The sequence below is a fragment of the Streptomyces sp. CB00455 genome (assembly GCF_001905445.1).
Lineage (GTDB): Bacteria > Actinomycetota > Actinomycetes > Streptomycetales > Streptomycetaceae > Streptomyces.
In genome coordinates this window covers 226,106-452,289 of the sequence record NZ_LIVQ01000005.1, presented here as the reverse complement: position 1 = coordinate 452,289, position 226,184 = coordinate 226,106, and the positions used below count along the sequence as shown (strand labels likewise).

Sequence of the window (226,184 nt, the reverse complement as noted above, 5' to 3'; positions counted from 1 at the left end):
GAGCCTGAGGTCGGCGTGGGCCCGCGGGGTCAGGCCGAGGAGCGCCCGCAGCAGGGTGGTCTTGCCCGCGCCGTTCTCCCCGACGACCGCGATGGTGGTGCCGGGTTCGGCATCGAGCGTGAGCCGGTTGAAGCCGGTGACGGTGGCGTGCAGCGGCCAGTGGCCGGCGTCCCGCGGCGCGGCCGTCCCGGGCCCCGTCCCCTCCCGGGCATCGGACGCCGCCGGTCCCGTCCCGAACCGGTCGGCACCGGCATCGGCGGCGGTCGGTGGCGCCTCCTCGGCCACCGCCGGCGCCTCCGCGGTCCGGCCGGCGGCCGGGAGCCCCGTCCAGCGGCCGCGCAGGGCGATCAGCACGGCCATGGCGATCACGAGGAGCAGCAGCGAGACGGAGGTCGCCGCCTCCGGCTGGTCCTGGAGCAGCAGGTACACCTGGAGCGGCAGCGTCTGGGTGGTGCCGGGCAGATTGCCGGCGAAGGTGATGGTCGCGCCGAATTCGCCGAGCGCGCGGGCCCAGGTGAGCGCGGCCCCGGCGGTCAGCCCGGGCGCCACCATGGGCAGCGTCACCGTGAGGAACACCCGCACCGGTGAGGCACCCAGGGAGGCGGCGGTCTCCTCGTAGCTCTGCCTGAGCCCACCGAGCGCGCCTTCCAGGCTGATGACGAGGAACGGCATGGCCACGAAGGTGGCGGCGACGACGGCCCCCGACGTGTGGAAGGGCAGGGTGACCCCGAAGGTCTCCTCCAGCCACGGCCCGAGCAGCCCGCGCCGCCCGAAGCCGAGCAGCAGGGCCACACCGCCCACGGTGGGCGGCAGCACCATCGGGAGCAGCACCAGCGAACGGACCAGGGCCTTGCCCCGGAACTCCACGCGGGCCAGCAGCCAGGCCAGCGGCACACCGAGGAGCAGCGAGAGGCCGAGGGCCCACAGGGACACCACGAGCGAGAGCTTCAGCGCCCGGACCACACCGGGGCTGCCGAGGTGCGTGGCGACCTCCCCCCACTGCGTGCGGCCGAGGATGCCGATCAGCGGCAGCAGCAGGAACGCGACGGCCAGCAGCGCGGGCAGCGCCAGGGCCACGGGGGGCCGGGTACGGGTGCGGCGGAGTCTGCTCATGAGGGTTCCTGGCTCGGGTGGGGCGGCGGGGAGAGCGTACGTCGGCCGCCCGTACGGGGCCCGTACCGGCGGGCAGGGCCCGGCAGGGAGCGCGGGGTCGCCCGTCCCCCGGCCGGGCAGCCCCTTTCCGTGTGCGGGCGCGGGCCCGGCTACGCCTGCTGGAAACCGGCGTCCTGGAGGATCTTCTGCGCCTCCGGGCTGCTCAGCCAGGCCACGAAGGCGGCTGCGGCCTCGGCGTTCTTGGACTGCTTCAGCGCGGCGGCCGGGTAGGAGGCCACGGCGTTCTGGTCGTCCGGGATGTCCACGGCGACGACCTTGTCACCGGACTTCGCCGAGTCGGTCTTGTAGACGAGACCCGCGTCGGCCTCGCCCAGCTCGACCTTGCCGAGCACGGCACGGACGTTGGGCTCCTGGGAGACGGGCTTCACGGTGACGCCCTGCTTGTCCAGGATCTCCTTGCCGTAGCGGCCGACCGGGACCTCGGGCGCGGCCAGTACGACCTTGACCTTGGTGTCGGCGAGGTCCTTCAATTCGTCGATCTTGAACGGGTTGCCCTTGCCCGTCGCGATGACCAGGCGGTTCTTCGCGATGACCGTGGCCTCGCCGGTCTCGGACCGCAGGCCGTCCATGGTCCTGGTGTCCGCGGTCACCAGGGCGTCGGCGGGCGCCCCCTGCTTGACCTGCGCGGCGAGCTCCTGCGAACCGGCGAAGGAGAACGTGACCCTCGTGCCCGGGTGGGCCTTCTCGTATGCGGCGCCCGCGGTCTTGAAGGCATCGGTGAGCGAGGACGCGGCGAGGACCGTGAGGTTCGCGGCCTCGGGCGCGGCGGAGGCGGGGGACGAGGCCCCGGCGGAAGGGGCGGCGGCGCTCTGCTCGTCGTCGCTGCCGCAGGCGGCCAGCGGGACGAGCAGGGCGGCGGTCAGCGCGGCGGCGGCCGCCCGGCGGCGGTGGGGGATCGCGTACATGGCGGGTGCTCCTCGGTCGGGTCGGCGCCCGGCCGGGTGCCGGTTGCGCGCGGTGCTGACCCGCGCCGGTGACGGGCGGAGCGGGTGGGGGGCGTTCGGGGTGCGGGTGTGGAGTGCGGGTGGCGCGAACGGGATGGTGCCGCGCCGGGCGGTGGAGGCCGGGACGGGCCGCCGCCGGGCCGGAGGGCGGCGGGGCGGCCCCGCCCCAGGGGCGGTCGCCGTGCACGACGGCGACGTCACGCGGGCGGTGGCCTGCACGCCGGCCTTCCGTACCGGATTCCTCGGCGGCCTCACGGGTGACGGGCCGCCCGCCCCGGTTTGTAGGACTGCATGTGCGACAAGGTAGGCGCATCATCCGGGCATGTGCAATTCTCTTGGGGGCATCTCCATCGCAGATGCGGGTCCTCTTGTGGCATCGGCCAAAAGGTGGTCCGCCGCCGGCTCGGGAAGACATGCCGGACGCAATCCTGCTGTCCACCCGGAGGCGCAACCGGCTCGGTGGCGGCACGCCACCGCCGGCAGCCGGCCACGGCACTAGAGTCGGGGCATGGCTGACGAGGCAACTGCACACGGGGGAACAGGGGCGCAGACGGGATCCGTACGGGTCGATGCCTGGATCTGGTCCGTGCGCCTGACGAAGACCCGCTCGACCGCGGCGACCGCCTGCCGGGCGGGCCACGTGAAGGTCAACGGGGAGCGCGCCAAGCCCGCGCAGCCCGTGAAGGCGGGTGACGAGGTACGGCTCTTCCACGCGGGACGTGAGCGCATCGTCGTGGTCCGCAGGCCCGTGTCCAAGCGGGTGGGCGCTCCGGTGGCCGCCGAGTGTCTCATCGACAAGAGTCCGCCGCCGCCGACCCGGGTCGAAGCCGCGGTGGTGGGCATTCGCGACCGGGGCGCCGGCCGCCCCACCAAGCGCGAGCGCCGGGAGATCGAGAACCTCCGGGGCCGCTGACGGTCGCGGGCCCGCGACGGCCGGCTCCGGGATCCGCCCGGCCTGCCCGGCGGCCCTGCCGGGCAGACCGCCGGGCGGGGCCCGGCTTGTTCACCGCGTGGGGCCGCCCCGCCCCGCCGGGCCGGCCCGGCCCGGTTGCCGCGTCCAGCCGTGCCGCAGGGCCCGGCTGGTTGCCCCGTCCCGCCGCGCCGCCGGGTCAGGCCTTGCGGTAGGTGTACGCCTCGCCCGCGGCCGAAACGACCTCCGACAGGGGAGCCCCGGTGGAGGCGGTGACCACCGCCGCCACCGCGCCCTCCACGAACGGCGCGTCCACCAGCCGCGAGTCCGGCGGCAGTTCGTCCTCCAGGAGGAGGGCCTTCACCGTCAGCACGGCGCTGCCGAGATCCACCAGCAGGGCGACCCCGGCCCCGCGGTCGACCTCCCGTGCGGCCGCGACGATCAGCTCCGCGCTCGTGCCGAGACCGCCGCCGGGCGTCCCGCCCGCCGCGGTCACCGGGGCCGTGGGTCCGCCGGCCGCCAGACCCCTGGCCAGCTCCGCCACCGCTTCGGCGACCTGCGCGCTGTGCGAGACCAGCACGACACCGACCTGCCCGGGCTCCGCGCGCCCCGCTTCCGGGCCGGTCATCGCGTACCGTCCGCATCCCCGCCGCCGGAGGCGGCCGCGACGTCCGCCAGCGCCGCCAGCACCAGCGCGGACGAGGTCGCGCCCGGATCCTGGTGGCCGATGCTGCGCTCGCCGAGGTAACTGGCCCGGCCCTTGCGCGCCTGCATCGGGACCGTCGCTCGCGCCCCGGCGTCCGCGGCGTCCGCGGCCGCCCGGTAGGAGGTGCCCAGCTCCGCGACCCCGGGCACCAGGGCGTCCAGCATCGTCTTGTCGCCGGGCGCCGCCCCACCCAGCTGCGCCACCGCCCCGACCCCGGCGTTCAGGGCCTCGCGCAACGCGTCGTCCGAGACCTCGGCCGCGTCCCCGAGCTCCTTGCCCGTGCGCCGCAGCAGCGTCCCGTACAGCGGTCCCGAGGCGCCTCCCACCGTCGAGATCAAGGTCCGCCCGGCGAGCTGGAGCACCGCGCCCGGCGCCGTCGGAGCCTCGGTGTCGAGGGCGGCGCGGACCGCGTGGAAACCGCGCAGCAGATTGCTCCCGTGGTCGGCGTCCCCGATGGGGGAGTCGAGCTCGGTCAGGTGGTCCGCCTCGCGCTCCACGGAGGCCGCGACGGCCGCCATCCAGCGCTGGAAGAAGTCTGCGTCACGCACCGGATCTCCTCGCCTCGGATCGCTCCGCCGGTGGTCCCCGGCGGCACCCGATGTCACCCTACGGTCAGCGGCCCTCAACGACCCCAGCGCAGCGCGGCCGTCTGCACGGGCGCGTCCCACAGCCGCAGCGTCTCCTCGTCGGCCCGGCACAGCGTCACCGAGCAGCCCGCCATGTCCAGCGACGTGACGTAGTTCCCGACGAGCGCGCGCGCCACCGGCACGCCGCGGGCCTCCAACACCCGCACGACCTCGGCGTGGAAGCCGTACAGCTCCAGCAGGGGCGTCGCTCCCATGCCGTTGACCAGCGCCAGGACCGGGCCGTCGGATGGGCCCACCTGTGCCAGGTCGTCGAGCACGGCGCCCACCGCGAAGTCGGCGATCTCCCGCGACGGCATCATCGCGCGCCGCTCGCGGCCGGGCTCGCCGTGGATCCCCACTCCGAGCTCCAGTTCCCCGTCCGGCAGGTCGAAGGTCGGGCTGCCCTTGGCGGGCGTCGTACAAGCGCTCAAGGCCACGCCGAAGCTGCGCGAGCGCTCGTTGACCCGCCGGGCCACGGCCACGACCTCCTCCAGCGGCCTGCCCTCCTCGGCGGCCGCCCCGGCGATCTTCTCCACGAAGAGGGTCGCGCCGGTGCCGCGCCTGCCGGCGGTGTACAGGCTGTCGGTCACCGCGACGTCGTCGTTGACCAGTACCCGCTCGACGCGCAGCCCGTCCTCCTCGGCGAGCTCGGCGGCCATGTCGAAGTTCAGCACGTCACCGGTGTAGTTCTTGACGATGAACAGCACGCCGTGTCCGGAGTCCACGGCGCCCGCGGCCCGCGTCATCTGGTCGGGCACCGGCGAGGTGAACACCTCCCCGGGACAGGCGGCCGACAGCATTCCGTACCCCACGAAACCGCCGTGCAGCGGCTCGTGCCCGGAGCCGCCCCCGGACACCAGCCCCACGCGGCCGCCCTCGCGCGCGTCCCGCCGTACGACGAGCCGCCGTTCCACGTCCACGTCCAGATCCGGATGGGCGGCGGCCATCCCCCGCAGGGCGTCGGCGACCACGGTCTCCGGACTGTTGATCAGCATCTTCATGCGTACCTCCCGGTGGGGGCGGCGGGTGGGCCTCGCGACGGGTCCTCGCGCGGGGCTCGGGCGGCGCCGGTGACATGCGGCCGCGTCCGCGGTCGCACGCCGTACAACCAGTGTGCCGTCAGGCCGTCGACATCCGCGACGCGTGGTCGCGGCCACTCGCCTCCCAGGGCGGGGGAGCGGCCAGTTCGGTCCAGGCCGCCAGCGCTTCGCCGTCGATGCAGATGATCCCGCAGGTGGCGGCGTACTCCTCGGCGGGCGCGGTGAAGGAACTGGTGGTCACGACGACCGCGATGTCGGCCTCGTGCACGGCGAAGCAGGTTCCGCCGAAGCGCTGGAGGTCCTGCGATCCCACGCGGTTGCCGTCGCAGTAGTGCTTGCACTGCACGACGACCCGCAGTCCCCCGGCGGTCGTCGCGATCACGTCGGCGCCCAGGTCGCCCGCGCCGCCGACCACTTCCACCGGTGAGCAGCCGTCCCGCGCGCACAGGGCCGCGACGGTGTGCTCGAAGCCGTCGGGGTCGGCCCCGGCGTGGTCCAGGGCCTGTTCGGCGACGGCCGGCACCTCGGGCGCGGGCTGCGGGGCCACCAGCAGGTCGCCGAGGTCGCCCGGCCCAGGCGGGCCGGCCGGGACGGCCGGGACGGCCGCCGCACGGACCGTGCGCGCCCGGTACCTGCGCCGGACCGGCGCCACGCTCCACCGGGCCAGCGCCACACCGACCACCAGGACGACCACCGTGGCGACGGGCACCACGGGTATCCCGCTGCCGGCCGCGCCGGCGGCGTTGAGGAACACGGCCAGGCCCCCCACGCACGCCGCGGCGAGCCCTATCGCGAGCACCAGGTCGCCCCCCACCGACGCGGAGTCGGCCCCGGCCGCGCCCGCGCCCCTTTCCTCCCCCGATGACATCATCCGGGAGCCCTCCCTCAGTTGTTCGCGCGCGCCGCGGTCCCGAAACCCACAGGGCTCGGGACCGCGGCTCATACAGGTGGTGCGGGTCAGTGCTTGAAGATGTCCTTCATCTTCTCCTTGGCCTGACGGGCGTCACCCTTCGCCTGTTCGGCGCGCCCCTCGGCCGTCAGCCGCTCGTTGCCCACAGCGCGGCCGGCCGTCTCCTTGAGCTTGCCCTCGGCCTGTTCCACCTTGGCCTGGCTCTTCTCGTTGTCCGACACAGCTGATCACTCCCTGATGGATGGGAACAACGTTCGTCCCCTCGTGTGACCGCGACCGCGAACCTCAAACGGGCCGCGGCCGGATGGCGTCCCGCGCGCATTCCGTCGGGTGCCGGCCGGTTGGACGGACGCCGACCGGGGGTACAGGCGGAGGACGACCACGGACGACGGCCAACGACGTCGGACGAAGGACAACAGACCGGCCGGAGGGGAAACCATGCAGTGGGACATCGAAGTGGCGCGGATCGTGGCCAGACACAGCGGGCGGTCCGTGGAGCGGCTGGAGCCGCAGACGGACCTTGCGGATGACCTCGGGCTGGACGACGCCGCGGTGATCGGCGTACTGGCCGACCTGAAGGCCGCGGGATTCCACGTCCAGGACGGCGTGGACCTCGGAAGCCTCACCACCGTGCAGGCGCTGACCGATGCGGTGACCAGGGAGCGCTGACGGGGGCACGGCGCCGGTCACCCGCCCCGGCCGCCGGCCGCTGCGCATCGGACTGCTCGGCGGCCCCGTCGGCACCGTCGGCAGCCCCGTACTCAGGCCGCGTGGCGGCCGTGGTGGGAGCGGGCGGGTGTGTAGGCCGGGGCGACGGGGGGCAGCTCGGGCTCCAGCGCGGGGTCCAGTACGGACCGTAGGTGCCGGCCGAGGGGCTCGGGCTCTGCTTCCCGTGGATCGAGCATGCGCTCTTCGTAGCGGCCGAGGGCCAGCATGGCGCAGAGGAGGAGGGGCGGCACGAGGAGCACGGTGAATATCACGGCGATTCCTTCGGCAGAAAGGTGGTCCTCCGCGCCCCTGCCCCGCTCCGTGCACGGGAATCACGGGGGGCTGTGGGCTCGGACCCTGGAGCGGTGGGCGGCGACACCCGGCCGGCGGCTCCTTCCTGGGGACAGTGGTGCCCATGCCCACCATGCGGCCGGAGGAGGACCTTCGCAATCCGTGCCGAACCGACCACCCTGTGCCGCCGTCCCCGTCTCCCGGTGGGGGCGGCCCACCGTCCTGTCCGCCCCCATGCCGCGACGTCATTCCCCGCCCATGCGGGTGGCCGGATATCACCGGATAACCCGGGTATCCGAACGGTGCCGGGGTGGTTTCCGTGACGCAGCAGGGAACTGGTTGCCTCCAAGGATCGGAGGCCACCCCGGTCCTGCGTGAGCTGCGTGAATCACTGCGGGCGGGGCACGCGGGAACAAGGAAATGCGGCGGGAAGGACCCGCGGCTCATGGGCCCCGGAAGGAGCTGTTCTGGGTATGACCGAGCACGTGTGGAGTTACCAGGAGACCTCTGGCCACCTGGCGGGCGCCGACCTCACCGGCTACAAGGTCAAGGCGAGCGACGGCAGCATCGGCAAGGTGGACAAGCACTCCGATGAGGCGGGCGACGCCTACATCGTCGTCGACACCGGCGTGTGGATCTTCGGCAAGGAGGTCCTCCTGCCCGCGGGCACGGTCACCCGGGTCGACCCCGTCGAGAAGAAGATCTACGTGGACCGGACGAAGGAACAGATCAAGAACGCCCCCGAGTTCCACCGCGAGACGCATCTGGGCGACGACGGCTACCACGAGGAGCTGGGCACCTACTACAGCCGCGGCCCCTTCGGGATGCCGCCCGCCTGACGGGCATCCGCGAGGACGGGCCGGGGCCCGGCGGTCACCACCCGCGCACGCCGGGCCGCCGGGCCCCGGCCCGTCCGCACACGATCAGCGCGGGCCGACCGGATGGCCCACACACCGCGTGTCGCACGCGGTCCGGGCCGTCGGCAGCGGTGTCCTTGGACCGGTGCCCCGGCTCCGTGCCCCTCGCCGGCCGCCCGAGCCGCCCGTCGGTCGTCCACTTGTGCCCGGCCGGCCTGTTCGGCGGCCTGGCCGACGCCAAGCGGGGCTCCCCGGACGTCCGGCGCTCCGGTCCCTGCCCCCTCCCCGCGAAGGCGAACCCCCATGGATGCGATCGTGCTGCTCAAGGAAGACCACAAGACCGTGGAGAAGCTGTTCAAGCAGTTCGAGAAGGCCGGCGACGACGCCGCGCAGGAGAAGCGGACGATCGCCGACCGGGTGATCGAGGAGCTCACCGTCCACGCCTGGATCGAAGAGCAGCTCTTCTACCCGGCGGCTCGCGAAGCCGCTCCCGACACCAAGGACCACGTGCTGGAGAGCATCGAGGAGCACCACGCGGTCCTGTGGATGCTCTCCGAGCTCAAGGGCATGGAAGTGTCCGACGAGCGCTTCGACGCGAAGATGTCGGTGCTGATGGAGAACGTCCGCCACCACGTGGAGGAAGAGGAGCAGGAGTGGTTCCCGGAGGTCCGCAAGGCCATGGGACGCAACGAGCTCAAGGACCTCGGCGAACGCATGGAGGCCGCCAAGGCCGACGCCCCGAAGGCCGACCCGCTGGCCGTGCCCAGCGCCTGAGCGCTCCCACCGGCCGGGCCCCGCGGGGCCCGGCCGCCTCACACCGGGGCGTTCCCGGCCGGTGACCGGCAAACCCTTCCGGTCACAGCACTGCTAGGCGGTGACGGGCTCGCCGGACGCCGGCGTGCGGGCCAGCAGCGAGTCGTCGAGCGGGCCGGCCCCCGGCAGGTTGTGGCGGGCGGCCACCAGGGCCGCGTCCACGCTGGAGGTGCCGGTCGCCACGCACAGCGCCCGGGCGACGTCGCACAGCTGCTCGTGCACGGGCGAGCCCTCCGCCTCCGCCGCTTCCAGCACGGACAGGCTCCAGTAGCGCTCGACGAGCCCGGGCAGCAGCGCGGGGTGGGCCATCAGCATGGTGTGTGTCCTTCCGTTCAAGATCGTGGCTTCGCCCCTCCTGCCCCGCGGACGCGCGTGCACACCACCACGGAATCGAAATGTGCCGCCACTTCTCCGAAAGTCGGGCGGCACTTTCCGTCTGATCCTCCGAAGATCGACGCAACCGCGGATGCGGAGCCCGCCGACGGGCAGCCGCCCAGTGTCGTCACTCACCGCGGTCCGCCTCGGCGGACCGCCTTCGCATCCGGAGGTACGCGGTGTCCACCATCGCTCTGACCTCGGGCACACTGCCTGCCGGGTTGATCGCCCTTCCGGGCGTCTACCAGCCGCAGGCGGACACCCGGTTCCTCGCCGACGCCCTCTCGCACGAAGACCTCGGACCGCATACGGAAGCGCTCGAGATCGGCACCGGCACCGGCGCGCTGGCCCTGCACGCGGCGGGCAGGGGAGCGCGCGTCACGGCCGTCGACGTCTCCTGGTCCGCGGTGGTCACCGCCCGCATCAACGCCGCGCGCCGGCGGCTGCCCCTGCGGGTGCTGCACGGCGACTTCGCCGCCCGCACCGCCGGCCGGCGCTTCGATCTGATCCTCACCAACCCGCCCTACGTCCCTTCGCCGCAGGCCGGCCTCCCCTCCCGCGGAGCGGAGCGCGCCTGGGACGCCGGCCCGGACGGGCGCGCGGTCATCGACCGCATCTGCGCCAGGGCCCCCGCCCTGCTGCGTCCCGACGGTGTGCTGCTGATGGTGCACTCCGGGATGTGCGGCGCCGAGCGGACCGTGGACGGCCTGGCGCGCGCCGGCCTGTCCGCGAGGGTGGCGGCGAGGGCCTCCGTACCGTGGGGACCCGTCCTGCGCTCACGGCGCGCCTGGCTGGAGCGCCAGGGACTGGCGGCCGAGGCGGAGGAATGGGAAGAGCTGGTGGTCATCCGTGCCCGGCACCGCTGACACCCCCGACACCCCCGGCGCGCCCGGCTGCGGCACCGGTCACGTGGGCACGCCCGGCGCCGGTCACGCGGGCACGCCCGGCGCCGTCCCGGCCGACGGCGCGCCGGAGCCGGCCGGCCGACTTCCGGCGCCCGCCCGCCGGGTGACCGTGGATCCCCAGGGCCCCGTCCTGGTCGAAGGCCCCGTCGAGATCGTCCTGGACGACGGCACGGTCGCCCGCTCCGACCGTTTCGTGGTCGCGGTGTGCACCTGCCGCCGCAGCCGCACCTACCCCTGGTGCGACACCAGCCACCGCCCCCGCGAGCGAGCCTCCTCGCCGCCCGAGGACAGGAACCCGCGATGACACCTCCCAGCCCGAGTACGACGGCGACCGCCGCGGGTCCGGGCCCGCTGCTGGCCGAGGGGCGGGGCACGCTGTCGAACGCCGTGGTCGAAGCACTGCGCTCGGGCCGCCCGCCGGCGTACGCAGGCGGATCCGTCCTGAAGGCCGACCCCTGGGGCGAGGACCTCCAGCTTGCGCTCTACCTGCTCTACGAGCTGCACTACCGCGGCTTCGAAGGGGTGGACGACGAACGGGAATGGGACCCGGACCTGCTGCGCCTGCGCCAGGCCCTGGAGACCCGCTTCCTGCATGCCCTGCGCACCGACCTGGCCGACGGCCCCCGGTCCGTCGAGGACGCCTTCGCCCCGCTCCTCGTCGAACCGGTGGACCTCTCCGGCAGCCTCAGCCACCACCTGGAGACGGACGGGGAACTGTGGCAGCTGCGCGAGTACGCCGCCCTGCGCTCCCTCTACCACCTCAAGGAGGCCGACCCGCACGTCTGGGTCATCCCCCGGCTCACCGGCCGGGCGAAGGCCGGGATGGTGGCCATCGAGTACGACGAGTTCGGCGCCGGCCGCGCCGCCGACATCCACGCCCGCCTCTTCGCGGACCTGATGGGTGACCTGGGCCTGGACGCCACCTACGGGCGCTATCTGGACCACGCCACCGCGCCGCTGCTCGCCACCGTGAACCTGATGTCCCTCTTCGGGCTGCACCGCTCCCTGCGGGGCGCCCTCGTGGGGCACTTCGCCTGCGTCGAGGTCACTTCCTCGCCAGGCTCCCGGCGGCTGGCCAAGGCCATGCGCCGGTGCGGAGCGGGGCCCGCCGCCGAGCACTTCTACGCCGAGCACGTCGAGGCCGACGCCGTCCACGAGCAGGTCGTGCGCCGGGAGGTCATCGGCGGTCTCCTCGCCGACGAACCGGCCCTGGAGGAGGACGTGGCCTTCGGCTGCGCGGCGACGGTCCTGCTGGAGGACCGGCTCGCCGCGAGCATCCGCGCGGCCTGGGACCAGGGACGTACCGCCCTGCGCACGGCCCTGCCCGAGGCATAACGGGGGCCGGGAGGCGGCCGGGCGGCCGGCGCGAGCTGCGGCCGCCCGGCCGCGTCGGCGGGGAGCTGCCCGGGGGCGAACGGCGGCCCCGCGGTCAGCGGCTGCGTCAGCGCGGTGCGGCGCGGTGACCGAACCAGTGGCGGCCGCGGCCGGCCCGGGTTTCCCCCGCCGCGGCGGTCCCGGCGGCGCCGGTCGCGTTCCGTTCGCCGACCGGGTCGTCACGCTCACGGTCGGCGGGGCCGCTCTCACGGGGCGGCGCCACGGTGTCGCGCCGTGCCCGGGCCGCGGACCGGCGGGGCGAACGGCGGGCACTGAGCACGACGAGCGTCAGACCGAGCATGACACCGGCCCCGACCACGATGCCGGCGAGGAAGAGGTTTCCAGTCGAGCCGGTGACGTCGTAGCCGAAGACCGAGAAATCGCCGCCGCGGCCGAGGCCGTGACCGGCTCCGCTATTGCCGGATATCCCCGCGACACCTACGACGAGGGCGGCGATCAGAATCAGGAGTCCGAGAATCAGGATCATGGCGTGCTCCCTGGCCGCGCCCGGACAGGCTGCCGGACGTGCCTGCGCCTACCCTGGAATGGAAACCCCCAAGCGAAATCGGAGGACACCATGCTCGTCCTCGGCGTCATTCTGCTCATCATCGGATTCCTGACCGGAATCTCCATCCTGTGGACCATCGGGATCATCCTTGTCGTCATCGGAGCCGTGCTCTGGATCCTCGGGGCCATGGGGCACGCCGTCGGCGGCCGCAAGCACTACTGGTGAACGTGCACCGGTGAGCCCGCTCCGCCGCCCGGCGTGGCGCCTGCGCAGCATATTCGCGCACGTGTTCGGGTGGCGGGGTTAGGCTGGCGTCATGCACGCAGTCCGGGGCCTCCAGGGTTCCCTCTTCGACCAAGGCGACGAGATCGGGCTCGGGCCGCTCGCGGGCATCCGGCGCACCGCACTCGGCGCCGGCGCCTGGGTCGACCACCTGCCCGGCTGGCTCGTCGGCGCCGACGCGCTCTTCGAGCGGCTGGCCGCCGACGTGCCCTGGCACGCCGAGCGGCGGCAGATGTACGAGCGCGAGGTGGAGGTGCCCCGCCTCCTCGCCTTCTACGGTGAGGAAGAGGTGCTCCCGCACCCTTCCCTCATCGAGGCCCGGGACGTCCTGAGTCGTCACTACGCGGCCGAACTGGGCGAGCCGTTCCGCACCGCCGGGCTGTGCCTCTACCGCGACGGCCGCGACAGCGTGGCCTGGCACGGCGACCGAACGGGCCGTTCCGCCACCGAGGACACCATGGTTGCGATCGTCTCCGTCGGCGATCCGCGCGACCTCGCCTTCCGCCCCCGCGACGGCGGCGCCACGCTGCTGAGGCTCCCGCTGGGCCACGGCGACCTCGTCGTGATGGGCGGGTCCTGCCAGCGCACCATGGAACACGCGGTGCCCAAATCCGCCCGGGCGGTCGGCCCCCGGATCAGCATCCAGTTCCGCACCCGGGGCGTGCGGTGACCGGGGTGCTGCCGTCCGGCGTGGCCGGCGGCGCGGCCCCGGAACCCGCGGCCGCACGGGCGTGTCACAGGGCTCCGGGCTCCTTGGCGGGCCGGACGGCCGCCGCTGCCGCGTGCAGCGAGCGCAGCGCCAGCAACAGGACCCCGATGTCGTCCAGGTACACCGGGTCCGGTATCAGGTCCACCGGCGAGACGGTGTAGACCACGGCGACCCAGAAGAGGGCCTTGTCGCGCAGCGGGATCCCGGCGTCCAGGAGGAGGCGCCGGGCCCGGAAGACCCGTACGAGCAGCACGGCCGCGGCGACCGCGAGCGCGGCCGCGAGGACCGCGGCCAGCGTGAGCCAGATCTTTCCGTCCATTGCGCGCCTATACCCGCGCCGCGCGCACGTATACCGGCATGCCCGGCTCAGGCGCCCTGCGCGCGCAGTCGCCGGCCGACTTCGCCCAATCCGTCGGCGAGCGCGTCGAGCTGCTGCGGGGTCAGGACGTCGACGAGGACCTCGCGGACCGTGGCCACGTGCCCGGGGGCGGCCTCCTCCAGCCGGGCGCGGCCGGCCTCGGTGAGGACGGCGAAGACGCCGCGCACGTCGGAGGGGCAGCTGCGGCGGCGGACCAGCCCGGCCTTCTCCATCTGCGTGACCTGGTAGGTCAGCCCGCTCTTGGAGTTGATCAGGCCGTTGGCCAGCTCGGTCATCCGCAGCTCGTGGCCGGGCGCGGCGGCGAGCCGTACGAGGATCTCGTACTGGGGGTGGGAGAGGCCGGAGTCGTCCTTCAGCTGCTGGTCGAGACGGCGGTTCACCAGGGCGGATGCAGCCAGGAAGCCGGTCCACGCGCGCATTTCACGCTCGTCCAGCCATCTCGTTTCAGCCATGGCCCCAGTCTACACGGGTTGTTCCAATTTGAATCAATGGCTAGGGTCGGGGTAGCGGTTCGAATGTGAACTACTGTCCCCTCGCCCGGACCGCACGACCGGAAGGACCCCTCACCGATGACCAGCCCCTCCGCCGCCCCGGCGAAGCCGCAGGCCGCCACCGCGGCCGCGCGGTCCGCATCCGCCACCGCGCCCTCCCCCTCCACGCCCGCCCATGACACCGGCCTGCTGCTCCTGCGCCTCGTCCTCGGCCTGACGATGGCCGCCCACGGCTCCCAGAAGCTCTTCGGCTGGTTCGGGGGAGGCGGCATCAGCGGCACCGGCCGGTTCTTCACCGCCAGCGGCTACCCCGCCGGCGACACCATGGCCGTCGTCGCGGGGCTCACCGAGGTCCTCGGAGGTCTCGGTCTCGCCGTCGGCCTCCTCACCCCGCTCGCCGGCGCGGCCGTCGTCGGCACCCTCGTCAACGCGATCGCCGTCCGCGGCACCGGATCCTTCTTCGCCCCCGAAGGAATCGAGTACGAACTGCTGCTGACCGCGGGCGCCGCCGCCCTCGCGCTCACCGGCCCCGGCCGGTACGCGGCCGACCGCTTCCTTCCGGTGCTGCGCGCCCACCGTCTGGCCCACGGCGTCCTCGCCGTCGCCTTCGGCGTGGTCCTGGCCGCGGCGCTGCTCCTGGTGCGCAACTAGTGCTGTGACCGGGGCGGTTCACAGCACCAGCTCGTCATGGGCGGACCTCCCGGACGGAACTCCCGGGCGGCCGAGGGTGTCCGGGGCCTGCGCTGATTGGCCCCGGGCATTCGCGGGAAGATCGCACGAATGACACAACCCATCGAAGACTACGCACTCATCGGCGACCTGATGACCAGTGGGCTGGTCGGCCGCGACGGGTCGATCGACTGGCTGTGCCTGCCGCGCTTCGACTCGGCGGCCTGCTTCGCCAAGCTCCTCGGCGAAGAGGAGAACGGCCACTGGCGCGTCGCGCCGGCCTCGGCCGCCGACACCGACCGGTGCACCCGGCGGGCCTACGTGGACGACTCGATGGTCCTGGAGTCCTATTGGGAGACCGGGGACGGCACGATCAAGGTCATCGACTTCATGCCGCAGCGCGACATCGCGCCCGATGTGGTCCGCATCGTGGAGGGCGTGTCCGGCGAGGTGACGATGCGCAGCACCCTGCGCCTGCGCTTCGACTACGGCCACGTCGTCCCCTGGGTCCGCCGCAGCGACGGCGACCGGGTGGCGGTCGCCGGGCCCGACTCCGCCTGGTTCCGCAGCGAACCGCCCGTGCGCACCTGGGGCGAGGACAACAGCACCCGCTCCGAATTCACCGTCACCGCCGGGCAGCGCGTGGCCTTCGTCCTCACCTGGCACCCCTCGCACGACCCGCGGCCCGTGCCCATCGACCCGTACGAGGCGCTGGAAGCCAGCCTCACCGACTGGCGCGCATGGGCCTCCCAGTGCCGTTACGAGGGCCCCTACCGGGAGGCGGTCGTCCGCTCCCTGATCACCCTCAAGGGCCTGACCTTCGCGCCGACCGGTGGCATCGTCGCCGCCGCCACCACCTCCCTCCCCGAGGAGCTCGGCGGCGTCCGCAACTGGGACTACCGGTACTGCTGGCTGCGGGACTCCACCCTCACCCTCGGCTCGCTCCTGGCCACCGGCTTCAAGGACGAGGCCCGCGCCTGGCGGACGTGGCTGCTGCGCGCGGTCGCGGGCGAGCCCGCCGACCTCCAGATCATGTACGGGATCGCCGGGGAACGGCGGATCCCCGAGACGGACCTGCCCTGGCTGCGCGGCTACGCCTCCTCCGCGCCCGTACGGATCGGCAACGCGGCCGTCGACCAGCTCCAGCTCGACGTGTACGGCGAGGTCATCGACTCCCTCTACCTGGCGAGGTCCTCCGGACTGCCCTCCGAGTACCACGCGTGGAAGATCCAGCTGGCCCTGCTCGACTTCCTGGAGCGCAACTGGCGCCGGCCCGACGAGGGCCTGTGGGAGGTGCGCGGCCCCCGCCGTCACTTCGTGCACTCCAAGGTGATGGCGTGGGTGGCCGCCGACCGGGCCGTGCGCACCCTGGAGAGCGATCCCTCGATGCCCGGGGACGTCGAGCGCTGGCGGACCATAAGGGACGAAGTCCACCGCGACGTGTGCGAGAACGGCTACGACCCCGTCCGCAACACCTTCACCCAGTACTACGGTTCGCGCGAACTCGACGCGGCGACCCTGCTCATCCCCCGGGTCGGCTTCCTGCCGCCCGACGACCCGCGGGTCGTCGGCACGGTCGACGCCGTCCGGGACGAGCTGGGCCGCAGCGGCCTGGTACGGCGCTACAGCACCGAAGGCCCCTCCGTCGACGGTCTGCCCGGCGACGAAGGGGTCTTCCTGGCCTGCTCCTTCTGGCTGGCCGATGCCCTGCACATGACGGGCCGCGGCAAGGAAGCCCGGGCGCTGTTCGAACGGCTGCTGGAGGTGCGCAACGACGTGGGGCTGCTCGCCGAGGAGTACGACCCCGTCGCCGGGCGTCAGCTCGGCAACTTCCCCCAGGCGTTCAGCCACGTCGGCCTCGTCAACACGGCGCTGACCCTGGGCGCGGGGGAGGTGCTCGACTGAGCCCGGGCCCCGCGGTGGGCGCCGGGCCCGGGCCGGGCCGCTAGCTAGGCCGCGGCGCCTGCGCCGTCCTCGCCGTCCTCGCCGTCCTCGCCGTCCTGCGGGATGCTGACGAGCCAGCGGGTGTCGCGCCGCGGCCTCAGGTACAGCGCCCAGTACAGGGTGGCGACGGCGGTGATGCCGCCGGTCCACAGGAGGTACCGGGTGTCCTGCTGGGTCAGGATGTACGCGAAGACGGCGATCAGCACGACCGGCACCGCGGGCCACAGCGGCATCCGCCAGGCGGTCGCCTCGCGGTGGGCCCCGCGTCGGCTGAACAGCGCGGCCACCGCCACCAGCAGGTACATGCCGGTCACAGAGACACCGGTGACGCCGTACAGGGTGTCGAGGTTGACGAAGCACATCGCGGCGCCCGGGACGCCGACGAGCAGCGTCGCCACCCACGGCGAGCCGAACCGGCCGAGCTTGGACAGCGCGTTGTTGACCGGCTCCGGCCAGGCCTTGTCACGGGCGGAGGCGAACAGCACCCGGGAGTTCTGGATGACCATCACGATGCCGGCGTTGACGATCGCCAGGGCGACGCACAGGCTCACGAAGGTGCCGACGGCCGAGTTGGACCATGCGGTCACCATGCCGCCGAGGTCGCCGGCGGTCAGCGCCTCCAGGTCCGGGGCGCCCATGGTGATGGCGATGACCGGGACCAGGATGACGGCCGTGGAGATGGCGAGGGTGGCGAGCACCGTGCGCGGGACGTCCCGCCGCGGCTTCTCCAGCTCCTCCGAGAGGTAGACGGCCGTGGAGAACCCCTGGGTGATGAACAGCGCGATGGCGAGCCCGGAGACCACCATCATCGCGGTGACGGGGGAGGTCCCGCCGCCCTGCGCCGCGACCGTGCCGTGCACGAGCGCGCCGGCGCCCCGCTCGCCGTGCGCGAAGCCCAGTACGGCGACCAGCGCGGCCGCGATGACCTCCAGCACCAGGAAGATGCCGGTGATCCAGGCGTTGGCCCGCAGGTCGAGGAGCCCGGCGAGGGTGGCGAGCAGCATCACGCCGCCGCCGGCGACCGGCGCCGGGATGTCGATCACCGGCGCGAGGTAATCGGCCGTGCCCATGGCGATCACGGGCGGCACGATCATCACGACCAGCAGGGACAGGACGAAGACCAGCCAGCCCGCGAGCCGTCCGGCCATCGTGGAGACCATCGCGTACTCGCCCCCCGCACTGGGGATCAGGGTGCCCAGCTCCGAGTAGCAGAACGCGACGCCGATGCAGAGCAGCGAGCCGATGGCGATGGTGAGGGCGGTCCAGGTGCCGAGGCTCGCGAACAGGTCCGGCACGACGACGAAGAGGGTCGAGGCGGGCGTCACGCACGAGAGCGTGAGCAGCGTGCCGCCGACGACGCCGATGGAACGCTTGAGCTTCTGCGGGACGGGCCCGGTGGCGGGGGCGAGGGCCTGTGGTGCGCTGATCGTGTCAGTCATCGGTGCGGAGTTCCGATCGGCAGGGGCGGTGGAGTGAGCGCGGGAGCGGTATCGCCTCCGGGGCGGTGGTGGGCAAGTGTTTCCGTGGCTCCCGGGCCGTCATGGAATCCCTGCGGGATCCGCAGGTCAATAGCTGTTTGCCTGCGGATTCCATCGTCCGGGGGCCCCGCCGGGCCCCATCCGCGACGTAAAGACCGTGTTAACGCTGCACGAAGGGGAGGTGCGGGAACCGCAGCCCACCCGCCGAAGAATTTCCCTCCGCTTTGCCGGGGGCCGGGATCCGCTCCAGCACCCCGCCCGCGTAGACGTCGTACAGCGGCAGCGTCTCCAGGTGGACGTAGCCGATGTGGCAGTCACAGACCGCGAGCGGGCAGGCACGGGGCCGCAGCGCCGCGCGGTACGAGCCGTCGTAGAGGTTGCCCAGCTCCGCCTTCACGAAATGGCACCGGCGGACCGTGCCGTCGCCGTCCACCGAGATCACCGACTCCCCGGTGCGGCAGGGCAGCCCCGCCGAACGGTGCGGGTGGCGGCTGTACGGGAAGAGCGGGTCCAGCTCCGTCCAGGCCGCCGCCTCCGGATCGGTGTAGGTCCGCCCCTCCGCCGCGTTGACCCACAGGTACACCTGCGCCGGCAGCGCCGCGCGCAGCCGCCTGGCCTCCGCGAGGTGCCCGGGCAGTCCGACCACGCCCACGCTGAAGCGGATGCCGCCGGCCACCAGCTCCAGAGCGCGGCCCAGGAAACGCTCGTAAGGGGTCTGCCCCGGGTGGTAGGTGCACCACAGGGCGAGCTTGTCCGGATCGGCGGCGGCGGTCCACCCGACGCGGCCGCTCAGGTTCGTCTGGATCGCCACCCGCCGCACATGCGGCAGCAGCGACAGCTCCACCAGGGCGCGCCGGTACCAGGACCGGACCAGGCCCTCGCCCCACGGGGTGAAGAGCACCGACAGCCGGTCGCCGCTGTTCGCGGCCGCCCATCCGGCGAACCGTTCCAGCGCCGCCCGGTCGGCCGTCAGCCCCGCCCGGCTGTCGCGCCGCTTGGCGAACGGGCAGTACGGGCAGTCGTAGTCACAGGACGCCAGCGGACCGCGGTAGAGCAGGGTCAGGTCCATGGCCGGTGCGCTCCGGGGGCCGGTCACTTGCGCGCGTACGCGGCCATCGCGGCCCGTACGTCCGCCGAGAAGAGCGCGGGGCCGACCGCGTCGGAGTGCGCGAGCCCCTCCGGGGTCAGGCGCAGCACCCCGCTCGCGCCGCCGTCGAGCCAGCCGCGGTCCGCGAACCGGCCCAGCTCCGCCGGGAAGTCCTCCCACGGACCGCTGCCGAAACGCTCGCGGTACTCCGCCACCGCCATGCCCCGCGCCTGGAGCAGCGACTGGAGCAGGTGCCGGCGCCGCGCCTCCCCGGCGTCGATCCACCGGCCGTACTCGGCGCGGGCGAAACCGGTACCGGGCCTGCGCACGTAGTCGTCGACGATGGCGCGGATCTCCCGCATGTCCACCGCGTAGTCGAAGGAGTAGTGCAGCTCGGAGGTGTACGAGCGGGCTCCGCAGCCCAGCCCCACCATGCCGTCCGTCTGGCAGGCGTGATCGTCCGCGCCTTGCGCCGGAGCCCCGGGGAGGCGGAACATCCGCATCGACACCTGCTCGTACCCGGCGGCCAGCAGGTGGTCCCGGCCGGCGCGGTAGAGCCGCAGCCGCTGCTCGTCCCACTGCGCGGAGGGCTCCTCCTGCCTGCGCCCCAGGCCCGTCAGGGGCCGCACGTACAGCGGATACAGGTACAGCTCCTCCGGCCGCCAGGCCAGCGCCGCGTCGAGCGAGTACCGCCAGCTGTCCTCGGTCTGCCCGTCGATCCCGTAGATCAGATCCATGTTGAGGACCGGGACCGCCGCGTCCCGGATCCGGGCCAGGGCCGCCTCCACGTCCGCGCGGCTCTGCGGACGCACCGCGGAGCGCGCCTCCTCGGCCACGAAGCTCTGCACGCCCAGGCTCAGCCGGGTCGCGCCGCGGTCGACGAGGACCCGCAGGCGGTCCGCGGTGGCGGTGGAGGGCGAAGCCTCCACCGACAGCGGGACCGCGCGCAGGTCGGCGCCCGCGCCCTGCTCCGCGATGTCGCAGAGCCGTTCCAGCTCGCAGGCCGTCAGGAAGGTCGGGGTGCCGCCGCCGAAGGCGGCCGCCGCGAACCGCACGGGCCCCCCGCCGGAGCCGCCGAGCGCCTCACGGACCGCCTCCGCCTGCCGCTCCAGCGCGTCGAGGTACGCCGTCGTCAGCCCCTCGGGCGCGCCGATCCGCGTGAAGAGGTTGCAGAACCCGCACCGCACCTCGCAGAACGGGACGTGCAGGTAGAGGGAGAGCGCGTGGCGGGGCTGCTCCGCCCACAGGTCGCGCAGCGCGGGCCGCTCGGGCAGGGCGCGGTACGCCGTCTTGTGCGGGTAGGCGTAGACGTAACTCTCGTACGGGGTGGTGGGACCGCTCATCGCACGGCCTCCTTCGGCTCCAGGAAGAACTGTGCGTACGGGACGGTCCAGACCGCGTCGTGGGCGAGGCGGTGCCCGGTGTACCCGTCGTCGCCGTAGGTCGTGCCGTGGTCGGAGCAGACGATCGCCAGGCAGCGGCGCCGCGCGCGCATCGCGTCGAAGAGCCGGCCGACGTGCCGGTCCACGTACTCCAGCGCGGCCGCGTGCGTCTCCCACGAGTCCCCGGCGGACGCCGACGCGCCGTCCCGGTGGAACCAGTTGGGCTGGTGCAGGGCCGACGCGTTCACGAAGAGGAAGAGCCTGCGGTCGCGGGGGAGCGCGGCCACCACCCGCTCGGCGCATGCCACCTGCGCCTCGAAGGACGTCGGCGACGCCACCCCGAACTCCGGTTCCCAGTGGCTCTCCTGGAACATCCCGGGCAGTACGCAGCCCAGCGGCGTCCGCTTGTTGAAGAAGCCGACCCCGCCCACGCACACCGTCCGGTAGCCGGCCCCGGCCAGCCCCGACACCAGATCGGGGGTGTCGAACACCCAGGTGCGCCCGGCAGTGGTCTCGCTGCCCTCGAACCGGGCGGCGAACAGCCGCGGATGCGGCCCCGGACCGGCCGGGGTCGGCAGGAATCCGGCGAACATCGCCTGGTGCGAGGCGTAGGTGAAGCTGCCGGGCGCGTGCCGGCGCTCCCACACCCCTCCGGGCAGGTGGCGCGCGAGGTGCGGGATCCGGCCTTCGGCGGCCAGCCGCACGGCGACGTCGTGACGAAGCGTGTCCAGGGTGAGCAGGAGCAGGTCGTCACGGCCGACGACCTCGTTCATGTCAGGGGCGGGCGGGGAGGGATGCATGGTGGTCCTGTCGTGCCGGAGTGCGGAGGGCGGCCAGTTGGGCCGCGTAGGTGTCGAGGCCGGCGGCGGGCGAGCCGGGCAGGCCGGTGAGGCCGGGCAGCAGATCCCCGAAGGCGTTGACCTCGCCGACGGCGAACTGCCGCCAGCCCGTGGCGGGCAGCAGGTCCACGCCCACGCACAGGGTGCCGGGGAAGGAGGCCGCCGCCCGCTCGCAGACGGCCAGGGCGTCGCGTTCCCAGCTGCCGCCCGCCGCCGTCACGGCGGCGACGGCGGCGGCGAGGTCGCCGCGCGCGCCGCCCAGGTGCAGATTGGTCATCGGGCCCCGCGCGGTGCGGACCACGGCGTGCGTGGCCCGCCCGCCGACGACCACGACCCGCAGGTCGGCCGCGCGGCCGTGCTCCGAGGCCTTCGGCAGCCACCGCTCGACGTGCAGGCCGTCAGGGGCGAGGGCGTCGACGATCGCGCCGACCGTGCGCTCGTCCTCGTACCGCCGCAGGCGCAGCGAGTTGTGCAGCGCACCGGACGCGGACCGCTCGACCGAGGTGGTCGCCCGGATCCGGCCGCCCGCCCCGGCTTCCAGGGCGAGGACGCCGGAGGCCGAGGAACCGTGGGCGGGTTTGACGAACACCCGGCGCAGTCCCGGCCGTGCCAGCACCGCCCGGACGTCCTGCCAGCCGCGCACCGGCGCCGCCGACGGCCCGGAGGTCGGCGAGTGCGGCACTGGGACTCCCGCCGCCTCCAGGGCGTGGTGGCAGAGGCGTTTGTCGAACAGCACGGCCAGGTCCCCGGGGGCGGTCAGCAGCCGCCCGCCGGCCCGCGCGACCTCCGCGGCGATCCCGTCCACCGCCTCGGTGAACAGGCGGTACCAGCGGGCGGTCCCCTCCACCCGGGTGGGGTCGGCCGCGCCGCGCAACAGTCGGTCGACCTCCGGATCCTCGCCCGGCGAGTCGATCCGTACGGTCTCGCCCGGCCGGAACCGTGCCGCGCCGTCCAGCACCTCCCGCCACGGCACCAGCCGGGCCGCGGGCAGCCCGGCGGCCCGCACGGCCTCCTGGAAGAGGGTGACGCGGCGGCCTCCCGCGATGCCGACGACCGCGAGGGACCGATCCCTCACTCCGCCACCGCGACGTACCGGTAGACCGTGCCGTCGTACTCGTCGATGTCGCCCTCGGCGAGGGTGACTTCCACTCCGTGCGGCTCCAGCGTCGCGCGCAGCCGCTCCTGGAGCTCGGTGCCGATGTAGTGGTGGTCCAGGTCGAGGCGGTTCAGGTGGGTGAGCGGCCGGCCCGCAAGCAGGGCGGCCGCGCCCTCGTCCGTGAGGATCCCCATGGACAGGTCCAGCGTCTCCAGCCGGTCGACCACCGGTGCCTCGGCGACGGCGACGGCGACCGCGTCCTGGATCTCGCTGTTGCACAGAGCGAGATGGCGCAGGGCCGGCAGCCGCGCGCCCGAGAGGATCGGCTCCAGATCCTCCACCTCGGTGTCCGCGCCGTATTCGGAGGTGCCGAGCCAGATGTCGAGCACCTCCAGGGCGGGCAGATCGCTCGCGGCGATGCCCCGCACCACCCCCCGGGGCAGCCCGCCCGTCTCCACCCGCAGCCGCCGCAGCCGAGCGTGCCGGACCGGAGACAGGACCAGCCCGGAACCGCCGCGCACCCCGAACTCGCGCAGCGCCGGGAAGGCTTGGAGGAGCGGAGTCACATCCGACTGCTGGATCCAGGAGATCTCCGACTCCTCGCTCTCGATGTCGCCGAGGAACAGGGAGCGCAGCAGCGGGAAGTCGGCGGCTGCCGCCACGAGGGTGCTCACCACCGAGGCGCTGGAGAGCTCGTAGGCCTCCTCCCAGACACCCACGATCAGCGCGCGGACCTGCCGGGTGTCGACGGCGGACGTGAACCGGGCGTACGCCTCGCTCCACGTCTCACCGGTGTTGTGCTCGTCCGCCCGGACCCGCCAGGCCACGAAGCCCGCCTCCGGGAGCGCCCGCTCATCGTCCCGGGCGGGGAAATCGAAAGCGGGCAGCCCGCCCAGCTCTGCGAGGTGGTGGCCGTGGCTCATGCGCTGCTCCTGGGGTGTACGGTCCGCCCGGACCGGTCGACGGTGCGACACCAGTTCTACCAAGTCCCACTGACAACACCGGAGGCAGGAAGGCCGGCAGGCAACCCGCCCGGCAGGCGCCCACGGGCGTAGGGAACGGGTCTGCGGGGCACATGCGCTCCATGACTGTCGCGAAGACGAGCGTTCTCGTACTGGACTGCGCCGAACCGGAGTCACTGGCCCTCTTCTACGCCGATCTGCTCGGCGCCGAGGTCCGTCCGGGACCGGTGCCCGACATGGTGGAGGTCGTCGGCGGAGCCGGCGTGCACCTGGCCATGTGCCGTGACCACGGTTACGCGCCGCCGAGTTGGCCGCGCCCCGAGGACTCCCAGCAGGCACACCTGCGGATCCTGGTCGCCGCCGCCGACCTCGACGAGGCCGAACGGGAGGCCGTGTCCCTCGGCGCCCGCCCGGTGTCCAGCGACAGCGAGGAGGGCCCGCGCGACGCCCGCCTCTTCAGCGACCCGGCCGGCCACTCCTTCACGCTGGCCGCCGTCGACGTGCCCGCCCGGCGGACGGCGGACGGCCGGCGCAGGCCCTGACGGCGTCCTGCGGCGTACGCGGGGGCGGCCGGCGCGGCCCCGGCCGCCCCCGCGGCGGGCCGGGCACCGGCCCGCCCTACGTGCGGGACGCCAGCAGCAGGGCGATGTCGTCCGGCCGGTCGGCGCCGCCGGCGTCGGTGATCAGCCGGTCCGCCGTCTCGGTCAGCGGTACGGGCCGCGCGGCGGCCAGCGCCGCCCGCAGCCGTTCCACCCCGACGTCGATGTCGGTGCCCGGCTTCTCCACCAGGCCGTCCGTGTACAGGGCGAGCACCGAGCCCGTCTCCAGCCGCAGTTCGGTGACCGGGTACGTGGCCTGCGGGTCGATGCCGAGCACCACCCCGCCCGCCAGGTCCAGCACGTCGGTGCGGCCGTCGGGACGGCGCAGCAGCGGCTGCGGGTGCCCCGCCCGGACGGCCCGCACGACGCCCGACGCCGGGTCGAGCAGCACGTAGCAGCAGCTGGCGAACTGGCCCGGGTCCAGGTCGATGAGCAGCTGGTTGGTGCCACCCATCACCTGGTCCGGAGTACTGCCGGTCACCGCGAACGCCCTGACCGCGCTGCGCAGTTGGCCCATGGTCGCCGCGGCCGCCACGCCGTGCCCCTGGACGTCCCCGATGACGAGGGCCAGGCGTCCCCCGCCGGTCTCGATGACGTCGTACCAGTCGCCGCCCACGTCCATGCCCTGGGTGCCGGGCAGATAGCGGCCCACCGTGGTCACGTGTTCGCGCACCGGCAGCCGCTGCGGCAGCAGGGCCGCCTGGAGGCCCCGGGCGAGCGCCGCCTCGCTGTCGTAGCGCCGCGCCCGCTCCAGCGCCTGCGCGATCAGTCCCGCCAGCGCGGTCAGCACCGTCCGCTCCTCCGGACTGAAGCCGCGCGGCGTGTCGAAGCCGAGGATGCACGAGCCGACCGGGCGGCCCGAGGCGATGAGGGGCAGGAAGGCGCGGGCGCCGACGTCGGCGTCGAGCGGGATGCCCGGGTAGGCGGCGGCGAGGTGCTGCATCGACTCGAAGAACAGCGCCCGGCCCGAGGTCAGGGTCTCCACGCCCGGCAGGCGCGCGTCCAGTGCGACACCGTCGAAGGGGCGCAGGAAGCCCCGGGGGAATCCGGTCTCCCAGGCCAGGTGGAGGTGGCGCTCGTCCAGCAGGTAGATGGCCAGCTGGCGGCCGCCGAAGGCCGGCAGCAGCTCCTCGGTGACCACCGCCGAGACCTGCCGGGCGGTGACCGCCTCGGTCAGCGCGATGGCCAGCGCCACCGGCCGGTACAGCGCGGAGGCACGGTCGGCGGGCGACCCCAGGCCCGCGCTCGCCGGCCGGACCACCGGGGCGGGCGCGTAGGCGCGCTTCGCGGTGGCGCCGATGGTCACGGTCACCCCGTCGGCGCCGGGGTACAGGCCCACCGACAGCCACTCGCCGGGCGGGGGCGTGCCGCGCCGGGCCGCGAAGTGCACCGGCTCCGAGGACATGAAGACGGCCCGGAAGTGGTCCTCGTAGGCAGGATGTGCGAGCCAGGGCAGGGCCTCCCACAGGACGCGCCCCGGCAGCTTCGGCCCCGCGGGCCCCACCAGGTCCTCGGCGGCCCGGTTGGCGAAGGCGACCAGCCCCTGCCGGTCCACGGACAGCACCGCCTCCGCCAGCCGGTCCAGGGTCTCCCGGGCGCCCGCGGCCGGCGCGGGCACCCGCACGCACACCGGGTCGCCCTCCCAGAGCACCGGGGCCCCGGACGCCACCAGCGCCGCCAGCTCGCCGGCGAGGCGGCCGGCCGCCCCGCGGAGCCGCTCGCGGTCCACCGCCCCGACCGGGACGCCCGGGGTCGCCGTCCGCAGCACCAGCAGGACACCGAACCGTTCGGTGCCGTGCACCACCGGCTCGTACAGCGAAGCGAAGGGGAAGGGCAGCCCCGCCATCAGCTGCGGGTAGAGGCGCATGGCCGACTCCGCGTCGGCGAGGTGGACGGACTGGCCCGAACGGTAGGCCTCCGCCACCGGGTAGGGCCGGTTCGCGTGCATCCGCCACCAGGGCCGGAACAGCGGCCCGGGAAGCCCCGTGAGCACGGCCATCCGGAGCAGGCCCTCGCTGCGGGAACGCAGGTACACACCCCCCGCGTACCCGCCCACGGCCGCCACCGCGTCGACACAGGTCCGGGCGAGCACCCGGGCCAGGGCGCCCGGGTCGGGGCCGCCGCTGTCCGGTCTCGCCGTCACACCGTCAGGATGCGCCCTCGACGGCGGTCGCTGCATCCCGGCCGCGGCCGCCGCGCCCCGGAGCGCGGTACCCGGCCACCACCGCGGCGGAGACGAGCAGCACCACGCAGGCCACCGCGCGCAGGGCCGTCCCCATCGCGTCCGTGAAGGCGGCGACCTGCCCCGGATCCCCCGGGGCGCCGGGGAAGCGGGAGGCCAGTACGGTGCCGACCACCGCCACGCCCAGCGCGGCGCCGATCTCGCGGGCCGCCGTGTTGAGCCCGGAGCCGAGCCCGGCCTGGTGCGCGGGCAGCTCGGCGACCACCGTCAGGGTCAGCGACGGCGCGCACAGCCCGGTGCCGACGGACAGCACCAGCAGGTAGAGCGCGTAGACGGCGTACGGGGTGCCCGCGTCGGCGGTGGAGACCAGCAGGAGCCCCGCCCCGATCAGGCCGAGCCCGGCGCCTACCGGCAGCCGGGGGCCGGTGCGCTCCTGGAGGCGGGCTCCGAAACGGGGCACCAGGGCCATGCCGATGGTCAGCGGGACGATCGCGAGTCCCGTCTCGGCGGGTGAGAACCCCTTCGCGTACTGGAGGTACTGGGCGTTGACGAAGAACAGGGCGAAGAGCCCGAAGAAGCCGGTGCCGATCCCGAGCGCCCCGGCGCGCAGCCGGCGCGAGGCGAAGACGCGCGGATCAAGGAGCGGGCGGGCGGTGCGCAGGCCGTGCAGCGTGAAGGCCGCCAGCAGCCCGGCCCCGGCGCCGAAGGCCCCCAGCACCCGCACGGACCCCCAGCCGTAGGAGGGCCCTTCGATGATCCCGTAGACCACGGCGAACAGCGCCCCGGCCAGCAGGACCGCCCCCATCGGGTCGACGGCGGCGTCGGGCCGTGACGGGGTGCGGGGGACCGTGCGGGCCACCGCCGCCGCGAGGAGCGCGCCGAGCGGGACGACGGCCCAGAACAGAGCGCGCCAGGTGAGGAACTCCCCGGCCAGGCCGCCGCCCACATTGCCCGCCAGGCCCCCGAGGCCGGCGGCCAGCGTCCAGGTGGCCAGGGCCTGGCCGCGCCGCTGCGGCGGGCTCAGGTGCACCAGGATGGACATGGTGGCGGGCATGATCAGGGCGGCGCCCACTCCGCACAGGCCCCGTCCGGCGATCAGCACGGCCGGGGCGGTGGCCAGGGCGCTGACCGCGCCGCCTGTGGCGAACAGGCCGAGCCCGGCCAGCAGGGCCCCCTTGCGGCCGTAGCGGTCGCCGAGGGCGCCGGCCGGGATCAGCAGGGCGGCGAAGACGATGACGTAGGCGTCGACCGCCCACAGCAACTGGCCGGGGTCCGGCCGCAGGGTGGAGGCGGCGAGCTGGGGGATCAGCAGGTTGACGGCGGCGACCATGCCCTGCGCGACCAGCACGCAGGCGCACAGGACGAGCAGGGCGGGCCGGGTGAGGGTGGCCCGGGTCGGGGGCGGGGTCGGTGTCGGGTTCGGGGTCGGCGGCGGCGCGGGGGCGTCGGGGCGGGGTGTGCGGGCATGGCGGAGCACGGCTCCTCCTCGGAGTCGTCGGTGCTGACGTGTGGGCGTGGGGCCGGGTGACGTGGTGACGCGGTGACGTGTTACGTGTCGCGCTGGCGTGGGGTCGGCGTCCGCGCTGCGTTTCGCGTTGCCGTCCGCGGTCGCGCGGTCGCGTTCCCGTCCGCGTTCCCGTCCGCTTCCGCGTTCCCGTCCGCGTCGGCCGGCGCGGCGGGGGCGGCCGGGGTGCCGGGGCGGGCCATCCCCCCGGCACCACCGTAGAGTTGACGTGACCTGCTTTCCAGTGCAAGTTCCGCAAGGGATGAATGCGTGTGACGCAATCCGGATCCGGGCTGGACCTCAACCTGCTCGTCGCGCTCGACGTCCTGCTGGAAGAGGCGAGCGTGTCCCGGGCGGCGGCCCGACTGCACCTCTCCGAGCCCGCCATGAGCCGCACCCTCGGCCGGATCCGCAAGGCCCTCGGGGACCCCGTACTGGTCCGGGCCGGACGGGCGATGGTCCCCACCCCGCACGCCCTGGCCGTCCAGGGCGAGGTACGGGCCGTCGTGGAGCGGGCCAGAGCCCTCTTCCTGGCCGGCGGCGAGGTGGACCTCCCGACGCTCACGCGCACCTTCACCGTGCTGACGAACGACGCCTTCACCGCCGTGCACGGGCCCGGCCTGCTCGCCCGGGTGACCCGGGAGGCGCCCGGGGTGCGGTTGCGCTTCCTGGGGGAGAGCCACGTGGACGTACCCGCCCTGCGCGAGGGCGTCGCCGATCTGGAACTCGGCGTCGTCGACACCCGTTCCCCCGAGGTCCGCGTCGAGCACCTCGCCGAGGACCGGATGCTCGCCGTCGTCCGCGGCGGCCACCCGCTGCTCCGCGGCCGCGTCACGGCCGGCCGCTTCGCCGCCGCCGACCACCTGATCGTGTCCCGCCGCGGCCGGCTCGAGGGCCCCGTGGACGCCGCCCTCGCCGAACAGGGCCTGGCCCGGCGGGTGGTGGGCAGCGTGGGCACCTTCCCCGCCTCCCTGTTCGTGCTGCGCGAGAGCGACCTCGTCGGACTGCTCACCACCCAGACCGTCCCGCTCGCCGCGGCCCTCGGGCTGGAGACCTTCGAGATCCCGCTCGACCTGCCCGCGGTGCCCTTCGGGATGGCCTGGCACCCGCGGCACGACGCCGACCCGGCGCACGCATGGCTGCGCGGCTGCGCCCGCGAACTCGTCCCGAAGGGCGGCGATGGGCCGACCGCTTCCCCCGTCCGGGGGACGTAGGGACCGGCCGTCAGTACGGCCGGGAGGCGACCGGGGCACGATACGCACGCGTCCCACACCCCCGGCGGGCCACCGGAAGGCAGAGCATGCGGTTCCAGTACGACACCCTCGGCGAGCGCTACGCGGAGTCGAAGACCACGGCGGCCTTCTCGGCGGCCGACACCTACACCCTGCACGGCGCCCTCGACGCGCTCGGCGGCGTCCGCGGCCTCGACACCCTCGACCTGGCCTGCGGGTACGGCTACAACACCCGGCTGCTGGCCCGCGGCGGTGCCCGGCGGGCCGTCGGCGTGGACATCTCGGAAGAAGTGATCAGGCTGGCCCGCGCCCACGGGGCGGAGCCGGACCGGCCGGACATCGAGTACCACGTCACCGACCACGACGGCCTGCCCGGCCTCGGGCCCTTCGACCTCGCCACCGCCGCCTACCCCTTCAACCACACCTCCGACCGCGGGGCGCTGCACGCGATGCTGCGGTCCGTCCGCGCCAGCCTGCGCCCCGGCGGGCGACTGCTCGCCATCGTGCCCAACGCCGGGGCGTTCCCCCGCGTGGACTGGTCGCCGTACGGGGTCCGCATCCTCGACCGGGTCCCGGAGGGTGACGCGCCGCTGCTGAAGGCGCACTTCCTGACCGACCCGCCGGTGCCCTTCGAGTTCCGCGAGTGGGCCCACGCCGACCTCGCCGAAGCGGCCGTCGAGGCGGGCTTCACCACCGTCGGCTGGCAGCCGAACCGGACGCCGCCCGCCGATCCCGTACGCGACGAGGCCTACTGGACGGCGTACCGCGCCTGGCCGATCAGCTCGCTGATGACCTGCGTGGCCTAGGGGTGTGGCCGCAAGGCCGGGCCCGGTGGCGGCGGCGGCTCGTCACAGATCCACCGCGGACCGGATCAGCTCGACGATCCGGTCGCGCGCCGCCCGGCCCTCCGGGAGCGGCAGCAGCGGGTAGGCGTGCGGCAGTCCCGCTTCCTCGTGGAACTCCACTTCCACCCCCGCCGCGCGGGCGCGGCCCAGCAGTTCCCTGCTGTCCGTGCTCAGCACGTCCCGGGTCCCGGTGAACACCGTCAGGGGCGCCAGTCCCCCGAAGGACCCGCGCAGCGGGCTCACTCGGGGATCGTCGCAGGTCAGGGTTCCCGCGTACAGCCGGCCGGCCTCCCGCAGTCCCGGGCGGGCCAGCATCGGGTCGGCCGCCTCCAGGCCCGCCTGGTCCGGATGGCTCATCGTCACGTCCAGCCAGGGTGAGATCAGCACGATCCGGGACGGCTGCGCCCCGGTGCGGTCGCGCAGCCGCTGCGCGGCGGCCAGCGCCAGCCCGGCCCCGGCCGAATCCCCGATGAGCACGGTCCCGCCCGCGCCGCCGCTCGCGATCAGGCCGCTGAGCAGGTCCGCGGCGGCCGGGACCGTCCGGTCGGCGGTCCCGCGCGGCGCGAGGACGTACGCCGGTACGACGACCCGCGCCCCCGCCCGCGTCACCAGGGTCCGGACCATCGCCCAGTGCGTGCGCACCAGTTCGTCGACGTATCCGCCGCCGTGCACGTACAGCACCCGGGCGGCCGGTTCGGCGCCCTGCGGGCAGACGTCGTACACCGGCCAGGCCCCGACGAAGGTCCGCGAGATGTCCGCGACCCGGCCCAGCGAGCGCGGCGGCAGGTGGGAGGCGGGGCGTCGCGCCGACCGGGCCACCCGTGTCCGCACCGCCTCGGCGCTCTCGAACCGTCTTCGCCGTCCCGCCGCGATCAGCGCCGCCGACAGCGCCCTGCTGCGCAGACTCGGCACGCCCCTCACCTCCCCGTTCCCCGGTCCCCATCCGGTCCGCAACCGGCCCGGCCCTGCCCCGTCAGGTGAGGAGCATAGGCGTGAAGCTGGGCTGTCGACCCGCTTAAGAAAGTCTCGATGGACTGATCACCGCGCCGCTCGGCAGATTGGTCACCGTCACCGACGCCGACCGCGCCCCCGCGCGCGCGGCGCCTCCTTCGGCATGCCTGGAGCCACCCCCATGAAGGCACTCGTCAAGCACAAGGCCGAGCCCGGGCTGTGGCTCATGGACGTCCCCGAGCCCGAGTACGGTCCCGGCGATGTGCTGATCAAGGTGCTGCGCACCGGCATCTGCGGAACCGACCTCCACATCCGCGCCTGGGACGGCTGGGCGCAGGGTGCGGTCAAGACCCCGCTGGTCCTCGGCCACGAGTTCGTCGGCGAGGTCGCCGCCCTCGGCGCGGACGTCCGTGACATCGAGATCGGCGCCCTGGTCAGCGGCGAGGGACACCTGGTGTGCGGCCGGTGCCGCAACTGTCTGGCCGGGCGCCGCCACCTGTGCCGCAGCACGATCGGCCTCGGGGTCGGCCGGGACGGCGCCTTCGCCGAGTACGTGGTCCTTCCCGCGCAGAACGTGTGGGTCCACCGGACCGCGGTGGACCTGGACGTCGCGGCGATCTTCGACCCGTTCGGCAACGCCGTGCACACCGCGCTGTCCTTCCCCCTCGTCGGTGAGGACGTCCTGATCACCGGCGCCGGACCGATCGGGATCATGGCGGCGGCCGTGGCCCGGCACGCCGGTGCGCGCAACGTCGTCATCACCGACGTCAGCCCCGAGCGGCTGGAGATCGCCCGCAAGGCGGGCGCCACGCTCGCGGTGAACGTCGCAGAGTCCTCCATCGCCGACGCGCAGCTCTCCCTCGGCCTGCGCGAGGGCTTCGACATCGGCCTGGAGATGTCCGGCCGCCCCGAGGCCATGCGCGAGATGATCGACAACATGACGCACGGCGGCCGCATCGCCATGCTGGGCCTGCCCGCGCAGGAGTTCCCCGTGGACTGGGCCAAGGTCGTCACCTCGATGATCACCATCAAGGGCATCTACGGACGCGAGATGTTCGAGACCTGGTACGCGATGACGGTGCTGCTGGAGGGCGGGCTCGACCTCGGCCCGGTCATCACCGGCCGCTACTCGCACCGCGACTTCGAGGCGGCCTTCGACGAGGCGTCCACCGCCAGGAGCGGCAAGATCATCCTGGACTGGACGGCGTAACGACCCGCCGCCCCCTCCCGGGCCGCACAGACCACCTCTCCCCGGCCGGGCCCCGCACACCCTCCCCCTCCGCGGGGCCCGGCCCCCTCGTCCGCCTCCGCCGCACAAGGAGAACCGCACCATGTTCGAGTCCGTACGCGAGGACCTGCGCTCCACCCTCGACGAGATCCGCGCCGCCGGCCTGCACAAGCCCGAGCGCGTCATCGGCACCCCGCAGAACGCGGCCGTCGCCGTGACCTCGGGCGGCGCCGGGGGCACCTCCCGGCCGGAGGCCGGAGTGGAGGTGCTCAACTTCTGCGCCAACAACTACCTGGGGCTGGCCGACCACCCCGAGGTCGTCGCCGCCGCGAAGGACGCGCTGGACCGCTGGGGCTACGGCATGGCCTCCGTCCGCTTCATCTGCGGGACGCAGGAGGTGCACAAGGAGCTGGAGGCGCGGCTGTCGGCCTTCCTCGGCCAGGAGGACACCATCCTCTACTCCTCCTGCTTCGACGCCAACGGCGGCGTCTTCGAAACCCTCCTCGGCGCCGAGGACGCGGTCATCTCCGACGCGCTCAACCACGCCTCGATCATCGACGGCATCCGCCTGTCGAAGGCCCGCCGCTACCGCTACGCCAACCGCGACCTCGCGGAGCTGGAGACCCGGCTCAAGGAGGCGCAGGACGCCCGCCGCCGCCTGATCGTCACCGACGGCGTCTTCTCCATGGACGGCTACGTCGCGCCGCTCGCGGAGATCTGCGACCTGGCCGAGCGCTACGACGCCATGGTCATGGTCGACGACTCGCACGCCGTCGGCTTCGTGGGCCCCGGCGGCCGCGGCACCCCCGAGCTGCACGGCGTCATGGACCGCGTCGACATCATCACCGGCACCCTCGGCAAGGCCCTGGGCGGCGCCTCCGGCGGCTATGTCGCGGCGCGCGCCGAGATCGTGGAGCTGCTGCGCCAGCGTTCGCGCCCGTACCTCTTCTCCAACTCCCTCGCCCCCGTCATCGCCGCCGCCTCCCTCAAGGTCCTCGACCTGCTGGAGTCGGCCGGTGACCTGCGTGAGCAGCTGGCCGCCAACACCGCGCTCTTCCGCACGAAGATGACCGAGGCCGGTTTCGAGGTGCTGCCCGGCGACCACGCCATCGCCCCGGTGATGATCGGTGACGCCGCCGAGGCGGCGAAGATGGCCGAGCTGCTGCTGGAGCGCGGGGTCTACGTGATCGGCTTCTCCTACCCGGTCGTGCCGATGGGCGCGGCACGGATCCGCGTCCAGCTCTCGGCGGCCCACTCGACGGCCGACGTGGAGCGTGCGGTGGCCGCTTTCATCGACGCCCGCACGGCGCTGGCGACGACCGCGCTCTGACGGCGCCCGCCGGCCGCGGCGGTACGCGCCGGGCGGGCCGGGGCGGCCGGCCGCCGTCCGGGGCGCCTGCGTGGCGCGGGCGGAGCGGCGCGGGGCGGGCGGCGCGGGGCGGGCGAGCGGCCCGGGGCGCCCGTGCGTCCTGAGACAATGGCGGGGTGATCGACCCCCGCCGGCTGCGCATCCTGCGGGCCGTGGCGGACCACCGTACGGTGACCGCCGCGGCCGCAGCCCTCTACCTCACCCCCTCCGCCGTGTCCCAGCAGCTCGCGGCGCTGGAGCAGGAGACGGGCCACGCGCTGCTCACCCGCAGCGGGCGGGGCGTACGGCTGACCGCCGCCGGTGAGATCCTGCTCGGCCACGCCCACGAGGTCCTCGCCCAGCTGGAGCGCGCGGAGGCCGAGCTCGCCGCCTACGCGGACGGTTCGGCGGGCGAGGTCACGGTGGCCGCCTTCGCCACCGGGATCGCGGAGGTCCTCGCTCCGGCCATCGCCCGGCTGTCGCTGGACCGGCCGGGCATCCGGCTGCGCGTGCGGGACGCCGAGGGCGACCAGAGTCTGCCGCTGCTGCTGGACGGCGAGGCGGACGTGGCCCTGGCGGTGGAGTACCGGGGCGGGCCCGGAGCCGATGACGCCCGGCTGTCGGTCCTCCCGCTGTACGCCGAGCCCTTCGACGCCGTGCTGCCGTCGGCGCACCCGCTGGCGGTCCTGCCCGAGGTGGCGCTGGCGGACCTGTCGGAATCGGACTGGGTGGGCCAGTACCCCGGCAACCCGTGCCACGACGTGACGCTGCTGGCCTGCGAACTGGCCGGCTTCCAGCCCCGGTTCGCGCACTCCTCCGACGACTTCCGCGCGGTGACGGCGCTGGTGGGCGCGGGGGCCGGAGTCGCCCTCGTGCCCCGCTCGGCACTGCGGGGCATGGACCTCAAGGAGGTCCAGGTCCGTCCGGTCGCCGGGCCGGCCGCGACGCGGCGGGTGTTCGCCGCGACCCGCCGGGGCGGCGAGACGCACCCGCTCATCGCCCCCGTACTGGCCGCCCTGGTCCGCGAGTCACAGCGGCTGCCGGCCCACTGACGCACCCGCCGGGGCGTCGGGGGGCCCAGGGTCCCGACCCCGGCCCGGCGGTCGGGGTCGGGGCCGGCCCGAGGACCGGTGGTCAGCGGCCGCAGACCTGGTTGAAGGCGCGGTTGGCCGCCTGTGTCCAGGCCTGCCAGTAGGCGGCACTGTGCTGCTGGCCCTTGTCCGGCTTGGGGCGGGTGTTGCAGCTGGAGGCGGCCGCGGCCCGGCCCGCCTCGCCACCGGCCTGACGGCCCTGGGCGCGGTCGTCCCGGGAGTTCTGGGGAGTCGCCTTCGGGGTCGGCTGCGGGCTCTGCGGGTTCGGTGCCTTGACGACCCGGCAGTTCACGAAGGTGAAGTTCTGGTCCTCGTTGACCGCGAGGACCGTGTAGCTCACGTTCTTCTGGAAGCGCTTCAGCAGGAAGTGCCCGGTCGCGTCCACGCTCAGGGGCACCGTGGACTCCCCGTCGTTCAGGGTGCGCGGGGCCGTGAACCCCTCACCGGAGATGGTGACGGACGTCCCGTCCGCGGAGGGCGTGACCGTACAGCTGGCGGCCGGCACCGCCGCGCCGGCGGAGGGCGCGAGGACGACGGCGCCGCCGCACGCCACCGAGGAGACGAGCAGGGAAGTGATCACGGCGCGTCGGGTGCGTCGGTACATGAGGTGCTCCTGTCGGGGAGTCGAGGGGGAGCGCGGGACGGCCGCGGGAGGCCGCGGCACGGCCGCAGGGACGGGGCTGCGCATCGCCCCGGGCACGGGGTGACCGGCGGGGCGACGGCCCGCCCGCCGTCCCTCAGCCCCGGCTGCGCCTCCGGTTGCCGTGCGGCACGGCAACCGGAGGTATCCGGTAGTGCCCACCCCTTCATGCTCCCCCGGCCGTCACGGGGTGTCGACCGGGGTCGCCCCGGGCGGCCCGGCGCCGGGCCGCCCGGGGCGACCCCGGTCGGGTACGGTCACCTGCCGGGCGCCGGCGGGGTTCACACCCGCAGGACCTCGACGCCCGCCGTCTCGAACTGCGTGGCCACGGCCGCCGTCAGGCCGGTGTCCGTCACCAGGACGTCCACCGCGGCGGTCGCGCAGATCCGGGCGAAGGCGCGCACCCCGAGCTTGCTGGAGTCGGCCGCGATCACGACCCGGCGGGCCCGCTCGCACAGCAGGCGGTTGACCGACGCCTCGTCCTCGTGCCGGGTCGCCGCGCCGTCCACCGGGTCGAAGCCGTCCACGCCGAGCACCGCCGTGTCCACCGCGAGCTGTCCGAGCACCTGCTCGGCGAGGGGACCCGTCAGCTCGTAGGACTGGGGGCGTGCCACCCCGCCCGTGGTTACGATTTTGAACTGGGGCCGGATCACCAGTTCGCCCGCGATGTTGAGCGCGTTGGTCACCACCGTCAGCGCCGGGGAGCCGGAGGCCAGGTCCGGGCGGCCGGCCAGGGCCCTCGCCACCTCGGTGGTGGTGGTGCCGCCCGTCAGACCGATCACCTCGCCCGGGGTGATCAGCGCCGCCACGGCCTCGCTGATGCGCCGCTTCTCGGCGGCGCGGCGCGAGGTGCGGTAGCGCAGGGGGAGTTCGTAGCTGACCCCGTGCAGCACCGCGCCGCCGCGCGTGCGCACCAGCAGCTGCTGCTCGGCGAGCTGGTCGAGGTCGCGCCGGATGGTCGCGGCCGACACGCCCAGGGCCTCGGCGGCCGGCTCCACCTCCAGCCCGCCCCGCTCCACCAGCAGATCCAGCAGTGTCTGCCAGCGCTCCTTGCGGGTCACGGGCCGCCCCCTTCGGTGTCCTGTCGCATCCTGCCGCGTGCTCCATCGGCGTACCCGCCGACATTAACCCAGGCGCTCCGGCCACGGATGCTTGAAGTTGCGCGAAACTGCCGGATACCTTGCAGGAAAGCGCATCGCAGTCCGTCTGCCGCCCGAGGGAGCCCGCATGAGTCACGTCGCGCACGAATTGGGCACGCAGCCCGCATGCTGGGAGCGGGCCGCCGAACTGGCCCCGGCCCGGCGGGCGGTGCTGCCGCAGCCGGGGGAACGCGCCGCGATCGTCGGGTGCGGGACCTCGTACTACATGGCCCAGGCGGCCGCCGTGTTGCGCGAGGAGGCCGGCCAGGGGGAGACCGACGCCTTTCCCGCCTCCGAGTTCCCGCGCCACCGCCGCTACGACCGGGTCGTCGCGCTGACCCGTTCCGGGACCACCACCGAAGTGCTCGACCTGCTGGCCGCGCTCCGGGACGCGGGCGTGCCGACGACCGCCGTCACCGGCGATCCCGCCACGCCGGTGATGACCCTGGCCGACGAGCTCGTCGTCCTCGACTTCGCCGACGAGCGGTCCGTCGTCCAGACCCGCTTCGCCACCACCGCCCTCACCCTGCTGCGCGCCCACGCCGGGCTGCACACCGAGCGCGCGGTCGCCGACGCCCGCACCGCCCTCACCGAGCCGCTCCCCGCCGACCCGGCGAGCGCCGGCCCCTTCACCTTCCTGGGCCGGGGCTGGAGCGTCGGCCTCGCGCATGAGGCCGCGCTCAAGATGCGCGAAGCCTCCCTGTCCTGGGCCGAGTCGTATCCGGCGATGGAGTACCGGCACGGGCCCATCAGCGTCACCGGCCCCGGCGCCGTCACCTGGTCGCTCGACGGGGCCCCCGACGGGCTCGCCGAGCAGGTGCGGAGCACCGGCGCCCAATGGGTGGCCGGCCGGCTCGACCCCCTCGCCGAGCTGGTCCGCGTCCACCGCCTCGCCCTCGCCGTGGCCGCCCACCGGCAGCTGGATCCCGACGCGCCGCGCCACCTCACCCGCTCGGTGATCCTCACCGCCGGAGAGGAGGCCGTCCGATGAGCCTCGTCCCCGCGGGCACGCTGGTGCTGGAGGCGGCCGGCGCCGGCCGCGCCGTCGCCGCCTTCAACATCATCACGCTGGAGCACGCCGAAGCCGTCATCGCGGGAGCCGAGGAGGCCGGCCTGCCGGTGATCCTGCAACTGAGCGAGAACGCCGTGAAGTTCCGAGGGGGGCGGCTGCTGCCCATCTCCCGCGCCGCCGTGGCCTGCGCCGAGGCCGCGACGGTCCCCGTCGGCCTGCACCTCGACCACGTCAAGAGCCCCGAGCTGCTGCGCCAGGCCGGCGAGGCGGGCTACAGGTCGGTGATGTACGACGCCGCGCACCTGGCCTACGCCGAGAACCTGGAGGCGACCCGTTCCGCAGCCGACTGGGCGCACGCCAACGGGCTGTGGATCGAAGCCGAACTGGGCGAAGTGGGCGGGAAGAACGGCGCCGCCCCCCTGGACCCGCATGCGCCCGGCGCCCGGACCGACCCCGACGAGGCGCGTCGTTTCGTCGCCGACTCCGGGGTCGACGCGCTGGCCGTCGCCATCGGCAGCAGCCACGCCATGACCAGCCGGACGGCCGCCCTGGACCACGCGCTGCTGGCCCGCCTGGCGAAAACGGTCGAGGTGCCCCTGGTCCTGCACGGCTCCTCCGGACTGCCGGACGCGGAGCTCGCGGCGGCGGTCGCGGGCGGCATCCGCAAGGTCAACATCGGCACCGCGCTGAACGTGGCCATGACGCAGGCCATCCGCACCCACCTCACCCCGGCCGACCCCAGGCCCTACCTGACGGCCGCCCGCACGGCGATGGCGGCGACGGCCGCGGCCATGATCAGCGCGCTGAACTGACGCCGCTGAACTGGCGCCGCCGATCAGACGGTGGCGGACTGGGTTCGCAGCAAAAGGCGTTGGCGACGGGAGCCGGTCCCGGACGGCACGGACGGCGGCGGCCGGGGCGCCGGCGGCCGCGATTGGGCGCCGCGGCCCGCGGTTCGCATTCCGCGGCGGCGCCGCCGGGAGGGCCGATGGGGCCGGTCGGTCCACCTGTCCCTCCCTCCCGCCCGCCCGACTCAGATGCCCACGGCTCCGTCGATCCGCTCGCGGAGCAGATCGGCGTGCCCGTTGTGCCGGGCGTACTCCTCCACCATGTGGATCAGGACCCAGCGCAGTGACACCGTGCCGCGCCACGCGTCGTACCCCTCCACGTCCAGTCCGGGCGCCGCGGCCACGAGGTGCTCGGCGAAGGCCACTTCGGTGCGCCAGGCCTCCCACGCCGCCGCGACCGCCGCCGGACCGGCGGCGGCGCCGTCGAAGTCCCCGTCGGGTTCGGCCGACGAGGAGAAGCGGGGCAGCACGGGCTCGCCCGCCAGCACCCGGCGGAACCACCGGCGCTCGACATCGGCGAGGTGCCGGACCAGCCCGAGCAGCGAGAGCGTCGACGGCTCCACCGCCCGGCGCGCCAACTCCGGCTCCAGACCGGCGCACTTGAGCTCCAGAGTGGCGCGCTGATCGGCCAGGAAGGCCACCAGCATGCGTCGCTCGTCGCCGGTCGCGGGGCCGGTGAACCGGTCGTCCAGCTCGGGATCTACGAAGAACTCTGCTCTGCTCCGCGGGCTCGTCATACGGCCAGTATGAACGGCCGTACGCGGGTCCTTCCGCATTGTTGGAACAGGTTCTAATCTGTCCGCCGCCACCACAGCGACCGGCTGGACCGCGAGATTCCCGGAGGGGCCGTGCACCTCGAATACACGCCTGAGCAACAGCAGTTGCGCACGGAGCTGCGCGCCTACTTCGCCGATCTGGTGCCTGAGGACGTCTACGCCCGCTACCAGGACCCGGCCGCGCAGAAGCGGTTCTACCGCGAGACGATCCGGCGGCTGGGAGCCGACGGCTGGCTCGGGATCGGCTGGCCGAAGGAGTACGGCGGACGCGGGATGTCGCCGATGGACCAGTTCATCTTCTTCGACGAGGCCGCGCAGGCGGTCGTCCCGCTGCCCCTGATGGCGCTCAACACCGTCGGGCCGACCCTCATGCAGTTCGGCACCGAGGAGCAGAAGGCGTACTTCCTGCCCCGGATCCTCGCGGGCGAGATCGACTTCGCCATCGGCTACAGCGAGCCGGACGCCGGCACCGACCTCGCCGCCCTCACGTGCAAGGCCGTCCGGGAGGGCGATGAGGAGACCGGCACCTACGTCGTCAACGGGCAGAAAAGCTGGACGACCAACGGCGACACCGCCGACTGGGTCTGGCTCGCCGTCCGCACCGATCCGGACGCCCCCGCGCACAAGGGCATCACCATGCTCCTGGTGCCGACCTCCGACCCCGGCTACTCCTGCACCCTCATCAACACCCTGGCCTCGCACGACACCACCGCCAGCCACTACGAGGACATCCGGGTCCCCGCGAGCCGGCGCGTCGGCCGGGAGAACCAGGGCTGGCGCCTGATCACCAACCAGCTCAACCACGAGCGCGTCACCCTGGCCGCCCACGGCACGATGGCCATCCGGGCCCTGCACGACGTCCAGCGCTGGGCCGCGCAGACCAAGCTGGCCGACGGCCGCCGGGTCATCGACCTCGGCTGGGTCCGCGGCCGTCTCGCCCGCACGCACGCCCGGCTCGACGCGATGAAACTGCTCAACTGGCAGATGGTCAATGCGGTCCAGTCCGCCACCCTCACCCCGCAGGACGCCTCCGCGGTCAAGGTCTACGGCTCCGAGGCGCGCCGGGACGCGTACGCCTGGCTCATGGAGGTCGTGGGCGCGGCCGGATCCCTGAAGGACGGCTCCGCCGGCGCGGTCCTGCACGGCGAACTGGAACGCGGCTACCGCAGCGCCGTCATCTTCACCTTCGGCGGCGGCAACAACGAGATCCAGCGCGAGATCATCGCCTGGATCGGCCTCGGCATGCCCCGGGTCCGCCGCTGACGGGCCCGCGCGGGCGCGCGGATCGGCGCGCGGGTCCCCGGACGGTGCGGGTCGCGGGCGGCCCGGTGTTCCCGGGGCCGCGTCACACCATGGGCGCAACACAGAGCGCGCGGCGGGGGCGGCGCGTGTCCAATGGCCGGGAAGCGAACTTCCGCCTTGCCCGTCCCGGGGAGCGCTATGACCCAGCCGTCCGAGCCGCCCGAGCCGCCCGAGTCCTCCCGGCCGTCCGGTGATCCGCTGCCCGAGGCGCCCGGCGCGGCATCCGGCGGGGCCCCCGGCGGGGCCCCCGGCGGGGCGTCCCGGGCGGGCCGCACGCAGGATCGGGCGGGCCACACGGTGGGCCCGGCGGGCCACACGCAGGACCGGGCGGGCGGCTCGCGGGCGCGGCGCATCGCCGCCAGTACCGTCTCGGCGGTTCTGATCACGCTGACCTGCATCCTCGTACCCCTCTCGCTCCTCACCGTCTGGGTGCACGACATCGTGCTGGACACCGACCGGTACGTCGCCACCGTCTCCCCGCTCGCCTCGGACCCGGCGATCGAGGCGGCCGCCGTCCACCGCGTCACCGAAGCGGCCGGCGTCCGGGTCGACGGCGCCCGGGTCGCCTCGGACCTGGCGGGCTGGCTCCAGGCGCAGGGGCTGCCGCCCCGCGTCGGCACGGCCGTCAAGTCGCTGGGCCCGCAGCTGGACGCGGCCGTCGAAGCCGCCGTCTCCAAGGTCGCGACCCGCTTCGTCGAGAGCGACCGCTTCGAGACCGTCTGGACGACCGCCAACCGCGCGGCCCACTCCGCGGTGGTGCACGCGCTGACGGGCCACGGCCGCGGCGCGGTGGAGGTGGAGGGCGGCACCGTCACGCTCGACGTCGGCGCCGCCGTGGACAAGGTCAAGCAGGAACTCGTCGCGGCGGGCCTGTCCCCGGCGCAGAAGATCCCCGAGGTCGACAAGCAGATGGTGCTCTTCCAGTCCGCCGAGCTCGGGAAGATCAGGGGCGCCGTCCACCTCCTGGACGTGGTCGGCAACTGGCTGCCCGTCCTCACGGTGGTGCTCGGGACGATCGGCGTACTGCTGGCACGGCGGCGCCGGCGTGCCCTGGTGACCACCTCGCTGTGCGCGGCCGCCGCCTGCCTGCTCCTCGCCCTCGGCCTGGTCCTCGCCCGCCGCTACTACCTCGGCCACCTTCCGGCGCAGGTGCAGTCACCGGCCGCGGCGGCGGCGGTCTTCGACACCCTGGTGCGCTTCCTCAGGGTCGCCGTCCGGACCGCGGCGGTCCTCGGCGTCCTCGTGGCGCTGGGCGCCTACCTGTCCGGCGCCGGACGGCTGCCCCGCGGCGTGCGCGGCACCGCCGAGCGCGCGGCCGACTCCGCCGCCGGCTGGGGCGCCGCCCACGGCGTGCGCACCGGGCGCGCGGGCACCTGGGTGTCGGCCCACCGGCGCCCGCTGACCACCGGCGTGCTGCTGGTCCTGGCGCTGGTGTTCGCGCTGTGGAACCACCCGACGGTGCTCACCGTCCTGCTGCTGGTCCTGATCCTGCTGGTGGTGCTGGCCGTACTGGCCCTGCTGGCGGCCGGCGGCCGCGCCGGCAGCCGGCCGCGGGAGCCGGGAGCATGAGGGTCCGGAAGGCCCCGTACGGCCCGCAGGCGACGAGACGCACCGCCTCACCCCCGTACCGGCCCGACGGACGCGGCGGCCGGCCGGGACGGGACGGCCGCCGCGGCCGGTCCGTGCGGACCGCCGGCACCCTGGCCGGCGCGCCGTCCGCCTCGTAGGCTGGTCCGCCGGACGCCGGCGACAGGAGGTACGGGATGGGAAGCACCGCGGCCGCTCCCGACCCGGGGCTGTACGGGCCGTCCTCCGTCACCTGGCAGTGCCACGGCGACCCGGTGATGTGGATCGCCGGGGTCCGCGCGCTCTACCTCCAGGCACTGCACCCGCGGGCCGTCCGCGGCGTCATGGAGAACTCCGACTTCCGGCGCGACGCCTGGGGGCGGCTGCTGCGCACCGCCGACTTCGTGGGCACCCTCACCTACGGCACCACCGAGGCGGCCGAACGCGCCGGGGCGCGGGTCCGCGCGATCCACCGCGGGCTCTCGGCCACCGATCCGGACACCGGCGAGCGGTTCCCCGTCGACGACCCCGCCCTGCTGCTGTGGGTCCACTGCGCCCAGATCGACAGCTTCCTGCACGTCCTGCGCCGCTCCGGCGTTCCGCTCACCGCCGCCCAGGCCGACGCCTATGTCGACGAGAACCGGGTCAACGCCCGCCTCGTCGGCCTGGACCCCGGTGCCGTCCCCGCGGACACCGCCGCCCTGGCCGCCTACTTCGAGCAGGTCCGCCCCGCCCTGGCCGCCGGCCCCGACGCCCGTGCCGTGGACGACTTCCTGCGCGGACCACCCGTCCACCCCCTCCTCGTCCCTGGCCGAAACCTGCTGTGGCGGCCACTCGCCGGCCTCGCCTACGGCTCCCTCCCCGGCTGGGCACACCAGCTGTACGGGCGCCCCGCACCCGCACCACGCGACCTCACCCGCCGCCTGCGCCTCACCGGACACGCCCTGCGCAGCATTCCCGCAGGTCTGCGCTGGCAGCTGCCGCCAGGTCACATCTTGAAAGCGATGCGCCGCATGGGCCCCGGGAGTCGCCCCTCGGCGCACACACTGCGTACATCAGCGGCCATACTGGACGGGCCGGGGAGGGCGTGGCACGACGACGGGGGCGACTTCAAGACATGGCGGAGTCCAGACTGATCCAGGGCCGGTACCGGTCCCTCGACCTCATCGGCCGCGGCGGCATGGGCGAGGTGTGGCGCGCCCGGGACGAATCGCTGGGCCGGCAGGTCGCCGTGAAGTGCCTCAAGCCGATCGGGTCCGAGCAGGACGCCCACTTCACCCAGGTGCTGCGCGAGCGCTTCCGCCGCGAGGCGCGCGTCGCCGCGTCCCTGCAGCACCGGGGCGTCACCGTCGTGCACGACTTCGGCGACGACAGCGCGTCCGGCGGCCCCCTCTACCTCGTCATGGAACTCCTCGAAGGCCGCAACCTCAGCCAGCTCATGGAGGACAGCGAGACCCGCCCCCTGCCGGTGGACGTGGTCGTCGACGTCGCGGAGCAGCTGGCCGCGGCCCTCGGCTACACCCACGACCAGGGAGTGGTCCACCGCGACCTGAAGCCCGCCAACATCATGCGGCTCACCGACGGCACCGTGAAGATCTGCGACTTCGGCATCGCCCGCCTCGCCCACGACATCGGCTTCACCGCCAAACTCACCGGCGGCGGCATGGCCATGGGCACCCCGCACTACATGTCGCCCGAACAGATCGCGGGCGGCGAGGTCGACCACCGCAGCGACCTCTACTCCCTCGGCTGCGTCCTCTACGAGATCGCCACGGGCGCCCCGCCCTTCGACCTCGGCGACTCCTGGTCCGTCCTGGTCGGCCACCGCGACACCGCGCCCGTACCACCCCGCGAGCACCGGCCCGAACTGCCGGACTACTTCGAGCAGGTCGTCCTGGACCTCCTCGCCAAGTGCCCCGAGGACCGCCCCGCCGACGCGCGCCACCTGCACCGCCGCCTCGTCGAAGCACGCCTGGAACCCGGCGGCCCGCCCGCCGCCCGGCCTCCGCTCCCGGTGTGGGCCCGCGGGATGACCGCCGGCCGCAAGGCGGGGACCGAGGCCCGTCCCGCGAGCGGCGAATGGGCCGTGCTCACCGGCTCCTGGACGGCCGCGCGCACCGGCGAGCGCCCCGTCCTGCGCCCCGGCGGGGACCCTGTCCCGCGCACCGGCGAGCACCCCGTCCTGCGCCCCGGTGGGGACCCTGTCCCGCACACCGGCGGGCACCCCCTCCCGCGCACCGGCGGGCACCCCGTCCCGCGCACCGGCGGACTGTCCGTCCCGCTCCCCGGCGGCGGCCGGCCGGCCGGGCCGCGCCCGAGCGGCGGGCACGCCACCGCGGGCGGGGCCGGCCCCCGGCCGCTGGTCCGCCCCGCGCCCGACGAGGACCCGCGGCTCACGGCGGCCTACGGGATGCCGCGCTTCCCGGGCCCCCGGGAGGCCCACCCCGACGCCCTGGCCGCCGGCCACACGCGCGCCTTCTCCCTCAGCCGCGCCGGCCGCCCCGAAGAGGCGCTCGCCGCGTACGAAGCCGTGGCCGAAGGACGCGCCCGGGTCCTCGGGCCCGACCATCCCGACACCCTCGCGGCGCGCCAGGAGGCGGCGTACGAACTGAGCCGCCTCGGCCGCCACCCGGAGGCGTACGCCGTCTACCGCACGGTGCTCGTCGCCCGCGAGCGCACCATGGGGGCGCTCCACCCCGACACCTTGCGCTGCCGCCACAACCTGGCCTGCGCCCTGGGCGCGCTGGGCCGCTTCGCCGAGGCGCACACCGCCGCGGCCGCGGTCGCCGCCGACCGGGCGGCCGTGCTCGGAGCCGAGCACGCGGACACCCTGCTGACCCGCTACGAGGTGGCCTACGCGCTCGGCCGCCTGGACCGCTGGCAGGAGGCCCTCGCCGTCTTCCGCGAGGTCGCCGCCGTACGCGAACGCGTCCTCGGCCGCGACCACCCGGACACCCTCGCCGCGCGCTACGAGGCCGGCATCGCGCTCGGCCGTACCGGGAACAGTGCCCAGGCCCTCGACCTGTTCCGGGCGCTGGTCCGCGACCGCACCCGGGCCTACGGAGCCACCGACCCGGAGACGCTCAGGGCCCGCCATGTCCTCGGCGTCAACCTGGGCCGTCTGGAGCGCTGGGAGGAGGCGGTCGCCGAGGCGCGGCAGGTCGGCGCCGCCCGCGCCAAGGTGCTCGGCCCCGAGCATCCGGACACCCTGATCAGCCGCCGGGAACTGGCCGCCGGGCTCGGCCGGCTGGGCCGCTGGGAAGAGGCGTTGCCCATCTACCGGGACCTCGCGGGCATCCGGGAACGGGCCCTCGGGGACGAGCATCCCGACACCGCGCTGGCCCACGCCGACGAGGCCCACTGTCTGGAGCGGCTCGGCCAGGTGTGCTACCAAGAGCCATGACGGCGATGCGGGGCTCCGGCAGTTTCGGGCACGAGGTCTACGACGACGTGATCGTGGGCGGTGGTCACAACGGCCTGGTCGCCGCCGCGTACCTGGCCCGCGCCGGCCGCGCGGTCCTCGTCCTGGAACGGCTCGGGCACACCGGCGGAGCGGCCGTCTCCACCCGCCCCTTCGCCGGGGTCGACGCCCGTCTCTCGCGCTACTCGTACCTCGTCTCCCTGCTCCCCGCGAAGATCGTGCGGGATCTGGGCCTGCGCTTCGCGGTGAGACGGCGCACCGTGTCCTCGTACACGCCCACCCTGCGCGGCGGCCGCCCGGGCGGCCTGCTCGTCGGCGGCGGACAGACGCGCACCCGCGAGTCCTTCGCGCGGCTGACCGGCTCGGACCGGGAGTACGAGTCCTGGCGCGCCTTCTACGGCACGACGGGCCGGATCGCCCGCAAGGTCTTCCCGACCCTGACCGAGCCGCTGCCCACCCGCGGGGCGCTGCGGGCCCGCGTCGACGACGACGCGGCCTGGCGGATGCTGTTCGAGGAGCCCCTCGGGCAGGCGGTGGAGCGGCACTTCGCCGACGACCTCGTGCGGGGCGTGGTCCTGACCGACGGGCTCATCGGCACCTTCGCGGACGCCCACGACCCCTCGCTCGCGCAGAACCGCTGCTTCCTCTACCACGTCATCGGCGGCGGCACCGGGGACTGGGACGTGCCCGTCGGCGGCATGGGCGCGCTCACCGACGCGCTGGCCGGGGCCGCCCGGGCGGCCGGGGCGGAGATCGCCACCGGGCACGAGGTCCTGCGGATCGACACGGACGGCACGGCACCTGCCGAGGTGGTGTTCCGTACGGCGCTGGGGGAGGGACGCGTCGTCGGCCGCTCGGTCCTGGTGAACGCCTCGCCGCGGGCGCTGGCCGAACTCCTCGGCGAGGCACCGGGGGAGCCGGCGCCCGAAGGGGCCCAGCTCAAGGTCAACATGCTGCTGCGCCGCCTGCCCCGGCTGAAGGACTCCGCCGTCGACCCGCGCGAAGCCTTCGGCGGCACCTTCCACATCGCCGAGGGCTACGCCGAACTCGCCAGGGCCTACGCCGAGGCCGCGGCTGGCGAACTGCCGTCCGTACCGCCCTCGGAGATCTACTGCCATTCCCTGAGTGACCCGACGATCCTCGGACCGGAGCCGGCGGAACAGGGCTACCAGACGCTCACGCTCTTCGGGCTGCACGCCCCGGCGCGGCTGTTCGGGCACGACAACCGGCAGGCGCGCGAGGTGCTGCTGACCGCGACCCTCGCCCAGCTGGACCAGCACCTGGCCGAACCGCTCACCGACTGCCTGGCCTTCGACGCGGACGGGCGGCCCTGCATCGAGGCCAAGACCCCGCTCGACCTCGAACGCGAACTGCGCCTGCCCGGCGGCCACATCTTCCACGGGGACCTGTCCTGGCCGTACGGGCCCGAGGACACCGAGGGAGCGGGCCGGTGGGGCGTGCGGACCGCCCGCCGCAACGTCCTGTTGTGCGGTGCGGGGGCGGTGCGCGGGGGCGGGGTCAGCGGTATCCCCGGGCACAACGCGGCGATGGCGGTGCTGGGACACTGACCGGTCGGGAGCCCGGCTGCCGCACGGCCGGGCTGCCGTGCGGGGGAGCCTGCCGCGGGCCGGCTGCCGGGCGGTCCCGCTAGCGCACGGGCTCGATGACCACGATCGGGATCTCGCGGTCGGTCTTGGCCTGGTACTCGTCGTAGGCGGGCCAGTGGCCGACCATCACCGGCCAGTACGCGGTACGCTCCTCGGCGCTCGCGGTGCGGGCAGAACCCTGGAGGACCTCGGGTCCGACCTGGATGCGGACCTCGGGGTTCTCGGTCAGGTTCCGGTACCACAGCGGGTGCGCCGGGTCGCCGCCCTTGGAGGCGACGACGAGGTAGCGGCCGTCGGCCTCGCCGTAGATGAGGGGGGTGCGCACCGGATTGCCGGAGACCCGGCCCACGGTGGTGAGCAGGAGCGTCTGGGTGCCGTTCCAGTGGTGGCCTTCGGCTCCGTTCGACTCCACGTACAGCTTGACGTGGTCGCGCTGCCAGGTCCCCGGGCGGGGGTCGGTCGGGTGGTCCCAGTCGATGTCGGTGGTCATGTGACTCTGCCTTCCTTCGTGTTGAAAGGTCAACGAACCTCACCAACGAGAGTCCCTGCCCCGGGGCACGGGGATCATGCCGCAGGGGTGAGTGCCGCGGGGAGCGCGAAGCCGTCGAAGAGGTCGTCCAAGGCCCGCCGTGCGAGGCGGGCGGGGGTGACGCGGACGGCGAGGTCCCGGGCGGCGCGCGCCAGGGGGTGGCTGAATGCCGCGGCCCGGCCGACCCGGCGGGCGCGGACGCGGATGGCGTCGGTGCGGGCGCAGCGGGCCGCGCTGTAGGCGGCGAGGGCGGCCGGCAGGTCCCGCGCGTCCGCCAGATGGGCCAGGACGGCGGCGTCCTCGATGGCCTGGCAGGCCCCTTGGCCGAGGTTGGGCGTCATGGCGTGGGCGGCGTCGCCGAGCCAGGCGACGCGGCCCCGGTGGTAGCGGGGGAGCGGGGCGGCCAGGTCGTACAGGTCGTGCTGGAGCACGGCCGCCGGGTCGATCCGCTCCAGCAGGGCGGGGATCGGGTCGTGCCAGGCGCCGAAGCGGGCCAGCAGTTCGCGGCGCAGGTCCGCGGGCCGGTACCCCTCGGGGACGACGGCGGTGGCATAGAGGTACACCCGGCCGTCGGCGAGCGGGACGATCCCGAAACGTTCGCCGCGGCCCCACGTCTCGGCGGCCGCCGTCCCGGCCGGGCCGCCGGGACCGGCGGGCAGGACGGTGCGCCAGGCGGTCTCCCCGCTGTGGCGCAGGCCCGGGTGGTCCGGGAAGTAGTGCCGGCGCAGGGGGCTGTGGATGCCGTCGGCGGCGACGACGAGGTCGGCCTCCAGGTCACCGCTGGCGGTGCGGACCACCGGGCTGCCGTCCGCGTCGTCCACGGCGGTGACCGCGGCCCCGTAGCGGACCGTGCCGCCGGGCAGCCCGGCGGCCAGGGCGGCGGCGAGGGCCGCGCGGTGCACCGCGAGCGGCGGCCGGCCGTACCGGGCGGCCAGCGCGGCGGTGTCGGCGCGGCTGAGCAGGCGGCCGTCGGGGCGGCGCAGGCCCATGGCGGCGGGGACGGCGCGCCCCGCGGCGCGGGTGGCGTCGAAGCCGATGGTGTCGAAGGCGCGCAGGGCGTTGGGGGCCAGGACGATGCCGGCGCCGGCGGCCGTCGGCCCGTCCGCCCGCTCGCACACGGTGACCCGCCAGCCGCGGCGGTGCAGGGCCAGGGCCGCGCTCAGCCCGCCGATCCCCGCACCCGCCACGACCGCATGACGCTGTGACATGTCGCCTCCCTCGCCGAACTCCTCCTCTACATCCGTAGAGGAGGAGTGAGGTCACTCTACAGCTGTAGAGTGACATCATGTCCACCCCCGAGCGCGGCCCCGACCGCAGGACCCTCATCGCGGACACCGCGATCGACCTCGTCGCCGCGGGCGGGCTGCGGGCCCTGACCCACCGGGCGGTCGACGGCGCGGCGCGGCTGCCGGCGGGCAGTACCTCGTACTACTTCCGGACGCGGACGGCGCTGATCGCCGCGTGCTACCAGCGGCTGGCCGACCTCGACCTCGCCGACCTCGACCTCGCCGGGCCCGGCCTCACCGGTCCCCGCCTCACCGACCTCGACCCCGCCGACCCCACCGGTCCCGGCCTCACCGACCTCGACCCCGCCGGTCCCGGCCTGACGGGTGCGGGCTCCGGCCCTGACGCCGCGGGCCGCGGATCCGGGGGCCCCGGCGCCGCGGCCCGCGGATCCGGCGGCCCCGACGCCGTACTCGACGACGACGCCTGCCCCGGGGGTCCGGACACGGGCACGTCCGGTCCTGACAGGGCCGGGCGGCCGCGCCCGCCGGGCGACCGGGACGCGGCCGCCGTGGCGCTCGCCGCGCTGCTGCACCGCTGGCTGACGTCGGGGCGGGCGCGGCAGCTGGTCCGTTTCGAACTGAGCCTGGAGGCGGCCCGCCGACCCGAACTGGAGCCGGACCTCCACCGGGCGGGCCGGGGGGCGCGGACCCGCGCCGCGGGGATCCTGGCCGCCCTGGGCGCGGACCGGCCCGAGGAGGCCGCCGATCTGCTGGTCGCCTGGACCGACGGGCTCCTGTACGACCGCCTGGCAGGCGCCACGGCCCGCTCCCGCCCGGCACCGGATCCGGCCGAACTGGCCTCCGTCGCCCGGCGGATGATCGATGCGGTGCTCCCGCCCGTCGGGCGCCCCGGGGTCCGGTCGTGATCGCTGCACTGCAGTGCGTGGTCCTGGACTGCCCCGACCCGCGCGCGCTCGCCGATTTCTACCGGGCGCTGCTGGGCGGCGCCGTCAACCGGCCGGACCCGCGGTGGTCGGTCGACGAGGAATGGGCGACGCTGCACGCGCCCTCCGGCCTGGTCCTCGCCTTCCAGCGGGTGGCGGACTTCCGTCCGCCGCGGTGGCCCGACCCGGCCCGCCCCCAGCAGTTCCACCTGGACTTCGGCGTGTCCGATCCGCAGGCGGCGCAGGAGCAGGTGCTGGCGGCCGGCGCCACGCTGCTCGACCAGGATCCGGCCCACGGCGACTGGCGCGTCTACGCCGACCCGGCGGGCCACCCCTTCTGCCTGGTCCGCCACCGGCCGGACACGCCCTGAGGGCTTTCCCGTAACCCCCGGCGGGCGCACCACGCCGGCTACGGCCGCGTCTCCCCCGGCTACCGCCGGGAGGTACCCCGGCGTTGGCGGAATGCCCGATCGTGCTCGAATGCGCCCAGGGTGGGGGCGCCCTCCGCCTGGCGATGCACCGCATCCGACACCGCGCGCCGATCCACCGGGGATTGCGGGAACGGCCCTCAGTCGGCCGAGCGGGTCCAGCCCGTGGCCGTGACGCGGGCGGCGTCGGCGGGGCGGTCCTCCGCGAAGAGCAGGCGCCCCGGCTCCGCCACGCGGACGAGGTCCACGTAGACGCCCCGCCCCACGTAGCGGCCGCTCGTGCGGTGGCGCAAGCGCAGCCGCACCTCCCGGCCCGCCCAGGCAGCCGTCAGGGGCGCCTCCAGGCGGTGCCAGACGCGGCCCGACCAGCCGCCCGCCGCGCCCCGCGGCCAGGGCTCGGCCGCACCGCCGGTGGACCGCACCGTGGTGAAGGGCAGGGGCTCCCAGGTCTCCCCGTCCGGCGAGGTCTCCAGGTGGAAGGAGCCCTCGCCGGGCACCGTGTCCCACCAGACGGCGCAGCGCAGCCGAGCCGACGCGGTCGCCGGGGTGAGCGGCGGCAGGGTCAGGGTTCCGGAGGTCCCCGGGGTGGTCCCGGAGAACCACGCCGGGCCGCCGTGCCTCGTACGGACCGGGACGGCGCGGGCGAAGCGGTTGCCGACGGCGACCCGCGGCGCGCTGCCGGCCCGCCAGGTGCGCACCGGATGGACGGCGTTGCCCAGCAGGATCAGGAAGGAGTCGGTGGACGGGTCCAGGACGAGGGAGGTGCCGGTGAAGCCGGTGTGGCCGGCCGAGTGGGGCGTGGCCATGGCCCCCATGTACCAGTGCTGGTAGAGCTCGAACCCGAGTCCGTGGTCGTCGCCCGGGAAGGCGGTGTTGTAGTCGGTGAAGAGCAGTTCGACGGAGGCGGGGCGCAGGATGCGCCGGCCCGCGTAGGCTCCGCCGTCGAGCAGGGCGCGGGCGAGGACGGCGAGGTCCCAGGCCGTGCCGAAGATCCCGGCATGGCCGGCGACTCCGCCGAGCGCGTGCGCGTTCTCGTCGTGGACCTCGCCCCACACCAGCCCGCGGTCCAGGCCGGACCAGGGCGGGCGCTGCACTTCGGTGGCGGCGATGCCGCGGCGCCAGGAGGGCGGCGGGTTGTACCGGGTGCGGTGCATCCCGAGCGGAGCGGTGATCTCGTCGTGGAGCAGGGCGTCCAGAGTGAGATCGGTGATCCGTTCCAGGAGCAGCTGGAGCGCGATGAGGTTCAGGTCCGAGTAGCGGTACACCGACCCGGGGGTCTCCTGGGGCCGCACCGACCACAGCAGCCTCAGTCGGCCTTCGCGCGTGGACTCCTGGTAGAAGGGCGCCCAGGAGCGGAGCCCCGAGGTGTGTGTGAGCAGCTGACGGACCGTGATCAGCTCCTTGCCGCCGCCCGTGAATTCCGGCAGGTAGCGCCGCACCGGAGCCTCCAGCTCCAGCCGGCCGCGCTCCATCTGCTGCACGGCCAGGATCGAGGTGAACAGCTTCGTCAGCGAGGCCAGGTCGAAGACCGTGTCCTGTGCCATCGCGATCCGTTCGGCGGCCGGGAACTCCCGGGCCCGGTCGGTCCGCCCGTCGTAGTCCGCGTACCGCACGGCGTCGCCCATGGCGCGGTGCAGGGCGACGGTGCGGCCGCGCCCGGCCAGGACCACCGCCCCCGCGTAGTAGGGGTGTTCGGGGGAGGGGCCGAGGAACCGCCGCGCCTCGTCCGCCACCCCCTCCAGGTGGCTCTCCAGCAGGCCGGCCTGGCGCGCGGAGCCGTAGCGCAGCCGCAGCCCCTGGAGCGCGCGGCGCTCCGCCGGGCTGCCCGACGCGCCGGCGCTGCCGGGGAGCGCGGCGTGCAGGACCAGCACCCCGCCGAGCGCGAGCAGGCGCGCCCCCAACCGCCGCCGCGTCAACCCCCGCCCACCACCACCCCGTCCGACGCCCACCCACCCGGCCCGGGGGCCGCCCTCCCGCCCACGCCCGTGCCCGTCCCGGATGCCGTCTGCCTGCGCGGGCCCGTGCCCGTCTGCCTCCCCGGGCCCACCCGCGCCCACCCGTCGGGGCCTGCGCTTGTCCGTCTGCTCGTGCCCGTCCGCCTGCCCGTGCCCGTCCACCCGCTCGTGTCCGTGTCCGTGCCCCCGTCCCCGGCCCTCCGTTCGTTCCCTGCCGGCGTCCGCCGCCGCCGCGGCCCCCGTGTCCGTTGCCATGTCCGGCCCTCCTGTCCGCTGCCCGCCGCACGATTCCCGCTGCTCACGTGTGCGCCCGCCGTCCGCCGTGCAACCGGGGCGCGCCGCCGCCCGGGGCGCGCGGGCGGACGCCCTCCCCGGCCCGGCCACCCCGAGGTCCGCCGAGCGCGCCGCAGGCGCCCCCGCACGCTAGTGGTATCTGCCCGCCCGCCGGTCCCCGTCCGCACCGACTGGGCCCCAAAGAATCTGACACTGCATCAGAAAACCTCTTCCCTCGGCCGCCGGGCTGCGGCATCCTGCCGCCCATGGAGACGGAGCTGAGCCAAAAACTGGGGATCGAACACGCCATCTTCGGCTTCACGCCCTTCCCGGCGGTGGCGGCCGCCATCACCCGGGCCGGCGGATTCGGCGTACTCGGCGCGGTCCGCTACACCGCGCCCGACGACCTCAAGCGCGACCTCGACTGGATGCAGGCGCACACCGACGGCAAGCCCTACGGCCTCGACGTCGTGATGCCCGCCAAGAAGGCCGTCGACGGCATCAGCGAAGCCGACATCGAGGCGATGATTCCGGCCGGACACCGCGCCTTCGTCCGCGACGTCCTCGCCAAGCACCACGTGCCCGAACTCGCCGAAGGCGAGGCGTCCGGCTGGCGGATCACCGGCTGGATGGAACAGGTCGCCCGCAACCAGCTCGACGTCGCCTTCGACTACCCCGTCAAACTCCTGGCGAACGCCCTCGGTTCCCCGCCGGCCGACGTCATCCGGCGCGCCCACGACCGCGGAGTCCTCGTGGCCGCGCTCGCCGGCAGCGCCAAACACGCCCGCCGCCACGCCGAAGCGGGCATCGACGTCGTCATCGCCCAGGGGTACGAGGCCGGCGGCCACACCGGCGACATCGCCACCATGGTCCTCGTTCCCGAGGTCGTCGAAGCCGTCGCCCCGCTCCCGGTCCTCGCCGCCGGCGGCATCGGCAGCGGCGAACAGATCGCCGCCGGCCTCGCCCTCGGCGCCCAGGGCGCCTGGCTGGGCTCCCTCTGGCTCACCACCACCGAAGCCGACCTCCACTCCCGCGCGCTCACCGAGAAGATCCTCGCGGCCGGCTCCGGAGACACCGTCCGCTCCCGAGCCCTCACCGGCAAGCCCGCCCGCCAGCTGCGCACCGAGTGGACCGACGCCTGGGACGACCCGGAGGGCCCCGGCGCGCTCCCCATGCCCCTCCAGGGACTCCTCGTCGCCGAGGCCGTCTCCCGCATCCAGAAGTACGAGGTCCAGCCGCTGCTCGGCACCCCCGTCGGCCAGATCGTCGGCCGGATGACCACCGAACGCAGCGTCCAGGCGGTCTTCGACGACCTCACCAGCGGCTTCGAACGCGCCATCGACCGCATCAACCGCATCGCCGGCCGAGCCCGAGAGGCGTGAGCACCATGACCGACACGGCACCCAACGGCTTCTGGTCCCAGGCCGCCGCGGACCCCCGGCGCACCGTCCTGGTGACCCCCGACGGCGAGGAGTGGACCGCCGGCCGTCTCCACGCGGACGTCAACCGGCTGGTCCACGGCCTGCGCGCCGCGGGCATGGAAAAGGGGGACGTCTTCGCCGTCGTCCTCCCCAACGGCGTCGAGTTCCTCACCGCCTACCTCGCCGCCTCCCAGGCCGGCTTCTACCTCGTGCCCGTCAACCACCACCTGGTCGGCCCCGAGATCGCCTGGATCGTCTCCGACTCCGGCGCCAAGGTCCTCATCGCCCACGAACGCTTCGCCGGGGCCGCCGCCGCCGCGGCCGACGAGGCGGCCCTGCCCGCGAGCCACCGCTACGCGGTCGGAGCCGTGCCGGGCTTCAGGCCGTACGCCGAACTCCTCGACGGGCGGCCCGCGACGCCCCCCGGAGAGCGCACCCTCGGCTGGGTCATGAACTACACCTCCGGCACCACCGGCCGCCCCCGCGGGATCCGCCGGCCGCTGCCCGGCAAGCTCCCGGAGGAGACGTACCTCGGCGGCTTCCTCGGCATCTTCGGCATCCGCCCCTTCGACGGCAACGTCCACCTGGTCTGTTCGCCGCTCTACCACACGGCGGTCCTGCAGTTCGCGGGCGCGGCCCTGCACATCGGGCACCCGCTGGTCCTGATGGACAAGTGGAGCCCCGAGGAGATGCTGCGCCTGATCGAGCACCACGCCTGCACGCACACCCACATGGTCCCCACGCAGTTCCACCGGCTCCTGGCCCTGCCGCAGGAGACGAAGGACGCCTATGACGTGTCCTCGATGCGGCACGCCATCCACGGCGCCGCCCCCTGTCCCGACCACGTCAAACGGGCGATGATCGAGTGGTGGGGCCGGTGCGTGGAGGAGTACTACGCGGCGAGCGAGGGCGGCGGCGCCTTCGCCACCGCCGAGGACTGGCTGAAGAAGCCGGGAACCGTCGGCAAGGCCTGGCCGATCAGTGAACTGGCCGTCTTCGACGACGACGGCAACCGGCTGCCCGCAGGGGAACTGGGCACCGTCTACCTGAAGATGAACACCGGCGGCTTCAGCTACCACAAGGACGAGGGGAAGACGAAGAAGAACCGGATAGGCGACTTCTTCACCGTCGGAGACCTCGGCCTGCTGGACGAGGAGGGCTACCTCTTCCTCCGCGACCGCAAGATCGACATGATCATCTCGGGCGGCGTCAACATCTACCCCGCCGAGATCGAATCGGCCCTGCTGACCCACCCGGCGGTCGCCGACGCCGCTGCCTTCGGCATCCCGCACGCCTCCTGGGGCGAGGAGGTCAAGGCCGTCATCGAACCGGCGGAGGGTTTCGAGGCGGGCGACGCGCTGGCCGCGGAGATCCTGCGCCACTGCGAGCGGCAGCTCGCCGGCTACAAGCGCCCCAAGACGGTCGACTTCATCGAGACCATGCCGCGCGATCCGAACGGCAAGCTCTACAAGCGCCGGCTCCGCGAGCCCTACTGGGAGGGCCACGAGCGCGCGATGTGACGCACCGTGCGCGATGTGACGCGTCCTGCGCACGTGATGCCTCGTGCGCAAGTGACGCGCCGCGCCCGAGGTGACGCGCGGAGCCGCTCCGCCGGGGCGGCGGGCCCGCCGCCCCCGGAGACCCGCAGACCCCCGTGAGACGCGCCACGTCAGGGCTACCGGCACGTGCCGCGCCCCGCACCGGCGGGCTTCTTCTGGCAAGTTGGCTGATATGAGTACGGCAACGAACAAATCCCCCCGGACCGACTGGACCGTCCTGGTCCCCGTGGTGGCGCTCGTCGCACTCGTCTTCAGCTGGGGACGCGATCTGCCGGGACTCGCGGTGGTGCTGGTCTCCCTCTGCCTGGCCGGCGCGGTCCTCGCCGCCGTCCACCACGCGGAGGTCGTGGCCCTCCGTGTCGGCGAACCCTTCGGCTCCCTGGTCCTGGCCGTCGCCGTCACCGTCATCGAAGTGGCGCTCATCGTCACCCTGATGGCCGACGGCGGCGACAAGACCGCCTCCCTGGCCCGGGACACGGTCTTCGCCGCCGTCATGATCACCTGCAACGGCATCGTGGGCCTGTCCCTGCTCGTCGGCGCCCTGCGCAACCGCGTCGCCGTCTTCAACGCGGAGGGCTCGGGCGCCGCCCTGGCCACCGTCGCAACCCTGGCCGTCCTCAGCCTCGTCCTGCCGACCTTCACCACCAGCAAGCCCGGCCCGGAGTTCTCCGCCGCGCAGCTGACCTTCGCCGCCGTCGCCTCGCTCGCCCTGTACGGCCTGTTCATCGCCGTCCAGACCGTCCGGCACCGGGACTACTTCCTGCCCGTGGACACCCACCGCATCCGCCGGGAGGCGGCCCGGGCCGCCGCGGCGGCGGCCGCCGGCGAGGACGAGGACCACGCCGAGCCCCCCACCGCACGCGCCGCCCACATCAGCCTCGGCCTGCTGCTGGTCGCGCTCGTCGCCGTCGTCGGCAATGCCAAGGCCGTCTCGCCGACCATCGAGGAGGGCGTCGCCCGGGCGGGCCTGCCCAACGCGGTCGTCGGCGTCATCATCGCGCTCCTGGTGCTGCTGCCCGAGACCCTCGCCGCCGTCCGCGCCGCCCGCCGCGACCGCGTCCAGACCAGCCTCAACCTGGCCTACGGTTCGGCCATCGCCAGCATCGGCCTGACCATCCCGGCCATCGCGCTGGCCTCGATCTGGATGTCCGGTCCGCTGCTGCTCGGCCTCGGACCCGTCCACATGGTGCTGCTCACCCTGACCATCGTGGTCAGCGCCCTCACCATCGTGCCGGGCCGCGCCACCCTGCTCCAGGGCGGCGTCCACCTCGTGCTGTTCGCGGCCTTCCTCTTCCTTGCCGTCAGCCCGTGAGCGGCCCGGGGCGAAGGCCCTGGGACGAGCCCCGGGCCGCCCTTCAGCGGCGCTCCCGGGGCCACACCACCTTCAGCTGCGGCGAGGTGAGGATGTCCCGCTCGCAGAACCGCGAGGTCACCCACCGCTCCTGTGAGAACAGCCTGGTCTGGTCGGCGTAGTACGGCGACACCGGATTCGAGCACTGTCCGTACGTCAGCAGGGTGCGCGCCACCGGGCAGCGGCTGCCGTCCCAGCCGACAGCCTGGATGCGGCTGGAGCCGTGCACCACCTCCGGGTGGCCCCCGGCCGCGGCGTTCCACGGCGCCTCGATCTCGTTCCAGACGCCCAGGGCCTCCGTACCGCCTCCCACCGGGAGCTTCCGCCCGCCCCGGACCACGACTGGTGCGCGCCCAGCGGCGCGTCCAGGGCGATCCCGGCCGCCGTCAGCTCCTGGACCGTGTCCGCGAGGGCCCGCCCGATCCCGGGCGCCGCCCGGTCGAGCGTGCGCGGCGTGCGTACCGGATCGTCCGCCGAGAACGGCACCAGACACAGGTCCTTGGCCGCGGTCGTCGCCGTCAGCCTGCGCCAGAACCGGTCGAAGAGCAGCGCGCCCCGGTTGGAGCCGTCCGCCGTCCGGTCCCAGCGCGCCAGCACCGCACAGGCGGCCGAGACGTCCACGGCGGCGCCGTCGCCCGCCGTCGCCGCGCCGCCCGGCAGGGCCGCGCAGGCCGCCGCCGCGTCGGCCGCCGCCAGGCCACCGGCCGGCACCCGGTTGGCGAACTGCTGTCCCTGCAGGTCGGCGACGGTCAGCCCGCCCTTCGAGGCCATCGCCGCCACGTCTTCGACCGCACCCCGGGTCCGCATCGAGCACTGCGTGGCGACATTGCCCCAGATCCGCTCGTACCCGGTCAGCGGCCGGTCCGCATTGGCCAGCCAGGCGCTGTCCTTGGAGTTGGCGAAGTCCGTGAGCACCCTGCGTTACGGGCGGGTGTGTCGGTCACGTCGTCGTCCTCGACCCCGTCCACCCCCGCGTTGGCCGTCTCCTGGACTGGCGACTGGCCGGCGTCGTCGTCGTAAGGATCGTCCATGCCGTCCTTCAAACCGGCCTGTTCCCCCGTGCCCTCACCGCTCAGCGACGCCGCATTCGATGCATCGGGGCCCAGCGCCCCGCCCCCGGCGGCGTCCTCGGTGCTCTTCCCGGACTTGTTCTCCTCCTGGGCCGTCTCCTGATCCGGGGACCCGCCGGTGTCCTCGTACGGATCGTCCGCCCCGCTCTTCGTTCCGCCCGCGCCCTCGTCCTTCGGCGGGGGTGGCGGTGGTGGCGGTGGTGGCGGGACGTCGGGGCCGTAACCGTGGTCGCTCATCGGCACTCCTTCTCGATGCAGCTGACCAGCCGGGGAAGTGCGGAGGTGAGTGCCTCGCCGACGCAGGCGAGGTGGAAGGCGCGCGCGATCTGGGACTCGGTGAGGCCGCCGGTGAGGGCGAGGACGGCTGCGCGCAGACCACTCGCTCGGACATCGCCGACTCGTCCGTGGAGGCGGTCGTCGGCGTATTGGGGGAACTCCTGGATTTCGGCGATCCGGTCGGCCGGCGTGGTGGAGGGCGGCGCGGCGCAGTACGGGGCGGGTGCGGAGCGACATACCTCCCAAGTAGCCTGTGGGTGGGCGAAGTTGCCCGTGCAACAGCCCGTGCAACAGGCGGTGCGTACGTGCCCCCACACTCATGCAGGCAGTCCGATGATCTGTCAACATCCCGTTCGGTATCCAGGTCGTTGACCTGGGCCCGCGGGGAGGCGAGGATCACCGCATGACGACGGCAGTGCGGCACAACACGGTCGACGGACTGGTCCGCGACAGCGCCCGGCGGGTCCCCGGCCACCCCGCCGTCCGCTACGGCGGCCGGAGCTGGACCTACGCCGAGCTCGACGCGGCCGTGACCACCGGCGCGGCCGTTCTGCGGCAGCGGTACGGCCTGGACCGCGGCGACCGGGTGGCCACCTTCGCCCACAACTCCGACGCCTACCTGCTCGCCTTCCTCGCCTGCGCCCGCGCCGGGCTCACGCACGTCCCGGTCAACCAGAACCTCATGGGAGGGGACCTCGCGCACATCCTGGACGACTGCACGAGCGCCCTGGTGCTGGCCGACCCGGATCTGGCCGGGCGCATCCCCGAGGGGTACCCCGTACGGCTGCTGCGCGACGCCCCGGGTTCCTTCCTGGCGGAACTGGCCGAGCCGCTCGCCTTCGAGCCCGACCGGGACCAGGACGGGGTGGCGCAGCTGCTCTACACCTCCGGCACCACGGCCCTGCCGAAGGGCGCGGTGATGACGCACAGGGCGCTCGCGCACGAGTACGAGAGTGCCATCGAGGCACTGGACCTGGCCGAGGAGGACCGGCCCGTGCACGCCCTGCCGCTCTACCACTCGGCGCAGATGCACGTCTTCCTGCTGCCGTACCTGGCGGTGGGGGCCGAGAACACGATCCTGGACGCCCCGGTCGCCGAGCAGGTCTTCGACCTGGTGGAGGCGGGGCGGGCGGACAGCCTCTTCGCGCCGCCGACCGTGTGGATCGCCCTGGCGAACCATCCCGGCTTCGGCCGCCGCGAGCTGGGCGCGCTGCGCAAGGCATACTACGGGGCCTCCGTCATGCCGGTGCCGGTGCTGGAGCGGCTCCGGGCCCGGCTGCCCGGCCTCGCCTTCTACAACTGCTTCGGCCAGAGCGAGATCGGCCCGCTGGCCACGGTGCTGGGGCCGCGGGAGCACGAGGGACGGATGGAGTCCTGCGGACGCCCGGTACGCCACGTCGAGGCGAAGGTGGTCGACGAGGGCGGCGCGGAGGTAGCGCCCGGGACGGCCGGCGAGGTGGTGTACCGCTCGCCACAGCTGTGCCTCGGGTACTGGAACGACCCGCAGGCCACGGCGAGGGCCTTCCGGGACGGCTGGTTCCGCTCGGGTGACCTGGCGGTCCGGGATGACGAAGGGTACTTCACGGTGGTGGACCGGGTGAAGGACGTCATCAACTCGGGCGGGGTACTGGTCGCCTCCCGGCAGGTCGAGGACGTGCTGTACACCCACCCGGCGGTGGCCGAGGCGGCGGTGGTCGGCCTGCCCGACGAACGGTGGATCGAAGCGGTGACGGCGGTGGTGGTGCCGCGCGGGGAGGCGGGAGCGGTGACGGAGGCGGAGCTGATGGCGTACGCGCGGGAGAGGCTCGCCCACTTCAAGGCCCCCAAGCGGGTCCTGTTCGTGGACGCCCTCCCGCGCAACGCCAGCGGCAAGATCCTCAAGCGCACCCTGCGCGACCGCTTCACGCAGCCGCCCGCGACGCACTGACGCTCCGGCACCCGCGGGGGCTCGGGCCGCGGAGCCGGAGGCGTCTGCGGGTCGACGTCCGTGCCCCGGCCGACCGGCTCCCGGGTGCGGGCTTCCTCGCGGGCGGCGGCCGCGGGGGCCGCGACGAAGTCGACCGCGTCGTCGCCCGGCACGAGCCGCAGCGGCGTGTGCCGCAGCGGCGTGTGCCCGCCCGGTGCCCATCGCCGCGAGGAGGGCGGCTGCGGCCTTGACCGGGTCGGCGGGCTGTCTGCCGTCGCCGTCCGGGAGCCCCCGGCGCACCGGCGCACCGGCCCGACCACGTCTCCGAGGCGGGCAGCGCGCTCGCGGCCTCGTGCAGCGCTTCACCGCCGGCGAAACCCGTGCGCGACGACCCCGGCTCCACGATCAGGGCCCTGACCCCGAATCCGGCGGCCTCGCCGGCGAGCGCCCCGGTCCAGCCCCCCCAGGGCGAACGTCGTCGCGCCGTACCTGCCCGACGCCGGGGAAGGCCGGGCGCCCGCCCGTACTGCTCCTCTGCTCCTGTGCTCCTCTGCACCGCACCGCACCGCCCGCCGTGCGCCGTGCCGGTCATCCGTCTTCCGGGTCGCCAGGGGCGGGCGCGGGGGCGTCTTCCGGGGGGAGGTGTCCGCCGCGCCGCAGCCGCCGCAGGGTCAGGTGCTCGTGGAGGATGCGGCCCACGAGGGCTCCGCCGTAGACGACGAAGCCCACACCCACCAGCCAGGACTGCACGACCAGCAGCGTGCCGAACGGGCCGTAGGTGACCGCGTTCGAGGCGATCAGCGGCGAGAACACCAGCTGCGAGAAGAGCCGCAGGCCGAGCAGGCCGACGCTGGTCGCGACCGCGCCCGGCACCAGGGCCCGCCAGCGGACCCGGCCGCCGAGCAGCAGCCGCTGCGAGGCGACGAAGAACAGGCAGGTGCCGAAGAGATCACCGACCGTGCCCACGACCGTGCCGGCGGCGTCGTCCGACGGAGCGGGGATCAGGACGAGCAGGGCCAGGTAGCAGACCAGCAGGGCGAGCCAGACCACGTGCCGCCACATGGTGTGCCAGCGGGCGGTCGTCAGGTCCCAGACCTTCTCGTAGCCGGTCTGCACGGCCGAGCCGAAGGTCAGGCCGAAGACGGCCAGGGCGGCCAGACCGAAGGCGGTGGTCCGCTCCAGCGCCAGGTCCGCCGCACCGAACACCATCTCGACCCGGACCCGCGAGGACCGGGCCACCCCGAGGGCCTGGCCGAGCCAGCGGCCGAAGCCCGAACCGCTGCCGGGCGCGGCGGCCGCCACGACCACCAGCAGGGGCACCAGGGTCAGGAAGCCGAGCGCCGCGAAACCCATCGCCCGGTGCATGAGCTCCAGATCCCGGCCGCGGCTCCAGGCCAGCCCCGCAGGGGAGCCCTGGAGCCGGTCGTAGAGCCGCCGGAGGATCGAGGTCACGACTCATGCACTACCCGGAAGGGCCCACCGGCTCCCGGGACCCGGCCCGAAATGGGCCCGAAGGGGTGGTTTCAGCTGCTCGCAGGCGCGTCAGGGGCGTCCCCCGTCTGCGGGGTGCCGCGCAGGTCCACCAGCCGCTTGATCTTGCCCACCGAACGCTCCAAGGTCTCCGGTTCGACCACCTCGACCTGGACCGACACCCCGATCCCCTCCTTGACGGCCCGCTCCACGGCGGCCCTCGCGGCCTCGCGCCGGGCGGCGTCCTCCTCGCGGCGCGCCTCCACCCGTACCGTCAGGGCGTCCATCCGGCCCTCCTTCGTCAGCCGCAGCTGGAAGTGGGGCGCCAGACCGGGTGTGCGCAGGAGGATCTCCTCGATCTGCGTCGGGTACAGATTCACCCCGCGCAGGATGATCATGTCGTCGCTGCGGCCGGTGATCTTCTCCATCCTGCGGAAGGCCGGGCGGGCGGTGCCGGGCAGCAGCCGCGTCAGGTCCCGGGTGCGGTAGCGGACGACGGGCATGGCCTCCTTGGTGAGCGAGGTGAACACCAGCTCGCCCGGCTCGCCCTCCGGCAGCACCTCGCCCGTCAGCGGGTCGACCACCTCCGGATAGAAGTGGTCCTCCCAGATGTGCAGACCGTCCTTGGTCGACGCGAACTCCTGGGCCACGCCCGGTCCCATCACCTCGGACAAGCCGTAGATGTCCACGGCGTCGATGGCCAGCCGCTCCTCGATCTCACGCCGCATCTCCTGCGTCCACGGCTCCGCGCCGAAGATCCCGGTCCGCAGCGAGGTCGAGCGCGGGTCGATGCCCTGGCGCTCCATCTCGTCCAGCAGGGTCAGCATGTAGGACGGGGTGACCATGATGACCTCGGGCCGGAAGTCCTGGATGAGCCGGACCTGGCGGTCCGTCATTCCTCCCGAGGCAGGCACGACCGTACAGCCCAGCCGCTCCGCGCCGTAGTGCGCGCCCAGGCCGCCGGTGAACAGTCCGTACCCGTAGGCGATGTGCACGATCTGGCCGGGCCGGCCGCCCGCGGCGCGTATGGAGCGGGCGACGACATCCGCCCACGTCGCCAGATCGCCGTCGGTGTAGCCGACCACCGTGGGGCGCCCGGTCGTGCCGCTGGAGGCGTGCAGGCGCCGCACCTCGGTGCGCGGCACGGCGAACATCCCGAAGGGGTACTGGTCGCGCAGGTCGGTCTTGGCGGTGAAGGGGAAGAGGGCGAGATCGGCGAGCGAGCGGCAGTCGCCGGGATGGACGCCGGCCTTGTCGAAGGACTCCCGGTAGAACGGGACCCGCTCGTAGGCGCGGCGCAGCGTCGCGCGCAGCCGCGTCAGCTGGAGCGCGGCCAGCTCGTCGCGGCCGAGCCGCTCGCCCTCGTCTTGCAGTTCCGCGTGCGCCGCCATGCCCGTCACCCCATCGTGAGTCACCCGACCGATCATTCGGTAGATTGCCAGTAGTCGGGCCGCCGGGGCAATGACTCGAACGAGTGATCGTCCGGTGGTGCGGTCCGCGAGCCGCAGGTCACCCGGCGCCCCGCGCCCCGCGCGCGCCGCCCGCGCCCCGCGCGACGCCCGCGGCGGGGCGCTCACCCGGAGGCGGGTGTGTGCGCGCCGTCCTCCTCCGTCGCCACCGCCTTGGCCCACCGGTAGTCCGCCTTGCCGCTCGGGGAGCGCTGGATGGCGGGCACGATGGCCAGCCGGCGCGGGATCTTGTACCCCGCCAGCCGGGTGCGGCAGTGGCTCTGGATCTCGCTCAGACTCGGCTCCGGCGCCCCCGCGCGGAGCTGCACCACCGCGGCGACGTGACTGCCCCAGGTCGGGTCCGCGACCCCCGCCACCAGCGCGTCGTACACGTCCGGGTGCGACTTGAGCGCCTGCTCGACCTCCTCCGGATACACCTTCTCGCCGCCGGTGTTGATGCACTGCGAGCCGCGCCCCAGCACCGTCACGATGCCCTGCTCGTCGACGGTCGCCATGTCCCCGAGCAGCACCCACCGCTCCGCGCCCTTCCGGAAGAAGGTCTCCGCGGTCTTGGCCGGGTCGTTGTAGTAGCCGAGCGGGACGTGGCCGCGCTGCGCCAGCCGCCCCGGCTGCCCGGCCGGCACGGGCTCGTGCGTCACCGGGTCCACCACCTGCGTACGGTCGTTGACCTCCAGCCGGAAGCCCCGCTCAGGGCCCGAATCGTTCGTCGCCCGCCCGTTGGACCCCGACTCCGAGGAGCCGAAGTTGTTCAGGAGCAGCACGTCCGGCGCGAGCCGCTGGAACTCGGCGCGCACCGTCTCCGACATGATCGCGCCGGATGAGGAGACGCTGAACAGGGAGGACAGGTCGGTCCCGGCGAGCGGGCCGTTCAGCGCGTCGATGAGCGGCCGCAGCATCGCGTCACCCACCAGGGACACGCTGGAGACCTTCTCCTTCTCGATCGTCCGCAGCACCTCCTCGGGCGCGTACTTGCGGTGGATCACCACCCGCTGGCCGTAGTTGAAGGCGATGAACGAGGTCAGCGTGGACGTGCCGTGCATCAGCGGGGGAGCGGGGAAGAAGGTGAGGCCGGCGCCGCGCGCCGCGACCCGCTCGGCCAGCTCCTCGGGTCGCTTGACCGGCTCTCCCGAGGGATCGCCGCCGAAGAGGCCGGCGAAGAAGAGGTCTTCCGCCCGCCACATGACGCCCTTGGGCATGCCGGTCGTACCGCCGGTGTAGATGATGAACAGGTCGTCGGCGCTGCGGGGCGCGAAGCCGCGGCCGGGCGAACCGGCCGCCTCGGCCTCGGCGTAGGCGACCGGGGTGATCGCGGGCTCCGGAGCCCCGTCGGGAGCGGCGCCGACGCGGACCAGGTGGCGCAGCCGCGGCGTCTGCGGCAGCGCGGCCGCGACGCGCTGCGTGAACTCGCCCTCGAAGACCAGCGCGGCGAGGTCGGCGTCGTTGTAGAGATAGACCAGTTCCTCCTCCACGTACCGGTAGTTGACGTTCACCGGCACCAGCCGGGCCTTGAGGCAGGCCAGGACGGTCTGCAGGTACTCGACGCCGTTGTAGAGGTGCAGGCCCAGGTGCTCGCCGGGCTCCAGCCCGCTGTCCAGCAGGTGGTGGGCGACGCGGTTCGCCGCCGCGTCGAGCTCCGCGTAGGTGAGGCGGCGCTCGGCGCCGGTCCCGGGGTGGTCGACGTACACCAGGGCCTCGCGGTCCGGGACCACGTCCACGACCGACTCGAACAGGTCGGCAAGGTTGTACTCCACCGCTCCTCCTGACCCCCGGAAGGGCCCGTCGCCGGGCCCTGACTGGTCTGTTCCGGCGGTCATTAGAGCGCTGCCGCCCACAAGTGGGAAGGGAGCCGCCCAAGAAACCTGACTGAGTGTCAGAAAACTATTGAACTGCACCCGCCCCTACTGCAACCTGTTCTAGGTCTTGAGACGGGAGGACGGCAATGGGTGGGACGGAACACCTGACCGTGGAACGGCACGGCGCCACGCTGGTACTCACCATGAACAGACCCGAGGCGAAGAACGCGCTCTCGCTGCCGCTGCTGGTCGGGCTCTACGACGGCTGGCTGGAGGCCGACGCCGACGACGAGGTCCGCTCCGTGGTGCTGACCGGCGCGGGCGGGGACTTCTGCGCCGGCATGGACCTCAAGGCCCTCGCCGGCCGGGGGATGGCGGGCGACCACTACCGGGACCGCCTGACGGCCGACCCCGACCTGCACTGGAAGGCCATGCTGCGCCACCACCGGCCGCGCAAGCCGGTGATCGCGGCGGTGGAGGGGTACTGCGTGGCAGGCGGCACGGAGATCCTGCAGGGCACCGACATCCGGGTCGCCGGGGCGGGCGCGACCTTCGGGCTGTTCGAGGTCAGGCGCGGGCTCTTCCCGATCGGCGGCTCCACGGTGCGGCTGCCGCGCCAGATCCCGCGCACCCACGCCCTGGAGATGCTGCTGACCGGGCGCCCGTACGGCGCGCAGGAAGCGGCACGGATCGGACTGGTCGGGCGCGTGGTGCCGGACGGTACGGCGCTGGAGGCGGCGCTGGAGATCGCGGAGCGGATCAACGCGTGCGGGCCGCTCGCCGTGGAGGCCGTGAAGGCATCGGTCTACGAGACCGCCGAGCTGACCGAGACCGAGGGGCTGGCCGCCGAGCTCGCCCGGGGGTGGCCGGTCTTCGACACGGCGGATGCGAAGGAGGGGGCGCGGGCCTTCGCCGAGAAGCGGGTCGCGGTGTACCGGCGCGAGTAGGTCCCGCCGGGGTCCTTGGCGGACCTGGGTGGTGCGGGGTGCGGGGTGCGGGTGCGGCGCCGTTGCCGGGGCTCCGCCCCGGACCCCGCGCCTCAAACGCCGGCGGGGCTGGGTCGGCCCCCCGCCTCGAACGCCGGCGGGGCTGGATTGGCCCCCGCCTCGAGCCCCNGGTCTACGAGACCGCCGAGCTGACCGAGACCGAGGGGCTGGCCGCCGAGCTCGCCCGGGGGTGGCCGGTCTTCGACACGGCGGATGCGAAGGAGGGGGCGCGGGCCTTCGCCGAGAAGCGGGTCGCGGTGTACCGGCGCGAGTAGGTCCCGCCGGGGTCCTTGGCGGACCTGGGTGGTGCGGGGTGCGGGGTGCGGGTGCGGCGCCGTTGCCGGGGCTCCGCCCCGGACCCCGCGCCTCAAACGCCGGCGGGGCTGGGTCGGCCCCCCGCCTCGAACGCCGGCGGGGCTGGATTGGCCCCCGCCTCGAGCCCCGGGGGCGGGGGTGGATGGGACCCCGGGGCTCGTGTGCCGGCCGGGGTGGAAGTGCGTTCGGAATCGTTGTCGACACCATCGGAGATGCCCGTCATGACAGCACCCTCCCCGCCCGGTCTGCTCCGGGCGCCGCTCGTCGTCGAGTTCCCCTTCACCCGGTCCCTCGGGCCCGTCCAGTCCGCCTTCCTCACCGGGCTGCGCGAAAGGGTGCTGCTCGGGGTCAAGACCTGCGACGGCAGGGTGATGGTTCCGCCCGTCGAGTACGACCCCGTCACCGCCGAGGACATCCGCGAACTCGTCGAGGTCGCCGCCACCGGCACCGTCACCACCTGGGCCTGGAACGGCCGGCCCCGCCCGAACCAGCCGCTGGGCACCCCCTTCGCCTGGGTCCTGGTCCGGCTCGACGGCGCCGACACCGCCCTCCTGCACGCCCTCGACGCGCCCGGGCCGGAGGCCGTCCGCACCGGCATGCGCGTCCGGGTGCGCTGGGCCGCCGAGCGCACCGGGGCGATCACCGACATCGCCTGCTTCGAGCCGTGCGACGGAGCCGACGGCGGCCCGGCCACCCCTCACGACGGAGCCTTCGCGGACCCCGTCACCGGCATCGTCGCCGAAGCCCGACTGGACTACACCTACAGCCCCGGCCGCGCACAGACCGCCTACATCAACGGCCTCTCCCGGCGCAAGACCATCGGCGAGCGCTGCCCCTCCTGCCACAAGGTGTACGTCCCGCCGCGCGGCGCCTGCCCCACCTGCGGGGTCGCCACCACCGACCAGGTCGAGGTCGGCCCGGCGGGCACGGTCACCACGTACTGCATCGTCAACATCAAGGCGCGCAACCTCGACATCGAAGTCCCCTACGTCTACGCCCACATCGCCCTCGACGGCGCCGACCTCGCCCTCCACGGCCGGATCGGCGGCATCCCCTACGACCAGGTCCGCATGGGGCTGCGCGTCGAACCGGTGTGGACCGAAGGCGGCCGCTACCCCGACCACTACCGCCCCACCGGCGAACCGGACGCGGACTACGACGCGTACAAGGAGCTCATCTGATGGCCCGATACGCCCGTGAGGTCGCGGTGGTCGCCTTCGCCCAGAGCGACCACCTGCGCCGCACCGACGAACTCAGCGAAGTCGAGATGGTCATGCCCGTCCTGCACCGCGTGCTGGCGCAGACCGGCCTGAAGGCCGGCGAGATCGGCTTCACCTGCTCCGGGTCCAGCGACTACCTGGCCGGACGCGCCTTTTCCTTCACCATGACCCTCGACGGCGTCGGCGCCTGGCCGCCGATCTCCGAGTCGCACGTCGAGATGGACGGCGCCTGGGCCCTCTACGAGGCCTGGGTCAAGATCCAGACGGGCGAGGCCGACACCGCGCTCGTCTACGCGTATGGGAAGTCCTCGCCCGGACCGGTACGCGACGTCCTCACCCGCCAGCTCGACCCGTACTACCTCGCCCCGCTCTGGCCCGACTCCGTGGCCCTGGCAGCCCTCCAGGCCCAGGCCCTGATCGACGCCGGCGAGACCGACGAGGGCGCCCTGGCCGCCATCGGCGCCCGCAGCCGCGCCGCCGCGACGGCCAACCCGCACGCGCAGCTCACCGGCGCCGTCCCCCAGGGCGACTACCAGGTGGCGCCGCTGCGCACCGGGGACTGCCCGCCCATCGGCGACGGAGCGGCGGCCGTCGTCCTCGCCGCCGGGGACACGGCCCGCCGGCTGTGCGGGCGGCCGGCCCGGATCACCGGCATCGACCACCGCATCGAGCCCCACGGCCTGGGACTGCGCGACCTGACCGACTCCCCCTCCACCCGGATCGCGGCCCGGCACGCCGGGGTCTTCGAGGGGCCCGTGGACACGGCGGAACTGCACGCGCCGTTCTCCTCGCAGGAGGTCGTCCTGCGCAAGGCCCTCGGACTCGGCGACGGCGTCGCCGTCAACCCGTCCGGCGGTGCGCTCGCCGCCAACCCGCTCATGGCCGCGGGCCTGATCCGGATCGGCGAGGCGGCGGCACGCATCCACCGCGGCGAGTCCGACCGGGCCGTCGCCCACGCCACCTCCGGCCCCTGCCTCCAGCAGAACCTGGTCGCCGTCCTGGAAGGGGACCGAACATGACCACATCGGGCAAGGAGCCGGTTGCCGTCGTCGGCATCGGCCAGACCAAGCACGTCACCGCCCGCCACGACGTCTCCATCGCCGGGCTGGTCCGCGAGGCGGCGGCGCGCGCCCTCGCGGACGCCGCACTGACCTGGGCGGACATCGACGCCGTCGTCATCGGCAAGGCCCCCGACTTCTTCGAGGGCGTGATGATGCCCGAGCTGTACCTGGCCGACGCGCTCGGCGCGGTCGGCAAACCGATGCTGCGCGTGCACACGGCCGGCTCGGTCGGCGGTTCCACGGCCCTGGTCGCCTCCCACCTCGTCGCGGCCCGCGTCCACCGGACGGTCCTTGCCCTCGCCTTCGAGAAGCAGTCCGAATCCAACGCCATGTGGGGCCTGTCCCTGCCCGTCCCCTTCCAGCAGCCGCTGCTCGCCGGCGCGGGCGGCTTCTTCGCCCCGCACGTGCGCGCCTACATGCGGCGCACCGGCGCCCCCGACACGGTGGGCTCGCTGGTGGCCTACAAGGACCGGCGCAACGCACTGAAGAACCCCTACGCGCACCTGCACGAGCACGACATCACCCTGGAGAAGGTCCAGTCCTCGCCGATGCTGTGGGACCCGATCCGCTACTCCGAGACGTGTCCCTCCTCCGACGGCGCGTGCGCGATGGTCCTCACCGACCGCGGGGGCGCCGCCCGTGCGCCCGAACCGGCGGCCTGGGTGCACGGCGGGGCGATGCGCAGCGAGCCGACCCTCTTCGCGGGCAAGGACTTCGTCTCACCGCAGGCGGGCAAGGACTGTGCGGCCCACGTCTACCGGCAGGCCGGCATCACCGACCCGCGCCGTGAGATCGACGCGGTGGAGATGTACGTCCCCTTCTCCTGGTACGAGCCGATGTGGCTGGAGAACCTGGGCTTCGCAGCCGAGGGCGAGGGCTGGAAGCTCACCGAGGCCGGCGTGACCGAACTCGACGGGGACCTCCCGGTCAACCCGTCCGGTGGCGTCCTGTCCACCAACCCCATCGGCGCCTCCGGCATGATCCGCTTCGCGGAGGCGGCCCTCCAGGTCCGCGGCCAGGCCGGGGAGCACCAGGTCCCCGGAGCCCGCCGGGCCATGGGACACGCGTACGGGGGCGGTGCGCAGTTCTTCGCGATGTGGCTGGTGGGGGCCGAGCCGCCGGCCTCCTGAACGCGGCGGGGATCCCGGCTGGTGTCCCACCGGCCACCGGTGGCGCGCGGTGGCCTGTGCGGCACCGGCCGCGGTGGCTAACCTTGGCCCCGGACGACGTACCGGGAGGAGCACGCACGTGGCCGAGAGCATGACTTCACGACCCCTCGCCGGCTGGGGCAAGCCGGACCTCGATCTCACCGGGGCGCACTGGCAGTCGAGCAGCCGGGGGGCGGGTGACGTCCAGATCGCCTTCGTCGAGGGCTTCATCGCGATGCGCAACAGTGAGCGCCCCGAGAGTCCTTCGCTGATCTTCGCGCCGGACGAGTGGCGCAAGTTCGTGCTGAACGCGCGCGGCGGGGAGTTCGACCTGACGTGACCCCGAGGCGTAGTCCGGCCTGATGCAGTCCCGGGCCGGCCGGTCGGCGGCCCGTGCACACGGGCCGCCGACCGGCCCCGAGCGTGCGCCCGCCACGAGTCGCGCGCACGGAGTGATGCCGCCCGCCCGGGCGCGTGGCGCAGGGCGCATGCACCGCGCGATGCCGCCCGGGCGCGCGGTGTAGGCGCATGCACCCGCACGACGCCGCGCGGGCCCCGGACAAGACGCGCGGGCACCGCCGGACACCGCGGGACACCGCGGGCGCGGCGCCTGTTGCCTTGCCCGCGTGCCGGGCGCCCGGCATCATGGGCGCCATGACGATCATCCGCCGAAAGGGCGATGCCGCGTAAACGGCCCGGCGCGCTGCGCGCCGAACGAGGGACGCACGAAGGCCGCCGCCCGCCCGCGTGGGCCCGCGAACTCCCGCCCGTGGACCGGCTGTCGGCAGTCGCCGGCGCCGGAGTCCACTGGACTTCGCCCCAGCACGCCGAGATGGTTCCGTATCTACTGGGCATGTACCGCACGTTCCTGCGAACCCCGGGCGACCGCCTGCGGCCCGTCCCCTCGCAGTGCCCGGCCTGCCCCGGCTGCGCCCGGGACGACGTAGCCGTGGTCCGGGACGAACTCGTCGAACTGCACCAGTCGTTGGCGCCCGTGGCCCGGCTCGCGCTGGGGCGGGTGCTGCGCGCGCTGGACGAGGAGTTCCGCCGCCGCACCCTGCCCGCTCCCGTGCCCCCGCACTCCGTCGACCGGCAGGGGCGTCCCCGTGCCTGGTGGCACCACCGGCTCTACGAAGGGGACTGACCCGGCGGCGACACCCGGCGCGACGGGGAGAGGGAGGGAGAGGACGGGAGGGGACGGGAGAGAGCGGGAGACCAGCGGGAGACGAGGGGGCTCTGGGTAGGGTGGCGCCATGAGTGGCGAGAGCGACCTGCGGAGACTGCTGAGCGGCATGCGACCCGAGCTGAACGAGGGCCGCTACGTCTTCTGCACCGTCCCCGGCACCACCGTCCCGCCGGGCACCGCTCCCGTCGCCACCGTCCTGGAGCCCGAGGGACTCACCCTGGTCCTGCGCCGCGAGGACGCCGACGCCGCCGGCCTCGCCTACGACTACACGGCCGCCTGGATCACCCTGCGGATCCACTCCGCCCTCGACGCCGTCGGCCTCACCGCCGCCTTCGCCACCGAGCTGGGCGCACACGGCCTCAGCTGCAACGTCATCGCCGGCCACCACCACGACCACCTGTTCGTGGCCGCCGACCGCGCCGCCGAGGCCGTGGCCGTCCTGGAGGACCTCGCGGCACGCTCCGCGCGGGAGTGAACCACGGACCCGGGCGATCACGACCACACGGCCCCGGACCCGCCCCCCAGCCCGCCCCGGACGGCCCCGGAAGCCGGACGTCCGACGAGCCCGGGGAGAGGCCCACGCGGAGCCCGGCCCCCACCCGGGCGGCGTCCCGGCCGTGGGATCCGCCCCCGGGGCCCCACCACCCGGGCGGCGGCCGACCGTGGGACCCGCCCCCGGCCTGGCCCGGCCTGGCCTGGCCCCTTCTCCCGCAGCCGCCTTCCGGTCACGGCCCCGCGGGTCCCAGGGACCGCGCCCCGCACCCGCGTCCGCACCCCGGCCGGGCCGCCCCGAGGGACCGGGCGGGATCCCGGCGGGATGGCCCCCGGGCCGGAAAACTCCGCCCGGCCACGTACCATGGCGGCATGTCCTTCCTCCGCCGCCACCGCGCCGCCACACCCGCCGGCCCGGACTTCGACGTCCTGGCCATGGACCCGGGGGACTGGCCGGGCAACCTCGGGGCCGGGCTGCTGCCCGCGCCCGACGGCAGCTGCCAGGGCGTCTTCCTCCGCTATGACCTGTTCGGCGGACGCGGCCCCGCGATGATCATCGGCAACCTCCCCGAAGGGTCCCCCGCCCGGGACCTCTCCGACGGCCAGGTTCCCTTCGAGGTGGCCCAGCTCCTCGACGCCCTGGAGAACGACGAGGACGTCGAGGTCACCGGCGCCGAGGACTGCCCCGTCATGCAGGGCGACAACCTCCTCATCGTCCGGAAGATCAAGCTGTCGGAGTCCCGTATCTCCTGCGTGCAGTTCGACCGCAGCGACAACGTGCTGGTCACCATCGCCAGCTGGGACCGTCCGATCACCGATGACCTCTACGCCCTCCTGAAGCCGCTCCCCGCCGAGCTCTTCCAGCAGGGCTAGCCCTTCCGGCAGGGCCAGCCCGCCCGGGTCCCCAGCCGCTGCCGCGGCCGCCCCACCCGTACGTCACGCGTCCGCGATGTCGTTCGCCGCCACGTAGCCGAACGTCATCGCGGGACCGATCGTCGATCCGGCCCCCGCGTAGCTGTGGCCCATCACCGCCGCACTCGCGTTGCCCGCCGCATACAGCCCCCGGATCACCGAGCCGTCCGCCCGCAGGGCACGGGCCCGCGCGTCCGTCACGATGCCGCCCTTCGTCCCCAGGTCGCCCGGCACGATCCGGAAGGCGTGGAACGGGGGCGCCCAGACGGGCGCCAGGCAGGAGTTCGGCTGCACCCCCGGGTCCGTGTAGTAGTGGTCGTAGGCCGTGTTCCCCCGCTGGAAATCGGGGTCGGTCCCGTTCCACGCCTGCGCGTTGAACCGGTTGAGAGTGGCACGCAGCGCGGCCGCGGGCACCCCGATCCGGCCGGCCAGCGCGTCCCAGGTCCACGCCTTCGCCGCCGCACCCGTCTCGTACCAGGAATCGGGGAAGGGCAGGGTCGGCAGGACGTCCTTGAACAGATACTTGTTGCGATAGTTCTGGTCGACGATCAGCCAGGCCGGGATGTGCGAGCCCGGCGCGCCCCGGTCCTTCTCGTACATCACGTGCACCACGTCGCTGTACGGCGCCGCTTCGTTCACGAATCTCGCGCCCTTGCCGTTCACGATCAGCCCGCCCGGCAGGGTCCGTTCGGCCAGGCAGAAGTACGGCTCCCCGGGCAGCGGGATCGTCGGACCCCACCACGCGTCCTCCATCAGGGCCAGCGCCGCCCCCGCCCGCGCACCGGCCCGGATCCCGTCGCCCGTGTTCTCCTTCGCACCGACCGACCACTGCGTGCCGATCGGCTGCTGCTGGTACTGCGCCCGCATCTGCGCGTTGTGCTCGAACCCGCCCGAACCGATGATCACCCCGCGCCGGGCCCGTACGGTGCCCCGAAGGCCCTCCTTCTCCACCACGACCCCCGTCACGGCTCCGCCCGCACCGCCCTCCTGGACGAGGTCCACCAGCGGACTGTTCAGCCACACCGCCGCCCCCGCCCGCTGCAGCCCGACGCGCAGCCCCGCCGCCAGGGCCTGCCCCATCGTCAGGGGTTTCTCACCGCGCAGCGCCGCCTTCGTGCCGCGCGCCAGGCATTCGGTGGAGACGGCCAGGCCCCTGGCGTTCACCGCAGCCAGGTTCAGCCACTTGTAGTCCTGGCTGAAGACGACCATTCCGGCCGGTACGGGCATGTACGCCGGGTTCAGCCGGTCCAGTTCGGAGCCGAGGAGGCGGCCGTCGATCTGGTCCGGTTCGATGGACCTGCCGTTGGGAAGCCCGCCCGGGAGGTCGGGGTAGTAGTCGCTGTACCCCTCCATGAAACGGAAGCGCAGCGGGCTGTACGCCATCACGAGATCCAGCATCCGCGGACCGTTGGCGAGGAAGGCGGCCTGCCGGTCGGCCGGCACCGCGGGACCGACCACGGCCGCCAGGTAAGCCGCCGCCTTCTGCGGGGTGTCCGGCACCCCCGCGCCCAGGAGCACCGAGTTGTTCGGCAGCCAGATCCCGGCCCCCGAGCGCGCGGCGGACCCGCCGAAGGTCGGCGCCTTCTCCACCACCAGCACGCTCAGGCCCCGCGCGGCGGCGGTCAGCGCGGCGGTCATCCCGGACGCCCCGGACCCGACCACGACGACGTCGTACTCGCCGAGAAGGGGCCCGTCCTGGGCGCCCTCGGCCCGGGCCGCGGAGGCGGGCAGCACACCGGCCGCCAGCACCCCGGCGCCGGCTCCGGCGAGGACCGTCCGGCGGGAGGTGGCGGCGGACGGGGAACTGCTGGGTGAGGCGGGGCTCGCGGTCATGGGCAGGCTCCAGCGGCGTCGGGAAGCAGGCGGCGTCTCCAGCATTTCTGATGCTGAGTCAGCAAAGTGTTCGGGGGATCATGGGATGTCAAGGCATCCGGCGCCGCCCCGTGCCACGCAACGGACCCCGCCCCGCGGTCCGTACCACGCAGCGGGCCCACGCCCCCGTGCGACGCAACCGCCCCCCGCTCCCGCCGCCTCCCGCGCCCCCGCGTCGCGTCCGCGCACGAGTGAAGTCCCGCGGCAAGGGCGCCACGGGACTTCGCGATGTCGGGTGATGCGGCGCCTTCAGCGCGTGCCGACCGCCGCACGCACGGCACGGCGGGCCATCCCGGCGTCGTCGTGCAGACGGCGCAGCAGCAGCCGCTGCTCCTCTCCCGAGGACAGCGCGCCCCCCGACGCGGGCTGGGCCGGGGCGGTCGCCAGCATCGAGCGCTGGACCGCCGTCTCCGACATCCGGATCTCCCGGGTCAGCACCAGCATCAGGTTGATCAGGAAGGCGTCCCGCACCGCCGGACCGGCCGACTGGGCGAGACGGCTGATCTGGCTTCGCGCGGCCGGGGCGTCGCCCAGCACCGTCCACAGCGTCGCCAGGTCGTAGCCCGGCAGGTACCAGCCCGCGTGCTCCCAGTCGAGCAGCACCGGCCCGGCCGGGGACAGCAGCAGGTTCGACAGGAGCGCGTCCCCGTGGTTGAACTGCAGGGCGGTGCCCGACAGTTTCACGCCGTGCAGCAGTTTCTGCAGGTCCCCGAGGTCCCGGTCGGTCAGCAGGCCCAGCTCGGAGTCACGTGCGATCCGCCGCCCGTAGTTCAGCGGGGTCCCGAACAGCTCGGCCGGCGGACGCCACTGGTTGACCCGGCACACCGCGCCGAGGGCCGCCCGCAGGTCGACCCGCGGCGGAGCCTCCACGGGGTGCCGTTGCAGTGCCGCGACCCGGCCCGCCATCCGTTCGACCACCAGCGTGCAGTTCTCCGGATCCGCGGCGATCAGCCGCGGCACCCGGACCGGCGGGCGGTGTCGCACGAACGTCCGGTACGCGGCCATTTCGTGCCGGTAGCGCTCGCGCCATTCGGGCGAGTGATCCAGTAACACCTTCGCGACGGCGGTCATGCGTCCGGTGGTGCCCACCAGGAGGACCGAACGGCCGCTGCGCCGCAGCACCTGGACCGGCGCGAACTCCGGACAGATGCGCTGCACCGAGGCGAGGGCGGTGCGCAGCTGCGCGCCCTGCGGCCCCGACAGGTCGATCCGTCCGCTGAGCGGCTGCGGTCCCGGGCCCGGCAGCCGGCGCGCCCTCACAGCGCCCTGCGCCGGAGCCGCGGAACGGCCGGGTTCGAGGTAGGGGCCGCCGCCGCCGGCCGGGAGCGTGCGGTGCGGCCGGACCGGGGCGGACACGGAGGACGTTGCTGCGTACATGGCGTTACGGATCCCTTCGTGCGCCGACGAGTTGCATACGCCGCCCCGCCGGATCCCGTGCTTCACCCTGGGGAGTTCCGCCGGTGACCGGGTCGGGGAGGCGCATTCCTACCTGACACCCGGTGAAGGGTGGCGGACCACGAAGCGTGCCCTGGCGAAGCCTGGCGAATAGTCGCTCGGCATCTGACGCCGGGTTACTGTCAACTCAGCCGAGAACCTGGGGGCTTGACGTGAGCAAAGGTCCAAACACCCGCTTGAACGACTTGTTCGGCCTGGCCGGCTGGTCGAAGGGCGAACTTGCGAGGATGGTCAATCGGCAGGCGGCAGCCATGGGCCACCCCCAGCTGTCCACCGACACCTCGCGGGTACGGCGCTGGATCGACATGGGGGAGACCCCGCGCGAGCCGGTGCCCACGGTACTGGCAGCACTGTTCACCGAGCGGCTCGGTCGTGTCGTGACCATCGAGGACCTCGGGTTCGTACGGCAGCGGCGCACCACCAGACGGCAGCCGGACGGGGCGCAGGAGAACCCCGACGGGATGCCCTGGGCGCCCGAACGCACAGCCGCGGTCCTCACCGAATTCACGGGAATGGACCTCATGCTCAACCGTCGCGGTCTGATGGGCGCGGGCGCGGTGCTCACCGCCGGCTCCGCCCTCGCCAACGCCATGTACGACTGGCTCCACACCGACCCCGCCCAGTCCAAGGAAGCGCACCGCTTCGGGGACTCCTTCCAGGCCGACCCGGCGGGATACGACCGCTACGACGCCGCCCCGATCGGCTCCCAGGAGATCGAGGCGCTGGAACGTTCGGTGGAGGTGTTCCGCGCCTGGGACGCCTCCAGGGGAGGCGGTCTCCAGCGCAAGGCGGTCGTCGGGCAGCTCAACGAGGTGGGCGGAATGCTCGCCTACCGCCACCCCGACCACCTCCAGCGCCGGCTGTGGGGAGTGGCGGCCAACCTCGCCGTGCTCGCCGGCTGGATGTCGCACGACGTGGGGTTCGAACCCACCGCGCAGAAGTACTTCGTCATCGCCGCGCACGCCGCCCGCGAGGGCGGTGACCGGCCGCGCGCCGGCGAGGCGCTCTCCCGGGCGGCCCGCCAGATGGTCCACCTCGGCAAGCCCAACGAGGCGCTCGACCTGATGAAGCTGGCCCAGTCCGGCTCCGGCGAGCAGACCCTGCCGCGCACCCGCGCCATGCTGCACACCATCGAGGCGTGGGCGCAGGCGGCCATGGGCAAGGGCCAGGCCATGCGCCGCACCCTGGGCGAGGCGGAGGAGCTGTTCGTCTCCGACAAGGGGGACGTCCCACCGCCCAGCTGGATGCAGCACTTCGACGAGGCCGACCTGCACGGGATGGAGGCGTTGGCGTACCGCACCCTCGCCGACCACGACGCCGCGGCGGCTCCGGTGGCGGCGCGCCACGCGAAGGAGGCCCTGCGGTTGCGCGGGGACGGCCACCAGCGCTCGCAGATCTTCGACTACATCTCGATGGCCTCGGCCTGTTTCATCGCCGACGATCCCGAACAGGCCGACCGTTACGCCCGTCTGGCGCTGGTGTCCATGAACGAGACCTCCTCGCACCGGACGTGGCACCGGCTGCGCGAGATGTACCGGCTGACCGGCCAGTACGCCGGGTACGGGCGCATCGAGGACCTGCGCGAGGAGATCGAGATGGCTCTCCCCGACAGCCCGGCTCCGGTTCCGCGCGGTTCGGACGTGTAAGGGGAAAGGCGTGGAATGCGACGAGAGGGGCCGCGCCTCATGGCGCGGCCCCTGAAGACCCGGTGTCGCCCGTGAGGCCGCGGACCGGCTAGGAGCCGACCCGGGCCACCAGGACGCAGGCGTCGTCCTCGCGCTCGCTGTGGCCGAACTCCTCGGTCACCACCCGTACGCAGTCCTGGGCGGATGGCGCCGCCGAGAACCGCGGCGCCAGCGCCAGCAGCCGTCCCGTCCCGTCGGCCCGGCCGAACTCGATGCTGCGCGGTGTCAGTCCGTCCGTGTACAGGACGAGTACGTCGCCCGGCTGGAGCCGTTCCTCGGCCTGCCCGTAGAAGGCTCCGGAGGTCGCCCCCAGCAGCACGCCCTCGGGCGGGACCAGGGAACGGCCGGAGCCGCGGCGGAAGAGCAGGGGGGCCGCGTGTCCGGCCTGTGCCCAGGAGAGCGCGCGGCGGGCGGGATCGTAGCGGCAGCAGACGGCCGAGCCGAGCACGGGCTGGACGGAGTTCTCCAGGAGCTGGTTGAGCCAGCCCATCAGGGGGCCCGGTTCGATGCCCGCCATGGCCATCCCGCGCAGGGCGCCGAGCACCATCGCCATCCCGGAGGTGGCGGCCACGCCGTGCCCGGTGAGGTCTCCGACCGTCAGCAGCGATCGGCCGTCGGGCAGTTCGAGCGCGTCGTACCAGTCGCCGCCGATCAGCGCGCTCGTGGCGGCCGGCAGGTAGTGTGCGGCCACGTCCAGCGCGCCGGCGCTGCCGTACGGGAACCGCAGGGAGCCGCGCCACGGGGGGAGCACGGCTTCCTGCAGCTCGACCGCCAGCCGGTGCTCGGTCTGCGCGATCGCCCGGCGGCGCTGCAGCGAGTCACTGGACTCGCGCACCGCGCGCTGGCTCCGGCGCAGGTCACTCACGTCCCGCAACAGGGCCCACATGGAGGCCGTGCAGCCGTCGGAGTCGAGTACCGGCTCGGCCCTCATGTGCAACGTCCGGACCCGGCCGTCGGTCCGGACGATGCGGAACTCACCGTCGATGGGTCTGCCGTCCACGAGGCAGGCGGTGACCCAGGCGGTGAGCAGCGGCTGGTCCTCGGAGAAGAGGGTCGAGCCCAGTTCGTCCAGCGGGAGCGGGCCCGCCTCGGGTGACCGGCCGAAGATCTGGAACATTTCGTCGGACCAGCTGACCTCATCGGTCAGCAGGTTCCACTCGGCGCTGCCGACGCGGGGCTGCGGCTCGGGCTCCGTTGCGGTGTCCGGCCGCGGGGGCCCGACGGTCTCGGGCGCGGGCGGCAGGCCCTGCCTGAGCTGGTCGAGGTGCTCGCGGAGGTCGTCGAGGTGGTGCACGGCCAGATCGCAGAGCGCCCGCTGCCAGCGGCCCTGGGCGTCGTCGTCCACGACGGTGTCGCGGCGGACGGCGTCCACTTCGCCCCGCAGGCGCCGGGTCTGAGAGATCAGCGCGTCCACCGGCCCCGGCTCGGGTGGTTGCGCGGGACGGTCCGCGAACAAGTGGGACGGCATGAGGACTCCGATACAGGCGCGGCACGGCCAAGTCTGGAGGAAAGACCGGTGTCGACTGTGGCACAGGCGCCGACGGCCTGTAAGGCGTTTGGCAACATCCGGAGCAGCGTTGCTCCTGGCATATGCCTAGGGCCTTCCGCGGTCTTGCGCGCGTACGAACGATTTCGGTCAGCCGAGGTCAGAGCCCTGTGATCGTCCCCGGCGCTCCCTCCCGGCCGGTCCGCTGGTCGAGACGCGGACCGGACTGCGGCGCCGGGGAGCGGGCCCGGAAGGGGCGGCCGGAAACCGGCCTCGGCGCCTGCGCCGATCGATCGCACGGCCGAGGTGTGCGGCGCTCCGTCCCGTCCGGTGGATCCGGTCAACGCCTCGCGCGAAATCCCCCCGGAGGAATGAACTCGGCCCGCGTCTCCCCGGGGGCGAGCGCGCGGGTGACACAGGCACCAAAAGGGATGAATGGCGCAAATCATGCACGATCATTCCCCCATGAGGCGTATCCATGCGAAACGCGTGCTCGTCGGCGAACCGCTCGACACCGCGCGCCTGGGCGAGACCCTGCTGCCCAAACGGCTCGCGCTGCCGATCTTCTGCAGCGACCCGCTCTCCTCGGTGGCCTACGCCACCGAGGAGATCCTGCTGATCCTCGCCCTCGGCGGCGTCGCGCTGCTCCACCTCACCTGGTACGCGGCCGCCGCCATCGTCTTCCTGCTCGTGGTGGTCATCGCCTCCTACCGCCAGACCTGCCACGCCTATCCCGGCGGCGGGGGCGCCTATGTCGTCAGCGCCGAGAACCTCGGTCCCACCGCCGCCCTGACGGCCGCCGGCGCCCTGCTCGTCGACTACGTCATGACCGTGGCGGTCTCCGTCGTCTCGGGGGTCGCCGCGATCACCTCGGCGATCCCCTCGCTGGGCGACCACGAGGTCTCCATGTCGGTGGGCTTCGTGGTCCTGCTGACCTCGTCGCCTCGATGCAGGCCCCGACCATGAAGGCCCTGGGCTACGCGCAGGCTCTGCGGCCCGACACGCTGACGGCCGTCACGGTCGCCGCGGACGAGGCGGACGCCGCCCGGCTCCGCGAGGAATGGGCGCGGCACGACCCGGGCCTGCCGCTGAAGATCCTGCACTCCCCGTACCGCGAGGTGGTGCGTCCGGTCCTGGCCCACGTACAGGAACTGGCCCGGGACACCTCGACGGACGTCCTGTCGGTGGTGATCCCCGAGTACGTGGTGGGGCACTGGTGGGAGCAGCCCCTGCACAACCAGAACGCCCTGCGGCTGAAGGCGCGGCTGCTGTTCACCCCTGGGGTGGCGGTGATCGACGTCCCCTATCTGGCGGCGTCGGCGAAACCACCGCAAGCGCCCGATGACCCGGCCGCGCGCTAGGCGTACGCACCCGCAGGGTCGTCAACGCGGGGCGTGCAGCCGGTCCAGTTCGAGGCGCAGGACGGCGATCCGGTCCTGCTGCCGCTCCGCCGCGTAGAACTCGTGGGCGGCCCTGAGGTCGGCCTCCCGGGCTTCGGCGGCGGCCAGCTCGGCGGTCAGCCGGGCGGTCGGCCCGGCCGCCGGACCGGCCGCCGGACGCGCGGCCGGGCCCGTGGCCGGAAGATCCCGGACGGGTCGGCCGGAGCCGGTCCCGCCGGTGTCGGCGCGGTCGGAGGGGGGCGGCGTGCGGCCGTTGGCCATGGTCTCTCCCGGTGGTGCATGCGTGGGCGCGGTACCCGCCCGAGCCTCGCCCACCCGTCGCCGCCGGGGGAGGGGCCCGCCGACGCAGCGGCCGGATCGTGCCCCCGGCCGCAGGCCGAACCTCCCCTGCCGGTCAGGGAGTCGGGCCGTCCCGGCGGGCAGGCCGCTCGGGCGGATCCGGCCGGAATGAGCCCTGCTCCCCGGCGGCCCGCTGGGCCACCGCGGCGTGCGCCAGGGCCAGTTCCACCACGTGCCGAGGGTCCGCCAGGGAACGGCCGGTGAGCTGCTCGATGCGCCGCAGCCGGTTGGAGACGGTGTTGCGGTGGCAGTACAGCCGCTGCGCCGCGTAGGTCGTCGAGCCCTGACAGGCCAGCCAGGTACCGAGGGTGGTCAGCAACAGCCGGCGGTCCGGCGCGGGCAGCGCCAGTACCGGGCCCAGCACCACCTGGCGCAGCCGGCCGGCGAGTTCGGCCTCGGCGGCGACCAGCGCCCCGGGCAGCCCCTCGTCCAGCAGCGCGGTGCGCGGACCGCCGGATTCCGGGGCGGTGCGCAGGGCCAGGGCGGCCAGCCGGCGGGCCCCGGCCAGCTCGGCCGGGGTCTCCACGACCGGGCTGACCCCGGCCCGGACGCCGAGCGGCGCCAGCAGTTCCGTGACGGACTCCAGCGGATGGTGGCCCAGCTCCACCAGGCCGGTCTCCCCGTCGGCGCGGATCCGCCACAGCACGCGCGGCGCCCCGGCGGGACCCGGTCTCTGCGCTTGCGCCCTCTGCGCGCCGGCCCCCGGTCCGTCCGCCGCCCCGAGGGAGCCGCCGGTGTCCGCTGCGACCGCGACCACCGCGAAGCGGCCGCGCTCGGGCAGGCCCAGCTGCGTCGCGGCCTGCGGCGCGGCGGGACCCCGGGCGGCGGGCGCGCCGTCCAGCAGGATGTCCAGCAGCGCGGCGCGGCGCTCCCGGTCACGGTCCGAGCGGACCGCTTCCGTGCGCCGGTAGGACTCGCAGACGGCGTCCGTCGTCTGGTCCAGTACGTCCCACAGCATCGTCGCGTCCGGCAGCAGGCGGGGCAGAGCCGCCCGGTCGTGCGAGGCCACGGCTTCGGTCAGGATCTGCCACAGCAGCCGGCCGCCGCGGCGGTAGGTGCGCAGCAGCGAGGCGAGCGGGAGGCCCTGCTCGGCGCGGAGCGTGCCGGTGGCCCGGGCGTCGGCGAGTTCCACCGGCAGGCCGCGGGAGCTGCGGACCAGGCCCTCGACCGCTTGGCGCAGGTTGTGGTGGATCCGCGCGCGCAGCTCGGCCCGGCCGAGCAGGGCTGCGTAGGCGGGATCCTCGGCCAGCGTCCGGTCGGCGAGCCGGTCCGCCGCCACGGCGATCCGGCGCGACAGGTCCTCGCGTATCTCCTCGATGATCCGCTCCATGACGCGCAGCCTGACATGGGGGAGGGGGCGCTGGGGAGGGCCCGGACCGGCTCCATCCGCCACCGTGTGCGAAGCACTGCATGTGCAGTGCTCACTGTGCCGCGCCGTCCGCCGAACGGCTCGTGCCCGACCCGGCCCCGGTGGAGGACCTCATCGGCACATGGCCGACCGCCTCCTGTCGCGGCCGCCCGCGCCCTGATGCGACGGCGCGCCGGCCGCGCGGGCGGCCGGGCGCGACGTGCGGGGGCGGCCGCGACGGGGTGCGGCGATCTCGTGCCCGGGTTTACGCGAGTCAGCTGGTTTTGCGTCCACCGAGGCACTTTGATGGGACGGCCAGGCCTCGTACCGGAGCAGGGGGACCACCCATGGCCACCGACCACCCGCAGAAGGACAGCGCACCCACCCTGATCGGTTCCGTGCAGCGCGCGCTGCGTCTCCTGGAAGCGATGTACGCCGAAGGCGCAGTGACGGCCAAGCGGCTCGCCCGGCTCACCGGCATCCCCCTGCCCACCGTCTACCACTTGTTGCGCACCCTCAGCCACGAGGGTTACGTACAGCGGGAAGGCGGTTCGTTCCGGCTCGCGGACGATCTTCCGCTCGCTTCGTGATCAGAAGGTGACTGGTTCCGGCCAAGCGGCAGCGCGGTTCCGCGCATGTTCCAGCGGAAAATGCCAGAACCCCCTTTCGTGCAGGGGAAGGTGAGTAAGTTCCCTCCTGTCGCGCCGTACCACCGTGCACCCAGCACGTCCGGCCGGGAGGGGAGCCCGCGTGCCCGGGATCGACGAATGCCTGCTCGAAGCCATGGCCCTGCCTGGTGCGCGTGGGGCCGCGCTGGTCGACTGGAGCAGCGGACTGGCCCTCGGCACCGCGGGGGAATCCCCCGTGGGCGACCACGAGACCACCGCCGCCGAGACCGCCGAGCTGGCCAGGGCGGCTGCGGAGTACGAGTCCTTCGCTCCGGCGGAAACCGGGGCGATACCCGGTGACGGGTCCGGCCCGCCGGCCGCCGGTCCACCCGTCGAAGACCTGATCGTCACCACTCGCACCGGCTACCACGTGCTGCGGTTCGTCGAGACGAGCTTCGACAGCAGCGTCTTCCTGCACCTCTGGCTGGACCGCGCCGACGGCAACCTCGCCCTCGCGCGCCACCGGCTCCGCGCCCTCGCCGAGGGGCTGGTGCTCAGATGACCACCCCGGCCACCGCCGCCCCGGCCGCCCCGGCCGCCACCGTCGCCGTCTCCCCCCTCCTGACCCGGCTCGCCGCCGAGCGTGCCACCGGAGCCCTGCTGCGCGACCGGGGCACCCTCTTCCTGGAGAACGGCCGCGTCGTGCACGCGGAGAGCCCGGCCACCCCGGGCCTCGACGTCCTGCTCACCACCGGTGGCGGCCTGGCGCCCGAGCGCTGGCGCGAGGCGGTCGACCGGGCCGGCGCCCGCCGCCAGGTGGCCCGGTTCCTCGTGGACAGTGGCGGACTCTCGGGCGGGGAGATGGAGATCTGCCACCTCGCCGCCATCTTCGACGCCGCCTTCTTCGCCCTGTCCCCGGGCAGCGGACCCTCCCGGTTCCGCCGCGGGGCCACCCACTGGATCGGCTCCGTCCGGTCGGTCCCGGCCGCCGCCGTCGAGCGGGAGACCCGGCGCCGCCGGGAACTGCTCGACGCGGTCTGGCCGTACCCGCTGCTGGACACCGCCCCGGTGGTGCCGAGGGCCGCCGCGCCCGGCCAGACGGTCACCGCCCGGCAGCGGATCCTCTTGTGCCAGGCGGACGGCGTGCGCACCCCGGCGGACCTCGCCTGGGTCCTGGGCCGTCCCGCGTTCCACACACTGCTCGACGTACGGCGCCTCGCCGCGGCCGGACTCGTCGAGACCCCCCACTCCCCGGCCCCGGCGCCGGCCGCGGACCCCCTGCCCGACTGGATGACCCAGGCCCAATCCCCGGACGTGGCGCTGCTCCGCCGGTTACGCGACGCACTGGAGGCAAGCCTGTGAGGCTCCCGCTGCGACCGGCCCTGCGTGCCGACCGCTCCGAGAGGAGGCAGCCCGAAAGGAGAAAGTCCGACATGAGCACGGTGCCGCCCGAGGCGGAGGCCGACATACTCGCCGAGCTCCGCAGGCTGAGGGCGCGGGTGCCCCAGCTCACCGGCGCCCTCGCCGCGAGCGCCGACGGCCTCGTGCTCGCCCAGGACAGCGCCGCCGCCGAGGCCGAGACCGTCGCCGCTCTCACCGCGGCCGCCCTCGGCGTCGCACAGCGCCTGAGCGACAGCACCGGCCAGGGCGGATTCCGCGAACTGCTCGTGCGCGGCGAGCACGGCTACGTGGCCACCTACGCGGCGGGCGAGACGGCCGTGCTCACCCTGACCGCGGATACCCGGGTCAACGTGGGGCGCCTCCACCTGGAGGCCCGCCGCTCCAGCCTGCGCATAGCGGAACTGATCGACCACACCCTCGGCCGCAGGATCGCCGTACCCCCGCCCCTGCCGCCGCTCCCGCCCGCTCCGCCGTCCTGATCCGCCTGATCCGTGCGATCCGCCTGTTCCACCCGGCCGGCCCGCGGGCCGGCCGGAGCAGCGAGCCGGATCCACCGCAGCCACCCCCGCCCCCGCCTCCGTCCCCACCCCCGTCCCCTCCCCGATCCCGTTCAACGTCACAGCCACCGTCACCGTCACCGTCAGACACGGACAAGAAAGAGGAACCACTCATGGCAAACGTCGAGACCGCACTCAAGGAAGCCACGACCACCATCGAGGGTGCGCTCGGCGCCGCCCTGGTCGACTACGGCAGCGGCATGGCCCTCGGGACCGTCGGCGGCGGCAAGGACCTCGACCTCGCCGTGGCCGCCGCCGGCAACACCGACGTGGTGCGCGCCAAGGTCCGCACGATGGAGATGCTGGGCCTCAAGGACGAGATCGAGGACATCCTGATCACGCTGGGCGGCCAGTACCACCTGATCCGCCTGCTGAAGGGCCGCGGCACCTCGGGCTTCTTCCTCTACCTCGCGCTCGACCGCGGCCGGGCCAACCTCGCCATGGCTCGGCACCAGCTGAAGAAGATCGAGGCCGACCTGGAGATCTGACCGGGCCGGCTCCCCGGCGAGGGCGCCGGCCGGGCCCGCACGACCGCGTCGTCGAGGTGGCGGACGGCTGAATTCTTTGCCGTCCGCCCCGGCGATCAGCCACGATACGTCCCCTATGGGAGGAGTTCGTGATTCTGCTACAGAGTAAGATGCTGTGAGTAGCTGATCATCGGTAAAGCAGAAAACGCTGGAGAACCCGCAACCCATGCCCCCGCGCCTGAGCATCGTCGTCCCCGTCTACAACGTCGAGCTCTACCTCGACGAGTGCCTGGAATCCATCGCCGCTCAGACCTTCGAAGACTTCGAGGTCATCCTCGTGGACGACGGGTCCACGGACACCAGCGCCGTCATAGCCAAGGCCTTCGCGGCGCGGGACAAGCGCTTCCGGGTGGTGATGCAGGAGAACGCCGGACTCGGCGCCGCCCGCAACGTCGGCGCCCGGCACGCCCACGAGGACAGCGAATACCTGGCCTTCGTCGACAGCGACGACACGATGCCGGACTACGCCTACCAGCGGCTGATCGACGCCCTCGACGAGACCGGCTCGGACTTCGCGGCCGGCAACGTCAAGCGCTTCCGTTCCGTCGGCATGCAGCAGTCCTGGGGACACCGGGCGGCCTTCGCCAAGACGCAGCTGAAGACTCACATCTCCAAGTTCCCGGCGCTGGTCACCGACCGCACCGCGTGGAACAAGGTCTACCGGCGTACCTTCTGGGACGAGCACGGCTTCCAGTACCCCGAGGGCATCCTCTACGAGGACGCACCGGTCAGCATCCCCGCGCACTATTTCGCCTCCAGCGTCGACATCATCAGCGACTGCGTCTACCACTGGCGCGTCCGGGAGACGGGCGAGCGCTCCATCACCCAGCGCTCCACCGACCCCGTCTCCCTCATCGACCGGGTGACCTCCATACGCCTGGTCCGCGAGTCGCTCAAGTCCAAGCAGGGCGCCAAGTACACCCGCTACCTGCGCGAGTACGACTACAACGTGCTCAGCGAGGAACTCCCGCTGATCTACAAGTACGTCGGTGAGGGCGGCGCCGACTTCCGCGCCGCCTTCGTCAAGGAGGTCGGCGGCCTCGTCCGGGAGATCGGCACGGGCCCCTGGTCCGATCTGACCGTCGCCGACCGCCTCAAGGCGTACCTGGCCGGAGAAGGCCGCGTCGAGGACTTCATCGCCCTCCAAGAGCACCAGCGCGACTACCACTACAGCGTTCCCGTCAAGGGGCTCGCCCGCCCGCAGGCCGACTACCCCTTCCTGCACGGCCGTCCGCCGGTCCCCGCCAAGATCCTCACCCTCGGCCCGCGCGAGCGCCGCGTCGTCAGCCGCCTGGAACAGGCGGCATGGGCCGACGGCAAGCTCATCCTGCGGGGTTACGCCATCCCCGGCCACCTCGGCGCGGAGAGCCGCCTCGGCTCACGCAAGATGCTGGTGTTCCGCGAGGGCGGCAAGCGCCGTCGCTCCGTGGTGAGCGCCCGCACGGTCGCCTCCCCGATGGCCTCCGTGAACGCCCCGCACCTCGCCCTGAAGCACGCCGGCTGGGCCGGTTTCACCGCCGTCGTCGACCCTTCGATCTTCCAGTCGGGTGGCAAGTGGAACGAGGGCATATGGACCACCTCCATCGCCGTCACCGGCGCCGGCGGCCTGCACCGCGCCCGTCTCAAGGGCGGTGAGAACGACACCGGCCAGAACCCGCCCCCGCATTGGGTGGCCCCCGACGTCCGCATCGTCCCAAGCGTCGCCGGCGCCCTCACCATCCAGGTGGAGGTCGTCCGCGCCCGCGCCCTTGACGTCCGCAAGGCCGGCGACGACGCCCTTGAGGTGAGCGGTGAACTGGCCGCCGAGGTCGGCGCCGCAGCCACCCTCAAGGCCGTCCACGTCAGCACCGGCACGGTCCGGACCTTCCCGGTGCAGACCGTCTCGGCCGGCGCCGGCCGGACCCCGTTCACGGTCCGCGTGCCGCTGGCCGACCTGGCCGCCGTACCGGACGCTGCGTGCGAGCCCGGAGAATGGACCCCCGAGCCCTGGCGCCTGGCCGTGGTCGGTGCCGACGGCACCGAGCACCGACTCGTCCACGACGAGCGCGGTGGCTTCACCGGTCTGGTGCTGCCCCTGGCCGGCGGTGACAGCAGCCGCAGCCTCTACGCCAAGCGCGGCAACACCGGACACCTGACCCTCTCCGTGCAGCCCTCCCCGCCGCTGGTCGACGCCGTCGAGGCGAAGGACGGCGTCCTCACCCTGCGGGGCCGGTTCGCCGCGTCCACCGACGAGCCCTACGAGCTCGTCCTGCACAACGCCCACGGGGTCGAGTTCAGCTACCCGGTCGCCCGTGACGGCGACACCTTCACGACCACTTTCGCGCCGGTACTCCCCGAGCCCTACGCCGGCCGCACCACGCTGCCCGAGGGCCGCTGGTGGCCCACGCTGCGCCCGGTCTCCCAGGGTGGAACCACCGCCGGCCTGCTCGGCGTCGACCGCGGCGCCCCTGTGCAAATGGGGCCCGGCATGCTCTTCGCCGGCCCTCACCCCTTCACCACGCTGGGCCGCCGGATGCGGGTCGAGGCACGTTTCTACGACCGCACGGTCCTGGTCGCAGACCCGCTGCTCAGCCCGCACGACCGCTCCAACTACGCCCAGCGCGTCGCCCGGTTCGAGACCTACCCAGCGCAGCGCGCCCTGCCGGTCAAGGACATGGTCGTCTACGACACCTTCCAGGGGAACGGCGCCGGCGACTCCCCGCGCGCCATCCACGAAGAACTGCTGCGCCGCGGCGAAGCGCTAGAGCACATCTGGCTCGTCCGCGACGGGCGCGCCGAGGTCCCCGCCACCGCGCGCGCCGTGCAGTACGGCAGCGTGGAGTCCTGGGACGTGCTGGCCCGCGCCCGCTACTACGTCACCAACGACAACGTGCCGTCGCACTTCGAGCGCCGCGCCGGGCAGGTCGTCGTCCAGACCTGGCACGGCACGCCGATCAAGCAGATCGGCCACGACTTCGTGCACGACTACTACACGAGCCCCGAGATCCTGGAGGGCCTCGCCCACGACAGCGCCCAGTGGTCCCTGCTCGCCTCCCCGAGCTCGTACGCCACGCCCCTCCTCAAGCGCGCCCTCGGCTACGACGGCGAGGTCATCGAGGCGGGCAGCCCGCGCACGGACGCACTCGTACGTCCCGACGCGGACCGTGTCGCCGAGGTCCGGCGGCGCCTGGGCCTGCCGGAGGGCAAGAAGGTCGTCCTCTACATGCCCACCTGGCGCGAGAACTGCGAGGGCTGGTCCGGGGGTTACAAGCTCGACCTGCGGATCGACCTGGAGCAGGCCCGCCGGGAGCTGGGCGAGGACCACGTCCTGCTGGTCCGCGGCCACCACCACGTGGGCGAGCAGTTGCGCGACGGTGTCCGTGACGGCTTCGTCGTCGACGTGTCCCGCTGGCCCGACGCCGCCGACCTGCTGCTCGTCGCCGACGTGCTGATCTCGGACTACTCCTCCGCGATCTTCGACTTCGCGCTCACCGACCGGCCGATCCTGCTCTTCACCTACGACCTGGACCACTACCGGAGCACCCTGCGCGGCTTCAACTTCGACCTGGAGGCGAAGGCGCCCGGACCGCTGCTGGCGGACTCGGCGAGCCTGATCGAAGCCGTACGCGACGCGGACGCCCTCGGGGAGCAGTACGCCGAGGCGCGGGCGGCGTTCCGCGCGGAGTTCTGCGACCTCGACGACGGCCACGCCACCGAGCGCGTCGTCGACCGCATGCTGGAGATGGGCGCACGGCCCGCGAAGTAGGCCGTACGAGCGAAAACCAGGCTGGACACAGACCGGCCCCGGGCCCACCGATGAATTCCGGGCCCGGGGCCGGTCTGTATGTGAGGGAAGCGGTACCGGTCCCCCATGTGCCTGGAGGCAGACATGAGCAGCAACGGATTCACCACGTGCCTGTGGTTCGACGGCGACGCCGAGGCCGCCGCCGACTACTACCTGTCCGTGTTCAAGGACGGCAAGCTCGGACGGATCGGCCGCTACACCGATGCGGGCCCGGGGACCGCCGGCGAGGTGATGGTCGTGGAGTTCGAGATCAACGGGCAGAGCTTCATCGGCCTCAACGGGGGCCCGCAGTTCCCCTTCACCGAGGCCGTCTCCTTCCAGATCCGCTGCGCGGACGACGCGGAGGCGGACTACTACTACGAGGCGCTCACGGCGGACGGCGGCCAGGAATCCGCCTGCGGGTGGGTCAAGGACAAGTTCGGGGTGTCCTGGCAGGTGACGCCCGAGGAGGCCATCGACCTGATCAGCGATCCCGACCCGGCGCGGGCCGCGCGCGCGACCGCCGCCATGCTGAAGATGAAGAAACTGGACGTGGCGCAGATGCGGCGCGCGGCCGCGGGGGAGTAGGGGCGAGGTCAGGCGTCGTCCGGTGATCCCGGGGTCCTGTGCGCGGTTGCCCCGGGGGCCCCGGCTGCCCCGAGGGAGCCGCGTTCCCCGAGGGAGCCGGGCACTGCGGCGATCCGGGCGAGCAGGGCCGGGAGAGCGGTGCCGATCGGCTCGCGGATCACCTCGTCGGCCAGGGAGTCGTAGGGCGTCTCCTGCGCGTTCACGATGATCAGCCGGGCCCCGGCCTCCGCCGCCATGCCGGCCAGCGAGGCGGCGGGCTGCACCTGGAGGGTCGACCCGGCCGCGATGAAGACCTGGCACCCCTTGGCCACGGCCGTCGCCTGCCCCAGCACCTGGGGGTCGAGCCGTTCACCGAACATGACCGTCGCCGCCTTGAGGATCCCGCCGCACCCCAGGCAGGCGGGATCCGGGTCCCCCGCCGCGACCCGGGCCAGGGCCTGCGCCATGTCCGACCGGGCGCGGCAGGCGGTGCAGACCACCGAGCGGGCGGTGCCGTGCAGCTCGAACACCTTGCGCGCGGGCATGCCGGCGAGCTGGTGCAACCCGTCCACGTTCTGTGTGATGACCCGCACCGGGACGCCGCCGCGCTCCAGCTCCGCCACGGCCACGTGCGCGGCATTGGGCTGCGCGCCGATCGCCTCGATCGCGGCGCGCATCTGCCAGGACCGGCGCCGGACCTGCGGATCGGCCATGTAGCACGCGTAGGTCACGAGCTTCTCGGCCTCCGGCTCACGGCGCCACAGACCCTGCGGCCCCCGGTAGTCCGGAATGCCGGAGTCGGTGGACAGGCCGGCCCCACTGAACACGGCGACGAGCGGTTTCCCCATGAGCCGACCCTACGTACGGGCCCCGCCGCGCCGCGACCGGATTACCGCCACCGCGGGCAGGCTCGCGAGCACCGCGGCCGCGCGGTTCTCCACGCCCCCCGCCCCTGCCCGTTCAGCCGTTCGGATGCCGGAGTGCGGGTGCTGCGGTGAAACCCGGCCTCCACTGGGGTGACATCCCGGCCGCGTCGAGGCCGTCCCGGTCCCGGGGCGGGTACACACCGGACATGAAGCTCAAGCCGTTCAGCCTTGGCGCCCTGCTGCTGACCCTGCTGACCCTGCTGGCGCCGGCCTCGTCGTCCGTCCCCGCCCACGCCGCGCCGGTGCCCGGCCGGGCGCCGGCGCGGCACACCGCCGGCGAGATCACCGGCTTCCTCGCCGGCTTCTACGGCCACCACGGACCGTCCCGGCTGGCACGCGAGACCCGGGTCTCGCAGCTCCTCAAGGACAAGCAGAGGGACAACCCGTACGCAGACGTCCTGTTGTGCGGTCAGAACGAGCCGTTCGACATCAGCGTCGGGCCGGCCACGGTCGCCCAGTCCGCCGGGGTCGGGTGGGCCACCGTCACCACCTACCGGGGCACAGGAGCGACCGACACCTTCACCGCCTACGTACGCCTGGACTCCCGGCCCATCCGGCTCGACGACGTGATCTGCGCCGGCTGACCGGGCCCTGCTGCGCGCCTCCGTCACGGTCTGGTACAACACCGGACATGACGGGATCAGAGATCACGGTTGCCGGAGCCGCCGACCTGGAGATGATCCGGGACTGGGCCGACGAGGAGGGCTGGAACCCGGGAGACTCGGACCGGTTCGCCTTCGCGGTCGCCGACCCCGGGGGGTTCCTCGTGGGCCGGCTCGGCGGGCGGCCGGTGGCCTGCGTCTCCGCCGTCCGCTACGGCGCCGGCTTCGGGTTCATCGGCTTCTACATCGTCCGTCCCTCCTTCCGCGGTCAGGGTCACGGAATCCGCCTCTGGCGGGCCGCGATGGAGCGGCTCGACGGGCGGCTCATCGGCCTGGACGGGGTCGTCGCCCAGCAGGACAACTACCGCAAGTCCGGCTTCCGTCCGGCTTGGAACAACGTCCGTTACGAGGGGGTGGTGGTGCCCCACGGCTCGGGTGGCCGGGACCCGGACGGCGCGGGCCCCGGCGGCATCGAGGTCGTGGACGCGGCCACGCTGTCCTTCGGCCGGCTCGCCGCCTATGACCGCCGGTTCTTCCCCGAGTCGCGCGACGCCTTCCTGTCCGCCTGGACCGCTCTGCCCGGCCGCACGGCACTGGCCGCCGTCCGCGAAGGCCGGATCGAAGGGCTCGGCGTCATCCGCCCGTGCAGCGGGCCGTCCCGGATCGGTCCGCTGTACGCCGCAGACGACGGTGTGGCCCTCGCCCTCCTGCGGCGGCTCGCGCAGCACGCGCCCGGAGGGCTGGTGTCCGTCGACGTACCGGACGTGAACGAGCGGGCGGTCGCCCTCTTCAAGGGGCTGGGACTGGTCCCGGTCTTCGAGGCCGCCCGGATGTACACCGGGCCTGCTCCCGAGCTCGAACTGGCCGGGATCTACGGGGTCACGAGCCTCGAACTGGGCTGACTCTTCCGTAGCGGCCCGAGGCGGAGAGCGGAGGGCCGAGGGCGGAGTCGGAGTCGGAGCCGGTGGCCCGGCCGGGCGGCGGTCGACGCGCCTGCCCGGCCGGTCCCCCCCTTCTCCCCGGAACGGCCGTCAGAAGCCGAACAGAGCGCCGGTGGTGGCGCGCAGACCGCACGGGTTGCCGAAGGTGTACTCGTACTTCAGCCGGCGGCCCTGCCACACCCCGTCGGCCGTCACGGTCATGGGGTTCCACTCCTTGGTACACGCGGTTCCGGGGCCGGGCGCCGTCACCCGGTCCAGCCGGGCGGCGTTCGCGCGCAACTCGGCGCAGGCGGCGGCGGGGTTGGGGTGCGTGCCACCCGGCGCCGGCGCGCACACCAGCGTCACCGCGCGCAGTACCGTGCCGGTCGCGGAGTCGTCTCCGGCGCTCACCCCGAGCACGAGCGCCGACGGGGCGTACAGGCTCTCCGCACCGGAAGGCGCGGCTCCTGCCGTACCCGGCCACGCCAGCGCGGTGAGCGCGGTGAGCGCCATGGCGGCGGAACCGAGTCCGAGACCCCTGGTGATGGACCGCATTTCGAACACTCCCTTGGGTTGGTGTTTCGGATAGCGGACAGAGTCTCGCCCAACCGCGCCGCGAACGCCCGTTCGGACCGCGATTTCTCGTCACTGATCGTGAGTGAATGAGTGCAGACCGCAGCGGTACGGCGGTGGCTGACCTGTGGCGGAGCAGCCCGCCGAATCGGCCGAACACCGACCGGGAAGGGTGCGCGGAACCTTTGCGGGCGGCCGGGAACAACCCCTGCGACCGGCCGGAACGCGGCCCCGGACGCCACCGGGACGCGGCGCCGCGAACCTCCGGCGGACGGATTGGCGGGGCTGCGCGGCGCGCCGCGGGGCCGGCTAGCCCGCCGCGAGGCGCGGGGCGTACAGGTCGATGAGGCGGGTCCTGGTCTGGTGCAGGCGCAGGGCCAGTACGCGCCCGACCCAGTGGCCGATGGCCGAGCCGAAGGCGCAATCGGCGTCCATGAGCATCCGCACCTTCGTGCCGTTGAACTCGTATGCCCGCACCGGCGTCATCGCCTCGGCGCTGAGCTGCCAGACGTACGGCGGGAACAGCCAGGACCAGCCCACCAGCTCACCGGGACCGAGGTTCTCCACGGGCGTGGGCCGCCGGCCGGTCAGGGGGACCTGAAGGGTCACCGTCCCCGAACGCACGATCCAGAACGAGTCCGCCCGGGTGCCCTCGTCGAAGAGGTGCGCGCCCTCGTGGAAATTGACCTCGTGGGCCTGGGACATCAGCCGTCCGCGGTGCTCGGTGGACAGGACGGCGGCTACGCGGACGGGGGAAGGTGTGCTCACGACGGCCTCCGATCACGGCCCCCCACGGCGCACTGCTACCCCCAGTGTCGCCGAAGCGCGCCGGTCGCGGCCCCGGCGGGCGCCGTCTTTTCGCCAGGCGGTTCCACGAGCCCTGGGGACTGCGCTTTTCCGGGCCCGGGCCCCTGCTCCGGAGCTGGTCGCCCGACGCCGGCAAGTCCTCGGGCGTCGCGTTCGGGGTGCGGCGGGCTCACCTGCGAAGCACGCTTGAGGCAGGTGCACCGGGGCCGGCGGACGCCCTGCTCCAGGGGACGGCGTGATGGATGCCGCCCAGCGCCATGACGGCCCCGAACGCGCGCGCACGTGAGGTCCCTTCCGCGAACAGGAGCGTCGTGAGGATGTAGACGGGCGGGATGAGCAGCGCCGTGCCGACCCCCTCCAGGATCGAGTTGCCGAGGATGAGGACGCCCAGGCCCGGGGAGACCGCGCTCAGCAACGCGCCGACGCCGTAGACGACCAGCCCGGCCAGGAAGCATCGCTTGCGGCCGAAACGGTCGGTCAGCTTGCCGCCGGGGATCATCAGCGCCGCCATGACCAGGAGGAAGATCGTGGCCGTCAGCTGGCGGGCGGCCTTCGTGTTCCAGGCCGTCGTGATCGCATTGATCATCCTGCTGAGCCGCCGCATCAAGGATCCCCTGCCGCCGGATCCCATGCGCCACTTCGACACCGCTGGAGCGGTCCTCTCGGCCGTCGGCCTCATCCTCGTCGTCACGGGGATCCTGGCGGCGGACGACAACATCTGGCTGATGCTCGGTCTGATCGTCCTCGGCGCACTCGTGCTGTGGTGGTTCTTCCGATCGGTACGCGCCAAGGAACGGGCCGGCGAGGAGCCGCTCCTGTCGACCAGCCTCTTCCGCAACCGCACCTCCAATCTCGGTCTCGTCACGCAGAACATCCAGTGGCTCCTGCTCATGGGGACGTCGTTCGTCGTCGCGGCCTACCTCCAAGTCGTGCGCGGATACGACGCGGTCCAGACCGGTGTGATCTTCACGGCGGCCACGCTCGGCCTGCTCGTGACCTCGCTGGCCGCCGCAGGCCTGGCGAAACGGCACGCACAGCGCACCCTCGTCATGACCGGCTTCGCCGTGGCCATCGCCGGAGTCGGCGTCCTGCTGACCCTGGTGAGCGGCTCGCCGAGTGCCTGGGCCTTCGCGCCCGGCCTGCTGCTGATCGGCCTGGGAATCGGCGCGATGCTGACCCCGTCGGTCAACATCGTGCAGTCGAGCTTTCCCGAGGAGCGGCAGGGCGAAATCTCCGGGCTGTCGCGCAGTATCTCCAACCTCGGCTCCTCGCTCGGCACCGCGGTCGCCGGCACCATCCTCGTCGCCGGCCTCACCGCCCACGCCTACGGCGCCGCGATGATCACACTGGCGGTCCTCGGGCTCATCGGCTTCGCCGCCGCGGCATTCCTGCCGGGCTCTTCCCGCCGCCAGAAGTCCGCAGCCGGCTGACCAGGAACCGGCTGACCAGGCATTCAACAGGGCAGAGCGCCGTCACGCGCAGCCGGGCAACACCTCCCGCCCCGGCGGCCCGGCCCCTCCCCGTCCAGCAGCCGGCGCCCGACGGCCTAGTCCTCGCCGTTCGCCTCCAGGCAGGCCAGCTCCATCGCGTCCAGCACGGCCTCGTGACTCCGTCCGCTCAGCTCGGCGACGTTCTCGATCTGCGCCGTCGCCCAGGCCGCCAACGTCATCACCAGCACCCGCAGCCCGTCCGTGCCGTGTTCCGCCAGGATCGCGTCGGCGACGACCATGGCCTCCTCGGGCACCTGCTCCGCCGGTTCGAGACCCGCGAGACCGCGCAGCAGGACGAGCGTGCGGCGGGAGATCTCCGGGGTCATCCCCGCCAGCCGCATGTCCTCTTCCTCGTCCATCCGCCCCACCCTCCGGTGCTCTGCTCGGCCCCCGCTGCCGCACCCATCGCTGAGGGCACCGTAGAGGGGTCCGGGTCCGTCGCGGGGCGGTTTCGCCAGGGTGGCCCCCCGTCCGCGGCGCGGCGCAGGCCCGCAAGAGGCCCGTGCACGCGGCTTCCCCCGTTGCCGACCGGCCGGTAACTTGACCGCGGCAGCCGCCCGGACCCCGGCCGGCCGGACCCGGCAGGAGCGAAATGAAGAGCCTCGTACGCGTGGTCCTGGGCGCCTTGCTCATCGCTCTGCTCCAGGCGGGTGCCCTGCCGGCCCGGACCATGGCGGCGCCCGTCTCCCCGGCCGGGCCCACCGTGCGGGCAGCCGCCGAGACCTGGACCCCGCCGCTGTCCACCCGGGGCCGGTACATCGTGGACGCGCAGGGCAACCGCTTCCGCCTGCGCTCCGGCAACTGGGACGGCGCCCAGGGGTCCTGGAACGGCTCGGGCGACCGCAACGACCCCGCCACGCACCACAGCGGGCAGGACTCCCACGGGATCCCGCTGGGCCTGGACCGCTTACCCCTGCCCGCCCTGCTCGCCGACTTCCGCGCCCTGGGACTCAACAGCATCCGGCTGCCCTTCTCCAACGAGATGCTCGGCGCCACCGCCCCCGTGCCGGACGCCGCCGTGGCGGCCAACCCGGCACTGCGAAGCCGCACCCCCCTCCAGGTCTACGACGCCGTGGTCGCCGCGCTCACCGAAGGCGGCTTCGCCGTCATCCTCAACAACCACACCGTCACCACCCGCTGGTGCTGCGGACTCGACGGAAACGAACGCTGGAACAGCGGCCGCACGACCGCCCGGTGGGCGGACGACTGGGTCTTCCTCACCCGCCGCTACCGGGACAACCCGCGCGTGGTCGGCGCCGACCTCTACAACGAGGTCCGCCGTGACGTCCTCGACGACCCCAACTGGGGCATGGGCGACGGCCACGACTGGCAAGCCGCCGCCCAGGAAGCCGCCGACCGCATCCTGACCGAGGGCAACCCGAACCTGCTGATCGTGATCGAAGGCATCAACTGGACCGGCCTGCCCGTCGACGGCTTCCCCCACGGCCGGCCCGTCCTCACCCCCGTACGGACCCTGTCCCACACCCTGGCCGTCTCGGGCAAGCTGGTGTACTCGGCGCACTTCTACGGATACACCGGCCCCCGGCACAGCGGCGCCACCGGCATCGGGGAGACGAGCGATCCGCGCTACCAGGACCTGACCGCGGCGCAACTGGAACAGACCCTCTACGACCAGGCCTTCTTCGTCTCCGCGGAGACGGGTTCGCACTTCACCGCCCCGGTCTGGATCAGCGAGTTCGGCATCGGCGCCGACGAGACCGGCGCCGTCCCGCGCACCTGGTTCGACCGCCTCACCGCCCAACTGGTGCGCAACGACGCGGACTTCGCCTACTGGCCGCTCGTCGGCTGGAGCACCACCCCGCAGGGAGCCCCCGGCGGCGACTCCTGGGCCGTACTGCGTTACGACGCCGCCGGCCACCGCACCGGTGTCCTGGACCCCGGTGACTGGCGCACGGCGCACTGGACCACGCTGGGCACGAGCCCCGCCCGCTCCGGGCCCGTGGCTCCCGCGCCGGCCTGGTACCAGCTGACCACCGACCACCGCGACCACAACGCCTCCCTGCTGACGCGGGCCGGCGGAGACTGGGACCCGGGCGCCCGCAAGGCGGTCTGCCCGGACGGCGCGCTTCTGGCAGGAACCACCCACACGGGCGGGCGCGGCCTGTGCGCCACCTCCGGCCTGCGCGCCCCGACCGGGGGGAACACCGCGGTCCGTGACGAGCGCCACGTCCCGCCCGGCGGAGACTGGGCCGGCGGCTACACCAAACTGCAGTGCCCGGCCGGACAGTTCCTCATCGGCTACAGCCTGCGCGGGGAGCGGGTCTCGGCGGCCCTGTGCGCGCCGGCCCGTACGGTCCTGGCCGCGGGCGGCCGGACGCTCTGGTTCGACCGCGGTGACAACCGCCCGTCCGGCGGCCCCGGCGGCGAGTTCGCCCAAGGGCACTACAAGGGGCAGTGCCTGCCCACGGAGTACGCGGCGGGCATCGCCTTCACGACCCGGGCCGCGGCCCGCCCCTCCCCGGCGGCCCTCCTCTGCCGGTCCCTGCCCTCCGCCTGAGCCGCCGCGGGTCCGGGGGTCCGGCAGTCCGGCCGTCCGGCAGTCCGGCCGTCCGGCAGTCCGGCGGTCCGGGAGTGGAGCAATTTGGCATCCGATACGTCAAGTGGCGTGAACGGAGCGTCACATCACCCTAGGGTGCGCCCGTACCTACATTTACGGACGGCCGTTGGGCGGTTTTCGGCCATGACCCACTTGGTCGCCCGCCCCACGACCCCCGCACAACGAACTGGGGGGTTCATGCGTAGATCCAGCAGGCCGGCGGCCGCCCTGGCCCTGTCCCTGGCCACGACCGGCGCGGGCATAGGTCTCGGCCTCGTCCCACCGGCGGCGGCCGTCACCCCGCCCGTCGCCTTCACCGCCGACGCGCTGACGACCTGGCAGCCCAACGGGATCGTCTGGGCCCTCGCCGAGGCGGGCGGCCAGGTCTTCGTCGGCGGCACCTTCTCCACCGTACGGCCACCCGCGGGCGGCGGCGGCAGCGAGCAGCCGGCCGTGAACTTCGCCGCCCTCGACGCCGCCACCGGAGCCCCGACCTCCTGCTCGCTGTCCTTCACCGTCGGCGGCGGCACTGCCACCGTCCGCGCCCTCACCCTCTCGCCCGACAAGAAGACCCTCTACGCGGGCGGCTACTTCGGCGCCGTCAACGGCACCCCCGTCTCCAGCCTCGCCGCCATCGACGTGGAGACCTGCACCGTCAAGACCTCCTTCCGCCCGGCCGTCGCGGCCACCGTCCGCGCCCTCGCCGTCACCGCGGACACCGTCTACGCGGGCGGCGACTTCCTCACCGTCGCCGGGCAGCAACGCCGGCGCTTCGCCGCGGTCGACGCCGCCGACGGCTCGCTCCTTCCCTTCACCGCCGACGCCGACGAGCCCGGGCGGGCCGTCGAGGTCACCCCGGACGGCGCCAGCGTCGTCCTGGGCGGCGATTTCTTCACCGTCAACGGTACGAACACGCACGCGTTGGCGGTGGTGAACGCGACCAGCGGGGCGCTCACCACCTCCTACCCCGGCTTCATCGAGACCAATTCCGTGGTCAAGGACATCGCAACGGACGCCACCGGCTTCTACACCGCCAACGAGGGCACGGGCGGGGGCGTCTTCGACGGCCGCATCGCGCTCGACCTCGCCGGCTTCGGCCAGCGCTGGCGCGACACCTGCCTCGGCGCCACCCAGGCCGTGCTGCCGTACCGGAACGTGCTCTACAGCGCCTCGCACGCACACGACTGCTCCAGTGTCGGCGAGTTCCCCGACGGCCAGCGCCACCACCTGCTCGCCCAGCCCACCAGCGGCACCGGCAAGCTGGGCTGGGCCCCCGACACCAACGACGGCATCGGCGAGGGCATCGGCCCGCGTGCCCTGACGGTCGGCTCCAAGAGCGGGGTCCAGTACCTCTGGGTCGGCGGCGAATTCACCACCGTCAACGGTGCGGCGCAGCAGAGCCTGACGCGCTTCGCCTCCACCGGGGACACCGGCGCCCCCACCGTGCCCGTCGCGGGCGCGGTCGGCTTCAAGCCCGGTGAGGTCCAGGTGCGCTGGCGCACCAGCCTCGATCTGGACGACAGCGCGCTGACCTACCGGATCTACCGCAACGGCGCGCCCACCCCGGTCGCCACCGTCACGGCCGACTCGCTCTTCTTCCGGCGCCCGCAGGCGTCCTGGACCGACACCACCGTCACGGCCGGCCAGTCCTACACCTACCGGGTGACGGCCACCGACGCGGCCGGCAACACCAGCGCCCTGTCGGGGACCGCGAGCGTGACCGTGCCGACGTCGGTGGACGGTTACCCGAACCAGGTGCGCACCGACGGGGCCCAGCAGTACTGGCGCTACGACGAGTCGACCGTGCCCTTCGTCGCCGACTCCTCCGACGGCGGGAACCAGAGCGGCGTGCACCTGGGGGCCCCCGCCCTGCGGCAGACGCCCGGTGCCGTCTCGGGCGCCGGCACGGCGATCGGCTTCAACGGCGCCGACACCCAGGTGTACGGGGACAAGCGGCAGACGGTCGGCAGCACCTACACCATCGAGACCTGGTTCAAGACCAACACGACGCGCGGCGGCAAGCTCGTCGGCTTCGGGAGCAACCAGTCACGGGCCAGCAATCAGTACGACAAGCACATCTACATGACGAATGACGGCCGGCTGGTCTACGGCGTCTACACCGGAGCCACCCGCACCGTCACCACCAGCGGCGCCTACAACGACGACCAGTGGCACCACGTCGTCGGGACGCAGGGCCCCGGCGGGATGACCCTCTACGTCGACGGCGTCCAGAAGGGCACCCTCGACGTCACCGCGCACGAGAACTACTCGGGCTACTGGCACGCCGGCGGCGACAACCTGAGCGGCTGGCCGGACCGTCCCACCAGTGATTACTGGGCCGGGCAGCTCGACGAGACCGCCGTCTACCCGACCGTCCTGAGTGCGGCGCAGGTGCAGAACCACTACGCCCTGGCCACCGCCCCCGCCGACTCGGTGGTCCAGGTCACCGCCGCGGAGGACACCTACGCCAACGCGGGCGCGCCCGACACCAACTACGGGGCCTCGACCTCGCTGGCCGTGCGGGGCACCTCGTTCTACGCGAGCTACCTGCGGTTCAACCTGCCGCCCGCGCCCGCGGGCACGGTGCTGAAGGCCGCCACCCTCAGCGTGAAGACGAGCACGATGAGCGGGGCGGGGACGGCCGACACCGTCTCGGTCGTCCCGGTCACCGGGGCCTGGACGGAGGCCGGTACCACCTACAACAACCGCCCGGCACTGGGCGGCCCGGCGCTCGGCGGCTTCGCCGGGATCCCGGACGGCTCCGCGGTGCACACCACGGGCCTGGGTACCCAGGCCGTCGCGGCGGCGCTCGGTGGCAGCTACAGCCTGGCCCTGAGCAGCGCCGGTACGGACGCACTGTGGCTGTGGTCCTCGGAGCAGCAGTCCGGCGAGGGCACGCCGCAGCTGACGCTCACCTTCGGCGCACCGTGACGTGCGAGGTGTCGCCTGCGGTGAACTGAGCCGCGGCGCGAACGCCGTCGGGGCGCGGGCCGTACCGGTCCGCGCCCCGACGCGTTCCCGGGCGGACGGAGCGTGCCCGGGGCCGGGATCAGGCGATGTCGTAGGTGAAGGTGTACGTCACGGAGGGCTCGCCGTGACGGGATGTGAACCCGCCGGTTCCCGTCAGCCCGGTGAGCTCCCCGGTGGCGGAGCCCGGTACCACCTCGAAGTGGCAGGTGGTACCGGTGGGACCGAAGGTGCCCCGCTCCTCAAGGACGAAGGCGCCCTCGCGGCCGTCGACGCTGCCGGAGACCAGCTCCATGCCGGTATAGGTGCCGGTGTCGTCGCCGGTGTAGGCGACCGTGTACGCGCAGGCGGTGGCGGGCGCCTCGATGCGGCCGGTGAAGGAGTTGGTGACACTGGCCTGCGCGAGCCGCGGGGTGGTCCCCTGCGGCCCGAGGGGGTGCTCCTGCCAGTCGGCGAAGGTGAAGACGCCGCCGGTCTGCGCGGACGCGGGGGCGGATGCGGGGGCGGGGGTGGCAGGGGTGGCAGGGGCGCTGCTGGACGTGGGCACGAGGGTCCTCTCGGCGCGCCGGGCGGTCATCCCGGCGCAGTGGGATCGGGGGATCGGGAGATCGGGTGATCGAGGGATCGGGAGATCGGGGGTCCGGGGATTCCCCCGGCCCGTGTCCACAGCCTGGCAGCGGTACCTGACACCTGCTGTCAGGTACGTGGACAATGGGCGCCATGCGCGCCGACCGGCTCCTTTCCCTGCTCCTGCTGCTGCAGAACCGCGGCCGCATGACCGCTCCCGAACTCGCCGCCGAGCTGGAGGTGTCCGTCCGGACCGTCTACCGGGACGTCGAGGCGCTCGGCGCCTCGGGGGTCCCCGTGCTGGCCGACCGCGGCCCGGCGGGCGGGTACCGGCTGGCGGACGGCTACCGCACCCGCCTCACCGGATTCACCGACGCCCAGGCCGGCTCCCTCTTCCTCGCCGGCGCGCCCGGGCCCGCCGGGGAGCTCGGCCTCGGCGCCGACCTGGCCGCCGCCCAGCTGAAACTGGAGGCCGCGCTGCCCGCCGCCCTCGCCGCCCGGGCGAAGCGGATCCAGGACCGCTTCCACCTCGACGCGCCCGCCTGGTTCCGGGACGCCGACCCCGTCCCGCACCTCGCGCGGATCGCCCAGGCCGTATGGGACCAGCGGATCCTGCACGCCCACTACCGCCGATGGGGCGGCGAAGTGCACCGTGAGCTGGAGCCGCTCGGCCTCGTCCTCAAGGGCGGCATCTGGTACCTCGCGGGCCGGACCGAGGACTCCGTACGGACCTACCGGGTCTCCCGGTTCCTGGCGGTGGACACCGGCGCCGGCACCTTCGAGCGGCCCGAGGGCTTCGAACTCGGCGCGTACTGGCGCGCGTCCACCGACCGCCTGGACGCCGTACTCCACCAACAGACCGCCGAGCTGCGCCTCTCGGCCCGGGGACGGCGCCTGTTGCCGATGCTGTTCGGCGCGGCGGGTAGGAGGGCGCTCGCCGACGCCGGAGCGGCCGACCGGGACGGCTGGACGCGGTTGTGGCTGCCGGTCGAATCCGAAGCCGTCGCGGTCGGCGACCTCCTGCGGCTGGGCACGGAAGCCGAGGTGCTCGGGCCCCCCGCGCTGCGGGCCGCCGTCGCCGCCACGGCCGAGGCACTGGCCGCCCGCTACCGCTGACGTACGGCGGGGCGTCTGTCGTCGTCGGCGTGCCGCTGTGTCGCGTCTGGCGACCGTGGCGCGTCCGGCTCGGCGGCTGACTGCCGTCAAAACCGGCAGTGCGGGGCGCCGGCGCTGCCGTGGTCGCAGTCCGGGGGTTCCGCGTCAGCGCGGGGGTTCCACTTCGAGGAAGCGCCGGCGGCGGGGGCCGCGGTAGAGGAGGCACACCCAGCCCAGCCGTTCCAGGGCCTCCGCACAGGCGGTCAGCCGCTCCTGCTCCTCCTCGGCCACGCCGCCGCCCCGGGGGCCGACCCAGGTCACCTCGGCCCGCCCGGGCTCCGGACCTGCGGCCACGCGGTAGCCCGTGCTCGCGGGCCGGCCCTGCTGGTCCACGGCCGAGGGTGGCAAGCCCGATGCCTCCAGCGCCAGGGCCACGGCGCGCGGCAGCTGCCGTACCTCCCACGGGGCGGGAACCGCCGCGCCCGCCGGGCCGTTGACCGTACGGCGGATCTGCAGCAGGCCCTCGTACGCCGTGCGGACCTGCGCGGGCCGCCCGGCATCCGCCGAGGCCGTTGATGCCGGGCCGTCGCCCGTCGCCGGTTCGAAGCCCTGTCCGGATTCCGTCATCGCCGCCCCACCGTCCGCTCGTCCCGCTCGCTCGTCGTGCGCGTGGCGTCCGGCCCCGCCGTCGCGCCCGTCGTATCAGCCGAGCACGCAGCGCCCGTCTGAGTACGTCGTGCCCAACAGCCTGAGTATCCGCCCCGATTCCCCGCCCCGCCGCCACTGGTCGAATGGGGTCATGAACTCCGACGCCAAGCGCGGCGCGACGATCCGCCCGCGCATGCAGCACGTGACCACCGCCGGTTCGGCCCTGGCCGTGGCACTGGTTCCCCTCGTCGTCGGCGTCCTGCTCGCCAAGGCCATGGCCGCCGACCCGATGACCCCGGTCAACGCGCTGATCGCGGGCGGTGGCCGGCGGCCCGGGCTGCCCCGGGCCGAGTGGAGCCGCCGCGGCCACACCACCCTGCACCGGTTGCGTGCCGCCCGGCAGGAAACGGCCCGCCGCTGCGCCCGCGTCTGCGCCCGCCGCCCCTGAGCCTCGGCCTGTGACCTCGGTCCCCTGAGCCTGCGTTACGTCAGCCCGAGCCGGACGACGGTGTCGGCCCGCTCCCGGAGCAGGTCCCGCACGGCCGGGTAGCCCGGCGAATGGAAGATCCACCGTTCGGTCCCGGCCGGACGGGCCGTGTCCTGCGCGAAGGCCGGGCTGACGCTCCGGCCCGGGCCGGCGTGGACTTCCCGGCGCTGCCGATCCCCCCCACCAGTACGCGCTGCATGCGCGCACCGCAGGTGCGGTCAGGGCGTGCCGGCCAGCGGCTCCTGGAGTTCGGTGACCCACCGGTCGCGGTCCTCGGGGCAGGCGAGGGCCAGCTCGCGCGCGTATCCCGCCGAGCGGTGGCCGTGGGCGTCGATCCAGCGTGCCAGGGCCTGGGCCGTCGGCAGCACCGAGTCCATCGAGCCCCGGTGCACCACCGTCGCCGCACGTTCCACCGCCGGCAGGGTGACGATCCGCACCCCGCCCCCCAGGTCCTCGGCGCGGACCCGGGACGCCACCGGCAGCCCGGCGTGGACCAGGACGGCCGTGCCGGCCTCCGTGCCGGGCGCGTCCTCGTAGTAGGCGAGACCGGGGCCGTCGGGTGCCACGCCGGCCTCCTCGAACCGGCGGCACAGCTCCTCGTACAGCGGGCCGATGACCGGGCCGATGTCCTCGGGGCCGTAGCTCGCCGCGATCCCGGCGAGCTCGGCGAGGCGGACGGGCGGGAGGCTCTTGAGGACGACGTCGTCGCCAGGCATGGTTCCCTCGCTCTCGATGGTCCGGAGCCTCGCCTCGACCTGGACCAGCCGGGCCGCCGCGGCGGCCATGGCGCTCTCCAGTTCCGCCTGCCGCAACCGCAGCATGCCGCGCAGCTCCTCCGCGCCCACCCTCTCGTCGAGGATCGTCCCCACTTGTTCGAGGGTGAAGCCGAGGTCTTTGAGCGCGACGAGCCGGTTGAGCCGGGCGAGTTGCCCGGCCTCGTAGGAGCGGTAGCCGGTGAAGGGGTCGACGCGGGCCGGGCGCAGCAGTCCCAGGGCGTCGTAGTGACGCAGCATGCGGACCGACACCCGGCCGTGCTTGGCGAAGTCTCCGATGGTGAACATGACGCCTTCCACTGCAAGCCCTGACACGGGGGGAGGGTCAAGCCTCGCACCCCGGCTCCGGCGCCTCGCACCCCGGCTCCGGCGCCTCGCACCCCGGCTCCGGCGCCTCGCACCCCGGCTCCGATGCCTCGGCCCACGGCCCACGGCACCCCGGCCCGCGGCCGGCCCACGGCCGGTCAGCGGCCGTACTGCCGCAGGCACAGGTCCACGACGGACGGCGGTACGGTCCCCTCCGCGGCCGCGCACAGCTCGTCCATGCGGGGCGGCGGGGCCGGTTGCCGGCGGGAGTGGGGGGCCGCCGGTTTGGCCGCGCGCGGGCGGCGGGCCGGGGCCGCCGGTTTCGCGGGGCGTGGGGCCGTGTCCGGGGGCCGCGCCGCGGCCTGGTCCGCTCCGGCGCCGGCCGGATCCGCCGCGGGCGGCGGCAGCGTCCCCAGGGGCAGGGGCGGCGGCAGGTCGGGCGCGGTCGCGTCGGGGGGCGGTACGGAACCGCGTGCGGGAACCGGAGCCACGTCCTGCGGGCCGACGGAGACACAGCCGGCGGTGGCGAGGAGCGCGAAGAGGGAAAGGGGCACGGCCCGGCGTAACTGCATCCGACCACCTTGCCGTACGTCCCGCACGGCCGCGCCCCGCTCTCACGCGTCCGGGTGACCCCACCCCGGAGCGGAACCGTTCCGCCGCCGCGCCGGCCGCGCCCGGACCGGGTCCCCGACCCGTGTCGCGATTCGAGCGGACCCGGCCCCAACGGCCGGTGCGGGCAGGAGCCGTCGGGTCGGAGGCCGGGAAGCGAACAGGGGCGCGGGGGGACGGCAGCGGTCCGAGCCCGGTGCGCGCGGACCGGTTGCGGTGGTCGATGCCCGACGCCGCCGCGGTGCCGACCAGGGCGCCGCCGTCCAGCCCCGCCGCGGAAGGGCGCGTGGCACGGGCACCCTCAGAGCCGGGGGCCTGGGGGTGCCCGTGCCACGCGCCCGGAAGGACTCGGCTGGGGACTCAGCGTTTGAGCATGAAGGTGAAGTCCCCGCAGAGTCTGCCGCCCAGGCGCACGGTGGACACCACATTCCCCTCGGCGATCAGTCGTTCGACCTCGGCCCGCGAAAGGCCGAAACCTTCCGCGATCAGTCGCACCGGCCGCACGGGTATACGCGCCGCGAAACCGACCGAGACCTCGATCGCCTCGCCGTCAGGCCGATGCGGCCGATGCGCCTGATCCGGGCCGCCGGTGTCGAGGCGCCAGGCGCCGTCCCAGTCGAGGGCGATGTGATTGCGGCGGCGCACACCCGGGTCCTGGAGCAGCTCGGCCGCAAGGCCGACGTCGTTGGCGTGCAACAGGTCCAGGAGCTCAGGCCGTACGGAACGGACGTTCACCCGTTCCAGGACCGTGAGCTTGGTGGTGTCCCCGCACCTGGTGCACAGCGCCAGGAGCCAGGCGTCGAGGAGCTTGTGGTGCGCGTTGACGCGGAACGCGCCGTTCGCCCGGAAGCGCCCGAAGGCGCACCTGGGACAGCGGCGGAGGACGACGGGCAGGCAGGTGGGTACGACCACCCAGTTTTCGGACACAGAAATACACCGGTTCCAGTGAGAAGACCGCAGCGAAAAGGGGCGCGGCGCACAGGTGCGACGCGCGACGGATCAGCGCTCGGGGGGTCTCACTTGGTGTACAACGGCACGTCCTTGACCGGCTGGTTACGGGCGGGAGCACGCTAACGGCACGCGGGAGTGCCGTTCCACTGATTTTCCGACAGGGGGCGATGCTCCGCGCCGGTCGCCCGCAGCACCCCCGCCCGCCCGGTCGGGTCCTACGCCGTCTCAGCCGGATCCCGCCGCGCCAGGAGCCACGGCCCGGCCGGCGGTCAGCGTCCCCCGGAGACGCGCAGGACGGCGCCCGTCGTGTACGAGGAGTCCGGTGACAGCAGCCAGGCGACGGCTCCCGCGATCTCCTCGGGCTGCCCGGGCCGGCCGAGCGGGATCCGCGGCGCCGCAGGGGCCGGAGTCACGCACGCGCGCCGCCGGGCAGCGCGGCAGGCCAAGGGCTGTCCCGCAATCCCCGGCGGGCGCACGACGCCGGCTACGGCGCCTCGCCGCGTTGTCGGAACGCCCCCATACGCCCGGTATGAGGGTGCCCCTCCGCCGTGCGAGGCACCGCATCTGACGCCGTGCGCTGATCCACCGGGGATCACGGGACAGCCCTTAGCACCGGGATAACCGCTGGACCAGTGGAAAAGCCGGACCGGAGAGTGGTGACCGCCACCGGCGCGCCGCAGTCCGCGGCCGCCCGGCGAAGCCCGTCGCCCCAGCCGAGGAGCCCTCCCATGTCGACCCTGCGGGTCACCGTCGAAGAGCTGACCGTACACGAGCACCCGAACGCCGACGCCCTGGAGCTGGCCCAGGTGGGCCTGTACCGCGCCGTCGTCGCCAAGGGCGCCTACCGCACCGGTGAGTTCGCGCTCTACATCCCCGAACAGGCCGTCCTCCCGGCCGCCCTGATCGAGGAGCTCGGTCTGACCGGACGGCTCGCGGGCAGCTCCGCCGACCGCGTCAAGGCCGTCCGCCTGCGCGGAGAGCTCTCGCAGGGGCTGGTCTGCCGGCCGCGCGCCCTCGCGGACACCGACCTGGCGAAGGCCGCCGAGGCGGAGACGGACTTCGCGGAACTGCTCGGCATCACCAAATGGGCCGCGCCCGTCCCCACCACCATGAACGGCGACGTCGAATCCGCCCCGGACCTGCTGCCCTGGGTGGACATCGAGAACCTTCAGCGCTACCCCCACCTCTTCGAGCCCGGCGAGCCGGTGGTCCTCACCGAGAAACTGCACGGCACCGCCTGCCTGTTCACGTACGTCGCGCAGGGCGCGCGGTCCCTGGTCTCCTCCAAGGGCTTCGGTTCCAAGGGTCTCGCGCTGACGGAGGACGAGCGCAACCTCTACTGGCGGGCCGTGCGCGGTCACCACCTGCCGGCCGTCGCCGCCGCCCTCGCCGCCCGGCTCGGCGCGACCCGCGTCGGGATCTTCGGCGAGGTGTACGGCTCGGGCGTCCAGGACCTCGCCTACGGCACCGACGTGCGCACCGCCGGCAGCCCGCCCGGATACGCCGTCTTCGACGTCTCCGCCGAAATCGACGGCCAGGTGCGGTGGCTGGACCCGGCGGCCGTCCTGCGCGAGGGGGAACTGCCCCTGGTGCCACGCCTGTACGAGGGCCCGTACGACCTCGGTACGGTGCTGGACCTGGCGAGCGGCCGCGAGACCCTCTCCGGGCGGGGCCTGCACCTGCGCGAGGGCGTCGTGATCAGGCCGGCCGCGGAGCGGTACAGCCCGGTCGTGGGCGGCCGCGCCATCGCCAAGGCCGTCAGCCCGGCCTACCTGACCAGGAAGGGCGGCACGGAGTACGAGTGAGGGGCGCGGCCGGTCGCCGAACGGGGGGCGGCCCGGAATGAGTCGGTGGAGGCAGCCCCACCCCCGGCCGACGGGCTGACCGTATGGCCGCCGCCCCCGCCGGACGGAAGTCTTGGGGCATGAGAAAACACAGGCCGGCCCTCCTCGCACTGCTCCTCACCCTCGGGGCGGTGGCAGCCGCCGCACCCGCTTCCTCGGCCACCTCACCGGTGTCCGCCCTGGAGCGCGGGGCGTACCCGCTGCGCACCACCGAGCCCCGGGGGAGTCTGGAGGACCTGCGGCCCCTCGGACGCATGGTGAAGGACGCCCGGGTGGTGGGCCTGGGGGAATCCACGCACAGTTCGCACGAGTTCTTCGCGATGAAGCACCGGGTCCTGCGCTACCTCGTCGAGGAGAAGGGCTTCCGCAGCTTCGCCCTGGAGGGGAGCTGGAGCAGCGGGCTGCGGCTCAACGACTACGTGCTGCACGGCAAGGGCGATCCGGCGCGGATCATGGGTGAGGAGTTCCAGAACAGCTACTCCTGGTGGAACAACAGCGACTACCTCGACCTGATCCGGTGGATGCGGGACTACAACCTCCGGCATCCGCAGGACCCGGTGCAGTTCATGGGCGACGACTTCGGATACGCCGGACCGCAACCCTACGACGCGGTGACCGCCTACCTGGCCGAGGCCCGTCCCGAGCTGCTGCCGCAATTCGCCGAGCTCTACCGGGGCCTGCGGCCCGAGCCCACGACCACCGTCGACGCCTACATGAAGGGCTACATGGAACGGCCGCTGGATCAGCGGCAGGAGATGGCCGCCAGGACGGGGCGCGCCCTGGAGCTGCTGCGGCAGCAGGGTCCCGGGCCGGCGGCCGGCGGCGGCGAGGCGTACGCCTGGGCCGTGCAGCACGCCACCGCCATCGACCAGACGGCCAGGGGATACTCCTTCGACTTCGACGATCCGGGGCAGGTCGCGCAGGCCATGGACTACCGCGACGCGCTCATGGCGCGGAACGTCGCCTGGTGGGAGGAGCACACCGGGGACAAGGTCCTGCTGTCGGCCCACACCGCGCACGTCGCCCTGCGGACCTACGACCCGGAGCACTACCCGAGGACACAGGGCGGCTACCTGCGTGACGCGCTCGGCGAGGACTACGTGAGCATCGGCACCACCTTCGACCAGGGCTCGTTCAACGCCACCGGATCGGACGGGAAGGTGCGCGTGCACACCGTGGGCCCCTCGGAGCCGGGCACGAACGAACACACCCTGGACCGGGTCCGCCACCGCGACTACGTCCTGGACCTGCGTACCGCCCCGGCTGCGGCCCGGTCATGGCTGGCCACGGCCCGTACCACCAAGAGCATCGGCACCGAGTATCCCGGCCCCGGGGCGCAGTACCCGGTCGCGCTCGGCGCGGCGCACGACGTCCTCGTCCACCTCCACCGCGTGGAGGCCGCGCGGTTGTCGGCGCCGCCGTCGCCGGGAGCGGAGTGAAGCGGTCCAAGAGGGGCGCCCGACGCGGGCGTTGACAGCGTCCCGGTTCCCCCGGGATTCTGGGGAGAGCGCTCTCCCCGGAATCCCGGGGCCCCACCCGGCCGGTGCGGTGCTCCCGGCGATCCCGCCACGTGACGTGCTGTGCTCCAGGCGCTCAGCCCCGCAGGCGCCCCGGCGCGCCCGCGCCCGCTCGCGCGCCCGCTCCCGCGTGCTCCTATGTTCCGCGCCGAAAGGGCTACCCGGATGCACGACGGCCACGAGGACCGGCGCGCCCACAGGCTCGGCCTCCGGCGGGGCGTCCGCCTGCTGACCGGCGCCGACACCTGGCGCACGCATCCCGAACCGGCCGTGGGACTGGGCGTCATGGTGTTCTCCGACGGGCCGGCCGGGGTGCGGGGCCCGGGCGGGGACGAACGCTCGACCGCGGCCCTGCTGCCCCGGACTGGCGCCTCACACGGCGCGCGGGTCGGTATTCGGGGGGAGCACCGTGTGTGACGCGCGGTCGGTGGTGGAGAGGTTCTTCCTCGTTCGTCCGTGGTGGTGCGGGTCCGCCTGCGGCGGCCGTGAAAATCGCTGTCCGATTGTCGGAACGCAGTGATAGAGATCCAGGGTGACAATGACACTGGGGTTCCCCGTTCTGCTGCGACTGATCGACGAACGGTCGACCGCCTTCCGCGCCGCGGTCGCCTCCGCGCCCAGCCTCGACGTACGGGTGCCGACCTGCCCCGAGTGGACGCTGTTCGATCTGGCGCAGCACATCGGCGAGGGGCGCCGCGACTGGGCCGTCACCGTCGCCGCAGGGCCTGCTCCGGCCAAGTCGGCGGCGGAGGGCGCCCCTGCTGTGCCTCGGGAGCGCGAGGCCCTGCTGGCCTGGCTGGCGGAGTCCACGGAGCAACTGCTGGACGCACTGCGGAAGGCCGGCCCGGATCGCGGTTGCTGGACGTGGTGGGAGACCTCGCAGTCGCCGCAGACCTCCGGTGCCGTAGCCCGGCACCAGCTCCAGCAGATGGCGGTGCACACCTACGACGCCCAGATCACCGTGGGCGCCCCGCAGCCGCTGTCGGCCGAGGTGGCACTCGACGGTGTCGACGAGTTCCTGTCCACCTGCGTCGCAACGGCGAGTGCCTGGCCGCACGAGCCCGCTGTCGTCGACTTCCACGCCTCCGAGGGCCGATCCTGGCGCCTCTCGCTCTCCGCCGACGGCGCACGGACCGCCTCTCTCCCCGGGCCCGGCAGCACATCGGCCACCGCTGCCGACCAGGATGCGCACGCGGCCAACGCCTCCGCCTCGGGCACGGCCGACCAGCTGGTCCTCTTCCTGCACGGCCGTATCCCGGTCAACTCCCTCGAGCTCGACGGCGACCGACGTCTCTTCGACCAGCTCAGCGCCTGGGACCCGGATGAGTAGGACGTGACGATGTGCCCCCTCGTACGCCCCGGGGTGTGCCTCCCGCCACCGGCTACAGCCGCGCCGTGGTGGCCTCGGTTCTTGTGCTTGGGCGGGGAGGGCCGGGCGATGTCCTCGTCCCGGATGTCGTGGCCCTCGGCGCGGAGTCGGGTGACGGGGGCCACGTCGCGGGCGGGGGCTTCGGGTCATGCGTGGTGGGGGGTGGCCTCGCCGCGGATGCGCAGGGCCGTGCGCCAGCCCGGGGGTTCGGTGCGGGGCCGGGGGGTAGCGCGGCGCCCGCCCGTGGCGAAGAAGGCGGACAGCGGGAGCGTCGCCGCGCCGACCGTGACCGCGTCCGGCCCCAGCGAGCCCAGTGTGACGGTGACCCGTCCGGCGGGATGGCGCAGGGAATACCGCGTCGCGTGCTCGCGCACCGCCGGGAGGATGTGCGGTCCCAGCATCAGGCCTGCCCAGCCGCCGATCAGGATCCGCTCCGGCTGGAAGAGGTTGATCAGGTCGGACAACCCCGCTCCCAGGTACTCCGCGGTCTCCTCCAGGACCTCCAGCGCGACCCGGTCCTGCCTGCCGGCCGCCGCCAGCAGGGCGGAGAGGGCCTCCTCCTCGTCCACGCAGTCCACCGGGCCCCCGCCCCGCTCCGCCCACCGCGCCAGCAGGGACTCGGCCCCCGTGTACGCCTCCAGGCAGCCCAGCGCCCCGCAGCGGCAGCGCCGTCCGCGTACGGAGACCGTCAGGTGCCCCCACTCCAGCGGGGTCCCCTCCGTCGTCCCGCCGTCCGGTGAGCCGTCGGTGATCAGGCTTGCGCCGACGCCCGAACCGAACAGCACGACCACCGCCTCGCGGGCCCCGCGCCCCGCCCCGAACCACATCTCCGCCTGGCCGAGCGTCCGCGCACCGTTGTCGATGATGTACGGGACCTCCTGCGGCAGGACTCCGGTGGCGCGCAGCCGTTCCTCGAGCGGCACCGCCTCCCATCCGATGGTCTGGCCGTGCACCACCGCCCCGCCCGGCGCGTCCCGGTCGACGATGCCGGGCACCCCGACACCCACCCCCAGCAGCCGCTCCGTGCCGATGCCGGCCTCGGTGAGCACGGCGGTGATCCCCTCCGCGATGTGGCCGACCACGGGGCCCACGTCGTAGCAGCCGCGCGGCTGCAACGGCATCTCGGCGCGGGCGAGTTCGGTGAGGGTCAGGTCGAACAGCTCGACGCGCACGCGTGTCTCGCCGACGTCGACGCCGATCATGTGCGCACTGCCGGGAGCCACGCGCAGCAGGGTGCGGGGGCGGCCGCCGTCGGAGTCGACGACGCCGGCCTCCTCCAGGAGTCCGTCCGCGACGAGTTCTCCGACCACGTTGCTGACGGAACCGGAGCTCAGCCCGGTGGCCGGGCCCAGCTCCTGCCGGCTCATCGGCCCGCCGAAGTAGAGCCGTTGGAGGACGGCGCTCCTGTTGCCCCGCCGCAGGTCCCGCACCGTTCGCCCGCTACGCCCCGTGGTCATCCGGCCCCTTCCGCAGTGACATCGTTCGCAACATACCCTTGCGCGACCCCTTGACGCGACCCTTTCACGGGGCTTAACTCACGTCCTAAATTAAGGCCTGGACGGAGCATGCCACGCCGGCCTTCCCCCAGCCCCGCCGAAAGGGACCGAGCCGCCATGCGCAGAACCCGAGCCGCTGCCGCCGCCGTCACAGTCTCCCTCCTCGCCACCGCCGTCACCGCCTGCGGCGGCGGATCCGCGGACAGCGGGGGCGGTTCCAACACCGCCCCCAAGGAGCTCACCTACTGGGCCTCCAACCAGGGCCCGGACATCACGGCGGACCAGGCCACCCTGGCTCCCGAGCTGGGGAAGTTCGAGCAGCAGACCGGGATCAAGGTCAAGCTCGAAGTGGTCCCCTGGTCGGACCTGCTCAACCGCATCCTCGCCGCCACCGCCTCCGGCCAGGGCCCGGACGTCCTGAACATCGGCAACACCTGGTCCTCCTCCCTCCAGGCCACCGGCGCCCTGCTCCCCTGGAACGCCGAGAACTTCGAGGCGATCGGCGGCCGGGACCGCTTCGTCGAGTCCGCCATCGGCTCGGCCGGCGCGAGCGGCAAGGACCCGGCCGCCGTCCCGCTCTACTCGATGTCCTACGCGCTCTACTACAACAAGAAGATGTTCCAGGAGGCGGGCGTCGAGAAGCCCCCCGCCACCTGGGACGAGATGGTCACCGTCGGCCGGAGGCTGACGAAGGACGGCAAGTGGGCTCTGGGCGCGGAGGGCTCCAACCTCTCCAACAACATCCACCAGGCGTTCGTCCTCTCCAAGCAGCACGGTGCCGACTTCTTCGACGCCGCGGGCAGACCCGCCTTCGACACCCCCGCGAACGTCGAGGCCGTCAAGCAGTACGTCGACCTGATGGCCAAGGACAAGATCATCGCGCCCGGCAACGCCGAGTACGACAAGAACCAGTCCCTCCAGGACTTCGCCAACGGCAAGACCGCCATGGTCCTGTGGCAGAACGCGGCGGGCAGCTTCAAGGCACACGGCATGAAGGAGGGCGACTGGGGCGTGGCCCCCGTCCCCGTACCCGCCGGCGGCGCCCCCGGCACCGGCAGGAACACCACCTCCATGGTCGCCGGCATCAACATGGCCGTCTTCAAGAACACCGACAACATCGACGGCGCCCTGAAGTTCGTGAAGTTCATGACGAGCGACGAGGAGCAGAAGCTCCTCAACAAGACCTACGGCTCCATCCCGCCGGTCAAGGCCGCCCAGAGCGACGCGGCCTTCGCCACCGAGGACCTCACCGTGCTGCGCAACACCCTCGCCACCAGCGCCGCACCGCTGCCGCAGGTCCCCGAGGAGTCGCAGTTCGAGAGCGCCGTCGGCACCGCCGTCAAGGAGCTCTTCGCCGACGCCGCGGCCGGCCGCCCGGTGACCGCCGAAACGGTCAGGGCGAAGCTCACCAAGGCCCAGCAGCAGATGTCGAACTGAGCACCGCCCGATGACCACCGCGCCGACCACCCTCCCCCCCGACGCCGGGCCCCGCGGCGAACGCCGTACCCCGCCCCGCTGGCGCCGTCCGGGACGCACCCCCCGCCCCGGACGGCTGCGCCGCACCGCCCTGCCCTACCTCCTGCTCCTGCCCGCGCTCCTGCTCGAACTGCTCATCCACCTGGTGCCGATGGTCATGGGCATCGTGGCGAGCTTCCGCGAACTCACCCAGTTCTTCATCCGGGACTGGACCAGCGCCCCCTGGACGGGCTTCGACAACTACGACCTCGCCGTCGACATCGACCGGCCCGTCGGCGAGGCCCTGCTCGGGTCCTTCCTCACCACCTGCCTGTTCACCCTCCTCTCCGTGGCCCTGTGCTGGCTGATCGGCACCGCCGCCGCCGTGTTCATGCAGGAGACCTTCCGCGGCCGGGCCTTCCTGCGGGCGCTGTTCCTCGTCCCCTACGCCCTGCCCGTCTACGCGGCCGTCATCACCTGGTCGTTCATGTTCCAGCGGGACAACGGACTGGTGAACCACGTCATCCACGACCAGCTGGGCATCGGCGGCGCCGCGCACACGTTCTGGCTCCTGGGGGACAACAGCTTCTGGGCACTGCTCACCGTCTCGGTGTGGAAGGGCTGGCCCTTCGCGTTCCTGATCGTGATGGCCGCCCTGCAGAACGTCCCCAGGGAGCTGTACGAGGCCGCCGCGCTCGACGGCGCCGGCACCTGGCAGCAGATCCGCCGCATCACCCTGCCGTCGGTCGGTCCGGTCAACCAGGTACTGGTCCTCGTGCTGTTCCTGTGGACCTTCAACGACTTCAACACGCCGTTCGTCCTGTTCGGCAGATCGGCGCCGGAGGCGGCCGACCTCATCTCCCTCCACATCTACCAGTCCAGCTTCGTCACCTGGAACTTCGGCACCGGATCGGCCATGTCCGTCCTCCTGCTGCTGTTCCTGCTGCTGGTCACCGCCGGGTACCTGCTCGTCACCACGCACGGACGGAGGAACGACGATGCCCGCTAGAGCGCGCAGCCCGCTCGACCCCCCCGCCTCCTTCAGGGCCGTCCGGGCCGTGTTCCTCACCCTGCTGGCCGCCTTCGTCCTGCTGCCCGTCTACGTGATGGTCACCAGCTCGCTCAAGCCGCTGGAGGACGTCGCCGGAGCGTTCCGGTGGATCCCCTCCGGGCTCACCGTCCGCCCCTACATCGACATCTGGCACACGATCCCGCTCGCCAAGTACTTCCTGAACTCGCTGGTCGTGGCCGGCTCGGCCACCGTCTGCTCCGTGGTCATCGCCGTCTTCGCGGCCTACGCCGTCAGCCGCTACCGCTTCCGCGGCAAGCGCCTGTTCACGGTGACCGTGCTGTCCACCCAGATGTTCCCGGGGATCCTCTTCCTCCTCCCGCTGTTCCTCATCTTCGTCAACATCGGCAACAGCACCGGCGTCGCCCTCTACGGCTCCCGGGGCGGGCTCATCCTCACCTACCTCACCTTCTCCCTGCCCTTCTCCATCTGGATGCTCATCGGGTACTTCGACTCGGTGCCCCGCGACCTCGACGAGGCGGCCACCGTCGACGGCTGCGGCCCCCTCGGCGCACTGCTGCGGGTCGTGATCCCGGCGGCGGTGCCGGGCATCGTCGCCGTCGCCGTGTACGCCTTCATGACCGCCTGGGGCGAAGTCCTCTTCGCCTCCGTCATGACGAACGACACCACGCGCACCCTGGCCGTCGGACTGCAGGGCTACTCCACACAGAACGACGTCTACTGGAACCAGATCATGGCCGCCTCGCTCGTCGTCAGCATCCCCGTCGTCGCCGGCTTCCTGCTGCTGCAGAAGTACCTGGTGGCCGGACTCACGGCAGGAGCCGTCAAATGACCCTTTCCGAATACCTCCCCCTGACCGGCCCGCACGCCGTCGACCTCGCCGCGCTCCCCGCCGACTTCGCCTGGGGCACCGCCACCTCCGCCTACCAGATCGAAGGCGCCGTCGAGGAGGACGGCCGCGCCCCTTCCATCTGGGACAGCTTCACCCGCGTCCCCGGCGCCATCGACAACGGCCACACCGGCGACACCGCCTGCGACCACTACCACCGCTGGCCCGAGGACATCGCCCTGATGCGGGAGCTCGGCACCAACGCCTACCGGCTCTCCCTCGCCTGGCCGCGGATCGTGCCCGGCGGCGACGGCCCCGTCAACCCCAAGGGCCTCGACCACTACGACCGGCTGATCGACGCCCTGCTCGCCGCCGGCATCGAACCCAACGTCACCCTCTACCACTGGGACCTCCCGCAGGCACTCCAGGACCGCGGCGGCTGGCCCGAGCGCGCCACCGCCGAGCACTTCGCCGCGTACGCCGGCCTGGTGGCCGAACGCCTCGGCGACCGCGTCACCGAGTGGGCCACCCTCAACGAGCCCCTGTGTTCCGCCTGGATCGGCCACCTGGAAGGCAGGATGGCACCCGGCTGGACGGACCTCGCCGCCGCCGTCCGCGCCTCCTACCACCTGCTGCTCGGCCACGGCCTCGCGAGCCAGGCCGTGCGCGCCACGGCCCGAGGCGCCCGCATCGGCATCGTCAACAACCTCTCCACCATCGAACCCGCCACCACCGGTGAGGCCGACCGGGCCGCCGCCCGGCGCATGGACGGCCATGTCAACCGCTGGTGGCTCGACCCGGTGCACGGCCGCGGCTTCCCCGCCGACATGCGCGAGGTCTACGGCGTGGACCTCCCCGAACGCCCCGGCGACCTCACCACCATCGCCGCCCCCCTCGACTGGATCGGCCTGAACTACTACTTCCCCCAGGTCGTCACCGCCGATCCGGCCGGCCCCGCGCCCTTCGCCCGCCAGAGCGACCGGCCCGGCGTCCCGCGTACCGGCATGGGCTGGGAGGTCGACGCCGACGGCCTGGAGACGCTGATCATGCGCCTGCACGAGGAGTACGGGGCCCGGCGCATCCAGATCACCGAGAACGGCTCCGCCTACCCCGACGCCGTCGCCCCCGACGGCAGCGTCCACGACCCCGAGCGCACCGCCTACCTGACCTCCCACCTCGCCGCCTGCGCCCGCGCGGCCGGCCGCGGCGCACCGGTGGCCGGCTACTACGCCTGGTCGCTGCTGGACAACTTCGAATGGGCCTACGGCTACGACAAGCGCTTCGGCCTGGTCCACGTCGACTACGAGACCCAGGTCCGCACGGTCAAGTCCAGCGGCCGCGCCTACGCAGGGATCATCGCCGCCCACCGCTCGCGCTGACTCCCCGCCCGCCCGCCCGCCTCCCTCCCGACGCACCGCGCCCGCCCCGCCTCCCCGGGACGGGCGCGGTCCGCGTGGTGGGATGGACGCAGCGGGGCAGGATCACCAGCACACCCCATCCCACGGAGAAAGGCGGAACGGCACCATGGCCGAGGACACCATGCGGGCGATGGCCTACGAGACGTACGGCGGGACGGAGGTGCTCTCCGAGCAGCGGCTGCCCCTGCCCAAGGTCGGTCCGGGCGAGGTCCTCGTCCGCGTGAAGTGCGCCTCCGTCAACCCCGTCGACTGGAAGATCATGTCCGGCGGCCTCGACGCCCTGATGGACGTCGTGTACCCGGTGGTCCCCGGCTGGGACGTCGCCGGTACCGTCGAGCGCGTCGGCATCGACACCCCCGAGTACGCGGAGGGCGACGAGGTCATCGCCTACGCCCGCAAGGACTACGTGCACGGCGGGACCTTCGCCGAGTACGTCACCGTCCCGGTACGCGCCCTCGCCCGCAAGCCCGCCTCGCTGAGCTGGGCCGAGGCCGCGGGCCTCCCGCTCGCCGGGCTCACCGCGTACCAGCTGCTGACCCGGCTGGGCACCGGCAAGGACGACACCGTCCTCATCCACGGCGCCGCCGGGGGCGTCGGTTCCTTCGGCGTGCAGATCGCCCGCGCGCTCGGCGCCCGCGTCATCGGCACCGCCTCCCCGCGCAACCACGACCGGGTGCGGGAGCTCGGCGCCGAGCCCGTCGCCTACGGGGACGGCCTCGCCGCGCGGGTGCGGGAGCTCGCCCCGGACGGCGTCACCGTCGTCGCCGACTTCGTCGGCGGCGTCCTCGACGTCACCCGCGACGTCCTGCACGACGACGGGCGGCACGCCTCCATCGCCGACCCCACGGTGACCGGGTCGGGCGGCGAGTGGATGTGGGTGCGCCCCGTCGGCAGCGACCTCGCCGAACTGGGCCGCCTCGTCGATGCCGGGGCGCTGAAGGTGACCGTCGCCAAGACCTTCCCGCTCGCCGAACTGGCCGCGGCCTTCGAGTCCAGCCAGGGCGGCCACACCGCCGGCAAGATCGTCATCGAGGTCTGACCCCCGGCCCTGTCCCCGGCACCCGGACACGCCGGACCGCGCGCCGCCCGGCGAGGTGGACGGGCGGCGCGCGGGATCCGGCAGGGGCCTCAGCGGGCCGGACGGTCAGCCATGGACCCCGAAGTGGAACAGCGAGTAGCCGTAGCCGGTGCCGCGCCGGGTCAGCTCCAGCCGGACGTAGCGGCCCGACGCGCTGAGGTCGAAGTCGTCGACGCCCCCGTCCCCGGACGAGGTGGCGTAGGCCGTCCGCCAGTTCTGGCCGTCGTCCGACACCTTGATCGTGTAGGCCTTTCCGTAGGCGCTCTCCCACACCAGCTGCGCGTGCCCCAGCTGCCTGACGGACCCCAGGTCCACCTGGAGCCACTGCGGGTCGGCCCAGGTGCTGGCCCACCGGGTGTCGTTGCGGCCGTCCGTGGCCAGGGCCGGGGTGCACGGGCAGCCGCCGTAGCCGTCGCTCTGGTAGGTGGAGGCGGTCGTGGGCCGGCCCAGTGCCACGTCGGTGCCCGCCCCCGGCTGGTGCTCCTCCGGGTGGGGGGGCGCTCCCAGGGTGGGAGAGCGCTCTCTCAAGCGCCGGAAAACGCGGGGCGGCCGGCTGCCGCCCCGCGTCCCGCGGGGGATCAGGGGTGGATCAGGAGTGGATCAGGGGAAGGACGGGTGGATCAGGAGTGGATCAGGGGAAGGAGACGATGGTCGAGGGGGTGGTCGAGGTGCCCGAGGTCGGGGCTCCGGTGCTGTTGATGACGTGTTCGTACTGGCCGTTGCCGCCGAGGGAGACGACGAGCAGGTCGTGGAACGTGACGCCCGGTTTCACCGGCGCCTGGAAACCGTGGTCCTGGCGGATCGTCGGATCGACGTTGTAGTAGCAGTAGCTGCCCAGGCCCCAGCCCTCGTGGGTGTTCACCGAGTCGGCCACCTTGTAGGCCGCGTAGCCCTTGACGGAGCCGTTCTGGACGGCCGCCTGGTTGGGCGCGTCGTACGCCTTCTCGTTCTGGAAGAAGATCGTGCGGCCGCGCTCGCCGTTCCACTGCACGTCGTACTTGTTGAAGTGCTCCACGAACAGCCCGGTGGCCAGGACGTCGTCGCCGTTCACCCGGAACCCGTAGTCGGAGCGGTTGGTCTCCCAGCCCACCCCGTCACCGTGGTCGGCACGCCAGATCCAGGTGTGGTCGACGATCGTGTCGTGGTTGTTGATCACCATGCCCACCGTGGCCTTGCCCGCGCCGGCGCCGCCGACCCGGATGAACACGTCCTGCACGGTGGTCGGGTTCGCCGCGTGGTCCGTGGTGGTGCCGGCCGGGCCGACCTCCAGGAGGGTGGGCGAGTTGACCGGACCCGCATCGATCAGGAAGCCGGCGAGCTTGACGCCGTCGACGTCGGCGACCTTCATCGCGGTCACCCCGTTGTCCGGGACGATCGTGGCCAGGCCGAGGCCCAGCACGACCGTGTCCGGGCGGTTGACCTGGATGGTCTGGTTGACGTGGTAGACGCCGGGCGTGAAGAGCAGGTGCAGGCCCTGGGCCAGCGCCGCGTTGATCGTCGCCGCGCTCGCGCCCGGCTTGACCACGTAGAACTGGCCCAGCGGGATCGAGGATCCCTGCGGTGCGCCGTTGCCCCAGGAGGTGCCGCGGGCATTGGTGCGCTTGGCCGGCACGAAGACCTTGTACTGGCTGCCGTCGAGGTAGAGGAAGGGCTTCTCGCGGGAGACGGGCGTGCTGTCGAGCGTGGTGTACGGCGCGTTCGGGAAGCTCTGCGCCGGGGCCCCCTGGACGCCGGAGAACACCTGGTTCCACACGGCGTTGGACCAGCCGCCGATGGAGCTCTCGCGGGTGTACCACTGCTGCTGCGAGTAGTTGCCGACCTGGCCGTCGATCCTGGAGTCGGCGATGTAGCCGCCGGAGGCCCATCCGTAGCCGTTGGGTGCGAGGTTCAGGCCTCCCTTGACGTGCATCCGGCGGAACGGTGCGGCCTGGGAGACGGCCCAGCGGTCCGTGCCGTTGACCGGGTTGAGGGCCAGGTTCTCGGCCGAGCGCCAGAAGTTCTGGGTGGCGTTGCCGCCGAACCATCCGGCGTCGACGGTGACGTCGCCATTGATGGTGGTGTCGTCGGGGTTCAGGCCGAGGCCGGAGATAGAGGTGTAGAAGCCGATCTGGGCGTTGAGGCCGTTGTACGTACCGGGCTTGAAGAGGAACTGGTAGCGGCCGGAGCCGAACTGCGCCGACTCCTGCTGCGCGAAGACCTGGTCCAGCCTGGCCTGGATGTTCGGCGTCGAGGGGTCGAAGACGATCACGTTCGGTCCCAGGTCGCCGCCGCCGGGGATCACCGGGCCGGTGCCGGTGGTGCCGTAGACCTGGAACTCCCACAGCGAGTAGCCGTAGGTGGTGGCCCGCTGTGTGCCGTGGACGCGGACGTAGCGCGCGGTACCCGTGATGTCGTGGGTCTGCACCCCGCCGGTGCCCGCGGTCGTCGAGTAGGCGGTGGACCAGGTGGTGCCGTCGGTGGACAGCTCGACCCGGTAGGACTTCGCGTACGCGGCCTCCCAGCGCAGGACCACCTGGTTCAGCTGGGCCGGGGCGCCGAGGTCGACCTGTATCCACTGCGGGTCGGCGAACTGGCTCGACCAGCGGGTGCCGTTGTCGCCGTCCACGGCCGCCGCGGCCGGGGTCCCGGAGCCCTCCACGCTGGAGGCGGTGGCGGGCCTGCCCTGCGAGAGCAGAACCGGCGCCGCCTGGGCGGAGGTGGCGGGCAGCAGCACGAGGAGGGCCGCGACCAGGGCGGCGGCGAGCGCCGCGACGGTGAGACGTGGCGGGCGGTCGGAGGGGAGTGGCATGCGGGGGGCTCCTGACGTCATGGATCCGGGGGGGATCGAAGCGTGAGTGAACTGCCCGCCCGGTGGGTCGTCAAGGGTTTCGGCGTTCATGAACTGAAGATCAATCAGGATGTCAATTGCGCATCAGGCCCGTGAACTCGGGGTTTCTTCAATCCTTGTGAAAAGTGTTGACGAAAAAACTTCGCAGGGCTCTACTGATGCTCCTGACCGCTCCGTCCCGCCGTGCCCGCCCGGCGGGACGGGGCTCCGGCAGGCTTCGGGAAGTGGCCCCCGCAGGGGATGAGTTGGTCTCGTGCGTTCGTTACTCGTCGGCTGCCGGGCCGGCGTTCAGGTCGGGCACCTCTCCGCAGGCAGCCCAGGCGACCTCGACCCCCGGCAGCCCGCGCGACCACGGTCCGGCCACGGCGGCCAGGCCCGCGGCGTCGGGCGGGGTGGCGCCGAGCCCGATCGCCAGGCGCACCAGGCGCGGTCCGGCCTCGAAGGGGTGTGGCCACGCGTGCACACCGGCGGTCCCCGCCTGCTCCAGGGCGCCCAGCAGCGCCAGGAGACGGCCGCGCGCCCGGCCGAGAGCGTCCTCGAAGTCCGCCTCCGTGCCCGCCCGTACGCTCACCACCGCCCAGGCGGCGTGCCTGCGGTGCAGCGGCGGGGTGCGCCGCAGTGCTGCGGGGTCCCCGCAGCCGGCCTCCAGGAGCTCCCAGGCCCGGTACAGCTCCCGTCCCAGCAGATCGCGCAGCCCCGGCCCCACCTGGGCCGTGCAGCTGCGGACCGGCTCGGACGGGGTGAGGACCGTGACGGGTCCGGGAGGCGTCCGGCCGTTCAGCCCGGCCGGCGCCGCCGCGCCCGGCAGGGCGACCGGCTCGCGCCAGTCCCAAGCGGCCCACCGGCCGAAGAAGTCCAGGAGCAGGGCCTCGGGCGACAGGTCGGCCGCCTCCCGTACCGTCCGCGCCGCCAGTACCGCCCAGGCCAGACCCGGCAACCCTCCGAAGGGTGCGCAGTCCAGCCCCCGCGCTCGGGCCCAAGCCTTGACCTCCCGCGCCAGCCGGGCGAAGGCGGCATGCTCCGCGCCCACGGCCTCCCGTACGGCCCCGGCGTCGCTGACCGCGCCGAGCGCGAGCGCGGCCCGTTCGCCCAGCTCCCGGCGCCGCGCCACCGCCCGGGACGGATCCATCGCGCCGGTGGCGACGACGACCAGATCCACATCCAGTTGGGCCACGCGCAGACGCAGCCCCGGCACCCGGGCGCCCGGCACCTCGCGCAGCCGCTCCGCACCGGCAAACGCCGCCGCCACCCGCTCCCGCACCTCCGCGATGGCGACGGACCCCGGCAGCGCCGCCACCAGGTCCAGGTCCGAGCCCCGCAGTGCGCAGCCCATGCGCCGCGAGCCGGCCTCCCACACCACCCCTTCGCCCAGCGCATCCGCGATCCGGGCGGTGACCGACGCGGCCAGGCCGGACCGTGCTGTCGCCTCCCGCCCGGCCGGCTCGGCCGTCCACCGCACCTCACCCGAGCCCAGCGCGATCACCGCCCGGGTGCGCATCGGCCCGTCACCGCGGCGCGAGAGCAGGGCCAGTTCCCCGACCCGGACGGACGTCCCGGCGCCGACGCGGGCACCGAACTCCGCGACCGCCCGCTGCGGATCGCGGCTGCGCCCCAGTGTCAGGTGGGGCGTGTAGCCCCCGGCGCGCCCCCGGCACCCCGGGAAGCGGCGTGCCAGCGCCCGTCGCAGCTCCTGCCACGGCTCGTCACCACCGGCCGCCGGATCCAGCCACAGGACCGCCTCGTCCCGCTGCCCGAAGGCGTGCACTCCCTCCAGACGGGTGGTGAAGGCCGGGGCCGCGGCGGCCACTTCCGCCAGCAGGGGCGCGGCCGCCTCGAAGGAGGACTCCGGCACGAAACCGAAGAGCAGATTGACGTGCGCGGGCCACCGCCCGGCCTGCGGGTCGTGTTCCCGGCGCAGCCCGTCCACCGCCGCGGGCAGACGGGGCGGAAGCCAGGCCACGGCCGTGCGGACCGTGGCCGGGACGTCGAGCGGGGCGAGCCCGCCGTCCGTCCCGAACTCCACCGTTGCCTCGACCCCGTAGTGATCGGAGATGAACAGTCCGTCCGGGCCCGGCGCGTCGCCGCGCAGCCCCGCCCGGCCCACCCGCGCCTGCCCGGCCGCCCCCAGCAGGATCCGGTCCAGCCGTGCGGCCCGTCCCGACAGGGAGCCCACCGCCGCCAGTGGATTGACCGCCGGATCGAAGGTGGGCGTATCGTCCTCGGCCCCGTGCACCTCGCTCCAGGCGTCCCGCATCCCCAGCGCGGCCGCGGGCCCCGCCGGGCCGGACCGGCCGTCGTTGAAATCGCCCAGCAGCGCCACCGCGGCCCCGATCCCGCCCAGACCTTCGGAAAGCGCCGCCAGTTCAGCCGTTCGGCGTGCCTCGCCGTCCTCGGTGTGATCGCTGGTCAGGTGGGTCGCCGCGATCACCAGGGCGCCGTCGGCGGTGTCCACCGTCACGGCGGTGACCGCCTTGTGCGGGCCGAGCAGGTGCAGCCCCGCCTCCCGCACCGGCAGCCGGCTCAGCACCAGCAGCCCGCACTGCGCCACGTCCCGGCCGTCCGGATCCGTGCCGAGCACGTACCGCTCGCGGACCCAGGGCGCCGCCAGCAGCATGCCGAGCAGTCGCGGCTCGACCTCCTGCAGCGCGATGACATCGGCATCGGCGGCCGCCAGGTCGGCCAGCAGCAGCGGCCTGCGCCGCGCCGTGGCGATGCGCGGGCCGTCGTAGCGGTCCCACAGGGTGTTCCAGGTCAGCAGCCGTACCGCGCTGGGAGCCGCGGCTGCGCTGCGGGCGGGCGCCCGCACCGGCCGCCAGGCTCCGCCGCCCGCCGCGTCCCAGGCGTGCGGGGTCCGGGCGGTGAAGAACGGCGCCCGCAGCAGGCGGGCATCGCGGACCCGCCCGGCCCCGGTGACATCGAGCCGGTCCACGCCCGTCGCCCGGTCCCACACCAGCTCGCCGTCCGCCTCCACGAACAGCACACGGTGCCAGGGGATGTCACCGCCCGGCACGAAGGATTCCAGCGCGACCCGCTTGGGGCCCGCGCCGCGCTGCAGCAGCCCGAGCACGAAGCGGGCGGGGTCGAAGCGCGGGTCCCACCGGACCTGGTGGTAGAGCTCCTCACTCGTCCGCATCAGTACTCCCCGTCCGCGTCGGCCAGTGTGCCCGCCGTGTCCTCGACGCGGCCGCCCGCGCCCACGTACCAGGTCCGGTGCGCCTGACCGGCATGCGGTGGGCTGAAACGGTGCAGCTGCGAGGCGAGCACTTGCGGCGGCACCGGATGCGCGCGCAGGGTGTTGCGCCGCAGCAGCTCGGCCTCGTCGACGAGCACCACGGCATGGGTGACCAGCGCGTCGCGGCGGCGCGCCACCGACCCGGCCAGGCCACGCTGCTGGTCCGTGAGCGAAGTGGCGTCCCACACGACGGTGCCCCCGCGGGCCAGCGCGGCATCGAGCCGGTCGAGGCCCTCGCCCAGCACTTCCGCGTTGGCCCGCTGGTCCGCGCGGAAACCCCGGGCGGAGCGCAGGTCGTCGAGGCTGATCCGGGTGTCCACACCGGGCAGCGCGCGGCCGAAGGTGCTCTTGCCGCTGCCCGAGGGCCCGCACAGCTGCACCAGCCGGGGAAACGTTCCGTCGCGCCACCGCCAGGTGGCGGCCACGGCTTCCTCGGCCGTGGTGATCCTGCCCTGGGCGAAGGCGCGCCGCGCCTCGGCCCAGCACCGGTCCGCCGCGTCCGCACCGAGCGCGCCGAGCGGCTCCCGCAGCGCGCCGCGCAGGGCGCCGAGCGGGTCGGGGCCGAGCAGACCGGCCTCCTCGGCGCACAGCGCGGACCACTCCACGCACTCCCGCGCGCCGGCGTCCCCCGCGTCCGCGCCGCGGGCCGTCGCGCCCGCCAGCGCGTGCAGCACCCCCAGGTCCGCCGCGGTGGCCATCCGGACCAGCCCGGCCCGCCGCTCCGGCTCCGGGAACGGCCGCTGGAGGTACGGGTACAGCCCGAGGAGGTCGCAGACCCGCCGGGCCTGCGCCATCCCGAGCCGCCCCGCCGCGAGCCGCGCCGCGACCCGGCCGCGCGGCGCGCGGTGCAGTGCGGCGGCCAGGATCCCGGCCAGCCGGGCCTCCCCGGTGCGACCCGCCCCCAACCCGTCGATGCGGGCGCAGACTTCGGCGACCACACCCTCTTCGACGGAACCGGGGGCACCGGCCATGTCGGCGAGGTCGGCCATGTCAGCCAGGTCGGCCCGGCCGTCCGGGCCCGTCTCTCCGTGCGCCCCCGTCACCCCGGCCGCCGCCAGCAGCCCGGCCACATCGGCCGAGGCCCCCGACCGCACCGCCCACAGCGGGGCCCCGGGCCCGAGCCCGTTGGGCACCACCGGGGCGAACATCCAGTGCGTGTCGGTCTGTACGTGTCCGCCGCGCACCCACTTGGCCACGGACCGGCCGAACTCCTCGTACGCGAAACCGTCCGCCCGCCGTACGACGTACCCCTCCTGCCGGGCGGTGTCGAGCTTCAACTTCCGCAGCGCCCGCTCGTCGAAGGTGCCCCGCCACAGCACGCGCGGAGTGGGCACGCCCAGGTCCCGCAGGAACCGCACGGTGCGGTCCCAGCCGAGGCAGTGGTCCCCGTCCCACACCGAGAACCCGTAGAACCAGCTGTCCAGGTCCTCGTAGGCGAGCGAGTGCCGGGCGTACAGGTTCTCCCCGCACACTCGCCGACCGGCCGGGATGCGGGCGCCGATCCGTCCCTGGAGGCCCTTGACCCAGGCACGGGACGGATGGTGCGCCGAGTCCAGTGACCGCGCGTGCAGGCCGTCCCTGTAGAGGGTGGTGTTCTCCCCGTCGAGCTTCTCGGTGACCACCACCTCACGCCCGGCCAGCTCCGCCAGGCCGCCCCGCCCGGCCATCCGGACGTCGTCCGAGGACGCGCCGGGGGACCAGGGCAGATGCGGCGTACGGGGATAGTGGGTACGCATGGTCCGCTCCTGCTCGACGACGTGGTGCACCGTCACCCTAGGTATCCGCAGCGGCCCTGATCCATCGAATAAGCGGCGCGCGACGCCACCGGCCGGCGGCCGCCCGCTCGGGGACGGCGTCCCGACCGGGCCACCGGCCGCCCCAGGGCGGAGGCGTCCGCGGCCACGGGCACCACCTGACCGTAGGGGATGCGGCCACCGCCGGTTTCGGCCGGCCCGTCCGGCCGCCGAACTCACGGCCCTGTGCGGCCCGCCGCAGGCGGCCGGCCCGGTATGAGCCGTCCCGTCAGGCGCCGGCCGGCAGCGCCGCAGCCAGCCGGCCGCCCGCCGCGAAGTGGAGCCGGTCCAGACGGGCCGAGTACGGCCAGCCCCGCGCCCGGTAGAAGCACAGGTCGCTCGGGATCGGAGCCGCCCGCAGGTCCGCGGCGTGCGTCCCGGCCGGCAGTTGCGCGGCCGCCGCGAGCAGCGGGTCCGCGGATCCGGCCCACTCGCCGACCGGCGCGGGCCGGGGCCACGGCTCACCCGTGTTGCAGAACATCCAGTGCGCGCCCTCGGGAACCCGCCCCGCGAAACCCGGCCGGTCCGCGGCCCGGCGGGCCAACCGGGCGTAGGTCAGCAGCAGGTCAGCCAGGGACTCGGCGAGCAGGGACACCTCGGGGTACTCCGCCAGCTCCTTCGCACCGGTGGGCACGGACACCGCGTAGCCCCACTCGCCGGACTCCGGGTCGAGCCGGATCTGGGCGAGCGCGTGGCTGCGCCCGTAGCCGATCCGGGCCAGCGGCCAGTAGGTGCCGTCGCCGCCCAGCATGCGGTGCACCTCCGGGTCCACCTCGTGCCCCGGATCCCCCGGCAGCAGCCGTAGCGCGGGCAGCCCCGCCACCGCCACCGCGCCGATCTCCCGCAGGACGGTGCGCACGTCCTCGGGCACCGCCACCGGCCAGCCGTCCATCACGGAGTCGGCGACCCCCGCGTCGAGCACGACGAACTGCGCGAACCGCGCTGCCAGGGAACGCAGTTCGGCGACCGCGCGCCGCGGTGCGTCCGCCGGCACCGTGTGCCGCCGCACGGCCCGTCCGAGGAAGTCCCCGCTCACCACGCTGCGCAGCAGCAGCGCCCGGCCGTCACCCGCGATGCGGTACTGCACCTCGCTGCTTCCGGTGTCGGCGGTGTTGTACGCGGTGGAGAAGTACGGCTCCCAGTCCACCGCGCACGGGTAACCGGGCAGGGCGTCGAGGTCCACGAGGTCGGTGAGGGAGTCGCCGCGCCCGACGAGTGCGGCCAGCACGCTGTCCGTCCCTTCGGCGACCTCGACGGTCGGGACGGCCGCCACCGAGTGCCGGACGACGGGCCGGTCGGTCACACCGTCGGCGAGCCGCTGCGTGAAACCGGCGAGCCAGCCGGTGAACCCGGGCGCCTCGACGCGCACATCGGCATCGCCGCTCCACGGATTGACGGCCACGACCGGACCCCAGCCGTCCGCACCGGTGGCGACGATCAGCGAGCCCTCGCCGAAGTCCAGCTCGCCAAGGGTCCAGTAGCCGTCGTCGAACACTGCGCGGCCGCGCGGCCCGAAGCGGTACTCGTGGTCCCCGGTGTCGACCCCGCCGATCTCCCGCAGCACCACCCGGACGCCCTCCGGGACGGGAACGGGCCAGCCGTCCAGCTCCGCTTCGGTGAAGCCCTCGAACAGCTCGACCTCGTCCGGCCGCTGCCGCGCCAGCTGCTTCAGCGCGCGGACCGCCGCCGCGGCCGCCCCCGTTCCCGCGTCGTCCATGTCCCCTGCTCCCCGAGTCGTCGGCCGTGCGGCTCCGAGGGTATCCGCCGGACGCTCCGTCAGCGGCAGAGAGCCACGATGGAGAGCGACACCCTGCCCAGGCCGTCGCGCACAGGGCCGTCGTGTCGTACGAACGCGGCACGGCGGGACGGGACGTGGCCCGCGCCGGCGGCAGCGCGGGGGGCCTGGGCGGGGGCGTGAGCGGCGCCATGGGGCGGGTGGGCCGGCGGGGCTCGGCCGCCCGGCAGGGGGCGGTCGCGCGGGGCGGGTCCGGCGGCGCGCTCGTGGACGGCTCCACGCCGCATCCACCGGGAGCGGCCCCGCCGGTGGTTCACCGGACTCGACGGGGCCCGGACTCCGTGGCCCCGGGCAGGCGGCCTGGCGGCCTGGCGGCAACACCGCGTGCGCCCATGACGCAGCGGGCTCCGGGCCGCCGCCGCGCCGGACGCGGGCCGCCCGGCGCGGCGGTGGGATCCACGCACGTATCCAGTGGCCACGGCGAATGCGGCCGCGGCCTGCGCCCGGCCCTGCTGACCCCCGCGCGCCACGAACTCCCTGACGGCTCCGGCGTCGCTGATCGCGCCGAGCCCGGCCCGCTCGCCCAGCTCCCCGAGCCCGGCCCCGTACGAGCGCGCGGAGCCCGCCCGGCCACCGCCGGGGGAGCGGCGCCGCATGTCCGGGGACCGCCGCCCCGGTGACGTGGTCGGACCGGCGGTTTTCATGCCGCCAGTCCGCCCGTGGAAGGTAGCAGTGCCCGTGTAACCCGCTCATAAGGAGGCGCGCGGCGCCGACGGCGCTGCTTCCTGCCGCCCCCGGGGACGCCGTAACCCGGGAACCACGCGCCTGCGCACAGCCGACGGTCCACCCTGCGGGCCACCCGGAGCAGGTACGAGAACGGAGCGGCTGGTGTCCGGCCACCCACGTGCCCTCCACGAACCGGCGGCGGCCCACGCGGCCCGTACCCGGATCTGCCCGCCCGCCCGACCCGCACCCCGCCCACGGAACTGCCGCATCGCGCCGCCGGCCGGTGACGCCGCCGGCCGGGCGCGCGTCCGCGCCTGCGCCGGGCGCCACCGTTATCGGGAAATCCTGCGTCCACGACCCGCGGTCCCGCAGCATGGGGCCATGAGCGACAGCGCGATCACCTACACCCTGTACGTCCAGGCCGACCCCGACCGGGTCTGGCAGGCCCTCACCGAACCGGCCCTGACCCGCAGGTACTGGGGCGTGAGCTTCGAGACCGACTGGGCGGTGGGCTCGCGGATGGTCTGGGTGGAGCACGGGGCCCGCACGAGCGACCCCGGGCAGGTGGTCCTGGCGTGCGTCCCGGACCGGCTGCTCTCCTACACCTGGCACACCTTCACCCCGCAGTGGGCGGCCTCGGCCGGGATCGACGAGGAGCTGCGGGCCGAACTGGCGCGGGAACGGCGTACGAAGGTGACCTACGAGATCGAGCCGGTCGGCGACACCCTCGCCCGGCTGACCATCCTGCACGAGGGCTTCCAGCCCGGCGGCACGCTGATCGGCATGTGCGGTCGGGCCTGGCCGCTGCTCGCCTCCAGCCTCAAGACCCTCCTGGAGACCGGAGCCCCGCTGCCCGAACCCGGGCACGACACCGGCCGGGGGTACGGGGGTCACGAGGCGTACGAGACGCACGGGACCGGCGGGCCCGCGGACAGCTGACTGGCGACCACGGAAGCTGACTGCCGACCACGGACAGCTGGCTGTCGACTACGGACAGCTGATTGCCGACCGCGGCCCGCCGACGGCCGCCGCCGACTGCGGACGGTCGACCCCGGACGGCTCGCCGCGACCACCCGACGGCGTACCTCCAGTCGCCGCCCTCCCTCTGCCGAAGCCCCCGGCAGCTCCCCCCGCCGTTCGCTGCCGCCACCGCCCGCTCCGCCCACCGCCCCGACGGCACCCTGGCCGCCTGCCGTTCACGCCGGTCGTGTGGAATGGGTGCCATGGGGAGAGGAACGCAGACGCAGCGGCACACCGTCGGCATGCCGCACCAGGTCCCGGGCGGGCTCGTGGCAGGCGGCCGCGGTCGCGGCCGGTCCGTCGTCGGTGCCGGGTGCGGGCGGCCCGGCCCGTCGGGCTCCGTCGGCGCGCCGCGGGCCGACGCCGCTGCGGCCGAGTGCGGCGCCCGGCTCACCCGTCGCCACCGCGCGCGCGACACCGAGGCCGACCGGGCGCTCGCGCCGGACGGCGGCCGGGCAGGCGACGTCCGGGAAGGCGGCGGCCGGTGAAGCGCCCCGACACCCCGATCCCGCCCGAACACTGGCGCTACGGCCGCCACCTGGAGTCCCTGGCCGTGGCGCCGGGCGGGCCCGCCGAGGCCGAGGCCGTGGCCGCCGTCCTGCGCGATCCCGACCCGGTGATGGCCGAGAGCGCGGTCGTCACCCACCTCAACCGCCGGGCAGCCCGGCTGCTGGCCGAAGAAGGGTTCCCCGCCTGGGCGCAGGCCATGACCGCCGCGCTCGCCGGCCGCGCCTTCCCCGAGCGCCGGCTGCGCGAGTGGACCCTGCTGAAGGCCATCACCAGCGGCGAACCCTGGTCCGCGGCGGAGCTCGTCGCCGCCTCCGACTGGTGCCAGCGCACCGCCGCCCAGTCCCTGACCTCCTGTGAAGCCCTGCGCCTGCTCGCCGGCTCCGCCCGCACCCGCCGGGTCCGCAACACCGCCGCCGAGCGTCTGCGCCGTCGCGCCGTGGCCTGACCCGCCGGACGGGAGTCCGCAGCGCGACCGGAGCGGCCGCCGACCGCCGCCGGCCGCCGCCGCCCGGGGAGAGCGGAGCCGGGCGGCCGGGGCGCACGGTCGTCGGACGGGTGCATCGTGGAGGGGGGCAGGCCCACGCATTCCAGGGCAAGCGTCCAGGAGGCTCGCCAGCGTTGCTTCCGGGCCTTAAGGTGCCGTTACCCGGCCGGGTGTCAGTGCGTAAACCGATGCCGTTCCGCTGGAGGATGACTCTCCGTGTCGCAAGTTTCGCAGGCCCCCGTCACCACCCCCGACGGGGTCGCCGACCCGACCGCCCCCACCGCATACAGCGAGGTCAAGGGCTGGTTCTCGACGTACGACCAGGTGCTGTTCGACTGGTTCCTGGGACGGCAGAACGACGACGCCGAGAAGCCGGGTGATCTGCTGGAGCTCGGCGCCTTCCTGGGCAAGAGCGCGATCTTCCTCGGGCGCTACCTCAGGCCCGGCGAGGAGCTGACCGTCTGCGACCTCTTCGACTCGCCCGCGGTGGACGACTCCAACCTCGAGGAGAACCGCTCCTCCTACCCGACCCTCACCCGCCGCGGGTTCGAGGTGAACTACATGGCCTTCCACGCGGCGCTGCCGACGGTCATTCAGGCACCGACCTCGGTCGTCGCCGAGCGCGTGCGCCCGGGAAGCTGCCGTTTCATCCATGTCGACGCCTCCCACCTTTTCGAGCACGTCGTCACGGACATCGCCTCCTCGCGCATCGTCGGGGCGCCGGGCGCGGTCGTCGTGTTCGACGACTACCGCTCCGAGCACTGCCCCGGGGTGGCGGCGGCGGTCTGGTCCGCGGTGGTGACCGGGGAGCTGCGGCCCATCTGCGTCTCCGCCTCGAAGCTCTACGCGACGTGGGGCGATCCCGCTCCCCACCAGGCGGAGCTGCTGGCGTGGCTGGAGGGCCGCGCGGACCTCTGGCACGGGATCGACACGATCGCCGGCCGCCCGCTCGTGCGCATCGGGAACCAGGGCGCCGTACCGCCGGAGCCTCCGCAGCCGCTGCGCCCGGCGCCCGTGGCGGCGCCCGCGCCCGGCCCCGTCCGGCGCCCGGGAGCGCGCTGGCGCAGGTTGGCCAAGGACCTGCTGCCGCCGGTCGTCACCCGCAGGATCGTGGCCGCGCGGCGGCGGCGACACTGACCGCACCGCCCGGCCCGGTCCCCGGGCCGCGCCCCCGGGCCCGCCCCGACCGGCTCGGGGGCGGCGCGCCGGGAAGGCCGCAGGCCCCGCGTCGGCCCGGGAGGGCGGCCCGGACGGGCGGCCCGGACGGCGTCAGATGCCCTTGCGCACCCGCGCCGCGCGCCGGGCCTCGGCGGTCTGCCGGGCCTCCATCGTCTTGCGGGACTCCTTGCCCCGGCCCGGCCGCCCCGGGCGGGTGCCGATACCGCGGAAGCCGAGGTCCGAGCCCGAGGGCCTGCCCTTGGCGTCGGTGGGCGCGGACCCGGCCAGCGGCACGCCGGACGGCGTCCTGGCGCCGGTGATCCGGCTCAGGGCCGCCTCACCGGACCGCACCTGGGTGATGGTGGGCCGGATCCGGGCGTCCGACATCAGCCGGACCATGTCCCGGCGCTGGTTCGGGGTGACGAGCGTGACGACCCGGCCGGACTCGCCGGCGCGGGCGGTCCGGCCGCCCCGGTGCAGGTAGTCCTTGTGGTCGGCGGGCGGATCGACGTTGACCACGAGGTCGAGGTCGTCGATGTGGATGCCGCGCGCCGCGACGTTGGTCGCGACGAGGACCGTCACCGCCCCGGTCTTGAACTGCGCCAGCGTCCGGGTGCGCTGCGGCTGCGACTTGCCGCTGTGCAGCCCCTCAGCGCGTACGCCCATGGCCCGCAGGTGCTTCACGAACTGGTCGACCCCGTGCTTGGTGTCGAGGAACATCAGCACCCGGTTGTCGCGTGCCGCGATCTCGGTCGCCGCCGAGATCTTGTCCGCCGCGTGGATGTGCAGCACGTGGTGGTCCATCGTGGTCACCGCGCCGGCCTGGGGGTCGACGGAGTGCGCGACGGGGTCGGTCAGGTACGTGCGCACCAGCTGGTCCACGTTGCGGTCCAGGGTCGCCGAGAACAGCATGCGCTGCCCCGCGTGGTGCACCTGGTCCAGCAGCTCCGTGACCTGCGGCATGAAGCCCATGTCGCACATCTGGTCGGCCTCGTCCAGCACGGTGATCCGTACGCGTTCGAGGTGGACGTCGCGCCGGCCGACGAGGTCGCTCAGGCGTCCCGGGGTGGCCACCACGACCTCGGCGCCGGTACGCAGCGCACTCACCTGCCGTCCGATGGACAGGCCGCCGACGACCGTCGCCATCCGCACGTCCAGGGCCTCGGCGTACGGGGTCAGCGCCTCGGTCACCTGCTGCGCCAGTTCGCGCGTCGGGACGAGGACCAGCGCGAGCGGGCGCTTGGGGTCCGCCCGGTGGCCCGCCGTGCGCGCGAGCAGGGCCAGGCCGAAGGCGAGGGTCTTGCCGGATCCGGTACGGCCGCGGCCGAGGATGTCCCGGCCGGCCAGTGCGTTCGGGAGCGTCGCCGCCTGGATGGGGAAGGGCTCCTCCACCCCCAGAGCGGCCATCGTCGTCACCAGCTCACGGGGCAGGTCGAGCTCGGAGAACGACGCCACCGGCGGCAGCGCCGGATTCTTCGGCTGGTGCGTCGTGAACTCACCCTGCGGCCCGGTGCTCCGGGGGGGCTTGCCACCGGATTTCGTCCCGGTCTTGGCAGCTCCCTTCACACCGAAGCGCCCATGAGCTGACGGGTTCCTCATGCAGAACCTTTCGAAGGAAGAAGAAGCGGTCGAAGAAGATGGTCAACCGCCCATGGTACCAGCGGGGCCTAGACCTCCCCGGTGTCCGTCCCGCCCGCCCGCAGCCGTGCGCAGTGGGCGCGGACCTCGCCCGCCGCGCGGCCGAACCAGTCGGCGATCACGGCGATCTCGTCGGGGGTGTAGTCGGCGAACAGGTCCCCGAGGCGGTCGTAGAGCGGCTGGTAGACCGCGACGACGCGGGCGGCGGCGGTGGGATCCGCGACGACCCGCACCCGGCGGCGGTCGGCGGGGTCGGGCCGGCGCCGCGCGTAGCCCGCACGTTCCAGCCGGTTGAGCACCCCGGTGACGGCGCCCGTGGTGAGGTCCACGAGCTCGGCGAGGTCGCCCGCGGACAAGGGGTTCTCCGCGGCGCCCAGGATGTGGCCGAGGCAGGTCAGGTCGGTGACGTTGAGCCCGAGGAGCTGCGCCACCTCCTGCTGGCCGACGATGCCCAGGGCGACGTACTGATCCATGCGCGACAGCGCCTCCGCGGCCGTGGCCGGGGGGCGGGGCTTGCCCTGCACCCTAATACTCCTTAGTATCTAAGTTACTTAGCTCGTGAGATAAATGACCCTGCTCCGAGCCTACTGCTGCCCCGTCGCCGCCCCGTCCTACCAGGGAGAACCACATACCATGAGCGCCCACGGAGACGTCGATCTCGGCCACACGGTGGCCGGCTGGACCGGTACCGGGCTGGCCCTGCTCGGTTTCACCGGGTCGGGCATCGCCCTGTGCGCGGCCTGGGTCCCCGGCATCTGGCTGGGCCTCGGCGTCGTGGCCGCGGCCGGAGTCGTCACCTGGCTGCTGCACCTCGCGGGCTGGGGGAAGGCGAGCGGGCCCCGCCCGGAGGCCGGGCGGAACTGGCGCACGCGGGACACCGCCGCCCGCTCGGGTCACGCCGAGTGCCTCGGCTGCCGGGCCGGCCGCCCGGGGCGAGCCCGCGGGGTGTCTCCCCGGCCTCGTTCCGCGGCGCCGCTGCCGGCCGCCGAGGGCGGCTCGTGAGCCGTCCGCGCCAGGTCGATGTGCGTCCGGCCGGGCCCGTTCCCCCGATGCGCAAACGGTGCGGCCGGAAGTTCGATTGCGCGGCACGCCCCCGGTTGGCCGCGTCCGGCGTGTGCTCCGCAAGAGCGTTGGGCAGGATCGAAACGGCCGCGCGTGCGGCCCGCAGTGGAACGTTGAGAAGGATCAGCGAGATGGCAACAGGCATCGTGAAGTGGTTCAACTCCGAGAAGGGGTTCGGCTTCATCCAGCAGGACGACGGCGGCCCGGACGTGTTCGTGCACTTCTCCGCCATCGAGGCCACCGGCTTCAAGTCGCTGGAGGAGAACGCGAGGGTCGAGTACAACGTCACCCAGGGCCCCAAGGGCCCCCAGGCCGAGCAGGTGGTCCCCCTCTCGTGATGCCGCTCCACGAGCCGCCCGGCCCGTGAGCCGAGCCCCGCCGCTCATCCGGCGGGGCTCCTTGGTGTTCAGAGGGCGCGGTGGAGGGCCGCCAGCAGCCGCCACAGGTGGTCGGCCAGGGCGGCCGGATCCGCCGGGGCCCAGCCGTGGAGCCAGTCCGCCAGGACGCCGGTGAAGGCCCCCGCGACCGCCGAGGCCACCAGCTCCGGGTGGGTGGCGCCGGCCGCCGCCCGTTCGGCCCTGGCGCGCTCGCGCAGCTCCCGGTGGAGACGTTCGCCGAGCGGACCGCGGCCGCCCGGCAGGAGCAGGGCGCGGTAGAGCGGCGCGCGGCCGGCCGCCTCCGCCAGGAAGGCGGCCAGCGCGGCGGGGGGCCGCCGGGGCGGGGGCGCCGCCGAGCCGGTCTGCCAGGCGTGCAGGGCGTCGACCGCCGCGTGCACCACATCGGCGCAGGCGTCCACGGCGAGCGCGGTGAGGTCCTCGTAGTGCAGGTAGAAGGTGGCGCGGCCGACGCCCGCCCGGCGGACCACCGCCGAGACGCCCACCTCGGCGAGCGGCCGGGCGGCGCACTCGGCGAGGAGGGCGTCGCGCAGCCGTGCCTTCGTCCTGGCCGTGCGCGGGTCGCTCGCGCGCGCCTCCTGCGGGCTCACCCGGCGAGCAGCGCCGCGCCGAGGGCGAGCGCCCCGGGCAGCGCCTGGGCGATCAGGATCCGGCGGTTCGCCGTCGCGGCCCCGTAGACCCCGGCGATGACCACGCACGACAGGAAGAAGACCTGGGTGGCGAGGGAGTCGATGACCAGGGACCACACCAGGCCGGCGGCGAGGAAGCCGTTGTAGAGGCCCTGGTTGGCGGCGAGCGGCGCCGTGAGGCGGGCGGTGTCCGCGTCGAAGCCCGAGAGTGCGCGCCCGGGCGGGCGCTGCCACAGGAACATCTCCAGCACCAGGAAGTACGCGTGCAGTGCGGCCACGAGGCCGATCAGGATCTGGGCGACCGTGTGCACGGCCACCTCCACTTCGCTGGGGAGGGATCTCCGGGATGGACGATTTCCTGGACAACTGTACAGGAAATCGTCACCCCGGGATCCGTCACCCCGGGATCCGTCACCCCGGGATCCGTCACCCCGGGATCCGTCACCCCGGGATCCGTCACCCCGGGGAGTCGGATCCCCGGAGATCCGGATCCCCGGGACCTCACTCCTCCCGTACGGAGATGGCGGAAACCGGGCAGGCCCGGGCGGCTTCGCGGACCAGCGCGCTTCCGGCGCCGTCCTCGCGGCCCGGCAGCAGCTCGCTGAAGCCGTCGTCGTCCTGGGTGAACACCCCGGGCGCGGTCAGCGCGCACTGGCCCGCGCCGATGCAGACGCCGGTGTCGATGTCGATGTGCAGGCGCGGGGTCGGCACCGGCCTCACCACGCCACGGGCAGTTCGACCATGCCCTGGATGGTGTCCCCGGGTTTGAAGGGGATCCGCTCCGGCTCGGCCGCCAGTCGCAGCCCGGGCAGCCGCTCGAACAGCGTGCCGAGGGCGATCTCCATCTCCGCCCGGGCCAGGTTCTGGCCGAGGCACTGGTGGATGCCGAAGCCGAAGGCCAGGTGGTGGCGCGTGGGCCGGTGCCAGTCCAGTGAGTCCGGCTCCTCGAAGACGGACTCGTCACGGTTGATGACCGAGGTGGAGAAGACCACCCCGTCATCCGCGCGCACGGTCACCCCGCCGACCTCGATGTCCTGCGTCGCCACCCGCAGCATGCCGTCCGCGATGGACAGGAACCGCATGAGCTCCTCGACCGCCGAGGAGATCAGGGCCGGGTCGGAGCGCAGCTCGGCCAGCTGCTCGGGGTGGCGCAGCAGGGTGAAGGTGCCGAGCGAGATCATGTTGGCGGTGGTCTCGTGCCCCGCGACCAGCAGGATCACGGCCAGGGCGACCAGCTCCTCGACGTCGAGCTCGCCGGTCTCCAGCCGCTGCGCGATGAGCTCGTCGAGCAGCCCGTCCCCGGGCTCGCGGCGCTTGCGCTCGATGAGGTCGACGAGGTAGCCGTCGAGCCGCCTGCGGGCGTCCTCCACATCGGCCGGTTCCGGCCCGCGCAGCAGCCGCCGTGACTGCCCCTCGAAGAACTCGTGGTCCTCGTAGGGGACTCCGAGCAGGGAGCAGATCACCATCGACGGCACCGGCAGTGCGAAGGCGGCGACCAGCTCCGCCTCCGTGCCCTTGGCGGCCATCTCGTCGATCAGCCGGTCCACGGTCTGCTGGATCCGCGGCCGCAGGGCGGCGGTCCGCTTCAGGGTGAAGCTGGGGATCAGCATGCGGCGCTGGGTGTTGTGCTCGGGGTCGTCGACCCCGAGCAGCGCGGCGCGCCGGTTCTGCAGCCCCCTGAACCGCCTGGTCGGCATGGGGAAGGCGGCGTTGGTGCGGTCGGAGGACAGCCGGCCGTCGGCGAGCAGGACACGCGCTTCGGCGTGTCCGGTGACGATCCATACGGAGCGGCCGTCGAAGAGGGTGACCCGGGAGAGCGGCCGACCCTTCCGCAGGGGCTCGTAGGCGGCCGGGGGGTGGTAGGGGCAGGTTCGGTCCTGCGGAAAGACAACGGTCTCTGACATCAAGTACCTCGCAAGCGATGGTTCCGTCTCGCCGGACTCCATTACATGCCTGAGGCACCTATCCCACCTATGCCACTTTCGGCCAGATGACCCGAGTTCGCCCGCAGGGCCCAACCCGGGGGCGCGGGGCTTCAGAGATGGGCGTCCAGGAAGGCCCGGAACTCCTCGCGGGTCATCGGCCCGGCCTGGCTCGCGACCGCCCCGCCGTCCCTGAGGAGCACGGTGGTCGGGGCGCCGGTGACGCCGTAGCGCCTGGTGGCTCCGGGGCAGCGGGTCATGTCGGTGCGCACGGCGGTGAACCGCGCCCCGTACTCCTCGGCCAGCTCACCGACGACCTCGTCCATCGCGCGGCAGGCCTTCAGAGCCTTGGGCCAGGTCCCGCAGAAGTAGGCGAGAACCGGCCCCGGCGCCATGGACAGGACGAAATCGAACTCCTGGTCCTCCAGTGGCTGGTGTACCCGACGTGCCATGCGTGCGCTCCTCGCTCGGTCCCGCCCCCGGCCGGAGGGCGGCCACCATCATCGCCGCTCCCGGTGGTGGCCGATTGTCAGTGGTCCCTGTGAAGCTGAGCGGTATGGACGACAGGATGCTCAGGCGCCGGGTCTACGGCGCCGACCACGACGACCCCGACCCGGGACCCCGCCCCGGCCACGTCTACGGCGAACTCGTCGGCGGCCCGCTCGACGGCCTCCTGCTCGACGTCACCGGCTGGAGCGGCCCGCAGCTGACCGAAGAGGCCCGGCTGCCCACCGAGATAGGGCGCTACGGGGCGGGCGGCCGCGCCCACTACCGGCGCCGCGCGGACGACCCGGGGCGCTGGGACTGGGCGGGCGACAGCCGCTGACGGCCGCCGTGGCGGCCGGCGCTCCCGCCCCCGCGCGGGAAACGGCGAGCCCCCGGTCCGCCGACGTGTGACCGGGGGCTCTGTGCCGCTCTTCCGGCGCGGGCGCCGGTTCGGATGCGATCCCGCGACGGTTGTCCGGCGGCGCCCATCCGGCGGTCTTCCGTCGGTCACCCGGCTACGGCCTCTGGGTGAGCGTCATCCGGCGGCCGTCATCCGGTGGCGGCGTCCCGGCCGACCCTGAGGGCCCACAGCACCAGCGGCACCTGGAGCGGCAGCCGGCCCAGCGCCGCGGCCCGCGCGGCGGCGGAGCGGTGCCGGGCGTCGGCGGCCGTCTTGACGTTCGCCGGGAACACGCCGACGAAGAACGCCGCCGCGGCCAGGGACGCCATCCGGCGGGTCCGCGGATGGGCGACACCGGCGGCCAGCGCGAGCTCCACCACCCCGCTCGCGTACGTCCAGCGGCGCGGGCTGCCGGGCAGTGAGCGCGGGACGATCGCGTCGAACCGGCGGGGCGCGGCCGCGTGCGCGACCGCGGCCCCGGCCAGGAGACCGGCGAGCAGCAGTGGGGAGGAAGGGGTGCGCGGCATGAGGGTCCTCTCGGGGGGCGGCCTGGGCCGCGACACTCGCTGGTAGGAACGGGTCGGGTGGCCGCTCGGGAAAATCCTCCGAAGAATCTTCGATGGGCTGTCGATCCGGGAGCCTCCCGTTCGACGCAGGGATGAGAGGCGGGGAATGCCCCCGCCCCCCCGACCGAGGAGTCACCATGCCGCGTTTCCTGACGATGATCCGCATCGATGAGCAGAAGCTTCCCACCGAGGGCTTCCCGCCGGAGTTCGAACAGCGGATGGGCGCACTCCTTGAGGAGATCACCAAGGCCGGGGTCATGCTCGACACGGCCGGCCTGCTCCCCACTGCCGACGGCACCCGGGTCACCTGGTCCGGCGGGAAGATCGGCTACACCGACGGTCCCTTCACCGAGACCAAGGAGGTCGTCGGCGGCTACTCCCTCATCCAGTGCAAGGACAAGGCCGAGGCACTGGAGTGGGCCAGGCGTTTCCTGGAGATCCACCCGCCCGAGTGGACCCTCGGTGCCGAGGTCCGGGAGATCGCCGAGATGTGATCCGCGCCGTGCCCGTCGCGCTTGCCCTGCCCCGTCACGGCTGCTCTGATGAGTGGCCGTGACGGCAGTGAGTGCGCCCGAGGCGGTCGAAGCGGTGTTCAGGATCGAGTCCGCGCGGATCATCGCCGGTGTCGCCCGCATCGTGCGGGACGTCGGCATCGCCGAGGAACTCGCCCAGGACGCCCTGGTCGCCGCGCTGGAGCAGTGGCCGCGAACCGGCGTCCCCGACCGGCCGGGCGCCTGGCTCATGGCCACCGCCCGACACCGCGCCGTCGACCTCGTGCGCCGCAGGGAGACCTACGCGCGCAAACTCGCGGAGGTCGGCCGCAGCCTCCAGGACGCGCCGCCGCCCGCCGAACCGGCGGACCCCCAGGACATCGACGACGACCTGCTGCGCCTGGTCTTCACCTCCTGCCACCCCGTCCTCGCCACCGAGGCCCGGATCGCCCTCACCCTGCGCCTGGTGGGCGGGCTGACCACCTCCGAGATCGCCCGCGCCTTCCTCGCGTCCGAGCCCACGGTCGCGCAGCGCATCGTGCGGGCCAAGCGGACGCTGGCCACGGCCGGGGTGCCCTTCGAGGTGCCCTACGGCGCCGACCGCGAGGCCCGGCTCGGCTCGGTCCTGGAGGTCATCTACCTCGTCTTCAACGAGGGCTACTCGGCCACCGCCGGCGAGGACCTCCTGCGCCCCGCCCTGTGCGAGGACGCCCTGCGCCTGGCCCGTGTCCTGGCCGCGCTGATGCCGGCGGAGCCCGAAGTCCACGGCCTCGCCGCGCTGCTGGAGTTCCAGGCGTCCCGGACGGCCGCCCGCACCGGCGCCGACGGAGACCCGGTGCTGCTCGCCGACCAGAACCGGGCCCGGTGGAACCGGCTGCTGATCCACCGGGGCGTCGAGGCCCTGCGCCGCGCGGGCAGCGGCCCGTACGCGCTCCAGGCCGCGATCGCGGGCTGCCACGCGGCGGCGGTCCGGTACGAGGGCACCGACTGGTCCGCGATCGCCGCGCTGTACGGGCGGCTCGTCACGCTCGTCCCCTCACCGGTGGTCGAACTCAACCGGGCCGTCGCCGTCTCGATGGCGCAGGGGCCGCAGGCGGCGCTGCCCCTGGTCGACGCGCTGGCGCGGGAACCGGCCCTGCGCGCCTACCACCTGCTGCCGAGCGTACGGGGAGATCTGCTGGAGCGGCTCGGCCGGCCGGCCGAGGCCCGCGCGGAGTTCGAGCGGCCGCCACCCTCACCCGCAACGCCCGGGAACGCGCGCTGCTCCTCGGGCGCGCGGGGCGGTGCCGGGCGCCGCGGGCCGGGCGGGATTTCGACGACGGAACCTAGTGCTGTGACCGGAGGCTCAGCCGCGCCGGGCGACCCCCGCGGCGTCCAGCGGGCTCCCCACGGGCCGGCGCGGCGGCGTCAGCGCGAGGGGGCGCCGGAAGCCGCCCGAACGGGCGATGTCGCCGACCGTCAGGCGCAGCGCCTCCTGGAAGTCGCCCATGGTGCGGCGGGCCGCGCGGGTGTCGACGTAGATGGAGTTCATGTGCAGCCCGTCGGAGTCGCGCTGGAACCACGAACAGGCACCGTTGGCGCGGGCCGACCACACGTGGGTGGCGGGCCGCCACTCCTCGTGGCGTTCGGCGCCCCGGCACTTGCGCATGTCGATGTAGGAGAAGAAGTTCACCGGGTACGGCCACGAGCGGGCCGCGAACTCCGTGGGCGCCAGCAGCTCCCATGCGCGGACGAACGGCACGTCGATGTGGCCGATCATCTCGGTGAAACCTGCCCGGACACCCGCCATGACCTGGGCGAAGTCCCGGCCGGGGGAGGCGTCGAACTCGATGGGCATCGTATTGACGAACCAGCCCACCGACTCGGCCCACGTCTCGCGGCCGCGCTCGCTGACCGGCATCAGGCCGCGGTAGACCCCGGGCCCGCCCGCCTCGCGCAGGCACACGGCGACCGCGGCCAGCACCCCCATGAACGGCTTCCCGCCGACGGCCAGGCAGGTCTTCTCGAACACCTCCGCCTCGCCGGAGTCCAGCAGCAGGGACGCCTCGTTGACGATCGGGTACATCCGCCCCGGCTCCACACCGAGGTCCAGGGGGAAGCGGGGGAAGAACTCCTCCTGCGGCCCCATGAAGGACTTCCAGTAGTCCAGGCGTGCGTCGCGGGCGTCGATGGACAGGTACTGCCGGCGCTGCTCCTCGGCGAAGTCGAGGTAACTGGGCGCGGGCTGCGCCGCGACCTCCTCGCCCCGGCACAGGGCCTCGTACGCCGTCATCACCTCCTGGACGACCACCGGCATCGACATGCCGTCGCACACGATGTGGTCGAAGGCGAGGTAGACCGTCGCGGAGTCCTCGCGCAGGACCGCGCCCATGATGAACAGCGGCCAGGACAGCGTGTCGATGCTGCGTGTGAACCGCTCGACGAGGAAGCCGCGCAGTCGTTCGGCAGTCGCGAACGTGCCCACGTGCTCGGGCTCCAGCGCCAGTGCGGCGGGGTCGAAGGGCTCACAGGCCAGCTCCCCGGCCAGCCGGCGGAAGGCGCACCGCAGCACCTCGTGCCGCTGGACGAAGGCCAGCAACGCCCCGGCCATGGCCGCTTCGTCCAGCCGGCCCGCCACCTCGAAGGTGACCGCGAGCCACGACGCGACGGGGTCGTCGGCGGCCCGGCTCTCCTCGGCGACGGTGAAGTGCTTGTCCTGGTTGAAGGACGCCCTCCGGCCCGCCGCGCCGCCCCCGCCCTCCGCGGCTGTGGACCGCAACCGCCACTCGACCACCCGACCGGGTGCCACGTGGTGCCTCTCCAGAGGAAACTGCCGCATTCCGTCATCCCTTCGCCCCGAGCCGACCCCCAGGCCCTAACGACCCCCGGGCCGGGGAGGTGACGGAACCGCTCGCGGGCGCCAGGCGACCCCGGCCCGCGCCCCCACCGCCGGTGGACGACCACGCCGCTGCACAAGGGGTCTGACCAGGTCTGGTGCTGTAACCAGGAAGGTGAACCGTCCCGGCTACAGCACTAGCTGCCCGGATCGTCGGCGTCGTCGCGGCGTAGCTCGATGTGATCGGCCGCCAGATCGACCGCCACCCGCTGCTCCATGCCGAGGGCCTCCAGGAACTTCTGCGGCAACTGCACGCGGCCCGTGCGGTCCAGCATCACGTACTCGCGCTCGCTCACCGACTCCGCCCCGTGCTCGTCGGTGACCGTGCGGCGCAGGACCTCGCTGCTGGTGCGGCCGTCGCGGATGGCGACGGTACGGCGGACCTCGCCGGCGACGAGTGGATCGTGGGTCACGATGACCACGGTCGCGCCCAGCTCCCGGTTCACGGTACGGAAGGCTTCGAAGATCGCGGCTCCGGTCTCGGAGTCCAGTTCGCCCGTGGGCTCGTCAGCAAGGAGGACCCGCGGGTCATTGGCCATGGCCACGGCGATGGCCACGCGCTGCTGCTGTCCGCCGGAGAGCTCGACGGGCCGGCGGCCCGCCAGGTCGGCGATCTCCAGGGCCTCCAGGAGGTCACCGACCCGCCGGGCCGTCCGGCGCCCGGCCGCCCCGCGCGAGCCCCGGCCCCGCAGCTGCATGGGCAGGGCGACGTTCTGGGCCGCCGTCAGGAAGGGCAGCAGGTTGCGGGCCGTCTGCTGCCAGACGAAGCCCACCGCCTCGCGCCGGTAGCGCAACCGGTCCTTCGCGGACATCTCCAGCAGGTCGTAGCCGCCCACGGTAGCGCTCCCCGCCGTCGGCACGTCCAGGCCGGCCAGGATGTTCAGCAGGGTCGACTTGCCGCTGCCGGAGGCCCCGACCAGCGCCACCAGGTCCCCCCGCACCACGGTCAGTTCGAGACCCTGCAGGGCTTGCACCTCGACCCCGTCGGTACTGAAGATGCGTACGAGGCGGTCGCAGACGATGGCCGTGTCCGCCCCGGGTGTCCGGGGCTCCGCGGCGGCCAGGGCCTGCCGCCGCAGCTCTTCGTAGGTCGGCTGCTCGGTGGTCACCGCTGGTCTCCCGCTCTCAACTCGGTGGTGATCTGTCGTCTGCCGGACAGCGCCGCCTCCACGAGCACGGCCACGGCGACCAGGGCCGCCAAGCCCAGCGTCTGGGTCAGCACGGGCGGTGCGGTGAGCCGCAGCCCGGCCGGTACCGGCGAGCCGACCAGCGAGGACAGGTCCACGGCCGGCCCCAGCAGCGCCACCGCGGCCGTCGCGACCAGGGCGCCCCCGACCGCGGCGACCAGCGCCTGCGGCAGGGTCTCCGCCAGGATCAGCGCCACGCCCTGCCGGGGGCGCAGGCCCATGGTGCGCAGCCGGGCCAGCAGGGCGGCCCGCTCGGGCGCCGCTCGCAGCAGCGTCAGCAGGACGGCCAGCAGCGCGAAGCCTGCCGCACCCCCGACGGATGCCCAGAACAGCCGGACCGCCGAGTGCTGGAGGGGATCGGCGGACAGAGCGGCGACGAGGGCCGCACTGGTGCGCGCCACGTAGGGCCCGGTGACGGCGTCCGCGCCCGGAGCCCCGGTGCGCACCAGCTCGTCCAGGCGGTCCGCGTCGACCGGTCCGGTCGCGAACCACCGGTTGGGCCGGGCCGCTTGGGGAGCCGCCGCGGCGGTCGCCCGGTCGGGCAGGACGATGACGGCGGAACCGCGACCCGGTAGCGCGGGGGTGCCGTCGGTCACCACTCCCGCCGCCCTGACCTGGAGTTCCTCCCCGCGCACGCGCAGCCGGACGGCGCGCCCGCCCGGCGCGGCCCCGAGGTCGCCGCTGAACAGGGCGGGGAGTGGGGCGTCGAATGCGGGGCTCTGGGCGGCACCCGGGGCGCCCGTGGCGAGCGCCGCCGGGTCGAAACGACCGCGGCCGACGGTACGGGCCAGCCCCGCGTACGCCACCGGGTCGGCGACGACCACGGTGACCTGGAGGGAGCCCCGGCCGAGGCCGAAGACGAAGGCGTCCTCCTCGACCCGGACGGGCACGGCCGTCCGTACACCCGGCAGGACCCCGGCGGACCTGAGCAGCTCCTGCGGCAGCGCGTCCCCGGCGGGAGCGGCGATCTGCGCGTCGCCGCCCACGGCCTGCCGTGCCACCTGCGTCCGGGCGGTGTCCACCGACGTCAGCACGGTGGCCCCGAAGCCGCCGGTGGTCACCGCGAGCAGCAGCGCGACCAGTGGCAGTACGGAGGGCCGCGGGCGGCCGCCGGTCCCGCGGGCGGCGCGGGCGGCCCCGAGGAACCCGACCAGCCCGGGCCCCCGCCCGGCGGCCCGGGCGAGGGCCTCCAGGGCGAGCGGCTGGAGCCGGGCCAGCGCGAGCGCCCCGCACAGTGCCAGCAGCAGCGGGGCGGCGACCAGCAGCGGGTCGACACCGGCGGAAGCGGAGACACCGCGCCGGCGCACCTCGAACACCGCCGCGGCGGTGGCGGTCACGACGAGCGACTCGGCGACGAGCCGGCGCCGGGGGCGCTGCCCGTGCCGCACCGACAGCAGCATGAAGGCCCGTGCGGGGAAGGCCGACAGGGCGACCAGCCCGACGGCGCAGGCGGCCGTCAGGGACGCGCCCCACCGCGGGGTCGGCAGCAGCCACGCGGCGAGCAGGGCGGCGAGCGCGGTGGCGGGCACGACGGCGGCGGCGCCCTCGGTGAGCAGGCGCAGCACCACCGAGCACCGCGAGCCGCCGCGGGCCCGCAGCAGCCGTAGCTCGGCCTCGCGCCGGTCGCCCAGGAGCGCGGCGGCCAGGCAGAACACCACGACGCCGACCCCGGCGACGCCGACCGGCCCGATCGCGGCGAGGGGCGCGGTGCCCCGGCGGCGGGCCTCGGCCCGCTCGAACAGTTCGGGCAGGCGGGAGGTGATGCGAAGGTCCGGGCGCCGGACGACCAGGGCCAGATCGGAGGCAGTGGGACCGGCGACGAAGGAAGCGACCTCGTGAGCGGTGTCCGGCAGCCGGTCGGCGCGCAGGACGCCGGTGTCCACCGGGAGCCGCCAGAAGAACTCGCCGGCCGTACCCCACCCGTCGAGCCGGTCGAGGGCGTCCGCGCCGACGAGGGCCGCGGTCTGCCAGTACCGCTTGGAATCGGGGGTGAAGGTCTGGCAGGACTTCGTCAGGCAGAGCAGGTCGCTCCAGTAGACGTCGGCGGGGTCGGTGACGTCGTAGAGGCCGACGACCTCGGCCCGGACCGGCCCGGCGAGGCTCACCGGGGTGTCCAGCACCGTGCCGAGCGGGGCATTGAGGGTCTGCGAGGCGCTGCGCGACAGGGCCACCGGCACGGGGCCGCCGGGTTCGCCGCCGCTGGGCCAGCGTCCGGCCACGAGCTTCGTGTGGGAGGCGGACTGCGGCAGATGGACCAGGGAGAGCAGGGGGTCGACCCCTTCGGGCCGGTCCAGGCCGGGAGTGGTGAGCGCGCGGGACTTCAGACTCCGCGCGCCGTACACCGGACCGCTCGGGGCGAGCCGGAAGGCGCCGGCGGCGCGTGCGCGCAGGGTGGCCAAGGCGGCGTCCAGCTCCTGTGGGGTCTGCGGCCCGTTGCGGGAGGACGTGGTGGCGAGCAGGCTCGTCGCGACGGGGCCCTGTTCCTGGAGGAAGGAGCGCAGGGCCCCGTCGGCCCCGCGGTCCACCGCGCGCGGCACGGCGGCCGCCAGCAGTACGGCGACGAACGCCAGGGCGGCGCCGAGGAGCGTGGCGGGCAGCGAGGCGCGCAGCCTGGTCCGCACCCAGGGCGCGGGCCGGGTGTCCGCGGTCCGGGTCGCGGGCGGGCGGGCACCGGCGGGGCGGGCGCCGCGCCCCTCCGAGGTGGCCGGGGCGGGGCGGGTCACATGTCCTCCAAACGCCGCAGCCGGTCGGCGGCGGCGGAACCGGTCCGTTCCCGGCGGCCCGCGAACACGGCGGACAGCAGCGGCGCCGCGGCGATCGCGGCGGTCAGCAGCAGGACGCGCAGGGCCGGCAGGTCCACCAGCACTTCGGGCACGGGGCGGCGGGCGCTGGTCGTCAGCACAGTCAGCGGCACCACCAGGTGGACGACCGCGGCCCCCAGCCCCACCCCGACGGCGGCGCCCAGGCCCACCAGGATCGCGCTCTCGGCGGCGGCCGTCCGGCGCAGGCGCCCGCGCGGTGTGCCGAGCGCCAGCAGCACGGCGAACTCCCCGGCCCGTTCCCGCCCGGCCGCGGCGGCCGCCGCCCCGAACCCGATCGCGGCCAGTACCGCGCAGGCCACCGCCAGGGCGGCGAGCGCGCTCTGCGGGCCCGCGCTCAGCGGGTCCTCCAGCAGCGCCGCGGCCACCTCCTCGCGCAGCTCCAGCTCCTGGGACCCGGCGCCGGCGCGCAGTCGGGCCGCCGCTCGGGCGGGGACGGGATCACCGGCGGAAGTGGCCGGCAGCCACCATTCGGCGGGCGCGGGCAGCTCCCGCCCGGCGTCCGCGGCCAGCAGCCGCCCTGCCGCACCGAGATCGACGGCGAGGGCGGTGTCGCCGGCCACCGGCAGCGATCCGGCGGCGGCGGTGATGCGCACCGGTACCGTGGCGCCGCCGAGCGGGACGGGAATCAGGTCGCCTACCTCGGCGCCGACCGCGCGGAGGTAGGCGCGGGTGGCGATCCCGGGGACCTCGGGCGGGGGAGCGGCCCCCGCGAGCAGCCCCAGCCGGATGCCGCCCACGGCGGCCGGGCCGGCACGGTAGCGCAGCCGCAGCAGGGACGGGCCGCCCGGGCCTTCCTGCGCCGGCAGTACCTCCCCGGCCGGGACGTCGCCGGACAGCGGCGGCGCGCTCAGCGTCCAGCCGGCCGGGCCGGCGCCGGCCGGGACGGGGACGGAGGCCCCGCCCGGGGTGTCGGCGACGGCGAGCCGGCGCACGGCCAGCTCCCCCTCGGCGCCGAACCCGCCCGCTCCCCGTTCGGCGCCCGCTCCGGCGAGCCGCGCGTCGCCCTCCTGCAGTCCGTAGGAGAACACCAGCCCGGAGACGCTCAGCGGTGTGGCAACGGACCCGAGCGGGGCGCCGGCCAGTGCGTCGAGGTCCACCGAGACGGTGGCCTCCCCTGAGTCGGGGAGCGCAAGCATCGGCGACCGGAAGGTCAGCCCGAACCGGTCGCGCAGCAGCAGCCCCAGGCCGGTCCGGCCGGCCCACTGGGCCGGCCGGACCGCCACGTCGAGGTCGATCCGCCGGGGGTGTCCCGGAAGCGCGATGCCGCCGCCGGGCGGTGCGACCGCCGGCGCCGTGCCGGAAGCGGCGGAGGGCGCAGCAGTGGGTGCGGCGGACGGCCCACCGGTCGGCGCCAGGGGTGTCGTACCGGCGGCGGCGAGCGGTGCGAACAGCTCACGCATGGAGCGCCCGTCCCGCAGGTCGGCGCGCAGCGGCACCCGTTCGGCCACCGCCGCGGCGTCCAGCGCGAGGACCTGCCCCGCCCGGCCGCCCGGCAGGTCCTGCTCCGCGCGGACCACCGGGAGCACCCGCTCGCCGCCCGGCAGTGAGGAGTAGCGGCCGCCGCGGCCCGCTGGGGCCACATCGCTGCCGGAGATCCGCAGGCCCCCGGCGGTAGCGAAGGCGGCCTGGTCCCGCTGGGACACGGACCAGGCGGTGTGCTGGCCCAGTGCCAGGACTCCGCTGGACACCGCGAGGACCAGCAGGAGGACCGGGCCGGTGGCCCGGCCGGGTCGCCGGGCGAGCTGCCAGCCGACCAGCGCGGGGCCCAGCCCGCGGCCCCGCGCGGCCAGCCGTCCGCCCAGCCGGGCGACGAAGGGCAGCAGCCGCAGCACCAGCAGGGTGCCCGCGCACAGCGCGAGCGTCGGAGCGGCGACGAGTACCGGGTCGACACCGAGGCCGCCGGAGGGGGAGCCGCCCGCCGCCCCGCCTGGTGCGTGCCCGCCGCCGCTGTACTGGCCGAGCTGCTGGTAGGCGAGGACGGCGAGTGCCACGAGCGCCAGGTCCGCCCCGGACCGGGCCGCCCCCGCGACCAGCGCCTGGCGCCGGCCGCTGCGGCGCAGGGCGGCGGCTCCCGCGCCGCGCAGCGCGGCGGCGAGCGCGGTCAGCAGGACGCAGCCGAGGGCGCAGGCGGCGGAGACAGGCCACAGCAGCCACGTGCCCGAGGTGTCCAGCGGTACCCGGGCGAGCGGACCGAATCCGCCGAGCACATCCAGCAGCGGCGCAGTGAGCAGCGGCGCCAGGACGGCGGCGGGCAGTGCGAGGAGAAGCGATCCGGCGGCGTCCAGAGCGACGAGCCGGCCGCGCGAGGCGCCGCGGGCGGTGAGCAGGACCCGCTCGGGTTCCTGCCGGTCCGTCAGCAGCTGCGCGACCAGCAGCAGTGCGGCCGCGGCGAGGACCGCGAGCTGCAGCGCGCCGACCAGCAGGGAGGACCGGGCCACGACCTGTCCCGACTCCAACTCGGCGAGCAGAGCGGGAAGCTCGGTCTTGACCTGGAATCCGGCCGGCGCGGTGACGCCGCCGGTGGCGCCGCCGCCCGTCAGCCCCGCCGCACGGTCGCCCAGGGCGCCGGTCTCGGCGGGACGCACGGTGGCAAAGTCGGGGGTCAGGAGTGCGGCCCGACTGTCCTGCGCCAAGCCGCCCGCGGTGAAGGCCGTGTCGTCGACGAGCAGCGGCCCGTAGGCGGTGAAGGAGGCGACCTGGATCTCACGGCCGCCGAGAGGGTCGAGCCGCCAGTACGCGGACGCGGGGTCGGCTGCCTGGTAGACCCCGGTCACCCGCACGGTGAGCGGGGGGCCGCCGTACCGGTCGTCCAGGCGCACCTGTGCGGGCAGCGCGCCCTCGGTGAGCCCGAGCCGGGCGAGCGCGCCCCGCGGCACGGCCACCGCGAGCGGCGCGGGTCCCGCCCCACCTGCCCCGCCCGCCGAACGGGCTCCGCCCGCACCACTGGCGCTGCCTGCGCTGCCTGCCGCGCCGGTCCCGTCGGCGGTCCCCGTGCCACCCGTGCCGTCCGAGCCTCCGGCCGGCCGCTCCGCCGCCTGCGGCCACTGGCCGGCGAGGATCCGTACGTGCTCCCGCCCGAAGGAGGCGAGGAGCGTCAGGTCCACCTCCTTGCCCCGGGCGGCCGCGCCGGGCAGTCCGTACGGGCGGCTGCGCGCCACGCTCTCGACACCGGCCGGCAGCCGGGCGAACAGCGCGCCCGCGAAGGCCCGTACGGCCTCGTCGTCCCGGGGGCGGGCGGAAACCGGGTGCTCGGTGGTGAGGAGAACCGTGGTGCGGGTCCGGCCCTGGCCCTGCAGGGCCTGGCGCAGCCCGGCCTCGCCCACCCCGCGCGTGAACGCGAACAGCGCGGTCAGCACGGTGGTGGTGATCAGTACGGTGAGCAGCACGGCGGCGGCGAGCGGCAGTCGTCCGCGCAGCCGGCGCACGACGAAGCCGAGCATGTGCCGTGTTCCTCCCCCGTCCGGACCCCTGGCACCGGATAGCGGACGATGCTGTCAGATGCGAACGCGTGAGGGAAGGGACTTGCGCGAAAGACGCGACAAGTGAGCAAATTCTGGAGGCGGACGCTCAGGGGGCGCCCGTCGGCGGCCGGTTGCGGACCGATGCCAGGGGGAGGACCCACCACATGACGCAACATCAGGACAGCGGGGCGGCGGCCATGGTCGCGGTGGAGGACGTGCACCGCAGCTTCGGCAGCGGCCCACGGGCGGTACACGCCCTGCGCGGAGTCTCCTTCGAGGTCCGCCGCGGCGAACTGACCGCTCTCAAAGGCCGGTCGGGATCGGGCAAGACCACCCTGCTGAACCTGGTGGGCGGGCTCGACGTCCCGAGCTCGGGCACCGTCCGCATCGACGGCACCGCCCTGGGCGGGCTCGACGAGCCGGAACTGCTGGCACTGCGCCGCGACCGGATCGGCTTCGTGTTCCAGTCCTTCGGCCTCATCCCCGTCCTGACGGCCGCCGAGAACGTCGGCGTCCCCATGCGGCTGCGCGGGACCCCCGCCCGGGAGCGCGAGGAGCGCGCCCGGACCCTGCTCGCCATGGTCGGACTGGCCGAGCACGCGGCCCAGCGCCCCGAAGAGCTCTCCGGCGGCCAGCAGCAGCGCGTGGCCGTGGCCCGGGCGCTGGCCAACGAGCCCGACCTGATCATCGCGGACGAACCGACCGGCCAGCTCGACTCCGGGACGGGCCGCTCCCTCATGCAGCTGCTGCGCGCCGTGGTGCGCGCAGAGGGCGTCACCGCGCTGGTCGCCACCCACGACCCGGCCCTGATCGAACTGGCGGACCGGGTCGTGGAGCTGCGCGACGGCAGGATCGTCGACGGGGGCTGCGCGTGACCGGGCGGCGGCCGTCCGGTCACGCGCAGCCGGCGGGCGGCGAGTGGCGAGCCTCCGGCGGCGAACGGCCGGCGTCCGACGGCGGAGCGTCCGGCGATGGGCTCAGCCGCCGAACCTGAACCGCGGCGGCGGGTGCACCCGGGCCGCCGTGCTCAGCAGCAGGCGCAGCGAGCGGGAGGTGCGGGCCAGTTCCACACGGCCGCCGGTCAGGGCCCACCGGTCCAGGGTGTGCAGCAGGGCCGAGTCGCAGAAGGTGACCTCCGCCGCGTCGAGGACGAGACGGCGGGCGCCGCGGGCCGCGCCCTCGTCGAGGAGCCTGCGCAGGGGCGCACAGGTGTAGTGGTCGAACTCCCCGGCGAGGCCCACGGCGAGCGCGCCGTCACGCAGCGTGGCCCGTATGCGGGGAAGGGAGTCGGTCGCGGTCTCCACCACGGGATCGGTGAAGGACGCGCGAAAGGCGTCGGCCACGGACGGGACCGGGGCTTCCGCGGGGAGGTCTCGGGGGGTGTTTATCGGAGTGCGCATGTTCCCCCAACGGGTCGCGCCCCAGGTGGGAACGGGTGGTACCGCGTGTTTCACTCGCGCGGGCCGTGCCGCTGACCCGTTTTGGCGATCTTCGTCGCCCACGCGGGCCACGGCCGTGTCCACGGCGCGGCGCGCGGGGCGCGGACGGTCCCGCGCACGCGACCGGCGATGACGGACAGTGGGCGGCGTGGATGTGGAAGAGGTCATCGACGCCCTGTACGCGCTGCCGCCGGCGCGGTTCGTCGGGGCGCGCGACGAGGCGGCGGCCGGGGCCGGGCGGGAGGGCGACCCCGCGGCCCGCAAGCGGATCGCGCAGCTGCGGCGGCCCACGCTCGCGGCCTGGACGTCCAACACGCTGGTACGGGCGATGCCGCAGGAAGTGGAACAGTTCCGCCGCCTCGGGCAGGCGCTGCGCAAGGCTCACCGGTCCCTGGACGGGGACCGGTTGCGGGCCCTCTCCCACCAGCAGCACGTGGTGATCGGCGCGCTGGCCCGCGAGGCGCAGCGGCTCGCCGGCGAGGCGGGCACACCGGTCTCCGAGACCGTGCTGCGGGAGGTCGAGCAGATCCTCCATGCGGCGCTGGCCGATCCGGAGGCGGCCGACGCCTGGGCATCCGGCCGCCTGGCGAAGGCCCCCGCCCTGCCGACGGACCTCCCCGGCATCGACCCTGGCGCCGTACCGCCCGCCGCCGCGGCGACCGGGCGCCGCGCTGCCGCGCCCCGGGCTGCCGAGCGGCGGCCCGACCCCCGGGTGGACGCGGCCCGCACGGCCGTCCAGAACGCGCAGCGGGCCGTCGCGGCACGCGAGGACGAACTGCGTCTGGCCGAGGAGGCACACCAGCGTGCGGTGGAACGGGCGGCCACCGCCGATGCGGAGGCGGACCGCGCCCAGGCGGCCCGGGACCGCGCGCACCACGCCGTGGCGCAGGCGCGGCAGCAGCGACGCGCGGCCGACGACGCGGCGGCCGGGGCCCGGCGGGCCGCGCAGAGCGCCACCCGCCGGCTCCGCACCCTCGACGGCGCCCTCGACGGCGCCACACCGCAGGCGGAGGGCGGACCGGCCGACCCGCCCTCCGCCGACGCGCCCACGGCGCCCGAAGACACCTGAGGCAGCGCGGCGCCCGGACCTCACGGAACCGGATCACCCGGGTCGTCGTCTGAGACCCCGTGTGGATGAAACGAAGAGTCGCCCCGCTGCTGTTCGCCCTGCTCGCGACCCAGGTGGGCGCCCTGGTCGCCCCCGCCTACGCGTGCGGCTGCGGGGCGATGGTCCCCGACGGGCACTCCGTGATCGGGGTCGACCGGGAGACGTCCGTCGTGCGCTGGGACGGTCGTACGGAACAGATCGTCATGCGCTTCACCGTCGGCGGGGACGCCCATCGGGCCGCCTGGATCATGCCGGTGCCCGGGCGGGCCGCGGTGGAGCTGGGCGACGGTGACGTGTTCGGCGAACTCGCCACCCTGACCCGGCCCGAGCACCGGACCCGGAACCACTTCTGGCCGCGCGGGCGGGACTGGCCCTTCTCCTCCCACCGCGGTGACACCGCCGGCGCCCCGATGCCCGGCAGCGCGGCGCCCGAGGTCGGCGTCGTCGGCCGCGAGCGACTCGGCGACTTCGACGTCGCACGCCTCACCGCCACCGACCCGGACGCCCTGAAGAAGTGGCTGGAGGCCAACGGCTTCCAACTGCCCGACCGGCTCGCCACCGAGGTCAAGCCCTACGTCGACCAGCACTGGGAGTACGTGGCCGTACGACTGGCCCCCCGGGAGCAGGGCAAGGCGCTGCGCGGCGACCTGGACCCGCTGAAGATCCGCTTCGACAGCGCGCGGCTCGTCTACCCGATGCGGCTCTCCCGGATGGCGAAGGCCCCCCAGTCCCTCGGCCTGTACGTGCTGGCCGACCACCGCATGGAGCCGAACTCCCCGATCGGCGGATCGGCGCCCGAGGTGACCTTCGCGGGACGGATCACCCCGAAGGAGGACGGACCGCTGGCCGCTCTCGCGGGCGCGGCCCCGGTCTTCCTGACGGCCATCGACCAGAAGTTCCCGGTGCCGGGCCGGATAGACGCCGACCACGAACTGCGCGCCACGCCCGCCGACACCCCCTACCACCGGACCGTCTACCGCGACGAACTCCTGACGGTGGGCGACGGCATCCCGGTCTGGCTCCTGACGGTGTCGGCCGCCCTGGTGGCCCTGGTGGCGTCCGCCCTCACGTTGATCCGGCTCAAGTCGAGGCGGCGACGACCGATGAGTCCTGCCGGGGTCCACAGTCGTAGATCATGACTGGTGCGCCGCAGCCGTGTGTCGGGTTCGCGGTGAGCACCGAGCCGCATCCGCCGAAGACCAGACGTGTTGCCGGCGCCGAGCAGGAGCGGGAAGACGAGGAGGTGGTAGCGGTCGACGAGACCGGCGTCCGAAAGGGCCTGGTTCAAAGAGGCACTGCCGTGGACGATGATCGGTCCGCCCTCGGTCTCCAAAGCGCTTGTTCAGCTCGACGGACAAGGACACCCAGAAGCTGAAGCTCGTCGAGCACGAGGCCTACGCCAACGGCATCCAGAAGAACGTCTTCGACGTCGTCCGCTGACGCGAGCGCGCACCCGCCGGCCCCGCCACCGGGGGAGCCCGGCGGGCCGCGCCGCGGCCGGGCCACGGAGCACCGGGCCCCCGGGCCACGCCGGACAACCGGTCCCGCACCGCTCAGAGGGACGGGTCCCGGTTCCGCCCTGCGGCGCGGTGCAGGGCCAGCGCCGCCAGTGCCTCGGGGGCGCCCGTCTGGCCGCGGATGCCGGGGAAGGCGTTCACGTCCACGATCAGCGGTGTCCCGCCGCCGGCGTCGATGACGTCCACCCCGTAGACGTCCAGAGAGAACGCGGCTCCGACCGCGCGGACCAGATCGGCCCACCCGGGCGGCAGTTCGGCCAGGGGCAGCGGCCGGGTGGGCCCGCGCCCGCCAGGGGCGAGCTCGGACCGGCGCAGGGCGGCGAAGACCCGGTCCCCGATCGCCCACAGTTTGTGGTCCCAGCCGCTGTTGGGCGTGAACTCCTGGACCACCACCGGCTCCCACGGCCAGGCCCGCGCCAACTCCCGCAGGCCCGCGGCATCCTCCACCCGCGCGACCAGGTCGCCCCGGCGGCTGTGGCGGCTCTTGACGACCACGGGGGAGGGCACCGCGGCCCCGCCCGCCCACGCGGCGAGGGGGCCGACGGTACGGGTCCGCGCGAACGGCAGTCCGGCCCGCTGGGCCAGGGCGGCCATCGACGTACGGTCCTGGCACAGTGCGGTCGCCGCCGCGGTGTTCACGACGGGCGCGCCCCGCCGCTCCAGGTCCCGCGCGAGGTCGAGCGCCTGGGGTGTGCGCGACTTCAGCAGGTAGACGTCGGCCAGGACCGAAGCCCGGGCGGGGTTGTCGCGGGCGAGCGGATCGAGCGCCTCGACGGAGTGCGCCGGCGCCAGCAGCGCCGTGGTCGCCGCGAGCAGCGGGTGCCCCGGCTCAGGAGTGATCAGTCCGATCCTCATGCCCGGTCCACCGGCACCGAGGACGCCCGGGAGGGGATCGACACGGGCAGCGTGTAGGGCCGCGCCGACGGAACCGGCGGGGCGTGCGGGACCGGCGGGGCGTCCGGGACCGGCGGGGCGTCCGGGACGGATCGGGGGCCCGGGACCGCCGCGGTCTGCGGGACCGGCGGCGCGGAGCCGCCCGCGCGGGCGAGCGCCAGTACCGCCCGCGCCACGCGCGCCGCCGCGTTCGGCACCTGACGGAAGCTCGGGAAGTCGTTCACGTCGACGACCACCGGCCCCTCGGGCCCGAGCAGCACGTCCACCCCGTACAGGTCGAGCCCGTACACCTCACCCACCTGCGCGGCGATCGCCGCGACCTCGGAGGACAGCGGGACCCGCCGCTCGCGCACCGCGGGGTCCGGGTGCAGCGGGGAGCAGCGCTCGGTCGCGAACAGTTCCCCGCCGACGCCGTAGACCTTGATGTCGGTGCCCGGGTTGGGCACGTACGGCTGAGCGATGAGCAGGCCCTCGCCGGCCAGGACGGGGAGCATCGCCTCCAGCCGCTCCGGCGAGGAGACCAGGTGCACGGCCCTCCCGGAGCTCCCGTCGGCCGGTTTGACGACGAGCGGGTACTGTGCCGCCGGCACCTCCCGCAGCAAGGCGGGGGAGGCCGCCGCGTACGTGGGCGGCAGCGGGAGCCCCCGGGCCCGGCCGATGGCGGCGGCCAGGGCCTTGTCCCGTACGCTCCGGATCGACCGGGCGTCGTTGACCGTGGTCGCCCCGGCCGCGGACGCGGCTTCGAGCAGCGTCAGGCCCGGCCCCCCGGAGACGGTCTTGAGCACCCACGCGTCGTGCGTGCCCGCCTGTACGACCTCGGTCATGCGCAGCAGCGAGCCGCCCGGCCGCACCACGTCGATCCGGTGCCCCCACGCGGTCAGTTGCCGGATGACCTCGTTCGGCATCCCGTCGTGGCGGTAGTGCTCCTCCACCAGGAAGCAGAGCCTCATGGACCTTCCCCATATTTCCCGGACGTCCGCCGATCCCGTCCGGCGAGTTGTGACGTCACAGGATGGCATGGACGACAATGTGATGATCGGTCCGCGTGTGAGCGACCTTGCCGGGCTCTCCGCTTCCGCCTCCGCCAAGGGCGGCCGTCCCTGTGCCCAGTGTGCTCAATCAGCCCGAAAACCTCTCGCAGCGCCCCGTAATGGTCGTTACTGAGCGTGAAATTCGCCAGGAACTTTCCAAAACGATCAGTAACTCTCCTATAGTGAGCTCTCGTTACTCACAGGAACCCTCTCTTCCATTTACGCCCGGTTTGAGGCTTTGATTGATGACGGCGTCGCCCTCCCCCCTGCGCCCTTCCGTGCTCGCCCTGCTGATCACCGCAGTGGTCGGTGGCGCACTCTCCACGGCGGCGGTGGCCGCGGCCCCGTCGTCCATCCGGCTCCCCCTCGGCTGGTTCGCCGGCGCGGGCGTGCTGCTGCTCGCCATCGCGGCTTTCGCCGTGACGTGGACGGCTCGTACGGCGCGGCTGCTGCGCGGCCGGATCGCCGGGCTCGCCGGTGAACTGGCCTCCCGTGACGCGCACATCGCCCGGCTGACCGCCGACGCGGCCCGCGACGCGGCCGCCCACACCGCCGAGCGCAGCCGCCTGAACGCGGACCACACGACCGAGCTCCAGGGCCTGGTCACCGCACACGCAGCGGAACTGGACCGGTTGGCCGCCGCCCAGACCGCAGCTCGCGAGCGGCTCGGCAACGAGCTGCGGCGCGCCGAGTCGGGACGGGCCGCCGCCATGGCCGCCGCGGCCAACGCGGCGGGCCGGATGCAGGCCCTCGCCACCGGAATGCTCGCCGACCTGCGGGACATGGAGCACCGGCACGCCGACGAGGACGTCCTCGGCGACCTGCTCCACCTCGACCACCGCACCGCCCAGGCGAGCCGCCTCGCCGACTCCATCGCCGTGCTCACCGGCGCCCGGTCGGGCCGCCGGTGGGCGAAGCCCATCGTCATGGAATCGATCCTGCGCGGGGCGATGGGCCGCATCGGCGGCTACCAGCGGGTCCGGCTGCACTCCACCAGTGACGCCGCCGTCGCCGGACACGCCGCCGAGGGCGTCATGCACGCCCTGGCCGAACTCCTCGACAACGCGGCGAACTTCTCTCCGCCGACCGCCGAGGTCCACGTCTACGTGGAGGAGGTGCCGGCCGGGATCATCATCACCGTCGAGGACAGCGGACTGGTGATGAGCGAGGTGCAGCTGCGCCGCGCCGAACAGGCCGTGAGCGCCGAGTCCCTGGACCTCGCCGGGCTCTCCGGTACCCGTCTGGGTCTCGCCGTCGTCGGCCGCCTCGCCCGCAAGCACGGCCTGACCGTCTCCTTCCGCCCCTCGGCGCGCGGTGGCACGGGCGCCTTGATGATGCTGCCGCAGGACCTGATCAGCCGTACCCCGGCGGAGACCGCGCCCGGCGCCGAGACCCCGTCCGTCCCCGAGGGCGCCCCCGACCCCGCGCCCGCCCCCGCGCCCGCGCCCGCCCCCGCGGCGGAGGCCGAGCAGCGCGCCCCCGAGCCCGGTACCGCCCACGTCACCCCCGCCGATCCGCGGGACGCCGGGCCCGCCCGCGGCCGTACGCACGGACGGGCGGAGACCACCGCCTCCCGGGGCCGACCCCCCGCCCACGACGCGGAGTCCACCGGACAGCATCCGGTGCCCGTCATCGGCGAAAGCGGGCTGCCCCAGCGGCGGCGCGGCCGGACCCTGGCCGCCGCCCACCCCGAGGGCCCCGACTCCGCCTCGGCGCCCCGCGCCACCACCGACCCCAGCGGCGCGTCCCGGTCGGCCGCCCGCTTCGGCAGCTTCCGCCAGGCCGTGCGCGGCACCTCGGCGCAGCCCACGAACCCCCCGCACCCGGAAGGCGAAACGGAATGACCGGCTCCACCACCGACGAGACGCTCAGCTGGCTCCTGGAAGGACTCCTGGAGCGCACCCCCGGCGCCCGGCACGGCCTCGTGCTCTCCCGTGACGGCCTCAAGCTGTGCCGCACGCCCGAGCTCTCCGTCGACCAGGCCGACCAGCTCGCCGCCATCGCCGCCGGCATCCAGAGCCTCTCGCACGGCGCGTCCATCGAGTTCGGCGACGGAACCGGCGGAGTCCGCTCCGCCATGGCCGAGTTCTACGGCGGCATCCTCTTCATCGTCGAGGCCGGTGAGGGAGCGCACCTCGCGCTCGTCGCCGCCGAGGACGCCGACGCGGGACTCGTCGGGCACAACATGGCCGAACTGGTCGAGCAGCTCGGCGAGCACCTCGTCGCCCGGCCCCGGGGATGAGCAGGAGTACGCACCGGCCGGGCCGGGACGACTCCCCGGACCGGCTCTACACCCTCACCGGCGGCCGCAGCCGCGCGGGCTCCGACGCCTTCGACCTCGTCACGCTGATCGTCACCGAATGCGACCCGGTCCCCGGCATGCAGTCGGAGCACGCGGCGATCCTGCGCATGTGCCAGTACCCGACGGCGGTCGTGGAGATCGCGGCCGAGCTGGGCCTGCCGGTGTCGATCGTCCGGATCCTCCTCGCCGACCTGCTCGGTACCGGGCGGATCAGCGCCCGGCACCCGCGTTCGACGTACCTCCTTCCCGACCCCGACATCCTGGAGCAGGTGCTCGTTGGACTCCGCAACCTCTGACCAGAGCGAAACCCGCCAGACCCTGCACAGCACCGCCGACAACGGTCTGAAGATCGTCATCGTGGGCGGTTTCGGCGTCGGCAAGACCACGATGGTCCGCTCGGTCAGCGAGATCCGCCCGCTGAACACCGAAGAGACGATGACCAAGGCGGGTGAGGGCGTCGACCACACCGACGGCATCGCCTCGAAGACCGCCACCACCGTCGCCTTCGACTTCGGCCGCATCACCCTCGACGCGCACAACGTGCTCTACCTCTTCGGCGCCCCCGGCCAGGAGCGGTTCTGGTTCCTCTGGGACCGGCTCTTCTCCGGCACCCTCGGCGCCGTCGTGCTCGTCGACACCCGGCGCCTCGCCGAGTCCTGGTACGCCATCGACCGGCTGGAACACCACGGCACCCCCTTCGTCGTCGCCTGCAACGACTTCGGTGGCCCCGCACACACCCGGGAACAGGTCCGCCAGGCCCTCGACCTGCCGCCCGAGGTTCCGCTCGTGTTCTGCGACGCCCGCTCCCGCGAGTCCAGCAAGCACGTCCTGATCTCCCTCGTCCAGCACCTCCAGACGGCCGTTTCGAGCCACCAGCCGAAGACCCCGGAGCCCACCCCGTGACCTGCCCCGCCGCCCACGACCCCGAGCCCGTCCCCCTCGGCGGCCCCCGGTTCCAGACCGACCCCGTCGCCCTGTACCGCGAGATGCGGCGCGAACACGGCGCCGTGGCCCCGGTCGTCCTCGACGGCGGGATACCGGCGTGGCTGGTCCTCGGCTACCGCGAACTGCACCAGGTCACCAGCGACCCCGTGCTCTTCTCGCGTGATTCCGACCTGTGGAACCAGTGGGACCGCATCCCCGCCGACTGGCCGCTGCTCCCCATGATCGGCCGCAAGCAGCCGTCCATCCTCTACACCGTCGGGGAACGCCACCGCGAGCGGGTCGCGGTCATCTCCGACGCGCTGGAGTCGGTCGACCCCTTCGAACTCAGGGGCCACGCCGAACGGTTCGCCGACGAGCTGATCGACCGGTTCTGCGGCAGGAACTCCTGCGACATCGTCGCCGAGTACGCGATGCTGCTGCCCCTGCGCGTCCTGGCCCGCCTCTACGGCTTTTCCGACGCCCAGGGCCCCGGCCTCGTCACCGCCATGAACGACATGATCAACGGGCGGGAGGGCGCCCTCGACGGGCAGCGCCACCTCGGCGAGTCCATGTACGGGCTGCTCACCGCCAAGCAGGCGGAGCCCGGCCCCGACGTCGCCTCCCGGATGCTCGCCAACACGGCCGGCTTCACGCTGGACGAGATCGCCCAGGACCTCATGGTCATGATGGCCGCCGGCCACCAGCCCACCGCCGACTGGATCGGCAACTCGCTGCGCCTCATGCTCACCGACGACCGCTTCGCGGCCTCCCTCGCCGGCGGCCGCCACAGCGTCGGCGAGGCCATGAACGAGGTGCTGTGGGAGGACACGCCCACCCAGAACGTGGCCGGCCGGTGGACCTCGCGCGACACCAACCTCGGCGGCCGCCGCATCGCCGGCGGCGACCTGGTCCTGCTCGGCCTCGCCGCCGCCAACTCCGACCCGCACGTCCGCACCGACGCGGGTGCGCTGACGGGCGGCAACAACGCCTTCTTCTCCTTCGGCCACGGCGACCACCGGTGTCCCTTCCCCGCCCAGGAGGTCGCCGAGGTCATCGCGCGCACCGGCATCGAGGTCCTCCTGGACCGGCTGCCCGACGTGGACCTCGCCGTACCCGCCTCCGCGCTGACCCGGCGGCCGTCGCCCTGGCTGCGCGGCCTGACCGAGCTGCCCGTCACCTACACCCCGACCCCTGCCCTTGGAGCCATCAGATGACGTGCCCCGTCGACCACACGGGCCCCCACGGCCCGGCCGCCATCACGCTGGACCCCTTCGTCGCCGACCTCGACGCCGAGAGCGCGGCCCTGCGCGCCGCGGGTCCGCTCGTACGGGTCGTGCTGCCGGGCGGGGTCGGCGTGTACGCCGTCACCCGGCACGCCGAGGCCCGCAAGCTCCTGACCGACTCCCGGGTCGTCAAGGACATCAACGTGTGGGGTGCCTGGCAGCGCGGCGAGATCCCCCTGGACTGGCCGCTGATCGGGCTCGCCAATCCCGGCCGCTCCATGCTGACCGTCGACGGGGACGAGCACCGGCGGCTGCGCACCCTGGTCGCGCAGGCCCTGACGGTCCGCCGGGTCGAGAAGCTGCGCGCCGGCATCGAGGCGCTGACCACCGGCATGCTCGACCGGCTGGCCGAGGTCCCGGCCGGCGAGAGCGTCGACCTCAAGGCCCGGTTCGCCTACCCGCTGCCGATGAACGTCATCAGCGAGCTGATGGGCGTGGACGCCGTCGAACACCCCCGGCTGAAGGCACTGTTCGAGAAGTTCTTCTCGACGCAGACCCTCCCCGAGGAGGTGCCGCAGATGATGGCGGACCTCGGCGCGCTGTTCTCGCGCATCGTGGAGTCCAAGCGGCAGGAGCCGGGCGACGACCTCACCAGCGCCCTCATCGCCGCCTCCCAGGACGGTGACCACCTCACCACGGAGGAGATCACCAATACCCTCCAGCTGATGGTCGCGGCTGGTCACGAGACCACCATCAGCCTGATCGTCAACGCGGTCGTCGCTCTGGAGACCCACCCCGAGCAGCGCGCCCTCGTCCTCAAGGGCGAGGTCCCGTGGGAGAACGTCATCGAGGAGACGCTGCGCTGGTCCACCCCGACCTCGCACGTCCTGATCCGCTTCGCGGCCGAGGACATCGAGGTGGGTGACCGCGTCCTGCCCGCCGGCGAGGGGCTCATCGTGTCCTTCGGCGCCATCGGGCGCGACGAGGAGCAGCACGGCGAGACGGCCGGGCGGTTCGACGTCACCCGCACGCCGAACCGCCACATCTCCTTCGGCCACGGCCCGCACGTGTGCCCCGGCGCGGCCCTCTCCCGCCTGGAGGCGCTCGTCGCCCTCCCCGCCCTGTACGCGCGCTTCCCGGACCTGACCCTGGCCGTCGCCCCCGGGGAACTGCGCAACAAGCCGATCCTCACCCAGAACGACCTGTTCGACCTCCCGGTCCGGCTCGCCTGACCCGACCCGGCGCGGACTGCCGCGGCCGCCCGCGGGCGGCCGCGGGATCCCACGGAAGGGGCCGGGTCGGGTCAGGCGCCGCCCCGAGGCGGGGCCGGACGCCCGCCGCCGGGCCCGTCAGACGGGTACGGGAGCGAACGTCGCCGCCGCCGGGCCCGTCAGACGGGTACGGAAACGAACGTCCGCCCCGCCTCGTTCTCGACCAGGACCGCCCTGACGTCCGCCGGGTCCACCGCCGCCGAGCCGTCCAGCGCGGCCCCCTTGCCCTCGCCGTTGCCCTGATGTGCGACGACCCAGCTGCCCGCGGTGGAGCGCGTCCCGTCCCTGGAGACGACGACCAGCCGGCACCGCTCGCCGGGCGGGACCCCGGTGACCGCCGCGTGCACCCTCACCCACCGGGTGGCCGGGGTCAGCTGTACGGTCATCCGCGCGCCCGTGGCCCGGTCGGTCGCCGAGACCACCCTGGTCCCGGCCGGAAGCGGCGAAGGCGACGCCGTCGCCGAGGGCTGCGGCGGCAGGGCCACCGGCCCCCGGTCCGCGGAACCGAGCTGGGTCCCGCCCCAGAACACGGCTGCCAGCGAGGCCGCGGCGGCCAGCCCCGCCAGAGCGAGGCGGCGGCGCCGGCGGCCGTCCCGCTCGCCGCGCATCTCCCGGAGCGTGCGCTGGAGCAGCAGGTCCCCGCCCTGTGGCGGTCCGTCCAGGAAGGCCTCCTCGGGCACCTCGCCCAGCGCCGCCTTCATCTCCCGCAACGCTGCCACCTCCTGTCGGCACTGCACGCAGCCGCTCATGTGTTCCTCGACCCGGCGGACCTCCTCCTCGGTCAGGACGCCGAGCACGTACGGGCCGAGCTGTTCCTCCTCGTGCCGCTGCCGGTTCATGCCACCACCTCACGCAGTCCGGCGGGCTGCTGGGGTGGCCTGCCCGATCGTCTGCCGTTGCCGTTGTCCTTGAAGCTGTTGTCCCGGAAGACGTCGCGCAGTGCCTTGAGGGCGTAGTGCGAACGCGATTTGACCGTGCCCGCCGGGATACCGAGGCTGTCCGCGGCCTCGGCGACGCTGAGCTGGCGGTAGTACAACTCCTTGAGCACGTCGCGGTGTTCCGGCGACAGCTGGTCGAGTGCGCCGAGGACCGTCATCGCGTCCACCACCGAGTCGGCGTGGTCCGCCTCCACTGGTGGAGCGGCCGCGGCACCGGAGACCTCCGGCGGCCGGGCGGCCCGGGCCCGGTACCGGTCGGTGATGATGTTGCGGGCCACCGTCAGCAGCCAGCCGCGCACCGAGCCCTTTCCGTTGACCAGGACCTCGGAGTGCCGCCAGGCCCGGATGAGCGTCTCCTGGACGACGTCCTCGGCGGCGGCCCGGTCCCCGGTCAGCCGGGTGGCGTACGCGAGCAGGGCGTGGCCGTGCTCCTCGTACACCGACTTGATCAGCGCCTCATCGGTCGAGCCCCGCCGAGTGCGGGGCCACAGTGGTCCGGCCATCTCACCCTCTCCGTCTTCCTCGCCTGCCTGGTGCGGTCGGAACACGCGGCCCGGAGCCGTCCGGTTCACGTGGCGTAGGTCACCTCGCCCTCACGGGCGCGGCGCGGCGCGGCCGGGTCCGGACCCGGCGCGGTTCGTTCCGCATGGCGGCCACCGTGGCCGGTGGGGCCGCCCCCGTCAACCCGGCCTCCGCAGCCCGGGGGGCCCGGAGCCGGGGGGCCGCCCGGTGCGAACCCGCCGCGACGGAGCCGGGGTTGTCCGTGCGCCCGCTTGCCGGTCCCGGCGGCGACCGCGCACAGTACGACCCATGACACCACCCGCCCTGAGCCCCGCCGAGCTGCTGCACGCCTTCGCCCGCACCCGCGCCTCGCTCGACGGCGGGGAAGTGACCTTCTGGTGGACCGGCGACATCCACTCCTGGGCCCCCGGGGAGCCCTACCAGCGCCTGTTCGGCTTCGAGGGGGTCAACGTCGCCCGGCTCGCCGCGGACGGGGAGGACGGCGGATACCGGCTGCTGTCCAGGGAGGCCGCCTTCTACCTCGATCCGCGCACCCGGGAGATCCTGGAGACCTGGCAGGACGAACCGGTCGTCCACGTGTGGAACGACCCCGCGGGCCAGGTCTGGCGGCCGTTCCCGGTCCCCGTGACGGACCTGGGCGACCAGGTCTGCTTCAGCCTGGAGATCCCGCTCGCCTACCCCTCGCCGCTGCCGGTCGCCGACTACCCGGCCCACTCCGCCGACGACACCTACCGGGCACTGGAACTCTTCCAGTTCTTCGCCCCCGCGACCGCCCTCACCACCGACGCGCCCAGCGTCCCCGCGACGATGTCCTGGACCCGGATGTCGCCCTGGCTGCCCTGGATGGCACAGGGCCGCCGCCCCGGCGGCCTGACCTTCCACTGCCGCGGCCGCAAGCTCGGCTCCTACGCGGAGGTCCCGGAGCGCACCCGCGCCCACATCGCCGCGAACCACCCCGAATTCGCCCACGCCCCGGACCGGTGGACGGAGCCGAACGAGACCAGCTGGACGTACTTCCGGGGGCTCTTCCCGCCCCACGGCGGACGCCCGGACGCCTGACCGCCGAAGACCGCCAGACACCCGCACGGGGGTGCGGCAGGGGTGCGGCAGGGGGCGGACAAGGGTTTTCCCCGTATCGGGTTCACCCTCCCGTTGCCTACTGTCTGCCCACCGGCGATCTTCCCCCCGCCCCACGGCCGACACGCCAACCCCACATGGCATGATGCCGCAGCGCCGGGGGGAAACACCGGTACCGCCGTTGCCCCGACCCGCCGTCGCGGACGGGGCGACGTGGCGCGCGGCGGTGGCCGGGGGGAGTTCGACCAGCTCGCCCCCGGTCCCGCAGCCGTCGGTCACCTCCCACACTGCACCGACCGGCCGCTCCGGCCTGCCCGGAACCGGCCCTCGAAAGGGAACACCGTGCACGCATCCAGACGCAGGCTCATATCCGTGGTGGCGATGTCCGTCACCCTGCTCGCGGGCTCCGCGACCGCCTCCGTGGCCCTGGCCACCGAGGCCCCCGCCGCCCCCGCCGCCGCGGCCGGCACGGTCGCCGCCCCCGCAGCCCCGGTACAGAACCTCATCGTCGGATACAAGACCTCCGCCACCGAGGCCAGTTCCAACACCGCGGCCGCCGCCGACGCCACCGCCAAGGGCAAGAAGGCCGGCAAGAAGGCGACGTTCGACCGCCGCCTCGGCACCGGAGCCGCCCTGGTCAGCCTCGGCTCCGCCGTCGCCCCCGCCGACGCCGCCGGCCTCATGGCCCAGTTCCGGGCCGACCCGGACGTCGCCTACGTCGAGCCGGACAGCCGCGCCTACGCGCTGGCCACCACCCCCGACGACACCGAGTACGCCAAGCAGTGGGACCTCTTCGAGCCCACCGCCGGCATGAACGTCCCCGCCGCCTGGGACAAGACCACCGGCTCCGGCGTGACCGTCGCCGTGATCGACACCGGTTACGTCGCCCACTCCGACGTCGCCGCCAACGTGGTCGCCGGCTACGACTTCATCTCCGACGCCACCGGCGCCCGCGACGGCAACGGCCGCGACAGCAACCCCGCCGACCAGGGCGACTGGAGTGCCGCGGGCGAGTGCGGCACCGGTTCCAAGGCCAGTGACTCCTCCTGGCACGGCACGCACGTCGCCGGCACCATCGCCGCCTCCGCGAACAACGCCAAGGGCGTCGCCGGCATCGCGTACAACGCCAAGATCCAGCCCGTGCGCGTGCTCGGCAAGTGCGGCGGTGCCACCTCCGACATCGTCGACGCCATCACCTGGGCCTCCGGCGGCTCCGTCCCCGGCATCCCGGCGAACGCCACCCCCGCCAAGGTGATCAACATGAGCCTCGGCGGCTCCGGCGCCTGCACCGCCACCTACCAGAACGCCATCAACGCCGCCGTCGGCCGCGGCACGACCGTCGTCGTGGCCGCCGGCAACAGCAACGCGGACGCGAGCGGCTTCTCGCCCGCCAGCTGCAACAACGTGATCAACGTGGCCGCGGGCAACCGCACCGGCGACCGCTCCTTCTACTCCAACTACGGCTCGATCATCGACGTCACCGCCCCCGGAGGCGAGACCCGTCGCGCCACCGACACCCCCGGCACCGTCACCACGCCGGAGAACGGCATCCTCTCCAGCCTGAACGCCGGCACCACCACCCCCGGCGCCGAGATCTACAAGCCCTACCAGGGCACCAGCATGGCCGCCCCGCACATCGCGGGCCTCGCCGCGCTCCTCGTCGCCGCCAAGCCCGCGCTGACCCCCGGCCAGATCGAGGCGGCCATCAAGGCCAACGCCCGCCCGCTGGCCGGCACCTGCACCGGCGGCTGCGGCGCCGGTCTCGCCGACGCGGCCAAGACCGTCGCCTCCGTGACCTCCGGCCCCGCCACCCCCGGCCTGGAGAACCTCAACGACTACACCATCGGTGACAACACCACGGTGGAGAGCCCGATCACCGTCAGCGGGATCAGCGGCAACGCCCCGACCACCCTCAAGGTGGGCGTGAAGATCGTGCACACCTACATCGGTGACCTCAAGGTCGACCTCGTCGCCCCCGACGGCAGCGTCTACACGCTGCACAACCGGGCCGGCGCCGGCGCCGACAACATCAACCAGGTCTACACCGTCAACGCCTCCTCCGAGGCCGCGAACGGCACCTGGAAGCTCCGGGTGAACGACAACGCCGGCGGCGACACCGGCTACATCGACTCCTGGAACCTCGCCTTCTGACCCCTCCCCACCGGGACGGGGCAGGCCCCCGACCCGGCCTGACGGGCCGATAGTACGGACCAGACCCACCGCGCGGACCTGCCGATACACCTCGTAACGGCAGGTCCGACGGCTTTTCCCGCCACCCGGCTGATTTCTCCGTCACAATCCGGGTCCACCCGGCAGCCGACCTCGTATTGTCGCGTCTCACAGGAGAGGCACAGGAGCTGGGGACCGGAAGGCTGGTGGCTGTGTGGGGGCGGCGACGGGGCAGGCTGACGCGAGCGTCGGACAGGGCGAACTGGTCGAGGCGGTCGAGCGCGCACTGACCGCGCACGGCCGGGCCGTACTCACCGGCCCCACCGGCGCGGGCAAGACCGAGGTCGTCCGCGCGGTCGCGGCCGCCGCCGCGGCACGCCGCGAGACCGTGCTGCGCCTCGCACCCGAAGCCGCCGACCAGTGGATACCCGAGGCCGCCGCCGCCGCCCTCCTGGCCTCCGTCCCCTGCGCGGCCCTGGAACGGCTCTCCGGTCCCCAGCGCACCGCCATCGCGCTGCTGCGCCGCGAGGCCGACGCACCCCGCGACGGCCGCGACCACATCGCGCTGCGCCTCGCCGTCGCCGAGGTCCTGCGGACCCTCGCCGCCCGCCACCCCGTCCTCCTCGTCCTCGACAACGCCCAGTGGCTCGACGCCGAGAGCACCGACCTGCTCCGCTTCGCCCTGCGCCTCACCCCGCCCCGCGTCCGGGTCCTCGCGGCCGAGTGCGTCCAGGGCGGGACCCCGGTCGCCGAACCCCTCTGCGGCCCGGGCGCCCCCGCGATACGGGTACCCCCGCTCGGCGCCGACGAAGTCGCCGAACTCCTCGTCCGCCACGGCCTCCCCGCCCGCCTCGCCGGACGCATCCACCAGGCCAGCGGCGGCAACCCGCGCCTCGCCCTCGCCCTCGGCCGTTCCCTCGCCGAAGCCGCCACGGCCCGCGAGGGCAGCGCCCACCACTCCGACACCCTGCCCCTCACCGGGCAGGCCCGCGAAGTCGCCCGGCGGCTGCTCGCCGGCGCCCCCGCCGAGAGCCGCCGCACCCTCCTGCTGGCCGCCCTCGCCGCCCGCCCCACCACCGCCCTGCTGCGCCGGGCCGGACGCCCCGACGCCGAAGCCGAACTGGCCGAGGCGGAACGGGCCGCGCTCGTCCGGGTGGAGGAGGACGGCACCGTGGAGTTCACCGCCGGGGCCCTGCCCACCGCCCTGGCCGCCGACGCCGGCTGGCCCGAGCGCGCCGCCGGGCACGCCGCGCTGGCCGCCGCCGTCGACGACCCGGTCCAGGCCGTACGCCACCGCGCGCTCGCCGTGGACAGCCCCGACCAGTGGCTCGCCGCGGAGATCACCGAGGCCGCCGCCGTCTGCCGCCGCCGCGGCCAACGGGCGCTCGCCGCCGAACTCGGCCTGCTCGCCGCCGAACGCACGCCCTCCCACCTGGCCGGCGAAGGGCTCACCCGCCTGGTCACCGCCGCGGAGGACGCGGGCTGGGCCGGCCGCGCCGACCTCGCCCGCCGCGCCACCAGCGCCGTCCTGGCCCGTGACGCCTCGCCCGCCGACCGGGTCCGGGCCCGCCTCGCCGTGATCGACGCCGCCGGGCAGGCCCTCGGCGCCCTCGACGAGACCTTCGCGCACGCCATGGACGACGCCGCGGCGGACCCCTCCCTCCAGGCGGCCGTCCAGCTGCGCATCGCCTGGAAGCACAACCTCAGCGACGGCGACCCCGTGCGCTCCCGCGACGCCGCGGCCCGCGCCGGCGCACTCGCCGCACTCGGCGGCGACCAGGTCGCCCAGGCCATGGCCCTGACCGTACGGGCCCGCATGGGCCGCATCCTCGGCGACCCCGGCGCCGAGGCGATCCTCGCCGAGGCACTGGCCCTGCCGGCCCCCGAGGTCCCGCTCGGCATGCGCAACGCACCCCAGTACCTCGCCGTACGGCACGCGCTCTTCGACGACCGCCTGGACGACGCCCGCCGGCAGCTGATGGTGCTGCTGCCCGCCGTCCGGCGCACCGGCTCCGCCGAGGACGTCTTCGAAGTCCTGCGCAGCATCACGGAGGTCGAACTGCGCAGCGGCCGGTGCGAGGCGGCCTCCGCCCGTGCCCGCCAGGCCCTCGAACTGACCATAGAGGCGGGCCTCTCGCCCGGCCCCGCCTGGTACGTCGCCGCGATGGCCGAGGCCATGGGCGGCAGCTTCGCCCGGGCCGCCGGATACGCCCGGCGCGGCATCCAGGCCTCGCAGGAGGAGCACGACCAGGTCTTCCTCTCCCGCAGCCTGCACGCGCTCGGCCTCGTCGAACTGGCCACGGGGGAGGCGGCGAAGGCCGTCATGACCATGCGCCGGGTCGCCGAACTCGAAGCAGCCCAGAAGGTGGTGGACCCCTCGGTCCTGCGCTGGCACGGGGAGCTCGCCGAGGCCCTGGTCGCCGCCGACGCACCGGCGGAGGCCGCCCGGCTGGTCGACTCCGTCCGCACCGTCGCCGTCGGCCTCGGCCGCACCGGGGTGGTCGCGGCCCTCGACCGGGCCCGGGGCCTGTGCCTGTCCGCACAAGGCGAAGCCGACGCGGCCGTAGACCTCTTGGAGGCGACGGCCCGGCGCTTCACCACCCTCCGGCTGCCGTGGGAACGGGGCCGTACGCTGCTCGCGCTGGCCCGCGTGGAACGCCGCCGCCGGCGGCGCGCGTCCGCCCGGGCCGCCCTCCAGGCCGCGGCCGAGGTGTTCGACGCGGCCGGGGCGGCCCCCTGGGCGGAGATCGCCCGGCAGCCGGCGCCCGGTGAGGGCGGCCGCACGGAAGCGGCCTCGGCCACGAGTCTCACCGAGGCCGAGACCCGCCTGGCCCTCCTGGTCGGCCAGGGCGCCAGCAACCAGGAGGCGGCGGCCAAGCTGTTCGTCAGCGTCAAGACCGTGGAGGCCCGGCTGACGCGCATCTACCAGAAGCTCGACGTGCGCTCCCGGGCCCAGCTCGCCACCGCGCTGGCCGACGCCCTGCGCGCCCGCTGAGGGTCCGTCCGTCAGCAGCCGAGCCGGTCGCCCGGCGTCACCCCCAGGATCCGGGTGAAGCTCTGGTAGTTCGAGATCCGGCTCTGGACCTGTGCGGGATTGCCGCCGTTGCACTCCAGGGAGCCGTTGATGGAGCGGATCGTCTCGCCGAAGCCCGCGCCGCCCACCATCGCGGCGTGGGCGGTCATCGTCCCCGGGCCGTTCTGGGTGTTCCAGTACCACAGGGCCGTCTTCATCGCGACGGCCGGGTCCTGCTCCACCAGGTACGGGTTGGCCAGCAGGTTGATGCCCAGGGCGTCGCCGGCCGCCTTGTAGTTGAAGTTCCAGCTCAGCTGGATGGGTCCGCGCCCGTAGTAGGCGGCCTGGCCGGCCGGACAGCCGTAGGGCTGGCTCGCGTCGCAGTAGTGCGGGTAGTTGGCGGTGTTCTGCTCGACGATGTGGACGAGGCCGCCCGTCTCGTGCGAGACGTTCGCCAGGAAGGCGGCGGCCTCGCGCCGCTTCACCGTGTCGTCGCCGGTGTGGGCGAAGGCGGGGTACGCGGACAGGGCCGCGATCAGGCCGTTGTAGGTGTAGAAGGGGTTCCGGTTCGGGAACATCTGGTTGAACTGGGCCTCGGAGACCACGAAGCCGGACGGGTTGCCCGTACCGGGATCCGGGTCCTGGCCCCCGCCGCCACCGCAGACGCCCTGGTCCGACCAGACACCCCACTGACCGGTGGTCCCGGGCGTCTCGCCCTGGGTCCACCACTTCGCCTGCCAGTTGTGGCCGTTGTACGAGGCGCTCATGCCGTTCGTGTAGACGGCGGACGAGCCCCAGGGTCCGGCGCAGGCGGCGGCCGCGGCGGCGTGGGAGGAAGGGAGGGCGATGGCGAGGCCGGCCGTCACGGCCGCGGCAGCGGCCAGGGAGAGGGCGCGGCGACGAAGCGCACGTATCACGCAACTACTCCTTCAGTGGGGGGATTTACCGTGGGGGCGGTACCGGGACCCACTGAAGCGAAGGTGGTCTGAACCTGTCAAGGTCTAGACCAAACGAAAGCGCCGGCATGGCAGGCCATGCCGGCGCGCGACCGGAGGATCAGCTGCCGGCGGAGAGGTTGCCGGAGAGGACCGGGATGTTGTCGGCGATGTGCGAGAGCGAGTCGTCGCCCTTCGCCTGGGTGGAGTTCTCGGCGCACTGCTGGTTCTGCGGGTTGGCCAGCACATTGACGTCCTGAACACCGATGTTGGCGATGACCGCCAGCACGGACTGGACGTTGACCTTGGCCGGAAGGCCGACGCAGAGCTTGTTCAGGGATCCCTGGACCGCGGAGAGCTGCGGGCTCATCGCGCCCGCGGTCTCCTGGTTGCCGTAGATCTGCGAGGCGCCGTTGCCGTTCACGGTGTTCACACCGTTGTCGTTGCCGATCGCCATCGCCGGGGTGGCTACCGCGGCGCCCGCGCCCAGCACGGAGGCGGTGACTGCGGCGGTGGCCATGAACTTCTTGAACATGTGGGGAATCCTTCTGTCGCACTGTCGCGTGGATGGCTGCCCTCGGCGGGACGCGCTGATCAACTGCGGGGCGCGCTCCTGGTTATCCCCACTCACCCGGGTGGCCCAATGTGCGACGGGGCGGCCCGGTCCCGCCGCCGTGACGGCGAGACTGAGCTCCTCGCGTCCGAGGGTCAGCCGGTCTTGCGGCGGACCTTCTTGTTCTTGCCGCCGGGGCCGCTGCTGGAGCCCTGGACCTTCGCCCGGCTCTGGTGCGACTGCTGGGACTGGGCGCTCGCTGCGTTGCGCTCCAGAGCCTCCCGGAACTTGCGCTTCGCCTCGTCGGCCGGGGATTCGTCCTGCGGCGTGGTGTCTGCTTCGTCTGCCATATGTCCTCCTGGGGGTGATCAAGCCGTTTCAGTCTGTCAGCTGTCGTGCCCGCTGACCAGCGGGTTCGGTGCGAGGGGCGGGCGGAGCGGACCCAAGGAAAGCTTGGGAGGGTCATAAGATTTGGTTATGGGGCTATAAAGCGATACCGGGTGCCAGGTTAGGATTGCCTTCGTTTAGGGTTCCCCTTGATCCAGCTGCGATCACCGTGCTGTCGCTCGAAGGGAACCTCTGCCATGCCTCGCCCCCTGCGGGTAGCAATCGTCGGTGCCGGCCCGGCCGGTATCTACGCCGCCGACGCGCTGCTGAAGTCCGAGGCTGCCACCGAGCCCGGCGTGTCGATCGACCTCTTCGAGAAGATGCCCGCGCCGTTCGGCCTGATCCGCTACGGCGTGGCCCCCGACCACCCGCGGATCAAGGGCATCATCACCGCTCTGCACCAGGTGCTCGACAAGCCGCAGGTCCGCCTCTTCGGCAATGTCGACTACCCGAACGACATCAGCCTCGACGAGCTGCACTCCCTCTACGACGCCGTGATCTTCTCCACCGGCGCCACGGCCGACCGCGCGCTGGACATCCCGGGTGTCGACCTCGACGGTTCCCACGGCGCCGCCGACTTCGTCTCCTGGTACGACGGCCACCCGGACGTCCCGCGCACCTGGCCCCTGGAGGCGGAGAAGGTCGCCGTGCTCGGCGTCGGCAACGTCGCCCTGGACGTCGCGCGCATCCTCGCCAAGACCGCGGACGAACTGCTGCCGACCGAGATCCCGCCGAACGTCTACGAGGGCCTCAAGGCCAACAAGGCGCTGGAGGTCCACGTCTTCGGGCGCCGCGGCCCGGCCCAGGCCAAGTTCAGCCCCATGGAGCTGCGCGAACTCGACCACTCGCCCACCATCGAGGTCGTCGTCAACCCCGAGGACATCGACTACGACGAGGGCTCGATCGCGACCCGCCGCGCCAACAAGCAGGCGGACATGGTCGCCAAGACCCTGGAAAACTGGGCGATCCGCGACATCGGCGACCGGCCGCACAAGCTGTTCCTGCACTTCTTCGAGTCGCCGGCCGAGGTGCTCGGCGAGGACGGCAAGGTCGTCGGGCTGCGGACCGAGCGCACCGAGCTCGACGGCACCGGCAACGTGAAGGGCACCGGCCGGTTCACCGACTGGGACGTCCAGTCCGTCTACCGCGCCGTCGGCTACCTCTCCGACGAGCTCCCCAAGCTCCCCTGGGACGTCGCATCGGGCACCGTCCCGGACGAGGGCGGCCGCGTGATCGAGGGCGGGGTCCACCTCCGGTCGACCTACGTGACCGGGTGGATCCGGCGCGGTCCGATCGGTCTGATCGGTCACACCAAGGGCGACGCGAACGAGACCGTCGCGAACCTGCTGGCCGACCACGCGCAGGGCCGCCTGCACGACCCGGCCACGCCGGCGCCCGAGGCCGTCGACGCGTTCCTCGCCGAGCGCGGCGTCCGGTACACCACGTGGGAGGGCTGGCACCGGCTGGACGCCGCCGAGAAGGCGCTGGGCGAACCCCAGGGCCGCGAGCGCGTGAAGATCGTCGAGCGCGACGGGATGCTGGAGGCCAGCGGAGCCTGACGCGGGCGAACGCGGGAGCCGGCACGCGCGGCGGCGGGACCGGTCCGGGTCCCGCACGCGCTCCGGCCGCCCGGTTCGTCACCTGCGCGAAATGGCCGAAAAGCTGCTCCTCCCGGCGCGCCGGTCGTCTCCCGCGCGCCCTCCCGCACGGCTCGGCCGGCGGACGGCGGCCCGATCACGCCCCTCACCCGGGGGGCGCGCGATCCGGACGGAATGCCGTGCCGCCGACGGGGGTTCGAACCAGCGCGAGACCTGATCCCTTACGCACTGGAGAGCTCATGAAGATCGGCATCATCGGCGCGGGCAACATCGGCGGCAACCTGACCCGTCGCCTCACGGCCCTGGGCCACGAGGTGTCCGTGGCGAACTCGCGCGGCCCGCACACCCTGACCGCCCTCGCCGAGGAGACCGGCGCCACCCCCGTCACCGTCGCGGAAGCGGCGCGGGGGGCCGAGATCGTCGTGGTCACCGTCCCCTTCAAGAATGTGCCGGACCTGCCCGCCGGCCTCTTCGACGGCGCCGCCGAGGGCTTCACCGTCATCGACACCGGCAACTACTACCCGCAGCGGCGCGACGGCCGGATCGCCGGCGTCGAGGACGAGGGTCTCACCGAGAGCCGCTGGACCGAGCGGCACCTCGGACACCCCGTGATCAAGGCGTTCAACGGCACCTACGCCCAGGACATCCTCGACCGGCACCGTCCGGCGGGCGCCCCGGACCGGATGGCGCTGCCCGTCGCGGGCGACGACGCGGCCGGCAAGGAGGCCGTCCGCGCGCTCATCGACCAGCTCGGCTTCGACACCGTCGACGCCGGCGGGATCGACGACTCCTGGCGCCAGCAGCCCGACACCCCCGTCTACGGGCTCCGTGAAGGTGTCGAGGGCGTCACCAAGGCGCTCGCCGAGGCGTCGCCGCAACGCCCGGAGGGCTTCCGCGGCTGACGCGGGCGCGCAGCCGGCCGGGACGGCTCAGGCCGTGTCGGCCCGTTCGCCGCGGGAGGCCGTCAGGTGGCCGGCCCGGCGCGCGAGGGGCCGCCTGCCCCGGACCACTGCCGCGCGGCGCGCGGCAGCCCGCGATGCCACGATGGTAGGGGGAGGCGGAAAGCAGGCGGCGGCATGACGACGACATCCGCGCGGACGCCTTCGCGCCGGGGGGCTGTTCTCCCGGCGCGAACGCGCGGTGATCGTGGCCGCCGCCCTCTCCATGCTGCTCGTGCAGATGGACTGGTTCGCACTGAACCTGATGCTCCCGGTCATCGCCCGGGACTTCCACACCCCCACCACCGACCTGCAATGGCTGGTCAGCGGTTACATGCTGGCCCTCGGTGCTTTCATGATCACCGGCGGACGCGCCGCCGACCTCTTCGGCCGCCGCCGCGTCCTCGTCGCCGGACTGGCAGGCTTCGCGGCGGTCTCCGCGGTCTGCGCCGCCGCGCAGAACACGGCCTGGCTCACCACGGGCCGCGTGCTCCAGGGATGCGCCGCCGCGCTCGTCCTGCCGGTCTGCGTGGCCGTGGTCACCGCCCACTTCCGCGACGCGCGCCAGGGCAGGGCCCTGGCCACCGTCTTCGCCTTCAGCGCCATCGGCACGGCCCTCGGCCCCTTCGTCGGCGGAGCCTTCGCCGAACACGTCAGCTGGCGGGCGGTGTTCCTGCTCAACGTGCCGCTCTGCGCCGTCGCCGCCGTCCTCCTGCTGCGCTGCGTGCCACGGACGCGCCACGAGGAGGCCGGCGGCGGCCTCGACGTCCCCGGCGTGCTGACCCTGGCCGGCGGCCTGACCACGATCATGATCGGGGTCGACCAGGCGGCGCACTGGGGCTGGGCCTCAGCGGCCACACTGGCCTGCCTGACCGGCGGCGCCGGGCTGCTGGCGGTCTTCGTCCGCCTGGAGCGGCGCGCCGCCGAGCCCCTGCTGGACCTGTCCCTGTTGCGGAGCCGCCCGTTCGTGGCCCTCACCCTGGCCGGTTCGCTGTCCAACATCGTCTACTGCCTGGTCGCCGTCCTGTCCGCCCTCTACCTCCAGCAGGCGCGAGGGCTCTCCCCCTTCGACTCCGGGCTGATCTTCCTGGCGCTGTCCGGGGGAGCGGGCGCCGCGAGCTACTGGTCGGGCCGCCTGGCCCAGCGGGTGCGGCCCGACGCGCTGATGGCCGCCGGGATGCTGCTGTGCGGTGTCAGCCTGTTCGCCCTCACCTGGACCACCCGGCTCGTGCCGTACACCGCGGTCTTCGCCGTGGTGGGGGCCGGAGTGGGGCTGGGCTGGGCGCTGACCAGCGTGGCCACGCAGTCCTGTGTCCCCGCGAACCGCCTGGCCGCCGCGTCCGGTCTCGTGTTCACCTCGCTGGTGCTCCTCGGCGCCGTCGCGGTGGCCGTCGCCGCCACGGTGCTGGAGGCGATCAGCGGTTCGGCGGGCGCAGCGGCGTCGGACGGCGCCGCCATCGAGGCGATCCTGCGGGTGGGCGCCCTGCTCTCGGTGCTCGGCGCCGCCGCGCTGGCGGTGGTCGTACGCCGGACCGGCCGGGGGTGCGCGGACGGCGGGGGGATCAGGGCCTGACGTGCCGGGCGGCCATGCGGCCAGGCCCCAGCTCGATGGTGAAGGTGACCTGCTGCTCTTCCGAGAGCACCTGCGGGTCGTGCTCTATGTCCTCGCGCTCGACGAAGACGGGCTCCGTCTCGCCGAGGGGGAGGATGAACCCGTATCCCCGGTCACGGTCGTACGACTGGACGAACCCCTTGACGCGCGGTTCCATCGTGCACCTCCGTCCTACGAGGCTGACCGACGCGGCGCGGTACCGCCCTCCGGGCGACTCCGACCGGGTGAGGCCCGGTCTCGGGGCCGGCTCACCCGTGCTCCAGCAGGCCCCGTACGAAGGCGGCCTGGCCGGCGTGCTGCAGGTCGTCGGCCAGCACACTGGTCAGGCGTACCCCCAGGGTGACCGGCGGGTCCCAGCGCTCGTCCACCACGCGGTCCAGGTCCGCGGCGGCGAGTTCCCGCACGAACCGCGAGGACTGCTCGTGCACGGCGTCGAAGTACTCCAGCAGCAGCTCGCCGGAGTCGACCCGGACCGAGCCGGCCTGCCGCGCGGTGTGTCCGTACCCGGTGGAGCCGGCGGGCAGCGGCAGGGCGAAGCGGGCCGCCCAGTCCTGGGCCTGCCAGACCTGTTCCAGGCCGGCGGCCTGCGCGACGTGATCGTCCTGGACCCGGGTCAGGTGCCAGACGAGCCAGGTGATCGAGTTCGCCGCGGGGCCGACGCGCGCGTTGAGCCGCTCCGCCGGGAGCCCCTCGACGACCTCGTGCACGATCTCCCGGATGCGTCCGAGTCCCTCGGCGATGACGTCCGTAGCCTTCATGCCCCCACCATGCAGGGAGCCGCCGCCCGGCCACCGCGAGCGACACGCGGCCGCGCGGGCCTCGGCGCGGTCTACCGGGCGGCGCCGGCCACGGCCTCCTCGGCCTCCTCGGCCTTCTTGTCGGTCCCGTCCGCCACCGCGGCCGGCTGCTGAAGGCCGGCCGTGGCGCTCGCCGCGCTCGGGGTGGCGTGGCCGCCGCGCAGGCCGAACCGGCTGATCACCGCGACCAGGGCGAAGGCGGCCGCGCCGATGCCGAAGGTCAGGGTGAACCCGGACTCGGCGGGCAGCGCCGGGACGCCCGGCGGCAGGTGCTCGATGGTCTTGGAAGCCAGGATGGTGGTGACGATGGCACTGCCGATCGCGCTGCCCGTGGAGCGGGAGATCGAGTTGATGCCGTTGGCGATACCGCTCTGGTGGTGCGGGACGCTGGCCATGATGACGGCGGGCATGGCGGCGTAGCCGAAGCTGACGGCCGCGCCCACGACCAGACCGGCCCCGATGACCGAGGCGCTGTGCTGGTGGTCCAGCGCGAGCCAGCCGAAGCCGGCGGCGCCGAGCACGGCGGCCAGGCCCAGGGCGACGCGCGGGCCGCGGTGGCGCACCAGCTGGCCGCCGACGGGGGAGGCGAGCAGCGAGACGATGGCACCGGGCAGCAGGAACTGCACGGAGGCGCGCAGGATGGAGGCGTCGAATCCGTAGCCGGTGAGCGCCTGGGGCATCTGCACGAGGTAGGAGACGCCGAGGAAGTTCGCGAACATGCCGAAGCCGACGAGGATGCCGGCGAGGTTGGCCATCAGCACCGGGCGGTGAACGAACATCCGCATGTCGACGAGCGGCTCGCGGACCTTGAGCTCGGTCAGCACCCAGACGGCGGTCATGACGACGGCGCCGGCGAAGCTGCCCAGAGTGCGCCCGGAGGCCCAGCCCCACTCGTGGCCCTGGGAGATCGGCAGCAGGAGCAGGAGCAGCGCGATGCCGAGGGTCAGCGCGCCGAGGAAGTCGGTGCGCCCGCCGGTCTTGTGGCGGGTCGCGGGGACCAGGGTGACGACCGCGACCAGGGCGAGGGTCGCGAAGCCGGTGGCCATCCAGAACGCGTTGCGGTAGTCCGCGTCGGATCCGGAGGTGAGCAGTCCGGTGGCGACGAGCGCCAGGCCGCTGCCGAACGCGAGCGTGCCGCTGACCAGCGCCATGGCGCCAGGCAGCTTCTGCGGCCGGACCTCCTCGCGCAGGACGGAGAGCGCCAGCGGGAAGATCGCGGTGGCGGCTCCCTGGAGCACCCGGCCGAGGATCAGCAGGGGCAGAGAGGTCGCCAGGGCGGCGACGACGGATCCGGCCACCATGACGCCGAGCACGGCCACCAGCGTCGGCTTCTTGCCGTGCTGGTCGCCGAACCGGCCGAGGAGCGGGGTGAAGACGGCCGCCGACAGCAGGGTGGCGGTGGTCACCCAGCTCACGTTGGCCGTCGAGGTGCCGAGGTCGTTGCGGATCAGACCGAGGATCGGGACCGGCAGGGTCTGCATCATCGACACGACCATCGCGGCGAGGCTCAGGGCGAAGACGATGACCGTCTCGTTCCTGTGCCCGGCGGCCGGGGCGTCGGCGGGGGAGGGGGTGCTCATGGCTGGCAGGACCTTCTTCGTGCGTCAGAGCTTCAGGACACAGATGTTTGATGTCATCAAGTAACTGCACTGACGGTAGACGCCGATACTTAAGGTGGTCAAGTAAACAATTGATAATGTCAATTATCGTGAGTACGCTCCAGACATGAGCGACACCGCCCCGCACACCCCCACCAAGCTCCAGCTGCTGGAACTGCTCGCCGCGATCGGAACCGCCCAATGGCGGGACTTCGCGGCCGCGGCCGCCCATCACGGCCTCACCTCCACCCAGGCCAAGGTCCTCGCCCAGCTCGACGGCCCCCTCCCGATGCGCGGACTGGCCGCCCTGCTGGTGTGCGACGCGTCGAACGTCACCGGCATCGTCGACCGCCTGGAGGCGCGCGAGCTGGTGCGCCGCGAGGCGGACCCCGCCGACCGCCGGGTCAAGAACGTGGTCGCCACGGACGCGGGCCGCGAGGTCATCCGCCGGGTGCGCGAAGAGATGCAGGCGACCCACGGCGCCCTCGACGCCCTCGACGAGGCCGAGAGCGCGACGCTCTACGCCCTCCTCGGCCGGCTGCGCCCCACCATGGAGGCCTGACCCGGCAGCCGGCGACGCTGGCGCCCGTCCGGCAGCGCGCCGGGGATCCCCCCGCCGGGCGGTCCGCCGGGTCCGCTAGGGTCGGGCGCCATGAGCAGCGGCGCGGACGGCGGGCACGTACGACTCCTGCGGGCGGCCGACCGTACCGCCGCCCCCTGGAAGAACGGCGGGGGAGTCACCCGCGAGATCGCGGCCCGGCCCGAGGGCGCCGGTACGCAGGACTTCCTCTGGCGGGTCAGCCTCGCCGAGGTGGGGGCCGACGGCCCCTTCTCGGTCTTCCCCGGCGTCGAGCGCACCCTCACCCTCGCGAGGGGCGCCGGCATGGCCCTCGACGTCGGCGGTGTCCGGCGCCTCGTCGACGAGCGCTACGCACCGCAGGACTTCGCCGGGGACGAACCGGCCCACTGCCGGCTCCTCGACGGCCCCGTCGTCAACTTCAACGTGATGTACCGCAGGGAGGCGACGTCGGCGGAGACCGCCGTCGTGCGCGGCCTGCTGTCCCTCGCCGTCCCGCCGGACGGGGCCTTGCTGGTGGTGGCCCTGGAGGGGCCCGCGGTACTCGAACCGCCCGGCACCTGCGCGCCGCACGAGGAGCTGGCGCCCTACGACGCCGCCCTGCTCACCGGGGTGCCCGGCTGCCGGATGCGCACCGCCGGGCGCGCGGCGGTGGTGCGGTTCGCCCCCGTCGCGCCCGCCACCGGCGGGGCGTAGCCCTCCCCGGCCCCGGCCGGCCGCCGTAATGTCCCGGGCCGCCGTAATGTCCCGGGCCGCACCGACGTCCCGTGCCGCACCGATGTCCCGTGCCGCACCGGCGTCCCGCGACCCGACCGTTCAACGGGCGCCCAGTTTCACCCACTTCGCCGTACTGGGCACACCCTTCGCGTCGAGCAGGAACAGCATGTAGTAGCCGGGAGGCGCGTCCGCCGCGGTCGGTGGCGTGCGCAGTCCGATCGTGGTGCCGCGCACGCCGGTGAACCGCAGCTCCAAGTGGCGCTGGCTGGTGTTGACGGAGTGCGTGACGGTCGTCGGCGCCAGCAGGACGGCGCGCGCCACGTCCTCGGGCGTGGAGCTCACGACCTGGAAGGCGCTGTCGTATCCGAGGTCGCCGGCAGGCGCGCGGTCCAGGGCCGGCCGGGGACCGCGGTGGAGGTAGGCGGGCTCGTAGAGCTCGATGCTGCCGTCCATCCCGTCCCCGATGTCGGGGTCGTTGGCGATCTGCTGGAGCTCGTCCCCCGTCACCATCATCCGGCCGTCCGGCATGACCAGGGCGTTGGAGTGGTAGCCGCGGGGCAGTCGCTGGGCCGGGCCGAGGCTCCAGTGCCCGCGCGCGTCGCGCAGCTCGATCTGCCGGTACTTCAGGTCGGCCTTCGGGTTGAACGGACCGTTGCCGTAGTCCCGGGTGTCGAGTGCGCCGTTGACGGTGAGCAGTGTGCCGTCCGGCAGGATCAGGGTGTCGTCCTGGGTGCGTCCGAAGGCGCGCGGCTCCTCGGTGCTCCAGCGGCCGCCGGACAGGCGGTACGTGTGGGGGTCGCGCGGGTCGCCGCCGAGCACGAGGACGGAGTCGGGGCCGCGGAAGCCGGCCGGCAGCGGCACGGCCGAGCCGTAGCCCCGGAAGTCGGCCGGCCGCCGGGGCAGGTCGCCGCGCACCTCCTTGACCGGATCGAACAGCCACTGCTGGTCGGCGTCGCGGCCCAGACCGTAGATCATCCCGTCCCGCAGGGAGAACAGGTGCGGATAGTCGTTGCGGAAGGGGGCGTCCGCCCGCAGCCGCTGCGAGGGGACGTCCAGCGGGATGTCGAACGGCCGCCGCGGGACGGGGTGGCGCAGGGCGGGGAAGCGTTCCACCACCGGGGTGGGCGTGCCCGTACCGCGCTCGGACTGGCCGGACATGATGATCTGCCGGCCGTCGGCCCCGGTCACGACGGAGGGGTACCAGCGGCCCACGGACATGTCCCGGTTGCGGAACCAGGTCTCGGTCCACGGGTCGAACACGAACGACAGTCTGGCGCCGCTGCCGCCCTTGCCGCCGACGTTGCCGCCGAAGACACCGACCATCCCGTTGGGGAGGTAGGCGTGGCCCGCGCAGAAGAAGGGCGCCGGGCGGGGGGCGTAGGTGCCGTCGGGCATGAGGACGACGGGCGGCGCCACCTTCTTGAACGCCTGCGCACCGGTGCCCCGGGCGGGGTCCCAGAGGAAGGCCCGGCCCGCGTTGGTGCGGCCGACCGTGTTCGTGGGACCCGTCTCCTTCGTGGGGTCTGCCTGCACGCGCTCGAAGGAGAAGAGCAGCACCTTGCCCGTGGGCAGCTGGGCCACGTGGACGCCGAAGTCGGGGGAGGGGAAGAACTGCGTGAACCGGCCGGACCTCGCGGCCGCGAAGCCCTTGTTGAGCTCGCGCTGCGACTCCTGGAGCGCGCTCAGGCTCGCCGTGCGCTTCGACTGCGGGTAGCCGCGGGTGCCCTCGGCCGCTGTGCGCAGCCGGGCGTGCACCCGGGCATGGTCTTCGCCGATGACCGCGGCCTCGTCCGGTCGCGGCCCGGGTCCGGGTGCCGCCGCGGCGAGGGGGGCGGCGGCCGGGGCGGGAGCCGGCGCGGGGTGGGCGGGGTGTCGTGTCGCGAGGGCCTCGGCGGAGGAAGGCGCCGTGAGGGCCAGGGCCGAGGCGAGCAGCCACGCGGAGACCGCGGCGGACCGGTGGGCGCGGGACATGGAGCTCCTCACCGCAGGAGGGACCGGCGCACCGGCCGGCTCCGTCACCCGCTGAAAGTCTGATGGAGTGCGCCGATAGTAGGAGAAAGGGGATCAATCGGATGGCTGCGACGCGGGCTGGAGCCCCTCGGCCGCGCGGGACCGCCCGACTGATCGTTTCTCCGGCGCACGGACGGCTTACCCGCGGACCGGCCGGGCGAGGGGACCGCGCACGTCGGATGCGCCGCGTCAGGCCGACGCCCGCCGCACCAGCGACGTGGCGGTGATCACCGGAGCGGCCGCCGCGCGAGCGTCCCCGCCGGCGCCGGCGGGCCCGGTTGCGGTCCCGGTCCCGGTCCCGGCCAGGGCGTCCAGGAGCAGCCGCGCCATCATGCGGCCCATGCCCTCTATGTCCTGACGTACGGTCGTCAGCGGCGGATCCGCGCTCCCGGCCACCGCCTCGGCGTCGTCGAAGCCGACCACCGCCACATCGGCCGGGACCGTCCGGCCGCGCTCGCGCAGCACCCGCAGCGCGCCCGTCGCCATCAGGTCGTTGGCGGCGAACACCGCGTCGATCCCCGGCCGCCGGTCCAGCAGTTCGGCCATCGCGCGGGCTCCGCCCTCCACGGTGAAGTCCCCCTCCGCGACCAGCGCGGGGTCCGCCGACGGCAATTCGTCGCGGTAGCCGCTCAGCCGGTCGGCCGCCGAGGTCTGGTCCAGCGGGCCGGCGATGTGCGCGATCCGCTCCCGCCCCCGCGCCAGCAGGTACCGTACGGCCTCGCGCGCGCCCCCGCGGTTGTCCGCGTCGACGTACGCCACGGCGCTCCCGGGCTCCCCGGGGCCGGCCGTCCAGCCCGGCCGGCCTCCGTAGACCGTGGGCAGGCCGATCCGGCGGGTGATCGCGGGCAGCGGATCGTCGGTGTGCAGGGAGAACGCGAGCGCGCCGTCGACGTGCCCGCCCGCCAGGTAGCGCTCGATCCGGTCGTAGTCGCCGCGGTCCTCCACCAGGAGCAGCACCAGCTGGGTGTCGTGCGCGGTCAGTTCCTTGGCAATGCCGCGCACCTGGCGGGAGAAGAACGGGTCGGAGAAGATCCGGACCTCCGGCTCGGCGATGATCACGGCAACGGCGCCGGTACGCCGGGTGACCAGAGTGCGCGCCGCGGGATTGGGCACGTAGCCGAGGTCCCGGACGGCCTCGCGCACCCTGGCCACCAGGTGCGCGCGGACCCCGTCACCGCCGTTGACGACGCGGGACGCGGTCGCCCGGGAGACCCCGGCGCGCGCCGCCACCGCTTCCAGGGTGGGGCGGTCCCCGGCACGCTGTTCGGGCACGGGCGCTCCTCCTGGTGTCCGCCGGCAGTGGTCATGCCGCGCAGCAGGGTAACCCGCAGGGCGGGGACGCCGAGGACGCGCCCGCCCGCTGCGGGCCCCGGAGCGGGCGGGGTCCGCAGCGCCGGGCGCGCAGCCGAGCCGGGTTCAGCCGGTGGCGAGGAGCGTGAGCGTGTCGATCACACGGTTGGAGAAGCCCCACTCGTTGTCGTACCAGGCGACGACCTTGACGTGGCGGCCGTCGACTCGGGTGAGGGCCGAGTCGAAGACGGCCGAAGCGGGATTGCCCGTGATGTCGGAGGAGACGAGCGGGTCGTCGGAGTACTCGAGCACGCCGGCCAGCGGGCCCTGCGCCGCGGCGCGGTAGGCCGCCAGTACGTCCTCGCGCGTCACGTCGCGTGCGACGGTCGTGTTGAGCTCGACGATCGAACCGACCGGAACCGGCACGCGGATCGAGTCACCCGACAGCTTGCCGTCGAGGTTCGGCAGTACGAGGCCGATGGCCTTGGCGGCGCCCGTCGTGGTCGGCACGATGTTGACGGCGGCGGCGCGGGCCCGGCGGGCGTCGCGGTGCGGGCCGTCCTGCAGGTTCTGCTCCTGCGTGTAGGCGTGCACCGTCGTCATGAAGCCGTGCTCGATGCCGGCGAGTTCGTCGAGCACCGCGGCCAGCGGCGCGAGGGCGTTCGTCGTGCACGAGGCGTTCGAGACGATCGTGTGCCGGGCCGGGTCGTAGGCGTCGCTGTTGACCCCGTAGGCGAGCGTGACGTCGGCGCCGTCCGAGGGGGCGCTGACCAGGACCTTCTTCGCTCCCGCCGTGAGGTGGCCGCGGGCCGCCGCCGCCGACGTGAACCGGCCGGTCGCCTCCAGCACGATGTCGACGCCGAGCTCGGCCCAGGGCAGCTGCTCCGGCTCGCGCTCCGCGAGCACCCTGATGCGCCGGCCGTCTACCACCAGGGCGTTCCCGTCGACGGTCACCGGGCGGCCGAGCCGGCCGGCCGTGGTGTCGTAGGCGAGCAGCCGGGCGAGGGTCGCGGGTTCCGTGAGGTCGTTGACGGCGACGACCTCCAGTTCGCTGTCCCGTTCGAGCAGTGCGCGCAGCACGTTGCGCCCGATGCGGCCGAATCCGTTGATGGCGATGCGAGTCATGAGTGTGTCCCCTTCTCTCCCCACCAGGCTCGCTCCCGCCGCCGGTCCGCGACAGCGGCGAGATTGCCACGGTTCGAAAGGATCTCGCCATGGCGGCGCCGGGCGGCTAGCCGCCCTGGGCGAAGGTGCGCCGGTATTCGCTCGGTGTGGTGCCCAGGATGTGCTGGAAGTGCAGCCGCAGATTCGCACCGGTGCCCAGGCCCACGTCGGAGGCGATCTGCTCGACGCTGCGCTCCGACCGTTCGAGCAGCTCACGGGCCACGTCGATCCGGGCGCGCATGATCCACTGCATCGGCGTGTACCCGGTGTCCTGGGCGAAGCGCCGCGAAAAGGTGCGGGGCGACACCGCCGCGTGCTCGGCGAGCGCGTCGAGCGTGAGGGGTTCGCCGAGCCGGTGCAGCGCCCACTCGCGGGTGGCGGCGAACCGCTCACCGAGCGGCTCCGGCACGCTGCGCGGCACGTACTGCGCCTGGCCGCCGCTGCGGTAGGGAGCCGCGACCAGACGCCGGGCCGCGTGGTTCGACGCGGCCACCCCGAGGTCGCGGCGCAGGACGTGCAGGCACAGGTCGATGCCCGAGGCGGCCCCGGCCGAGGTCAGTACGGTGCCCTCGTCGACGAACAGGACGTTCTCGTCGAGCCGGACGAGCGGATGCTTCGCCAGGAGCGCCCGTGCGTAGTGCCAGTGGGTCGTGGCGCGCTTGCCGTCGAGCAGGCCCGTGGCGGCGAGCGCGAACGCGCCCGTCGAGATGGCGGCGAGCCGCGCGCCCCGGTCGTGGGCGGCGATCAGTGCTTCGATCACGGCCGGCGGCGGGTCATCGCGGTCCGGGAACCGGTAGCCGGGCACGAAGACGATGTCGGCCCACGCGAGGGCGTCGAGCCCGTGGGACACGGCGTACGACAGGCCGTCGCCGCCGGTCACGAGCCCGGGCGCCGCGCCGCACACGCGCACCTCGTACGGCATGCTCGCCCGGGTCGCGAAGACCTGCGCGGGGATGCCGACGTCGAGCGGTTTCGCACCTTCGAGCACGAGGACGGCGACACGGTGCAGGCGGGGGACGGACACAGGTAGAGGGTACGCGGGGCCCCACCGGCGCGGGCCGCCCGCGCTCGTGCGGGTGCCCGTCGAGGGCGGGCAGGGGACGGGCTGAGGGCGGGCTGGGGACGGGCGAGGACTGGCTGGGGACGGGCGGGGGACGGAACCATACGGACGCAGCGGGCCGGGTCGCCGCCCGGGTCGCCGGCACCGGCTTGTCACTCCGCTCCTCACCCGGGGCGCCACCCGAGTGGGGGAACGGGGTGGGGTGACCCGGCCGGGTCAGGCGCGGGGGCCCAGGACCTGCTGGGCGTGCGGGAGATCGTGGACGTCGGCGGCGCTTCCGGTCAGCGGCAGCAGGCCCGACAGCGGACACCGCGACGGCACCTCGTGGTCGACCTCCCACTCGCGCGTCGCGGCGGCGCTGCCGTCGCGGGCGGCGGTCGTGCAGACGGCGTAGAGGCGGCCCGCGCAGCCCCGGCAGAGCAGGGCGTCGTGGCCGGTCACGGTCGTCCCGCCGGTCGCGGCGCGGCCGCGGGCGGGCGCCGGCCGGCCGGGCCGCCCGAGGTGCCGGGTCCGGCCTCGCGTGGACGCCGGCGGGCCGGGCCGCCCGACGTGCCGGGTGCGGCGGGCGCTTGTAGCGTCATGCGCGTCAGGAGTCCGGGTGATCCGACAGGACTCCGCCGGCCGGTGCGCGGCCGCGGACCACGCTCCGCGGGCGCGCCGAGCCGCCCGAGCGCAGCCCCCGCCGAGGGTGGGACGACCTGTTCCCCGCCCCGTGGCCGGGCGCACGCGCAGCCCCCGTACGAGAGGCCGTGCCGATGCCGAACGACGCCCCGACAGCGAGCCTCCTGCGTGTGGAGAAGGGGCAGGCCGCACCGGAAGAGCTGGCGGCGATCGCCGTGGTGGTCGCCTGCTACGCGAACCGCACCGCCCGAGCCGGTGACACGGCGAAGGGCCGCCGGGCCCGGGGATCCGGCCGGACCGCCGGGCGACCGCGCGCCGTCCGCCCCGACGCAGGCTGCTGGGCGGGCTGCTGGGCCTGCCGCTGAGCCGTGCCCGGCTGCCGTCGGCCCCGGCCTGGTCGTCGGGTCCGCGTCCCGTCCGCGTGGCATGCCGGTCGTCGGGTCCGCGTCCCGTCCGCCCGCCGCCGGCTCCGGCACGGCGACCGTGGCGTCCCGTCCGGCCGCCGCTGTGGCCCGTCCGCCGGCCGCGCGGGCGGCCGGCGAACGGGAGGGCCCCGTGGTCACTTCCGGCGCAGTACCGTCGAGAGGACCTCCAGGAGGGTCGCCCGGGGATCGGCCACCGCCCCCTCCGAGCGCCACGCCACGAACCCGTCCGGGCGTACGAGCACCGCGCCTTGGGCGTCCATCCCGTGGACCTCCGCCCAGTCGGCGCCGACCTCCTGGACCAGGTCCGCCTCCGGCCCGGGACCGATCGTGTAGGCGTCCAGCCGGACCCCCAGCCGCTCGGCCACCTGCCGGGCCGCGTCCTGCCACGGCGTCCCCGCCCCGCCGAGCAGCACGAAGGACCGCTCGTACAGGTCCAGGGTCGAGATCCGCTCGCCGGCCCGGGCCAGCCACATGTGCGGGGCCCGCGTGCCCGTGTCACCCATCAGGCGCAGTGCCTCCGGGATGATCGGCCGCGCCGGATCGCCGCCGACGACCGCGCCGCGCGGATAGCAGTAGCCCATCGCCGTGGTGAGGACCCCGCTGCCCGGTCCGCCGCCCATGGTGGGCGGCGGCGCGTACCCCGGGTGGCTGTGTTCCGCCGAACGGGCCGACGCCCGCTCGCTCGTGGCGCGCGCCACCGGGAGCCGCTCGGCCTCGTAGGTGCCCAGCAGCCCGATGCCCGCAGACCCGTCCAGCACCGCGGCGATCTTCCAGGCCAGGTTGTGCGCGTCCTGGATGCCGGTGTTCGAGCCGAACGCCCCGGTCGGTGCCATCTCGTGGGCCGCGTCGCCGGCCAGGAACACCCGTCCGGACGAGTACTGCTCCGCCACCCGTTCGGCCGCGTGCCAGGGAGCCTTGCCGCCGATCTCCACGTCCAGGTCGGCCACGCCGATCGCGTTGCGGATCTGCTCCACGCAGCGCTCGTCGGTGAAGTCCTCCAGGGTCTCGCCCCGCTCCGGGTGCCAGGGCGCGTGGAAGACCCACTGCGTCGCGTTGTCCACCGGCAGCAGCGCCCCGTCCGCTCCCGGACGCATCAGGTAGCAGACGATGAAACGCAGGTCGCCCAGCACCCCGGCCAGCCGCTCCGAGCGGAAGGTCACGCTCACGTTGTGGAACAGCTCGCCGTTGCCCGTCTGGGGGATCCGCAACTGCTCCCTCACGGGGCTGCGCGGTCCGTCCGCGGCGATCAGGAAGTCGGCCCGCACGGTGGTGTGCTCACCCGTCTCGCGGTCCTTGACCACGGCACTCACCCCCGTGGCGTCCTGGACGAAGGACATCAGCTCGGTGGAGAAGCGGATGTCCGCCCCTTGCGCGCGGCTCTGCGCGGCCAGCACCGGCTCGATGTTGTTCTGGCTGCACAGGCACCACCCGGTCGGGCTGAAACGCCGCAGCGCCCCCGCCGGATCGATCGTCTTGACCAGCCACGTGTGGTCACCCCCGGTCAGTGACCGGGCCTGCAGAATGCCCTGGTTGCCCTCCAGTACGGACGCCGCCCGGCGGATCGCGCCCTCCGCCCCCGCCGTACGGAAGAGCTCCATGGTCCGGGCGTTGATGCCCCGGCCGCGCGGGTGCGCTGACGTACCGGAGTGCTTCTCGACCAGCAGGTGCCTCACTCCGTGGCGGCTCAGGAAAAGCGAGGTGGACAGGCCCACGAGGGAGCCGCCCACGACGAGAACCGGTACGCGAACATCGGCTTTGTCTTCCATCAGCTGCGGGCTCCTGTTTTCTGTGTGGGGGAGTGGACTCTTTATGCCCCCGATCGTCTGCCAGGCCCGGTTGATTTGCCGGTTGTCACCCGCTTGATCCGGACATGTAGCGGTACGTCGCCACCCGGATGACGATGAGCGACAGCGGCTCCCGCCGGCCCGCCGTTCCGCACGAGACGGCCCCCGGCCCGGGCGGACGCCACCGGTGACGGACGAGGGGTCCGTACGCGATGGATCTCCACCCCCTCATGAAGGAGTGAGTAGATGACAACCACCCTGTCCGAACGGGTGTCGCAGTCAGCCTTCGACGGCTACATGCTCCGGGTCGTCCTGCTGATGGACCTCCACGAGGGAACCCAGAAGCAGTTCTTCGAGGCGTACGAAAAGCTCCGCCACGACATCGCGTCGGTCCCGGGCCACATCAGCGACCAGCTGTGCCAGTCCTTCGAGAACCCCTCGCAGTGGCTGATCACCAGCGAGTGGGAGAGCGCGCCGCAGTACCTCGCATGGGTCAACAGCGAGCACCACGCCGAACAGGTCAAGCCGCTGGGCGCCTGCGCCCGCGCCATGCGCCCCCTCAAGTTCACCGTGCTGCGGGAGACCGGGCGCGGCTACGACCAGGCGGCCCGCCCGGCCAGGGCCCGGCTCCAGCCCGTTCCCCGGCTCGGCGCGGGCATCGTGCGCCACGCCCTCACCTTCACCGTCAAGCCGGGCAGCGAGAAGAAGGTCGCGGAACTCCTCTCCAGCTACGCCTCCCCGGCCGCCCGCGTCGACGAGCACACCCGGCTGCGCCGTACGACGCTCTTCATGCACGGCAACCGGGTCGTGCGCACCGTCGAGGTCGAGGGCGACCTGATGGCGGCCCTGCGGCACGTCTCGGAACAGCCCGAGGTGCGGGCGGTCGAAGAGGCCATCAACCCCTACCTGGAGAAAGACCGGAACCTCAACGACCCCGAGTCCGCCCGCCTCTTCTTCATGCGGGCAGCGCTCCCGGCCGTCCACCACATCGCCGCCGGGGAGACGGACGGGGACGCCGACGTCACCCGCCACGCGCTGTTCTACCCGGCCAAGCCCGGCTGCGGCCAGGCCCTGGCCCGCTTCCTCGCCCGCCAGGACGAGGAGGCCGCGCACCGGCCGGACAGCCCCGTACGGAGCAGCAGCATCTTCCAGCGCGACGACACCGTCGTCCGCCTCATCGACGTGCGCGGCCCGGTCCGGGCCGAGCCCGACACGATCCTCGGCGTCCGGGGTCCGCGCAAGGCGGCCGTGTTCGGCAGGCTGACGGACGAAGCCGGCGCGCGTGCGCACGCCGCGCAGCACACCATGGAACTGATCACCGACCGCCGCGCACCCGCGCAGTCCTGACGGCCGGTCCCCCACCCCAGCCCCGTCCAGGCTCTCCACACGCCAGGAGGAACCCGCTATGACCAGACAGCGCCCACGCATCGTCGACCTCAGCGAGACGCCGCCCAACCGGCGTCGCGGCGGCGACCTGAGGGCCGTGCTCACCCCGACCTCGGTGGGCTCCACCAGCGGCTTCATGGGTCTGGCGATCATGGCTCCGGGTGAGTCCATCGCCGAGCACTACCACCCGTACTCCGAGGAGTTCGTCTACGTGGTCAGCGGCCGCCTGGAGGTCGACCTCGACGGCGAGACCCACCCGCTGCGCACCGACCAGGGCCTGCTGGTCCCCCTCGACGTGCGCCACCGGTTCCGCAACACCGGGGACACCGAGGCCCGCATGGTCTTCCACCTCGGCCCGCTCGCCCCGCGCCCCGAACTGGGCCACGTGGACACCGAGGAGGCGCCGCACCCGCAGAGCACCGCCTGGGAGCAGCCCCCCGACCGTACGGGCGTGGTCTCGTGACGCCCCGCCGGGTCGCGGTCACCGGAGTCGGCGTCGTCGCGCCCGGCGGGATCGGCGCCTCCGCCTTCTGGGACCTGCTGTCCAACGGCCGCACGGCGACCCGCGGCATCACCCTCTTCGACCCGGCCGGCTTCCGCTCACGGATAGCCGCCGAGGTGGACTTCGACCCCGCCGCACACGGCCTCGACGAGAACGAGACGGCGCGGGCGGACCGCTACATCCAGTTCGCCCTGGTCGCCGCGCGCGAGGCCCTGCTCGACGCCGGACTCGACCTCACCACCGAGGAGGCCTGGCGCACCGGGGTCTCCCTGGGGACCGCAGTCGGCGGGACCACCCGCCTGGAGCACGACTACGTCGCCGTGAGCCAGTCCGGAGCCTGGTGGGACGTGGACCACAAGCTCGCCGGGCCGCACCTGCACCGGGCCTTCACTCCCGCCACCCTCGCCTCCGCCGTCGCGGAGCAGACGGGTGCGCGCGGCCCGGTGCAGACCGTCTCCACCGGGTGCACCTCCGGTCTCGACGCCGTCGGTTACGCCGTCCACTCCATCGCGGAGGGCCGGATGGACATCTGCATCGCCGGAGCCTCCGACTCACCCATATCGCCGATCACCGTGGCCTGCTTCGACGCCATCAAGGCGACCTCGCCGAACAACGACGACCCCGCCCACGCCTCCCGGCCGTTCGACGCCGACCGCGACGGGTTCGTCCTCGGCGAGGGCGGCGCCGTCCTCGTCCTCGAAGAGCTGGAACACGCCCGCGCCCGCGGAGCGAGCGTCTACTGCGAGATCGGCGGCTACGCCACCTTCGGCAACGCCCACCACATGACCGGGCTGACCGCCGAGGGACTGGAGATGGCCCGGGCCATCGAAACCGCCCTCGACCAGGCCCGGATCAGCGCCGACGACATCGACTACGTCAACGCGCACGGATCCGGCACCAAGCAGAACGACCGCCACGAGACGGCGGCGGTCAAGCGGGTCCTGGGCGACCACGCCTACAAGACGCCGATGACCTCCATCAAGTCCATGGTCGGCCACTCCCTCGGCGCCATCGGAGCGATCGAACTGGCGGCCTGCGTGCTCGCCATGACCCATCAGGTCGTACCGCCGACGGCGAACTACGAGACGCCCGACCCGGAATGCGACCTGGACTACGTGCCCCGCACCGCCCGCGGCCTCGCGCTGCGCAACGTGCTCTCGGTCGGCAGCGGCTTCGGCGGGTTCCAGTCCGCCGTCGTCATGACCCGGCCGAAGGAGGAGGTCTCGTGACCAGCCGTACGGTCATCACGGGGATCGGTGTCGTCGCGCCCAACGGTGTCGGCGCCGATGCCTTCTGGAAGGCGACCCAGTCCGGTCTCAGCGTGCTGGACCGCGTCACCCGGGCGGGGTGTGAGCACCTCCCGCTGCGGGTCGCGGGTGAGGTACGGGGCTTCGACCCCGGAGGCATGGTCGAGGACCGCTTCCTCGTCCAGACCGACCGCTTCACCCACCACGCCCTGGCCGCGGCGGACCTCGCCCTGGAGGACGCCCGGCTCGGCCGCGCCGACTACGAGAACGACCCGTTCTCGGTCGGCGTGGTCACGGCGGCCGGTTCCGGCGGCGGCGAGTTCGGCCAGCGCGAGCTGCAGCACCTCTGGGAACAGGGCCCCCGCTACGTCGGCCCCTACCAGTCCATCGCGTGGTTCTACGCCGCGAGCACCGGCCAGATCTCCATCCGGCGGGGCCTCAAGGGCCCGTGCGGGGTCGTCGCCAGTGACGAGGCGGGCGGGCTCGACGCCTTCGCGCACGCCGCCAGGGCCATCCGCCAGGGCAGCAGGGCGATGCTCGTCGGGGCGACGGAGGCGCCGCTCGCGCCGTACTCCATCGTCTGCCAGCTCCAGTACGAGGGCCTGAGCACCAGCGACGACCCCGAGCGCGCCTACCGGCCCTTCACGGACAAGGCCTGCGGTTACGTCCCCGCGGAGGGCGGCGCGATGTTCCTCGTCGAGGACGAGGAGACGGCGGCCCGCCGCGGCGCCACGGTCCGCGCCGTCCTCGCCGGCCACGGTGCCACCTTCACCGGGACACAGCGGCGGGACGAGCGCGGCGAAGGGCTCGCCCACGCCATCCGCGGCGCCCTGCGCGAAGCGGGCTGCGCCCCGCAGGAGATCGACGTGGTCTTCGCCGACGCCCTCGGGACGCCGGAGGCCGACGCGGCGGAAGCGGCCGCCATCGCCGACACCCTCGGCGCCCACGGGCGCCAGGTCCCGGTCACGGCGCCCAAGACCGGCACGGGCAGGGCGTACTGCGCGGCGCCCGCACTGGACACCGCCGCCGCGGTACTGGCCCTGGAGCACGGCGTGATCCCGCCGACCCCGAACGTCTTCGACGTGTGCCACGACCTGGAACTGGTGACGGGCGGCGCCCGCTCCGCGCGGCTGCGGACGGCGCTGGTGCTCAGCCGCGGGCGGATGGGCTCGAGCTCCGCGCTCGTGCTGCGCAAAGGCGCCTGAGCCCGAGTAGCCCCGCGCGACCCGCGCGGTAGGCCCGCAGGAAGGCCGCCCCGCAGGAACACAGACCACATGTCCGACCCACCGACCGACAACACCCTGATGACAGGAGCCTGAAATGGCAGGACACACCGAGAACGAGATCACCGTCAACGCACCCGTGGACGTCGTGTGGGAGATGACCAACGACCTCCCGGCCTGGCCGGACCTCTTCAGCGAGTACGCCTCGCTGGAGGTCCTGGAGCAGGAGGGCGACACCACCCGCTTCCGGCTCACCATGCACCCCGACGAGAACGGCAAGGTCTGGAGCTGGGTCTCGGAGCGGACCGTGGACCGCGAGAACCTGACGGTCCGGGCCCGGCGCGTGGAGACCGGTCCCTTCGCCCACATGGACATCGTGTGGCGTTACGCCGAGGTGCCGGGCGGCACCCGGATGAAGTGGACCCAGGACTTCGCGATGAAGCCGGACGCCCCGGTCGACGACGCCTGGATGACCGACAACATCAACCGCAACTCGCCGATCCAGATGGCCCTCATCCGGGACAAGATCGAGCAGCGCGAACGCGAGAACCGCGCCCCTGCGGTCAGCCGCCTCTGAGACGAAAGGCAGGCACCCCGGATGAACCCCACGCACCGCGCCCTCATCGTCGCCCGCATGGCGCCGGGATCGGCCCCGGACATCGCCGACCTCTTCGCCGGCTCGGACGCCGGCGCACTGCCGCACCTGGTCGGTGTCACGCGCCGGAGCCTCTTCCAGTTCGGCGACGTGTACCTGCACCTGATCGAGTCGGACCGGCCGCCCGGCCCCGCGATCGCGCAGGTCACCGACCACCCGGAGTTCCGGGACCTCAGCGAGAGGCTCACCGCCTACATCAGCCCGCACGATCCCGAGACCTGGCGCGGCCCGAAGGACGCGATGGCCCACGAGTTCTACCGCTGGGAGAATCCCGCCGCGAAGTGAACCGAGCGGCCCGGACGGGACCCGCACACGCCGTGTGCGGGTCCCGCCGCGTGCGGGGGCGGCCGTCCGGGCACCGGACTGATCATCATCGAGCACAGGGCGTGAGCTATGTTTGAGCGCGAGTGACATGAGTGAGGAGGCCCTGCGGTGTCATCGGGTCAGCAGGCACGCGCACAGGCGGCCGCGATCACGCCGAGCGGCCAGTCGTCGCCGTCGGAGACGGTCCGCCCCCCGGCCGACCGGCTCCTCGCGCTCTTCGACGGCCGCCGCCTGTCCCCGGGCCAGCGCCGGATCGCCCAGTACCTGATCGACCACCTCACCGAGGCCGCGTTCCTGTCGATCACTGAGCTCGCCGAGCGGGTCGGCGTGAGCCAGCCCTCCGTCACCCGCTTCGCCGCCTCCCTGGGCTTCAGCGGCTACCCGGCCCTGCGCGACGTCCTCCAGCCCATCGCGCTGAGCGCGGTCGCCGGCTCTCCGGACACCAGCGAGCAGATCCGCCGCAACGAACTCCAGGCGGCCGTCGACGCCGAAATCGAGAACCTGGAGAACGTGCGCCGGCTGCTGGCGGACACCAACCAGGTGCTGGACATCGGCCGCGAGCTGGCCGCGTCCGTGCCCCTGACCGTCCTCGGGCTGCGGATCTCGGTCTCCCTCGCCGAGTACTTCGCCTACGCGGCCCGCCGCATCCATCCCGACGTGCGCCTGGTCACCCGCGGCGGCAGCGTCGCCTTCGACGCGCTGCTCCAGTCCAAGGCGGCCGGCGGGACGTGGGTCCTGGCCTTCGCCATGCCGCGGCACGCCAGGGAGGCGCTGGCCGCCGTCCGGGCCGCTCGCAGCACGGGTCTGCGCGTCGTCCTGATCACCGACCCCACGCTGGGCCCGCTCGTGGACGAGGCGGACGTGACCCTGACGGCCGGGACCGGCTCGCGCCTGGTGTTCGACTCCTACGCGGCGCCCGGCATGCTCTCGGCCGCCCTGCTCCAGGCCATGGCCGACGCCGACCCCGAGCGCACCCAGGCGCGCCTGGAGGACTACGAGCACGTAGCCGATCAGCACGGTTTCTTTCTGTAACTCCGCCACCCCGTCATAGCCCCTCTGACCAGGGGGATATTCAGCGCGGGGGGCGCATGAAATTTTTCATGCGCTTGCGTACTCGACGGTATATATGTTTACTGACGACGGCGCTCCGGATCCACCAGATGCCAAGGAGGGCGACCCCACGTCCTCCCGAACGCACATGCGGCACGACGACCTCCTCACGTCGCGACCGCGTGTCGCCTCCAGGCTTTCGGATCCCGCCGGGCGCCCCGGCGGCCTCGGTCAACCCCTGGGCCGAGGCCGCCCCAGAAACGTCTCGATCAGAGTTCGACACCACTCGGAAGTGACGAGAATGCCCCAGACCGCCACGATCACGCGCAGCCCGGACTGGCCCCTCCAGGTCAAGGCCCCCGGGACCCACGACTGGGAGCGCACCGCCACGCGCTGGCTGCGTGACCTGCTTCCGGCCCGCTACGGCGGCTACCTCACGCTCACCCGCCACCACACGCTCCTGGCCCGGCACGTCCAGCTCCAGTTGCAGCACGAGATGCGCGCGGTCCGCGTGGCCCTGCAGACCAGCCGGGCCGAGCTGCCCACGCTGGGCGTCGCCGAGTCGGTCATCGAGAACACGATCAGGATGTACGCCGTGGAGCTCGAACAGCTGGGGCGCCTGGCCCGGGGCGCGCGACTGGTCTGCGACGCGCTCCTCGTGGGCACCGCGGCCCAGCGCCGGCGCTGAGCGGCCCGCGCCCGTCGGGGCGCGCTTCCACGCGCCCGCGAGGCGCGTGACCCGCCGCCGCCCGGCTTTGGGGAGCCGGGCGGCGGGGGGAGGCTACGGCTTGGGCAGCGTGCAGCCGGGACGGTTCAGGTCGATCGTGTTGCCGGGGGCTATGCAGGGGACGATGATGTACGTCTCCTGTGCGTAGTTGATGCCCTGACGGACCGTCACGTTGCCGTTCTGGTCGACCTCGCACGGGTTGTTGTCCGTGCAGCGGCCGCCGTCCTCGTTGCCCGTGTTGTTGACGGCGACGACCTTGCCGGTCGCCGTGTCGATCACCGGGGAGCCGGAGGTGCCGCCGATGGTGTTGCAGGACGGCGTGTAGCGCACGGAGTCCTTCCAGGTCCAGGCGCCCTCCTTGAGGCGGTAGGCGAAGCCGTCCACATTGCAGCTGTAGGTCCGCTTCCAGTAGCCGGAGACGACCTTGATGGCCGAACCCTGCGCCGGACGGCTGTCGTTGAGGGTGAGGGCGCTGATGCCGTACTGGCTCTGGATCTGGGCGTAGGTCTTGGTCAGCTGGTAGACCGAGACGTCGGTGTCGGTCATCGTCGCGTAGGCGATCTTGCTGGCCCGCAGCGTGGCGACCTTCGAGCCGGACGCGTTGAGCAGTGAGAACGATCGGGTGGACGGCTGGTCCTTGATGACTTCGCCGGCCGCCGGGAAGCCGGTCTCCAGACAGTGCCCGTTGGACAGCACGAGTGCGGGGTCGCCGGGCTGGGAGCCGGGCGCGCGGACGACGGAGCCCGAGCAGTTGCTGAGCGCGACGGTTCCCGCGTAGGTGACGGCGACGGCCGGTGAGGCCACGGCCGGGGCGCCCGCCGCTCCCACGAGGAGCAGGGAGAATAAGGCGCCGGCGAGAGGCTTGTTCATGTGGGGGTTCCCCTCTGAGGACAATGCGACCGAAGATCCTTCGGTTGTCATGCGCATTGTTAAGACCTGGAGCCCAACCCGCAAGAGGGCGTGGGCAGTCGGGCCCGGGAGGGGCGCGGACGCGCCGGCCGGCTCCGGGCGGCGCCGGTAACGGGCCGGTGACTTCGGCATCACCCTTCCGCAAGGGTGTTCCTCAGCGGCGGCTTTGCCTCCTACGGTCTGTGCAGCACAGTTCCGGACCAGGAGGCAGCGTGGAGCGCGAGATCGACATCGACCAGCTGGTGGCGGCGATGAAGGCGGTCGACGAGGCGGGCCTGCTCTTCGAAGAGGCCCTCGCCGTGTACGAGGCACGCGGCCCGAGGCGCACGGGCGACGACTTCACGGTGGCGGGCGGCTCCGTGCAGACCCTCCAGGGCGCGGAGGAGATGGTCCTCGGGGCCCGCAGGCTCCTCGCCGAACTCGCTCTGATCACCGGATACACGACCGCCGGTCTCGACGAGCGCGTCGGCGGCCGGGCGGTGGCCGCCCGGAAGGGTTTCGCGGGGCTGGCGGGCGGCGGCTCCCGCATGGGCCGCCCGCTGCTCGAACCGACCCTGCGCGGGCTGCGACTGCTGCTGGCCGTGGACCTCTTCGACCCGGAGTTCAGGGCGGAGATCGAGGCGGTCGTCCGGGCCGAGAAGGCGACGTACCCCGAGGCCATGCCGCTCCGCGTCCCGCGTCCGGTCGCCGGCCGCCCCTCGTAGCGCTTCCCGCGGCGGGCAACCGTGCCGGCCGGTCGTGCACGGGCAGCCGTCCGGGCGGCGGACGACTTCCGTCCGCCGCCCCGGCCCCCGGCCGCCGGTCGGCCCCTCCCCGCCACCGTCCGGCGCGGGCGGCCGGGACCGCTCGTCCCTTACGGGCGGCATCTCGCTCCATGCAGAAGCACGGGCGGCAGTGGCAGGAGTGCCGGCGCTGCGATGTCAGCGGTGCGCATCCGGCGGGGTGAATGCGTAGGTCCGGACCGGGTCGAGGTGGAGTTCCCAGGGTCCGGAGCAATCCGCGGCGAGCGTGGCGATGCGGGCTCCGCAGGGGCAGGCTCGGTTCGGTCCTTCGGTTCCGTCCGGGCCGCAGCATCCAGTGCTGTTCTCCCAGCAGGGCAGAGGCTGCAGGACGGAGCCGTCGTCGGGGTGAAGAACGATCGTGTCGCGGGCGCCGGCCGAGATGACGAAGCCGTCGAGGGTGGCCCTGAGGAGCCCGCGGGGCTGGGACGGTACGGGGTTGTCCTGATCTTCCTGCGGGACGAACGGTGCTCCCCACGGCTCGGGTTCGATTGCGTAGTAGCCCTGGGGAACCGTAGGCGGGGCCTGGCGTGCACCTTCGGGCCGGGCAACGTCGATGCCGGGGACGGCAGGAACGGTGGGCAGCGCTGTCAAGTCCGGTGTGAGTGCGTTGCCGCACCTGGAGCAGTGGAAGACCGTCATGGGTTCCGTTCCGGCTGTGGATCGTTGCGTTCTGCGTCCCATCTTCCTCGATCGGATCCGGCGGCGGCGTCATGCCGGGTGGATCAGGCGGCTTTCGTAGGCGAAGACCACGGCCTGTATCCGGTCGCGGAGTTCGAGCTTTTGCAGGATCCGCCCCAGATGGGACTTCACGGTCGCCTCCGCGAGGTGCAGGCCGGCTGCGATCTCGGCGTTGGACAGGCCGCAGCCCACCTGGATGAGCACCTCGCGCTCACGGGCGCTGAGCCGGCTCAGCCGCTCGTCGCGCTCGGCGCTGCGGCCGCCGGGGATGTGCGGGCGGAGGTTGTCCAGCAGGCGGCGGGTGATCCGTGGGGAGACCACCGCGTCGCCCGCGGCCACGCTGCGTATCGCGGTGAGCAGTTCCTCGGGCCTGGTGTTTTTCGGCAGGAAGCCCGAGGCTCCGGCGTTGAGTCCGGCGAAGGCGTATTCATCCAGGTCGAAGGTGGTGAGGATCAGCACTCGGCTCTGCGGGGAGATCCGGACGACCTGCCGGGTCGCCTCGATCCCGTCGGTCCCGGGCATCCGGACGTCCATGAGGACGACGTCGGGGCGCAACTCCCGGGCGAGGCGTATGGCCTGGACGCCGTCCGCGGCTTCGCCGACCGGCGCCATGTCGGGCTGGGCCTCCAGGACCGTGCCGAAGGCCATGCGGAGCAGCGCTTCGTCGTCGGCGATCAGGATGCGGATCGTCATGCGCAGGCCCCTTCGCCGCTGCCGAGGAAGAGGCGGGTGTGGACTCCCCAGCCGCCGCCCGGAAGCGGTCCGGCCCGCAACTTCCCCCCGTAGACGGCCGAGCGCTCGCGCATGCCGGGGATGCCGTGGCCGGATGGTGTGGCGCCGGGCAGCGGCGGGCAGGGGCCGTTGTCGGTGACGTCCACCGTGACGGTCTCGGCTGCGCACTGTATGCGGACCTCCGCGTGTGTGCCGGCGGGCGTGTGCTTGAGGGTGTTGGTCAAGGCTTCCTGTACCAGGCGGTAGACGGTCAGTTGTGCGGTGGCGGGTATGTGGGTGTGGCCGCCCCGGACCTCGACGCGGGTCGCCAGCCCGGCGGCGCACATCTGGTCGGCGAGACTCTCCACTTGCGCGATGCCGGGCAACGGGTGGCGCTCCGCGTCCGGTTCGCCGGTCCGCAGGATGCCGAGCGAGCGCCGCATGTCGGTCAGGGCCTGCCGGCCCGTCTCGGAGATCTGGAGCATCGCGGTGGTGGCCTTGTCGGGCGACCGGCGCTGTGCGTAGACGGCGGCGTCGGTGAGCGCGACCATCACGGACAGGTTGTGGGTGACGATGTCGTGCATCTCCCGGGTGATGCGCGTCCTCTCCTCGGCGACGGCCAGTCGCGCCTGCTGGTCCTGTTGTTGCTCCAGGCGTGCGGCCCGCTCCTCCAGGGCCGCGAGGTAGGCCCGCGTGGTCCGCACATTCACACCGAGGACGGCGGCGGCGACGACCATCGCGGTCACCGCGACGAAGGGGGTCAGGAACGCGCCTTCCGTCGCCCAGCGCAGGCAGGCCAGCAGGGCCCCGCCCTCCACGACGGCACCGGCGAGGAGCGCGGCGCGCCGGCCCGCGTTCGCGGCCGCCGTGTAGAGGGCCACCAGCAAGGCGATGTCCGCCGGCAGCTGGACGTCCATCAGCCACTGGACGAAGGCCGCGGCTGCCACGGCCCCGAACACCGTGAGCGGGGCCCGGCGCCGCCACACCAGCGGCAGCGCGAGGGCGGCGCTGAGGGTGACGGCAACCGGGAGCTCTCGCGGCGGGCGCGTGGTCACGATGTTGAGCAGGAGCAGCGCCGGCAACAGCGAGTCCCACACCGTGGGCGGCAGCCGCAGGCCCCAGCGCCGGGCGGCTCGCACCAGTCGCGCCCCTCGCGAGGAGGCCAGGTCGGCGTACCTCGTCAGCCGTACGGCTGTCCTCGTCCGTCGCACGCGGTCCCGGTGGCGCACCGGGTGGGCGTTGCCGGGCTCTGCGGCCGCCTCGGTCATCACACGTTCCTGCCGATTCGGCTTCATGGCGGCCCCGGGCCGGGACCGCCACCGCGTACAGCCGGAGCCGGGTCGGTACGAGCAGCCCGCACCCCGCACCCCGCACCCCGCGCTCCACGGCGTACCGCGGCCCTGTCACGGTAGGCCGCGGGCCCGCTCGGCACATGAGACCACCGGCTGATGGCGCCGCGCCGGCGTACGACCGCAGGAGGAGTCCCGGCACCTTCCGCGGTCGCAAAGCGTCTGTTCACCCGGCGCGCTCGATTGCGACTCCGGTGGCACCGGCGGGATGCCCGGATGCGACTGCGGTCGCACGGGGGACATGCCTCGGATTGCGACTGCGGTTCGCACGCGGTGGCGACCGGGGGCCGATGTGGCATCGCGCGCCCCGCCCTGAGGATGGCCGGGTGACCGAGATCATCGCGGGGCTGTACATGTCCCCTCCGGAATTCCTTGCCTTGTCGGGTGCCGTCGCGCTGGTGGGGGCGCGCTGGCTTCCCCCCACTGCCCGCCCACGCGTCACGATCGCGGCGGGGGCGGTCCTCGTGCTGTCCGCGATCGTGCTGAGTGTGGTGGGGATCCGCTGGCAGGTGCTGCCGGTACTGGCAGGCGCTGCCGTCGCGTTGCCGTTCGCCCTCTCTCCCCTGCTGCGACGCCGTACCGGCCGCCCGGCGTGGCGGGCCCGATGGTGGCTGGCGCTGCCGGGGTCGGTGGTCTGCGCCGGCCTGATCGCCACGGGTCCGGTGGCCGCATGGGCCTTTCCCGTACCCGTGTTCCCCGAGCCGTCGGGCCGTTTCGCGGTCGGCACCGGCGTGGTGCAGTGGACCGACCCACGCCGCCCCGAGAGCTTCACCGCCGATCCGAACGACCTGCGCACGGTCGTGGTCCAGCTCTGGTACCCCGCGCAGAAGGGCTCCGCAGGCGCGCGGCGGGCCCAGTACCTCGGACGCACGGAGCAGGAGGCGCGCACCGTTTCCGATGCCCTCGCCGGCGAAGTGGGCTTGCCCGGCTTCCTGTTCGACGGCGTCCCGCGCGCCCACACCCATGCGGTCTTCGACGCTCCGGTGGCCGGTGGGGGCGAACGGTTCCCGGTCGTGCTGTTCTCTCCCGGGTCGGGCGGAGTGCGTACCCAGAACACCGCCTGGGCGGAGGAACTGGCCAGCCACGGCTATGTGGTCGCCGCCCTCGACCACCCGTACGACTCCGCCGTCGTCGTCCTCGCCGACGGCCGAACGGTTCACGCCGAGACCGCCTCCACCGGAGACCGGGACAAGGACGGCGAGCTGGCCGCCCACTGGACGGCTGTCCGGGCCGCCGACCTCGGCTTCGTCCTCACCCGGCTGGAACACCTGGACCGAGGTGAGATAACCGGACCGCTGACCGGACGCCTGGACACCGGCCGGGTCGCGGTGACCGGCCACTCCATGGGTGGCGCCGCCGCTCTGCAGGCAGCCCGCCAGGACCACCGGTTCGGCGCCGTCATCGATCTGGACGGCTACCCCCACGGCCCCGCCTCCCCCTCCCTCCACCAGCCGACGCTCGCCCTCACCCAGGCCGTCACCTCCGGAACCGACCCGCACTACATGCCCCGCCTGACCGAGGCCCTGGGGCGCAGCACCGCGACGAGCTACCGGCTCACCATCCCCGGCGCCGCACACCTCACCTTCATGGACGGCCCCCTGTACCTGCCGCCCGTGCCCTCGGTAGTCGGCTCCCTGGGCCGCACCGAAAGCCCGCACGTGGTCGCCGCAACCACTCTCGCCTTCCTGGACGCCACCCTGCGGCACGCACCCGGTGACCTGGCCGGCGTTCTGTCGGCCTATGGCGACCTCGGCTTCCGCCAGCCGCCTCCTTCGCCTTCCTGATCTCCGTCGTGATCCGCTTGCCGCCGCGGCTTCCCTGCGGACCGATGCCTCGGCGGTGCGGCGGCCCTGGGCCCGGTCGTGGACCGGGCCCACCCGCTGCCGCACCTGGCCCCGGTGGTTCTTCGCGGTCTTGACCGCCCGGTGCGGCGGCAGCGTGCCGGGGAACACCCCCTGCGCTGAGAGGACTTCAACACCAGCATCAGCATCGGGGCCGGCGGATGCCCGTCGCGGTCCGCGGCACCGGACGCCCGCTCGGCCTCGTCCCGGGCAGGGAGTGGAACAGATGCAGCTCACCCGCATCGGCAGATGCAGCTCACCCGCATGGGCAGGGCTCGCCGCCCGTATCGGCAAGGGCCCCGCCCGGTCCGTCCGGGCTCGCCCCGCCCGGCCCGCTGAAACGTTTCGTCCGCGCCCCAGCCCGGCGGTGGTGAAGGGGGCCCGATCAGGCTAGGTTGCACGGATGCCGGGGCTGTCATGAACACATGACCCTGGCACCGACCGTTCGTCGCGCTGCCGTAAATTGTCCCACGGCCCGGCGGGCCGGATCGGACAAAATGGACGAGCGCGGACAGGAGTGGGCAGGTCATGGCGCGACGCGGACGTGCGGAAACGGTCCGAGGTGCCACCTCCGGAGCGACCGCGGTCCAAGGCTCCGCGATAGCCGCGGCGGCCGACGCCGGGCACGCCCCCGCGGGCTGGCTCCGGCTGGGGCGCGACGGCCGGCTGACCGCCTACGCGAGCTGCGCCGAGGGCCTGGTGCGCTGGACCGAGTCGGCGCCCGGCTCCGACGTCTGGCACGGGCCCGACCTGTTCCCCGTGGAGGGCTGGACCGGCCGCTACACCCTGGCGCAGGACCACAACGGCTTCGTCTGGTTCGCCGCGGGCCGCCGGCGGGACGGCGCCCCGGACGGCCGCGACTTCATCCTCGCCGCCCAGTACCAGAGCGGCCGGCCGCTCAGCGGATGGCGCGCCGTGGGCAACCCGTTCCCGGCCGGCGACGAGTCGGCCCCCGCCCCGGGCGCCCCCGTCGTCCTCGCCGACGCGGCGGGCTCCCTCCACTACTTCGTCACCCGCTTCGGAGTCGGCGTCCGCGCCCGCTCCCAGCGCGCCGACGGGGCGTGGGGCGACTGGAGCGACCACCAGCTCCGGTGGGTGCGCGGCGCGGTCGTGCCGCTCGGGCTCCCGCAGGGCCGGGTCGGTTTCCTCGCGCCCTTCCGCGGCGGTGCCGTGCAGATGGGCCAGGAAAAGCCCGGGGGGAGCGGCTTCGGCTGGCTGGGGCGGATGGAGGCCGATGCCGTCGAGGAGACCTACAGCTCCTGCGAGACGAGCCCGGGGACCCTCACCCACTTCTGGCGCGATCCCGTGGACGGTGGCGTGGTCGCCTGCCGGCCGCAGGGCGTCGGCGCGGTGACGAAGAGCGGGTTCGTGTCCATGGGCGGCGCGGGCGGCGTCGGACCCGTGGGGGTCGTCCGCGCACCCGTCAACGGTTACGACTGCACGGTCCTGCTCCAGCGGGGCGCCGGGGGCCACCCCGAGATCGCGGCCTACCCCACGGAGGGCGAACAGTACGGGGCCTGGTGGGCGCCGGTGGGGGACCGGTGCGCGGGGCTGCCGGCCATCGCCCTCGACGCCCGGGGCCGCGTCACGATCGCGATGATCGACACGGACGGCGGGCTGTGCGTCGTACGCAGGGATCCCACTGCCGAAGGGCTCGCCTTCGGCAGCTGGCGTTGCGTGGGGTGAGCTTTGTCACCGGGTGATCCGGCCCGACCGCGGTAAACAATTCATTCCCGCGCCTTCCCCTGTTCAACTGGGGAGTTGGCGTCGTTCCCGCCCTCCGGGCCCGGTTGCGTGTTAGCGAACGCGAACCATGGGGGCGTCGGCGCGTTTGTGGACACTTGCTCGGCGTTAACCGATTGGCCTAGGCTGCACGGGCCCTGTGAGGGTCGCATAACTGTGCGGATCAAGGTGGGGCGGGCGACGAGGCTGGGGGCGGCGGTGGTCAGGGTCAGGGGCGGATCCGACCCCGTGTCGCGGCGGGTCGGCGCGCACCGGAAGAAGAGTGACAGCCGAGGAGTTTTCTGAGTGGCAGGTATGCCCCGCCTGAGTGTCATCGTTCCCTTCCAGGATGTCGAGATCTATCTCGAAGAATGCCTGGAATCGATAGCCAGGCAGACGTTCCGTGACCTAGAAGTGATCATGGTCGACGACGGCTCGACGGACTCCTCGACCGCGATCGCCGCGGACTTCGCCCGCCGGGACCCCCGCTTCCGGCTGATGCGCCAGGAGTCCATGGGGCCGGGTCACGCGCGCAACGCCGGCATACGCGCAGCGCACCCCCAGGCCGAGTTCCTCGCGTTCGTCGACGGCGACGACGTCATACCCGAGTACGCCTACGAGCTGCTCGTGCAGACCCTGGAAGCCTCCGGCTCCGACTTCGTCTCGGGCAACGTGCAGATGATGAACTCCACCAAGCGGTGGCAGTCCCCCCTGCACAAGGCCCCCATGCAGCGCAGCAAGCGCGGCACCCACATCACCAAGGTCCCCGAGCTCATTTACGACCGCACGGTGTGGAACAAGGTGTTCCGGCGTTCCTTCTGGGACTACCACTACATCGCGTTCCCCGAGGGAGTCATGTATGAGGACTCCTGGGTCAACATGTTCGCCCATTTCCGTGCGAACAAGGTGGACATACTCACCGACATCGTCTATTTCTGGCGACGGCGTGAAGGCGGCGCCGCGCCCTCCATCACCCAGCGGCACACCGAATTCAGCAACCTCCAGGACCGGGTCGCCGCGGTGCAGTCGGTCAGCCGGTTCCTCGCCGGCCACCGCGCCAAGTCCTACAGCGACCACAAGCGCAAGTACGACCTCGCCTGCCTGAGGTCGGACCTGATGCTGCACCTGAAGGTGCTCCCCGACGCCGACGCGGAATACCAGGACGCCTTCATGCGGTGGGCGAACGAATTCCTGGACGAGGCCGACGAGGACATCATCGACGAGCTTCCCGCCGATGCCCGCGTCAAATGGCTGCTGGTGCGCGAGGGCCGCCTGAAAGAGCTGCTCGACGTCGTGGAGTTCGAGCGCAAGGGCGGCCCCATGCCCGTCCAGCGCCGCCTGCACCGCTACCTCAACTACCCCTACCTCGGGGACAAGTCCATCGGCCTCGACAAGAGCGCCTACCGGCTGGACAAGGAACTGTCGCTGCACGGGTCGCTGACCCGCGCGCAGTGGGACGATACCGGGCACCTGACCCTGGAGGGCTCCGCGTACGTCCGCTTCATCAACGTGCACAAGCGGCACATGTCGATGAAGGCCATCGCCGTGCGGAACAAGAAGCAGGGGCGGGTCGTCGTCGCCAAGGCGAAGACCACCTACTACCCGCAGGCCACGGAGCACTCGGGTCAGAACCGCTACTGCTACGACTGGTCCGGCTTCCAGGTCCGTTTCGACCCGGCGCGGCTCAAGCGCAAGGGCCAGTGGGTCGAAGGCACCTGGGACGTCGCGGCGGGCGTGCTGAGCCGCGGACTGTTCCGCTACAAGGGGATCGGCCGGGGCGGCGCCGGCACCGCCGCCAACCCGCCCTACCAGTACGTCGACAAGAACACCCGCGTGGTGCCGCTCTTCCTCCAGGGCAAGCTCAAGCTCCGCGTGGAGACGGTCCGTTGCCGCATCACCCGCCACCGCATCGTCGGTGACCAGCTGGAACTGGGCGGGGTCTACCTCGGACCCAAACTCCCCGAGTGGGGCAAGTTCCGGGTCACCAGCATGGGCGGCGCCGGCCGGCACGACGCGTGGGTCCACTTCAAGCCGGGCGGCGAGGGGTGGTACACCTTCGTGACGCGCATTCCGGTCAAGGCGCTCGTCCCCGGCCACCGCACCAACTCCGCGGAGGGCGTCCCGCAGACCTGGAACACGGGCAGCAACGGCTGGAAGACCACCTTCCACGTCGAGGGCCGCAAGGCGGCCATCTACCCCGTCATGGCGGAGGGCACCGGCGACGGCCACTACCGCCTGCCCGAGGAACTGCAGAACCGCGCCGCGGACCGAGAGGTCTTCATCCACCGCAACGGCTCCGGATACGTGGTGCTGTTCGAGCGCGACACCCTGCCCCTGGCCAAGTCGGTCACCTGGCGCCCGGACGGTTCGCTGGAGGTGGTCGTCGGCTACGCGGCGGAGGACATGCTCAGCAGCTCCGAATTCGCCGCGGCGCACATCGTCGTGCGCTCCCGCGCCCACGGCGCGGAGCGCGTCGTCCCCATCACCTGGTACGGCCAGGAGTTCCGCTTCGTCATCTCTCCCGCCGGCATGCGCACGCTGGCCGGAGACATCCCGCTGGCCGCGGGCCGCTGGGACTTCTTCCTGCGCCGCCAGGACCCCTCCGCGGTCACACCGGAGAACCGGTCCAACGACCTCATGGTCAAGATGACCCAGGAACTCATCCCGGCCTTCCCCAGCGAGATGACCAGCAACGAGCGCCGCTACGAACTCCAGGCGGAGGCGTACGACCGCCTCTCCCTGCTCGTCCACTCGGCCATGCCGGACGAGGCGCGCGGCCCGTACCGCCAGAAGCTGATGCGCACCAAGGCCTATCCGGACGCCCGCCGCAAGCCGCTGCGCCACGCGGTGCTCTTCGACGCCTTCAAGGGGACCCAGTACTCCGACAGCCCGCGCGCGCTGCACGAGGAGATGGTCCGCCGCGGCGTGGACCTGGAGCACCTGTGGGTGGTGCGCGACGACCAGGTGGCCGTTCCCCCGACCGCCCGTCCCGTCCGCATGTGGTCCCCGGACTGGTACGAGGCCATGGCCAGGGCGCGCTACGTCGTCGCCAACAACCACCTGCCCGACTGGTTCCAGAAGCGCGACGGCCAGGTCGTCGTGCAGACCTGGCACGGCACCCCGCTCAAGAAGATCGGGCACGACATCGAAGCCGTGCACTTCGCGGACAAGCGCTACCTCGAGCGCGTGGAGAAGGAGGTGCTGAACTGGGACATGCTGGTGTCCCCGAACAGCTTCAGCACCCCGATCCTCAAGCGCGCCTTCGGCTTCGCCGGCGAGATGGTCGAGAGCGGCTACCCGCGCAACGACATCCTGCGCCGTGCGGACGCCGGCCGGGCGGCCGAAGTGCGCCGCCGCATCGGGCTGCCGCCCGGCAAGCGCGTGGTCATGTACGCGCCGACCTGGCGTGACGACCAGTTCTACGCGCCGGGCAAGTACAAGCTCGACTTCCGCATCGACCTGGAAGACGCCAAGGCGCAGCTGGCCCACGACCACGTCCTGCTGGTCCGGCGCCACCCCAACGTCGTCGACCCGGTGCCCGGCGCGGGGGACGGCTTCGTCTTCGACGTGTCCGACTACCCGGACATGGCGGACCTCTCGCTCATCACCGACGTGATGATCACGGACTACTCCTCCCTGATGTTCGACTTCGTCAACACCGGGCGGCCGATCCTCTTCTTCACGTACGACCTCGACCACTACCGAGACACCCTGCGCGGCTTCTACTTCGACTTCGAGCAGTCCGCCCCGGGGCCGCTCCTCTACAGCTCCCCGGAGCTGATCGGGGCGATCCGCAACATCGACCGGATTCAGCAGGGCTACGCCGCCCGCTACCGCTGGTTCCAGCAGGAGTTCTGCGACCTCGACGACGGTTTCGCGGCCGCCCGGCTGACCGACCGCATCCTGATCGCGGGCGGGGACCTCGACCCGGCGCAGGCCCAGGCGCCGGCGGTCGGCGCGGCCGGGGGCCCCGTACCCGGGCAGGCGGGCCCCTGGAACGGCGGCACCCTGGGGCAGATGCCGCGGCAGCCGGCGAGAAGAATGGATTCCGAGCATGTCTGACGCATCCAAGAACCCGCGCCGCGTCTTCAGCGGCGTCGACACCTCGGGCGTGGTACCCGTCGAATACCGTTTCTCGCACGCGCGAAACGGCAACCGGCACCTGGTCGTCGTCTTCGCGGGCGCCGGCGCCCCCAAGGGCTTCGGCATGTCCAACGGGGTGCTCGGCAGGCTCCGGGCGAACGTCCTGTGGATCCGCGACTCCTTCGACGGCGCCTACGGCTACTCGCTGTGCAAGGGCATGGACTTCTCCCTGGAACAGTCCGTCGCCGGCCTCATCGCCCGCGTCATGACCGCCCTGTCGCTGACGCCCGACGCCTGCACCGCCATCGGCAGCTCCAACGGCGGCAGCGCGGCCCTGCACTTCGGCCTGAAGTACGGTTTCCGCAACATCGTGAGCACCGTGCCCCAGTTCCTCATCGGCTCGCACCTGCGGGAGGGCGACCCGGGCGCCGCCCGGGCCGTGATGGGGGAGGTCACCGAGGAGAAGGTGCGCGTCCTCGACTCCGTCCTTCCCGACCTGGTGCGCGGCGGGGCTGGCCGCTCGGCCAACATCTACCTGATCTCCTCGCCCCAGGACGAGCAGTTCACCCGGCACGTGGAACCCGTGCTGGCGCTGTTCCGGGGGCACGAGAACTTCAACTTCCTCTTCAACGACTCTCCTCTCGTCCGCGGCCACGGGAGCGTCACGGCGCACAACGCGCCGGCCGTCATGGGGCTGTTGAACCTGCTCGTGGAGGGTCTGGCACCGCGGATCGGCGCGGTGCGCTACGGGCACGAGCAGCCGGGCCGGGACACCTCGGTCATCGACTCCTTCCTCGCGGAGACCGCGCAGGTACGGGGCGCGGAGTTCCCGCCGCCGGTCGTCGTGTCGCCCGCGGCGGGCGAGCACCTGCCAGGGAACCTGGTGCGTTTCAGGGGATCGGCGCCCGGCGCGGTACGCGTCAGCCTGTGGGAGAACGGCAAGTTCCTGGCCTCTCCGCCGGTCGCGCCCGACGGCAGCTGGGTGTGGGAGCGGGACGAGCCCTGGTCGAAGGGCCGGCACGTGGTGCGGCTCTTCGCCGTGGACGTGCACAACTACCACTCGCGGCGCAGCGAGGTGGCCTTCGTGGCCGCCGATCACGCGCCGGCCCCGGGGCCCGCCGCGGGGCCGGTCCGGGCTCCGGCCCAGCAGCTGCAACAGGTGCCACAGGTTTCGCAGGTGCAGCAGGTGTCGCCGGCGCTGTTGCTGTCGGTGTCGGCCCCGGTGCCGCACCAGCAGGTGGCGGGCCCCGTACCGCGGTTCATGGGCTTCGCCCCGGGCGCCGTGCGGGTCGACTTCCACGAGCGCGGCGCAGTGCTCGGCTCGTGCGCGGTGATGGCCGACGGCAGCTGGGTGTGGGAGTCGGGCTGGGCCTGGCCCGAGGGCGAGCACGTCGTCGAGGTCGTGGCGGTCGATGCGGTGGGCAACGCCTCGACCTGGAGCGCGGTGCCGTTCAGCGTGGTGAACACGTACACCGTTCCCGCACACGGCGGCTTCCACGACGCGAGGCACTGACCACCCCCGCCACGACCCCGCGCCCGGGGCGCGAGAAGCCCAGGGCGCGAGAAGAACGGATTTCCTGCATGTCCCAGCCGGCCGACAAGACGCGCCGCATCATCACGGGCAAGGACTCGTCGGGCCCCGTACCGGTCGAGTACCGGTTCTCGCACGCGCCGAACGGCAACCGGCACCTGGTCGTCGTCTTCGCCAACCTGAACGCGCCGGATGAGTACGGCATGGGCGGCGGCATCCTCGACGACGTGCAGGCGAACGTCCTGTGGATCCGGGACCTCTTCGACGGCGCCAACAGCTACTACCTGTGCAAGGGCATGGACTTCTCCGTGGAGCGGTCCGTCGCCGGGCTCATCGCCCGCGTGATGACGTCGCTCGCGCTGACCCCCGACGACTGCACCATGTTCGGCAGCTCCAAGGGCGGCACCGCCGCACTGTGGTTCGGGCTGAAGTACGGCTACCGCAACATCGTCAGCAGCGTGCCCCAGTTCCGCATCGGGACGTTCGCCGCCGCGAGCATGCCGGACGCTGCCCGTGCCATGATGGGCGAGGTGACGCAGGAGAAGGTGCACGTCCTCGACTCCGTCCTGCCGGACCTGGTGCGCGGCGGCCCGAACCCCGCGGCCCACGTCTACCTCATCTCCTCGCCGCAGGACCGGCAGTTCGGGATCCAGGTGGAGCCGTTCCTCGCACTGTTGCGCGGATACCAGAACTTCAACTTCGTCTTCAACGACTCCCCCCTGATATCCGGCCACGACAAGGTGACCACTCGCAACATCCCCGCCATGGTCGGCCTGCTGCACCTGCTCGTCGCCGGCCTGGCCCCGCGGATCGGGGCGGTGCGGTACGGGTACGAACAGCCCGGCCGTGACACGGCGGCGATCGACGCCTTCCTGGCGCAGACCGCGCGGGCGGGGGTAGCCGAGTGTGCGGCGCCCGTCGTCCTGACGCCGGGTGTGAACGAGCGGATCCCCGGAAACCAGGTGCGGTTCACGGGCACGGCGCCGGGCGCCGTGCGGGTGAGCCTGTGGGAGAACGGAAAGTTCCTCGCCACGCCCGACGTCGCGCCGGACGGCAGCTGGGAGTGGAAGCGCGACACGCCGTGGTCCAGGGGCCGGCACGTGGTGCGCCTCTTCGCCGTGGACGCCAACGACTGCGATTCGCCGCGCAGCGAGGCGGTGTTCGTGGCCACCGATCACGCGCAGGCCCCCGCACCGAACCCTGCCCGCCCCCCTGCCCCTGCCCCCGGCCCGATCCCGGTCCCCGGCCCGATGCCCGTACAGCCGGCGCCACCCGTGCAGCTGTCGGTGTCGTTCCCGGCGCCGCACCAGCAGGTGGCGGGCCCCGTGCCGCGTTTCGCGGGCTTCGCCCCGGGCGCCGTGCGGGTCGACTTCCACGAGCGCGGCGGCCTGCTCGGCTCGTGCGGGGTGGCGGCCGACGGCGGCTGGGTGTGGGAGTCGCCGTGGGCCTGGCCCCAGGGCGAGCACTACGTCGAGGCCGTGGCCGTGGGCGCGGCGGGCAACGCGTCGGCGTGGAGCGCGGTGCCGTTCACCGTGGTCCCCGTCAGCGGGATGAACACCTACACCGTTCCCGCCCACGGCGGCCACCGCGGCGCCGGGTACTGAGCCCCGGGGACCGACGCCTACGGGGCGACGGCGGGGCGGTCCACCCGCATGACGACGGGGCGGTGATCGGACGCCTTCGTGTCCACCACCTGACAGCCGGTGCGGTGCAGCTTCGTGAAGAGGTAGTCGATCTTCGACCCGTCCTCGTGGGTGCGCCGTCCCGCCCGGGAGTCGCCCTTCTGATCGCATTCGCGGAACGTGGTGTACGCCTCCTGCGGCCAGAGCCACACCGTCGTGCTTCCGTCCACCGGCGGCGGCGAGTTGAAGTCACCCCCGAACACCGTCCGGTCGTCCTGCGCGGCGGCATCGAAGAGGGAGCGGAGCTGATCGTCCCGGAAGTCCCATTCGGGATGCGCCGTATCGGTACCCCGCAGGGCGACGTGCGCGCTGCACGCCCGTATGCCCTCCGCGGGCACCAGGGCGCACAGGAACCGCCGGTGCAGCCCCACCGTCGGCTGTTGCGGCTGCACGGCCTTCACCTCGGCGAAGGCGGAGGACGCCAGCAGGCCGGAGCCGGCCTGACCCCTGCCCTCCCCGGTACAGCTCACGGGGGTGCTGCGGCCCACCGCGTCCACGTCGACATACGGCTCGAACTCGAAGTCCCAGTCTGTGCCCAGGCGCCGCGCCGCGGACCGCAGGTCGTCCGAGCACACCTCCTGCAGGAGCATCACGTGCACGCCCCGCCCCTCGGCGAGCGCCCGCAACTGCTGGAACTTGTCGTTCGGGCTTCCCTTGTCCTCGCACCCCCACTGCTCGACCCCGCACATGTTCCACGTGGCGACGGAGACCGAGGGCGGCTTGCTCCCGGACGACGCCGGGGGCTGCGCCGGGCCGGGATGCGCGGACGTGCACGCCGCCGTGGCCAGCAGACCGAGGGTCGCCGCGATACGGCCGATCCGGCGCGAGCGCACCCGTCTTGCGGGCTCCGTGTCTTTCTGCATCCCGACATCATTGAATACGAGCCGGTCAGACCGTGCACCGGGTCGGCCACAACCCCTGCGGAGGCGCCGAGAGCCCGCCGACCGGGTCCGCGACCGGGCCGGTTCGGGGCACCCCCTACGCTGGGGTGCGTGGTGACGAACGAGGCTGCGGCCGTGAACAGTGACCGGGTGCTGTACGGGTGCATGGGGCTGGGCGGGAGCTGGGATCGCGATGCGTACGGGCCCGGCGACATCGATGCCGCCGAGGCCGCGATCGGCGCGGCCCTCGACAGCGGGATCACGGCCTTCGACCACGCCGACATCTACCGGCGCGGGAAGGCCGAAGCCGTCTTCGGCGAAGTGCTCGCGCGCACGCCGGGCCTGCGCGAACGCGTCACGATCCAGACCAAGTGCGGGATCCGGCCGGCCGCCGGGGACCGCCCCGGCCTGTACGACCTGCGCGGACACAGCATCACGCGACGGGTCGAGGAGAGCCTGGCCCGGCTGCGCACCGACGTGATCGACGTGCTGCTCCTGCACCGCCCCGACCCCCTGGCGGACGCCGACTCGGTCGCCTCGGCGCTGATGTCGCTGCACCGGCAGGGACTCGTACGGCACTTCGGCGTGTCCAACATGGGGGCGGCGCAGATCGCCCACCTCCAGGCGCGCCTCGACGTCCCGCTGGTGGCGAACCAGCTGGAGATGAGCCTGCACAGCCGGGACTGGGTCGAGGCCGGGGTCCTGCTCAACACCCCCGCTCTCGCCGACAACGGCTTCCCTTTCGGGACACTGGAGCACTGCCACGACCACGGCATCCGCCTCCAGGCCTGGGGAGCGCTGGCGCAGGGCCGTTTCACCGGCCGCCAGCAGACGCCCGCCGAGTCGGCCACCGCGGAGCTCCTGACCCGGCTCGCCCGCGAGAAGGACACGACGCCGGAGTCGGTACTGCTGTGGTGGCTCGCCCGGCACCCCGCCCGGATCGCACCGGTCATCGGCTCCGCCCGCCCCGAGCGGATCCGCGCCTGCCGGGACGCGGCGCTCCGCGATCCCGACCTCACGCACGAGGAGTGGTACGAGCTCTGGGTCACGGCCAGGGGTGTCCCGCTGCCCTAAGGGGTGTCGTGCCGGCCGGGCCAGGGGACGTCGGTTTCGGTGGCGGTGGTGTAGTCGACGCCGGGGACGCAGAAGCCGTAGAGGCGGTGGACTTCGTCGCGGAACCAGTCGAGGTCGGCGAGTTCACCGATGCTGTCGCCGGTGGCGGCGTTCCAGCGGTCGGCGACGGCGCTCTGCACGGCGGGATCCAGTTCCCAGGCGTCGAGGCGGACCCGGCCCTCGTCGTCGAGGCCGAGGGGGCGGGCGCCGGTCAGCCGGTCCCACAGATCCACCAGCTGGCCGATCGGGGCCACCATGGCGCCGCCGAGGACGCCGCGCAGCAGCCCGGCGTACAGGGCGATGCCGGGGATGGCGGTGGAGGACTGGGTGACGGCGGCGGCGTTGACGGAGGTCAGGGCCCGGCCGCCCAGGGTCTTGCCCAGGCGTTCGTCCAACGTGCGCGCGGTGGCTTCCAGATGGGACTTCGCGACGCCGATGGTGCCCTGCCGGTAGATCGCGGCGGTGAGCGGCGAGCCGATGTAGGACAGGGCGGCGGTGGTGAAGCCGTCGGCCAGCAGGGACCGGCCGGCCAGGAACGTGATCCACCGTTCCCAGTCGGTCCCGCCCATCACGGCCACGGTCTGCTCGATGTCGTCGCCCTCGGCCGGCGCGGTGGTGACCTCCTTGACCTCCGGGGCGCCGTGCTCGTCGAAGAGGAGTGTCTTGGTGGTGTGGGGCGAGCCGATCGGCCTGAGGACCGAGGCGTACACCTCGCCGGTGTCCGGATCGGTGCGGCGGGGCGCGGCCACCGAGTAGACCAGGAAGTCGAGCCGTCCCCCGAACCGCTCGGTGAGCAGGTCGGCGACCTGCTCCTTCACCGCGTCGCCGAACGCATCGCCGTTGACGAAGACCATGTCCCGCCCGTGCTCCCGGGCGAGGCGGGCGGTGACGGCGGTGCGGTACCAGCCGGCCGTGCCGGTGCGCCGCGCGGGCGCCTTCTCGAAGCACACGCCGATGCCGCGGATACCGGCACGGGCCAGGCCCGCGATCGTGGCGGCCAGGCCGTACCCGGCGGACGAGCCGATGACCAGGGCCACCGGACCGTCCCCCCGGATGCTCACCGGGGCGGGGACGGCCTGCCACATGTCCTCCACCAGCCGTCGGCAGCCGCCGGGATGGGAGTCGAGGAACAGGAAGCCCCGGCTCTTGGGCGCGATGACGCGTTCGCTCACGGTGTGGGCCCCTGGTGTCGTGACGGACAAGGACGCGGTGGCCGCTCCGGCCACCCGTCCCGCAAGTCTGCGGCCGCGGCGACGGGCATGGTGATCTTGACGCGTCACAACGATCTCCGGCCGTGCTTGGAGGGTTCCCACTGTCGCGGCAGGGCAGCCCGCACTGCGGCGGACGGCCGTGGATCCACCGGGGTGCGGTGCGCCCGGTGCTTCACCCCGCCGGCCCCCTGTCCGCCGCGTCGCCACCGCCTTTCGGATGGGCTCGCCCCGCTCCGGCTGCTCATGCCGTCGAAACGGGCCGGACAGGGCCTATTCCTGATCCGATGAAGCTTCCCGTCGCATGCGGCGCGCTCGGCGGCCTGCTGCTCTGTGCGGCCGTCGCGGTCTCCTCCGGGCCCGCCGCCCGCCTCCTGGACCCGGCCGCGGGCGCCCGGTGGACGCTGCCGCCCCCCTACCAGCGGATCATCCCCGCCCCGGCCGCCGCCGCCCCGGGCGGCCCGGGCTACACCCTCGGCGGCCGCACGGTCATCCGTACGGCGGCCGGCTCCTCGGAGGTCCGCGCCATCGGGGAACGGCTCGCCGCCGGCTGGCGGGCGGACGCGCGACTGCCGCTCCCGGTCCGGGCGACCGACACGGGGGCGGGCACCGACGGCATCCGCCTGCGCCTGGACCCGTACGCGGGAGGCTTCGGCGAGGAGGGCTACCGGCTCCAGTGCGACGAGGACGGCATCCTGCTCACCGCCCACCGGCCCGCCGGCCTGTTCCGCGGCACCCAGACCCTGCGTCAGCTGCTGCCCGTGGAGAGCGGCGGTCCGTGGACGGTGGCGGGCGGCACGGTCACGGACACGCCGCGGTTCGCCCACCGGGGCGCGACGGTCGACGTGGGCGGTGCGCACGTCACCCTCGCCGGGGTGAAGCGGTACGTCGACCAGCTCGCCCTCTACAAGATCAACGTGCTGCGCACGCACCTCGCCGGGGGTTCCTGGAGCCGGGCCGACCAGGCCGAACTGCTCCGGTACGCGCGCGGGCGCTACATGGAGGTGGTCCCGCAGGGCCAGGTCCCGGCCGGTGTGATCATCTACGCGGAGCACGGCGCGGCGGAGGAGGCGGAGCTCGCGCGGGCCGTCCGGGCCGGCGCGCGGGTCATCCTCGCGCCGGCCGACCGGGGGGCGTCCGTCCGGCGCGCGTACACAGGCGACCCTGGCGCCTACCTCCCCGGGGTGCCGCGACAGGCGGTCCTGGGCGTGGAGGCGGCGCCGTCGCCCTCGCCGGGCGGCCGAGGCTTCACCTCGGCCTTCCCGCAGGTCCTCGGCACCGCCGAACTCGGCTGGTCGCCCGCCGGGGCGCTGGACTGGGCCGGCTACCGTCAACGGCTCGCTGCACAGGGACCCCGGCTGGACGCCCTGGGCGTGCGCTACCCCCGCAGCCCCGAGGTCCCCTGGCCCGCCCCGCTCCGGGCCCCTGCCGCCGGACCCCCGCACGGCGGCGCCACGACCCCGTGACAGGCGCCCCGCCCGGCGGCGCCACGACCCCGTGACAGCCGCCCCGCGCGGCGGCGCCACGACCCCGTGACCGCCCGCGGAGCGCAGGCAAAGGCACCCGCGAGCATCGTCCGTGCCCGCGGCCGTCCCGGCAACGGGTTTATCCGCCCCGGACGGGCGAATCCGGGACCCGGAGCGTGCCTTCGGGGCCCGGGGGTGGCACCCATGGCTCATGCCGCCGGTCTCAGCCTCCCTGCGTACCGCCGCTTCGTACGCCTGGCGCCTGCTGGTCGTCGGCGCCGCCGTCTACGTCGTCTTCATGGTGCTGGGCCGCTTCCACGAGATCGCCGTGGCGCTCTTCCTCGGCCTGGTCATCACGGCGCTGCTCTCCAGCCCCACCCGGCAGCTGGCGCGCGTGGTGCCCCGCTCCCTGGCCGTCGCCGTCTGCCTGATCGGCAGCACGGCGCTGCTGCTGGGTGTGCTCGCCCTCGTCGGCGAGGCGGTGGCAGGGGAGAGCACCACCCTGGTGCGCGAGTTCCGCCAGGGGCTCGCCAGCATCGAGGAGTGGCTGGAGCGGCCGCCCCTGCGGCTGAACCCCCGGGCGCTGTCGGGCTTCCAGGACCGCGTCGGCGACTACCTGTCGACCCACCGCTCGACCCTGCTCGACACCGCGCTCAGCGGGGCGGGCCGCGTCGTGGAGGTCCTCACCGTCCTGGCCCTGGCCGTCTTCTCCTCCGTGTTCTTCCTGCACGGCGGCAACCGGCAGTGGTCCTGGTTCTGCGAGCAGCTGCCCGCCTCGGCCCGCGCCCACGTGTCGGTCGCCGGGCAGGCGGCCTGGCGCACCTTCACCGGCTACACCCACGGGATCGTGCTCGTCGCGGCGACGAACGCCGTGCTCGTCGGGGTGGCCCTGTACTTCCTGGGGGTCCCGCTGGCGGTGCCGCTGGCGCTGCTGGAGTTCTTCGCGGCCTTCGTCCCCCTCGTCGGCTCGCCGGTCGCGCTGGCGGTCGCCGCGGTGGTCGCCCTGGCGGCGAAGGGACCGCTCATCGCGGGACTGGTGGTCCTGCTGATCGTGGTCATCGGCCAGATCGAGGGGCACCTGCTGCACCCGCTGGTGATGAGCTGGGCGGTGCGCCTGCACCCCCTGGTGGTCGCCATCTCCGTGATCGCGGGCGCCATCGCCGCCGGCGTGGTGGGCGCGGTCGTCGCCGTCCCCATGGTGTCGGTGGCCTGGTCGGTCCACTCGGCACTGCGCGAGGCCCGCGCTGGGACGGCCGACGAGCCCTGAGCGCGCCCCGCCCCGCCCGCCCCGTCCCGCGCCCCGCCCCCGTGCTCTGCGTCCTGCACAATCGGCGGATGAGCGATGAAGACCCGGACCCCTACCTCTGGCTCGAAGACGTCACCGGCGAGGCCGCACTCGGCTGGGTGCGCGAGCGCAACGACGAGACCGTTGCCGCGCTGGCCGCGGCGCCCGCGTTCAAGGTGCTCGAAAGAGCCGTCCGCGAGGTCCTCGACGACGACGGCCGCATCCCCTACGTCGTGCGGCGCGGCCGCCACCTCTACAACTTCTGGCAGGACGCCGGCCACGTCCGCGGGCTGTGGCGCCGCACCACCCTGGAGGAGTACCGCAAGGACCGCCCCGCCTGGGAGCCGGTCCTCGACCTCGACGCGCTCGCCGAGGCGGAGGGGGAGAAGTGGGCCTGGGCGGGCAGCGCCGTGCTGGCCCCCGACCACCGGCACGCCCTGGTCATGCTGTCGAGGGACGGGGCGGACGCCTGCGTGGTGCGCGAGTTCGACCTGCGCACCCTGCGGTTCGTCGCGGACGGCTTCGAGGTGGCCGAGGCCAAGACCAGGGTCGGCTGGATCGACCGCGACCGTATCTGGATCGGGACGGACTTCGGCCCGGGCACGATGTCGGAGTCGGGCTATCCGCTCCAGGTGCGCCGCTGGCGGCGCGGCACGCCCCTGGCGGAGGCGGAAACGGTGTACCAGGGCCTGCCCACCGACCTGTCCGCCTCGGGATGGCACGACGACACGCCCGGATTCGAACGGGACTTCGTGCACCGGCAGATCGACTTCTGGAGGCAGGAGCTGTTCCTCCTTCCGGAGCCCGGGTCCGACGCCCCGCCGCTGAAGATCGAGGTGCCGGACGACGCCTCGGCCTCCGTCCACCGCCAGTGGCTGGTCGTCGCCCCCAAGTCCCCGTGGCTGGGCCACGAAGCGGGCAGCCTGCTCGCCTTCGACTTCGACGCCTTCCGGGCGGGCGGGCGCGAGGCGGCGGTGCTGTTCACCCCGGACGAGCGCACCGCGCTCGCCGACTGGAACTGGACCCGCAACCACCTCATCCTCACCACCCGGGCGGACGTGTCCTCCCGGATGGAGATCCTCACCCCGGGCCCGGGCCCGGGCCCGGGCACCGAGGCGGGCGCGGCCGCGGGGAGCGCTGCGGGCACCGCTACGGAGGCGGGCGCGCGCGGCTGGCGCCGCGCCCCGCTGGCGGGCGTACCGCCGCTCTCCACGGCCTCCGTCACCGGCACCGATCCGGACTCCGGCGACGAGTACTTCCTGAACGTCTCCGGCTACCTCCAGCCCTCCACCCTCTACCGGGGCACCGCGGACAGCTCGGACGGCGTGGACGGCGCGGACAGCGAGAGCCTCAAGCAGGGCCCGGCCCTCTTCGACACCACCGGCCTCGTCGTTCGGCAGCACTTCGCCACCTCCGAAGACGGCACCCGGGTGCCGTACTTCGTCATCGGTCCCGAGGACCGGCCCGGTCCCGGGCCCACCCTGCTCTACGGGTACGGCGGCTTCGAGGTCTCCCAGGTCCCCTACTACAGCGCGGTCACCGGCCGGGCCTGGCTCGCCCGCGGCGGCACCCACGTCGTCGCCGGCATCCGGGGCGGCCACGAGTACGGGCCGCGCTGGCACCGGGCGGCCCTCGGCGCGAACCGCGTCCGTGCCTTCGAGGACTTCGCCGCCGTCGCCCGCGATCTCACCGCCAGGGGCATCACCACCGCCGCCCAGCTGGGCATCGAGGGCGGCAGCAACGGCGGCCTCCTGATGGGCGCGATGCTCACCCGCCACCCGGAGCTGTTCGGCGCCGTCGTCGCCCATGTGCCGCTGCTGGACATGCTCCGCTTCCACCGGCTCCTCGCGGGCGCCAGCTGGACCGCCGAGTACGGGAACCCGGACGACCCGGCCGACCGGCCCCACCTGGAGCGGATCAGCCCCTACCACCAGATCCGGGCCGACGGGCCCCCGTACCCGCCCCTGCTCCTGCTCACCTCGACCCGGGACGACCGCGTCCACCCCGGCCACGCCCGCAAGATGGCCGCCCGGCTGCGCGAGTCGGGCCACCCCGTCCTCTTCCACGAGCACCTCGGCGGCGGTCACGCCGGCGCCACCGACCACGGGCAGACAGCCTTCAACGAAGCCCTCGTCCACACCTTCCTGTGGGAACACCTGACCCCGGCGAAGTGACGTCCCGGCGCCCGCGCGCCACGCAGACCGCCCACTGCCGCCGACCGCCTCATCCGTAGTCAACCAGGCTTCGCGATAAGCCAGTTGCGGCGGGGATGGGGCGGTACCATCCGTCCGTGGGGGGACACATGACAGACAGACGAGGCTCCGCACTGCGCACGTGCGGCTGTGTGGCGGCGGGCCTTCTCGTACTCGCCGGATGCTCGGGTGCCGGGGGCGGGGGCGGGGGCGGGGGCGGGGCCGCCCGGGCGGCGAAGGGCGGAGCGAGCGCCGCTGCCTCCGGTACGGCCGCCGCCGCCGCGCCGGCCGCGCCGAGCCCGTCCGCCGCGCCGCTCGTGCCCGAACTGGACGAGACCAAGCAGCCCCGGACGAGGGACGAGGCCCGCGACCTGCTCGGCCGCATCGTGATCGCCCAGCAGGCCTTCGGACCCGAGGTCGAGCGCGCCACGCCCTTCGAGAGCGACCCCCGCCGCTGGCCGGTCCTCGACCAGGACTGCGTCTGGCAGACGGAGGGCCTGCCCCCCGACGTCCTCGCCACCAGCACCCGCTACTTCCAGATCCCGGCCGGGAACGGCCACGGCCGCGTGCAGATCAACGTCACCGTGACCGTGCACCGCAACCGCACGGAATCCGGCTGGGAGACCGCCCGCGCCATGGAGGAAGTCCTGCGCTGCCCCGATCAGGAACTGCGCGAGGGCGAGGACATCAAGGGCCTGTGGGGCGGCGCCTTCCACTTCGGTGAGCAGGGGAACGGCTGGACCGAGGACGCCTTCACCGAGGCCGGCCAATACGTCAGCCGGACGGGCGGCGGCCCCTACTCCTACATCTGGTCCCAGGGGCAGTTCGGGCCGGTCACCATGGCCGCCGCGGGCAAGGGCGCGGCGGGCTTCCCGGACGATACGCTCAAGGCCCTCCTCGTCCAGGGCACCAGCCGCCTCATGGCGAACGCCAGGCAGGTCCTCGCGAAGGCGGCGGGCTGATGGAGCGACTCCACCCGTCGGACCCCTCCCGGATCGCCGCCCACCGCCTCCTCGGGCGGCTCGGCGCGGGCGGCATGGGCGTCGTCTACCTCGGCCGCACCGACGACGGGGCCCTCGCCGCCGTGAAGGTGATCCGCACCGAGTACGCCGACGAGGCCGACTTCCGGGCACGTTTCCGCCGCGAAGCCGGCATCGCCGCCCAGGTCGACAGCCCCTGGGCCGTCCAGGTCACCGGCGCCGACCCGGACGCCGCCGAACCGTGGCTGGCCACCGCATTCGTCCCCGGCCCCTCCCTCGGCGAGGCCGTCGCGGCCCACGGGCCGCTGCCGCCGCGCGCCGTACGCGTCCTCGGCAAGGCCCTGGCCCAAGCCCTTGCGGTGATGCACGAGCAGGGCCTCGTACACCGCGACGTCAAGCCCGGGAACGTCCTGCTCGGCATGGACCGGCCCCGCCTCATCGACTTCGGGATCGCCCGCGGCGGCGAGCACACCGCCCTGACCTCCGCAGAAGCGATCCTCGGCACCCCCGGCTTCCTGCCGCCCGAACAGGCCGAGGGCCGCCCCGCAGAACCGGCCGGCGACGTCTTCTCGCTCGGCTGCCTCCTCGCCTACGCCGCCACCGGCAGACTGCCCTTCGGCGCCGGGCCCGTCGACGCCGTGCTCTACCGCACCGTCCACGACGAGCCCGACCTCGGCCCCGAAGTCCTCGCCGACCCCGAACTCGCCGCTCTGCTGCGCACCTGCCTCGCCAAGCACCCCGACAGCCGCCCCACCGCGCGCGAGCTCGGCGCGGCACTGACCGAGGACACCCCGCAGGAGGGCACCGACTGGCTGCCCGACGCGGTCGTCGCCACCATCGCCGAGCGCGCCGCCGAGCTGCTCGCGCTGCCCGGCATCGACGAAACCGTCGCCGATCCCGATGCCGCGCCCGCTCCGGGCAAGGGCCGGCCGGCACCGACCCGAAGGCGGTTCCTGGCCTTCGCCGCCGGCGGCACCCTGCTCGCGGCCGGCGGCGGCCTGGCCGCCTGGTCGGCGCTGCGCGAGGACGGCGGCGGCAAGACCCCCGCCCCACCGGCCGACCGGCAGTGGGTGATCGGCGTACACGCCGACCTCTCCGGCCCGCAAAAGGCCATCGGACAGGCCCAGGAGCGCGGTGTGCGGCTCGCGGCCGCCGCCTTCAACTCCCGCGCCGACAAACCCTTCACACTCACCGTCGCCACCGCCGACGACGCCGGGAGCGCCGACCGCTCGGCGGCCGCCGCCACCGGTCTGACCGCGAACCGCGACGTGCTCGCCGTGATCGGCCCGACGGGCAACGCCTCCGTCAGCCCCTGCCTGGACGTGTACGGGGAGGCGGGCCTGGCCCTGCTCACGGTCTCGGCCCTGGCGACCAGCTTCGGCGTCGCCGACCGGCGCAGCCTCTTCCAGACCAGCGCCCTGTCCCTCGGCCAGGGTTCCGTCGTCAACCTCGAACTGGCCGGCCGTCAGGGCGTACGCCGCCTCGGGGTCCTCTGCGACCGCGCGGGGGACATCGAGGGCTGGCAGGCGGTCCTGCACCTGAGCCGGACCCTGACCCTGTTCGCACCCGATGCCACGCTCTACTCACGCGTCGTACCGCCCGGCGTGGAGGAGCTCGCCGCCGTCGTCACGGACGTGCTCGCCCACGGCATCGACGCCTTTTTCTACACCGGCACCCCGGCGCGCGCCGCCAAGACCGCCGGGCTGCTGTCCGCCGCCGGTTTCAAGGGGCCCCGGGCGCTCGACTACACCCTCGTGGGGGCGGAGTTCCTCACCGCCGCCGGTCCGGCGGCCGAGGGATGGCAGTGCGTCGCCCCGTACACGGGACCGGACGCTCCCGAGGTGGCGGACGTCGCCCGCGCCCACCGGGCGCAGTACGGCGCGCCCCCCGACGTGTGGACCGCGGAGGCCTACGACGCGGCCGGCCTCGTCATCGACCGGCTGGTGACCGCCGCGCGGGGCGGAGGCCGCCCGGCCCGCGCCGATCTGCTCGCGGCCCTCGGCAAGGGCACCTTCAAGGGCCTGACGAGGGAGTACGCCTTCGACGAGCACCGGCAGGTGACGGGGAACGTCTACCACCACCACCAGGTGGAGGGCGGCCGGCTCCGCCACCTCGGGCTGTCCCTGCGTCCCGCCTCGGGGTAGCGGCCCGTGCACCCCCTCCTTGCGGCCGACCCCTCCGCGATCGGCGGGAACCGGCTGCTGCGGCGCCTCGGTTCGGGCGGCATGGGCACCGTGTACCTGGGCCGTTCCCCGGCGGGCACCCTCGTGGCGGTCAAGGTGATCCGCGCCGACCGCGCCGCGGACCCCTCCTTCCGGACCCGCTTCCGCCGGGAGGCACAGGCCGCGGGGCGACTGACCGGACGCTGGGTCGTCCCGGTGGTCGCCGCGGACCCGGAAGCGCGCGAGCCCTGGCTCGCCACCCCCTTCGTCCCCGGCCCCGCGCTGTCCGAGGCGGTGGGCGGGTACGGCCCCCTTCCCGCGGGGACCGTACGGACGCTGGGCGCGCGGCTCGCCGAGGCGCTGGAGCAGGTGCACGCGGCCGGGCTCATCCACCGCGACGTCAAACCGGGCAATGTGCTGCTGGCCGCGGACGGTCCCCGGCTGATCGACTTCGGGATCGCGCGCGCCACGGGAGCGACCACGCTGACGGCGGTCGACACGATCGTCGGCACCCCGGGCTACCTGGCGCCCGAACTCGCCCAGGGGGCCGGCCCCGAGCCGGGCCCGCCGAGCGACGTGTTCTCCCTGGGGTGCGTGCTCGCGTACGCCGCGACCGGCCTCGGGCCCTTCGGCGGCGGGCACCCGGCGGCGGTGGTCTTCCGCACGGTGCACGAGGAGCCCGCACTTCAAGGGCTCCCGGGCGAGTTGCTGGGACCGGTCACGGCCTGCCTGGCGAAGGACCCGGCGGCGCGGCCCACGCTCCCGCACCTGCGCGCGCTCCTCACGGACCCACGACGCGGCGCGCCCGGCGCCACCGGCCATCCCTCCGGCGCGGAGCCCGGCCAGTGGCTGCCGGCCCCGCTGCTGCGGCTCATCGCCGAACGCTCCACCCGGGCCCTGGACCTGCCTGCCCCCGAGCCCACCCGCCTCGACGCCCCGTCACCCCGACGGCCCCTCACCCGCAGGCGGCTGCTCGCGGCCGGGGGAGCGCTCGTCGTCACGGGGGCGCCCATCGCCTGGTACGCCACCCGCGACCGGACCGGCGGCGCGACCCCGCCCGCCGGTGGGCTCCGTACCCACACCCTCGCCCTCCAGGCGGATCTGAGCGGCCCGGGCAAGGACACCGGCCAGGCCCACGAGCGGGGCATGCGGCTCGCCGTGGACGGACACAACGCCCGGCGCGATGCCCCCTTCCGGCTGGCCCTGCGCGTCGGCGACGACGCCGGCGATCCGCAGCGCGCGGCGCGGACGGCCGCCGAACTCATCGCGGACCCCACGGTCGTCGCCCTCACCGGACCCACCTGGAGCGCCGCCGTCCCGGCGGTGGCCGCCGCCTGCCTCGCGGCGGACCTCACGCAGCTGCTGGTGTCGGTGAACGGCCCGGAGATGTACCAGACGCAGTGGCGGACCATGTGTGTCACCCGCCCCGTCGACGACCAACTGGGCTCTGCCATCGTGTACTACCTCTCCCAGCTGCGGCCCTCGCACCGCACGGGCGTCGTGGAGGACGCCGGTGCGCAGGAGCCGGCCTGGCGGCTCACCCGCGTCCTGGAGCAGAGCCCCCCGGCGCAGGGCACGGTGAGCGTCCACCGGATGCCGGCGGGCGGCTCCGACTTCGCCGCCGCCGCAGGCGCCCTGACCGGGGCCGGGGCGCAGGCCGCCGTCTTCGCCGGCACCTCCCCGGAGCGCGCCGGGCTCTTCGCCCGGGCACTTGCCGAGGCCGGGTTCCAGGGCCCGCGCCTCGGCATCCAGCAGGCCATGGAGCCCGCGTTCCTCTCGACCGCGGGCCCGGCGGCCGACGGCTGGATCTTCAGCTCCCTGTTCACCGATCCCGCCGCGGTGCCGGACGCCGCCGGGTTCACCGCCGCGTACCGGGCCGCCCACGGGACGGCGCCCGCCCGCTGGGCCACGGAGGCGTACGACGCCGTGGGCCTGCTGGTCGCGGCCCTGACCGGCCTGGAGGGCGAGGGGCGCGACCGGGCGGGCCTGTCCCGGCGGGTCTTCCGTACGACCCATCAGGGCCTGGCCAAACCGCTGGCCTTCGACGGCGACACGCACGCCCTGGCCGGGAACCGCTCGGCCCACCTCTACCGCGTCGAGTCGGGCGCCTACCGTTACCTGGGCCTCTACCCGGACGTCCGCTCCGTGCCCTGAGCGCGCATCCGCCGCATCCGCCGGCGGCGGAGCAGCACACCGCCCGCCGCGCCGGCGAGCGCGGCAGCCGCCACGCCTGCCGTCGTCCACCAGACGGTGCGGTCCGGGGCCTGCGCGGACGGTGTCTTCGCCTGGGCGGGCGGGGTGGCCGGGGCGGCCCCGGAGGTCGGACCGGCCGGCGACGCCGCCGGCACGCTCGGCGCGGGGGCGGAGGCGGAAGGGACCGGTGCGCCGCCGGCCGGCGGGGAGCCGACCGGCGCGGGGTCCACCACGGGCACCGCCACCTCGCCCGTGCCGTGTCCGAGGGAGGGGAACCCGACGTCCACGGTGACCTTCCAGGCACCCGGCGGCAGCACTTCGGCCGTCATCCAGCCGGCGGGAGCGGCGGCGGGGTCGCGGACCAGCCGCCAGGGGCCCAGGGTGCGGGCGCCGTCGCCGCTGACCGCGTTCGCCATGCCGGCGACGGCCTCGTCGACGGCGTCCCCGTCGTTCTGCCAGGTGACATCGGCGGTGACGTGGCCGTCGCGCTGCCCGGTCACCGCCACCTTCACGGTGTCGCCGTGGGCGTGGGCCGTGGCGGGGGCCAGGAGCGTCAGGCCGAGAGCGGCCATGAGGGCGGGGAACAGGAGGGCCGGGAAAGCGGTTCGTCTGCGCATCGTGGCGGTACTCCGGGTGCGTGGGGAGAGGGGCCGGCGGACGGCCGCGCGGTGCGGCCGTCCGCCGGGGGTGGACACGGGGCGCCTGGGCGCCCGGTTGCGGGGCTGCCGCCCGTCAGCCGGCCTTCTGGACCGTCCATGCCTGCGCCGCGCGGCCGTCCGCGCGCTGCAGGTCGAGCAGCCAGTTCCCGTAGTAGGGGCGGTTGCTCACGGTCAGGGCGAAGCCGCCGCTCGGGTCCGTGACGGTCATCGCACCGCCGCGGGGGGTCAGCTTCCAGGCCTGGGCGGGATTGCCGCCGCACGGCTGCTGCACGACCCACATGCCGGCGGCGGGGGCGCCGCCGGGCTGGAGGCACTTGCCGGACACCGCGGAGCGGATGCGGACCCGGCCGCTGCCCGCGTCGTCGAAGTACCACTGCTGCTGCGCGTAGCCGTTGGCGCGGCCGGCGACGAGCACGGTGCCGTCGGCGCCGCGGCCGCCCCACACCTCGGCGTTCATGCCGCTGCTGCCGTTGCCGAGGAGGTACTTGGCGCCCGGGGTGGTCGTCCCGCCGCCCGCACCCGTCGTACGGAAGGAAGCGGCCTTGCCGGGTCCGCTGTCCCGTCCGGAGCTGTCGCGGACGGAGACGGTGACCTTGTACGAGGTGCCGGGCTGGAGGTTGTAGATGCGCAGCACCTGGGACTGGACCCAGGTGAGGTGCTTGCCGTTCAGCAGGACCTGGTACCAGGCGGCGCCCTCGACCTTGGGCCAGCTCACCACGACGGAGGTGGCCTGAATCTGGGCAGCCGTCACGGCAGGTCCGCCGGTGGGCTTCTTGGTCGGGGTCGGGGTCGGGCTGGGCTTCTTGGTCGGCGTGGGTGTCGGGTTCGGGTTCGGACCCGGGTCGGTGCCGTCACCGCCCTTGCCCCGCATCAGGAACTGGTTGTCGGCGATGTTCCAGTGCGTCGCCAGGTAGCTGCCGGCCTTCGGACTGGTGTGGAAGTAGTCGTCGTGGTTGCAGTCCAGGATGTTCTCGGCCGCCTGGTTGGTGCAGACGTTGCGCATCTGCGGGTAGTACGGGGTGTCCGAGTAGCACATGACGTCGAACTCGTCGGTGCAGTGCGCGCCGCGGCTGGTGTTCGGGGCGCTGTTGTTGACCGCGCCCAGGTTGTGGCCGAGTTCGTGCGCGGCGGTGTGGCCGCCCCAGCAGCCGGAGTCCGTGCGCCCGTAGGAGGGGCCGAAGTTGCTCTGGTTGGCCTGGCCGGGCCGCTCGTCACCGTTGAAGGTGCCGATGCCGCAGTAGACCTGGGTGTCCGCGAAGATCATGTACTTGCGGTCGCGGCGGTCGAGGCCCTTGCCCGCGAGCGCGGCGTTGGTCGCGCTGAACTCGGAGAGCGCCGAGTCCGGGAGCTCGATGTTGAGCACCGTCGGGGTGCAGTCGGCGGCCGTCACGTAGCGGATGTGGCGTACTCCGCCGGTCTCCTGGGCGCTCGTCGCGTAGATGAGGTCGGCGTCGGCCGCCCACTTGCGGAAGGAGGCGACGTACTCGGAGTAGCGGTCGCGGCCGGCGCCGTGGACGTAGACCACCTGCACGCGGTTGCCGGTGCTGCCGTCGCCGTCGCACTGGACGGTCTGGCCCGCGGGGCCGGCCGCGACGGCCTGGCCTCCGGCGGAGGCGGCGGGGGCGGGCTGGGGCGCCGAGGCCTTGGCGGAGGCGGCGTCGGCGGCGGGCGCGTCCTGAGGACGCCCGCCGCCTTCCGTGGTCGCCGGGTCGTCGGTCGCGGGGCGGGCCGGGTCGGCCGCCGGGGCGCTCGCCTTGACGGCGGGCGCGATGTCCTTCGTGATGTCGACGCCCTGGGGCGGGGCGTCGGGGCCGTGGGTGCACAGGCCGGCGTCGGTGCGGTAGACACCGACGCAGCGGTCGCCCTTCGGCGCGGCCTTGAGGCCGTCGTAGATCATGCCGCGCGCGTTCTCGTTGGCGGGCGCGCCGGATATCGGCTCCGGCTCCTGGTCGCGGGCGGGTGCGGCGGCGGGCGCGGCCGTCTCGGCGCCGGCGGCCTCGACGGGAGCCGCGGCCTGGGCGCCGTCACCGATGCCGGAGTAGGCGATGCCTGCGGCGAGCACACCCGCCGCGGCCATGGCGGCGGTGAGGAGTACCAACCGCCGTGGCTTGCGGCGGTGTTCGCGCCGTCTGCGTCGTCCTGTCATGGGCACCTCAAATCGTGAGCGGATGGGTGGGTGCGCGGAAGCCTGCCAGACGAATGCCGCGGAGAATTCGGACAAAGGGGAGTGCGCTTCGAGAAATCGTTCCGTTACCTGTTGACCGGATCTGACGAACTATCAAAATGCTTAGCAGAAAGGGCAGTTACGCGCGTCGCGGTCCATTGGTCCAGGCCATACCTAAGGAGTCGTTATCAAATCGAGATATACGGTGCGGGCCTATTGACGGGAATTCAGTCAGGGATTCATCTAATTACTACCTGTCGAATTCCCTCCGTCACGACCCGTGAGGAACCATCCGCATCCCACCGACAGCCACACCAAGGGGACAATCGAGGCCGCTGCGGGGCGTCGTGGGCGTGTGCGCCCCTGCCGACCGGCCCTGCCCCGCCGGTAGGGTGCTGTCCCTGTTCGGCGGGGTTTCCGCCAATGGGCAACGGGACAGAAAGGCACCGCGCGCCGTGACCGCCTCGTGGGACACCATCACCGCCCTCGCCGACCGCTTCGACGCCGCCGACGCCGAGCTGGGCCTGCCGCCAGAGGAGAGTCACCTGCTGCAAGTGCTGAAGATCGGCGAGGAGTTCGGCGAAGCGGCCCAGGCCGTGATCGGCGCCAAGGGCACCAACCCGCGCAAGGGGCGCTCCCACAGCTGGGAGGACGTCCACGACGAGGTCTGCGACGTCGTCATCACGGGCATGGTGGCCCTCGCCCGGATGCGCCCCGATGCGTCGGCCTACTTCACGGCGCAACTCGCGCTGAAGGCGGCCAAGTTCCTGCCCCCACCGGCGGCGGACACCGCCACCTGACCGTGTCCCCGCCCCGGCCCCAGCCCCGGCCGTAGCTGGGGCCCCTGCCCCAGCTCCAGCCCCTGGGCCCCTGCCCCCAGCCCGTGATCCTGCTCCGGCCGGCCGGCGTCCCCGCCCGGGCCCCACCCGGCCGGCAGGCAGCGGCGGGTCAGGCGTCGATGGCGCTCAGGTCCAGGCGCGCCAGGCGTTCCGGGTCCGTCAGGATGTCCAGCGCGGTGATCCTGCCGGCCCGGACCGTGAAGGCCATGACCGAAAGCGGCCTGCCCTGCGCCAGGGAGACCACGCCGGGCAGGCCGTTGACCAGCACCGGACGGCCGGATTCGGCGAACCGGGCGAAGGCGATCGCCTGCGAGGCGACCTCGGACGCGCCGCGCCGCAGCACGCTGGGCAGCAGCGTGCCGCCGTCGGAGCGGGCCACGATCTCGGGATCGAGGAGAGCCACAAGAGCCTCGAAGTCGCCGCCGCGCGCGGCGGCCAGGAACGCGTCGACGATCGTACGCAGGCGGGCGCGGTCGGTGTCCGGAGCGGGCGCCGCACCCTGGACCCGGCGCCGGGCGCGGCTGGCGAGCTGGCGCGTGGTGGCGGAAGTCCGCCCGAGGACCGGGGCGATGTCGTCGAAGGGCACGGCGAACATGTCGTGCAGCACGAAGGCCAGCCGCTCGGCGGGGGCGAGCGTCTCCAGTACCACCATCAGCGCGGTGCCGA

202 protein-coding genes and 7 pseudogenes (2 of these 209 running past the window's edge) are annotated in these 226,184 nt (G+C 73.8%); 115 read left to right on the top strand and 94 right to left on the bottom strand.

All coding sequences use genetic code 11. The annotated features are described in order from the left end of the window. Both AMK16_RS22300 and modA read right to left on the bottom strand, forming a co-directional pair. Positions 1-1,113: the 5' portion of an ABC transporter permease gene (locus AMK16_RS22300; protein WP_073918438.1), read on the bottom strand. It extends 873 nt beyond the left edge of the window; 1,113 of the gene's 1,986 nt are visible here — the first part of the coding sequence; the start codon lies at positions 1,111-1,113; its stop codon lies off the left edge, out of view. Positions 1,114-1,262: 149 nt separating this feature from the next. After that, on the bottom strand, positions 1,263-2,078 hold the full coding sequence (gene modA / locus AMK16_RS22295; protein WP_073918437.1) for a molybdate ABC transporter substrate-binding protein: 816 nt from the start codon (positions 2,076-2,078) through the stop codon (positions 1,263-1,265). Between the two features lie 547 nt (positions 2,079-2,625). Between modA and AMK16_RS22290 the strand changes: the two genes are divergently transcribed. Next, positions 2,626-3,030 (top strand): RNA-binding S4 domain-containing protein, encoded by a 405-nt coding sequence (locus tag AMK16_RS22290; RefSeq protein ID WP_073918435.1) that lies wholly within the window; start codon positions 2,626-2,628, stop codon positions 3,028-3,030. A 196-nt stretch (positions 3,031-3,226) separates the two neighbouring features. Here AMK16_RS22290 and AMK16_RS22285 read toward each other — a convergent pair whose 3' ends face one another. From AMK16_RS22285 to AMK16_RS22265, 5 genes are all read right to left on the bottom strand, one after another. Continuing rightward, complete coding sequence (locus tag AMK16_RS22285) at positions 3,227-3,655, bottom strand: PTS-dependent dihydroxyacetone kinase phosphotransferase subunit DhaM (RefSeq protein ID WP_073918434.1); 429 nt, start codon at positions 3,653-3,655, stop codon at positions 3,227-3,229. Then, on the bottom strand, positions 3,652-4,281 hold the full coding sequence (gene dhaL, locus AMK16_RS22280) for a dihydroxyacetone kinase subunit DhaL (RefSeq protein ID WP_073918432.1): 630 nt from the start codon (positions 4,279-4,281) through the stop codon (positions 3,652-3,654). Before dhaL ends, AMK16_RS22285 begins: the two co-directional genes overlap by 4 nt. A gap of 74 nt (positions 4,282-4,355) precedes the next feature. After that, a complete protein-coding gene (dhaK, locus tag AMK16_RS22275) occupies positions 4,356-5,360 on the bottom strand; it encodes a dihydroxyacetone kinase subunit DhaK (RefSeq protein ID WP_073918431.1) in 1,005 nt (334 codons plus the stop codon). 118 nt (positions 5,361-5,478) lie between these two features. Beyond that, positions 5,479-6,270 carry a restriction endonuclease gene (locus AMK16_RS22270; protein ID WP_199885517.1) on the bottom strand — a complete coding sequence of 264 codons (792 nt, stop codon included), beginning with the start codon at positions 6,268-6,270 and terminating at the stop codon, positions 5,479-5,481. A gap of 86 nt (positions 6,271-6,356) precedes the next feature. Next, positions 6,357-6,530: a CsbD family protein gene (locus AMK16_RS22265; protein ID WP_073918429.1), complete on the bottom strand. Its 174-nt coding sequence runs from the start codon at positions 6,528-6,530 to the stop codon at positions 6,357-6,359. A gap of 217 nt (positions 6,531-6,747) precedes the next feature. Between AMK16_RS22265 and AMK16_RS22260 the strand changes: the two genes are divergently transcribed. Continuing rightward, a complete protein-coding gene (locus AMK16_RS22260; RefSeq protein WP_073918428.1) occupies positions 6,748-6,978 on the top strand; it encodes a phosphopantetheine-binding protein in 231 nt (76 codons plus the stop codon). A 92-nt stretch (positions 6,979-7,070) separates the two neighbouring features. On the opposite strand, the gene AMK16_RS22255 is transcribed toward AMK16_RS22260, so the two are convergent. After that, a complete protein-coding gene (locus tag AMK16_RS22255; RefSeq protein WP_073918426.1) occupies positions 7,071-7,289 on the bottom strand; it encodes a hypothetical protein in 219 nt (72 codons plus the stop codon). A gap of 492 nt (positions 7,290-7,781) precedes the next feature. Here AMK16_RS22255 and AMK16_RS22250 point away from each other — a divergent pair, with 492 nt between their 5' ends. After that, entirely contained in the window at positions 7,782-8,147 is a 366-nt protein-coding gene (locus tag AMK16_RS22250; protein WP_073918425.1) for a PRC-barrel domain-containing protein, read from the top strand. 321 nt (positions 8,148-8,468) lie between these two features. Beyond that, on the top strand, positions 8,469-8,939 hold the full coding sequence (locus tag AMK16_RS22245) for a hemerythrin domain-containing protein (protein WP_073918423.1): 471 nt from the start codon (positions 8,469-8,471) through the stop codon (positions 8,937-8,939). A gap of 93 nt (positions 8,940-9,032) precedes the next feature. On the opposite strand, the gene AMK16_RS22240 is transcribed toward AMK16_RS22245, so the two are convergent. Next, positions 9,033-9,293, bottom strand: coding sequence for a DUF5133 domain-containing protein (locus tag AMK16_RS22240; RefSeq protein WP_073918422.1), 261 nt, complete (start codon positions 9,291-9,293; stop codon positions 9,033-9,035). Between the two features lie 239 nt (positions 9,294-9,532). On the opposite strand from AMK16_RS22240, the gene AMK16_RS22235 reads away from it, so the two are divergent. From AMK16_RS22235 to AMK16_RS22225, 3 genes are all read left to right on the top strand, one after another. Continuing rightward, positions 9,533-10,219 (top strand): HemK2/MTQ2 family protein methyltransferase, encoded by a 687-nt coding sequence (locus tag AMK16_RS22235; RefSeq protein WP_242438835.1) that lies wholly within the window; start codon positions 9,533-9,535, stop codon positions 10,217-10,219. A 142-nt stretch (positions 10,220-10,361) separates the two neighbouring features. Then, positions 10,362-10,562 (top strand): CDGSH iron-sulfur domain-containing protein, encoded by a 201-nt coding sequence (locus AMK16_RS22230; protein ID WP_073918887.1) that lies wholly within the window; start codon positions 10,362-10,364, stop codon positions 10,560-10,562. After that, positions 10,559-11,593 carry an iron-containing redox enzyme family protein gene (locus AMK16_RS22225; protein WP_079191656.1) on the top strand — a complete coding sequence of 345 codons (1,035 nt, stop codon included), beginning with the start codon at positions 10,559-10,561 and terminating at the stop codon, positions 11,591-11,593. Before AMK16_RS22230 ends, AMK16_RS22225 begins: the two co-directional genes overlap by 4 nt. 106 nt (positions 11,594-11,699) lie before the next feature. Here AMK16_RS22225 and AMK16_RS22220 read toward each other — a convergent pair whose 3' ends face one another. Further along, positions 11,700-12,119: a hypothetical protein gene (locus AMK16_RS22220; RefSeq protein WP_073918420.1), complete on the bottom strand. Its 420-nt coding sequence runs from the start codon at positions 12,117-12,119 to the stop codon at positions 11,700-11,702. Positions 12,120-12,209: 90 nt separating this feature from the next. On the opposite strand from AMK16_RS22220, the gene AMK16_RS36700 reads away from it, so the two are divergent. Both AMK16_RS36700 and AMK16_RS22215 read left to right on the top strand, forming a co-directional pair. Continuing rightward, positions 12,210-12,365, top strand: a complete 156-nt coding sequence (locus AMK16_RS36700; protein ID WP_199885515.1) for a DUF6131 family protein — start codon at positions 12,210-12,212, stop codon at positions 12,363-12,365. 91 nt (positions 12,366-12,456) lie between these two features. Then, entirely contained in the window at positions 12,457-13,092 is a 636-nt protein-coding gene (locus tag AMK16_RS22215; RefSeq protein ID WP_073918418.1) for an alpha-ketoglutarate-dependent dioxygenase AlkB, read from the top strand. A gap of 64 nt (positions 13,093-13,156) precedes the next feature. On the opposite strand, the gene AMK16_RS22210 is transcribed toward AMK16_RS22215, so the two are convergent. Together AMK16_RS22210 and AMK16_RS22205 are read right to left on the bottom strand one after the other, a co-directional pair. After that, positions 13,157-13,450 (bottom strand): YkvA family protein, encoded by a 294-nt coding sequence (locus AMK16_RS22210; RefSeq protein WP_073918417.1) that lies wholly within the window; start codon positions 13,448-13,450, stop codon positions 13,157-13,159. A 47-nt stretch (positions 13,451-13,497) separates the two neighbouring features. Beyond that, the gene (locus AMK16_RS22205; RefSeq protein WP_073918415.1) at positions 13,498-13,962 is read right to left on the bottom strand and encodes a MarR family winged helix-turn-helix transcriptional regulator; all 465 of its coding nucleotides are present in this window, start codon (positions 13,960-13,962) and stop codon (positions 13,498-13,500) included. Between the two features lie 117 nt (positions 13,963-14,079). Here AMK16_RS22205 and AMK16_RS22200 point away from each other — a divergent pair, with 117 nt between their 5' ends. After that, positions 14,080-14,652, top strand: a complete 573-nt coding sequence (locus AMK16_RS22200; RefSeq protein ID WP_073918413.1) for a DoxX family membrane protein — start codon at positions 14,080-14,082, stop codon at positions 14,650-14,652. A 129-nt stretch (positions 14,653-14,781) separates the two neighbouring features. Beyond that, complete coding sequence (locus tag AMK16_RS22195) at positions 14,782-16,575, top strand: glycoside hydrolase family 15 protein (RefSeq protein WP_073918412.1); 1,794 nt, start codon at positions 14,782-14,784, stop codon at positions 16,573-16,575. 44 nt (positions 16,576-16,619) lie between these two features. Here AMK16_RS22195 and AMK16_RS22190 read toward each other — a convergent pair whose 3' ends face one another. The 6 genes from AMK16_RS22190 to AMK16_RS22165 all read right to left on the bottom strand — a co-directional run bounded on the left by AMK16_RS22190 (position 16,620) and on the right by AMK16_RS22165 (position 23,419). Further along, on the bottom strand, positions 16,620-18,053 hold the full coding sequence (locus tag AMK16_RS22190; RefSeq protein WP_073918410.1) for an APC family permease: 1,434 nt from the start codon (positions 18,051-18,053) through the stop codon (positions 16,620-16,622). Between the two features lie 199 nt (positions 18,054-18,252). Continuing rightward, positions 18,253-19,161, bottom strand: coding sequence for an STM4011 family radical SAM protein (locus AMK16_RS22185; protein ID WP_073918409.1), 909 nt, complete (start codon positions 19,159-19,161; stop codon positions 18,253-18,255). Positions 19,162-19,184: 23 nt separating this feature from the next. Further along, positions 19,185-20,522 (bottom strand): STM4012 family radical SAM protein, encoded by a 1,338-nt coding sequence (locus AMK16_RS22180; protein WP_073918407.1) that lies wholly within the window; start codon positions 20,520-20,522, stop codon positions 19,185-19,187. Beyond that, positions 20,519-21,334: an STM4013/SEN3800 family hydrolase gene (locus tag AMK16_RS22175; protein ID WP_199885534.1), complete on the bottom strand. Its 816-nt coding sequence runs from the start codon at positions 21,332-21,334 to the stop codon at positions 20,519-20,521. Before AMK16_RS22175 ends, AMK16_RS22180 begins: the two co-directional genes overlap by 4 nt. Position 21,335: 1 nt before the next feature. Next, positions 21,336-22,475, bottom strand: a complete 1,140-nt coding sequence (locus AMK16_RS22170) for an STM4014 family protein (protein WP_073918404.1) — start codon at positions 22,473-22,475, stop codon at positions 21,336-21,338. Beyond that, on the bottom strand, positions 22,472-23,419 hold the full coding sequence (locus AMK16_RS22165) for an STM4015 family protein (protein ID WP_073918403.1): 948 nt from the start codon (positions 23,417-23,419) through the stop codon (positions 22,472-22,474). Before AMK16_RS22165 ends, AMK16_RS22170 begins: the two co-directional genes overlap by 4 nt. A gap of 161 nt (positions 23,420-23,580) precedes the next feature. Here AMK16_RS22165 and AMK16_RS22160 point away from each other — a divergent pair, with 161 nt between their 5' ends. Then, entirely contained in the window at positions 23,581-24,000 is a 420-nt protein-coding gene (locus AMK16_RS22160) for a VOC family protein (protein WP_073918885.1), read from the top strand. A gap of 76 nt (positions 24,001-24,076) precedes the next feature. Here AMK16_RS22160 and AMK16_RS22155 read toward each other — a convergent pair whose 3' ends face one another. Both AMK16_RS22155 and AMK16_RS22150 read right to left on the bottom strand, forming a co-directional pair. Next, positions 24,077-26,236, bottom strand: a complete 2,160-nt coding sequence (locus AMK16_RS22155) for a SpoIIE family protein phosphatase (RefSeq protein ID WP_073918401.1) — start codon at positions 26,234-26,236, stop codon at positions 24,077-24,079. Beyond that, on the bottom strand, positions 26,205-27,716 hold the full coding sequence (locus tag AMK16_RS22150) for an MFS transporter (protein ID WP_443333594.1): 1,512 nt from the start codon (positions 27,714-27,716) through the stop codon (positions 26,205-26,207). The genes AMK16_RS22155 and AMK16_RS22150 overlap by 32 nt, the downstream gene beginning before the upstream one ends. A gap of 293 nt (positions 27,717-28,009) precedes the next feature. Between AMK16_RS22150 and AMK16_RS22145 the strand changes: the two genes are divergently transcribed. Both AMK16_RS22145 and AMK16_RS22140 read left to right on the top strand, forming a co-directional pair. Continuing rightward, entirely contained in the window at positions 28,010-28,957 is a 948-nt protein-coding gene (locus tag AMK16_RS22145; protein WP_073918399.1) for a LysR family transcriptional regulator, read from the top strand. An 86-nt stretch (positions 28,958-29,043) separates the two neighbouring features. Beyond that, positions 29,044-29,781 (top strand): class I SAM-dependent methyltransferase, encoded by a 738-nt coding sequence (locus tag AMK16_RS22140; protein ID WP_073918398.1) that lies wholly within the window; start codon positions 29,044-29,046, stop codon positions 29,779-29,781. 42 nt (positions 29,782-29,823) lie between these two features. On the opposite strand, the gene AMK16_RS22135 is transcribed toward AMK16_RS22140, so the two are convergent. Next, on the bottom strand, positions 29,824-30,732 hold the full coding sequence (locus AMK16_RS22135) for an alpha/beta hydrolase fold domain-containing protein (RefSeq protein WP_073918396.1): 909 nt from the start codon (positions 30,730-30,732) through the stop codon (positions 29,824-29,826). A 220-nt stretch (positions 30,733-30,952) separates the two neighbouring features. On the opposite strand from AMK16_RS22135, the gene tdh reads away from it, so the two are divergent. The 3 genes from tdh (at position 30,953) to AMK16_RS22120 (ending at position 34,399) form a co-directional block, all read left to right on the top strand. Continuing rightward, positions 30,953-31,981: an L-threonine 3-dehydrogenase gene (tdh, locus tag AMK16_RS22130; protein WP_073918394.1), complete on the top strand. Its 1,029-nt coding sequence runs from the start codon at positions 30,953-30,955 to the stop codon at positions 31,979-31,981. 121 nt (positions 31,982-32,102) lie between these two features. Continuing rightward, positions 32,103-33,329, top strand: coding sequence for a glycine C-acetyltransferase (locus AMK16_RS22125; protein ID WP_073918393.1), 1,227 nt, complete (start codon positions 32,103-32,105; stop codon positions 33,327-33,329). A 155-nt stretch (positions 33,330-33,484) separates the two neighbouring features. Next, the gene (locus AMK16_RS22120) at positions 33,485-34,399 is read left to right on the top strand and encodes a LysR family transcriptional regulator (RefSeq protein ID WP_073918391.1); all 915 of its coding nucleotides are present in this window, start codon (positions 33,485-33,487) and stop codon (positions 34,397-34,399) included. Positions 34,400-34,481: 82 nt separating this feature from the next. On the opposite strand, the gene AMK16_RS22115 is transcribed toward AMK16_RS22120, so the two are convergent. Together AMK16_RS22115 and AMK16_RS22110 are read right to left on the bottom strand one after the other, a co-directional pair. Further along, on the bottom strand, positions 34,482-35,042 hold the full coding sequence (locus AMK16_RS22115; protein ID WP_073918390.1) for a hypothetical protein: 561 nt from the start codon (positions 35,040-35,042) through the stop codon (positions 34,482-34,484). 317 nt (positions 35,043-35,359) lie between these two features. Then, positions 35,360-36,139: a DeoR/GlpR family DNA-binding transcription regulator gene (locus tag AMK16_RS22110; RefSeq protein WP_073918388.1), complete on the bottom strand. Its 780-nt coding sequence runs from the start codon at positions 36,137-36,139 to the stop codon at positions 35,360-35,362. 166 nt (positions 36,140-36,305) lie between these two features. Between AMK16_RS22110 and AMK16_RS22105 the strand changes: the two genes are divergently transcribed. Both AMK16_RS22105 and AMK16_RS22100 read left to right on the top strand, forming a co-directional pair. Then, positions 36,306-37,208 (top strand): SIS domain-containing protein, encoded by a 903-nt coding sequence (locus tag AMK16_RS22105; RefSeq protein WP_073918386.1) that lies wholly within the window; start codon positions 36,306-36,308, stop codon positions 37,206-37,208. Further along, entirely contained in the window at positions 37,205-38,041 is an 837-nt protein-coding gene (locus AMK16_RS22100) for a class II fructose-bisphosphate aldolase (RefSeq protein ID WP_073918384.1), read from the top strand. Before AMK16_RS22105 ends, AMK16_RS22100 begins: the two co-directional genes overlap by 4 nt. Before the next feature lie 221 nt (positions 38,042-38,262). Here the strand turns inward: AMK16_RS22100 and AMK16_RS22095 are convergent, their stop codons facing one another. Next, entirely contained in the window at positions 38,263-38,814 is a 552-nt protein-coding gene (locus AMK16_RS22095) for a DinB family protein (RefSeq protein WP_079191654.1), read from the bottom strand. A gap of 111 nt (positions 38,815-38,925) precedes the next feature. Here AMK16_RS22095 and AMK16_RS22090 point away from each other — a divergent pair, with 111 nt between their 5' ends. From AMK16_RS22090 to AMK16_RS22070, 5 genes are all read left to right on the top strand, one after another. Next, complete coding sequence (locus AMK16_RS22090; protein ID WP_073918383.1) at positions 38,926-40,116, top strand: acyl-CoA dehydrogenase family protein; 1,191 nt, start codon at positions 38,926-38,928, stop codon at positions 40,114-40,116. Positions 40,117-40,293: 177 nt separating this feature from the next. Continuing rightward, positions 40,294-41,724 carry a hypothetical protein gene (locus AMK16_RS22085; RefSeq protein WP_242438834.1) on the top strand — a complete coding sequence of 477 codons (1,431 nt, stop codon included), beginning with the start codon at positions 40,294-40,296 and terminating at the stop codon, positions 41,722-41,724. 194 nt (positions 41,725-41,918) lie between these two features. Beyond that, positions 41,919-42,857, top strand: a complete 939-nt coding sequence (locus tag AMK16_RS22080) for an oxygenase MpaB family protein (RefSeq protein ID WP_073918381.1) — start codon at positions 41,919-41,921, stop codon at positions 42,855-42,857. Further along, complete coding sequence (locus AMK16_RS22075; protein ID WP_073918380.1) at positions 42,839-45,124, top strand: serine/threonine-protein kinase; 2,286 nt, start codon at positions 42,839-42,841, stop codon at positions 45,122-45,124. The genes AMK16_RS22080 and AMK16_RS22075 overlap by 19 nt, the downstream gene beginning before the upstream one ends. Continuing rightward, complete coding sequence (locus AMK16_RS22070; protein WP_079191653.1) at positions 45,121-46,710, top strand: phytoene desaturase family protein; 1,590 nt, start codon at positions 45,121-45,123, stop codon at positions 46,708-46,710. The genes AMK16_RS22075 and AMK16_RS22070 overlap by 4 nt, the downstream gene beginning before the upstream one ends. Before the next feature lie 79 nt (positions 46,711-46,789). Here the strand turns inward: AMK16_RS22070 and AMK16_RS22065 are convergent, their stop codons facing one another. Then, on the bottom strand, positions 46,790-47,239 hold the full coding sequence (locus tag AMK16_RS22065; protein ID WP_073918378.1) for a nitroreductase family deazaflavin-dependent oxidoreductase: 450 nt from the start codon (positions 47,237-47,239) through the stop codon (positions 46,790-46,792). 74 nt (positions 47,240-47,313) lie between these two features. Then, entirely contained in the window at positions 47,314-48,486 is a 1,173-nt protein-coding gene (locus AMK16_RS22060; protein ID WP_073918377.1) for an FAD-dependent monooxygenase, read from the bottom strand. 77 nt (positions 48,487-48,563) lie between these two features. Between AMK16_RS22060 and AMK16_RS38540 the strand changes: the two genes are divergently transcribed. Together AMK16_RS38540 and AMK16_RS22045 are read left to right on the top strand one after the other, a co-directional pair. Continuing rightward, a complete protein-coding gene (locus AMK16_RS38540) occupies positions 48,564-49,430 on the top strand; it encodes a TetR/AcrR family transcriptional regulator (protein ID WP_443333593.1) in 867 nt (288 codons plus the stop codon). Further along, on the top strand, positions 49,427-49,819 hold the full coding sequence (locus tag AMK16_RS22045; RefSeq protein WP_073918375.1) for a VOC family protein: 393 nt from the start codon (positions 49,427-49,429) through the stop codon (positions 49,817-49,819). The genes AMK16_RS38540 and AMK16_RS22045 overlap by 4 nt, the downstream gene beginning before the upstream one ends. Positions 49,820-50,016: 197 nt before the next feature. On the opposite strand, the gene AMK16_RS22040 is transcribed toward AMK16_RS22045, so the two are convergent. Beyond that, complete coding sequence (locus AMK16_RS22040; protein WP_242438833.1) at positions 50,017-51,777, bottom strand: serine hydrolase domain-containing protein; 1,761 nt, start codon at positions 51,775-51,777, stop codon at positions 50,017-50,019. Positions 51,778-52,370: 593 nt separating this feature from the next. Here AMK16_RS22040 and AMK16_RS22035 point away from each other — a divergent pair. From AMK16_RS22035 to AMK16_RS22025, 3 genes are all read left to right on the top strand, one after another. Continuing rightward, positions 52,371-53,486 (top strand): NAD(P)H-dependent flavin oxidoreductase, encoded by a 1,116-nt coding sequence (locus tag AMK16_RS22035; RefSeq protein WP_073918372.1) that lies wholly within the window; start codon positions 52,371-52,373, stop codon positions 53,484-53,486. Between the two features lie 5 nt (positions 53,487-53,491). Continuing rightward, complete coding sequence (locus tag AMK16_RS22030) at positions 53,492-55,045, top strand: acyl-CoA synthetase (protein ID WP_073918370.1); 1,554 nt, start codon at positions 53,492-53,494, stop codon at positions 55,043-55,045. 211 nt (positions 55,046-55,256) lie between these two features. Further along, entirely contained in the window at positions 55,257-56,396 is a 1,140-nt protein-coding gene (locus AMK16_RS22025; protein WP_073918369.1) for a calcium:proton antiporter, read from the top strand. Positions 56,397-56,439: 43 nt separating this feature from the next. On the opposite strand, the pseudogene AMK16_RS22020 reads toward AMK16_RS22025, so the two are convergent. From AMK16_RS22020 to AMK16_RS35855, 3 genes and pseudogenes are all read right to left on the bottom strand, one after another. Further along, positions 56,440-57,332, bottom strand: a pseudogene (locus tag AMK16_RS22020) (penicillin acylase family protein); the annotation flags it as partial. Then, positions 57,287-57,742, bottom strand: a complete 456-nt coding sequence (locus AMK16_RS35860) for a hypothetical protein (protein WP_143196851.1) — start codon at positions 57,740-57,742, stop codon at positions 57,287-57,289. The pseudogene AMK16_RS22020 and the gene AMK16_RS35860, both read right to left, overlap by 46 nt. After that, complete coding sequence (locus AMK16_RS35855; protein WP_143196850.1) at positions 57,739-58,098, bottom strand: hypothetical protein; 360 nt, start codon at positions 58,096-58,098, stop codon at positions 57,739-57,741. The genes AMK16_RS35860 and AMK16_RS35855 overlap by 4 nt, the downstream gene beginning before the upstream one ends. An 86-nt stretch (positions 58,099-58,184) precedes the next feature. On the opposite strand from AMK16_RS35855, the gene AMK16_RS22015 reads away from it, so the two are divergent. Then, complete coding sequence (locus tag AMK16_RS22015) at positions 58,185-59,708, top strand: fatty acyl-CoA synthetase (protein WP_073918367.1); 1,524 nt, start codon at positions 58,185-58,187, stop codon at positions 59,706-59,708. A gap of 567 nt (positions 59,709-60,275) precedes the next feature. Here the strand turns inward: AMK16_RS22015 and AMK16_RS22010 are convergent. The 3 genes from AMK16_RS22010 to AMK16_RS22000 all read right to left on the bottom strand — a co-directional run bounded on the left by AMK16_RS22010 (position 60,276) and on the right by AMK16_RS22000 (position 64,377). After that, the gene (locus AMK16_RS22010; protein WP_073918366.1) at positions 60,276-61,139 is read right to left on the bottom strand and encodes a YhjD/YihY/BrkB family envelope integrity protein; all 864 of its coding nucleotides are present in this window, start codon (positions 61,137-61,139) and stop codon (positions 60,276-60,278) included. 71 nt (positions 61,140-61,210) lie between these two features. Beyond that, positions 61,211-62,548 (bottom strand): phenylacetate--CoA ligase PaaK, encoded by a 1,338-nt coding sequence (gene paaK / locus AMK16_RS22005; RefSeq protein ID WP_073918364.1) that lies wholly within the window; start codon positions 62,546-62,548, stop codon positions 61,211-61,213. 182 nt (positions 62,549-62,730) lie between these two features. Next, complete coding sequence (locus AMK16_RS22000) at positions 62,731-64,377, bottom strand: acyl-CoA synthetase (protein WP_073918363.1); 1,647 nt, start codon at positions 64,375-64,377, stop codon at positions 62,731-62,733. 188 nt (positions 64,378-64,565) lie between these two features. Between AMK16_RS22000 and AMK16_RS21995 the strand changes: the two genes are divergently transcribed. The 9 genes and pseudogenes from AMK16_RS21995 (at position 64,566) to AMK16_RS21955 (ending at position 71,700) form a co-directional block, all read left to right on the top strand. After that, entirely contained in the window at positions 64,566-65,366 is an 801-nt protein-coding gene (locus tag AMK16_RS21995; RefSeq protein WP_073918361.1) for a crotonase/enoyl-CoA hydratase family protein, read from the top strand. 169 nt (positions 65,367-65,535) lie between these two features. Then, positions 65,536-65,680 (top strand): annotated as a pseudogene (locus AMK16_RS37385) (crotonase/enoyl-CoA hydratase family protein); the annotation flags it as partial. Between the two features lie 261 nt (positions 65,681-65,941). Then, a complete protein-coding gene (locus AMK16_RS21985; RefSeq protein WP_073918875.1) occupies positions 65,942-66,901 on the top strand; it encodes a Zn-ribbon domain-containing OB-fold protein in 960 nt (319 codons plus the stop codon). Then, positions 66,901-67,959, top strand: a complete 1,059-nt coding sequence (locus tag AMK16_RS21980; protein ID WP_073918358.1) for a thiolase domain-containing protein — start codon at positions 66,901-66,903, stop codon at positions 67,957-67,959. The genes AMK16_RS21985 and AMK16_RS21980 overlap by 1 nt, the downstream gene beginning before the upstream one ends. Beyond that, the gene (locus tag AMK16_RS21975; protein WP_073918357.1) at positions 67,956-69,131 is read left to right on the top strand and encodes a thiolase domain-containing protein; all 1,176 of its coding nucleotides are present in this window, start codon (positions 67,956-67,958) and stop codon (positions 69,129-69,131) included. Before AMK16_RS21980 ends, AMK16_RS21975 begins: the two co-directional genes overlap by 4 nt. Positions 69,132-69,261: 130 nt before the next feature. Then, positions 69,262-69,489 carry a DUF397 domain-containing protein gene (locus AMK16_RS21970; RefSeq protein WP_443333596.1) on the top strand — a complete coding sequence of 76 codons (228 nt, stop codon included), beginning with the start codon at positions 69,262-69,264 and terminating at the stop codon, positions 69,487-69,489. Positions 69,490-69,828: 339 nt separating this feature from the next. Then, positions 69,829-70,293 carry a hypothetical protein gene (locus tag AMK16_RS21965; protein ID WP_143196849.1) on the top strand — a complete coding sequence of 155 codons (465 nt, stop codon included), beginning with the start codon at positions 69,829-69,831 and terminating at the stop codon, positions 70,291-70,293. Positions 70,294-70,402: 109 nt separating this feature from the next. Then, complete coding sequence (locus AMK16_RS21960) at positions 70,403-70,810, top strand: ACT domain-containing protein (protein ID WP_073918352.1); 408 nt, start codon at positions 70,403-70,405, stop codon at positions 70,808-70,810. A gap of 389 nt (positions 70,811-71,199) precedes the next feature. Next, positions 71,200-71,700: a hypothetical protein gene (locus tag AMK16_RS21955; protein WP_073918350.1), complete on the top strand. Its 501-nt coding sequence runs from the start codon at positions 71,200-71,202 to the stop codon at positions 71,698-71,700. Between the two features lie 63 nt (positions 71,701-71,763). On the opposite strand, the gene kstD is transcribed toward AMK16_RS21955, so the two are convergent. Beyond that, a complete protein-coding gene (gene kstD / locus AMK16_RS21950; RefSeq protein WP_073918349.1) occupies positions 71,764-73,572 on the bottom strand; it encodes a 3-oxosteroid 1-dehydrogenase in 1,809 nt (602 codons plus the stop codon). Between the two features lie 288 nt (positions 73,573-73,860). Then, positions 73,861-74,988 carry an aminoglycoside phosphotransferase family protein gene (locus tag AMK16_RS21945; protein ID WP_073918347.1) on the bottom strand — a complete coding sequence of 376 codons (1,128 nt, stop codon included), beginning with the start codon at positions 74,986-74,988 and terminating at the stop codon, positions 73,861-73,863. A gap of 230 nt (positions 74,989-75,218) precedes the next feature. Between AMK16_RS21945 and AMK16_RS21940 the strand changes: the two genes are divergently transcribed. Further along, positions 75,219-76,712 (top strand): DNA-binding protein NsdB, encoded by a 1,494-nt coding sequence (locus AMK16_RS21940; protein ID WP_073918345.1) that lies wholly within the window; start codon positions 75,219-75,221, stop codon positions 76,710-76,712. Positions 76,713-76,800: 88 nt separating this feature from the next. Here AMK16_RS21940 and AMK16_RS21935 read toward each other — a convergent pair whose 3' ends face one another. Then, complete coding sequence (locus AMK16_RS21935; protein ID WP_073918344.1) at positions 76,801-78,219, bottom strand: PP2C family protein-serine/threonine phosphatase; 1,419 nt, start codon at positions 78,217-78,219, stop codon at positions 76,801-76,803. A gap of 483 nt (positions 78,220-78,702) precedes the next feature. Between AMK16_RS21935 and AMK16_RS37380 the strand changes: the two are divergent. Together AMK16_RS37380 and AMK16_RS37375 are read left to right on the top strand one after the other, a co-directional pair. After that, positions 78,703-79,173, top strand: a pseudogene (locus AMK16_RS37380) (amino acid permease); the annotation flags it as partial. 11 nt (positions 79,174-79,184) lie between these two features. Then, positions 79,185-79,598, top strand: a complete 414-nt coding sequence (locus AMK16_RS37375) for a hypothetical protein (RefSeq protein ID WP_073918341.1) — start codon at positions 79,185-79,187, stop codon at positions 79,596-79,598. A gap of 21 nt (positions 79,599-79,619) precedes the next feature. On the opposite strand, the gene AMK16_RS21920 is transcribed toward AMK16_RS37375, so the two are convergent. Further along, positions 79,620-79,898 (bottom strand): hypothetical protein, encoded by a 279-nt coding sequence (locus tag AMK16_RS21920; protein ID WP_073918339.1) that lies wholly within the window; start codon positions 79,896-79,898, stop codon positions 79,620-79,622. Positions 79,899-80,031: 133 nt separating this feature from the next. After that, positions 80,032-81,306, bottom strand: coding sequence for a helix-turn-helix domain-containing protein (locus AMK16_RS21915; protein WP_073918337.1), 1,275 nt, complete (start codon positions 81,304-81,306; stop codon positions 80,032-80,034). A gap of 365 nt (positions 81,307-81,671) precedes the next feature. Here AMK16_RS21915 and AMK16_RS21910 point away from each other — a divergent pair, with 365 nt between their 5' ends. From AMK16_RS21910 to AMK16_RS21880, 7 genes are all read left to right on the top strand, one after another. Then, entirely contained in the window at positions 81,672-81,914 is a 243-nt protein-coding gene (locus AMK16_RS21910; protein ID WP_073918335.1) for a helix-turn-helix domain-containing protein, read from the top strand. A gap of 160 nt (positions 81,915-82,074) precedes the next feature. Then, a complete protein-coding gene (locus AMK16_RS21905) occupies positions 82,075-82,494 on the top strand; it encodes a hypothetical protein (RefSeq protein WP_073918334.1) in 420 nt (139 codons plus the stop codon). Next, positions 82,491-83,294, top strand: a complete 804-nt coding sequence (locus AMK16_RS21900) for a hypothetical protein (RefSeq protein WP_073918332.1) — start codon at positions 82,491-82,493, stop codon at positions 83,292-83,294. The genes AMK16_RS21905 and AMK16_RS21900 overlap by 4 nt, the downstream gene beginning before the upstream one ends. A 71-nt stretch (positions 83,295-83,365) precedes the next feature. After that, on the top strand, positions 83,366-83,812 hold the full coding sequence (locus AMK16_RS21895) for a roadblock/LC7 domain-containing protein (RefSeq protein WP_199885514.1): 447 nt from the start codon (positions 83,366-83,368) through the stop codon (positions 83,810-83,812). A gap of 191 nt (positions 83,813-84,003) precedes the next feature. Then, the gene (locus tag AMK16_RS21890; protein ID WP_073918331.1) at positions 84,004-84,378 is read left to right on the top strand and encodes a hypothetical protein; all 375 of its coding nucleotides are present in this window, start codon (positions 84,004-84,006) and stop codon (positions 84,376-84,378) included. A 205-nt stretch (positions 84,379-84,583) separates the two neighbouring features. Continuing rightward, the gene (locus AMK16_RS21885) at positions 84,584-88,162 is read left to right on the top strand and encodes a bifunctional glycosyltransferase/CDP-glycerol:glycerophosphate glycerophosphotransferase (protein WP_073918329.1); all 3,579 of its coding nucleotides are present in this window, start codon (positions 84,584-84,586) and stop codon (positions 88,160-88,162) included. A 123-nt stretch (positions 88,163-88,285) separates the two neighbouring features. Then, complete coding sequence (locus AMK16_RS21880) at positions 88,286-88,768, top strand: VOC family protein (protein ID WP_073918328.1); 483 nt, start codon at positions 88,286-88,288, stop codon at positions 88,766-88,768. An 8-nt stretch (positions 88,769-88,776) separates the two neighbouring features. Here AMK16_RS21880 and AMK16_RS21875 read toward each other — a convergent pair whose 3' ends face one another. Further along, complete coding sequence (locus AMK16_RS21875) at positions 88,777-89,595, bottom strand: SIR2 family NAD-dependent protein deacylase (protein ID WP_079191651.1); 819 nt, start codon at positions 89,593-89,595, stop codon at positions 88,777-88,779. A 224-nt stretch (positions 89,596-89,819) separates the two neighbouring features. Here AMK16_RS21875 and AMK16_RS21870 point away from each other — a divergent pair, with 224 nt between their 5' ends. Then, the gene (locus tag AMK16_RS21870) at positions 89,820-90,257 is read left to right on the top strand and encodes a hypothetical protein (RefSeq protein ID WP_073918326.1); all 438 of its coding nucleotides are present in this window, start codon (positions 89,820-89,822) and stop codon (positions 90,255-90,257) included. A gap of 47 nt (positions 90,258-90,304) precedes the next feature. Then, positions 90,305-91,177: a GNAT family N-acetyltransferase gene (locus tag AMK16_RS21865; protein WP_073918325.1), complete on the top strand. Its 873-nt coding sequence runs from the start codon at positions 90,305-90,307 to the stop codon at positions 91,175-91,177. Between the two features lie 129 nt (positions 91,178-91,306). On the opposite strand, the gene AMK16_RS21860 is transcribed toward AMK16_RS21865, so the two are convergent. The 3 genes from AMK16_RS21860 to AMK16_RS21850 form a co-directional block, all read right to left on the bottom strand. Beyond that, the gene (locus AMK16_RS21860) at positions 91,307-91,750 is read right to left on the bottom strand and encodes a subtilase-type protease inhibitor (protein ID WP_073918323.1); all 444 of its coding nucleotides are present in this window, start codon (positions 91,748-91,750) and stop codon (positions 91,307-91,309) included. Positions 91,751-92,077: 327 nt separating this feature from the next. Beyond that, positions 92,078-92,536 carry a Crp/Fnr family transcriptional regulator gene (locus tag AMK16_RS21855; RefSeq protein WP_199885513.1) on the bottom strand — a complete coding sequence of 153 codons (459 nt, stop codon included), beginning with the start codon at positions 92,534-92,536 and terminating at the stop codon, positions 92,078-92,080. Between the two features lie 208 nt (positions 92,537-92,744). Then, positions 92,745-93,161 carry an MFS transporter gene (locus AMK16_RS21850; RefSeq protein WP_443333592.1) on the bottom strand — a complete coding sequence of 139 codons (417 nt, stop codon included), beginning with the start codon at positions 93,159-93,161 and terminating at the stop codon, positions 92,745-92,747. On the opposite strand from AMK16_RS21850, the gene AMK16_RS21845 reads away from it, so the two are divergent. Then, entirely contained in the window at positions 93,145-94,005 is an 861-nt protein-coding gene (locus AMK16_RS21845; RefSeq protein ID WP_338014465.1) for an MFS transporter, read from the top strand. The genes AMK16_RS21850 and AMK16_RS21845 overlap by 17 nt on opposite strands. Before the next feature lie 116 nt (positions 94,006-94,121). Here AMK16_RS21845 and AMK16_RS21840 read toward each other — a convergent pair whose 3' ends face one another. Beyond that, complete coding sequence (locus AMK16_RS21840) at positions 94,122-94,424, bottom strand: hypothetical protein (RefSeq protein ID WP_073918322.1); 303 nt, start codon at positions 94,422-94,424, stop codon at positions 94,122-94,124. Positions 94,425-94,657: 233 nt separating this feature from the next. On the opposite strand from AMK16_RS21840, the gene AMK16_RS21835 reads away from it, so the two are divergent. Continuing rightward, positions 94,658-96,583 (top strand): glycoside hydrolase family 5 protein, encoded by a 1,926-nt coding sequence (locus AMK16_RS21835; protein WP_073918320.1) that lies wholly within the window; start codon positions 94,658-94,660, stop codon positions 96,581-96,583. A gap of 237 nt (positions 96,584-96,820) precedes the next feature. Then, positions 96,821-99,553 (top strand): DNRLRE domain-containing protein, encoded by a 2,733-nt coding sequence (locus AMK16_RS21830; protein ID WP_073918319.1) that lies wholly within the window; start codon positions 96,821-96,823, stop codon positions 99,551-99,553. Between the two features lie 118 nt (positions 99,554-99,671). On the opposite strand, the gene AMK16_RS21825 is transcribed toward AMK16_RS21830, so the two are convergent. After that, entirely contained in the window at positions 99,672-100,136 is a 465-nt protein-coding gene (locus tag AMK16_RS21825; protein WP_073918869.1) for a DUF3224 domain-containing protein, read from the bottom strand. Positions 100,137-100,309: 173 nt separating this feature from the next. Here AMK16_RS21825 and AMK16_RS21820 point away from each other — a divergent pair, with 173 nt between their 5' ends. Continuing rightward, complete coding sequence (locus AMK16_RS21820) at positions 100,310-101,272, top strand: helix-turn-helix transcriptional regulator (RefSeq protein ID WP_199885512.1); 963 nt, start codon at positions 100,310-100,312, stop codon at positions 101,270-101,272. A 144-nt stretch (positions 101,273-101,416) separates the two neighbouring features. On the opposite strand, the gene AMK16_RS21815 is transcribed toward AMK16_RS21820, so the two are convergent. Beyond that, a complete protein-coding gene (locus AMK16_RS21815; protein ID WP_073918316.1) occupies positions 101,417-101,878 on the bottom strand; it encodes a hypothetical protein in 462 nt (153 codons plus the stop codon). A gap of 172 nt (positions 101,879-102,050) precedes the next feature. Between AMK16_RS21815 and AMK16_RS21810 the strand changes: the two genes are divergently transcribed. Then, positions 102,051-102,347 carry a hypothetical protein gene (locus AMK16_RS21810; RefSeq protein WP_073918314.1) on the top strand — a complete coding sequence of 99 codons (297 nt, stop codon included), beginning with the start codon at positions 102,051-102,053 and terminating at the stop codon, positions 102,345-102,347. 257 nt (positions 102,348-102,604) lie between these two features. Here the strand turns inward: AMK16_RS21810 and AMK16_RS21805 are convergent, their stop codons facing one another. The 4 genes and pseudogenes from AMK16_RS21805 to AMK16_RS21790 all read right to left on the bottom strand — a co-directional run. Beyond that, on the bottom strand, positions 102,605-103,447 hold the full coding sequence (locus tag AMK16_RS21805; protein ID WP_073918313.1) for a MerR family transcriptional regulator: 843 nt from the start codon (positions 103,445-103,447) through the stop codon (positions 102,605-102,607). A gap of 176 nt (positions 103,448-103,623) precedes the next feature. After that, positions 103,624-104,037: a hypothetical protein gene (locus AMK16_RS21800; protein WP_073918311.1), complete on the bottom strand. Its 414-nt coding sequence runs from the start codon at positions 104,035-104,037 to the stop codon at positions 103,624-103,626. A 397-nt stretch (positions 104,038-104,434) separates the two neighbouring features. After that, a complete protein-coding gene (locus tag AMK16_RS21795) occupies positions 104,435-105,001 on the bottom strand; it encodes a DUF1062 domain-containing protein (protein ID WP_073918310.1) in 567 nt (188 codons plus the stop codon). Positions 105,002-105,294: 293 nt separating this feature from the next. Next, positions 105,295-105,420 (bottom strand): annotated as a pseudogene (locus AMK16_RS21790) (SDR family oxidoreductase); the annotation flags it as partial. A gap of 333 nt (positions 105,421-105,753) precedes the next feature. Here AMK16_RS21790 and AMK16_RS21785 point away from each other — a divergent pair. The 4 genes from AMK16_RS21785 (at position 105,754) to AMK16_RS21770 (ending at position 109,716) form a co-directional block, all read left to right on the top strand. Continuing rightward, entirely contained in the window at positions 105,754-106,830 is a 1,077-nt protein-coding gene (locus AMK16_RS21785) for an RNA ligase (ATP) (protein WP_073918309.1), read from the top strand. A 119-nt stretch (positions 106,831-106,949) separates the two neighbouring features. Then, positions 106,950-108,308 carry an erythromycin esterase family protein gene (locus tag AMK16_RS21780; RefSeq protein WP_073918308.1) on the top strand — a complete coding sequence of 453 codons (1,359 nt, stop codon included), beginning with the start codon at positions 106,950-106,952 and terminating at the stop codon, positions 108,306-108,308. Between the two features lie 243 nt (positions 108,309-108,551). Next, positions 108,552-108,803 carry a hypothetical protein gene (locus tag AMK16_RS21775; RefSeq protein ID WP_073918306.1) on the top strand — a complete coding sequence of 84 codons (252 nt, stop codon included), beginning with the start codon at positions 108,552-108,554 and terminating at the stop codon, positions 108,801-108,803. 115 nt (positions 108,804-108,918) lie between these two features. Then, on the top strand, positions 108,919-109,716 hold the full coding sequence (locus AMK16_RS21770; protein ID WP_107417208.1) for a maleylpyruvate isomerase N-terminal domain-containing protein: 798 nt from the start codon (positions 108,919-108,921) through the stop codon (positions 109,714-109,716). A 185-nt stretch (positions 109,717-109,901) separates the two neighbouring features. On the opposite strand, the gene AMK16_RS21765 is transcribed toward AMK16_RS21770, so the two are convergent. After that, positions 109,902-111,212, bottom strand: a complete 1,311-nt coding sequence (locus AMK16_RS21765; RefSeq protein ID WP_073918303.1) for an ROK family transcriptional regulator — start codon at positions 111,210-111,212, stop codon at positions 109,902-109,904. A gap of 156 nt (positions 111,213-111,368) precedes the next feature. Between AMK16_RS21765 and AMK16_RS21760 the strand changes: the two genes are divergently transcribed. The 5 genes from AMK16_RS21760 to AMK16_RS21740 all read left to right on the top strand — a co-directional run bounded on the left by AMK16_RS21760 (position 111,369) and on the right by AMK16_RS21740 (position 117,022). Further along, positions 111,369-112,688 carry an ABC transporter substrate-binding protein gene (locus AMK16_RS21760; protein WP_073918302.1) on the top strand — a complete coding sequence of 440 codons (1,320 nt, stop codon included), beginning with the start codon at positions 111,369-111,371 and terminating at the stop codon, positions 112,686-112,688. A gap of 10 nt (positions 112,689-112,698) precedes the next feature. After that, positions 112,699-113,715, top strand: a complete 1,017-nt coding sequence (locus AMK16_RS21755) for a carbohydrate ABC transporter permease (RefSeq protein ID WP_073918300.1) — start codon at positions 112,699-112,701, stop codon at positions 113,713-113,715. Next, entirely contained in the window at positions 113,705-114,568 is an 864-nt protein-coding gene (locus tag AMK16_RS21750) for a carbohydrate ABC transporter permease (protein WP_073918299.1), read from the top strand. Before AMK16_RS21755 ends, AMK16_RS21750 begins: the two co-directional genes overlap by 11 nt. Further along, positions 114,565-115,944 carry a GH1 family beta-glucosidase gene (locus AMK16_RS21745; protein ID WP_073918297.1) on the top strand — a complete coding sequence of 460 codons (1,380 nt, stop codon included), beginning with the start codon at positions 114,565-114,567 and terminating at the stop codon, positions 115,942-115,944. The genes AMK16_RS21750 and AMK16_RS21745 overlap by 4 nt, the downstream gene beginning before the upstream one ends. Positions 115,945-116,104: 160 nt before the next feature. Then, positions 116,105-117,022: an NADP-dependent oxidoreductase gene (locus tag AMK16_RS21740; RefSeq protein ID WP_079191678.1), complete on the top strand. Its 918-nt coding sequence runs from the start codon at positions 116,105-116,107 to the stop codon at positions 117,020-117,022. A 105-nt stretch (positions 117,023-117,127) separates the two neighbouring features. Here AMK16_RS21740 and AMK16_RS21735 read toward each other — a convergent pair whose 3' ends face one another. From AMK16_RS21735 to AMK16_RS21715, 5 genes are all read right to left on the bottom strand, one after another. Beyond that, positions 117,128-117,589: a discoidin domain-containing protein gene (locus tag AMK16_RS21735; RefSeq protein WP_338014464.1), complete on the bottom strand. Its 462-nt coding sequence runs from the start codon at positions 117,587-117,589 to the stop codon at positions 117,128-117,130. A 103-nt stretch (positions 117,590-117,692) separates the two neighbouring features. Next, positions 117,693-119,849 (bottom strand): discoidin domain-containing protein, encoded by a 2,157-nt coding sequence (locus tag AMK16_RS21730; protein WP_073918293.1) that lies wholly within the window; start codon positions 119,847-119,849, stop codon positions 117,693-117,695. 301 nt (positions 119,850-120,150) lie between these two features. Next, entirely contained in the window at positions 120,151-123,021 is a 2,871-nt protein-coding gene (locus tag AMK16_RS21725; protein ID WP_073918291.1) for a poly(A) polymerase, read from the bottom strand. After that, positions 123,021-124,856, bottom strand: coding sequence for an RNA ligase family protein (locus AMK16_RS21720; RefSeq protein WP_073918867.1), 1,836 nt, complete (start codon positions 124,854-124,856; stop codon positions 123,021-123,023). Before AMK16_RS21720 ends, AMK16_RS21725 begins: the two co-directional genes overlap by 1 nt. A 286-nt stretch (positions 124,857-125,142) precedes the next feature. Then, positions 125,143-126,630, bottom strand: coding sequence for a hypothetical protein (locus tag AMK16_RS21715; protein WP_073918289.1), 1,488 nt, complete (start codon positions 126,628-126,630; stop codon positions 125,143-125,145). 1,125 nt (positions 126,631-127,755) lie between these two features. Here AMK16_RS21715 and AMK16_RS21710 point away from each other — a divergent pair. The 4 genes from AMK16_RS21710 (at position 127,756) to AMK16_RS21695 (ending at position 130,525) form a co-directional block, all read left to right on the top strand. Continuing rightward, positions 127,756-128,313 (top strand): SRPBCC domain-containing protein, encoded by a 558-nt coding sequence (locus AMK16_RS21710; protein WP_079191647.1) that lies wholly within the window; start codon positions 127,756-127,758, stop codon positions 128,311-128,313. A gap of 284 nt (positions 128,314-128,597) precedes the next feature. After that, entirely contained in the window at positions 128,598-128,882 is a 285-nt protein-coding gene (locus AMK16_RS21705; RefSeq protein ID WP_143196848.1) for a hypothetical protein, read from the top strand. Beyond that, positions 128,879-129,349 (top strand): hypothetical protein, encoded by a 471-nt coding sequence (locus tag AMK16_RS21700; RefSeq protein WP_073918286.1) that lies wholly within the window; start codon positions 128,879-128,881, stop codon positions 129,347-129,349. The genes AMK16_RS21705 and AMK16_RS21700 overlap by 4 nt, the downstream gene beginning before the upstream one ends. A gap of 255 nt (positions 129,350-129,604) precedes the next feature. Next, positions 129,605-130,525 (top strand): class I SAM-dependent methyltransferase, encoded by a 921-nt coding sequence (locus tag AMK16_RS21695; protein WP_073918285.1) that lies wholly within the window; start codon positions 129,605-129,607, stop codon positions 130,523-130,525. Between the two features lie 132 nt (positions 130,526-130,657). On the opposite strand, the gene AMK16_RS21690 is transcribed toward AMK16_RS21695, so the two are convergent. Both AMK16_RS21690 and AMK16_RS21685 read right to left on the bottom strand, forming a co-directional pair. Further along, positions 130,658-132,145 (bottom strand): DEAD/DEAH box helicase, encoded by a 1,488-nt coding sequence (locus AMK16_RS21690; RefSeq protein ID WP_079191646.1) that lies wholly within the window; start codon positions 132,143-132,145, stop codon positions 130,658-130,660. A gap of 68 nt (positions 132,146-132,213) precedes the next feature. Beyond that, positions 132,214-132,708, bottom strand: coding sequence for a MarR family winged helix-turn-helix transcriptional regulator (locus tag AMK16_RS21685; protein WP_073918283.1), 495 nt, complete (start codon positions 132,706-132,708; stop codon positions 132,214-132,216). Between the two features lie 109 nt (positions 132,709-132,817). Here AMK16_RS21685 and AMK16_RS21680 point away from each other — a divergent pair, with 109 nt between their 5' ends. Further along, positions 132,818-133,186, top strand: coding sequence for an HGxxPAAW family protein (locus AMK16_RS21680; RefSeq protein WP_073918282.1), 369 nt, complete (start codon positions 132,818-132,820; stop codon positions 133,184-133,186). A 191-nt stretch (positions 133,187-133,377) separates the two neighbouring features. Beyond that, a complete protein-coding gene (locus tag AMK16_RS21675) occupies positions 133,378-133,584 on the top strand; it encodes a cold-shock protein (protein WP_073918280.1) in 207 nt (68 codons plus the stop codon). A gap of 68 nt (positions 133,585-133,652) precedes the next feature. On the opposite strand, the gene AMK16_RS21670 is transcribed toward AMK16_RS21675, so the two are convergent. The 5 genes from AMK16_RS21670 to AMK16_RS21650 form a co-directional block, all read right to left on the bottom strand. After that, the gene (locus AMK16_RS21670; RefSeq protein ID WP_073918279.1) at positions 133,653-134,231 is read right to left on the bottom strand and encodes a TetR/AcrR family transcriptional regulator; all 579 of its coding nucleotides are present in this window, start codon (positions 134,229-134,231) and stop codon (positions 133,653-133,655) included. Beyond that, positions 134,228-134,581, bottom strand: a complete 354-nt coding sequence (locus AMK16_RS21665; protein WP_073918863.1) for a DUF1304 domain-containing protein — start codon at positions 134,579-134,581, stop codon at positions 134,228-134,230. The genes AMK16_RS21670 and AMK16_RS21665 overlap by 4 nt, the downstream gene beginning before the upstream one ends. A 190-nt stretch (positions 134,582-134,771) precedes the next feature. Beyond that, positions 134,772-134,966: a ferredoxin gene (locus tag AMK16_RS21660; protein ID WP_073918861.1), complete on the bottom strand. Its 195-nt coding sequence runs from the start codon at positions 134,964-134,966 to the stop codon at positions 134,772-134,774. A 20-nt stretch (positions 134,967-134,986) separates the two neighbouring features. Continuing rightward, the gene (locus tag AMK16_RS21655) at positions 134,987-136,174 is read right to left on the bottom strand and encodes a cytochrome P450 (RefSeq protein WP_073918277.1); all 1,188 of its coding nucleotides are present in this window, start codon (positions 136,172-136,174) and stop codon (positions 134,987-134,989) included. A gap of 131 nt (positions 136,175-136,305) precedes the next feature. Then, entirely contained in the window at positions 136,306-136,644 is a 339-nt protein-coding gene (locus AMK16_RS21650) for a thioredoxin family protein (RefSeq protein WP_073918276.1), read from the bottom strand. A 104-nt stretch (positions 136,645-136,748) separates the two neighbouring features. On the opposite strand from AMK16_RS21650, the gene AMK16_RS21645 reads away from it, so the two are divergent. Continuing rightward, entirely contained in the window at positions 136,749-137,018 is a 270-nt protein-coding gene (locus tag AMK16_RS21645; protein ID WP_073918274.1) for a hypothetical protein, read from the top strand. A gap of 209 nt (positions 137,019-137,227) precedes the next feature. On the opposite strand, the gene AMK16_RS21640 is transcribed toward AMK16_RS21645, so the two are convergent. Then, a complete protein-coding gene (locus tag AMK16_RS21640) occupies positions 137,228-137,605 on the bottom strand; it encodes a DoxX family protein (RefSeq protein ID WP_073918273.1) in 378 nt (125 codons plus the stop codon). A 176-nt stretch (positions 137,606-137,781) separates the two neighbouring features. Here AMK16_RS21640 and AMK16_RS21635 point away from each other — a divergent pair, with 176 nt between their 5' ends. Beyond that, entirely contained in the window at positions 137,782-138,138 is a 357-nt protein-coding gene (locus AMK16_RS21635; protein ID WP_073918271.1) for a YciI family protein, read from the top strand. Between the two features lie 67 nt (positions 138,139-138,205). Further along, positions 138,206-139,464, top strand: a pseudogene (locus AMK16_RS21630) (RNA polymerase sigma factor). 16 nt (positions 139,465-139,480) lie between these two features. Here the strand turns inward: AMK16_RS21630 and AMK16_RS21625 are convergent. The 4 genes from AMK16_RS21625 to AMK16_RS21610 all read right to left on the bottom strand — a co-directional run bounded on the left by AMK16_RS21625 (position 139,481) and on the right by AMK16_RS21610 (position 148,459). Further along, positions 139,481-140,953, bottom strand: coding sequence for a condensation domain-containing protein (locus tag AMK16_RS21625; protein WP_073918270.1), 1,473 nt, complete (start codon positions 140,951-140,953; stop codon positions 139,481-139,483). 194 nt (positions 140,954-141,147) lie between these two features. Then, entirely contained in the window at positions 141,148-142,119 is a 972-nt protein-coding gene (locus AMK16_RS21620) for an ABC transporter ATP-binding protein (protein ID WP_073918268.1), read from the bottom strand. Then, positions 142,116-144,920 (bottom strand): FtsX-like permease family protein, encoded by a 2,805-nt coding sequence (locus tag AMK16_RS21615; protein ID WP_073918267.1) that lies wholly within the window; start codon positions 144,918-144,920, stop codon positions 142,116-142,118. The genes AMK16_RS21620 and AMK16_RS21615 overlap by 4 nt, the downstream gene beginning before the upstream one ends. Then, positions 144,917-148,459, bottom strand: coding sequence for an FtsX-like permease family protein (locus tag AMK16_RS21610; RefSeq protein ID WP_073918265.1), 3,543 nt, complete (start codon positions 148,457-148,459; stop codon positions 144,917-144,919). The genes AMK16_RS21615 and AMK16_RS21610 overlap by 4 nt, the downstream gene beginning before the upstream one ends. Positions 148,460-148,644: 185 nt before the next feature. On the opposite strand from AMK16_RS21610, the gene AMK16_RS21605 reads away from it, so the two are divergent. Then, positions 148,645-149,355, top strand: a complete 711-nt coding sequence (locus AMK16_RS21605) for an ABC transporter ATP-binding protein (RefSeq protein ID WP_073918264.1) — start codon at positions 148,645-148,647, stop codon at positions 149,353-149,355. 102 nt (positions 149,356-149,457) lie between these two features. Here the strand turns inward: AMK16_RS21605 and AMK16_RS34310 are convergent, their stop codons facing one another. Continuing rightward, entirely contained in the window at positions 149,458-149,880 is a 423-nt protein-coding gene (locus tag AMK16_RS34310) for an STAS domain-containing protein (protein ID WP_158071233.1), read from the bottom strand. A gap of 187 nt (positions 149,881-150,067) precedes the next feature. Here AMK16_RS34310 and AMK16_RS21595 point away from each other — a divergent pair, with 187 nt between their 5' ends. Together AMK16_RS21595 and AMK16_RS21590 are read left to right on the top strand one after the other, a co-directional pair. Further along, complete coding sequence (locus AMK16_RS21595) at positions 150,068-150,988, top strand: hypothetical protein (RefSeq protein ID WP_143196847.1); 921 nt, start codon at positions 150,068-150,070, stop codon at positions 150,986-150,988. Positions 150,989-151,053: 65 nt separating this feature from the next. Beyond that, on the top strand, positions 151,054-152,166 hold the full coding sequence (locus AMK16_RS21590; protein WP_073918859.1) for a DUF2330 domain-containing protein: 1,113 nt from the start codon (positions 151,054-151,056) through the stop codon (positions 152,164-152,166). A gap of 71 nt (positions 152,167-152,237) precedes the next feature. On the opposite strand, the pseudogene AMK16_RS21585 reads toward AMK16_RS21590, so the two are convergent. Beyond that, positions 152,238-152,357: pseudogene (locus AMK16_RS21585) on the bottom strand (dihydrofolate reductase family protein); the annotation flags it as partial. A 2-nt stretch (positions 152,358-152,359) separates the two neighbouring features. Between AMK16_RS21585 and AMK16_RS21580 the strand changes: the two are divergent. Beyond that, positions 152,360-152,467 (top strand): annotated as a pseudogene (locus AMK16_RS21580) (dihydrofolate reductase family protein); the annotation flags it as partial. 113 nt (positions 152,468-152,580) lie between these two features. On the opposite strand, the gene AMK16_RS21575 reads toward AMK16_RS21580, so the two are convergent. Both AMK16_RS21575 and AMK16_RS21570 read right to left on the bottom strand, forming a co-directional pair. Next, positions 152,581-153,399, bottom strand: coding sequence for an ATP-grasp domain-containing protein (locus tag AMK16_RS21575; RefSeq protein WP_073918259.1), 819 nt, complete (start codon positions 153,397-153,399; stop codon positions 152,581-152,583). Then, positions 153,396-154,388, bottom strand: a complete 993-nt coding sequence (locus tag AMK16_RS21570) for an ATP-grasp domain-containing protein (RefSeq protein ID WP_079191642.1) — start codon at positions 154,386-154,388, stop codon at positions 153,396-153,398. The genes AMK16_RS21575 and AMK16_RS21570 overlap by 4 nt, the downstream gene beginning before the upstream one ends. 326 nt (positions 154,389-154,714) lie before the next feature. Between AMK16_RS21570 and AMK16_RS21565 the strand changes: the two genes are divergently transcribed. From AMK16_RS21565 to AMK16_RS21540, 6 genes are read left to right on the top strand one after another with little or no spacing between them, the layout of a single operon-like run. After that, positions 154,715-156,313, top strand: a complete 1,599-nt coding sequence (locus AMK16_RS21565; protein ID WP_073918258.1) for a sensor histidine kinase — start codon at positions 154,715-154,717, stop codon at positions 156,311-156,313. Next, entirely contained in the window at positions 156,310-156,711 is a 402-nt protein-coding gene (locus tag AMK16_RS21560; protein ID WP_073918256.1) for a roadblock/LC7 domain-containing protein, read from the top strand. Before AMK16_RS21565 ends, AMK16_RS21560 begins: the two co-directional genes overlap by 4 nt. Continuing rightward, the gene (locus AMK16_RS21555; RefSeq protein WP_073918255.1) at positions 156,708-157,067 is read left to right on the top strand and encodes a DUF742 domain-containing protein; all 360 of its coding nucleotides are present in this window, start codon (positions 156,708-156,710) and stop codon (positions 157,065-157,067) included. Before AMK16_RS21560 ends, AMK16_RS21555 begins: the two co-directional genes overlap by 4 nt. Continuing rightward, on the top strand, positions 157,048-157,674 hold the full coding sequence (locus AMK16_RS21550) for a GTP-binding protein (RefSeq protein ID WP_073918253.1): 627 nt from the start codon (positions 157,048-157,050) through the stop codon (positions 157,672-157,674). The genes AMK16_RS21555 and AMK16_RS21550 overlap by 20 nt, the downstream gene beginning before the upstream one ends. Beyond that, a complete protein-coding gene (locus AMK16_RS21545) occupies positions 157,671-158,909 on the top strand; it encodes a cytochrome P450 (RefSeq protein WP_073918251.1) in 1,239 nt (412 codons plus the stop codon). Before AMK16_RS21550 ends, AMK16_RS21545 begins: the two co-directional genes overlap by 4 nt. Then, positions 158,906-160,150: a cytochrome P450 family protein gene (locus AMK16_RS21540; protein ID WP_073918250.1), complete on the top strand. Its 1,245-nt coding sequence runs from the start codon at positions 158,906-158,908 to the stop codon at positions 160,148-160,150. Before AMK16_RS21545 ends, AMK16_RS21540 begins: the two co-directional genes overlap by 4 nt. A 158-nt stretch (positions 160,151-160,308) precedes the next feature. On the opposite strand, the gene AMK16_RS21535 is transcribed toward AMK16_RS21540, so the two are convergent. Both AMK16_RS21535 and AMK16_RS21530 read right to left on the bottom strand, forming a co-directional pair. Further along, entirely contained in the window at positions 160,309-161,028 is a 720-nt protein-coding gene (locus tag AMK16_RS21535; RefSeq protein WP_073918248.1) for a zf-HC2 domain-containing protein, read from the bottom strand. Next, positions 161,025-161,630, bottom strand: a complete 606-nt coding sequence (locus AMK16_RS21530) for a sigma-70 family RNA polymerase sigma factor (RefSeq protein WP_073918246.1) — start codon at positions 161,628-161,630, stop codon at positions 161,025-161,027. The genes AMK16_RS21535 and AMK16_RS21530 overlap by 4 nt, the downstream gene beginning before the upstream one ends. A gap of 307 nt (positions 161,631-161,937) precedes the next feature. Between AMK16_RS21530 and AMK16_RS21525 the strand changes: the two genes are divergently transcribed. The 3 genes from AMK16_RS21525 (at position 161,938) to AMK16_RS21515 (ending at position 167,890) form a co-directional block, all read left to right on the top strand. Further along, complete coding sequence (locus tag AMK16_RS21525) at positions 161,938-162,708, top strand: DUF1838 family protein (protein WP_073918245.1); 771 nt, start codon at positions 161,938-161,940, stop codon at positions 162,706-162,708. A gap of 399 nt (positions 162,709-163,107) precedes the next feature. Then, a complete protein-coding gene (locus AMK16_RS21520; protein ID WP_073918857.1) occupies positions 163,108-164,877 on the top strand; it encodes a S8 family peptidase in 1,770 nt (589 codons plus the stop codon). A 232-nt stretch (positions 164,878-165,109) separates the two neighbouring features. Further along, positions 165,110-167,890: a helix-turn-helix transcriptional regulator gene (locus AMK16_RS21515; protein ID WP_107417207.1), complete on the top strand. Its 2,781-nt coding sequence runs from the start codon at positions 165,110-165,112 to the stop codon at positions 167,888-167,890. Positions 167,891-167,901: 11 nt separating this feature from the next. On the opposite strand, the gene AMK16_RS21510 is transcribed toward AMK16_RS21515, so the two are convergent. The 3 genes from AMK16_RS21510 to AMK16_RS21500 form a co-directional block, all read right to left on the bottom strand. Next, entirely contained in the window at positions 167,902-168,825 is a 924-nt protein-coding gene (locus AMK16_RS21510) for a glycoside hydrolase family 19 protein (RefSeq protein WP_073918243.1), read from the bottom strand. 139 nt (positions 168,826-168,964) lie between these two features. Next, the gene (locus AMK16_RS21505; RefSeq protein WP_073918241.1) at positions 168,965-169,378 is read right to left on the bottom strand and encodes a rodlin; all 414 of its coding nucleotides are present in this window, start codon (positions 169,376-169,378) and stop codon (positions 168,965-168,967) included. 173 nt (positions 169,379-169,551) lie between these two features. Next, on the bottom strand, positions 169,552-169,746 hold the full coding sequence (locus AMK16_RS21500; RefSeq protein ID WP_073918240.1) for a DUF5302 domain-containing protein: 195 nt from the start codon (positions 169,744-169,746) through the stop codon (positions 169,552-169,554). A gap of 234 nt (positions 169,747-169,980) precedes the next feature. Between AMK16_RS21500 and AMK16_RS21495 the strand changes: the two genes are divergently transcribed. From AMK16_RS21495 to AMK16_RS21485, 3 genes are all read left to right on the top strand, one after another. Next, positions 169,981-171,342, top strand: a complete 1,362-nt coding sequence (locus tag AMK16_RS21495; protein ID WP_073918238.1) for an FAD-dependent oxidoreductase — start codon at positions 169,981-169,983, stop codon at positions 171,340-171,342. 278 nt (positions 171,343-171,620) lie between these two features. Continuing rightward, entirely contained in the window at positions 171,621-172,283 is a 663-nt protein-coding gene (locus AMK16_RS21490; RefSeq protein WP_073918237.1) for an NADPH-dependent F420 reductase, read from the top strand. A gap of 238 nt (positions 172,284-172,521) precedes the next feature. Next, positions 172,522-173,892: an MFS transporter gene (locus tag AMK16_RS21485; protein ID WP_079191641.1), complete on the top strand. Its 1,371-nt coding sequence runs from the start codon at positions 172,522-172,524 to the stop codon at positions 173,890-173,892. Here the strand turns inward: AMK16_RS21485 and AMK16_RS21480 are convergent. The 3 genes from AMK16_RS21480 to AMK16_RS21470 all read right to left on the bottom strand — a co-directional run bounded on the left by AMK16_RS21480 (position 173,882) and on the right by AMK16_RS21470 (position 176,308). Continuing rightward, positions 173,882-174,088, bottom strand: coding sequence for a cold-shock protein (locus AMK16_RS21480; protein ID WP_073918235.1), 207 nt, complete (start codon positions 174,086-174,088; stop codon positions 173,882-173,884). The genes AMK16_RS21485 and AMK16_RS21480 overlap by 11 nt on opposite strands. A gap of 91 nt (positions 174,089-174,179) precedes the next feature. Then, positions 174,180-174,689: a mycothiol transferase gene (locus tag AMK16_RS21475; protein ID WP_073918234.1), complete on the bottom strand. Its 510-nt coding sequence runs from the start codon at positions 174,687-174,689 to the stop codon at positions 174,180-174,182. A 71-nt stretch (positions 174,690-174,760) separates the two neighbouring features. Continuing rightward, positions 174,761-176,308 carry an MFS transporter gene (locus AMK16_RS21470; RefSeq protein WP_242438831.1) on the bottom strand — a complete coding sequence of 516 codons (1,548 nt, stop codon included), beginning with the start codon at positions 176,306-176,308 and terminating at the stop codon, positions 174,761-174,763. 145 nt (positions 176,309-176,453) lie between these two features. Between AMK16_RS21470 and AMK16_RS21465 the strand changes: the two genes are divergently transcribed. Both AMK16_RS21465 and AMK16_RS21460 read left to right on the top strand, forming a co-directional pair. Beyond that, positions 176,454-176,888 carry a MarR family winged helix-turn-helix transcriptional regulator gene (locus AMK16_RS21465; protein WP_073918232.1) on the top strand — a complete coding sequence of 145 codons (435 nt, stop codon included), beginning with the start codon at positions 176,454-176,456 and terminating at the stop codon, positions 176,886-176,888. Positions 176,889-176,978: 90 nt separating this feature from the next. Next, positions 176,979-177,599 carry a HutD/Ves family protein gene (locus AMK16_RS21460; RefSeq protein WP_073918231.1) on the top strand — a complete coding sequence of 207 codons (621 nt, stop codon included), beginning with the start codon at positions 176,979-176,981 and terminating at the stop codon, positions 177,597-177,599. Positions 177,600-177,719: 120 nt separating this feature from the next. On the opposite strand, the gene AMK16_RS21455 is transcribed toward AMK16_RS21460, so the two are convergent. The 5 genes from AMK16_RS21455 to AMK16_RS21435 all read right to left on the bottom strand — a co-directional run bounded on the left by AMK16_RS21455 (position 177,720) and on the right by AMK16_RS21435 (position 183,585). After that, positions 177,720-179,591 (bottom strand): glyoxal oxidase, encoded by a 1,872-nt coding sequence (locus AMK16_RS21455; RefSeq protein WP_073918229.1) that lies wholly within the window; start codon positions 179,589-179,591, stop codon positions 177,720-177,722. 228 nt (positions 179,592-179,819) lie between these two features. Next, on the bottom strand, positions 179,820-180,902 hold the full coding sequence (locus tag AMK16_RS21450; RefSeq protein ID WP_073918228.1) for a LacI family DNA-binding transcriptional regulator: 1,083 nt from the start codon (positions 180,900-180,902) through the stop codon (positions 179,820-179,822). A gap of 144 nt (positions 180,903-181,046) precedes the next feature. Further along, complete coding sequence (gene gap / locus AMK16_RS21445; RefSeq protein WP_073918226.1) at positions 181,047-182,045, bottom strand: type I glyceraldehyde-3-phosphate dehydrogenase; 999 nt, start codon at positions 182,043-182,045, stop codon at positions 181,047-181,049. A 106-nt stretch (positions 182,046-182,151) separates the two neighbouring features. Next, complete coding sequence (locus AMK16_RS21440) at positions 182,152-183,108, bottom strand: GlxA family transcriptional regulator (protein WP_073918224.1); 957 nt, start codon at positions 183,106-183,108, stop codon at positions 182,152-182,154. Between the two features lie 252 nt (positions 183,109-183,360). Continuing rightward, positions 183,361-183,585: a hypothetical protein gene (locus AMK16_RS21435; RefSeq protein WP_073918222.1), complete on the bottom strand. Its 225-nt coding sequence runs from the start codon at positions 183,583-183,585 to the stop codon at positions 183,361-183,363. 314 nt (positions 183,586-183,899) lie between these two features. Between AMK16_RS21435 and AMK16_RS21430 the strand changes: the two genes are divergently transcribed. After that, positions 183,900-184,130, top strand: a complete 231-nt coding sequence (locus AMK16_RS21430) for an acyl-CoA carboxylase epsilon subunit (protein WP_073918220.1) — start codon at positions 183,900-183,902, stop codon at positions 184,128-184,130. A 194-nt stretch (positions 184,131-184,324) separates the two neighbouring features. On the opposite strand, the gene AMK16_RS21425 is transcribed toward AMK16_RS21430, so the two are convergent. Beyond that, the gene (locus AMK16_RS21425; RefSeq protein WP_073918218.1) at positions 184,325-185,956 is read right to left on the bottom strand and encodes an FAD-dependent oxidoreductase; all 1,632 of its coding nucleotides are present in this window, start codon (positions 185,954-185,956) and stop codon (positions 184,325-184,327) included. Positions 185,957-186,220: 264 nt separating this feature from the next. On the opposite strand from AMK16_RS21425, the gene AMK16_RS21420 reads away from it, so the two are divergent. From AMK16_RS21420 to AMK16_RS21385, 8 genes are all read left to right on the top strand, one after another. Continuing rightward, a complete protein-coding gene (locus AMK16_RS21420; protein ID WP_073918216.1) occupies positions 186,221-187,321 on the top strand; it encodes a SchA/CurD-like domain-containing protein in 1,101 nt (366 codons plus the stop codon). A 58-nt stretch (positions 187,322-187,379) separates the two neighbouring features. Next, on the top strand, positions 187,380-187,823 hold the full coding sequence (locus AMK16_RS21415) for a cupin domain-containing protein (RefSeq protein ID WP_073918214.1): 444 nt from the start codon (positions 187,380-187,382) through the stop codon (positions 187,821-187,823). After that, positions 187,820-189,091, top strand: a complete 1,272-nt coding sequence (locus tag AMK16_RS21410) for a beta-ketoacyl-[acyl-carrier-protein] synthase family protein (protein ID WP_073918212.1) — start codon at positions 187,820-187,822, stop codon at positions 189,089-189,091. Before AMK16_RS21415 ends, AMK16_RS21410 begins: the two co-directional genes overlap by 4 nt. After that, positions 189,088-190,314, top strand: a complete 1,227-nt coding sequence (locus AMK16_RS21405) for a beta-ketoacyl synthase N-terminal-like domain-containing protein (RefSeq protein ID WP_073918210.1) — start codon at positions 189,088-189,090, stop codon at positions 190,312-190,314. The genes AMK16_RS21410 and AMK16_RS21405 overlap by 4 nt, the downstream gene beginning before the upstream one ends. Positions 190,315-190,429: 115 nt before the next feature. After that, positions 190,430-190,909, top strand: a complete 480-nt coding sequence (locus AMK16_RS21400; RefSeq protein WP_073918208.1) for an SRPBCC family protein — start codon at positions 190,430-190,432, stop codon at positions 190,907-190,909. 21 nt (positions 190,910-190,930) lie between these two features. Then, a complete protein-coding gene (locus AMK16_RS21395) occupies positions 190,931-191,272 on the top strand; it encodes a TcmI family type II polyketide cyclase (protein ID WP_073918206.1) in 342 nt (113 codons plus the stop codon). Between the two features lie 147 nt (positions 191,273-191,419). Next, complete coding sequence (locus tag AMK16_RS21390) at positions 191,420-192,343, top strand: MurR/RpiR family transcriptional regulator (protein ID WP_073918204.1); 924 nt, start codon at positions 191,420-191,422, stop codon at positions 192,341-192,343. 319 nt (positions 192,344-192,662) lie between these two features. After that, positions 192,663-193,049 (top strand): hypothetical protein, encoded by a 387-nt coding sequence (locus AMK16_RS21385; RefSeq protein ID WP_073918202.1) that lies wholly within the window; start codon positions 192,663-192,665, stop codon positions 193,047-193,049. A 93-nt stretch (positions 193,050-193,142) separates the two neighbouring features. On the opposite strand, the gene AMK16_RS21380 is transcribed toward AMK16_RS21385, so the two are convergent. Then, positions 193,143-193,958, bottom strand: coding sequence for a S1 family peptidase (locus AMK16_RS21380; RefSeq protein ID WP_073918200.1), 816 nt, complete (start codon positions 193,956-193,958; stop codon positions 193,143-193,145). A 251-nt stretch (positions 193,959-194,209) separates the two neighbouring features. On the opposite strand from AMK16_RS21380, the gene AMK16_RS21375 reads away from it, so the two are divergent. Beyond that, positions 194,210-194,701: a hypothetical protein gene (locus tag AMK16_RS21375; protein WP_073918198.1), complete on the top strand. Its 492-nt coding sequence runs from the start codon at positions 194,210-194,212 to the stop codon at positions 194,699-194,701. A 216-nt stretch (positions 194,702-194,917) separates the two neighbouring features. Here AMK16_RS21375 and AMK16_RS21370 read toward each other — a convergent pair whose 3' ends face one another. The 3 genes from AMK16_RS21370 to AMK16_RS21360 all read right to left on the bottom strand — a co-directional run bounded on the left by AMK16_RS21370 (position 194,918) and on the right by AMK16_RS21360 (position 197,436). Further along, positions 194,918-195,370: a hypothetical protein gene (locus AMK16_RS21370; RefSeq protein WP_242438830.1), complete on the bottom strand. Its 453-nt coding sequence runs from the start codon at positions 195,368-195,370 to the stop codon at positions 194,918-194,920. A 117-nt stretch (positions 195,371-195,487) separates the two neighbouring features. Then, a complete protein-coding gene (locus AMK16_RS21365; RefSeq protein WP_073918194.1) occupies positions 195,488-196,150 on the bottom strand; it encodes a response regulator in 663 nt (220 codons plus the stop codon). Further along, complete coding sequence (locus AMK16_RS21360; protein ID WP_242438829.1) at positions 196,147-197,436, bottom strand: sensor histidine kinase; 1,290 nt, start codon at positions 197,434-197,436, stop codon at positions 196,147-196,149. Before AMK16_RS21360 ends, AMK16_RS21365 begins: the two co-directional genes overlap by 4 nt. A gap of 371 nt (positions 197,437-197,807) precedes the next feature. Between AMK16_RS21360 and AMK16_RS21355 the strand changes: the two genes are divergently transcribed. The 5 genes from AMK16_RS21355 (at position 197,808) to AMK16_RS21335 (ending at position 208,298) form a co-directional block, all read left to right on the top strand. Then, positions 197,808-199,301, top strand: a complete 1,494-nt coding sequence (locus AMK16_RS21355; protein WP_073918192.1) for an alpha/beta hydrolase family protein — start codon at positions 197,808-197,810, stop codon at positions 199,299-199,301. 585 nt (positions 199,302-199,886) lie between these two features. After that, positions 199,887-201,044, top strand: a complete 1,158-nt coding sequence (locus AMK16_RS21350) for a hypothetical protein (protein WP_079191640.1) — start codon at positions 199,887-199,889, stop codon at positions 201,042-201,044. 351 nt (positions 201,045-201,395) lie between these two features. Continuing rightward, positions 201,396-205,142: a bifunctional glycosyltransferase/CDP-glycerol:glycerophosphate glycerophosphotransferase gene (locus AMK16_RS21345; RefSeq protein ID WP_079191639.1), complete on the top strand. Its 3,747-nt coding sequence runs from the start codon at positions 201,396-201,398 to the stop codon at positions 205,140-205,142. Continuing rightward, positions 205,135-206,676: a hypothetical protein gene (locus AMK16_RS21340; protein ID WP_073918190.1), complete on the top strand. Its 1,542-nt coding sequence runs from the start codon at positions 205,135-205,137 to the stop codon at positions 206,674-206,676. Before AMK16_RS21345 ends, AMK16_RS21340 begins: the two co-directional genes overlap by 8 nt. A 68-nt stretch (positions 206,677-206,744) precedes the next feature. Further along, the gene (locus tag AMK16_RS21335; protein WP_073918188.1) at positions 206,745-208,298 is read left to right on the top strand and encodes a hypothetical protein; all 1,554 of its coding nucleotides are present in this window, start codon (positions 206,745-206,747) and stop codon (positions 208,296-208,298) included. Between the two features lie 17 nt (positions 208,299-208,315). Here the strand turns inward: AMK16_RS21335 and AMK16_RS21330 are convergent, their stop codons facing one another. Continuing rightward, a complete protein-coding gene (locus AMK16_RS21330; RefSeq protein ID WP_073918186.1) occupies positions 208,316-209,239 on the bottom strand; it encodes an endonuclease/exonuclease/phosphatase family protein in 924 nt (307 codons plus the stop codon). A gap of 129 nt (positions 209,240-209,368) precedes the next feature. Here AMK16_RS21330 and AMK16_RS21325 point away from each other — a divergent pair, with 129 nt between their 5' ends. Continuing rightward, positions 209,369-210,331, top strand: a complete 963-nt coding sequence (locus AMK16_RS21325) for an aldo/keto reductase (RefSeq protein WP_242438828.1) — start codon at positions 209,369-209,371, stop codon at positions 210,329-210,331. Here AMK16_RS21325 and fabV read toward each other — a convergent pair. Continuing rightward, entirely contained in the window at positions 210,328-211,542 is a 1,215-nt protein-coding gene (gene fabV / locus AMK16_RS21320; protein WP_073918184.1) for an enoyl-[acyl-carrier-protein] reductase FabV, read from the bottom strand. The genes AMK16_RS21325 and fabV overlap by 4 nt on opposite strands. 323 nt (positions 211,543-211,865) lie before the next feature. Here fabV and AMK16_RS21315 point away from each other — a divergent pair, with 323 nt between their 5' ends. From AMK16_RS21315 to AMK16_RS21290, 6 genes are all read left to right on the top strand, one after another. Continuing rightward, positions 211,866-213,044 carry a glycoside hydrolase family 20 zincin-like fold domain-containing protein gene (locus AMK16_RS21315; RefSeq protein WP_073918182.1) on the top strand — a complete coding sequence of 393 codons (1,179 nt, stop codon included), beginning with the start codon at positions 211,866-211,868 and terminating at the stop codon, positions 213,042-213,044. Between the two features lie 211 nt (positions 213,045-213,255). Continuing rightward, positions 213,256-214,311, top strand: a complete 1,056-nt coding sequence (locus tag AMK16_RS21310) for an AI-2E family transporter (RefSeq protein WP_073918180.1) — start codon at positions 213,256-213,258, stop codon at positions 214,309-214,311. A gap of 68 nt (positions 214,312-214,379) precedes the next feature. Further along, complete coding sequence (locus tag AMK16_RS21305; protein ID WP_073918179.1) at positions 214,380-216,503, top strand: prolyl oligopeptidase family serine peptidase; 2,124 nt, start codon at positions 214,380-214,382, stop codon at positions 216,501-216,503. A 128-nt stretch (positions 216,504-216,631) separates the two neighbouring features. Then, on the top strand, positions 216,632-217,483 hold the full coding sequence (locus AMK16_RS21300) for a hypothetical protein (RefSeq protein WP_073918177.1): 852 nt from the start codon (positions 216,632-216,634) through the stop codon (positions 217,481-217,483). After that, positions 217,483-219,645, top strand: a complete 2,163-nt coding sequence (locus AMK16_RS21295) for a bifunctional serine/threonine-protein kinase/ABC transporter substrate-binding protein (protein ID WP_073918175.1) — start codon at positions 217,483-217,485, stop codon at positions 219,643-219,645. Before AMK16_RS21300 ends, AMK16_RS21295 begins: the two co-directional genes overlap by 1 nt. Positions 219,646-219,651: 6 nt before the next feature. Continuing rightward, positions 219,652-221,817, top strand: a complete 2,166-nt coding sequence (locus AMK16_RS21290) for a bifunctional serine/threonine-protein kinase/ABC transporter substrate-binding protein (RefSeq protein WP_073918174.1) — start codon at positions 219,652-219,654, stop codon at positions 221,815-221,817. Here the strand turns inward: AMK16_RS21290 and AMK16_RS21285 are convergent. Further along, positions 221,790-222,473, bottom strand: a complete 684-nt coding sequence (locus AMK16_RS21285) for a hypothetical protein (RefSeq protein ID WP_073918172.1) — start codon at positions 222,471-222,473, stop codon at positions 221,790-221,792. The two genes, AMK16_RS21290 and AMK16_RS21285, sit on opposite strands and share 28 nt — an antisense overlap. Positions 222,474-222,588: 115 nt before the next feature. Next, the gene (locus tag AMK16_RS38140) at positions 222,589-224,661 is read right to left on the bottom strand and encodes an RICIN domain-containing protein (RefSeq protein WP_274535377.1); all 2,073 of its coding nucleotides are present in this window, start codon (positions 224,659-224,661) and stop codon (positions 222,589-222,591) included. Between the two features lie 473 nt (positions 224,662-225,134). Here AMK16_RS38140 and AMK16_RS21275 point away from each other — a divergent pair, with 473 nt between their 5' ends. Further along, complete coding sequence (locus tag AMK16_RS21275; RefSeq protein ID WP_073918171.1) at positions 225,135-225,479, top strand: MazG-like family protein; 345 nt, start codon at positions 225,135-225,137, stop codon at positions 225,477-225,479. Positions 225,480-225,627: 148 nt separating this feature from the next. Here AMK16_RS21275 and AMK16_RS21270 read toward each other — a convergent pair whose 3' ends face one another. Then, positions 225,628-226,184 carry the 3' portion of a sigma-70 family RNA polymerase sigma factor gene (locus AMK16_RS21270; protein WP_073918169.1) on the bottom strand. Its footprint extends 337 nt past the window's final position, so the window shows 557 of its 894 coding nt (coding positions 338-894); its start codon lies off the right edge, out of view — the gene reads right to left on this strand; its stop codon occupies positions 225,628-225,630.

Excerpts from the sequence above, each read along its gene's own strand:
- AMK16_RS21970 (WP_443333596.1), top strand. The coding sequence starts at position 69,262 with ATGACTTCACGACCCCTCGCCGGCTGGGGCAAGCCGGACCTCGATCTC.
- AMK16_RS21365 (WP_073918194.1), bottom strand. The coding sequence starts at position 196,150 with ATGACGATCCGCATCCTGATCGCCGACGACGAAGCGCTGCTCCGCATG.
- paaK (WP_073918364.1), bottom strand. The coding sequence starts at position 62,548 with ATGGCGGCGCACGCGGAACTGCAAGACGAGGGCGAGCGGCTCGGCCGC.
- AMK16_RS21590 (WP_073918859.1), top strand. The coding sequence starts at position 151,054 with ATGAAACGAAGAGTCGCCCCGCTGCTGTTCGCCCTGCTCGCGACCCAG.
- AMK16_RS21575 (WP_073918259.1), bottom strand. The coding sequence starts at position 153,399 with ATGAGGATCGGACTGATCACTCCTGAGCCGGGGCACCCGCTGCTCGCG.
- AMK16_RS21395 (WP_073918206.1), top strand. The coding sequence starts at position 190,931 with ATGAACCCCACGCACCGCGCCCTCATCGTCGCCCGCATGGCGCCGGGA.
- AMK16_RS21750 (WP_073918299.1), top strand. The coding sequence starts at position 113,705 with ATGCCCGCTAGAGCGCGCAGCCCGCTCGACCCCCCCGCCTCCTTCAGG.
- AMK16_RS21780 (WP_073918308.1), top strand. The coding sequence starts at position 106,950 with ATGAGAAAACACAGGCCGGCCCTCCTCGCACTGCTCCTCACCCTCGGG.
- AMK16_RS21525 (WP_073918245.1), top strand. The coding sequence starts at position 161,938 with ATGACACCACCCGCCCTGAGCCCCGCCGAGCTGCTGCACGCCTTCGCC.
- AMK16_RS21875 (WP_079191651.1), bottom strand. The coding sequence starts at position 89,595 with ATGGGGAAACCGCTCGTCGCCGTGTTCAGTGGGGCCGGCCTGTCCACC.
- AMK16_RS21960 (WP_073918352.1), top strand. The coding sequence starts at position 70,403 with ATGAGTGGCGAGAGCGACCTGCGGAGACTGCTGAGCGGCATGCGACCC.
- AMK16_RS21315 (WP_073918182.1), top strand. The coding sequence starts at position 211,866 with ATGAAGCTTCCCGTCGCATGCGGCGCGCTCGGCGGCCTGCTGCTCTGT.
- AMK16_RS21560 (WP_073918256.1), top strand. The coding sequence starts at position 156,310 with ATGACCGGCTCCACCACCGACGAGACGCTCAGCTGGCTCCTGGAAGGA.
- AMK16_RS21895 (WP_199885514.1), top strand. The coding sequence starts at position 83,366 with ATGAGCACGGTGCCGCCCGAGGCGGAGGCCGACATACTCGCCGAGCTC.
- AMK16_RS22190 (WP_073918410.1), bottom strand. The coding sequence starts at position 18,053 with ATGACTGACACGATCAGCGCACCACAGGCCCTCGCCCCCGCCACCGGG.
- AMK16_RS21285 (WP_073918172.1), bottom strand. The coding sequence starts at position 222,473 with ATGCGCAGACGAACCGCTTTCCCGGCCCTCCTGTTCCCCGCCCTCATG.
- AMK16_RS21430 (WP_073918220.1), top strand. The coding sequence starts at position 183,900 with ATGCCGAACGACGCCCCGACAGCGAGCCTCCTGCGTGTGGAGAAGGGG.
- AMK16_RS21980 (WP_073918358.1), top strand. The coding sequence starts at position 66,901 with ATGGCCCGATACGCCCGTGAGGTCGCGGTGGTCGCCTTCGCCCAGAGC.
- AMK16_RS22155 (WP_073918401.1), bottom strand. The coding sequence starts at position 26,236 with ATGCAGCGACCGCCGTCGAGGGCGCATCCTGACGGTGTGACGGCGAGA.
- AMK16_RS21775 (WP_073918306.1), top strand. The coding sequence starts at position 108,552 with ATGCACGACGGCCACGAGGACCGGCGCGCCCACAGGCTCGGCCTCCGG.
- AMK16_RS21345 (WP_079191639.1), top strand. The coding sequence starts at position 201,396 with ATGCCCCGCCTGAGTGTCATCGTTCCCTTCCAGGATGTCGAGATCTAT.
- AMK16_RS21385 (WP_073918202.1), top strand. The coding sequence starts at position 192,663 with ATGCCCCAGACCGCCACGATCACGCGCAGCCCGGACTGGCCCCTCCAG.
- AMK16_RS21300 (WP_073918177.1), top strand. The coding sequence starts at position 216,632 with ATGACAGACAGACGAGGCTCCGCACTGCGCACGTGCGGCTGTGTGGCG.
- AMK16_RS21710 (WP_079191647.1), top strand. The coding sequence starts at position 127,756 with ATGAGCGACAGCGCGATCACCTACACCCTGTACGTCCAGGCCGACCCC.
- AMK16_RS22270 (WP_199885517.1), bottom strand. The coding sequence starts at position 6,270 with ATGATGTCATCGGGGGAGGAAAGGGGCGCGGGCGCGGCCGGGGCCGAC.
- AMK16_RS36700 (WP_199885515.1), top strand. The coding sequence starts at position 12,210 with ATGCTCGTCCTCGGCGTCATTCTGCTCATCATCGGATTCCTGACCGGA.
- AMK16_RS22225 (WP_079191656.1), top strand. The coding sequence starts at position 10,559 with ATGACACCTCCCAGCCCGAGTACGACGGCGACCGCCGCGGGTCCGGGC.
- AMK16_RS35860 (WP_143196851.1), bottom strand. The coding sequence starts at position 57,742 with ATGAGCGACCACGGTTACGGCCCCGACGTCCCGCCACCACCGCCACCA.
- AMK16_RS21920 (WP_073918339.1), bottom strand. The coding sequence starts at position 79,898 with ATGGCCAACGGCCGCACGCCGCCCCCCTCCGACCGCGCCGACACCGGC.
- AMK16_RS21480 (WP_073918235.1), bottom strand. The coding sequence starts at position 174,088 with ATGGAACCGCGCGTCAAGGGGTTCGTCCAGTCGTACGACCGTGACCGG.
- AMK16_RS21415 (WP_073918214.1), top strand. The coding sequence starts at position 187,380 with ATGACCAGACAGCGCCCACGCATCGTCGACCTCAGCGAGACGCCGCCC.
- AMK16_RS21975 (WP_073918357.1), top strand. The coding sequence starts at position 67,956 with ATGACCACATCGGGCAAGGAGCCGGTTGCCGTCGTCGGCATCGGCCAG.
- AMK16_RS21640 (WP_073918273.1), bottom strand. The coding sequence starts at position 137,605 with ATGCCGCGCACCCCTTCCTCCCCACTGCTGCTCGCCGGTCTCCTGGCC.
- AMK16_RS38140 (WP_274535377.1), bottom strand. The coding sequence starts at position 224,661 with ATGACAGGACGACGCAGACGGCGCGAACACCGCCGCAAGCCACGGCGG.
- AMK16_RS22205 (WP_073918415.1), bottom strand. The coding sequence starts at position 13,962 with ATGGCTGAAACGAGATGGCTGGACGAGCGTGAAATGCGCGCGTGGACC.
- AMK16_RS21880 (WP_073918328.1), top strand. The coding sequence starts at position 88,286 with ATGAGCAGCAACGGATTCACCACGTGCCTGTGGTTCGACGGCGACGCC.
- AMK16_RS22175 (WP_199885534.1), bottom strand. The coding sequence starts at position 21,334 with ATGAACGAGGTCGTCGGCCGTGACGACCTGCTCCTGCTCACCCTGGAC.
- AMK16_RS21885 (WP_073918329.1), top strand. The coding sequence starts at position 84,584 with ATGCCCCCGCGCCTGAGCATCGTCGTCCCCGTCTACAACGTCGAGCTC.
- AMK16_RS21805 (WP_073918313.1), bottom strand. The coding sequence starts at position 103,447 with ATGTTCACCATCGGAGACTTCGCCAAGCACGGCCGGGTGTCGGTCCGC.
- AMK16_RS21425 (WP_073918218.1), bottom strand. The coding sequence starts at position 185,956 with ATGGAAGACAAAGCCGATGTTCGCGTACCGGTTCTCGTCGTGGGCGGC.
- AMK16_RS38540 (WP_443333593.1), top strand. The coding sequence starts at position 48,564 with ATGTCCACCCCCGAGCGCGGCCCCGACCGCAGGACCCTCATCGCGGAC.
- AMK16_RS21765 (WP_073918303.1), bottom strand. The coding sequence starts at position 111,212 with ATGACCACGGGGCGTAGCGGGCGAACGGTGCGGGACCTGCGGCGGGGC.
- AMK16_RS22195 (WP_073918412.1), top strand. The coding sequence starts at position 14,782 with ATGACACAACCCATCGAAGACTACGCACTCATCGGCGACCTGATGACC.
- AMK16_RS21500 (WP_073918240.1), bottom strand. The coding sequence starts at position 169,746 with ATGGCAGACGAAGCAGACACCACGCCGCAGGACGAATCCCCGGCCGAC.
- AMK16_RS22245 (WP_073918423.1), top strand. The coding sequence starts at position 8,469 with ATGGATGCGATCGTGCTGCTCAAGGAAGACCACAAGACCGTGGAGAAG.
- modA (WP_073918437.1), bottom strand. The coding sequence starts at position 2,078 with ATGTACGCGATCCCCCACCGCCGCCGGGCGGCCGCCGCCGCGCTGACC.
- AMK16_RS21965 (WP_143196849.1), top strand. The coding sequence starts at position 69,829 with ATGCCGCGTAAACGGCCCGGCGCGCTGCGCGCCGAACGAGGGACGCAC.
- AMK16_RS21830 (WP_073918319.1), top strand. The coding sequence starts at position 96,821 with ATGCGTAGATCCAGCAGGCCGGCGGCCGCCCTGGCCCTGTCCCTGGCC.
- AMK16_RS21720 (WP_073918867.1), bottom strand. The coding sequence starts at position 124,856 with ATGCGTACCCACTATCCCCGTACGCCGCATCTGCCCTGGTCCCCCGGC.
- AMK16_RS21505 (WP_073918241.1), bottom strand. The coding sequence starts at position 169,378 with ATGTTCAAGAAGTTCATGGCCACCGCCGCAGTCACCGCCTCCGTGCTG.
- AMK16_RS22240 (WP_073918422.1), bottom strand. The coding sequence starts at position 9,293 with ATGCTGATGGCCCACCCCGCGCTGCTGCCCGGGCTCGTCGAGCGCTAC.
- AMK16_RS21295 (WP_073918175.1), top strand. The coding sequence starts at position 217,483 with ATGGAGCGACTCCACCCGTCGGACCCCTCCCGGATCGCCGCCCACCGC.
- AMK16_RS21760 (WP_073918302.1), top strand. The coding sequence starts at position 111,369 with ATGCGCAGAACCCGAGCCGCTGCCGCCGCCGTCACAGTCTCCCTCCTC.
- AMK16_RS21455 (WP_073918229.1), bottom strand. The coding sequence starts at position 179,591 with ATGTCCCGCGCCCACCGGTCCGCCGCGGTCTCCGCGTGGCTGCTCGCC.
- AMK16_RS21800 (WP_073918311.1), bottom strand. The coding sequence starts at position 104,037 with ATGCAGTTACGCCGGGCCGTGCCCCTTTCCCTCTTCGCGCTCCTCGCC.
- AMK16_RS22035 (WP_073918372.1), top strand. The coding sequence starts at position 52,371 with ATGGAGACGGAGCTGAGCCAAAAACTGGGGATCGAACACGCCATCTTC.
- AMK16_RS21305 (WP_073918179.1), top strand. The coding sequence starts at position 214,380 with ATGAGCGATGAAGACCCGGACCCCTACCTCTGGCTCGAAGACGTCACC.
- AMK16_RS22145 (WP_073918399.1), top strand. The coding sequence starts at position 28,010 with ATGCGTGTGACGCAATCCGGATCCGGGCTGGACCTCAACCTGCTCGTC.
- AMK16_RS21730 (WP_073918293.1), bottom strand. The coding sequence starts at position 119,849 with ATGCCACTCCCCTCCGACCGCCCGCCACGTCTCACCGTCGCGGCGCTC.
- AMK16_RS22030 (WP_073918370.1), top strand. The coding sequence starts at position 53,492 with ATGACCGACACGGCACCCAACGGCTTCTGGTCCCAGGCCGCCGCGGAC.
- AMK16_RS21380 (WP_073918200.1), bottom strand. The coding sequence starts at position 193,958 with ATGAACAAGCCTCTCGCCGGCGCCTTATTCTCCCTGCTCCTCGTGGGA.
- AMK16_RS21610 (WP_073918265.1), bottom strand. The coding sequence starts at position 148,459 with ATGCTCGGCTTCGTCGTGCGCCGGCTGCGCGGACGACTGCCGCTCGCC.
- AMK16_RS21570 (WP_079191642.1), bottom strand. The coding sequence starts at position 154,388 with ATGAGGCTCTGCTTCCTGGTGGAGGAGCACTACCGCCACGACGGGATG.
- AMK16_RS21530 (WP_073918246.1), bottom strand. The coding sequence starts at position 161,630 with ATGGCCGGACCACTGTGGCCCCGCACTCGGCGGGGCTCGACCGATGAG.
- AMK16_RS21495 (WP_073918238.1), top strand. The coding sequence starts at position 169,981 with ATGCCTCGCCCCCTGCGGGTAGCAATCGTCGGTGCCGGCCCGGCCGGT.
- AMK16_RS21310 (WP_073918180.1), top strand. The coding sequence starts at position 213,256 with ATGCCGCCGGTCTCAGCCTCCCTGCGTACCGCCGCTTCGTACGCCTGG.
- AMK16_RS22080 (WP_073918381.1), top strand. The coding sequence starts at position 41,919 with ATGGGAAGCACCGCGGCCGCTCCCGACCCGGGGCTGTACGGGCCGTCC.
- AMK16_RS21910 (WP_073918335.1), top strand. The coding sequence starts at position 81,672 with ATGGCCACCGACCACCCGCAGAAGGACAGCGCACCCACCCTGATCGGT.
- AMK16_RS21645 (WP_073918274.1), top strand. The coding sequence starts at position 136,749 with ATGGACGACAGGATGCTCAGGCGCCGGGTCTACGGCGCCGACCACGAC.
- AMK16_RS21935 (WP_073918344.1), bottom strand. The coding sequence starts at position 78,219 with ATGCCGTCCCACTTGTTCGCGGACCGTCCCGCGCAACCACCCGAGCCG.
- AMK16_RS21985 (WP_073918875.1), top strand. The coding sequence starts at position 65,942 with ATGACAGCACCCTCCCCGCCCGGTCTGCTCCGGGCGCCGCTCGTCGTC.
- AMK16_RS22200 (WP_073918413.1), top strand. The coding sequence starts at position 14,080 with ATGACCAGCCCCTCCGCCGCCCCGGCGAAGCCGCAGGCCGCCACCGCG.
- AMK16_RS21690 (WP_079191646.1), bottom strand. The coding sequence starts at position 132,145 with ATGAGGAACCCGTCAGCTCATGGGCGCTTCGGTGTGAAGGGAGCTGCC.
- AMK16_RS22250 (WP_073918425.1), top strand. The coding sequence starts at position 7,782 with ATGACCGAGCACGTGTGGAGTTACCAGGAGACCTCTGGCCACCTGGCG.
- AMK16_RS22160 (WP_073918885.1), top strand. The coding sequence starts at position 23,581 with ATGACTGTCGCGAAGACGAGCGTTCTCGTACTGGACTGCGCCGAACCG.
- AMK16_RS21745 (WP_073918297.1), top strand. The coding sequence starts at position 114,565 with ATGACCCTTTCCGAATACCTCCCCCTGACCGGCCCGCACGCCGTCGAC.
- AMK16_RS21915 (WP_073918337.1), bottom strand. The coding sequence starts at position 81,306 with ATGGAGCGGATCATCGAGGAGATACGCGAGGACCTGTCGCGCCGGATC.
- AMK16_RS21605 (WP_073918264.1), top strand. The coding sequence starts at position 148,645 with ATGACGCAACATCAGGACAGCGGGGCGGCGGCCATGGTCGCGGTGGAG.
- AMK16_RS22185 (WP_073918409.1), bottom strand. The coding sequence starts at position 19,161 with ATGGACCTGACCCTGCTCTACCGCGGTCCGCTGGCGTCCTGTGACTAC.
- AMK16_RS21865 (WP_073918325.1), top strand. The coding sequence starts at position 90,305 with ATGACGGGATCAGAGATCACGGTTGCCGGAGCCGCCGACCTGGAGATG.
- AMK16_RS21565 (WP_073918258.1), top strand. The coding sequence starts at position 154,715 with ATGACGGCGTCGCCCTCCCCCCTGCGCCCTTCCGTGCTCGCCCTGCTG.
- AMK16_RS21815 (WP_073918316.1), bottom strand. The coding sequence starts at position 101,878 with ATGACGGAATCCGGACAGGGCTTCGAACCGGCGACGGGCGACGGCCCG.
- AMK16_RS22095 (WP_079191654.1), bottom strand. The coding sequence starts at position 38,814 with ATGACGAGCCCGCGGAGCAGAGCAGAGTTCTTCGTAGATCCCGAGCTG.
- AMK16_RS21860 (WP_073918323.1), bottom strand. The coding sequence starts at position 91,750 with ATGCGGTCCATCACCAGGGGTCTCGGACTCGGTTCCGCCGCCATGGCG.
- AMK16_RS22290 (WP_073918435.1), top strand. The coding sequence starts at position 2,626 with ATGGCTGACGAGGCAACTGCACACGGGGGAACAGGGGCGCAGACGGGA.
- AMK16_RS21900 (WP_073918332.1), top strand. The coding sequence starts at position 82,491 with ATGACCACCCCGGCCACCGCCGCCCCGGCCGCCCCGGCCGCCACCGTC.
- AMK16_RS21740 (WP_079191678.1), top strand. The coding sequence starts at position 116,105 with ATGCGGGCGATGGCCTACGAGACGTACGGCGGGACGGAGGTGCTCTCC.
- AMK16_RS22220 (WP_073918420.1), bottom strand. The coding sequence starts at position 12,119 with ATGATCCTGATTCTCGGACTCCTGATTCTGATCGCCGCCCTCGTCGTA.
- AMK16_RS21490 (WP_073918237.1), top strand. The coding sequence starts at position 171,621 with ATGAAGATCGGCATCATCGGCGCGGGCAACATCGGCGGCAACCTGACC.
- AMK16_RS21755 (WP_073918300.1), top strand. The coding sequence starts at position 112,699 with ATGACCACCGCGCCGACCACCCTCCCCCCCGACGCCGGGCCCCGCGGC.
- AMK16_RS22025 (WP_073918369.1), top strand. The coding sequence starts at position 55,257 with ATGAGTACGGCAACGAACAAATCCCCCCGGACCGACTGGACCGTCCTG.
- AMK16_RS21475 (WP_073918234.1), bottom strand. The coding sequence starts at position 174,689 with ATGAAGGCTACGGACGTCATCGCCGAGGGACTCGGACGCATCCGGGAG.
- kstD (WP_073918349.1), bottom strand. The coding sequence starts at position 73,572 with ATGACCGCGAGCCCCGCCTCACCCAGCAGTTCCCCGTCCGCCGCCACC.
- AMK16_RS22060 (WP_073918377.1), bottom strand. The coding sequence starts at position 48,486 with ATGTCACAGCGTCATGCGGTCGTGGCGGGTGCGGGGATCGGCGGGCTG.
- AMK16_RS21995 (WP_073918361.1), top strand. The coding sequence starts at position 64,566 with ATGGGTGGGACGGAACACCTGACCGTGGAACGGCACGGCGCCACGCTG.
- AMK16_RS21330 (WP_073918186.1), bottom strand. The coding sequence starts at position 209,239 with ATGCAGAAAGACACGGAGCCCGCAAGACGGGTGCGCTCGCGCCGGATC.
- AMK16_RS21850 (WP_443333592.1), bottom strand. The coding sequence starts at position 93,161 with ATGATCAATGCGATCACGACGGCCTGGAACACGAAGGCCGCCCGCCAG.
- AMK16_RS22065 (WP_073918378.1), bottom strand. The coding sequence starts at position 47,239 with ATGACCACCGACATCGACTGGGACCACCCGACCGACCCCCGCCCGGGG.
- gap (WP_073918226.1), bottom strand. The coding sequence starts at position 182,045 with ATGACTCGCATCGCCATCAACGGATTCGGCCGCATCGGGCGCAACGTG.
- AMK16_RS21725 (WP_073918291.1), bottom strand. The coding sequence starts at position 123,021 with ATGCGGACGAGTGAGGAGCTCTACCACCAGGTCCGGTGGGACCCGCGC.
- AMK16_RS34310 (WP_158071233.1), bottom strand. The coding sequence starts at position 149,880 with ATGCGCACTCCGATAAACACCCCCCGAGACCTCCCCGCGGAAGCCCCG.
- AMK16_RS22125 (WP_073918393.1), top strand. The coding sequence starts at position 32,103 with ATGTTCGAGTCCGTACGCGAGGACCTGCGCTCCACCCTCGACGAGATC.
- AMK16_RS21890 (WP_073918331.1), top strand. The coding sequence starts at position 84,004 with ATGGCAAACGTCGAGACCGCACTCAAGGAAGCCACGACCACCATCGAG.
- AMK16_RS21650 (WP_073918276.1), bottom strand. The coding sequence starts at position 136,644 with ATGGCACGTCGGGTACACCAGCCACTGGAGGACCAGGAGTTCGATTTC.
- AMK16_RS22210 (WP_073918417.1), bottom strand. The coding sequence starts at position 13,450 with ATGGACGGAAAGATCTGGCTCACGCTGGCCGCGGTCCTCGCGGCCGCG.
- AMK16_RS21535 (WP_073918248.1), bottom strand. The coding sequence starts at position 161,028 with ATGAACCGGCAGCGGCACGAGGAGGAACAGCTCGGCCCGTACGTGCTC.
- AMK16_RS21340 (WP_073918190.1), top strand. The coding sequence starts at position 205,135 with ATGTCTGACGCATCCAAGAACCCGCGCCGCGTCTTCAGCGGCGTCGAC.
- AMK16_RS21470 (WP_242438831.1), bottom strand. The coding sequence starts at position 176,308 with ATGAGCACCCCCTCCCCCGCCGACGCCCCGGCCGCCGGGCACAGGAAC.
- AMK16_RS22105 (WP_073918386.1), top strand. The coding sequence starts at position 36,306 with ATGAGTCACGTCGCGCACGAATTGGGCACGCAGCCCGCATGCTGGGAG.
- AMK16_RS21460 (WP_073918231.1), top strand. The coding sequence starts at position 176,979 with ATGAGCAGCGGCGCGGACGGCGGGCACGTACGACTCCTGCGGGCGGCC.
- dhaK (WP_073918431.1), bottom strand. The coding sequence starts at position 5,360 with ATGAAGATGCTGATCAACAGTCCGGAGACCGTGGTCGCCGACGCCCTG.
- AMK16_RS21835 (WP_073918320.1), top strand. The coding sequence starts at position 94,658 with ATGAAGAGCCTCGTACGCGTGGTCCTGGGCGCCTTGCTCATCGCTCTG.
- AMK16_RS21540 (WP_073918250.1), top strand. The coding sequence starts at position 158,906 with ATGACGTGCCCCGTCGACCACACGGGCCCCCACGGCCCGGCCGCCATC.
- AMK16_RS21350 (WP_079191640.1), top strand. The coding sequence starts at position 199,887 with ATGGCGCGACGCGGACGTGCGGAAACGGTCCGAGGTGCCACCTCCGGA.
- AMK16_RS21625 (WP_073918270.1), bottom strand. The coding sequence starts at position 140,953 with ATGCGGCAGTTTCCTCTGGAGAGGCACCACGTGGCACCCGGTCGGGTG.
- AMK16_RS21360 (WP_242438829.1), bottom strand. The coding sequence starts at position 197,436 with ATGACCGAGGCGGCCGCAGAGCCCGGCAACGCCCACCCGGTGCGCCAC.
- AMK16_RS21465 (WP_073918232.1), top strand. The coding sequence starts at position 176,454 with ATGAGCGACACCGCCCCGCACACCCCCACCAAGCTCCAGCTGCTGGAA.
- AMK16_RS22085 (WP_242438834.1), top strand. The coding sequence starts at position 40,294 with ATGACCCAGCCGTCCGAGCCGCCCGAGCCGCCCGAGTCCTCCCGGCCG.
- AMK16_RS21820 (WP_199885512.1), top strand. The coding sequence starts at position 100,310 with ATGCGCGCCGACCGGCTCCTTTCCCTGCTCCTGCTGCTGCAGAACCGC.
- AMK16_RS21555 (WP_073918255.1), top strand. The coding sequence starts at position 156,708 with ATGAGCAGGAGTACGCACCGGCCGGGCCGGGACGACTCCCCGGACCGG.
- AMK16_RS21335 (WP_073918188.1), top strand. The coding sequence starts at position 206,745 with ATGTCCCAGCCGGCCGACAAGACGCGCCGCATCATCACGGGCAAGGAC.
- AMK16_RS22285 (WP_073918434.1), bottom strand. The coding sequence starts at position 3,655 with ATGACCGGCCCGGAAGCGGGGCGCGCGGAGCCCGGGCAGGTCGGTGTC.
- AMK16_RS21705 (WP_143196848.1), top strand. The coding sequence starts at position 128,598 with ATGGGGAGAGGAACGCAGACGCAGCGGCACACCGTCGGCATGCCGCAC.
- AMK16_RS21810 (WP_073918314.1), top strand. The coding sequence starts at position 102,051 with ATGAACTCCGACGCCAAGCGCGGCGCGACGATCCGCCCGCGCATGCAG.
- AMK16_RS22140 (WP_073918398.1), top strand. The coding sequence starts at position 29,044 with ATGCGGTTCCAGTACGACACCCTCGGCGAGCGCTACGCGGAGTCGAAG.
- AMK16_RS22180 (WP_073918407.1), bottom strand. The coding sequence starts at position 20,522 with ATGAGCGGTCCCACCACCCCGTACGAGAGTTACGTCTACGCCTACCCG.
- AMK16_RS21520 (WP_073918857.1), top strand. The coding sequence starts at position 163,108 with ATGTCCGTCACCCTGCTCGCGGGCTCCGCGACCGCCTCCGTGGCCCTG.
- AMK16_RS22070 (WP_079191653.1), top strand. The coding sequence starts at position 45,121 with ATGACGGCGATGCGGGGCTCCGGCAGTTTCGGGCACGAGGTCTACGAC.
- AMK16_RS21680 (WP_073918282.1), top strand. The coding sequence starts at position 132,818 with ATGAGCGCCCACGGAGACGTCGATCTCGGCCACACGGTGGCCGGCTGG.
- AMK16_RS22100 (WP_073918384.1), top strand. The coding sequence starts at position 37,205 with ATGAGCCTCGTCCCCGCGGGCACGCTGGTGCTGGAGGCGGCCGGCGCC.
- AMK16_RS21355 (WP_073918192.1), top strand. The coding sequence starts at position 197,808 with ATGTGGCATCGCGCGCCCCGCCCTGAGGATGGCCGGGTGACCGAGATC.
- AMK16_RS22115 (WP_073918390.1), bottom strand. The coding sequence starts at position 35,042 with ATGTACCGACGCACCCGACGCGCCGTGATCACTTCCCTGCTCGTCTCC.
- AMK16_RS21400 (WP_073918208.1), top strand. The coding sequence starts at position 190,430 with ATGGCAGGACACACCGAGAACGAGATCACCGTCAACGCACCCGTGGAC.
- AMK16_RS21840 (WP_073918322.1), bottom strand. The coding sequence starts at position 94,424 with ATGGACGAGGAAGAGGACATGCGGCTGGCGGGGATGACCCCGGAGATC.
- AMK16_RS22075 (WP_073918380.1), top strand. The coding sequence starts at position 42,839 with ATGGCGGAGTCCAGACTGATCCAGGGCCGGTACCGGTCCCTCGACCTC.
- AMK16_RS21420 (WP_073918216.1), top strand. The coding sequence starts at position 186,221 with ATGACAACCACCCTGTCCGAACGGGTGTCGCAGTCAGCCTTCGACGGC.
- AMK16_RS22215 (WP_073918418.1), top strand. The coding sequence starts at position 12,457 with ATGCACGCAGTCCGGGGCCTCCAGGGTTCCCTCTTCGACCAAGGCGAC.
- tdh (WP_073918394.1), top strand. The coding sequence starts at position 30,953 with ATGAAGGCACTCGTCAAGCACAAGGCCGAGCCCGGGCTGTGGCTCATG.
- AMK16_RS22165 (WP_073918403.1), bottom strand. The coding sequence starts at position 23,419 with ATGAGCCACGGCCACCACCTCGCAGAGCTGGGCGGGCTGCCCGCTTTC.
- AMK16_RS22260 (WP_073918428.1), top strand. The coding sequence starts at position 6,748 with ATGCAGTGGGACATCGAAGTGGCGCGGATCGTGGCCAGACACAGCGGG.
- AMK16_RS21955 (WP_073918350.1), top strand. The coding sequence starts at position 71,200 with ATGTCCTTCCTCCGCCGCCACCGCGCCGCCACACCCGCCGGCCCGGAC.
- AMK16_RS21715 (WP_073918289.1), bottom strand. The coding sequence starts at position 126,630 with ATGGACGACGCGGGAACGGGGGCGGCCGCGGCGGCGGTCCGCGCGCTG.
- AMK16_RS37375 (WP_073918341.1), top strand. The coding sequence starts at position 79,185 with ATGCAGGCCCCGACCATGAAGGCCCTGGGCTACGCGCAGGCTCTGCGG.
- AMK16_RS21655 (WP_073918277.1), bottom strand. The coding sequence starts at position 136,174 with ATGTCAGAGACCGTTGTCTTTCCGCAGGACCGAACCTGCCCCTACCAC.
- AMK16_RS21635 (WP_073918271.1), top strand. The coding sequence starts at position 137,782 with ATGCCGCGTTTCCTGACGATGATCCGCATCGATGAGCAGAAGCTTCCC.
- AMK16_RS21675 (WP_073918280.1), top strand. The coding sequence starts at position 133,378 with ATGGCAACAGGCATCGTGAAGTGGTTCAACTCCGAGAAGGGGTTCGGC.
- AMK16_RS21785 (WP_073918309.1), top strand. The coding sequence starts at position 105,754 with ATGTCGACCCTGCGGGTCACCGTCGAAGAGCTGACCGTACACGAGCAC.
- AMK16_RS21945 (WP_073918347.1), bottom strand. The coding sequence starts at position 74,988 with ATGTACGCAGCAACGTCCTCCGTGTCCGCCCCGGTCCGGCCGCACCGC.
- AMK16_RS21870 (WP_073918326.1), top strand. The coding sequence starts at position 89,820 with ATGAAGCTCAAGCCGTTCAGCCTTGGCGCCCTGCTGCTGACCCTGCTG.
- AMK16_RS22015 (WP_073918367.1), top strand. The coding sequence starts at position 58,185 with ATGACGACGGCAGTGCGGCACAACACGGTCGACGGACTGGTCCGCGAC.